Raw genomic sequence first — 218,066 nt, 5'->3', positions numbered from 1 at the left:
GACCATGACCGGACCCGTTTTGAAGAAAGAAAAGAACAATTATTAGCGGTTCAAGAAAGCTTGAATGCCCGCTTTGATGAACCGCGAGTGCACGTTCATTTATATGATCAATACTACAACATGAAAGAAATTATCGAAAAGGATATGAGTATCATTGATTTAGCAAAAGATGCGATGGAAGCAGTGGGAATCACTCCGGTAACAGAACCTGTTCGTGGTGGGACCGATGGGTCGAAAATCTCCTATCTAGGGATTCCAACACCGAATATCTTTGCTGGTGGAGAAAATATGCACGGTCGTTATGAGTTCGTCTCGCTACAATCAATGATGAAGGCGACTGATGTGATCGTGAAAATCGCCGAACTGAATGCTCAAGCATAAACGTTGCTTTTGATTTGATGGAATAAATGAAAAACTCTTGGGCTGGGAACTCTTCACGCAGGTCTTGCGTAAGACCCGGCCTTTTTAGGATGTGAATAGGATGAAAATTCTCGTTTTATACAATGATACAGCAGGGAAAAGTGAAGCAAAAGAAACAGCAGAAAAATTCCAAGCCTATGTGAAAGAACAAGGCGAAGAGCATCAAGCGTTCTTGCAGGCCTCAAATCCAGACGTGGATCCAAAAGACGTTCGAGAGGCTGCCAAAAAACACGCAGTCGATACGATTGTGATCATCGGCGGAGATGGCACGATCCATCATGGGCTGCAAACCTTCAAAGAAAAGCTGGATGAGCTGAAGATCGGGATCATTCCTGGAGGAACGGTAAATAATTTCGCTCGAATGTTGAGTATACCAGTCAAACCAGAAGAAGCGTTTGAGAATGTTTTAACAGGGGCTGAACGTCCGATCGATTATGGGATGGTCAATGATCAAGTAATGATCTCGACGATGACCATTGGTCTTCTGGCAGATACCGCCGCCGCAACTTCCCAAGAAGAAAAACAGCAGTATGGGCCGTTAGCGTTTATGAAACGGTTCATTCATCTGTTGATCAAAAAGAAACAATACAAATTAGAAGTTATTGCTGACGAACGGAAATGGCAGGGAAAAAGTCAATTACTGACGATCGTCATGTCGAATTCAGCAGGTGGGTTTAAGAACTTTGATGAAGAAGCAAAACCTGATGACGGGTTGTTTCATGTCATTCTTTTGCCAAAACTGAATATTTTACGGTTTATTTTGTATCTACCAAGAATTATTCGTGGTAGAATTGCCAAAGTACCAAGTGTTGAATATTTCACTGCCGCAAAGGTCTCAATAAAGGCCAAAGAAAAAACGGTTCATACTCGAACCGATGGCGACCCAACGGATGATCTGCCGATTGAGATGAAAGTCATCAAACATGGGTTGACGATGCTGGTACCTGAGGAAGCAAAAGAATCAAAATAATGGTCCCTACGATCAATCATATGGAGGAAATGGATGAATGCACTGATTTACAATCCATTGTGGTTTTATTTAATTGCAGTCAATCTTTATCTTTTCTGTCTGATGGGGTATGATAAATATCAGGCAGTGAAACAAGGTTGGCGGGTTCCCGAAGCAAATCTCCTTTTTATGGGGGCGATTGGCGGAGGATTAGGCGGTTTAATTGCGCAACGCGTATTTCGCCACAAAACAAGAAAGAAGAAGTTTCACCTCTTTTTTGCTTTTGGCACCGTTTTTGCTATCCTGCTGATGGTCTTTTTTGCATAAATTCGGTATAACAAGCAAGGAGTTAATATGAAAACTAAAGTGAAGTTCGCCCTTAATTTACTTTTACTAGTAGGGATTCTGGGTGTGATGTATTTTTTTGTCCGTAACTCGATGATGGATATTTTGGCGGGGCTAAGAGAGACCAGCTTTCTCATCGTCTTATTAGTTATGGGACTTGGCACATTGTACCTGGTGATCGAAGGACGGACAGTGAAAGAGATCGCTGTGACGTTTCAACCGGAATTTACTACTAAGGCAGGCTTTTTAACGGTTTGTTACAGTGGTTTTTACCGGATCGTGACGTTTGGGGCGGGCACCTTGATCTCAGAGGTGAATTTTTATCGTAAAAATGGTTTGCAATTGTCACAAGGGGTTGGTGTCACCACCTTACACATGGTGATGTATAAGTTTGCCATATTGACATATGCAATCGCTGGGTTGATTATTCAATTCTCGCTATTCTATGACAATGCGCCGAATATGATTTGGGTAATTTTGGTGGGGATCGTACTCGTCTTTTTGATCATTGCCGCTTTATTGGCACTTTCTGTCAGTATCAACATTCAAGTCTTTTTTGTGATCATCAGCAATAAGCTGTTCAAAAGTGCAACGTTAAGAGGGATCGTTGACAAATGCAACACGCAGATCTATTCTTTGCGAGAAACGGTCAATGCAATCATTACCGACCGCACCGCTTTCTTGCGCATCTACCTTTGGAATCTTTTGAAGATGCTACCTTGGTATGTGATTCCTTATGTGATTCTTGTTGTGCAGCATCCAGAGATCGATTTCTTGTTGACGTTATCCTTCATCAGCTTTGCCGTCGTCTTGTCCGGGGTGATTCCAACACCGGCAGGGATCGGATCATTTGAATTTATTTATATGCTGCTTTTTGGTCCATTAGTTGGCACGGTCGATGCTGCGTCTTCCATGCTACTGTACCGCTTAGCAACATTCATTTGGCCCTTCATTATTGGTTTTGCTTATGTAATGAAAGAAAAGCGCAAAGATATCAGCCAAGAGTTGACTGAATTAAGAAAAGAAAAAGTGGAAAGTTAAAAACACGCTTATCTTCGAGTAGAGGATAAGCGTGTTTTTTAGTCTTTCAAATCAATGATCCGATCAACAAAGGATTCATAAAATTCAGCTTCATGGGAAACGATCAGAACGGTTCCGGGAAAAGCTGCCAGCGTTTCTTCCAAATTGTTTTTCGTGTCTTGATCGATATGGTTGGTCGGTTCATCAAGAATCAAAAAGTTGCTTTTGATCAACATCATTTCAGCTAACTTCACTTTTGTCTGTTCGCCACCACTTAATAATTTCAATTCTTCCTGGGCTAATTGGCTAGGTAATCCCGCCCGAGAAAGTTGCCGCCGCAATTCTTTGTTAGTGGCCTTTGGGAAAAGATCCTCAAGGTATTGAAGAGGGGTCTGCAAGGGATATTCCCAGTCAAGGTCTTGAGAAAAGTAATTGAATTTTGTATGCTGCGGGTAAGAAACGGTTCCTTCAATTGCAGGGATCACACCGAGAATCGTTTTGATCAATGTTGATTTACCGATCCCATTAAATCCCCGAATCGCAATTTTTTCGCCATAGCGGATCGTTAGGTTGATTGGGGAGAGTAAGGGCTTTTGGTCGTACCCAATCACTAGATTGGTCGTCTCTAATGCCAAGGTCGTAACGATCGGTGCCAAATCAAATCCTAGATGCGGTTTAGGGACATCTTGGGGTGGAGTCAAGCGTTCGATTTTTGCCAATTGTTTTTCACGACTCTTTGCCATTGTTGAACGAGAACCAGCTTTGTATTTACGAATATAGCTTTCAGTTTTCTTGATATGCTCTTGCTGTGCTTCGTATTGCTTCATGTAGCTTTCGTTTTGCAACGTTTTTAGTTTTAATGCTTTGTCTAAATTCCCCGTATACTTAGAAAGCTTGCCAAATTCGATATCAATGATATGGGTCGTGATTTCATTCAAGAATTGACGATCATGAGAAACGACTAAGTAGGTACCAGTAAAGTTTTGTAAAAATTCAACTAACCATTTGATATGTTCATCATCTAGGTGGTTGGTTGGTTCATCCAAAATCAGCATGTCGGGTTTTTCTAAGAGCATTTTCGCTAAAATCAGTTTCGAGCGTTGACCACCACTTAAGGAAGCAAGGGGCGTATCCATGCCGAGAACCGAAATACCTAACCCTTCTGCTAAATCATCGATCAATGTATCCATTTGGTAGAAATTTCCTTGATCCAGTTGATTTTGCAATTCGCCCGCTTTTTCTAAAAGCTTATCGTCGAGACTTTCGCCATAAGCAGTATAAAGATCGGCGATCTGTTGTTCTTTTTCGAAGTCTTCTACAAAGGCAGAGCGCAAAAAATCACGGATCGATTGCGTTTCATCAACATTGACGTATTGATCCAAATAGCCCATTTTCAAATTTTTCGGAAATTGAACAAAGCCATCGTCAGGGAGAATTTCTCCTGTAATGATTTTGATTAAAGTACTTTTGCCAGCGCCGTTCCGTCCAATCAAACCGACTTTTTCCCCACGGTTGATTTGAACGGAAACATCTTCGTAAAGCAATTTGTCGCCAAATTGTTGGCTAATATTCGTTAATGTTAACATCGTTTCCTCCATATAAAAAAGCTGTAAACAGTAGACGTTACAGCTAAGTAGATAATCTTACTGAATAAAATACGCCAAAAAGCGCTTAAAACGATCAGGAAAATCGGTTGTTCCTGACCAATCACGACCTAGCATACCATTGCTACTTCCCATCTGTCAATTTTCATGAAATAATACTGAAAAAATTTTTGATGTTCGAGGGAAATCTTTTGACCATTACTGACCAATATTGTATAATAGAAGAGTAGAAAAAAGGATACTGCTTGCAGTGTACTTTTTTTCTGAATACCATTTTGGGAGGGAAAAGTATGAACCCAGAAAAAATGACGACTACATTACAAAGTGCTATCGCTGAAGCCCAGCAGATTGCCATGACCCGTCACCATCAAGAAATTGATATTCCGCATTTATGGAAGATTTTATTGCAAGCCAATCAATTCGGCCGCAATTTTTATACGGACACAGGGCTCGATGTCGATGCTTTTGAAAAAGAAGTCGACCGATTATTAGATGAACTGCCTTCCGTTGAAGGAGGAAATGTTCGTTATGGTCAATCCATGAGTCAAAATCTGTTTCATCTTTTGTCTGAGGCAGATCAATTAAAAAATGAATTTCAAGACGAGTATCTTTCCACAGAAATCGTCCTTTATGCGTTGATGAAATTGAAAAATCATCCCTTGACGGTGTATTTAAAGAAACAAGGAATCACCGCAAAAGAAATCAAGCAAACGATCGAAACATTAAGAGGAGGGGATCGTGTGACCTCACAAAATCAAGAAGAACAATACAAAGCATTAGAAAAATACGGCGTTGACTTGGTCCAACAAGTCCGCAGCGGAAAAATGGACCCCATTATCGGACGAGACGAAGAAATTCGCGATGTGATTCGCATCCTTTCTCGGAAAACAAAAAACAATCCCGTTTTGATTGGTGAACCGGGGGTTGGTAAAACAGCCATCGTTGAAGGATTGGCTCAACGGATCGTGCGAAAAGACGTCCCAGAAAACCTAAAAGACAAAACGATCTTTTCTCTGGATATGGGTGCCTTGATCGCAGGTGCTAAATTCCGAGGTGAATTTGAAGAGCGTTTGAAAGCCGTCTTACAAGAAGTGAAAAAAGCCGATGGCCGGATCATTCTCTTTATTGATGAGATCCACAATATTGTAGGTGCTGGTAAGACGGAAGGCAGCATGGATGCTGGAAACTTACTGAAACCAATGCTGGCACGGGGAGAATTGCATACGATTGGCGCAACGACCCTTGATGAATACCGTCAATACATGGAAAAGGACAAAGCCTTGGAACGTCGTTTCCAAAAAGTGCTGGTACAGGAACCAACCGTTCAAGATACGATTTCGATTTTACGTGGCTTGAAAGAACGGTTCGAGATCCATCATGGCGTCAACATCCATGACAATGCGCTTGTTGCTGCGGCGACCTTATCTGATCGGTATATCACGGACCGCTTTTTACCAGATAAAGCCATTGACTTAATCGATGAGGCGAGTGCCACAATTCGGGTGGAAATGAATTCGATGCCTACTGAGCTCGACCAAGTTACCCGTCGTTTGATGCAACTGGAGATCGAAGAAGCCGCATTGAAAAAGGAATCCGATGATGCATCGAAAAAACGCTTAGGCATTTTACAAGAAGAATTGGCGGAATTGCGTGAAGAAGTCAATACCATGAAAATGCAGTGGGAAACGGAAAAAGAAGAAGTCAATGCAGTTTCCAACAAACGGGCAGAGATCGATAAAGCCAAGCATGAGTTGGAAGATGCTGAAAATAACTATGATTTGGAACGGGCCGCTGTTCTTCGCCATGGGACGATTCCCCAATTGGAAAAAGAACTAGCTGAACTAGAAGAAAAAAACCAAGACGAAGGCATTCGGATGGTTCAAGAGTCAGTGACCGAAAATGAGATCGCCTTAGTCGTGGGACGTTTGACAGGGATTCCAGTCGCTAAATTAGTGGAAGGCGAACGAGAAAAACTGTTGAAATTAAATGAGACCTTACATCAACGAGTGATCGGACAAGACGAAGCAGTCGATGCTGTCAGTGATGCAGTTATTCGTTCACGAGCTGGCCTGCAAGATCCAAATCGACCATTAGGTTCCTTCTTGTTCTTAGGTCCGACCGGCGTCGGTAAGACCGAATTAGCGAAAGCGTTGGCGGTCAACCTCTTTGATTCAGAAGAGCATATGGTTCGGATCGATATGAGCGAATACATGGAGAAACATTCAGTGTCTCGTTTAGTCGGTGCCCCTCCAGGCTATGTAGGGTTTGAAGAAGGTGGGCAATTGACTGAAGCTGTCCGCCGCAATCCTTACACGATCGTTTTGTTAGATGAAATCGAAAAAGCCCATCCTGATGTCTTTAATATCTTGTTACAAGTGCTTGATGATGGCCGCTTGACAGATTCAAAAGGTCGGGTCGTTGATTTCAAAAATACAGTCTTGATCATGACCAGCAACATCGGCTCTCAAGTCTTGCTAGATGGCGTGACCGCAGAAGGGACGATCCCAGAAAACGTTGCTGAAAATGTCCGTAATCTCTTGAGAGGGCATTTCAAACCAGAATTCTTAAATCGGATCGACGATACGATTTTATTCACACCGCTTAGTCTAAACGATGTGACAGGCATCGTCGACAAGATCATCGCACAGCTTTCACAACGACTGGAAGTCCAAGATATACTGTTGACGATCACTGAAGAAGCCAAACGCTGGATCGCTGAAAATGCTTATGAGCCAGCGTATGGTGCGCGTCCTCTCCGTCGGTTTATCACGAGAGAAGTCGAAACCCCATTGGCAAAAGAAATCGTTGCTGGCAGAGTCTTACCAAAGACCCAAGTCACGATCGAATTATTGAACGATCAGCTGGTTTTTGAAAATACGCCAATTACCGAAGAATAAAAAGATAAAAAATGGATAAATGCAAAACGATGGTTGCCGTTTAAGTGGCAGCCATCGTTTTTTTGTCGCTCAATATATGACAAAAAAGTTCTCCTTGCTTGTTGTTTGGAGGAAATTCGCACTTCGATTATACTGTTCTTATGGAGTAGGAGAGGAATGAAAAGATGAATACTTTTTTTGAAACGTTGAATGAGCGGAAAGGGGAATTGCTAACAGCTGTCTTTGAGCATTTGTCATTGTCGATCATTGCGCTGCTGGTCGCGATCGTTATTGCTGTCCCGTTAGCCATTTGGCTGGTTAATCATAAACGGGCAGCGGAAGTCGGCCTACAAATAACGAGTGTGTTACAAACGATTCCATCACTGGCACTGTTAGGTTTATTGATTCCATTCGTGGGGATCGGAACGCCACCTGCGTTGATCGCACTAGTTATTTATGCGTTATTGCCGATCTTTCAAAATACCTATATTGGCCTTTCGGAGATCGATCCATCAATCGAAGAAGCTGCGGCGGCATTTGGTATGTCTCGGATGCGCCGATTGATCAAAGTCGAATTGCCGATTGCCTTGCCTGTCATAATTTCGGGGATTCGCACGGCGTTGGTCTTAATCATCGGAACAGCGACCTTAGCCGCTCTGATTGGCGCTGGTGGGCTAGGTTCCTTTATTTTGTTGGGGATCGATCGGAATGCCCCTGAATTAACGCTGATCGGTGCGATCGGGTCTGCTTTACTGGCTATTATTTTCAGTACGTTGATCCGATATCTACAACACCTGAAACCGCGCTATACCTTGATTACGCTGGCAGCCATCATCTTGCTGATTGGCGGCGTTTCTTTTTCACAGAGCGGATTTTTCGCGCCGAAAACCATTACCATCGCAGGGAAACTAGGGTCTGAACCTGATATCTTGATCAACATGTACAAAGAATTGATTGAACAAGAAGACCCTGATGCCCAAGTTGAACTAGAGCCAAATTTCGGAAAGACCTCATTCTTATTCAGTGCATTAGACAATGGCCAAGTTGATATTTATCCGGAGTTTACCGGTACCGTGTTGGAGAGCTTAGTTGAGGTACCAGAAGAGCTTGCGAGTCAAAACCTTGACTCCGACGAAACCTATACCGAAGCAGTTAATCTATTGAAGGATCAGTTTGAGATGACCTTGCTTCAGCCGATGGCGTATCAAAATACCTATGCGTTGGCTGTGAAAAAAGAATTTGCTGAGGAAAATGGACTAAACACGATCTCTGATTTGAAGAAAATCGAAAATCAAATCAAAGCCGGCTTCACCCTCGAATTCATTGATCGGACGGACGGTTATGCGGGCATCCAAGAACGCTATGGGCTAGATTTTCCAAGTGTCCAAAGTATGGAACCAGCATTGCGTTATCAAGCCATCAATAATGGCGATATCAATCTACTGGATGCCTATTCCACGGACAGTGAATTGCGTCAATATGGCTTAGTTATTCTAGAAGACGATCAAGAACTATTTCCACCTTATCAAGGAGCGCCTTTGATGAAAGAAGCCTTTGCCAAGGAACATCCAGAAGTCGTCCGTGCATTGGAAAAGTTGGCAGGGAAAATCACTGAAGAACAAATGAGTGAAATGAATTATCAGGTCAATGTCGAAGGAAAAAATCCAGCAGAAGTCGCGCGTACCTTCCTGATAGACGAAGGATTAATTGAGGAGGGACAAGAATGACACCAATTATTGAATTTAAAAACGTCAGTAAAAAGTTTGATCAAAAACTAGTGATCGATCAGTTAGATCTGAGCATCAATAAAGGGGAAATCTTTGTTTTGGTCGGTCCTTCTGGGAGTGGGAAAACGACGACTTTGAAGATGATCAACGCGTTGTCAGAACCGACAGATGGTGATATTTACTTCAAAGAAAAACGGATCAAAGAATACAATATTCAAAAAATGCGTTGGCAAATGGGGTATGTTCTCCAACAAATCGCTCTGTTTCCGACGATGGATGTCAAACAAAATATCGAAGTGATCCCAGAGATGTTAGGGTGGTCAAAAAAAGATCGCTCAGAAGCCGTGGATCGTTTGCTGACACAGGTCAAACTTGACCCAGAGCAATACCGCCATCGAATGCCTAAAGAGTTGTCAGGAGGAGAACAGCAACGGATCGGGATCTTAAGAGCGTTAGCTGCTAACCCAGAAATTATTCTGATGGACGAACCCTTTAGTGCTCTTGATCCAATTTCTCGTAATTCCTTGCAGGAGTTAGTCCTTGATCTGCACCAAGAACTTGGGACGACGATTATTTTTGTCACGCATAACATGAAAGAAGCGGTAAAATTAGGTACACGCATTGCTGTCATGAATCAAGGGAAGATCGTCCAATGTGATACACCGGAAGTGATTGTCTCGCAACCAAAAACTGCTTTTGTGAAAAGCTTTTTTGAAGAGACCGGTGAAGACGAAGCAAAACTGGTCACAGCAGGGGATTTGATGCGGATGAACTTTTTCAGCGATGAAGTCAACCCTGGGGCTCCTCAAATCGCTGCATCTACTACTTTAAATGAGTTGTATACCTTATTTGCAACTCATGACACGGTAGTGATTGAAGAAGAGCAGAAACTGGTTGGAAGTCTAAGTCGAAAAGATGTGTTTGCATTCTTGAGTCGTGATCGAACGTAAAAGGTTCTTTATGGCCACTAGATATGTCATATTTTTTTAAAAATCGATGATTTCTCTTGCTCAATGTAAAAATTCCACGTAAGATTGAGGAAGATATCTTTTGTCAGAATGCCAGAAACTAGCTTTGATAATGACAAAAGATGCAGTAAAGGAGCGAAAGAGCAGCTATGGTAAAAATCCTAAAAGAGAATTGGTTACTGCTTTTCTTTATCGTCGCCGTGGTTCTCATCCGTCTGTTTGTCCTGACGCCTGTTCAAGTCAGTGGCCATTCTATGGACCCGACTTTGGCCGATAAACAGCGGCTGATTGCATCAAAAATTTCTTCATATGACCGGCAAGATATCGTGATCTGCGTTGAACCAGATGATCCAAGCAAAATCGCTGTCAAGCGGCTGATTGGTTTACCCGGTGATACCATCGAAATGAAAGATGATGTCTTAACAATCAATGGAGAAGTATACGAAGAACCCTATTTAGATGATTTTAAAGAAAAATTTGCGGACGATCAATTACAAGATGAATATTCTTATCGCGAAATGTTTCAGCAAATCGCCGCTGGTGCCGAACACTTTACCGATGATTTCACGGTAACGGTTCCTGAAGGCAGCTATTTTGTGATGGGAGACAATCGTTTGATCTCTCGGGACAGTCGCAGTTTCGGAGTTGTAACGGAAGATCAAATGGAAGGGAAAGTGCTGCTGCGCTTTTGGCCATTGAATCAAATCAAACTTTTCTAACCAAAAAAAACATTCTTACCAATGCAGCGAAAACGCCGCAACTGGTAAGAATGTTTTTAGATCACCCAAGCGACAAAGGCAACCATTGAGAAGAACATTGTCCAAACCGCAATAATAGCTGATGCAATAAAAATAATTTTGATTGATAAAGGTTGGACAAATTTCCGGGCATCTTTAGAGAACGCATAGGTGATCGATGAAAAAATCAAGCAGCATAAAATGAAAAACACTGTTAGGACCATAAGCCTCTCCTTTACTGACGCAATGTCAAATGAATAATGTAATTATAACAGACCAAGGTTTTTTGGGGAAATAAAAATGATTAAACGAGGGAATTTTTTTAGATTGTAAACGTTTTATTAGTTTCTACACACGATAGGAACCCTTGGTATACAGTGAATCAGCAAAAACAAGAGCTACCATTTAAGTATTTTTATAAATTTTTCTTTATCAATAAAAGAACAACAGAAAAAAGCTGGTTGAAAAACGATGCTTTTCAACCGGCTTTTAAAGGTAGACTATGATAATTTCTGAATCCGATAACTTTCAAAGTAATCAGGTTTGCCTCGTCCTTGTACGTAAGCGATCACGCCCATTAGAGCAGCACCAATCGTGTTGGTCAGTAAATCGCCCATCGTATCCATCAATGCTTCACGGCCGATAAACGGTGTGCCATCTAAAGTTGCATAACGTTGGAGATTCATTCCACCAACGGAATCGCAGATGAATTCCCAAAACTCCCAGAAAACACCACATAAGCCAGCAAAAGCAAAGCCCATTAATAAAAATAACCATGGAGAAACTTTTGAAACGGGGACTTCTTTTAGTAAGAGACAGATCAATCCATAGCCAACAGCCGTCAAGACCATAGGACTCACCGCATGTAGAATTTTATCCCAGAAAGCAATGGTTTCAATCAAATGCAGAATCGTCCCCATAAATACAGAGATCAGCAAGAAAAACCAATAAAAGTAGACGGTGGCATTTGGTAGCTGGATTTTTAAGAACTTTTTACTCATTTCTGGGACGAAAATCAATAAAATCCCAAGCAATGCTTGACCTAAGAAAATCAATCCTTGTGTTTGCGGATAGACCCCACGGAAAAATTCCCACGAAGAAAAACAAAACACGAGAATACCAAAAATAGTGAATACCTTTTGCAGTCGCTGATAAGTTTGTCCCATTTAGTTGTCCTCCGAAAGATAGTCGGCTAAGCCAGCTAAAAGGTCTGCTTCAGAGGAATAAATCTCACCATTTAGTTTGATCAAACCCACCGTATAAAGATTGACATAGTGGAATTGGTTTTCCGCAACGGTTTGTAATGCTGCCAGCTTTTGCTGATTGTCGGCTCCTTGTTGGCGACTATCTGTATAAAGCCCTAAAACAGGAATGCCTTTTGCATAGGCGACACCGATCTCAGAGGCAACCCCAGCATCGATGGTCAAACCATCCAGTAATGCGATCATCAAATCACTTTCCAGTACTTTTTCGGTATCTGCCAAAGCGATCATTTTGCTATCCGCATAGGCGGATTTATCATTGATCGCGGCATTTTCTTGAGGTAAATAAATCTCCAGCTGCGGATACTGCTGGCGAATCGACGCAACAAGTTCGGCGTTGTAGCGCAGGTCACTAGCAGCAAACAGGGGAGCAGCAAAATATAGTTTCATTCAAAAACACTCCTTAATCATTCATAGTTGTACGTTTTGTTGATTCATTGTTTAGAAATAATCGCTGAAATAGGCTTCCATATCAGGGATGATCGATTCCAGTAATGCCAGTGTTTCTGAATCGGTATTTAGTCGTTCCACACGCTCTAAGTAAGCCGGACGGCGGTAATTCATCAACAGACACGACAATGTCTGAATATCCAACTGGACCGCTTTTCCGATAGCTTCTCTTGAAACTACGATCTCCCCGTGATTATATTGGACACCAAAGATTCCGTTGTTCCAATCGGCAACTGGGTCGGATACAACAAAGTGAAAGGGTGTTTGGAAGGCTTCAAATGGGAAGTTTGTCAAAAACTGTTCAACATCGACGATCCGCGCCATGTAATAAGGCTCGATGGTTTCTTTGATTTGGCTATCATCCAAGTAGAAGGACAGGGGTTCATTTGAATAAATGTCTCCTTTGACCCAATAAACCATTGAGAAATGGGCAGAGATAAAATTCCATAGACCATTGCGGGCTTCTTGATTCAAGTAGAACATTTCCTTTACGTGGAAGACTTCTTCGGCTACCCAATAAAAAAGTACACCAGTCGGATGACCACTGGCATTGTAATAGACAGCCGCGGTGCGCTCTTCTTCATTTTCATAGCGCCAATACTCCTCCCAGTGAAAAGAGGTCCGCTGCAAGGCACCATGGTTGTCGCGGGAGAATTGGTTGTAGACAGTAAAGACATCAGGATCATCCACTTCTTTGCGCTCTACGATCCCAGGGACTTCTTTGGTTTTCGGAAGTTGGGTATCACGAATTTTGAAAGTCAGCTTGTCGGACATAATCTCCCAGCCTTTGCGACGATAGTAGGGCACATTGTATGGATAAAGGTAGGAGATCCATTGCTGATCTTCCCGCATCGTTTCTAAGGCAAGCTTAATCAAGTCTTTCATCAGGCCATGTCCGGCATATTCAGGGTAGGTCCCAACACCGGTCACTCCGCCCATTTTAATCAATTTACCGTGTATATTGACTTCACAAGGATAAACGGCGATTTGCGAGATCAATTTGTCTTCATTGAACCAACCAAAGACCTTGGAAAGTTCTAAAATCGGGCGCTTAGATTTGATCATTTCCCGTTTGCTCTCATAGCCGCTTTCTTCAATATCCGATTCAGTGATCTGAAAAACGTAGCTTAACAGTTCATTGAACTGATCAACGTCTTTTTCATCCACCGCTCGAATATGTAGATTTTGATGAAAATTATTGTCCATTCTTTCAACTCCAATTTATTTGCTAGCTCTAGTATAGCAAAACCTGAATGAATATGTCTAAATAACGGTTAAGAAAAATACTTTAACTATTGGCATTTCGTTGGTATAATAGAAAAGCTGACTAAAAGAAATGAGGAACGTATCCATGAACATAGAAGAAATGAAAAAACGACAGGAGAAGATTCGTAATTTCTCCATTATCGCCCATATCGACCATGGGAAATCAACATTGGCGGACCGTATTTTGGAACAAACCCATACAGTGACGTCACGGGAAATGCAAAACCAATTATTAGACTCCATGGATCTTGAACGTGAACGAGGAATCACGATCAAATTAAATGCCGTGGAACTTAACTATACCGCCAAAGACGGAGAAACTTACATCTTCCATTTGATCGACACTCCAGGGCACGTCGATTTCACCTATGAAGTTTCCCGCAGTTTGGCCGCTTGTGAAGGCGCCGTGCTCGTCGTTGATGCGGCTCAAGGGATCGAAGCACAGACATTGGCAAACGTCTACTTGGCGTTAGACAATGATTTAGAGATCCTACCAGTCATTAATAAAATAGACTTGCCAGCTGCCGATCCTGAGCGAGTACGAACAGAGATCGAAGATGTGATCGGTATCGATGCCAGTGAAGCTGTTTTAGCGAGTGCCAAAGCAGGTATTGGGATCGAAGACATTTTGGAACAAATCGTTGAGTATGTCCCAGCTCCAGCAGGTGATATTGAAGCACCGTTAAAAGCGTTGATCTTTGACTCCGTGTACGATTCCTATCGTGGGGTGGTCTTAAACGTCCGCATCATGGACGGGATGGTCAAACCAGGTGACAAGATCAAAATGATGAGTAATGGCAAGACCTTTGATGTCACAGAAGTCGGCGTCTTTTCACCCAAAGCCATTCAACGAGATGCGTTGATGGTGGGCGATGTTGGGTATATCACTGCTGCCATCAAGACTGTTAAAGATACCCAAGTCGGGGATACGGTGACTTTAGCCAACAATCCAGCAGAAGAAGCCTTAGCCGGTTATCGTCAAATGAATCCGATGGTTTATTGCGGATTGTACCCAATCGATACCTCACGTTACAACGACCTTCGAGAAGCATTGGAAAAATTACAATTGAATGATGCAGCATTGCAATTTGAACCAGAAACCTCTCAAGCATTAGGATTTGGGTTCCGTTGCGGCTTCTTAGGCTTATTACACATGGATGTCGTGCAAGAACGGCTAGAACGTGAATTTAACCTTGAGTTGATTACGACTGCACCATCCGTAATCTATCACGTCAACAAGACAGATGGCTCAATGGTCGTCGTTGATAACCCAGCAGAATTTCCTGAACCAGTCACGATCGACAACGTACAAGAGCCTTACGTCAAAGCACAAATCATGGTGCCTAATGATTACGTCGGTGCAGTAATGGAATTGTCCCAACGAAAACGGGGAGACTTTGTCACGATGGATTACTTGGATGATTATCGCGTAAACGTCGTTTATGAGATCCCATTATCGGAAATCGTCTTTGACTTCTTTGATAAATTAAAATCCAGCACCAAAGGGTATGCATCACTCGATTACGAAATGTCTGGTTACCGCACTAGCAAGCTAGTGAAGATGGACATCTTGCTGAATACTGAAAAAGTCGATGCGTTAAGCTTTATCGTTCACCGTGACTTTGCCTATGAACGCGGCAAAGCCATCGTTGAAAAACTGAAAAAACTAATCCCACGACAACAATTTGAAGTACCGATCCAAGCAGCCATCGGACAAAAAATCGTTGCCCGTTCCGACATCAAAGCCTTGCGTAAGAACGTATTGGCGAAATGTTATGGCGGTGACGTTTCTCGGAAACGCAAACTTCTGGAGAAACAAAAAGAAGGGAAGAAGCGGATGAAACAAATTGGCTCCGTCGAAGTACCGCAAGAAGCCTTCATGGCAGTTCTGAAGATGGATGAGGATGAACCGAAGAAATAAGGCTTTAGATAGAAAACACTGTTTTAAAAGTCGTATTCACTTTACTTATTTCACTACTCGGATTGTCTGCAAACATTTACGAAAAACTTCTTATTCGGTTCTTAAACAGAAAGTTATCGAATAGAAAGATACAACTGATAGTAAAGTTATAACCAGTTAGGCAGCGTCCCTAACTGGTTTTTCTTTATTTGGAAGATCAAGAACAGATGGATGTAATCGAGTATTTAAGTGATGCATTGCTATTATGTATTATTTATTGGAAGTCGAGATAGGATTTTCCCCTAATTGAGAACCCTCCACTAGACCACCTTCAAATCGTTTTCGGCTAGAATGAACCTAGAAAATGATTGGAGGGATAAAATGATCGATAAAAACACCAATGCAATAGAAGTGAAAGATCTGGTCAAAACATATGGAGAAAAACGTGCAGTAGACAATTTGAGTTTTGCTGTAGAGAAAGGAACGATATTTGGCTTGCTCGGTCATAATGGAGCAGGCAAATCAACGACGATCGATTGCCTTTTAGGTACGCAAAAATATGATTCTGCAGATATCACCTTGTTAGGCAAAGATCCAAGAAAAGAGCGAAAAAAGCTCTTTCAATATGTAGGGGTTCAGTTTCAAGAAGCAGCTTTTCAAAATCAGTTGAAGGTCAAAGAAATCTGTGAAATTACTCATTCCTTGTACGAAAAACCGATTGATTGGATGAGGACGTTGGATGAATTTGGTCTTTCAGCAAAAAAAAATTCGTTTTTAGCTACATTATCCGGCGGAGAAAAACAGAAGCTATGTATCCTATTAGCGATTATGGGGAATCCGGAGATCATCTTTTTAGACGAACTGACAACGGGTCTGGATCCTAAAGCAAGGAGAGAAGTTTGGCGATACTTGCTGATGCTTAAAGAAAAAGGTGTGACCATTTTCCTAACTTCACACTATATGGACGAAGTAGAAACTTTATGTGATCGAATTTTAGTCCTAAAAGAGGGCAAAGAAGTGGCAAGCGGTACAGTCGAAGAAATAGTATTGAAAAGCAAAAAAGACACACTTGAAGAAGCCTTTCTAACACTTATTGGGGAGGAATATTAAGATGAAGACATTTTGGTTACTTTATAAATCAGAAGCAAAACTGTCGATAAGAGAAATGTCCTCCATTATATTTGGCATTTTTGTTCCCCTTGGGATTGTTTGTCTTATGGGGGTTATGGATTCTAGTAATGACTCGCTGAATACAGCTTTTGTGTCCGTTTCGACTGTAGGGATTTGTTCAGCAGGTGTGATGGGGCTTCCTCTTGCATTATCTTCCTACCGTGAGCGAAAAATCTTGAAAAGATATCAGGTGACACCAATTAGTCCGATTCAATTACTTTTGGCTCATTTACTTTTTTGCTTTACGATCAGCATCGTGTCGATGTTGTTACTATTAGGCGTGCTAGTTGTTTTCTTTCAATTTTCTTACGTTGGCAACTGGCTGTACTTTATACCAGCGTATCTGTTAGTGATGATTTCCATTCATGCTATAGGTTTGATCGTTGCCAGCTTATCGCCTAGTGAGAAAGCAACCGGGGCGATAAATTCAGCAATTTTCTTTCCAATGTTTTTTTTATCAGGAGCGACAGTTCCTTATGAAATCATGCCGCAGGGATTGCAGAAAGTAGCGGATATTATGCCTTTGACGCAAGGCATCAAGTTATTAAAGACGGTTACGTTTCCAGAAGAAAATGGACTGCTTTATATGGTTTTATTGTTAACAGCTATTTCCATTATTGGTATTTTTATTGCGGTGCGCTATTTTAGATGGGAATAAGGATAATCGGTTATAGCCAGTTGTTTATATGTGAAAAATAGTTTGGATAAACTTTGTGCGAAGGCATGATTTGTTCTACTAAAAATTGAATGGAGTCTGTCCGATGAGTATCATAAGTATCTGAACAATAAGTTGAAAAACGAATAAAGTACGGTCTATTTTTATGCTAATAGAAAAAGTATTTGCAGAATTATCAAATTTTTATAGCTTAGACGATTGGTGAAAACTATCGTCTAAGATTGTAGACAAGGTTGAATTTAAAAAGACAGTAAATGTGCACCTATAATTACTCAATAGTAATCATTTAGTTTTACTTCTTATTAGCAATTCCAAATCAAAAATAATTGATTTGGAATTGCTAGTCATAAAGACCCATTGCCTAAATAAGAGGTAATAGCTGGATAACACTATTTAAGTAAATTCCACGTTTAAGAGTACTGAAAGTTTCACCATTCTCTACACATCTCAACATTGGGAATGTCTTTTTCCATGAGAATGAGCTAGAGATATTCTTTCAGTTAGAATAAAAACGACGATAAAAAAGGAGTTCAAGATGGACATACCAGTTTTGTTCGTCCTAAATAGAACTAGATGATGTATTTCATATGGTTAGTATTTAAACGAGCTATCATGTGGTATTTTAGTTCAACGATGATAGTATAGAAACGAAATAAAGATCTTTGACTATAGTCTAGGCCTTCTCCTACTATTTCGAGGATTAGACAATTAAGTCAGTTATCTTTTGTAAAAAAAGAAAAGAAATACTTTTGGAGGAAATTATGACTATTACAATTAGACATGAAGAAGAAAAAGACTATAGAATAGTGGAAGAAATCACACGAGAAGCATTTTGGAATTTATATTTCCCAGGAGCAGTCGAACATTTACTTGTTCACAACATTAGAAAACATCCTGACTTTATCCCCGAGTTGTCCTTCGTTATTGCATTAGACAATGAGATCATCGGCAGCATTTTTTATACAAAAGCGAAAGTGATCGATAAGGATGGCGGAGTCCATCCAATTATAACCTTCGGACCGGTAAGCATTTCGCCAGAGTATCATCGGCAAGGGTTTGGTCGCATGCTGATTGAGCACTCACTTGCTGAAGCGAAAAGACTAGGCTTTAATGCCATTATTCTTGGCGGCTTTACGTATCATTACCATCCATATGGATTTGTAGGAACAAAGAAATATAATATATCAATGCCTGATGGTAAATTTTATACTGGCGTAATGGCATTGCCTCTATTTGAAGGTGCATTAGATGGCATAAGCGGCAGTGTTCATTTTTCAGAAGCGATGTATCCAGATGAATCCATCTTAAATGATTTTGACAAAACATTCCCACCAAAAGAAAAAAAAGTTCTACCACATCAATCAGACTTTGAAAAAGCTGTTAGTGAAATTGATACGTATGATTACTGATTGAAAATGAGAGAATCACTTTAAAAGAAAATTAGAAAAAGAACAATCAATCTATTTTAAAATTTCCAAACCCTACACTAAACCACCAATGTACCCTTTCTTGATAAGATCATTGAGAAAGGGGAATTTATCATGTTAAATACGAAAGAAAATGAGCATTTAAAAGAAGTTATAACAAAAATTGAGAAAAAAATAAAACAAATTGATGGAACTGTCAATGCTAATGAACAAGCTTATAAAGATATCAAAAAATATACAGTTGACTATAAAAATGAATTAGACAAATATGAAGTTTACAATCACCAGCAAAACTTAAGTTTTATTGATAAGCGTAACAACTTTGAAACGAATATCAGTAAAAAGTTAGCGTATTTAAAAGGAGCACCTTACTTTTCAAAAATTAAGTTTCAGTTTGAGGATGACGAAGATGTAGAAAATTTTTACATTGGTAGGTACGGGTTTGCGGATGAATTTGGACAGCAGCTGATCTATGACTGGCGGGCACCGATTTCCTCATTATACTATGATTTTAGTTTAGGTTCTGCCTACTATGAGTCATTAGGGGAGAGATTTCATGGATACTTAAAAGGAAAGCGACAGTTTGAAATTGAAAATGGAGCGCTTAGAGTTGTTGTCGACACAGATGACACAGTAAACGATGAATTCTTGATGAATGAGCTGAGTAAAAACACTTCAAGTGAAATGAAGACCATTATCCACACGATTCAAAAAGAACAAAACGAAGTAATCAGAGATGTAAAAGCCAAGAACTTGATTATCCAAGGTGTTGCTGGTTCCGGAAAAACATCTATCGCACTCCATCGAATTGCTTATTTACTCTATCAAAAAAGAGAAGAACTACAGGCTTCAGATGTTTTGATTCTATCACCTAATGATGTTTTCTCCAGTTACATTTCAACTGTTTTGCCTGAATTAGGAGAAGACGAGCTAAATCAGCTTGAAATCACCCAGCTTGTCCAACCAATGATCGAAGAAAAGTTAAAAGTAACTGATAAACAGGATGAAATAGATCAAATGATAGAAAAGCCAATGTCAAAAGAGGCAAAAACCTTTTTATATAAAAGATCTGAGAAATTCTTTTTGTCTTTGAAAAACCATATCCAACAGCTCAATAATAGATTATTTTCCGAAGATATTATCGTTGATCATCACTACACATTTTCAAAAAAAGAATTGGAAAAAGTAAATATTACTCTTTCAGAAAGTGCATTATTCGTTAGAACTAAGCAATTAGCACGGCAATTAAGTAAGATCGTGCCTGAAAATGACCAAAATCATATAAGCGAAGCAATAGAAAAAGAGTTGCTAAGCAGGTTGCAAATAACAACTAGCTTGAATGAGTACGTGAACTTCTTGACGTCAGAAAAGATTCCTTTTAATCAAAACAAAAATAAGATTGATTATGCAGATCTATTTCCATATCTCTATTTCAAAATGAACATTGAGGGAATCCTTCCCAACCGACAAATCAAACATATTGTTATTGACGAAATGCAGGATTATTCGCTGTTGCACTTTTATGTGTTGGATCGTTTGTTTCCTTGCCAAAAAACAATTTGTGGAGATGTCAATCAAGATTTACTGACATCGGAAATGAATTTTTTGGAGCGACTACAAACCGTTGTTTCAAACAACCGTGTAGTCACATTCAATACCAGTTATCGGTCCAGCTATGAAATAATTAAATTTGCTAAACAATTTACGGCAAATAATGCACTTACTCCGATTGAACGTCATAATAAAGAAGTTGAGTTGAACTATATTGATCACCAACAGGAAAAACAAGAAAAGCTGACAAAAATAATAGAAAGATTTGAATCGTCAGCTCATAAAACCTGCGGCATCATTTGCCAAACTTGGGATGAAGTTGCTAAAATCGAAAAAAGCCTATCTTCTTATGAAGTCACTCGTTTTGGAAAGCAGTCTACAGCCATGACGGAAGGAATCATTGTCACGACGCCACAATATGCTAAAGGCTTGGAGTTCGACCAAGTTATCCTGACTGATATTAGGAAGGAACAATTATCATCAAAAAGCAATCTTTTGTATACAAGCTGTTCCAGAGCACTTCATGAATTAACGCTTTTTATTTTGAACGATGGGGGAGAAACGGATGAAAACATATAAAACGTCTGAGGTAGCAAAACTAGTGGGTTTTCATCCTAACACGATTCGACGCTATGAGGAATGGGAACTGATTCCTAAGCCTCAAAGAGCGAAAAATGGCTATAGAATTTACAATGAATATCATGTTGAATTGATAAGAACAGCAAAAGTTGCTTTTCAGGTCGAGGTGCTCCAATCTGGTTTAAGAGCAATGATGAGAGAGCTGATCAAAGCCTTGGCAAAATATGAATTTGCTTCAGCCACAGCATTGCTCCATGATTATGGATTGGCTATTGATCAAGAAATCGATGAGGCGAATGAAGCGATTCATATCGTTGAAGATATGATCAAAGGAACGACTGAAGAGGAAGACATTTCTTTAAAGCGGAGTGAAGCAGCTGAATACTTAGGCGTAACAACTGATGCGTTAAGAAACTGGGAGTTGAACGGCTTGTTATCGCTAAAGCGAAGTGAAAATGGGTATCGCATTTATGCAGCAGACGATCTAAAGCGATTAAAAATCATTCGTATATTACGCGCAGCAAAATATTCATTAGAAGCCATTTTGCGCTTACTTCATTCGATCGATCATCAAGAAGAACATGAGGTAAGAGCTATTTTGAATAATCCTGAACCGTCAGAGGATATCATTTCTGTCTGTGATATGCTGATCCTCTCTTTAGAGAAGGCTAAAATGAATACAGCCGAACTAGCCAAATGTATCAATAATTTGAAAAAAGTTGCTGCAAAACGATTTGTTTAAAAATGACAAAGGAAATTTGTTTAAAAGGAGGAAATTCATTGAAAAAAGCCACTTGCTTATGCGGAAAAGTTTCTATCATTGTCAAAGATTTTCATTCGGAGATTAGTGCTTGTCATTGTTCCATGTGTCGAAAATGGGGGTCCGGACCGTTTCTTTCTGTTTCAGCAGGAAGCGGTGAAGACATCACCATCACTTCTGAGGAATCAGTTACAAGATACAAATCCTCTGATTGGGCAGAGAGAGGATTCTGCAGAAATTGTGGATCCAATCTATTTTACTATCTTATTCCTACAGATTCTTATGACATTCCCATTGATTTGTTTACTGATGAAAGTGAATCCTGCTTAAAATTAGAAATATACTACGATCAGAAGCCTCATTATTATGATTTCGCCAACGAAACCGATAAAAAAACAGAAGATGAAATTATGCTGGGGATACAAGAAAAATTTTTTGATTGAATAATCAGTATGTTGATAGATTAATGAAAAACACCGGCAAAAAAATAAAGATATTTATTTGAATTAGCAAGAAATAGAACCCATTTAGGTTTCCAATCGCTCACTCTTTCCTGAAATAAAAAAAGAAGCAAGACACTCTTTCTACGAAGTTGGGAAAATTTGACCGAAAGAAAAGTGGACTTCAAAAAAATAATTTTTCAAAAAGAGACTGAAGAGGCATTTTTGAAAGGAGGAATCAGAGGTGATAAAAGACCAGCACCGATCGATTATTATAGAATTTCCACTTAGAGGGGAATGGCAAGCACCTACTACACCAGTAAAGAAAATCCCTAGTCACGGTACTAATCGTATGGGATTAAGATTTGCGTTTGATTTTGTGCAAGTTGATTGGGAAAAGACAAGAAAGCCGTTTTACAATACTAGTTTTACTAGGTATTTTTTCTTTGGAGTACCGTTAGATAAATGCTATGGTTGGGGGAAACCGATTTTTGCGCCTTGTGATGGTGAGATCGTAACGATTAGAGATGGTATTCCAGAACGTGCTGTTGTGCATTGGATAGTGGATTCGGCAATTGCTATAAAAAATGCTAATTCTTTTAACGAGTATAATGACGACTTCAGTAAAATTGCTGGGAATTATCTGGTTTTAAAATGCCAAAATAATATCTATATGGCATTTGCACATTTACAAACGAATTCAATAAAAGGAGTAGTTGGTGATCGAATCAAAAAAGGAGAGAAACTAGGAAATGTTGGACATTCAGGTAACTCTACGTCCCCCCATTTACATTTTCAATTGATGGATAGCGCAGATATTGCTCAGTCGAATGGTTTGCCCTTTTTATTTGAAGAATATGAAGTCTATCGAAAGGGTGTTTGGGAATCAGTTTATAATCAGATACCAGCACATACAGATCGAATTCGCTTTTATAAAAAATGATTTCCTTAGAACATACTAGAAGATAGCGAGAAATAGTTATTATAGACAATCTAATATTGAGCGTAAAAATTTTGATGCGAGAGAACGTAACGATAGTAACATAATTGTTAAAATAGTCGCTTCAATCAAAGTAAATAGAGCAAGCGAGACTGTTACTTTGGGGATTATAAGAGAGGTGAATGATAAAATATGTTTTTTAAAGTTTAAAATGAAATACGAAGGATGAATCAATTCTGATTCTGTATCGACTCCCAAAAGTTAGACCAAAATCTAATTTATGAGGATGAGTTGTCAAGAAAAAACGAACACTTAGTTAAGAGAATAAGTGGATTTTTTTCAAGGGCTTTAGGAGATTGATAGCTCAATGCAGAGTGCATGAGTTTTGTGTTATAGTAAGTTTCAAACTATTTAAATATTGTTGCCATTTAAGCCTGATCAAACTCTCCAAATTGAGCGTCATTGGTCAATTCTCTTTTTATTGTTTTGTAAAAAGATTCCATTAAGGCATTATCATGAGGGAATCCTTTTCGGCCTATACTTGAGCGTGCTTCTTTTTTCTTAGAACCTATTGGATTTTCTTATTTGTTTATTGTGAGCCATGATTAGTGTGAATAATCAACCCTGGTTCAGACTGGTCTTTCCAATTGCTTGAGGAAAAGCATCCACAACTAATTGGTCTTTCATTCTAGGTGACATAGACCACCCAACAATTTTTTCTCGTACAGACAGCAATAAATACAGATAAATAGTACGTTCCTTCTTTCAGAGGGATGTAGGTAATGTATCCTAACCAAATTTTTTTCTGTTGTAATTCGAATCGCTTGCCTTTGAATAGTCTTATTTTAAAGAGCTCATAAGAGTCAACTCAGCTGTTGGTGTAGATTCAAGTAATTTAAGGTGAGGGTCTCTAGTAGCTTGAAGAGAGAGTAATTTTGCTTACTAGCAGTTCAGAAAGTATAATCTTCCTTTTTCTTTTTTTAAAATGCTATTGATTAATCACAAAAAAGATGATATGCTTCAAATGAAATCGATTTCGAAACATACACTAAGAGGATTGTTACTGATTGTGCAGGCAAGACCAAAAGTAAGCTTACTTTTTGGTGTTGTCTTTTTTGTTTTCTAAGGAGGTCAAACATGGAAATTATTCGAGTGCTTAACAATAATGCTGTATTGACCATTGATGATAATGGAGAAGACATTGTGGTATTGGGCAGTGGGGTCGCTTTCCAGAAAAAACGTGGAGATGTGATTGATTCGTCGAAGATAGAACGGATTTTTTACCAAGATGATCATGATATTATTGGCAAGCTGAAGCAAAGCTTTTTGGAGATTCCCGTTGAGTTTATTGAAATGTCAAAAGAGATTATTGCGGATGCAAAATTAGAATTGGGAAAAGAGTTTAATGATAATCTGTATATCTCACTACCAGATCATCTGCAGTTTACCGTCCGACGTTATCATGAAGGGTTGTTAATTCAGAATAAGCTGGTACTTGAAACAAAACGGATGTACAAAAAAGAGTTTGCTTTTTCAAGAAAAAAACTAAAGGTAATCAATGAAAGATTCAATGTAGAATTACCTGAGGACGAGGCAGCAACGATTGTTATGCATTTGATTAATGCAGAATTAAATAGTAATATGCATGAAACGATGCAGATGATCGAGATGGTTCAAAAAATATTATCCATCATCAAGTCGGAGATGGCTATCGAATTTGACGAGGATTCTTTAGATTACTATCGCTTGGTCACACACCTTAAATTTTTTTACCAACGCTTGTTTGGTTCAGAAGCTGAGGAAAGTCGAAGCAAAGATCGTCATCTTTTGGGACTGGTAAAGGATCGTTACAAGAAATCATTTAAGTGTGCTAAAAAGGTTAAGAAATACATTGAGAAATTCAGTGATACGTCGATTAGTGACGATGACTTACTTTATTTAACGATTCACATTGAAAGAGTGAAAACTGGATAATAGAAGCGATTAGAATTGTTACTCATCATGGAGGCAAGACCTAAGCTAAACTTTTGGTAGTTTGGTTTTGGTCTTTTTTTGTTCTTTAAAAAAGATTTCTGCCCAACTTTTCCCGATCTATCTAATACGAGAAGAAAAACAAGGTGATTTAGGGAGGAACAAGAACGGAGTAAATTTGTTGAACGATATACGGCTTGATGACAAATATATCAAAGTGAAAAAGGAGAGAGAAGGATGTCAAAGAATTACGATAAATTATCTGAAGAAATATTACAGAGTATCGGCGGTAAAGAAAATATTGACGAAATGTTTCATTGCGTCACAAGATTGCGCTTCTATCTAAAAGACTCGTCACTTGTTGACTTGGAAAAAATAAAACAACTAAACGGTGTAATCGGTGCTCAATATGCAACGGATCAACTACAGATTATTATCGGCAACGATGTAGCAGACGTCTACAAAACAATGGAAGAGCGACTTGGAAAAAGCTTTAACTCAGAAGAAGCTGGACGAAATAAAAAAGGTTTTCATATAAAAGGAATTTTTGAGACCCTTGCGGCAATCTTTTTGCCAGTTGTTCCCGTATTAGCAGGGACAGGAATGATTAAAGGATTAATTATTATTCTAACTACCTATACAAATGTAAAAGAGGATTCTGGAATCATGCAATTATTGACCATATCCTCAGATTGTGTGTTTTATTTCTTTCCGTTTCTGATCGCTTGGTCAGCCGCTAAACGGTTTAAAACGAATATTCCACTAGCTATGGCATTGGCAGGCTGCTTATTATATCCGATTATGACAGAAGGTTTAGCGAGTGGTGAACCAGGACTTGCTGTATTTGGCTTGACGGTTCCGTTCGTTAAATATGCTGGAAGTAGTATACCAATCATTTTAACTGTTTGGATATTGAGTTATATCCATCCATTGATTGATCAACTGATTCCTAAAGTTCTCAGACTCGTGTTCACACCTATGTTTGTAATGCTGATTATGACCCCCTTAGCCTTGATACTCCTCGCTCCATCAGCGAATTATATTAGCATGGGATTGGCGGCGATGGTGAAGGCATTGTTTGAATTTTCACCGATCGTTGCTGGATTAGTTGTAGGGGCAACGAGACCGTTGGTTGTCTTATCAGGGATGCATTTATCTTTAGGGCCACTTATGTTAGAGAATATTTCACGTTATGGTTATGACGTCATTTTACCGATTAATACGATGGGCACGTTGGCAATGGCTGGTGCCGCCTTAGGCACATGGTTTAAGGCGAAGGACTCGGAAATCAAAACTATTTCATTTTCCGCCTTTATTTCCGCCTTTATTGGAATTACAGAACCGGTGATTTATGGAGTCTTACTTAAATTTAGAAATGCTTTAATTGCTACGATGGTCGGCGGAGGGATCGCAGGCGCATTCGTTGCAACATTTAAGGGAACTTCTACCGCGTATGTGAATTCGAGTATTCTATCGTTGCCTGTATTTATGGGACCGGGATTTGTATTTGTTTGCATCGGAATGGCTTTGGCTGCCACAATTGCTTTTACACTTGTTCAAATTTTGGGTTTGCCAGAAGAAAAGATTCAGGTACAAGAAGCGGCTAAGAATCAAACCGATTATAGTGTTTATAGTCCATTGACAGGAAGGTTGATAGAACTAAAAGAAGTTGATGATGATGTATTTTCTAAAGGGTCAATGGGGAAAGGGATAGCCATTGAACCTACAAATAATCAAGTAGTGGCTCCTTTCGATGGAGAGGTTGTAATCATTTACCCGACAAAACATGCAATCGGTCTAAAATCGACAAATGGTGTAGAGTTGATCATCCATATAGGCTTAGATACTGCGAATCTTAAAGGTGAATTTTTCGATATTAAGGTGAAAGAGGCTCAAAAGATCAAACAAGGTGAAATCCTTGCTGAAGTGAATTTTTCAAAAATTAAGCAACAAGGATTTTCTATTGTAACACCGATTATTATTTCAAATACCAATCAGTTTCTCGATGTGATTCCAAATAAGGTACAAGGATCGATCAAGAATTCAAATAAACTATTGGAAATTATTCAGTAATGGAGGATAAAAAATGAGTAAAACAAAGTTTCCGGAAAATTTTATGTGGGGTGGCGCAACTGCTGCCAATCAATGTGAAGGCGCTTGGAATATCGACGGCAAAGGAATGACCATTGAAGATTGTCTTCCTTACAGAGAAGTTGGAGTCGCAGACTTCACTAAGCAATTTGCGTACTCAACAGAAGAACTAGAAAAAGCTCTGGTAGCTGGACCAGAAGAAAACTATCCTAAGCGTCGAGGAATCGACCATTATCATCATTATAAAGAGGATATTCGCTTATTTGCTGAAATGGGCTTTAAGATTTATCGCCTGTCAATTTGCTGGAGCAGAATTTATACCAATCCAGAGGATCCTACACCAAATGAAAAAGGCATTGAATTCTATGAGAATGTCTTCAAGGAACTAAAGAAATATGATATTGAACCATTAGTCACGTTGTCCCACTATGATCCTCCAATCGAGCTGATTACAAAGTATCGTGGCTGGTATTCAAGAGAAGTGATTGATCTGTTTGATAAATATGCTAAAACTTGTTTCGAGCGTTTTGGTAAGTATGTGAAGTATTGGCTGACTTTTAACGAAGTGGATGCGATGCTTCGTCACCCTGTGACAAGTGGTGGTTTGATTGAAGACCGATTTACTGACATGCCTTTTGAACAAGCCATTTATCAAGCGATGCATCATCAAATGATTGCCAGTGCCAAAGCAGTCAAAATCTGTAAAGAAATGTATCCTGACTCACAAATCGGTTGTATGATGACAAAATTATGCTTCTATCCCTATACCTGTAAACCAGAAGATAATTTAGCCACACAACAACGAATGCGATCAATCTATCGCTACGTGGATATCCAAGTGTTCGGTGAATATCCAAAATATTTATTGAAAGAAATCGAAAACAAGAACTTTGTTATCAATCAAGAACCTGAAGACGAAAAGATTCTAAGAGAGGGAACGGTTGATTTCGTTTCGTTTAGTTACTACATGACCTCATGTATGGCAGCTGATACTACAGGATTGGATATGGCGCCAGGAAATACAGTAAATGGCGTGAAAAATCCATATCTACCTTCAAGTGAATGGGGTTGGCAGACAGACCCTATAGGATTAAGAATTTCACTGGTTGACTTATACGACCGATATAGAAAACCTCTATTCATAGTGGAAAACGGATTAGGTGAAAAGGATGTTGTTTCTGAAGATGGCAAAATTCACGATGAATATCGAAAAGAATATCTTCGAGATCATGTTCAAGCCATGAGTGACGCAATCAACGAAGACGGGGTTGAGCTGTTAGGATATACGTGGTGGGGATGTATTGATATTGTTTCTGAATCCACACGGCAAATGTCAAAAAGATATGGATTTATTTACGTCGATGTCGATGACTATGGTAATGGAACATTCAAACGAATCAAGAAGGAAAGTTTTGCTTATTACAAACAAATAATTGAATTAAATGGGAGAAAACTTGATTTTTAAATGAATAAGAGTCAATCAATTGACAAATATTACAGACCAGTTCCATTAGTCACGAAAAATGGATCGCTCAGTAAAACATTGTTGATGGGGATCTGCATTTTGAAAAAACTAAAGAAGCAAAATTTAATTGTGAAGTAGTTCTATGAAGACTAAAAAACAGAATATATGAGAAAATGATGGAAATCTTCTTTATTTGGGAATGTAATAAAAAGTATATAACCTAGATTTAAACCACCTCCCTTAGATTTAAGCTAATTCATCCAATAAATAATATTTGCATTAATTAGATCTAATCATTAATTTATTCAATGATTAGATCTTTTTATTGAAATCTGCATGTTACCAATGAAAATACAAAGCTACTAAAAATTACTCCGTTATATATATTGTTACTATAAAATGCAAGCATCTATATCGATGACCGATCTAGTTTTATGTCTTAAAAACCTGCAAAAAAAATCAAGCGAGAAATTTGAAAAAGAGTTATCTAGATTGAAGGCATGATAAATTGAGCCATTGATACCCGCAGATTTCAATTTATGCTCAATAAGAGAATCTTTCCTTTTGCCATGTAAACATAGTACAGTTTTTCTTTTCCTAAAGTCTTAGAAAGAAACGCATAAACCTGATCATTTTCAGTAAAGCGTCCATTGCTTAAATCAGTAATTTATGCAAATGAGCCGATACTCGTTAGTGATTTCGCAAACTTTTTTTAAGTGTAGGTGCGGGTTATTGACTCCTAGATCAACACTGGTAAAAGCAGTTAAAGAGTTTCTTACAAAATTTTACAAATTTCACCAATTTCTGCCATGAGCTGTGGTACCAAAGAAGTTCCTACAACTTTCAACAATATAACCACAAGATAATCAGGCAATTGTGAAGGTGTCTGAGTCATCTGTGGGCGCAACTGCTCAATGGTCTTCAATAGAGCGCTTAAATGCTCGATTTATTGCCATCACGTTACTGCCACGAGTCGTTTCAGTCAATTTTTGAATGACATACTGGTCTTACGAGACCAGTTGTCCGAATCGAAAACGGATGAGGATGAACCGAAGAAATAATCTGTTTTGACGGATGTCAGCAAGAGGAATAGAATGAAAGTACCTTCAAGAGAAGGTGCTTTTTTTGAATAAAAAGAAAAATCTAAAATGACCGAAGGAACATTCACTGGTTGTTTAGTAGATGGTTTCAATCGATTGATGCGTGGCTTTCGATAGACTGAAGATAGGAGAGGATTTGCGCATGAAGGCGTTGTATTTTAATGAATTCGGTGATTCAACTGTTTTAACATATGGGGATTTGTCTGATCCCGTCATTCAAGAAAATGAGCTATTAATAGAAATGATGTATATTGGTTTGAATTATGCAGATATTTATCGAAGAAAGGGCAGCTATCATATTGAATCCCGAGACCCTCTTATTAATGGCTATGAAGGTGTAGGGAGGATTATTCAAAAAGGAAGATCAGTCTCTAAGTTTCAGCTAGGGGAAACGATTCTTTTTGTGGATGTTCCTTTTGCTAATGCAGAATTGGTGGCTGTTCCTGAGGAAAATGCCATCCGTATTCCATCTGGTATACCACCTGAATTAGCAGCCAGTATTGGCCTGCAAGGGTTGACAGCTGATTTTTTAGCTCATGATCTTGGCAACAATGTGAATAATAGTAAGGTCTTCGTCCATGGGATAAGTGGTGGCGTCGGACAAATTTTATCGCAACTATTAACCGCAGATGGCCTAGAAGTCTTCGGCGTCACTTCTTCGGAAGAAAAGCGACAACTGGCTTTACACCAAGGAGCAAAACAAGTCTTTTTAAGAAATACAGAATGGCAAGAAACCTATACTTCTTTCTTTGATACTGTTTATGATGGCATTGGACATACATTAGCCGAAAGTGTCGACTTGCTCAAAAATAGAGGGAAGGTTATCTTTTTTGGTATGGCCGGCGGAAATCCGCCAGCAATCGACTTTATTCCCTTGTTATCAAAATCAAAAAGTATTTTGACAGGGGATCTCTGGGATTACTTAACAAGTTTTCAAGAGCGGGAGAGAAGAAGCACCCGACTGTTTATTTACTTTAGCAAGAATCAAATTAAAATCAGTCAACCAACCATTTTTTCATTAGCTGACGGAAAAGCTGCCCATGATTATTTAGAATCTGGAAAAAGTATCGGGAAAATTTTGCTGCAACCATAAGAAAGTAAAAAAGCTAAATGACTTTATCATAAAAGATACACCGAATGTTTATCAATTCACTAAATCATTTTTTTTATATAATCGATACTTCTCTTATGATAAATCTTTAAGGATAAAAATAAATGTAAAATGAATAGAATATTGCAAGAATCTAATGTTTTCTATTTCTTCAGTGAGAATAAGATAAAACTTTGTGATAAACAGTACATTTAATTTGAAAACATTTAATTACAGCAGTAAGATAAATATATCAAATACTTAAGGAGTGATATCTATGACAAACTATGAAGAAAAGGAAGCAAAAGCATTGGTAAAGATTGCAGAGGTTCTTGATAAGTTAGATGAGAATTTAGCTGAATTAGACACACTAGATGCAGACGCAAAAAAACATAGTATGAAGAAATGGATCGTTGAGAAAAAAGCGATTCATGAAATCAAAAAGATCGCACACGAAGCCGGTAAGTATGAAAAGTACGATGAAAAAGCACTACAAAAAGAAATTGATGAAGTTGAGAAGTATATGTAATTGAACAAAAATAAGAAATTGTCACCATTATTCAGTAATTGAAATCTGAAATGATAAAAGCTTGATTTCAATTGAAGATTTAGATTTGACAATGATCTCACTAAGCCCATGCTCTTATGAGTGTGGGCTTGTTTGCTGTATATATGATTAACCACGCCAAGGTGAATAGGCATGAAAGATCATGTTCTACAACGACAAGATAAAACATTAGTTAAAGGGGGACGGGGAAAATCCAAAAACAAAGAAAGTCTGTTTTTTCGTTTTTTTCATCGACTTTCTCTATTTTTTTAGACAAGCTTTTCGCTTATTCTAAATTTATGAGCGGTATCATAGTAAACAGTTAACAAAACGTTTAGACCATCTGAAAAACATCTTTGCAGAAAATAGTGACGAGAGGTTTATGGCTGATAAGCAATTCGATTGTCTATTACAACATAGTAGAAAGTTCTTTATTGAAGATAAAATAATAAACTATATAGATGAAACGGGTGATTACATGGAAACAACATTTTTCATTTCGAAAAATACTTCTGTCACGTCAAAACAGTTGGAAAATGAAGTGATTGGACATGCTTGCGAGATCTTGCAACGTGACATATTAACCGTTGTGACAGATACGAGGAAGACAAATGCAATTGAATTGGTTTTACTTGATGAAAAAAATAAAACGGATGCGTATCAAATACTTTTAATATCGCCAGATAAAGTAAAAGTGTGTGCTGAAACACCGTTAGGATTAATGTATGGGATTCTTGAAATCTCTCATAAAGTTTTAGATGTTCAACCCTTTTGGTATTTCATGGATATTCCCCCAATAAAAAAGCCATTTATTGAATGGACAGATTTTGACTTAAAATTACCTGATTTTACAACGGACTATCGGGGCTGGTTCGTCAATGATGAGTTGCTGCTGGATCAATGGGAAGATAATGGTTCAAATGAATATGTCTGGGAACGTATTTATGAAACTTTGTTACGTTTAGGTGGAAATGTTATCATCCCGGGAACAGATAAGAACAGTCATAGATATCGACAAAGTGCACAAGCGATGGGGTTGATCTATACACATCATCATGCCGAGCCACTAGGCGCTGAGATGTTTGCTAGAAGGTATCCTGGTTTGAAGGCTTCATACGAGGAACATTTTGAGTTGTTTCAGGAATTATGGAAAAAAGCCTTACACGAGCAAAAAGGTACCAAGGTTATCTACACACTTGGTTTTCGCGGACAAGGGGATTGTCCTTTTTGGGCAGAAGATCTTGATCGACAGTGGTCAGCAGCGGAAAAAGCAGCAGTGATCAACGAAATCGTCCATCTGCAATATCATATGGTTAAAGAAGTCGATCCTCATGCAGTATGTTCAATGAACATTTATGGTGAGATAACGGAATTATTTAATCTTGGCTTACTTGAGCTTCCAGATGATGTGATTGAGATTTGGGCGGATAATGGTTATGGTAAAATGGTTTCTCGTAGACAAGGGAATCACGATCCACGAGATGAGGTGTTAACAAACACACCAAAACCAAATCATTCAAGAGGAATCTATTATCACGTTGCCTTTCATGATTTACAAGCATCTAATTTCTTGACGATCTTGCCTAATAGCCCAGAATTTGTTTCTAGAGAGTTAATGGCGGTTAGAGAAGTCAAGATGGATAAGTTTGTCTTAGTTAATACAGGCAACATAAAACCGCATATTTTGTTCTTACAAGAAATAGCGAATTTCTGGCGAGCAGATTATCAGTTACGAACCAATCAAGAGATAATTTCAGAGCATGTAACACAATACTATCAAAATCAGCAAGAAGAGATCCAAGCTGTCTATGAAGATTACTTTGAAGCGGTTATCCGCTATGGAACACATGAGGATCAAACCGCTGGTGATGAGTTTGCCTGGTATTTGATTCGAAAAATTATTCAATCCTGGCTCAAGCAAGAAACAAAAATTCCGAGGTTAGAATGGTTGACGGGTGATCGGAAAATCAAGGAGCAAGTCACAGAAATTTTCTCTATGGTAGGAGAAAAGATAATAGCCTGGGAGAATCTATTGCTGAGATGCCAGCAGATTACATTATCCCTTCAGGATAAACATGCACAAAATGCTCGCTTTTTTAATGATATTTACCTCTCAGTAGCCGTTCAATGCAAAACGTTAAAAACACTGCTCCATTTGTTAGACGCTTATCAGATGATTGATCAGGAAGAAATGGTCATTGTATTTGTAAAAGTTTTCGATGCGTTAGAAGAAATCCACCAACTAATTCAAATATTGAAGGAAAATCCTAGTGATACATGGTATGATTTTTATGAAAATGATGGCTATACCAACCTAACATTGACAAAAGAGATGATCAAAAGTCTGTTGTCTTACATTCGCATCATTGGCGATGGTCCAGATCAAGATCAGTGGGAGAGAAAATACATTATGGACTCCACTGAATCAAGAGTTATGTTGCTTTCAAATACAAAAAAAGCGTTGACGGATGAAAAGTTAGCAAGAAAAATCAGAGTAAGTTTAAGTGAAGAACTTAAAAAATATTAATTTGAGATGAAACACCTTTCAAAAGCAAGAGATTTATCCTAGCTTTTGAAGGGTGTTTTATCTAGTATACAAATTTTATTAGAATTCATTAGGCGTATCGTCCAACTCTAGCACCATGTTATACCAAGCAACACCTGCATGTTGTGATTCTGACAGTCCTTCTAGTTGATAGCCGTGCTTTTCGTAATATGGAATCAATGATTCTAAACAAGTTAATGTGATTCCTTTTCTATTTTGAAGACGACATTGTTGTTCAAGGGCTGACAGTAGCTTACTACCAATCTGGCAGTTTTTATAATCAGGAGCGACAGCCAAGCTAAGAATACTTTGGTAGCCACCAAAAAGTTGATTAGGACAAATACTTTCAAAGAGATCGTCAGAGAGATAACGTTTAGAAATAATGGGCCCTACAACGTAGCCGATCGGACAATCCTTTTCATTTACTGCCACAATAAAACTGTCACTAATTGTATGTATTCGATCCATCATCACTGGTCTAGATGCTGCTTCATCCGCTGTAAATCCTGCATTTTCTATCTGCATGATTTGATCAATATCATCTTCTTTTGGTGGTCTAAAGAAAACGTTCATTCAATCACTCCTATCCTATTTAGGATTAGTTTATCATATAATGATCCTATTAAAATCCGTCTTACGCGCTTCTATTTTATTTTTGCTTTTCTAACGTTTTTTACCATAAATGCGTTGACTTTTTCGCCAAATATTTGAGAAAAACCGAAAGATACATGGAAAAGTCGTTAATAAATTATTGTTCACAACTTTCTTTCAAACTCTTTCAATAAGCCTTAGGAATTTTATATGGAAAGATAATTAAAAAAAGATTGGAGAGCCTTAGTGGTAAATCAACTTTATGATTTATTCAAAAATGAAGCTTTCTTCTTGTACCAGGAGTAATGCCATATGTTTCTTTAAATTTTTGGTAAAAGAAATTAATATTCTCAAATCCGACTTGTTGCGAAATATCAACGATATCCATGTCGGTTGAAAGTAAAAAACGATCAGCTGCCAAGATACGTTGATTGATTACAAGTTTTTTGTAAGAATAGCCGGTGTGTTTTTTTAAAAGATTGGACAGATAATTGGGATTAAGGTTGAATTGTTCCGATAATTCTGTCAAAGTCACATTTGCATAATTTTTCTCAATGTATTTCAAAATTGGAACAATCGGGCTCTTTCGATATCGATCAGAATGATCCGTATAAGAGTCTTGATAGATATTCACAAGATCCGAAATGATCAAACTCAACAAACCTTCACAAATGTCGGTATATGCTGTTGAACGATCGAACCATTCGCATAACAACTCTTTAAAAAAGAACTGTAGACGTGTCCTTGTTTCTGAAGCAAAATGAATAAATCGATCATGTTTCATTCCATGAGTGATGGCTTCAATAAAGAATGAAGTCAAAACGCTGTCCGAGGAAAAACGGTTGAAGAAATTTGCAGTTAAATAGTACTTGGGAATAATCAAATTAATGAGGATATCATTTTCGCCAAGCGGTTCAATCTTGTGAACAGTGTTTGCATCCATCAGCAAAATTTGCCCTTCATACAGAAAATGTGGCTCATTGTTAATGATCTGCTGACATTTTCCAGCATACATATAATTAAACTCGATCCAATCATGGCAGTGAATCGGATAATTTTGAAAACGAGAATGCCGTTTTATAAAAAAAGGCTGTTCTTGCGTAATCATCTGTGAATCTGTCAGTTCCATGCAAAGAACTTCTTGACCATTGACAACTACTTTTTTATAGTCGGAATAATCAGGTTTCAAATTTCCGTTTCGATACGCCTTTTCATGATTAGAAACCTTACGGATCAGCCTGTCTAGGGATAAATGGTCCATCGTTGCGCTCCTTTTTTATCGATTTTAACAATCAAGAATCAAGTAGTCAAATATGTGTTTTTGTCAAAAACAAGTCAGGAATTGATATTCGCTTTCGCTAAAGAGTCTGTTATATTGATAACAAGTTGAAATTGAAGGCGCTATCAAATCAACAATAAATGATTGGAAGGAAATATTATGAAAGAAAAAATCACAGGTTATTTCGATAAATTAAGTCCTTTTTTTGACAAATTAGGCAACAATGCTTATTTAAAATCGATCTCCGGTGCGATGATGGGGACACTAGGTCCTATTTTGATTGGCTCGATCGCTGTTTTACTTCTAGTATTACCTAATAGTCTTCCAGCACTTTCATTTTTAGCTGGTTTCGCAAATGTTTTTAGCAAACTAAATCAAATAACTATTGGCTCAATGGCTGTTTATGTCGTGGTATTAATGGCTTATCATTTAGCGAAAAATCTACGTCCGACAGAAGATGGTATTTCTGCTGCTATTATCGCATTGCTTAGTTTCTTTATCATTACCCCTCTAGGTACAACGACGGATGAAGTCAGCGCAATTCCAGCTACTTGGCTAAGTGCACAAGGAGTATTTTCTGCAATGATCGTTGGTTTGGTAAGTGGAAGGGTATATATTTGGCTGAAAGACAAAGGTTGGACAATCAAAATGCCAGCAGGTGTACCTCCTATGGTAACAAAAGTGTTTGAATCAATTTTACCTACGGTTCTTATCAGTGTGCTCTTCATTGTACTAAATTCAATCTTTGAAGCAACCAGCTTTGGCAACATGCATCAGTTTGTTTACAGCATCATACAAGAACCGCTTCAAGGGATCGGAGGATCAATCAGTGCAGTCATTCTGATCTCACTGATTCAGCAGATTTTGTGGTTTTTTGGTATTCACGGAACAAATGTCGTTATGCCGATCGTTCAAGCCCTGTGGATGGCAATGGACGTTGAGAACTTAAACGCTGTTGCGGCAGGCCAAACACCGCCAAATATCACTGGCTATGCATTCTTTATGATCATAACTTGGAGCGGCATGGGCTTAGGATTAGCATTATTAATGCTGCGAGCGAAAAGCAAGCAGTATCGAGAAACGGGGAAAGTCGCCATTGTTCCAGCCCTTTTTGGAATCACTGAACCATTGATTTTTGGAACACCATTGGTATTAAACTTTAAATTAGCTGTACCATTCATTACCAATAACAGCATCGCTTTAATTTTGGCTTATGCATTGACACGCTTTGGACTTGTTGCTCGTTTTACAGGGGTAACTGCCATTTTCGGTTTACCAATTGGTTTCCATGCTGCTGTTCAAGGGAAACTGTCGATTATCATCTTACAGTTGTTCATTCAACTGATTTTGTCCCCGATACTATGGTATCCGTGGTTTCGAAAGCTGGATAAAGAAACCTATCAATTGGAACAAGCCGCATTGAAGGAGCAAGTGTAAACCCGAAAAAGAAAGCGGCTAGTGTCGCTTTCTTTTTTCTATGTGGCAATACAAAGAGAAAAGAGGAGCACAATGAAGTATACCAATCCGGTTATCAAAGGATTTCATCCTGATCCGAGTATTTGTTTCGATGGAAAATCCTACTATTTAGTCTGTTCAAGTTTCGAATATTTTCCTTGTCTGCCGATTTTTAAAAGCCAGGATCTACTCAATTGGCAATTTAAACAGTATGCGATTGATTGTCCAGATCATATCAATCTGAAAGAAATCAGCAACTCGATGGGACTTTTTGCCCCAACGATCCACTTCTTTGAGGAAACATATTTTCTGGTATGTACAAATGTCACTCAAGGGAATTTCATCTGCCATACGAAAAACATTGACCATGGCTGGTCTGATCCAATCTGGATCAATTGTCCTTTTGGGATCGATCCCTCGCTTTCATTTATTGAAGGCAGATTTTTCTTCCAACTCGCTGCATCAATGAATGGGAAAAACAGCATTCTACAATTTGAAATCGATCCTTACAGCGGGAAAATGTTGACAGATCCAATAGAAATCAGCCAAGGGTGCGGTGGACGCGACGCGGAAGCACCACATCTTTTCAAGAAAGACGAATGGTACTATCTTATATTGGCGGAAGGTGGCACAAGAGAAGGACATATGGTAACGATTCAAAGAAGTAAATCAATCAATGGGCCATATGAAGGAGCAAGTACGAATCCTATCCTCTCGAATAGAGATATCAAGTCGCCGCTTCAAGCCGTGGGGCATGCAGATTTCTTTCAAGATAAAGAAGGTTTTTGGTGGCTGACAGCTCTTGCGACTAGGCCCAAACGTCATTTTACCCTGCTTGGTCGTGAAACGATTCTATTACCTGTAGAGTGGATTGACGGTTGGCCAGTTGTCAACCAGACAGGGAACGCATCGGTTGAAGTTGAAACAGATCGTTTTTCAAAGAGCGTTAAGCAGCGGAATGAACTGCTACCTTTTCTCTGCAAGAAGTTGCAGAGTGTACGTTTGCCAATTGATTATACGTATGATACTGATTTGGTCATTGATAACTTACCGACCCGTTTAGGAACTTCTAAGGACGAGCCCATTGCCTTTTTGTCCTTAAGTCAAGCTGATACTGCCTGCTGCTTTAAAACGACATTGATGGTCGACGAATGTCAGGAGGGAACTTTTGGCATAGCAATCTATAAGGATGACCTGCATTTTTGCCAATTCGGATTGCGAAAAACAAAACACCAAACAGAGCTTTTTTCCAGCAAAATCATCTTCGATTTACATCTGCATCGATCCAATAATTTAAAAGATAGAAAGAGACTGACCCTGAAATTATCTGGAGACAGCAATAGCTACAATCTGCTGATTATAGATGAAACGAGTACTGTAGTGTTTAAAGATCAAATCGCTGTACGTCATTTTACAAACGAATGTTCTGACTCAAAATTTACCGGTGTCCAGTTAGGAGTCTTTGCAGAAGCAGCTACAGGAAAGACTCGCTTCATCACACCAGAACTAAGATATCAATAGAAAAAACTATGCGAGGAGTAATAATATGAAAAATCAAACACTGGCACAACTAGTCAACCAACTGACCTTAGACGAAAAAATCGGCCAATTGGTGCAGTTATCTGGAGAATTCTTTCACGGAAGCGATTTGTCTTTGGGTCCTCAGCAAAAACTTGGCATCGAACAACAAACCATCGATGTTGTCGGTTCGGTATTGAACGTCACAGGTGCCCAAGTAACTAGAAAGATTCAAACAGACTACTTAAGAAAAAGCCGACACAAAATCCCACTATTGTTCATGGCAGATATCATTTATGGATACCGAACAGTCTTCCCGATTCCTCTAGGATTGGGAGCAACATGGAATCCAGCATTGATTCAAAGCGCCTATCAAGCCGCAGCACAAGAAGCAAGAGCGGCTGGCGCACACGTAACATATGCACCAATGGTCGACTTAGTACGCGATGCTCGATGGGGGCGATGCTTGGAGTCGACAGGAGAGGATCCGCTGCTAAATGCTGATTTTGCGAAAGCAATGGTTGAAGGCATTCAGCAAGAAAAAGGGGGAACACTGCTCGGAATCGCTGCCTGTGTTAAACATTTTGCTGCTTATGGAGCAGCAGAAGGCGGACGCGATTATAATACAGTTGATATGAGTGAACGCAAACTGCGTCAAGACTACTTAAGCGGCTATAAAGCGGCTGTCGAGGCTGGATGCAAACTAGTCATGACTTCTTTTAACACGTATGATGGTATTCCCGCTGCTGCTAATCAATTTCTGATCAAACAAATTCTAAGAGAAGAATGGCAGTTTGACGGAGTCGTTATTTCGGATTATGCAGCTGTTCAAGAATTGATTCCTCATGGGATTGCTGCGGATAATCGAGAAGCGACCAAATTAGCGATCGAAGCAACAAATGACATCGATATGAAAACCCGCTGTTATGCGAAAGAGCTTCGTCCGCTGCTGGAAAGCGGTGCGATTGATCAGCGGTTGATCGATGACGCTGTGTATCGTGTCTTGAAACTTAAAGAGGATTTAGGGCTGTTTGAAGATCCTTTCCGTGGCAGTTCAGAAGAAGTAGAAGCTCAAATACTCTTATCCGAAGAGAACCGGAAACTTGCACGAAAAGTTGCCTCCGAAGCGATTGTTTTATTGCAGAATAAGCAAGAGGTACTTCCTCTTACTCCAAAAAAAGAGAAAATATTACTCGTTGGTCCCTATGGTGACAACCAAGCAATGATTGGTTTATGGGCAGTACACGGAAAAACAGAGGATGTCACAACATTAAAAACGGCGCTCCAAAATGCAGTTACGGAAAAGTATGTTCATTGCGAACCAGGTTGCCCGCTTTTAGAAGACGATTCTATACTCGGAGACTTTGGCTTTACTGCCAGCGGCTCCTCCATATCAGCTGCAGAGCAAGAGCTTTGGTTGGAACAAGCACTGAAAGCGGGAGCCGAGGCCGATGTGATTCTTTTTGCTATGGGGGAACACAGTTTGCAAAGTGGGGAAGCTGGCAGTCGAACGGACATTCATTTACCAGCTGTTCAAAGAGCTTTTATTAAAAAAATGACCGCTCTTGGTAAAAAAAATATCTTGATCAATTTCAGTGGTCGCCCACTGGTGTTAAAAGAAGAAACAAAACAAATGGATGCAATATTACAGGCATGGTTTCCTGGTACAGAAGGAGCACAAGCAATTGTTGACATACTTTTTGGGAAGGTCAATCCTTCTGGTCGTTTAAGTATGAGCTTCCCAGAAGATGTAGGGCAGCTGCCACTTTACTACAATCACTTCAATACTGGAAGACCATTGAACAGCAAGACACATACAGGACGTTTCGTTTCGAAGTATCTGGATTGCTCAAACGAGCCGCTCTTTCCATTTGGTTATGGGTTGAGTTTTGGGGAAGCATCATACCATTCGTTAAAATTGAGTGATTCAACCATGAATGAAACGTTGGAAGCTGAAATTACAATCCGCAACAATTCTGCTTACTGCAGATTGGAGACAGTCCAGCTTTATATCAGAGATCACGTTGGATCGGTAGTTAGGCCAGTGAAAGAATTAAAAAAATATAAAAAAATTCCGTTGTCTCCATACGAAGAAATAACCGTTTTGTTCACGATAACTAAAGAAGATCTTTTTTACTATCAAAAAGATCTGACTTTTGGCGTCGAACCTGGATTGTTTACTTTGTTTATTGGGAAAAATTCTGCAGAAGGTGAAGCAGTGACTTTCGAACTTCTATGAATATATGGTCATTTTCTGACACGAAACGCTTTCTGATCCTTTAACTACTTCTAACATTTCAAACAAAGTACTGTTTTCATTAGGTATTACCTTGTAAAAATATAGATCACGAGGAAAAATGAAAGATAAGACAGGGGAGAGCCGTAAAGCTACGCTTAATGTTTTAAGGCTTCTTATAATGTGCTGATTCTGTGAGAGAAAGGGAAAGGAAACCCTAAAAATCTTTTTTTGCCTTGCCTTAAAGTCCGCTTCAAGATTTATACTGGAACTACCATTTTTGATGGGAAAAGAAAGGAGCAATTCAATGAACAAATGGACAAAAGGACTTTTTCTGACAATGATTTTTCTAGCAGGATGCAGCAGTGATTCAATGAATGACGAGCCAGACATTGGTACAACGGAAACAAGTACTAGTGACACCGTTACGCAACAAATGAGAGAAGCAGGGATTGATGGGGAGGCCGATATTTTGATCGCCTACTTCACAAGACCAGAAAATTTAGAGTATGAACCAGCAGTCGAAGCAGTTTCTGGAAGTAGTTTTAATGTGATCGATAACACTTTAATAGGAGATGTCCAAGTCATAGCAGAGATGATCGCTGAACAGACAGGAGGTGAGTTATTTTCGATTCAAACAGAAGTAGGTTACCCTAACGTTTACGATGAACATACAGCTTTTGCCACTAGAGAGGTGGAAGAAGATGCCCGACCAACATTGATGACTGACGTTGCCCAAATGACTGAAGTGGATGTTCTCTTTATCGGCTTTTCCGTTTGGTGGAACCGTGCCCCAAGAGCCGTGTTAACATTTCTTGAAGCCTATGATCTTACGGATAAACAAATTATTCCTTTTGCAACCCATGGGGGAAGTGGACTGACCAATAGTCAAAATGAACTTCAAACGTTGTATCCAGCGTATGACTTTCTTGAAGGCTTTGCAGCAAGAGCGGGAAGTGTTGAAGACGCTGAACCCAATCTGTTGAATTGGCTCGATGAACTTGGGTACTAGGAACATTACGGTTTAATAGATATTTCTTGATCGGCTAATAGTCCATTATGTTTTAAAACCAAAAGAAACATAATGGTATTATGGTAAACCGGTGCGTTTGACTCATGAATCCTATGAGAACGAGAAAATAGTATTCCTTCAAGTCATTGTAAGAAGAATCATACCAAGATACTCATATAAACTATACCAAATGTCGCAAAAGTATATAGCTGATAAACCTGTTCGTTTGTGCGAACAATTTTTCATGTCAATCCATAAAACGATCCTCTTAAAATTCTGCAGTTTTATTCTTTTTTATTAGTATGATTCGCTGGAATAGCGATTCTTTGTTATTATTAGAAATGAATAGACCAAAAAGAAGGATGATTCTTTTCATTGCTAAGAGTTAAAATGTTGCAAAAAAGAGGAGGCGATTTAGTGGAATTTCGTTTATTAAAATATTTCTTCACGATTGCAGAGGAGGGAACGATCTCACAAGCCGCAGAAGTGCTCCACATCACCCAACCGACATTGAGCCGCCAATTAAAAGAATTAGAAGATGAATTAGGAACGGCTCTTTTCATTCGTGATAATCGTACAATGCTCTTAACGGAAGCCGGTCGTTTTTTAAAAAGTCGTGCCGAGGAGATATTGAGTCTAACGGATCAAACCATGCAAGAGTTTGAAGATCGTAAGAAACAGTTGTTTAGTGGTCATTTCACAATTGGCTGTGTCGAAGCAGATAATTCCGACACGCTTTCTTTGATGTTGGAAGAATTTATCAGTGACTATCCAGATGTCCGCTTTCATATTCACAGCGGTACAGGAGATGATATCAACGAGCGTTTGGAAAAAGGTTTATTGGATTTGGCGATTTTGATCGAACCCATCGAGATCGAGAAATACGAAAAAATCGTTCTACCAAGAAAAGAGACTTGGGGCATACTGACATCGGCTGATTCTTTTCTCGCCCATAAAGAGGAAATCACACCAGAAGATATCAAAGGGGTGCCATTGCTAGTGTCAAGGCGTCCGGAAGTGCAGCAAATGTTCAGCCAATGGTCAAAAATACCAATAGAAGAATTACCGATCGTTGGAACATATAACTTGATTTTCAATGTCTTTTCCTTAGTAGAAAACCATGTTGGATCGGCGTTGACCATCAGCGGAGCAGTCGGAGAACGGAGGGATGAAACGATCAAATTTTTGCCTTTAGTCCCTCAAATCGAAACCAGCTGTGTCCTGGTGTGGAAAAGAAATCGTGTGATGTCGCCTGTTGTGACGGCGTTCATTGCCCGCTTTCGTGATGAAGCTTTTGAATAATTGCATCCTAAAAGCCAAAAGAAGTGGAGTAATCCGTTTCTTTTTTCTTCCACCTCTCCCTATGCTTCATAAGCATAGGGACTTTTTATAGAAAGCATTATTCAAAGGCTCCGCTTTGCCTTACTATTAAATATACCAAGAAGAGAAACCAAGGAGGTGACAAAATGCCGGCAATACTTGTGTATTCACGAGCAGGAGAGAATCTTATTGAAGGGCAGCGAAAAAAGCTGATAGTGGGAAATACCCGGGTTCTAGCAGAGAAAATAGCAGATAAATTACAATGTCCGCTTTATTCTCTTGAACCGGCTTATCCTTACCCTCAAAGCTACCAAGCAATGGTCGAGCTAGCAAAAAAAGAAAAAGCGGCTAATGATTTCCCCCTCTATCAAGAGGTATCGGCAGCGTTTTTTAAAGAACGGGTTTTGTTTATCGGTTTTCCAAATTGGTGGGGCACATACCCGATGATCCTAGCGAGTTTTTTAAAAGATCATCGATTGGAAGGGAAGAGTATTTTTCCGTTTTGTACTCATGAAGGCTCAGGATTTGGCAACAGTCTAGAAGACTTTAAAAAGACTTGTCCTGAAGCAACTGTTTATCCTGGATTAGCTGTTCGTGGTTCAAGAGTAGCTAAAGCAGATATAGCTATTCGAAATTGGTTAAATCAGCATTTTATTAAAATAGATGAAGGAGTCGATCGATATGGTAAAGAAACAAACAGCAGGAAGAGATAACTTAAGCAAATTTGCGCCGAAATTTGCGCAACTGAATGATGATGTATTATTTGGTGAAGTTTGGTCACGTGAGGCAGAATTGGCTCCTCATACGAGAAGTTTATTGACGATATCTGCCTTGATTTCCGGTGGCAATTTTGAACAGTTGCCCGCCCATTTAACGATTGGCAAGGAGAACGGGATCACTGTAGAGGAAATTGCAGAAGTAATCACTCATCTGGCTTTCTATGTTGGCTGGCCTAAAGCTTGGTCTGCTTTTAACATCGCCAAAACGGTTTATCAAGAAAAGCTAGCTGAATTGGAGGAAAAATAAATGTCAGAACTCGATGCAGTAAAAGAAGCAGGAATCTTTTCACTGGGCAACACAAATGACGCCTATGCACAATATTTTAGCGGTCAGAGTTACTTGAATCCTTTAGTAGCTGATCCAGCGATTCCAGTCAACGTTGGCAATGTGACCTTTGAACCAGGTTGCCGCAACAATTGGCATCGGCATATCGATGGTGGGTATCAATTGTTGTTGGTGACTTCAGGAGAAGGCTGGTACCAAGAAGCAGGGAAGAAACCGCAAAAACTTACTGTTGGTGATGTCGTAGTCATCAAGGAAGGGGTCAAACATTGGCATGGTGCAGCGAAAAATAGTTGGTTTGCCCATGTAGCGATTACTGCTGGTGCTTCAGAATGGTTAGAAGCAGTCAGTGATGAAGAATATGATCAGTTGCCTGACGCATAAAGGAGGAAAAAGGGATGAATCGAATCAAAGGAAAAGTCGTGATCATTACGGGTGCATCAAGCGGAATTGGTGAAGCAACAGCGTTACTTTTAGCAGAAAAAGGTGCCAAATTGGTTTTAGCTGCTCGGCGGAAAGAGAAACTAGCGGAGATTGTTACAACAATACGTGAGAAAAATGGAGAGGCTGTCTATAAGGAAACCGATGTGACCAAACCAGCGGATAATCAAGCGCTGATCGACTATGCAAAAGAGATCTATGGGAAAATCGATGTGATTTTCTTAAATGCGGGCATTATGCCTAGTTCTCCTTTGTCTGCTTTAAAAACAGAGGAGTGGGATCAAATGATCGATATCAATATCAAAGGGGTATTGCATGGTCTAGCTGCTGTTCTGCCAGATTTTATTTCCCAAAAATCTGGACAGGTGATCGCAACCTCTTCCGTAGCCGGATTAAAAGCATATCCGAACGCAGCAGTTTATGGGGCTACAAAATGGGCTGTGCGTAATCTAATGGAAGTTCTGCGGATGGAGTCGGCACAAGAAGGAACAAACATTCGAACTGCCACCATCTATCCAGCAGCGATCAATACTGAATTATTAGACACGATCACAGATGAAACAGCAGCCAAAGGTATGAACGCATTATACAAAGAACATGGAATATCACCCGATCGAGTAGCCAATATCGTGGCTTTTGCAATCAACCAGCCAGATGATGTCAATGTGAATGAATTTACCGTCGGGCCAACCTCCCAACCTTGGTAAATACGTAGGAGAAAATAAGCTTCCACTTGCATAACCAATACGCGAGTGGAAGCTTATTTTTATTTAGCCAAGATAAAATTCAATCAACGTTTTTGCAATTAATTTCGTCATGGAATGACCTTTAATAAAGCTTGAAGCTAAATAAATCATCCGCGATAAGGGAAAGTCCGTTAGTGAATGCAGAACAAAAGATGCCTCATCTTCATAACCCCAATTAATTTTAGGAAAGAACGTGATTGCTAGTTCTTTCGCTTTAGCGGATTATTTTTCTCGGGATTGTACCAATGAGACTGAAAAAAGGCTCCACATGCTGTTGGCGATCATCGCTACGCTGGACGATACGTGCATTTTATACCGCAGTAATCAGGAAGTACTGGCTCTGGTTCAGCAACTCGCACAAAACGCCAATCAACAAGCGTTGCCGAACCCAGCATTTCAGGCACTAGCAGCCTTCTGTCAGTCAGAAAATGTATCTCCCGGAGGCAGTGCGGATCTGTTGGCTGCCAGCTTCTTTTTATTCTCCATCAATTCGATTTTACCCATAAAAGAAGGGAGACCGTTTATCAATAACTCTTTTCCTTAGAAGAAAGGCAACGATTCTTCTAAGGATTTTTTGTCTCATTTTTTTGCTCGTTTAAGAAAAATAAAATCTCTTGCTATTTGCATAGTTTAATGATTAGATAATTCTTAGGCACTACTGAAATGCTTCGTTGCTTCATTGCAACGAAAAAAAGGAGTTACAGATGAAATATTATAATGCTTTTCTTCAAAATCTTGTGTTGCGGCGCTGGACGGTCTTGTTTATGCTTGCGGGCATTCTTTTTTTGTTTCGCAGTATGATGACCATTCTTTTGCTGACCTTTATCTTTACGTATTTGATTTATCGGCTGGTTCTTTTGCTCCATCGAAAAAGCCGACTGCCCATCAAGCTTACGAGCATCCTGACTTACAGCTTGATTGTGTTCATTCTTTATTTAGTAGCAACAAATTATGTTCCCATCATCATCAAACAATCCGTCCAATTAGTCAATTCCGTTGCTGATTTCTACCAACGGACAGACTCCAATAATGAATTGATCGAATATGTCTTAAATTTATTGCAAACCAGTGAATATATTCAGAAATTACAAAGCGGCGTTTTAGTCGTGATCAATTATCTGTATAATTTCGGTGAACTGGCATTGACGGTGCTGATCTCATTTCTGCTTAGTTTCTTCTTTATGATCGATAACAAAAAAACCGTTGCGTTTTCTCAGCTGTTTTTGCAAGGGCGAGGGGCGTGGTTCTTTGAAGATGTTTACTATTTAGGAGCTAAGTTTACGCGGGCTTTCGGAAATGTGATTGAGACGCAGTTGGTGATCGCCTTAGTTAATACAGCAATCACTGTCTTCGCCTTAGCGGTGATGGGCTTTCCGCAACTATTGAGTTTGGCGTTGATGATTTTCTTTCTCAGCTTGATTCCTGTTGCTGGTGTGATCATCTCGTGTATTCCATTAACGTTTATTGCCTATTCTATCGGCGGATTTAATGATGTGATCTACATTTTACTGATCATTGTGTTTGTTCATGCGTTGGAATCCTATATCTTAAATCCCCGCTTGATGGCCAATAAAACAGAGATCCCGATGTTTTACACGTTTATTCTCCTGTATCTTAGCGAACATCTCTTTGGCTTGTGGGGCTTGATCATCGGGATCCCATTGTTCACTTTCTTTTTAGATTTAATGAATGTGAAAGAGATTCCGCGATTGCGTAAAAAATCCGATGACACCTTGCAGGACCAATTAAAATGATTGCTGTAAAGGATGGCAATTGATAGAAAAAACCATCTCTGCCGATGAAAGGCGAGATGGTTTTTTTATTTCGCCGCAATTTTTTTCGTAAAGGAGACAAAGCAGATTGCTGAAGAGGGGCTTTGAAACCTCCCTGTTGCTGAATACCCTAACGAGTGATAAAAGTGAACCAGCTTGGGTTCTTGCAGGATCGTATGTAAACGAATCGTATCTGTTTGTACGTTCCTTTCAATCAAGGTCATTGCTTGTCTACCGATCCCGCGGTTCTCGTAGGAGGGAAGAAGGGCGATGGAGGATAGCTTCGTCGTATGTTCCTGCTCAACCGTCAGTTTTAGGAAGCCCACGATTTTCTGAGAGGTCATGATTAAATAATAAGTTGTATTCGACGCAGAAAACTTTGCGTTTAGCTTCTCGAAACTTTGTAAATAGGGAGAAGTTTCTTTGTCTTGATAACGGAGAAAGAGTGGTTTGAAGGCCGCTTTTTGTATCAAGTAGATAGAAAGTAAATCGGAAAGCTTCGCTTCTTTAAGCTGAATGAGCATGCACACCTCCATAAAAAATCAGACATCATTTGTTGAAAGACATTGATTCGACATAGCAGATCCTGATGGAAAAGCCATCGAATAGCAGTCGTTCATTGGCTCGTTTCCGTTTTGATCCTTCCCTCAACCAGAGGTTCAAAAGCGAAGAGATCCGCAGGGCTTCGTGCCAACGGTGTTTTATTGAAAAAGATCATTTATCGATGTAACCAAGTCGTCATAGGTTTGACCGGTAGCGATTGCATAAACGGAAAGCAAAAAGACGAGGGCTGCTGCCAGCACGTAAAAAATTCGGAGGCGATAACCGTCACCTGTCCGGCGATTTTTTACAAAAGTAAAAATCGTCACAGCTAGATAAGCGAAGGTTAATAAACAAATAAGATACGTAATAATTTCTGGTGTCATGGGCGTTTTCCTTTCTTTTTCTATTTGTATAAAAATATACTCAATAAATATAATACAACCATTTCGAAACCGTCAAAGAAAGCGCTCAATTTTTGACACATAAAAACTGACTGAATGGTAGCCATTGGTCAGTTCTATTCAAAAACGATGGGGTATGATCTTAATTGTCTTTTTTTTTCTGCCTCTAGTAAGCTTCTTAGTTCATCAGCTAAAGCGATACAGGCAATACTATCTGTTAAGGACATCAAGGGATTTTCGAGTTGTCCTTGTGCAAGTGCGGTGTGAACTGCTTGAATCTCTGAATGGAAATCATCGATCTCGTACCCAATATCATAGATCGTGTCTTCTTGGTCAATCGTTACGGTAAAAGAAGCGGGGCGATGGAAGTTTGGGACCGTGATTTTCCCTTTTGTTCCTTGTAATTCCGCCACCGTCTCTTTTGTTTGGTCAAATCCGGTCTCAATCACTGCAACAAAGTCTTCACTGACAAAGCGTGCTTCAACGTAGGTATCGACCCCAGTTTCATACAGGCTGTAATCGATCAATTCGGCAGTTAAGTTTTCTGGTGAAAAATCTTGGATAAAGGCTAAGTTATAGATCCCCATATCCAATAAAGCACCTCCTTGCTTTGGCAGATAATGATAAGTACTGCCTTCGACTGGTAAATGGCGGCGGAAAGTAGTCGTGACACTTGTTAGCTCACCGATATAACCACCATCCACAAGTTCTTTTAGTTTGCGATATGCCGGAGTGAAGCGCGGTTTCATAGCTTCCATAAAGAAGACTTCGTGTGCTTGGGCTTGTTTTTGTACATCGCACATTTCTTGTGCAGTCAAGGTTGCTGGTTTTTCACATAAAACAGCTTTTTTCGCTTGAAAGGCTTTGATGATCCATTCATAGTGATACAAATGCGGCAAAGCAATATAAACGACATCGATAGCTGGATCATCTAATAGGTTTTGGTAGTCATCAAAGACAGCATCACACGGAAATTTTGCTTGAAACGCTTGCGCTTTTTCCATCGTACGACAAGCAACCCCATAAAGTTGGGCATCTTGAAAATTTTCTAAGCTTGCAGCAAAGCGATTGGCGATATTTCCGGCACCAATAATTCCCCAATTGATCATTTCATTTCCCTCTTTTCTTCAGTTGACGGGTATTCTGAGAGAATCCCTGATTCCAAAACAGTTTGTTTTTTTCTTAGTTCAGCAATATTTTTTTGGTATTCTTTGGCATACAGCAATGCGAACAGTGAATCTAAAATATACTCAAAGGCGACCTGCGAAGAAAAGGTACCGACTTTGAGGAAATCACGTTCATCATGAGAAGCGATGATCGCATGGGTCGCTAATGGGATGATTTTTGCATGGGCGTTGCCAGAGATCACGATCACTGGTACCCCGACATCACGAAAGTGCTGCATGATTTTTTCGTATTGCGTATTTTTCCCACGATAGGTAATAAACACGGCACAATCTTTTTTCGTGACGTTCGACGCATTCCACGCATCATCTCCATACTCATCAGCAACGATCAGATACTTATTGATCTTGACCAACTTATTTTGAAAACTTCTTGCCCGGATCTGAGAATCACCACGAGCAAATAAGAAAATCCGCTGCGCAGCTTCCAACGATTGTACCACTGCTTCCATCGTTTCCGGGGCGACCTGAGCATGGGTTTTGTGGATCGAGTTGATCGTTAGATCGGCCATTTTTTTCAAAATATCAGGTGTTTGATCCTTGGGCGAAAAGGGGAAATTCGCGTCAACAAAGGTTGGGTTGAACATCTGATTATGGGCAATTTCAGCCAGACCTAAGCGAAAACTTTTAAATCCTTCATACCCCATCTTTTTGGCTAGACGAATGACGGAAGAGTGGGATGTGTATGTATGCTTGGCGATGACTTCAATCGTCAACGAAGGCACATCATTGATATTTTGCAAAATATAATCGGCAATCCGTTTCTCCGTATTGGTCAATCCTTCTTGAAGCCGTAATTTATCTCCTAATAACATCAAACCACCTCTTTCTAATCATAGCCTAGGACAAAGAAAACCAAAAGCAAAAACTGTACCTTTTTGGCAATTTGGTAAAAATGTTCAGAACCACTCAGTAGTTTGTGAAAAAGTCTGGTCAAAAGCACCTGTTTTTGGCAAAAGACTTCCCATTTTGAAGAATTTCATCAATAATCAAGCTATCAATTTATAGGAGGCGTCACAATGTTAACTATCGCATATCTCGGAAATGGGAAAAGCACCAATCGCTACCATCTGCCTTTTTCAACCAAGCTACAGGATAAAATCAAAGTGAAGACGATCTATTCACCAAGCGGCAAGCTGACCTGGCCAACACTGGAAGGCGTTCATTACACCTCTGACTTAGAGGATATTTACCGTGATCCTGAAATTCAATTAGTTGTGGTCACGACCCCCAGTCATTTGCATTATAAATTAGGCAAGGATGTCTTGCTTCATGGGAAAAATGTCTTGATCGAAAAACCTTTTACGGAAACCTCGGCACAAGCAAAGGAATTGTTCGCACTGGCGCAGGAGAAAGGCTTGTTTGTGCAATGCTATCAAAATCGCCGCTTTGATTCTGATTTTTTGACCACGCAAAAAGTGATCGAAAGTGGCGTGCTCGGAGATCTCTTAGAAGTAGAGATGCATTATGATTATTTTCGTCCAGAGGTTCCACGGTCAGTGACCGAATTTTCACTGAATACTAGCTACTTATACGGACACGCTTGTCATACACTGGATCAAGTGATCTCCTATTTTGGGCAACCTGACGATGTCCATTATGAGGTTCGGCAATTGCTTGGGAAAAATCGCATGAACGATTACTTCGATTTGGATCTGTTTTATGGTCGAATGAAAGTCTCAGTCAAATCTAGTTACTTCCGATTAAAAGAGCGGCCTAGTTTTGTCGTTTATGGCGAAAACGGCGTTTTTGTAAAACAAACGAAGGATCGACAAGAAGAGCATCTAAAACAGTTTTATCTCCCAGATCATGCAGATTTTGGGATCGATTTGCCAGAGCACTATGGCACACTAACTTATATGGATGCTAACGGTGACTACCATGAAGAAAAAGTCATCTCTGAAATTGGTGATTATAGCCGTGTGTATGAGGGCGTCTATGAAACGATCATCAATGGCAAAGAGAAAATCGTAAAAGACGAAGAAACAATTTTGCAAATCGAAATGCTAGAAACAGGCATCAATCAAGTGATCACTGAGTCATAAGGCAGAGTGATTACGGGGCTTTTGACAAACAAAGCGCCTGAAGGCATCAACTGACTCAACGTAAAGGAGGAGATACGAATCGAACCTTCAGAAATCCTGCAAGAAGAACAGCAGCTGCAGTTTGCTCATTTTGACAATGACCTCGCATTGCGGTTGGTAATTGCCATTGATCAGTACGTTAAAAGGAACTATCCGAAGCCGGTAGGGATCAAAGTTATTCATCATGGCTTGACGATCATTCGATTTTTAATGGCAGGGCGAAAAGAAAGCCCTTGGCTTGAAAGAAAAGAACGAACGGTACTAGAAAGCGGGCATAGTTCACTATATGTCTATACCCAAAAAGATAGAGATACACAATTCGCTAAATGGGCAGAAGACGAACACTATGCAATTTGTGGCGGTGGTTTTCCAATTATCGAAGACAGAAAAGTCACTGGTGCTATCTGTGTGTCAGGTTTGGCCCATTTCGAGGATCATAAAGTGATCACCGAGGTATTGAAACAAATGATCTAAGAAGATAGAAAAGGGGAAGCAAGATGAACTTAGCGATTTTAGGCGCAGGCATGATTGTCCATGATTTTTTGACGGTGGCGGGGGATGTCCCGCAGCTTGAACTGTCCGCTATTTTTGGGACAGAAAGTGATTTAGAGAAAATGAATCACTTAAAACAGCAATACGGGATTCAAACCGTCTACACAGAGTTAGGGGCATGTTTGGCGGATCCATCCGTTGACACCGTGTATGTCGCATTACCCAATCATTTGCATTATTCTTTTGCCAAAGAAGCGATCCTCGCTGGCAAACACGTCATTTGTGAAAAGCCATTTACGTTGCAGACACGAGAATTAGTAGAATTAACAGAATTGGCAGCTGCCCATGAGGTGCTTTTGATGGAAGCAATCACGAATCAGTACTTAGCCAACTATCAAGGAATCAAAGCGCAGCTTGAAACATTGGGAGAGCTGAAAGTGATTGAATGCAACTATTCGCAATATTCTTCTCGTTATGATTTATTCAAAGAGGGAACCGTTTTACCTGCATTTGACCCGAAAATGGGTGGTGGGGCATTGATGGATATCAATATCTATAATATTCATTTTGTCGTCGGGCTTTTAGGAAAACCCAAAAGTGTCCGCTATTTTGCTAATGTCGAACAGGGGATCGATACTTCTGGCATGCTGTTTTTAGACTATGAACAAACAAAAGTCGTTTGTATTGGCGCCAAAGATTCGACAGCGACGATTCGCTCAACGATCCAAGGGACGAAAGGATCGATCATCGTCAATGGGCCAACGAATATGCTTGCCAGCTATGACGTTGAACCGATCAACGGGGCAAAAAGCCATCAGGATCAAAGCGTTCACGGACATCGTATGTTTGAAGAATTTGCCTGTTTTGCACAAGCCATTCACGAAAATGATCAGGCCTTTGTCAAGGAACGCCTTGCCCATAGCAAGCTGGTGATGGAAGTAGTGGAAAAAGCATTGGCAGATGCCCAGATTATATTAGGATGATCGCATCAATGAGGAAAGACACCAGCTTCTTAGAAAAGTTGCTGGTGTCTTTGTTTGTTTTCTTATTTTTTCTTCTTTAAACTCAATAAGGTTAGTGGGATACCCAGGGTGAGATAGCCGACAATCGTCATCAAACAGACGACCAGCCAAAAGTTATCTACTGCTAGAAACGCAATCAGACCATAGGCCACCAGAATCGAGAGAAAATAAAAAAGAAAGAGCTGAAAAAAGCGTTTAAAACTCACAGTCATTCATTCTCCTTTGTTGTTAAACTGACTAGAAAAGTATACCATATCAAACGCAACTTCAAGGGATGATTGTGAACATTCGTAGGAGCCGCAAAAGGCGAATTGTTTTGTGGGCTGACCGTGATTCGCTATACTTGAAGGGAAGAGAAAGCGTAGGAATTTCTTTAGGAGAAGGAGGAGACAGATGAAAAAGGTGGATGTACTGATTATCGGAGCGGGTCCAGCTGGAACGGCTGCTGCCTACGGGTTAAAAGCCAAAGGAAGGACCGTGGCGATCGTTGAAGCCGATTTATGGGGTGGCACTTGTCCCAATCGCGGGTGTGATCCGAAAAAACTACTGATGCGAGGCGTAGAAGTCAAAACAGAGGCGAAACGTATGCATGGCAATGGTATTCAAGGGCAGGTATCCATTGATTGGCCGGCACTGATGGCGTTTAAGCGCTCGTATACTGATCGTGTGCCGGAGTCAACCAAACAAGGGTTACTAGCAGAGGGAATCACTACTTACTACGGACAAGCCGCTTTTCGTGATGCCCATACGGTCGTCGTGGACGCAGAAGAGATTCAAGCAGAAAAAATAATTATTGCGACAGGACAGCGTCCAGCCGTACTGCCAATCGTCGGCAAGGAGCATTTACAAAGCAGTACTGATTTTCTTTCCTTTGAAAAGATGCCAGCAACGATTGCTTTCATAGGTGCTGGGTATATTACCTTCGAATTGGCGATGATCGCTCAAGCAGCAGGTGCTGAAGTTCATGTAATTCATCATAATGACCAGCCACTAAAAGGATTTGATGCTGAATTGACCGCAGAAATGGTTCGCTCAATGCAGGATCAAGGTGTTTCGTTTCACTTTAACCAGAATACACAGCGAATCATGAAAGAACAAAACCACTATACAATTCAGACACAAGCAGTGTCTCTCACCGTAGAAGCAGTGATTGGTGCCACGGGACGCAGACCCAATAGCGATCATCTGCAACTGGAAAAGGCAGGGGTAGAAACGTCAAAACAAGGGATCGTAGTAAATGAGTTTTTGCAGACTAGTCAAAGACACATCTATGCCATCGGGGATGTGCTCGCGAAAAAGCAGCCCAAACTGACCCCTGTTGCCAGCTTTGAAGCCGCCTATCTTGTCGAGCATATAGATGACCAGAAAATGCCTATCCGTTATCCGCTGATCCCTACACTAGTTTTTGGTGCGGAAAAACTGGCAAGAATCGGGATCAGTGAGCAAGAAATTGCCGATAATGCCTCAGAATATCATAGCGAGGTGATGGATCTATCTTCTTGGTACACTTATCGACGAATCAATGATCAAGAGGCAAAAATCAAATTGGTTTATGACACATCTGATACCATCGTTGCTGTCACGATTTTTTCTGCATTGGCCGATGAGTTGATCAACCACTTTGTTTTTGTATTAGAAAATCAGCTATCGAAAGAAGCGATTGCCAAGATGATTTTCGCGTATCCAACACCTGCTAGTGATTTGTCCTATTTTCTATAAATAAATAAACAAGCCTGCGCTAGTTTCCGCTAGCACAGGCTCTAAATTATTATGTCCGTATTGACTATAGTCTGCCAACCTTAAATGAACCTTAAAGTTGGTCTGAGGATTATTTAAGAAACGGGTTTGTTTCCTAGTAAAAGTAAATTTTCAGGCTCTCTTTGAAAGGCGGCGTACCGCAATGATTAGTACGATCGATGACAAGAAGAGTCCGATCAAATAGATGATGAAAATAAAATCCGGCTCATAATGCCGATAATTGAATATTTTTATCATAAAAAAGAGAAACGGGATCGCTGCAATAAGGGTTGAAACGAAACGTTTCCGCCATTGTATGAAAAACGATCCAATCACTAGAAAAAGACAAAATGGGACCCAGAAGATCAGATGTCCGATAAGTTCGATTTTTCACACCTCCTAGCAAGTAAAATCATCATAACGTTTCTTCATAAAAAGCAAGCGTGAATGAAAAAATAATCCCATTAGGCATGTATGAAATTATGAGTGGAGTCTTCTGAAAAGTTCACAAGAAATCTGAGAATTTCAAAAGGAAATGAAAATCGAGCGATTAGGAATGTCCCAATAGGCCGAGAAAAAAGCACCTCTTGCAGGATTCAAGTGAAAATGAATGCTGCAAGAGGTGCTTTTTCGTAGAAAATCTGGTGCTTTATTCAATTGATAGCAAAGAAATGATTAGGAAGGAACGGCAGTCTTTTTTTATGGCAAGATGTTCTTACTATAAAAAAGGGAAATGACCATACCTATGTCCAATAGATCCTTATAATAAAATCCTTTCAGTGGCCCAAAGTGTAAGAAAAATCCGAGAATCATTAATACAAACAGCAGCAGGAAGAGCAGGTTGAAAATGGTCATTAAGCGAAAACTGAAATGCCAATTACTCAAGAAATACTGATATTTCGCTGCTCGGTAAATTTTGTTTTGAATTGGAATTTTCTTGAGTGCAGGAATGGATTCATGATAGGACGTAAATAACTCGTAGTCTTTTTTTGTCAGCACTTCTGAGAATATGTTCGTCCCCGCTTGAAAGTCGAAATAGCCCCAATGGAATTGCTCTTTATCATCTGGCGATTCATGCTTCATCAGCTTTCTTGGCTTGATGGTGAAGGCTTTGATGGTCTCATAGGGGTAACTGAAATAGGTGTTGCTTTCTAGATAGTCGATGATGACCAAAAAAAGCATTCGGGTCTCTGTGAAAACCAACAAACGATTGCCACGGGTGTCATGAAAGATGTCACGGTATGCTTTTGCTTTTTCGGTTGTTGCATAGGCATAGGCGCCAAGCCCTTGATTGGCGAAGGCGAGGTTTCCATCTGGCGTCAAGGGCAGATAGCCAAGAATCGTTTCGTCTTTTGCTAAAAGCGTCCGAAGCTCCTCTAATAGATCTTGCAAGAAAACATATTGTTTGGACAGCTCGAAGGTTGTTGCTTTTTCTTGTTCAGATACTTTTGTTAGTGGTTTATTTTCATTTAAAACTAACTGTTTAAAATCCATCGATAGTCATCCTTTCTTTTAAGCGTTTGCGGCCACGGGAAAGACGATTGTAAATTGCTGAGATATTTAAGTCCGTCTGTTCTGCGATGGTTTCGGGTGATTCCTGATAAAAATAGTAGAGCAGAAAGATCCTTTGATCGAGGGCTTCAAGGTCTTCAATAAAGCCCAAAAAGTTTTCCTTTGTCAAAGGTGAATCTTCGATCGCTAGTTCCTGCTCATCAACCGGCTTTTCTTCCAGCGAGCGATTGTTCAGCTTCCGCTTGTGGTCAATCGCACGACTGCGACTAATCAAAAGCAGCCACGTAATCAAACGACTTCTTTCTGGTTGGTACGCAGCAATCTTTTGCCAAACCTCGTAAAAAACTTCGTTCGCTACATCTTGTCGCTCGCTCACTTCATGCGGTTGCGATAGGACACTATGAATCGTCCTCAGCATGCTATCACCATAAACCGCTAACAGTTCTTCTAAGCCGGCATAGTCTTTCTTTTTGATTCGTTCAATGATTTCTTCATCCTGCACTTTTTTCACCCCTTCACACTATATACGAAGAATTTTTGCCTTTTCTATCAGAAAAAGAAAAAAACCTCTGTTAACGAGGTTTATGTTCTTTGGCTATAAGATCTGTTGCCAAGCGCTGTGCTAAATACTCCCAAAGAATGCCGCCAAAAAAAGCACCAATCAGATAAAGAGTGACTGCTTGCAGCTCCACTGGATTATTTGCTAACCAGAAAGAAAACAGCGAGCCGATGATGAATAGGTAGCTGCCAAAAAGCACTTGCCGCCACGAGCGTTTTTTAACAAACTTGCTAATGAGAAAGGTTGAAAGGATCATCAAGAGAATTTGGATGAATGCCAGCGAAGGCAGAAGTTCAAAGTTAGAAACAACCATTTCCCAAAATTGTTGAATCAAGAAAAAAAAGGCAAAGAGAATCAGCCCGCGTGAGAATATACTAAGCCGTAAGGAAGATATTTTTTTTCGCATTGGTTTGCTCCTTGAAAGGTTTTCTTTATTATAGCAAATTTTTAGTTAAATAATGTAAAAAGATGAACGAGAAAGTCTGCAAAAAAACTTCTCCTACATGTGCCTACTTTTAGTATACTTGAAAGAAACGAGTGGATGGACTCGATACATGAGGAGGATTTCATGCTAACGATTCTTTTTGCACTTGCCAAATGGTCCTCAGAAAGCGATGCAGGAGTTTGAACACTTTTTAGAAAAAAACAGTTTTCCTACTAAAAAAAGAGCGATTATCATTGAGATAATCACTCTTTTTTTAATAGAGATCTAATAGCATCAGCAAACCCGGGACCCACGTAGTGAAGATACCGCAAGCGATCGCAAAATAATGAATCTTACGACCAAAGTTTACCTTCACGATTGTGTCTAAAAAGCCGCAAAACCATAATGCTCCCCATGTTAACCAAATCAGTGCAAAAAGGGGATCTTGCTCCCATCGCCAAGAAACCCAGGCAAAAGGCAAGGTATTGATGGCTACGAATAGCGCAAAAATCCCATAAATACGTAGATCTAAATCAAAGAGGTAAATGATCCCTACCAACAAATACGTGAATGCAAAGAGAAAGCCAGTGCCTGCTTCATAATAAGCGCCTTGAAGCATATAGACTAGATTGATAATAAAAGATAACGAACCTGTAAAAAGATTGATTAAAGCAAGTGAGCGATAGTCAATGTGAAGCAAGCTGCCCCAACCATTGATTATCAAGGTGATTCCTACGAAAAATAAGCCAATTCCTAACATAAAATCCTCCTTTAATTAAATTTAGAATAACAAATTCTAAGAAAAAATAATAGCTCTATTTGCTTTTGTGTCAATAAAAATAAAAATAATCGGTAAATCTGCTATTATTTGCTGTTAAATTTGATAAAATCAATAGCAAAGAGTGTTGCTTGCCGATGCTTTTCTCGATAAGGGGAAAATTTCAGCGTATAATAAGAACTTTTACTCGTTGAAAGAATGGGAAAAGAGACAGCATCAATAGATTTTCAGTGTATTGATCGGACAAAAAGCAGACGAAGCAGTAGTTTATCAGTTTTTACAAATTTGCAGCAGCGAGGACTGCTTCGTGGAAAGGAGGAATTATGCCGAGAAAAGACCGAATTTTACTTTTTATTGACGACTATATGCAAGAACAGGGTTGTGCACCTACCATACGGGAAATCTGTGCCAATGAAGAGATAAAAACAACTTCTTTGGTTTATCGTCATTTATTGCGTCTTGAAAAAAGAGGCCTGATTTACCGAGCTTACCGTTATAAGTCACGCTCGGTACGTTTTACAGATGAAGGGAAGGCCTATGTCAAAGCGTTGCGGCAAGCGCAAGGCAATGAAGAATAAATAAACACCAAAATAAAAAAGCCTAAGGCTTTTTTATTTTGGTGCACGGTAGCCGGCAGCTTCCGCTTCAGCGATCGTTTTGAACCATTCTTTCGGGTTGGTAGTATCCTCGTAGTATTTAGATCCTGGCAAATGATAGATGCCACTTTTTGACCCTTTAATTAAACCGTTGCCTTGTTCATCGACATATTGTTTCTGTTTCTTATCCGCTTCATTGCTTTTATTGCCGGCAGAAGTCGAAGCTGTGGTTTTTTCACTACTTGAAGCATCCTTCTCCGATTGTGGCATTTCTTCGCTTGAAATCTCGCTGGTACCATCCGCATAGTTGATCGTGACGCCATCTTGGATGTTAAAGATATAGCAGTTAAATTGGATCGTGTCATCACCAATGGATTTTGCTTGCATCTGGACACCACGAGCAACCAGTTCGTCTTCGCGATAGATCGGAGTGACGGAATATCGGACATAATGCTTTTTATCTTGCTTGAGATAATAGTTGATATCCATTTCTAAGCGCAACATCTCGGGATTGTTCAACTGACTAGTCCCCGTGATCAGATTCTTCCAGTTTGCATTTTCGCCAGCTAAAGCAAACCCAATCAAATGGGTCCGATTATATAAATATTTTCCATTGGGGAGTTGCTTATTACGCCAGCCCGTTGGTTTCACACTAGAGATATCGCCACGCTTTTCCGTTGGCATCAAGGATTGATTCAACATTGCTTCAGCAGAGGTCGCACGATTGAGGTGGTCAAGGTCGCCGTATACTTCCCAGGCACCATTTTGAAGTGAAAGATCATCTTCTGAAAACTCAGGAATGTTCTGATTGACTTCAATCGTTTGGGTGCCTTGGTACGTTAAATGTGCCAGTTCATCTGCACGAATATCCTTAGCAGAAGTGGCAGTCACCTCTGATGATGGTGTGTTATGGTTTGGGAATGAGCTCATTATTTTGTAGGAATCCAAAGCCAACTGCTGCGAGTGTGAGAAGCGCAGTGACCGATCCGATAAATGTTTTTTTCTTTGCCATCTTTTTGCCTCTCTTTTCATTGATGTATAGTTAGCATAAACGGGGAGTAAAAAAACTGCAACCCATTCATCATACCATTTGCATGGAGCGTTTGACAGAGCTTTCCTGCTGCTTTTGTTTTTACTCTTGATTGTTTCCAATCAACGCTCCTTACAAAGGGAATATATTAGAATAAAATTTTTCGTCTGCAAGCCATATTTTTCATGTTTTAAAAAAACTATGTGATATAATGAGTAAAGTTGCTGCTCTATCCCTTTGGTGCTTGTTTTAATAACAGGTATCTCCAGCTGCGGAACGAAATTTCAGCTGTCTAGCAGACAACCTTCAAACGAAAGAAATCCGGACAATTTTCTGAACGATTTCCTTTCTTTCTTTGGGCAAAATTATAGGAGAAGGAGTGTATCCCATGAACCAGCAAGAAACTATCTTACATTATTTAAATAAGAAAGACTCTGAAAAATTAAAAAAACTCGTATCAGGAATGGAAGAGCTGCCGCTGTTACAATTATTCAGTAATTTATCCGCGGATGAAAAAGTGATCGTTTTCCGACTATTACCGAAAGATAAAGCCCTTATCCTATTTGAAGATTTGACACCAGCCACACAACAACACTTGTTACGCTCTTTCACCGATGAGCGAGCAACCGAATTTGTAAACGAAATGGCCCCCGATGTCCGTGTAAGGCTCTTGGATGAGCTGCCAGCCACCGTCACGCAAAAACTTTTACAATCGTTGGCCCCCGATGAACGAGCCGCGACAAACCTCTTATTAGGATATGAAGCTGAGACTGCTGGCCGTTTAATGACACCGGAATTCATCACACTAAAGAAAGACATGACAGTCAATCAAGCGTTAGAAAAAGTGCGGATGCAAGCCAAAGAAAAAGAAACGATTTATACGCTCTATGTGACCGACCAAACGAAAACCTTAGAAGGGGTCTTGTCATTGAAAGATCTCTTGATGGCACAAGGGGAGCAACTCATCAGTGAAATCATGTCACGAAAAGTAATCTATGTGACTACTGACACGGACCAAGAAGAAGCGGCACGTTTGCTAAATGAACTAGATATCATTGCGCTACCAGTCGTAGACAAGGAATCACGAATCGTTGGGATCATCACTGTCGATGACGCCATCGATGTCATCGAGCAAGAAACGACGGAAGACATGTTTAATGCCGCAGGTTTAGTCGATGTTGCTTCTAATGAAGCAGACCGTAGTAATGTTCTGATCAACGGCAGCCTTTGGCAAATTTGGAAAGTCCGATTGCCGTTTTTAGTGATCACTTTGGTTGCTGGTCTTTTAGCTGGGGTAGTCATTGATGAATTTGAACAAACATTGGAATCGGTGGCAGCTGTTGCAATCTTTATTCCTTTGATCATGGATATGGGGGGGAACGTTGGAACACAGTCCTCAACTGTTTTTGTTCGCGGGATGTCATTAGGGCATATTGATCTTTCGACCTTCACCCGCCATTTCTTTAAAGAGGTTTGGATTGGCTTGAGTTTAGGTTTGATCGTAGGGATCATCTCCGGCACCGCCGCTTCACTATGGCAAGGGATCCCAATGTTAGGTGTGGCTGTTGGTGTTTCGTTAGTTTTTGCCATGACCTTAGCCGCAGCACTTGGTTTCTTAGTTCCGTTTGTACTTATTAAACTGAACATCGACCAAGCAGCCGGTTCGGCACCCATTATTACCTCAATCAAAGATATTGCCGGCTTGTTTATCTACTTTATTTCTGTAAATGCTCTCTTGGGACATTTACTTTAGCCATCCGTCCGTTCCGATGGTATAATAAAGCGACATCACATGATGAGCACAAAATAGAAAGGGGAAATGTCTTATGACAAATCAAATGAAGCAACATCAACTCGGAGGTTTCTCTTTTTAAGTGCGGCCTCCTAACTAACTGGAGGGAAATCATGGAAAAACAAGGAATTGTGGTCTTTCAGGCCAAAGATATCGCAAAAGTCCGCTTGACTACAGGAGAAGAATGTTTAGCAACAGTTACAGGAAAATTTCGCCAGCAGGCACTAGCACCCAAGGATTATCCTATTGTTGGTGATTTTGTACAAGGGCAGGTGTATGATCAAGATCATTTCTTGATTGATGCTTTGCTCCCACGAAAGAGTTTTTTACAAAGAAAAGTAGCCGGAAATCGGACGGATGAACAAGGGATCGCGGCGAATATCGACACGGTTTTTATTGCAACTAGCGCCAATGAAGAATTCAATTTCGCTCGGTTAGAGCGCTTTGTCACGATCGCTTGGGACAGCGGGGCTAATCCGGTGATTCTCTTGACCAAAGCCGATCAAGTCACATCTGGTGAAAAAGCAGAGCTACTGCAAGCATTAAACGATGCATTTGGTGTGAAAACATTTGCTACGTCCATTTTTGAACCAAACGAATTGCTGATGGAAACGTATTTTTCTGACGGACAGATCAGCGCATTTATCGGTTCATCTGGGGTCGGGAAGTCCAGCTTATTAAATCAGCTTATGGCGCAAGACGTTCAAAAAACCAATGACATACGAGAGGATAGTCGAGGACGACACACGACGACGAGTCGTCAGTTATTCACTTTGCCCTCTGGCGCAATGATCATCGATACTCCTGGTATGCGGGAAGTTGGCATCAGTACCGTCCGCTCAGCTTCGATCGACCAATCCTTTGAAGCGATCAGCCAGTATGCTGAAGGTTGTTTCTTCCGAGACTGTCGTCATGAAACAGAACCGAAGTGCGCGGTCAAAGCAGCCATTGCTGCCGGTGAGCTTTCAGAAGACGCCTTCGCCCGCTATCGTAAAATGGAAAAAGAGCTGGCGTATTTGAAGCGAAAAGAACAGATCAAAGAATTGAAAAAGTAACAATGAGCACTCCTTTCATTTAGGAGTGCTTTTTTGTGCGTTTCAAGAGAGTCTGGTTAAGTGGAGAAGAGGAGAGCCATAGACAATGTCCTTATGTTTTCACGAAAAAGTCGGCCAATTCCAAAGGGCACTACATGCTAAGTAGTTGAACTAAGCTAAGGTTGCCTAGCTGGTTACAAGCTGTCGTCAAGAAGCGCAGCATAAAAAACACAGCGGGGTGATTTCCCACTGTGTTCTGAGCAATGATTTGCCCCTGCCAAGGTACTTTCCAGTATAAAGGGTCGATCTGCAAATGACAACTTGAAAAAAGAGGGGGTCATTCGACAGAGCGCAAAATTTTCGTCATGGCTTTTCCTTTCGCCAGTTCATCAATTAGTTTATCTAGATAACGAATTTCTTGAACTATTGGCTCTTCGATCTCTTCTACCCGAATCCCACAAATGACACCAGTGATCTGTTTTCGCGCTGGATTGAGCTGTGGGGCTTGACTAAAAAAGGTTTCAAAAGAAAGCTCCTCATTCATCTGTTGCAGCGTTTCTTGGTCATAACCAGTTAGCCACGTAATAATCTGATCCACTTCTTCTTTTGTTCGATTTTTCCGCTCTGCTTTGGCAATATATAGGGGATAGACTTTCGCGAAACTCATTTGGGTGATCTTTTGATTTTTCATGATATGCTCCTTTAGTCTTTACACAAAGTATACGTTATTTTCTTCGTTTTGCCGAGATTTTCGACACTTGTTGTGTGCCCAAAATAGGCGAGGGGACTAAAGAATGATCTTTTCTTCTTGTTCACGAAACCCTAGTACTTTTTGACGTGACTCGCCATCCCAATAGAGCAAGTCCAAATTCTTATGCAGCATTAGCTGTGTATATAATTCTTTCAGCGTCAGAGCAGGCTTTTTTGGTTCGAAAAATAAAATCAATTGGTTATGGCTATCTTGAGCGATCGTCGTAAAAGGAATCAGGTTTTCTTTGTACGTTAAATAAATTCCTTGGTAATCCGCTGCACTCGATGACGTTGTCAGTGCTGTTAAGAGGTCTCTTGCTCTCATAATGAACCCGCCTTTACTGTTTTTTGTCGATAGGCATCGATATCCAACATGATTTTTGTTTTGCCGTACACCGTATACTTTTGCACCACGAATTGGTGGCGCTTATTCCAATAGCCACCTACAGTTAGAAACATGCCGTCATCAACATCCCCTAAAAAGTTCAAACTGTGTTTCGCAATCAAACAGTTGGTGGTACCTAGTGTAAAGCGGACCAAAGGGGAGGGGGCAAAGGAAACGATCCTTATTTTTGAGACAGTGCCTTTTTGTGTTTGCATCAGGTGTTCCTCCTTTAGTAAGTAGTAAAAAGCGGCATCATTCGTTGAGATCAAACCATTTTTTCTCTTCATAAAAAGCGACATGACGAATCTCATCATAATGGATTTTTTCTGTTGTTTCTCCCGTCAAGTAAATACCTAATGGATCATAACCACTGATTTTCCCGATAATATCTGGAGGATAGCCGCCTTCTTCATTGACTTCTTCTCGTTGGATCGCCACAGTTAGGTTCTTTTTCATGGCTTCAAATAAACACTGATTGATTTCTTCCGTTGTGAGTGACGGCTTAGGTGGACAATCAAATTTACGTGTCGGCTCTTCTTCAATTTCAGTTGTATGCTCAGATAAAAAGAATCCTTGCCACTTTAGCTTTTTTCGATCTTCATATGGTTGCAGCATACCCATAGCAATCACCTCTTATCTATATAATACAAACATACGTTCTCATTTGTAAAGCGAACAGATTTTTAAATTTCTGATTCTTCTATGGAACCCTTGCAAAGCCCAGCAGATAAGGAAGTAAAGGTAGGTCGTTTTTTTATACTATATCTGCTATAATTCACTCGAATGCAACAATCAACTTTTAAGAAAAGCAGCTGGGGAGAAGGGAATATGATGTCTGGATTAGTGGTGGTCATACTTACAATATACCTTGCAAGTAGACAGGATAAAGAACAGTGGCTCTTTGATCGCAAGCGATTGACTATTCTGGCGCTTATGTTTGTGATCGTCGGCATAAGTTGGGGCTTAAATGACAAAATAATGAAGGATCCTCGGAACCAAAATATCAGCAGCGATTTACTGCTTAATTATTCGTTCCCCTTATTGATATGTATGCTAGGTTTATTTATCAAAGAAATCCCACGGTGGGGACGGATCGTGACTTTGTCATTTGGCTTTATGATTTTCGGGTATTTAGCTCTGCACTATTTGATAGGGTTTCACAACCCGTATTGGGAAAATCTACAGCTACGTCCATTGTATTGGCTACCAATTGGTCAATCAAACACAAAGCAAATTCAATACATAATAGGATACATTCTGTTCCGTACTTGTTGCAGCTAATGGGCAGCAACAATTGGTTTTCTGTTTTTAATTTTGAATTTGTATCAGCTGATAAAGAGGTTTAGAAAGGAGAAGGGGCGTTGAATCGTTAGAATAATTGCTTTTGGATCAATCCGAACCTTATGTATTTTATCCTAACTAGCGGCACTTTAAAGCAAAATCCATTCACTAGCCGTCGAAAAGCTAGTGGACAGCAGCAGGTTTGATCTTATTGGCAAATGATTCTATTTTTCCAAAGAATGATCAACGGTGTTTTATTCAGGCTCTTTAGCAAAATATGGGCTTTTATGATGACCTATGAACATTACAATTATATGAAATAACGAAATGCCTTAAGTTATCTGCGCGATTTTAAGTTTGTTTATAGAATCATGTAACGGATATTTGTTAGCAGTTGCAACGTCTAAGCACCTGTATAAGAACTTTGAAACGGATTGGCTATATATGAATAAAGTTCTAGAAAAAAACTTAAAGATTTTCAAAATGATTATAGCATAAAATCAAACCGATTGGTTCGTGAATCAAGGCTGATAGCTTGAATCTGTATTTGCTGAGATAAAAAAGACGAATCCGCAAGTAACTTGCTACAAGTCAGTTAACAAACTGTTAATCAGCAAACCAAAAAAGAATCTGAAGAAACTTATAAAAAAAGAAAGCTTAGTTTTAGTTGAATTTTAAGTGAATTAGTGACAATTTACTGATAAAAGTCATTCGGAGGGAGGTAAAATGATGCAGAATTGATATGAACTGTCTAGAATGGCACGAACTCTTTTCCAAATACATCTTTGTATAATATATATTATGTAAACTAAAATAGAAATTTTTTTGAACACCGTATTTAGCTAGTAATTTTACGACTCTCCTCCCTCTTATTCATGATTATTTCCTTCAAATTCAGCGAATTGGCAGCATAATAAAAATAAATACTCATTTGAGCGATAGTTTTTTGGATTTTTGTTTCTTCTACGAGTGAAACGAAATGCAACGTTTATATTTAATCTTGTTGATCCTTGAATCTTCGAATTCAAACTTTGTTTGCAGCTGCTGGCCAATCTCAATGAATCACTCAATGAATCGTTGTTCACGATCTTATCCGTAATGACTCGTAATGATTCGTACATAACCTAGCAAATTTGTTCTAACTAAATAGCCTAATGGGAATCTTGATCACAGGCAAACCAGCAACGATAAACAAGAAACGTTTCGTTGCGTTCAGTTTTCACCTAACGAATCAGATTCCCATAGCGAGTCCTAATCAAGGGATCACAGTCATTTAAGTACAATTTCTTCCTATTGCTGCCGATAATGTAATGACAGCTACGAAAAGTTTCAAACTATGTAATACAGGATCGCCAAAAGAACAATGATCGAAACGACCAAAACAAATGCTAGTTGATTTAAACGTTGAATAAGCAGGTTTTTCTTGTTTTTTTCAGATTTTTTTACTTCGTTTCGATAATATTCTCTATCTTTTGTTCCCATAAGTGCCAACTCCTTTTCCCTGATTTTATCGTTATCCTGAAATCATATGGTGCAATCAAGGCAATTTGTACGATTAACTAAAGTGGCAGGATCTTATTGACTGAGGACCTACAATCGTCTGCGTATAGCGACTAAATAAGACGACTGACGAGCTCCAAGTGATTCATAACGGCAGCTTTTCGGATAACCCCCATGCCTGGAAATGAGCCTTGCTGATAAGCAGCAACTAATAGCTGTAGCCCAGCGGTTTGGGTAGGATATTGCTCTTCGTGCTGCAATAATGCCTCCATGACTTGGAAAAACTTTTCTTTCTGGTTTGGTAATTCTTCCTCAGAAAATAAGTGAACGATACGCAATGCTTGCTCAGTTGTTGGATAAATCCAATGCAAAACCAACCGCTTTGAAGGATAACTGTGCTCATAATAAATTTTGCTATCGACAGAAAAATCACTAAAACCTGCATAGCCCAATTTTTGATAACTGTGATGGGCATTTGAAAATCCTTCGTCCAAACATTCTGTATAGAAACTATTTTTGGGTAAACGGGTAAACGGATCTTCCATCAGTAGCTTGGGACCGTTGATTTTATTTAACAATCGAAATTCTTTACCTACCAACACCGGCTGCGTATTTTCCCGCCAATCACTAGCGAGTGCTTGATCCGATTGATGAACAATCCAAAGGTCAGGCTTTTCTTCCACTGTTTCAATGGGACGATCCACGATCATTGCTTTAGGCACAGCAATATTTCGCAACTCTGATAACCCTTCTGCCGTCAGAAAAGCCCCTGCCTGGGGATTGCGAATCAAATAAAAAGGATGTTGTTTCTTTTGAAATAAATCGATGGTTGTCCAGAACGTTTTTGATTGCTTAACTGGTTCAATGATCGGTTGGATCGCTTCTGATAAGCGATCTTGTTCCAATAAAGCTTTTAATGCCAACAAATCAAATTGTTTGCCACGAATATATGGGAAGTACATCTGCTTCTCTCCTTCTTACTCGCCTGATAAAAAACGTTTTTCCAGCGCTTCATAGGCTGCTCTCGTAGCGGCCAATTCTTCTTTCAAGGCTTCGATCGCTTGCAGCTGAGTATCTTCAATAAATCGATCATAGTAATTGACCCCACCACCGAACAAGTCATACTCAGGCTGACGTTTCCTCAATTCTTGGTACAAACGTTCTGTTGAAAATACCCGCAATCCTCGAGCAGTCTGTTTTGCTTTGCCGACTTCTCGCGCTTGTGCCGAAATCAACCGAAACAATAAGGCATTTTCTGGAACCTGCAGCTCTTGCCGTTGGGGTTTCTTTTCGACACTGAAATACCCTTTGCTGCCCGTTTCTTTTTCAAGAAACGCATGATAGACCAAGACACCAATTGTAGGAGCAATCTGATCTTTGACTTTTTCATACAATGCCTTAGGTAAGACAAAATAATTATAATTCCCAATAAAGGATAGTTTTGCTTTTGAGCGAAAATCTGCCAAACTGACTTTTAGTTCGTAGCAACGCCATTCAAAGGTGTTTTCGGCCGTCAAGCGACAACTCAAGGTATCCACGATGCCGTGATCGTCCGGCATCACTACCTCTTCTACCACAATATCACTGTTTTCACGACAATAATAATAAAGTGCCTCTTCCATTTCTAAAGTTAAGGATGTCTTCACAATTTCACGACCTTTGTCTTGTTTCACTTATTATAAAACATATGTTCGCATTTTGAAAGAGGGAAATAAAGGTAGCCTATTCCCTCACCCATTCGGGCATCCGTTAACGAGAATCTCTTCAACCGTCCTCTTTGTACCGCGGAATCGTAACACGAAAAGCAACAAGAGCACACTAAGTTGAACTAGGAATAGACGCTTAAAAGGAAGCTCAAATGTAAATCCTGCGGGAAGATGAAAGAACCCGAAAAAATCATGCAGTGCTTTTTTACAAAGCCACAACCCACTGACAAATCCTATTAAATGAATGACGGTGCTTTGTATGGTGATAAAGACAAGTTCTTCCAACGTGACCAGTAAAGGTGTTTGTCCTAATAATAAACGTATATGCAGGGATTGCTCTTCCTCACCGATCAAGTGATAATGATACATGTGGTTACACTGCCACAAAAAAGCACTGATCAAGCCCAATGTTAACATTCCTAACGCAACGCGCAACAATTGCAAGAAGAAAATCCAACTGGCATAGGTGAGATCCGTCTGGATTTCGCTGTTATTTGATTCATACTGCAACCAGTCATGAAAAAACAACAGCCAATTTTCTGCAAAGATGGTAAGAATCAGCAAGAAAACAGCCAATAAACCACTCATTAGTAAACTGCGCCTGCGAAGAGCTGCGTGCCAGCCAAACTGGTAAGGATAGAAATAACGCCATTTGTCCATAGTACTCCTCCTTTTGGCATCTATTTTACAGAATTTTCCGAATTTAGACAAACACCATCTTGTTTACATAATATAATTATAGACAAAAAAAGAATGAGGCACTCGGCCTACACTCTTTTTTGTCTATTACAAATACCTAGTCAGTAGCTGCAACAAACGCTGCGGAAATTCTGTTAGATTGGAAAGATCAATGAAGCGTTCTTCCCCATAAATCGCTTTGATCACTTCTTTGTCTTGGCCAATGGCAGCTGCCAAAAACAGCACCCCTTGTCGTTCGTAGTCAGCGATCACCTGCTGAATATCTTCTTTGGCTTTTACCCCTGTATAATCAGGAAGAGCCTTTGGCTGGCCATCACTGATATTCAAGAGTAATTTAGTAGTTGCCGGCTGATGAGCGAGCTTTTCAGCTAGTACGCGCAAGACTGCCCCATCACGGTTATTTTGCCGAGGCTTCATTGTCATGAGTTTCTCTGGCACAAATTCAAAACCTTCGTTAAATTCTTTGTAAGCAAAAAGCGAGGTCTTTTCACGAGCGGTCACATCTGCTGTATCGCCATAAATCATCAATGGCAAAGATAAACGCTCCGCGAACGCATTCACCGCTAAGACCGCCTGTTGCGCATACTGTATCCGATCATCTCTAATCATCGAACCTGATTCATCAATGCGCAAAGCGAGAGCTAAGGAAGGCTGTTCGTGAGGTGGATTCTTCTTGTCAAAGGTCCGAAAATCTTGATACGCGACCTTACTGGCATCAAAGCGTGTGCCACTGTACTTACCTTTACTGTATGCCGAAGCTTGTTCGTTTTCCAAAACTTCTTGGGTTTGCTTGATCAATGACTCTACGATCGGCAACAACGGCTGCAAACGCTGCTGGGCTTCAGCCGCTTTTTCTAAATCGACGGGTGGTCGATGAACGATCAGCCCTTCTTTGGCATGGATCGATTCTTTTAATGCTTGTCGAGCCGCCTTTGATGCCGTGGTTTTCTTTTCTTTTTCCTGGGTTTCATACGCTTCGATCGACAAAGAATGAGCAGTAGGAGCGGTCTCTTGTGTCTCACTCCCAGCTTTTGCTTGGCCATCGTGACTATTGCGTTCTAGTTCTTCTGAAAACGTCGCCTCAGTTGCTGCGTCTTTCGCTTCTTGTTTGTCAGAATCACTGGTTTCCATCGTTTCCGCCTCAGTTTCTTGATTGGGGGTCTCAAGGACTTGTTCATTTTTTAGGACGGTCGTGCCTTCTTCCACTACATTGCGCTGGTCCGCCTCTTCGCTGCTGATTCGGCGTCCTTTGATTTGTTCTTTAAAGGCATTTAACGGTTGTCCAGAAAACAAAAGCCGCAATTGCGCCAATAACCCTGAAGCTTCTAGCGCCTGTTGTAAAAGAGCAAGCTCATTTGGATCGGTGGTGATTTTGTAGAGCACTTTGCTATCAATTGCTGTAAAGGGATCTTGTCCTTGCTTGACTGCATTTAGCCAATAAAAATAGGAGCGCATGCCCGCCACCCCTTTGATGGCATTGGCTTTGGCGGTCACGTCTAGCAAGCGTATGATCTCAGCCATTTTCTCCGCAGTCGTTTTGTCCGGATAATTGGTTTTGGCAATGCCTCGCTGCACCATGACTGCCAGCTCAGGTAAATCCATTTTTTCAGCATGCTGCATCCGGTCTCGCAAGGATTCGTTCAAAGGACGGTTGCCTTGGTAATTTCGATTCGTGGTGATGACTACGACACAGTCAGGGTGCCGGCGAACAAAGCCAGTGGGAATATTCAGCATTCCATTTTGTTCAAGAGCAGAGTTTAAAGCCACTAGTACCGAAGCATCACGAATGACCGTTGGCTCTTGAATCTCAAGCAAATAACCTTTTTCCAGCGCCCGTACGATTTCTGAGGGATAAAACTTGTATTGAATCGTTGGTTGCTGATCGCTGGTTTCGATCCGCTCGATCAGTTCCGCAAATTTCGCCCGTGCCCGTTCACGAGTCAGGGAAAAATGCCGCTGGATCAACGCCAAGACATCTTCAAAACAATCACTTTGATAAATCGCATCCAGCAAGTCCTTATCTTCTTCTTGGTCGGTGTTGATCACTGGTAATAAAGCACCAAACACATCTGACTTATCCATATCGGCAAAGCAGGTGATTTTGGTGTAGGGCAGTTGCAGGTCGGCAGAAAGTGCCTTTGCCAACTGTGTTTTACCAGACCCAGCATCGCCTTCCAGCAACACATTGAAAATTTTCATTTCTGGATCCGTCCAATTCAACGCAATCTCTGATGCAATTCGTAGTTCTTCATCACTGGTCTGATGACTTTGTGGTTTTTTCCAAATCATTGTTTGTTCTAATTTACTAAAAGCGCGTCCTTCCGTTACGACAAAAGATGGTTGATGTTGTGTCATAGCAATCTGCTCCTTTTCTTAATAACCTAGCTCATCTAAAAGCCGTTTCAGGATTTTGAAGCGTTCGCCGTATAGCTCACCATCTTTTTGCAAGGAATCATAGAAAAGCAGAATGTCTTCATCGATTTTAGGATTTTCGGTGTCTACTTCGACGGTCATGCGATTTCCTTGTAGGCCAATGATTTCAATCAAAGGATTTTCAGGATCGTAAAACTTTTCATGGCGATAGGCCTCTTGAAAATACAAACTGGATTGAGCCACTAAGATCGCTAAATCCAAAATTCTCGTAAGCGGCAATTCTTCGGATTGTCGAGACCATTTTTCACCAGTATGGCGCCAGACTTTGCCGGAGATATCGACTTTCCCGCGATCATTCCATTGCGCCAATCCGAGGGAAAGGCCTTTTGCATCTGTATGTAACGCATTTTTTCCGTCAACAGTATCATAGTCTTCTACTTTAATGACAGGTTTATGCTTCAAGTTTTCTGGTATTTTCATTATTTTCACTCCTTGTTTAGTAAATTAGTAATTTACTAGATAGAGTAAGTATAATAAGGAAGCGGTTCTGGAACAAGCAAAAGGTCTTTTCTACTATACATAGACAACATAGACAGAAGTCTATAGAAAAAGCACCTTGATAAGGAGCTTCTAAAAAGAAGTCTCTTAAAAAAGTGCTTTGCTATGTCGCCTTGATTTATTCACTCAATTGATTGAAAAAAAGGCGCAATTCTTGCTTCCTCTGACTTGCGAGCTGGGCTTTGGGAATGCCTTGGATCGCCCCCTCAATGCCATAGAGCATGTGCAGGCAAGCACCTGCATCGCATTGTTGGCGGATCGTTAGAAAAACCGCTTCGGCTTTTTTGGCGCGTAATTGCTCCGGGGTATTGATACCGATCCTAACGAAATGATCCGCTAAAACCTGTCCAACATTTGGTAACTTTTGCAGTTCATTCATAGGGTATCTCCTTTTTGATTATTGTCATCCTGTGCATCTTCCTCTTGACGAATCAACGAATAGAGCTTCATATCTAACAGCTGGTGATTTTTTTGCGCATTTTTTCGTAAAATTCCTTCCAACTCAAAGCCTGCTTTTTCCAACACGCGACAAGAGGAATGATTCTTAGCAAAAGGCTCAGCAAAAATACGAACAATATTTGACGTAGTAAATATATAGTCACATAGTTGATGAACAGCTTTGGTCATCAAGCCTTTTCCCCAATATTCTTCTGCGATGTAATACCCTATCTCAGCTGTTCTAAAATGGATGTTTTCTTTGCGAAGGGCGCTAATACTCCCCACAGATCGATCATCCACAGTGATCGCAAAGGCGAATTCTGCCTTTGCGACAGATTGAATATAGGCTTGTGCATCTGCAACAGTGTAAGGAAAGGGGAGTCCATCTCGTAAATTGCCATGAATTGTCTGGTTATTTAGAGCTCGAGCCAGATTATTTGCATCACTCATCTGCCACCTTCTTAAGGAACACTTCATTTCAACGCCTCCTTTGCCAGTGCTTCATTTTGATCCTATTGTACGAGTTTGTGTGTTTTTTTACAAGCAAAATTCAAAAAAAGATTGTTGAAAAAAACCAGCTAGACAAACGTCTAACTGGTTCTTTCCTTTACTGTCTCCATAAAGATAATTGCTTTTGTAAACACAGATAAATAAAAATTATTGCGCTGATATGGCGATCCCGATGGCTTTTTCTCCTAAATGCGAGCCGATAACTGGTCCGAAGTGGCCAATCTCAATTTCTGCATTTGGGTATTTCGCTTGTAGTTTTGCTTTTTCTTCTTTGGCTACTTCTAAATTATTGGCATGAATTACATAAAATTTAACAGGCAATGCGATTTCTTGCTCCCGTTGACCAATGATATCTTCCGCACGATTGAATGCTTTTTTACTGGAACGAATGCGCTCGTAAAGCACAATTTTTCCTTGATCAAAAGTCAAAATCGGTTTGATTTTTAATAATCCGCCAATTAAGGCTGCTCCATTGGTTAAGCGACCGCCACGAACCAAGTTATTCAAGTCGTCCACGATCAGATAGGCATAGGTATTATCTCTGATAGTGTCCAGATGCGAAATGATCTCTTCTACGGTTTTGCCTTGACTTGACAGATCAAGAGCGGTTTCTACCATGTGGCCCATCGGCATACTTGTGATTTTCGAATCGTAAGGAATGATTTGAACGCCTTCGATTTCATCGGTGATTCCATAAAGCGTTCCGATAAATCCAGAAATACCGCTTGATAAGTGGATACTAATGATCGTGTCGTAACCGCGATCTTTCAATGACTCATATAAGGCTAACACTTCACCTAGTACCGGTTGAGAAGTGGTTGGGAATTCTTTGCTGTTTTTCAGCAAAGCGTAATACTCATCAGCTTCAATGTCGATGCCCTCATTATAGACTTTTCCATCTAAAATAACAGGGATCGGTATGATAAACAAATCTTCATGGTTTTTGATCCGTTCCGGCAGATAAGCTGTACTGTCAGTAACAACGGCTAATTTCATTCTTTTTCCTCGTTTCAACAAATTTCAAACGTCATTAATAATATAGCATAAATTTACTTACTTTCAAATGGTTTTCAGAACTTTTCATTCTGCTTACTCATTAAGAAAATTCCTGATTGCTTGTTGATTGGTTTCAAGGTTAACGACTAACACACTTCCGGCACTCGCACTTGAACCGTATTGCCAAGAGTCAGCGACTGGGACCGTCAGGCTGTCGATCCCCCCTGCCCCACGAGCAATCGATAAGGTATTTTTTAATAGGAAAGACATTGGCAGGTTGGTGGAAGCATAGCCTAAAACTTTTCCTGCTGCATAAGGCAATTTTAAAACAGCTAAAGGATTTTTCATTTCGCTAAAGATCGCATCCATTACTTGCTGCTGTCGTCTTACGCGACCGAAGTCACCTTCTTCGTCCATCCGAAAACGTGCGTATTGCAACAGCTCAAGCCCATTCATTTGTTGTTGCCCTTGTTTGATGGCAACTTCAAGATTTTTACTCATATCTTTTTCCGCGTTGATAGCAACGCCTGAGGGAAACAGTGTGTCGATCACTTTTTCAAAGGAACGAAAGTCAACTTTTGCATAATAATTGGTTTCTAGACCGAAGTTCTCTGCTAACGTTTGTCTGACTAAATCAGCACCACCAAAGGCGTACGCCGCATTGATCTTGTTTTCGCCATAACCAGGAATGGTCACCAAGGTATCACGCATAAAGGAAATGAGCTTCGGTTTTTTGCTAGGACCATCTAATTGCAAAACCATAATAGTGTCTGCTCGTCCAGCTTCTCCTTCACGACTATCACTACCAATGAGCAATATATTACGAGCACCATTTGCAGCTGCCGTACCATTAAAAGTCTCCTCATCAGTTGTAGCAAAAGCAGCGTCACTTCTTGCGACTTGCTGGCCGACAAGAAATGCAATCAATGAATAGGCAAAAAGCACCAATAGTACCCGGATCACAATACGCAGAACTGGGTGCTTCCGCTTTTTCTTTTGTTTGGGTGGCTTGCTCTTCTTAAGCTTTTGCGCTTTTTGTTTGCTTTGTTCCTGACTTTGATGTATCGCAGGCCCCTGAGCAGATAGCGGGGAGATTGCGCTTTTTCGTCCCTCAGATTTTTTTGATCCTACTTGTGACTGTTCTCGGAAACTTTGGGCCACACGAGGGTCGCTTGCCCTAGACTGCTGGGTGTTTTGATAAGGAATATCTCCTACTTCCTCATCAGCAGACGGAGTAGAATCGCTCGGTCTGACGCGCTGGTTTCTTCTTTTGGCTTCTCTGCGGGCAAAGATACTTTCTTTGGCTGCCTGACTGGATTCCTTTTCTAGCCGCTCATGCAGTTTTTTATTTTTTTCCATCCTGCTCATTGCTTCTGATCCTCCAACTAAAAAATAGCTCTCTGTCTATAAGGATACCCTAGACCTTATAGAAAGAAAGCTATTTTCTGAAATTTTAACCTTTTTCTAGGAAATTTCTTCAATTTTTTACCTTAGATGCTTTGATGCGCCTTGTCGTGTGCTCACAAATCCTGCTTGCTCATAAAATGATTTCACTGGATTTGCCGACCAAAAATTTAGTGAAAGATCAGCGAAGCCTTTTTCCAACGCAACTTTTTCAGCAAATGCCAACAATTGTTTTCCAATATGCATCCCTTGGTACCGAGTGTCAACGGCAATCGCCGCAATTTCCAGCCACTTTCGTTCATGCATCATCGCATTTTGTGGCAAACAGACCTCTTGAAGATGCACAAAGCCACAAGGCTGTTCCGCTAACCAAGCGATAAAAAAGTGGTGGCTTGGCTCTTGTAGCTGTTGTGTGATTGCTTGTTCAGATCTTGACTGATCAAAGGACTTAAAAATCGTTGGGTACCATTGATGGTGCTGTGCTTGGATCTCTTTATGAAACGTTGCTAAAAGCTTTTCATCTTGGCTAATTTTTATTTTGACTTGAGTCATTTTTTGTCACTTCCTCAACAACATTTACCGCATACACGCCGAGAAGATGGACGTGTCCACCCAACAACTGAATCTCTTCAAAGGCATTTAAAATCAGTTGCCACGGTTTGTCCATCACCAGATCAATGACAAAAAAGTATTCACCTAAGGTAGTTTTCGACGGACGCGATTCAATTTTGCTTAAATCAATTTCCCGCCAGCCAAAAGTTGCTAAGATTTTGTGCAAGATCCCCGGACGATTTGCTGGCAATGTCACAAAAATGGTTGCTTTTTCGGCTGTTTGTTCTGGTACTTCGGTGTTGGCTGTTTTCTTTGTCAAAACCCAAAAGCGGGTTTGATTAAAGGCAACATCTTGGATATTGGTTTCTTTGATCGTTACTTGATAAGCGAAAGCTGCTTCTTTGGAAGCAATCGCCGCAACTGCTTCTTCTGGATGTTTTGCTACGTAGGCTGCTGCAGTCGTTGTGGAAGCAACCGCCTCAACAGTAGCGCCAGCAAATCGGGCTTCGATAAAGTCGGCACATTGCGCCAATGCTTGCGGATGAGAAATTATCTTAGTGATGGGACGGTTGTCTTTTGCTGTTTGCTGAGAAACTAACAATTGATGATTGATCGGTAAAATAATTTCCTGTTCAATGCTCAACTGATTTTGACGAAACAGCGTATCAATCGTGGCATGAACAGACCCTTCTAATGCATTCTCATTGGGAACGACAGCTCGATCGATTACGCCGTTAGCTAGTGCTTGAATACAAAGTGGAATCGATCCATAGGGCATAAATGTATTTTCTGGATACGCTTCTTGCGCAGCTAAATACGTAAAAGAGCTTTCAGGTCCTAAATAACCAATCTTCATTTTAGGCACCCGCTTTAGTTAAAATTTCCTGAACGATTTCTTGAGGTGCTTTGTTTGTCGTTTCAACGATCAATGAAGCAGTTTCTTCATAAAGAGGGATCCGAGGTCGGTAAACAGCCAATATTTCTTCGGGTGTTTTCGAGACAACCAAGGGACGAATACTACCAGTATCCGCCTTTAAACGGTGGATCAGTTCCTCGGGATCTGTTTTTAAATACACGACTAAGGGCATCTCTTTTAAAAGTTGACGATTTTCTTCTTTTAATACAATGCCCCCACCTGTGGAAATAATTTGTTCCTTTGCCAAAGTTTTAGCTAAAATATCCGTTTCGATTTTGCGAAAGGCTTCCTCACCGTGTTGGTCAAAAAATTCTTGAATGGTCATGCCGATCTCAGCAACGATCAAGTCATCAAAATCCACATGGGACTGTTTCGTTTCTTCAGCCAAAAGACGACCAATCGTGGTCTTTCCGGCACCCATAAAGCCAATTAATATCATTTTTTTCACTCGCTGTCTCCTCCTTTGGCCAAACGCGCGACATCCTCAAAAAAATCAGGATAAGAAACTGCTACGGCTTCGGCTTTTTCTAATTCTACCTCTTCATCTGTCAATAAGGCGGCAATCTGCAACATCATACCGATACGATGATCTCCCCGACTTGAGACCTTTCCGCCATGCAAAGGAGTAGGTCCGTTGATGATCAAGCCGTCCTCGGTAGGAGTGATATCAGCCCCTAGTTTTCTCAGCTCTTCGGCAGTTGCATCAATTCTATTGGTTTCTTTTACTTTTAACTCCTCTGCATCTTTGATGACCGTTTTACCATGAGCTTGTGTAGCCAATAAGGCAATGATCGGTAATTCATCAATCAGACGCGGAATAATGTCGCCGGCGATGGTTACTGCCTGCAAGGTAGAACTTTGAACAGTGAGGTCAGCCGATTGATTTTGATCATCTTGATTAGAAAAAGCAATCGATGCCCCCATTTCTTCTAACACATCAAGGATCCCTGTACGTGTCGGGTTGATTCCGACATTTTCTAAAATGATCTCACTATCGGGCATAACCGTACCTGCGGTTAGGAAGAAGGCAGCGGAAGAAATATCTCCCGGAACGACTACTTCTTGGCCGTGCAGTGTTTGTGGGCCGGTTACGGTAATCGTTTTGCCTTGGGTGGTGATCACACCACCGAATTGACGGATCATTTCTTCAGTATGGTTACGGCTCGCCTCTTTTTCAATGATCGTCGAGGTACCTTGTGCTTGCAATGCCGCAAAATCAGCGCCGATTTTACTTGGGCACTTGCTACGGGCATCTGATAATTGATGGGCTGTAAAGAAGCAGTACCATTAACGGTGATCGGTGGGAATTCCGTCTGTTCATGCCCTGTAACATTTGCCCCCATTTCTCTTAATGGCAGCATCACTCGGTTCATCGGACGTTTATTCAAAGAGTTATCGCCGAATAAGGTGGTTGTGAACGGCTGCCCAGCCAAAATTCCCATCATTAAGCGAATTGTTGTACCAGAATTGCCGATATCAATTGGGTCTTGGGCAGGCTTAAGGCCATTAAAGCCCTGTCCTTCAATCGTGATCGTCTGACCGTCATCATGGATTGGAACTCCTAATGATTGAAATGCATGAAGAGTGCTATAGCAGTCTTCTCCCCGCAAGAAATTACGGACAGTCGTTGTTCCTTCGGCTAATGCCCCGAACATGATACTGCGATGTGAGATCGATTTATCGGCGGGAACAGCTATCGTCCCTCTTAAATGTGTTGCTTTTTTTAGTTTCATCGCGGCCTCCTATTTTTTTCGACATGAATAGGTCGTCTTTTTTTGAATCAGCTGCTCTGCTTGCAGCAAATCATTTTGCGTTTTGAATGAAATCTGTAAAACACCAATGATATCTTCTCGAGTTTCAAGAATTTTTAAGTTGATCAAAGAGAGCTGATGATCGCTCAATAGCCCCGTCACTTCAGCGACAACACCGGGATGATCCGGTACATCGATGAATAGATCGTAGAATGCCGGGATCGCTCCGTTTTGATGAACCGGCAATTGGTCCCGTGTTTCCTTCGCGGATTCAAAGAACCGAAAGATCGCCGTTTCGTCTTTTTCCTGCAACCAGTGAGCCATGGTCATCATTTGTTTTTGCCACTCATCGATCAGCTGCAGCAGTTCCTGTCGATTACTCAATAAGATATCGGTCCACATACGAGGGTCTGAAGAAGCAATGCGAGTGATATCGCGAAAACCGCCTGCTGCGAGTTGCTGTGCTCTAGGGTGTTCATGGTTGAAGGCAGCTGCCTGATTGACTAATCCCGAAGCAATAATATGGGGCAAATGGCTCAACATCCCCGTGATTTGATCATGTTCTTGCGGAGCAAGTGCCACATACTTGGCCCTCGTCCCTAGAAAAAGCACCTGTAATTCTTCCACCCGCTGACTTTTCGTAGGCGTAAAGATATAGTAAGCATTCTCAAAGAGGTTCTCATCGGCTGCTGTGATCCCGGATTTATGAGAACCAGCCATCGGATGGCCCCCAATAAAATCAAAGGAAAAGGACTCGGCAAATTGCGTAATTTCTGCTTTGGTACTGCCTGTATCTGTCACCAGGACTGAAGGCTTTAGTGAAAGGGTCCCAAGTTGAGCAAGATACGTTTTGGTGATCTCTACCGGCAATGCCAACAAGATCACGTCGGCACGAACAGCACCCTCAGAAAATGAAGGAGGTATTTCGTCTACTAAACTTGTTGCTAATGCGATCTCATTGGTTTTACGACAGTGATCCCACCCCATTAGATGGGTTTGGGGATGTGACTTTTTAATACATTTTGCTAAGGAAGCGCCGATCAATCCTAAACCGGCGACGAAGATATTTTGGTTCATGAAAAGAATCCTCATTTCTACTGGAATTTTTGCTGTTTCTTTAATCAGTAGGTTAACAAGTATTCCCGATACGCCTGAACAGATGCAGTCAATTCTTCGAAAGAATCACTTGGAAACTTTTCTAATAGTTCATTGGCCACCACTGTTGCCACCACACTCTCACAAACAACACTGGCTGCCGGAACCGCAGTGCTATCCGAGCGTTCCACACTAGCTTTATACGGTTCTTTGCTGTCGATATCCACACTTTGCAACGGCTTGTACAAGGTCGGGATCGGCTTCATAACCCCGCGAACCACAATTGGTTCCCCGTTCGTCATGCCGCCTTCAAACCCACCTAGGTTGTTGCTGCGACGGGTGTAGCCCCGTTGTTCGTCCCATAAAATCTCATCCATGACTTTTGAACCTGGTAAAACACCGGCCTCAAAACCAACACCGAACTCAGCCCCTTTAAAGGCATTGATACTGACCACGGCTTGGGCGATCTTCGCATCAAGTTTTTTGTCCCATTGCACGTAACTACCAAGACCAGCAGGAACCCCGCCAACAAGCACTTCCACTACGCCGCCGATCGTATCACCATTTTTCTTTGTTTGATCGATCAACTGTTTGATTTCTTCCTCGACAGATGGATCTAAGACCCTTACTTCCGAAGCTTCCGAGCGCTGTGCGATTTCTTTGACGGTCAACCCTTCAGGAATTTCTGCTTTGATGCCGCCTAACATCGTTACATGACCTGCCACATCGATGCCGAGTTCCTTCAAAATTTTCTTCGCGATTGCGCCGATGGCTACCCTCATGGTCGTTTCCCGGGCCGATGAACGTTCCAAGACGTTTCGTAGATCTTGATGATGGTATTTCATCCCGCCGACTAAGTCAGCATGACCAGGTCTTGGTCGTGCCACTCGTCGTAACTTGCGGTCTTTTTCTGGTACTTCTTCGATCGCCATGACCTTAGTCCAATTTTTCCAATCTTTGTTCTCGACCACTAAAGTCACAGGAGAGCCTAATGTTTTTCCATGACGGATACCGGAAGTGATACGGACTTGGTCTTTTTCAATCAGCATCCGTCCCCCACGGCCATAGCCGGTTTGTCGTCTCGCTAATTCAAAATTAATGTCTTCTGCCGTTAATGGCAATCCTGCCGGTAACCCTTCGATAATGGCGGTCAACTCTGGTCCATGTGATTCGCCTGCTGTAATATAACGCATGATCCGTTACCTTCCTTTCTTATAATAGGTAGTCTTTGATTTCTTCCGTGGGAATCGTCACGATTTTTGCCTGACCGATCCCTTCTAAAAGAATGATCTTTAATTGTTGTCCACGGGCTTTTTTATCATGAGTGATTGCTTGGTATAATTGCTCTTTCTCAATTTCTCTTGGTGTGGTCGGCAAATGAAATTTCTCAATCATTTTCGTTAACTGCGCGGTGGTCCCTTTGGGTGTTAGTCCAATGGCTTCAGCATGACGGGTGATCATAATCATCCCCATCGCAACGCCTTCTCCGTGACTAGTCTCAAAAGCAGCCGTTCTTTCTAATCCATGACCAATCGTATGACCGAAGTTCAAGGTTAAGCGACTGCCATGATCAAAGGGATCTTCTTCCACTACTTTTTGCTTTACTTTTAAAGAAGCTGTGATCACTTTTTCAGCATGGGCCAAAAGATCGACTTCATCTTTCAAACCTGCTAACGTTTGCCAAAGTTCAGGATCCGCAATAGCGGCTGACTTAATGATTTCAGCGATGCCTTCTTGCGCACGTTTAAGGGGCAAACTTTTAAGCAAATCCGGATCGATCATCACGCCGACTGGTTGGGCGAATGTGCCTACGAGATTCTTGGCACTACTAGTATTTACAGCTGTTTTTCCGCCGATACTTGAATCGACCTGTGCCAATAACGTCGTCGGAATCTGCAAGAAATCAATGCCTCGCATATACGTAGAAGCAACAAATCCTGCAAGATCTCCAATTACACCGCCACCAAGAGCGATGATTCCATCGCTTCTAGTCATCCCTGATTGAGCAAGACGGTCATATAAAAAAGCAGCTTGTTCAAGGGATTTACTGTTTTCGCCAGCCGGCACGGCTAACAGTGTTGCTTCAAAGCCTGCGGCAGATAATGCTTCGATGATGTGTTCGCCATACAGGGGGGCGACATTGCTGTCAGTAATGACGGCAATGCGCTGTTTGTTCCATAATTGCTGGACCCAGGTTCCGACTTCTTGAAACGCCCCACGTTTGATGAGGATGTCATAGGAATGTTCTTCTAAATGGATGTGTAGCATTGATTTTTGCACCTCTTTTATTGGTTGTCTTAGCGCTTAGTCTTGCAACGCTTTGATTTCTTTCATCGCTTTTTCCATGATATGGACTTCTTTCATCATATTCATGTATGTTTTTTCGTTTAACGATTGCGGACCATCAGACCATGCATTGGCTGGATCTGGGTGGATCTCAACGATCATGCCATCGGCGCCGGCAGCAACGCCTGCTCTTGCCATTGGTGGTACGAGATCCCAAATGCCTGTTCCATGACTAGGGTCAACGATGATCGGGAAGTGGCTCAGTTTTTTGATGATTGGTACCGCACTTAGATCAAAAGTATTACGGGTCGCTGTTTCGTAAGTTCTGATTCCGCGCTCAATGAAAATCACTTCACTTTTATCTTGGACGGCGATGTATTCCGCTGCATTCAACCATTCGTCGATCGTCCCAGAGATTCCTCGTTTAAGGCCAATTGGTTTACCAGTTTTTCCAACTGCAGCTAGCAATTTGAAGTTTTGCATGTTCCGAGCACCAATCTGCAAAATATCACTGTATTCCGCAACCATATCGATATGTCCTTCGTCCATGACTTCTGTGATGACTTTCATACCTGTTTCATCGGCTGCTTGACGAATGTATTTTAACCCTTCTTCTTCAAGTCCTTGGAATGCGTATGGTGAAGTCCGTGGTTTGAAAGCACCCCCACGTAAGATTTGTGCACCACCAGCTTTGGCAATTCGGGCACATTCACGAATTTGGTCTAAGCCTTCAATCGAACACGGACCAGCCATTGTGACAAAGTTGCCATCACCGATTTTTACGCCATCTACATCAACAACCGTATCTTGTGGATGGAATTCACGAGAGGTCAACTTGTAGGTATTTGAGATCCGAATGGCATCTTCGACACCTTCGTAGCTGCGAAAAGCGACATCTTGGATGCGGCGTGTATCTCCTTTTAAGCCGATAACAACCTGTTCTTTTCCTTGGTTGACTTGAACATCCAACCCTTCTTTTTTGATTCTTTTTACAACGACTTCAACTTGTTCTGGGGTTGCACCTGGTTTCATAATTACGATCATTTTTTCTTCCTACTTTCGTTTTTTTTATTTTTTTACATGGATTCAATGAGTGCTTTTACTTTTTCAACGGGCATCTCTTGGCCGGTCCAAAGTTTAAATGCAGCTGCACCTTGATACAGCAACATGCTTAAGCCGTTTGCAGTTTTGGCCCCGACTGCTTTCGCATCTTTCAAAAGCTGCGTTTCTCTTGGATTATAGATGACATCATAGACAGCTAATGATTCCCGCAAGAGGGTGTTGTTTTTCAGAGGACTCACTGTATCATTCGGCTTCATCCCCACGCCAGTAGCATTAACTAAAAGGCTGCTTTGATCGATGGCTGATTTTAAAGCCGTCTGATCTTCTAAATCCGCTAATGTGATTTCACAGGCGGTCTTTTCTGCGATCTGTGTCAATTTATCCTGGATGATTGGATAAAACTCATCCTTGCGGTTGAAGACATGGATCGTTTTGACACCGTCTAGTGCGGCTTGACTAATGATCGCTGTCGCTGCACCACCTGCACCGATCACGGTCATGGTGTCGCCAATGATCGACACTTGAATGTCTTCAAGTGCGCGCATAAAGCCGATGCCATCTGTATTGTGCCCAATCAATCGTCCCTCTTGATTGACGATTGTATTGATTGCGCCGATCAGCTCTGCTGCGGGTGAGCATTCATCCATCAACGGTACTGCCGCCATTTTATGGGGCATTGATAGATTGACACCTAAGAGATCCAGCTGACGGATGCTTTGAATACTGGCTGCCAAATCATCCGGCTCAACATCAAAGGCCAGATACACGGCATCGATCCCTTGTTCTTCAAAAGAAAGATTGTGCATTGCTGGAGAGATGCTGTGTTTGGCTGGTTTGGCAAACAGTGCCGCCAACCGTGTGTGACCGGTTATCATTTGTTTCATCTGGTTCATTCCTTTCAACAAAAAAAGATGTCCACCGTAAATTTAAGAATCTACAGTGAACACCTTCAAACATTACATATCGGCAAAGCCAGATATGTGAATATAAAAAATAGCCACTATAGATTTTACGATCTACGTGGCTGCGAATTCATTACGAAATGCTCTAGCCATCATAGATACAAACTTAGCGTTTGTACCCATGCTTTCATGAATACAAACCTATCTAAAATAGCTAAAGTAATATTTATTCAGTTGTGTGGGGTTCGTTAGCAATAATTTTTGCATAGTCCTTCGCTCCAAACTGATGTAAGATTGACCTAAGTATAGGTTTAACTTTGAAAGATGTCAATGATTTTTTCTTATTTTTTTCATTTATTTGATTATTTTTTTTGAAAACACCGTTCTATCAAGGGTTTTATAAGTCGTCTTCAAAGAACAGTAATAGTTCTGGTAAACTTAAGCGTGCTTTTTCATCTGCTGAAAGATCCTTGACGATTTCCCCTTTTCTAAGCAGGATCAGGCGATCTCCGTATTTTAATGCATCTTCCATCCGATGGGTGATCATGAGACAAGTTAGATTTTGTTCTTCTACCCTTTTTGCAGTGATCTGCATCAGCTGCTTGGAAGTTTTCGGATCTAAGGCAGCCGTATGTTCATCCAACAACAATAGTTTAGGGGTTTGGATCGTTGCCATCAATAAGCTTAGTGCTTGTCGCTGACCACCGGATAAACTACCCGTTGGCGTATCTAAATGATTTTCCAACCCATTGCCGATTTCTTTACAAAGGGCATAGAACGATTCTCTTTGTCCTTGCAGTTGACGAAGACCTAGTGACCGTTTTTGCCCTCTTTTTTGTGCTAACAGCAGATTTTCTGCCACTGTCATACGGGGAGCTGTCCCCATTTTCGGATCTTGGAAAACCCGTGCCAAAAAGCGCGCGCGTTTTTCTTCCGAAAGCGTGGTCACATTTTGATCATCGATCGTCACTTGGCCACTCGTTAAAGGCATGGTACCAGAGATGCAGTTGAATAACGTGCTTTTGCCGGCCCCATTTCCTCCCACAACCGTAACGAATTCACCGGGTTTTAAAGAAAGATCGATTTTGTTCAAGAGTACTTTTTTCTCATTCGGTCCGTTGCCGACAACTTTAAAGGCTTTTTTTAAGGCTAACATTATTCATCCTCCGTTTCAAAACCAGTGCGTAGATGCAGGGCTTGTTTAAATTGAGGGATCAACAAGCAGATCGTCAAGACGATGGCCGAGAAGATTTTCAAGTAAGTCGTATCAAAACCAGCTTTGATCACAAATAGGATCAATAATTGATAGATGATGCTGCCGATCACGATAGCGATCAAACGTTCTAGCAAGGTCAATTCGCCATATAACACTTCTCCAATGATGATGGATGCCAATCCAATCACGATCACACCGATTCCCTTACTGATATCGGCATAGCCGTCGTTTTGAGCGATCAATGCGCCTGAAAGTGCGATCACGCCATTAGAGACGATCAGACCGATGATTTTCATTCGATCCGTATTAATCCCCATCGACTTCGCCATATGTTCATTATCCCCTGTAGCAATATAAGCTTGACCCAAGTTGGTATGGAAAAAGTAAACCAGTACGCCACCGATCAATAAGACCATGATCAGCCCGATAATGACGGTATCATAATAATTCGGTAAGTTCATTTTAGTAAAGAAATCCTGGATCTTGGGCTGGTTTAAAAGCGACAGATTAGGAGACCGCATGACAAACAGCATCACCGAGTTCAATGAAGACATCACCAGGATACCAGCTAAAATCACGGGAATTTTGCCTTTTGTATAAAGAAGTCCGGTCACACATCCGGCACACATCCCAGCCAATACTCCTAAACAAGTCGCTAAGACGGGGGAAACCCCATGGGTGATTGCTGTCACACAGACAGCACCGCCTAGAGGAAAGGAGCCTTCCGTCGTCATATCCGGGAAATTCAAAATTCGATAGGTCATAAATATCCCTAAACCAAGGATCCCCCAAAGTAGTCCTTGCCCAATTGCTGAAACAATCATCATTTTTCCTCCATTTTCTTACATGTTTTCTCTTTCAAACCCTCGTCGTGATCCTAGATGGTCTTAAGATTCTTAATCACTCATCACTTGCTTCAGTTTCTGGCGTCGTTGTAATCAATTTTGCCTCGTCTTTGAGATTTTCTGGGATAGTGATGCCCAATAACTGCGCTTGTGTTTCATTAATGATCGTCTCGCCATCGCTAAATGTATAGATCGGCGTTGTCGCAGGCTCGGCTGTCCCGTCAAGAATTGCTGCCACCATCTTTCCAGTTTCGACCCCAATCGTAAATTGATCTTGCCCAACCGTCGCTAAGCCGCCTTGTTCCACCATCGTATCAACAGACGTGATGATTGGCGTTTTTGATTTATTGGCTTCTTGGACTACCGTCTGCATAGCATTTGCGATCGTATTGTCTAAGGGAATATAGATAAAGTCGACTTCTCGTGCCATCACTTGCACCATTGCGCAATTTCATTACTTGAAGGAACGGCATATGCTTTGCTGGTCAAGCCATTCTCTTCAGCAGCAGCTTCTGCTTCTGCCACTTGGTATTTCGAATTGTCCTCAGTCGAAGAATACAAAATACCGACTGTTTTTGCCTCTGGCAACAAATCTTTTGCTAGTTTGATTTGCGCAGCTACTGGTGCTTTATCTGAAACGCCAGTGATATTGCCGCCGGGTTGGTCCATATCTGCCACCAGATTCGCCCCAACTGGATCAGTGACCGCCCCTAAAACAATTGGTACATCCTGAGTGACATTCGCCAATGCTTGTGCTGCGGGTGTTGCGACCCCAACTAAAACGTCGGCATCTTTATTTAGCAGCTGCTGGCTCATCGTTGCCAATTTGCTTTGATCCGCTTGGCCGTTTTGGAATTCGATTGTCAAGTTGTCCCCTTCGGTATAGCCTGATTCTTTAAGGCCTTCTTTGATCCCCTCGGTGATCGCATCCAATGCTTCATGGCTGACAAATTGTAGGATCCCAACTGTTTTTTCAGCTTTCTCTACTGGTTCTGAAGCCTCACTGGCTTGATTGGTCCCACTTCTCATTCCTAACTGATAGACGAAGGTCGCTCCTAAAAATAATAAAATAACGGCAACTGATGCAATTAATCCCTTGTTTTTCATTTTTTATTCTCCTTTTTTTGCTTACATTTTTTGAGTTTTTCTTTTTATGGTTTTTGAGAACAAAAAAAGCAACTGCCTATGTGACGGCAATTGCAAGTAAGCAAAAGCCGCATAGAAGCTTGTCCTATGCGGCGATAAATTCAACTACCAGCATAGATACAGCACTTTAGAAGGTTCTCTAAAAAGTTGTATCTATGGAATGAGGTTCCATCAATACAACTATCTACGCCAGTTTTGCCATGATTTCACTTGCAATGGAATAAATAGTTTCATGATTGTTCCTCCTTCTCAACTTGTTTTCTTTCTTGATTGAATTCAGTTTAGCTTATTGATAAAAAAACGTCAACAATTTTCTGTCAAATTGTCAGATTTTTTTATCAATCATTGGCAGAAGTACGAATCGTCCACATCGGTAAACGATTCAATTCTGGGATAAATTCCGTCGTTGGCTGGTCAAATGAATCAAAGGTAAAGCGATTTTTTTCGACTCCTTCTTCATAAAAGACAAAGGTTACTTTATCAGGATCAATATCATATTCATTGGAGAAAAAAGCCGCATCATAGACGATTGGATAATAAAAAAATGTCCGATTCATTTCATCTTCTTGTGCTTGGATCAGATCAAACACTTGATCCAACTGAGCACCACTCGGTTTACTATACATCACAGAAATCGCTCTTGTTTCGCGAATCGTCTTGTCAGCTGTCAGATAAGGCAATGGTTGTACTTTTTCTGAAGGTAGCTTATCAAAAGCGATCCGATCCACTAGAGAAGCGTTGATACGATTTTGAGAAAAGACGATCAAACCGGCGAAAATCAAAGCGAAAAGAATCCCCCCGATCAGCGTGAAAATCGTTTTTTTCTGATCTCGGTAGAGATCATCTAAAAAAGCTTGCCAGCTTTCTACTGCTTTTTCTTTCGTGTAATGAACAAAGCTTTTCACTTGTTCCATAATTTGCCCACCTTTTTAAAAATACTACTATTATTTCATACTATCAATTCCCTTCTAGAACGTCAAGAAACTTCACATTTCCTCGATAATTCGGTAAGATAAAAGAAAACGGTAAAGGAGTCATTATGCATAATTTAGCTGATTCATTGATGACTGGAGCCAATCCAATCTTCGATTTCATCGTTGTCTGTTTGAACTTTCTCTCCATTTTCGTCATCGTTTGGGGTGTATTGATTGCAGGCATTGATTTTGTGCGTTACGAATTAACAGAAAAGGATCGTTTGGTAGCAGCTAGAGAAAACAATTTTATTCGCAATTATTTAGGAAGTTACGTCTTGTTAGGTCTGGAGATTTTGATTGCCGCAGATATAATTGAGACAATCATCCACCCCACCTTCGAAGACATCGTACGTCTAGCTGCAGTCGTTATTATTCGAACAGTCATCTCTTATTTCTTGAACAAAGAGATCGAACGGGCTTTGCAAACCACCGATCATCAGCCTGCCAAGAAAAAGGAAAACTAGCTGTCATGGCTTTTCTACGGATTCTTCGGTATAATAGATAGGAATATTTGACATTAGAAGGATCAATCCCTCAGTCAAACTATCCTTAAAAGAAAAGAGGGAACAATATGTCTTTTGATGGTGTTTTTACCCATTTAATGGTCAAAGAATTACAGAGTCAATTAACTAGTGGACGCGTGAACAAAATTCATCAACCTTATGAAAACGAGGTCGTATTTGTGATCCGTGCCCAAGGGAAAAATCACAAACTTTTGCTATCCGCTCACCCCACCTATGCCCGTGTGCAATGCACAACGATCGCCTATAGCAACCCAGAGACCCCACCGAATTTCTTGATGATGCTGCGGAAATATTTAGAAGGGGCGATCCTAGAATCAATCGAACAAATCGACAATGACCGTGTGATCCATTTTCATTTTACCCGACGAGATGAATTAGGTGATTTGCAAGCCCTCGTCTTGATCGTCGAATTAATGGGCCGTCACAGTACGATTTTATTAATGAATAAGACAAGCGGAAAAATTGTCGATACAATTAAACACATTGGTCATTCACAAAATACGTATCGTACCTTATTGCCAGGTGCTGTCTATGTTGCACCACCAAAGCAATCGACGCTTAATCCTTTCACAGCCTCTCGCACCAAGATTTTTGAAGAATTATCTACTCTCGATCCCTTGACGGCAAAAGAACTGCAACAACGATTCCAAGGCTTAGGCCGTGATACCGCAGAAGAATTGATTGCCCGAATCAGTGCCAATCCTAATGAAAAACTGCGTCAGTGGGAAACCTTCTTTACAGAGCTTACCCAGGAGCTAGCGCCAAGTTATCTCCAGTCAGAGAAAAAGGAATATTTTACACCGATTCCCTATACATCATTGATTGATGCGACCACCACTGTCACCCATTATCAGACTCTGAGCGAGCTTTTAGATGCGTTTTACCATGATAAGGCGGAAAGAGATCGGGTCAAACAACAAGGTGGCGAACTACTGAAAAAGGTTGAAAATGAACTGAAGCGTAACCAGCTGAAGTTAAAGAAACGTCAGCAAACCTTGAGGGATTCAGAAAACGCCGAGGAGTTTCGCCAAAAGGGTGAACTCTTGACGACCTTTATGAGCCAAGTGCCTCGTGGTGCTACATCTGTTGATTTGGAAAATTATTATGAGGAGAATCGGCTTTTGACGATCAAATTAGATCCCGCTCTTTCTCCTAATCAAAATGCTCAGAAGTATTTTCAGCGATACCAGAAATTGAAAAACGCAGTTAAATTGATCCATCAGCAGATTGCCGAAACGAAAGAAGAGATCGCGTATCTCGAATCCGTGTTAGCCCAATTAGAAATTGCCTCTCCAATGGATCTAGCGGTTATTCGGGAAGAACTGATCGCACAAGGCTATGTCAAAAATCGGACGAAGCAGCGTAAAAAAGTCGCCCCTTCGCAACCGGAACGATTTGTTTCTTCAGACGGAACAGAAATTCTCGTCGGAAAAAACAATTTACAAAATGACCAACTGACCTTAAAAACAGCTCGTAAGAGTGATATCTGGCTGCACACTAAAAACATTCCTGGTTCGCATGTCATCATTCGTTCGGACGATCCTAGCGAGACAACCTTAATGGAAGCTGCAGAGCTTGCCGCATATTTCTCAAAATATCGTCAATCTGCCCAAGTACCGGTGGACTATGTGCAAGTCAAACATATTCGGAAACCGAATGGTGCTAAACCTGGATTCGTCATTTATGAGAATCAAAAAACCTTATATGTGACACCGGACGAAGATATTTTGCGATTAAAGCAGTCCTAGCTATTCCTAAGTCTATTCGAATCAAAAAATCTTAGAGTAAGCAATACAAGAACCGACCACAAAAGTGCAGCTAAGAAGTGTATTGCCCCCAAAAGTTAGTTTTTTGGTCTAACTTTTTGGGGGTGCTTCACTAAGATACACGCGCTTGTGGTCGGTTTTTATGTTTTTATTCTATCTACTACTCTTTTAGCAGTAATTTTACTCAGCTTGAAACACCAAAGGCAAACCTTCACAGAACTTAACCATTGCTTCCTCTTCAAGATTCGCTAGAAAGGCAATTGAAAATCACCGTCAGAAAATAGCTTCTGCTAGCTAATAAATACCGCCATCCTCCATAGTGACTTTCTTCTCGAAATCAAAATGATACAGCTTTTCCCAGTGATTGATATTCAAGGTTCCTTTAGTCAAACGGATCGCCAGAAAGCAACAGCCCTTATCATTCTCGTTGTTGACTTCGTCGTACCAAACAAAGGCTTTGCGAATTTTGCTTCTTAATTCTGCATTTTTAGGGTCTAGCACCCAACCTAAATTCTCCCCTTGACCGATCGCGGTAAACCATTCACCACTGACAGCAATAGAAACTGCTGGGTTCTTTTTGATTTGCTTGATTTTATTGGATTGTTCGTGCGTCGACACGTAAAAAATGCCCTCTTCATAAAAAGCATCAACTTCTCGAACGACTGGTTGTATGTGTCCCTCTGCAGTTTTGTCACAAGCTGTCGTCGCAAGGGCAATCACATTGTCTTTGAAATGCCCAAATTTTTCTTCAAGCAGCTTTATTCCTTCTTCATACTGGTGGGTCATTATTCTGTTCCTCCTTGCATCTCTCTTCTTTTTTTAAAAGGAATCCATAATTCGACATGTGTAACCCGATTGTTTCCTTTTCGATATAGCTCTGGAAAAAAATCCTCAGCAATCCAACCATTTTTCTTGAGCCAAAAACGGGTATAACGCATCGCCTTTCCCATATTGATGATCAGTTGCTCTGAGATCGTATCAAAGCTGCAAACAATGTAATCACGTGCTGGTAGCGTCCATTCAATGAGGGTCGATAATTGCGTACCGTCACTTAATTGGCCAACAAAGTAACTTGAGTAGCCTTCTGGCGCATCTCCCGGAAATGAAACACCAATCAGGCAATGATCAGTGCGAGGCTGATTTTCAATCTTTTGATAAAAATCATGCCAAATTTCATCAATAGGGTCGATTCCTGTTCGTTGACCCAGCATTTTTCCATATTTAAATGGATAATAACCAATAACGCCATAAAAAACCATTGGTTGCTTGTTTCTTTTTTTCTGAATCTCCAAAACGACCCCTTCACTGATCAATGGATTACCTTCTTCTGTGACAATATACCCTAAAGATAGATCTGGCTTATCAAAATTTTGTAAGCCGATCGGCGCTTTTTGGTAAAGCGAAGGCGAAAGTCCATAAACGGTTTTAAAGGTTCTTGAAAATACTGCATGGCTGCTAAAACCAACCTCAAAAGCGACTTCAATGACTCGACTTTTTCTGTCTTTTAATAAATGAGCGGCTCTGGGCAGCCGACGCAGTTTTATATATTCCCTAACAGAAATTTTAACTAAACGGGTGAATAAGCGTTGATAATAAAATACAGAAAGGGATGCGACTTGTGCTAACGTTTCGATCTCTAATGGCTCGGCAAGATTGTCTTCAATATAATCGATTGATTTTTGGATTGCTTCCCATGCATGCATATGGATTTCCTTTCTTTCACTATAAAATATTCAGCCAAAAAAGCTTTACCGTGTCTGCTCTTTTTCCGCAAAAAACTATATTTGTATTTATTTTCACAATAGATTATCTGCCGCGAATCAGCTTATTTAATATTTTAGCATAGCCTTCATGGTCCTAGGATATAAAAATAAAAAAAGACGAAGAGTTTTCGTCTTTTTCCAGTCAATGACATTCTAAAATTCTAACATCTTTTTTATGGATTACCCTTACGAAGTGGTTTCTATAATGACCATCAAATGCAGTCAGTGAGAAAAACTACGTAAAAGGAACTATTTTTATAAATCAATAGAAATAAATAGGCCGATCTTTGCGGTCTTGTAATGGACGATTATTATTTTCTAATACTTCTTCGCGGAATTCTAAAATGAAGCGACGACTCATCTCACCAATCCAGTCAAAGACAAACCAGTTGATTGGACCTTTCGTTGGCGGGGTCGTCAGGGAACCCACATAATGAAAATGATGAGTGCGCTCTGGCAAGAACATGCTCGGATCAAACCATTGGGTATGGTTCTCAAAATCCCAGATGCTGTCGTCTTGCTGATTGCAGATCCAGTTGAGTTTATCTGTCAATTTGAATAAGATACCCACGACCAAGTTTTCTCCGTCATCATTCATATGAACGAGATGAAACTCTAATTCTTGCTGCTCGTCATCGATAATGTGTTCAGACGGCATGTGAAAATGAATATCCGTCAAATAGTAATTGATACCTTTAAACGTGACATAGCTTTCTTTATTATAAGGAACGAAGTGAATCGTATTTTTGAATTCTTTTTCCGTAAACCGCTCTCGTTTATAGTGAAAAGCCAAGTCCTGATCGATGGGTTCTTCGGTCTCATCGTGGACTAAAGCGATTGGGGATTGGTACGGAAATTCGGCACCTTGTGCATACCAGTCGCACAAAGTGTGCCAATGTTCAGGTCCATTGTCTCCGGAATAACTCCAGGGAACGTCCATATTTCTTTTCAAAAAAACAGCCTCCTAATTCAAGTTGACAGCAAGGAACAGCCCTTCCTATCAAAAAACTTTCTCCCAATGCTATCAGAAAATAGGTAAAAATAAAACGAATATGCTTGGTCATTCCCTCACATATCCGTTTCTTTTTCAATTCCTTATTCACTCAACCAAGCAGCAGGATCTTTTCGCCACTCTTGTAACAGGGCAACATCAGACTCTTGAATAGCACCCGTTTCTAAAGCCGACTCGATCAGAGCCGTATAGTTTGTCAAAGTCACGTATGGTAGATCTGCTTGCTCAAAATTCTCTTGAACTTGTGGCAGTTCGTAAGTAAAGATCGCAGCAACGCCTAATACGTCGGCTCCTTCTCTTTTGGCAGCTTCACAAGCTTCTAAGACACTGCCACCTGTTGACAATAAATCTTCAATGACGACCATTTTTTGATTTGGCTGAATACGTCCTTCAATTTGATTGCCTTTGCCGTGTTCCTTTGCTTTGCTGCGAATATAAACCATTGGTAAATCTAACAATTCAGCGACCCATGCAGCATGGGGAATCCCAGCTGTTGCGGTCCCTGCAATCACTTCTACTTCTGGATAAGTGGTTTTGATGACTGCAGCTAAGCCTTTCGCAATGGCACGTCGCACAGTTGGATAACTCATGGTGATTCGATTGTCGCAATAAATAGGGCTTTTGATACCGCTGGCCCACGTAAATGGTTCATTGGGTCGTAAGAAAATCGCCTCGATGTCTAAAAGATCTTTGGCGATTTGATTGGATTGTTCCTTCATTGGCTAGCTTCCTTCCATTCTTGTTTAATTTGCAAATAACTTTCATAGGGTGTCTTAGACTGGGTGATCGGACGTCCTACAACGATCATGGTAGCCCCTGCTTTACGAGCTTGTGCAGGTGTCATGATCCGTTTTTGATCGCCAACTTCACTGCCAGCTGGTCGGATACCAGGCGTCAAGCGTATGAAGGCATCGGTTGTCCTTTGCTTGATCTGGTTTGCCTCGTGAGCGGAACAAACAACACCGTCTAATCCAGCTTTTTGGGCACAAGTGGCGTAATGGATGACACTTTCTTGCAGTGACGTCATGATCTGCTGATCATGATGCATTTGTGCCTCGCTAGTGGAGGTCAATTGAGTGACTGCAATCAAGTTAGGGACTTTTTGTCCTGTCGGGGTTCCTTTTTGTAGGCCGTTTTTAGCAGCAGTCATCATTTCGATCCCGCCGGCTGCATGAACATTCGTCAAAGCAACACCTAAAGAAGCTAAGCGCTCCATTGCTCGTCCTACTGTATTGGGAATATCATGTAGTTTTAAATCTAAAAAGATATCATGGCCACTGTTTTTTAACCAAGTAACGATTGCTGGCCCTTCTTGGTAGAAAATCTCCATTCCCACTTTTACAAATAATTTTTCTTCCGCAGGAAATTGCGCTAAAAATGTTTCAATAGCCTGTTTGTTGGGGAAATCTAGGGCAATAATTGGCCGTTCACTCATCACATATGCTCCTCTCTCACTTCTTTTATCAGCTGTTCCAAAGAAGGGATCCCTAATTCTGCCATTCGGATAGGCAATTCTTCAATCAATTTCGGGCAAATGTAAGGATCGGTAAAGTTTGCGGTTCCGACTGCAACAGCACTAGCACCTGCCAGATACATTTCAAGTACATCATCCACTGACATCACGCCCCCCATGCCAATAATTGGTAATTGAGAAACTTGCGCCACTTGTTTGATTAGACGGATCGCCACCGGTTTGATAGCTGGTCCAGATAAGCCTCCGGTTTGGTTGGCTAAAATTGGTTTCCGTGTTTTTAGATCGATCCGCATGCCTAAAAGTGTGTTGATCATCGTAAACCCGTCGGCGCCGCCTGCTTCGATCGCTTGCGCAATTGGGACGATATCCGTCACATTCGGCGATAGTTTGACATAAATCGGCACTTGCGAGACTTTTTTGACCGCTTCAGTCAATGCACCAGCAACCGCAGGATCGGTGCCGAACGTTATACCGCCATGCTTGACATTAGGGCAAGAAATATTCAGTTCGATCGCTTTGACATTTTCTGCTCGACTGATTTCCTGACACACAAGAACATAATCTTCGACAGTCGAACCGGCAACATTCGCGATGATTGGCAAATCGGGGTGTTTTTGAGCTAAGTCTGGCAATATTTGATTCATGACCGTTTCTAACCCAGGATTTTGTAACCCGATGGCATTTAACATACCGCTAGGCGTTTCTGCTACCCTTGGGGTTGGATTGCCGAAACGTGGTTCAGGTGTGGTCGCTTTGATCATCACCGCACCTAATTGACTGATGTCATAATATTTATCATATTCTGCACCAAACCCAAAACAGCCGCTGGCAGGCATGATCGGATTTTTCAGACTCAATCCGGGTAGTTCGACGTTGATCGACATTAAATGACCACCTTTCTCGCCTGAAATACAGGCCCTTCGTCACAAACTTTGACACTTTTTGTGCCTTGTTCATCATCTTTCGTATGGCAAACACAGGCATAACAGGCACCCATCCCACAAGCCATTCGTGCTTCCATGGATAATTGAACATCTGGGAGGTCTTCAAAAAGCTGGGCGGTGGTTTTTAAAAGACCGTTATTTCCGCAGGCAAAGACCGCCGCAGGTGTTTGCTCTGCAGCTAATAACAGGTTGCCAACATTACCTTGTAAACCAGCGCTGCCATCATCGGTAGCAATCCTCGTGTCTCCCAGTGCGCGAAATTCCTCTTCATAGTACATGACGTCTTTGCTGGCAAAACCCAAAAAGTGAATGACGTGGACGCCTTGTTGGGTCAGACGTTTCGATAATTCATAGAGCGGCGGTACACCGATACCGCCACCTACGATAAATGCAGTGTCCCCTTGATTTAAATGATGATAGCGAAACCCATTTCCTAACGGCCCCATCACATCGATTGGATCACCAATGGTCATTTCTGAAAAAATTCGTGTCCCCTCTCCTTCGACCCGATAAATGATACGGCATTCTTTTTTCTCAGCATCGATATGATTGATACTGATCGGTCGGCGAAGAAGAAAGGCATTTTGAGGAACCCGTAGGTGCAGAAACTGCCCAGGGGTCCTCATCTCATTGACTAACTCACCCGTCAATGTCATTTCAAAAATCCGCGGTGCCAGTTGACGCTGTTTGCTGATGGTCATGATTTCTTGCTTCATCAAAAAACTCCTTTATCTGCGTTAAATTGCTTTTGTTGAAAAACTGCGGGATTCCATCACTTTTAGAATTGCATCCGCTGTATCAAGAGAAGTAAAGGTCGGTACACCATGTTCCACTGCTTCTCGACGAATGATAAATCCGTCTTCCGTTGCATTTTGGCGATCTTTATCCATGGTATTGACTACTACTTGGGTCGTTCCTTTACGGATCAAATCAACAACCGTTTCTTCTGCTTGTTGATCAGAGATTTTAGCAACTCGTGTCACTTGCAGGCCTTTTTCTTCAAAGTAATCAGCGGTTCCATTGGTAGCCAATAAGGTGAAGCCGACCTCTACGAAACGCGCCGCCAGCGCTGCTGCCTCTTCTTTGCTTTCGTCTGCAACGGTGAAAAGTGCTTTTCCAAATTCAGGAATATGCAGGCCTGATGCCTCAAAAGCTTTATAAAGTGCTTTTGCCAAGTCTTTGTCTGATCCCATTACTTCACCTGTTGATTTCATTTCAGGGCCTAAGTAAGTATCGACTTTTAAAAGTTTTGTAAAGGAGAAGACCGGTGCTTTGATGTGTACTTCATTTGGTGTTGGAGCAAGTCCGTCTTGATAACCTAACGCTGTGATCTCTTCCCCGAGAATCGCCTTCGTGGCAATTTGGGCCATTGGGATCTCTGTTACCTTGCTTAAAAATGGTACGGTTCGGCTAGCACGAGGATTTACTTCAATGACATACACTTTGTTTTCATGGATGACAAATTGGATATTCATCATACCGATACAATTTAAACCTAATGCCAAGCGTTTGGTATATTCTTCGATCGTAGCAATCAGTTCATCCGAAAGATTTTGCGGTGGATAGACCGCCATTGAATCTCCTGAATGGACCCCTGCACGCTCGATATGTTCCATGATTCCAGGAATCAAAACAGTTTTGCCGTCACAGATAGCATCGACTTCACATTCTTTACCGACCAAGTAACGATCGACCAAGACAGGATGTTCTGGTGATGCTTTCACTGCATGACGCATGTAATCTTCTAAATCGGCTTGGTTTTCCACGATTTCCATCGCGCGCCCTCCTAAGACATAACTTGGGCGGACTAAAACAGGATAGCCGATTTTTTGAGCGATGGCGATCGCTTCTTGCTCGTTTGTCGCTGTATCTCCTGGTGGTTGTGGAATATCTAATGTTTGTAATGCTTGCTCAAAAAGATCACGGTTTTCGGCACGATCAAGATCTTCAATGCTGGTGCCTAGGATTTTGACTCCGGCTTTCACCAAAGGTTCGGCTAAATTGATCGCCGTTTGCCCGCCAAATTGGACGATGACCCCAATGGGTTGTTCCAAATCGATCACGTGTAAGACATCTTCTAAGGTCAATGGTTCAAAGTACAGCTTGTCGGAAATAGAGAAGTCAGTCGAAACCGTTTCGGGATTGCTGTTCATGATGATTGCTTCATAGCCAGCAGCTTGGATCGCTTTCACCGAGTGCACTGTTGCATAGTCAAACTCCACCCCTTGTCCGATTCGGATCGGTCCAGAACCTAAGACAAGAACAGATTCTTTTGCGCTACGTTTGCTTTCATTCTCAAACTCATAGGTGCTGTAAAAATAAGGCGTTGCTGATTCAAATTCTGCGGCACATGTATCCACCATTTTGTAGACGGGCAAAATCTTTTGCTCATGGCGCAGCGTGCGGATCTCAGCTTCTGTGGTTTCCCACAGCTCAGCGATCTTTTTATCCGTAAAGCCATTTTGCTTGGCTTTTTTCAACACATCAAGGGATTGTGGGTCGTTTGCTAATGCTTGTTCGATCTCAAAGATGTGAAGCATTTTATCTAAGAAGAATAAATCGATTTTCGTCATTTCATTCAAATCTTCGATGGTATACCCTCTTCGGATGGCTTCCATGACGTAGAATAGGCGATCATCTTGCGCCTTGATGACTTTTTCCATCAGATCATTGTCAGAAAGAGCTTCTAGTTCTTTCATTTCGATATGATGTGTGCCGATTTCTAATGAACGAACAGCTTTCAGTAATGACTCTTCAATATTACGACCAATCGCCATCACTTCTCCAGTTGCTTTCATTTGTGTTCCTAATCGACGTTCCCCAGTTTCAAACTTGTCAAACGGCCAGCGAGGAATTTTTGCGACCACATAGTCTAGTGCCGGTTCAAATTCTGCATAGGTAGTTTCTGTGACTGGGTTTTTCATTTCATCCAATGTTAAACCGACGGCAATTTTCGCTGCCAATTTGGCAATTGGATACCCTGTAGCTTTACTTGCTAACGCAGAGGAACGTGAGACCCGTGGATTTACTTCAATGACATAGTAGTTGAAGCTATGAGGATCAAGCGCCAATTGAACGTTACAGCCACCTTCGATTTTTAATGCGCGAATAATTTTTAATGACGCATCTCGCAACATTTGGTATTCATGGTCTGACAAAGTTTGGCTCGGCGCAAAGACGATGGAATCGCCGGTGTGGATGCCGACTGGATCGAAGTTTTCCATATTACAAACGACGATCGCGTTGTCAGCAGAATCTCGCATCACTTCATATTCGATCTCTTTAAACCCTGCAATACTACGTTCAATCAAGCATTGGGTCACTGGCGAGAGCTTCAAGCCGTTTTCAGCGATTTGGCGCAGCTCTTCTTCATTGTTACACATGCCACCGCCCGTTCCTCCTAGCGTAAATGCTGGACGAACAATGATTGGAAAGCCGATTTTTTTTGCAAATTCAACTGCTGCTTCCACCGTTGACACGATTTCAGATTCTGGGATCGGTTGATCCAATTCTTCCATTAATTGTTTGAATAGATCTCTGTCTTCTGCTTGGTCGATTGCTGCTAATTTGGTTCCTAGCAACTCAATTCCTAATTCATCCAAAATACCTGAGTTGGCTAATTCCATCGCCATATTCAAGCCCGTTTGTCCGCCTAATGTCGGTAAAATTGCATCAGGCTGTTCTTTACGTAAAATCCGTGAGACAAATTCAAATGTGATTGGTTCAATGTAGACTTTGTCAGCAATTTCTTTGTCCGTCATGATCGTTGCGGGATTCGAATTGACTAACACCACTTCGTAGCCTTCTTCTCGTAAAGCTAAACAAGCTTGTGTGCCGGCATAATCAAACTCTGCCGCTTGTCCTATAATAATCGGTCCAGAACCGATAACCATGATTTTCTTGATATCTGTACGTTTTGGCATATTAGTTCTGCTCCTTCCATGCATCGATCATCTCTAAAAATTCGTCAAATAAGTGGACCGCATCATGCGGGCCCGGTGCCGCATCTGGGTGGTATTGGACACTGAATGCTGGGTAGCGGCGATGACGAACCCCTTCGATCGTGCCATCGTTCACTTCGACGTGGGTCACCATTAGTTTTTCAGGATCGATGGATGCTTCATCCACAGCAAAGCCATGGTTTTGTGAGGTAAAATCGATCCGACCAGTGGCGATCTCTCTTACTGGATGGTTTAATCCACGGTGACCGAACTTCATTTTATAGGTATCTGCCCCATTCGCTAATGAGAAGAGCTGATGGCCTAAACAAATCCCGAAGATTGGTACCTTGCCTTGAATCCCTTGTATCATTTTAATTGCTTCTGGCAAGCTTTTAGGATCGCCCGGTCCATTCGTCAGCATCACGCCATCTGGTGCGAGGTCTAAAATTTCTTGCGCTGTCGTATTGTATGGCAAAATCGTTAGATTGCAGTTGCGACGTGACAGCTCTCGTAAAATACTGTGCTTCAAGCCGAAGTCGATGACCACGATATTGCGACCCGTTCCAGGGCTTGGATAAGGTTTTGAGGTGGAGACTTGTGCCACTTGATTGGTTGGTAAAACCGCTGCTTTTAATTGATCAAAGGCATGGTCAAATACATCTCCCGCATCAACGATGCTCGCTTTCATGGTTCCGTGTTGACGGATCTTTCTTGTCAGCGCGCGTGTATCGATTCCTGCGATCCCTGGAATATTTTTGCGTTTTAAAAATTCATCTAACGTCAGCTGCTTCCGCCAATTACTCGCTAGACGCGCGTGTTCTTTCACAACGACCCCTTTACAAGTCGGTGAAATTGATTCGTAGTCGTCTCGGTTGACGCCGTAATTTCCTACCATCGGATACGTAAACGTAATGATTTGTCCGTTAAAGCTTTGATCCGTAATGGCTTCTTGATAGCCCGTCATGCTGGTGGTAAAAACAATCTCACCAAAAACATTGATACTGGCACCAAAGCCTTCGCCTTCAAAGTATGTTCCATCTTCTAAAATAAGCCAACGTTTCATATTATTGCCCACCTTTTTGCCATACTAATTTTCCATTTACAAATGTATAACTTGTATCCCCATATAACGTCCATCCACCGAAAGGCGTATTGACTCCTTTTGATAGGAATTGCTTAGGATCCACGTTATAAGCTGATTCTAAGTCAAAAATTGCGAGATCGGCTTTGTCTCCGACCATCATCGTTCCGGTGCTTAGACCAAAGATTGATGCTGGTTTCACGGTCATCCAATCCACTAATTGCTGTAAGTTAAAGCGTCCTGTTTTTACAAAATGAGTGTACAACAATTGGAAGGCATATTCTGATCCGACGATGCCAAAGGGAGCTTTTAAAAAGCTTTGCATTTTTTCTTCATAACCATGCGGTGCATGATCCGTCGCGATACAGTCGATCGTGCCATCCAGCAGACCTTCGATCAACGCTTCACGGTCTTCTTGCCCACGTAATGGTGGGTTCATTTTCCAAAAGCCTTCATCGGCAGGAATATCTTCATCGATCAGAAGTAAATGGTGGGGAGAAACTTCGGCTGTCACATGAATGCCAGCTTTTTTGGCATCTCGGATCACTCGAACACTTTCTTTCGTAGAGACATGGCAGACATGGTAATGGGCTCCTGTTGCTTCCGCCAAAAGCACATCCCGAGCGATTTGAGAAGCTTCCGTTACACTCAAGATCCCTGGCAATCCAAGCTCTTCCGCTTTTTTACCAGCATGCATCACGCCGCCAAAGAGTAAGGAATCATCTTCAGTATGGGCAACCAAAGCCAAGTCATTTTCGGCTGCTTGCTTCATTGCCAGATACATTGTGCCAGCAGTCTGAACACCCACGCCATCGTTCGTCAAGGCGAAAGCACCAGCAGCTTTCATTCCAGCTGCATCCGTCAATGTTTCACTGCGCAAATTTTCTGTAATCGGCGCGTATTGTAAGACATTGATTGACGCATCTGCGTTGATTTTTTCGTATACAGCTGCTAATTTTTCTGGTGTATCAGGAACTGGATCAAGGTTAGGCATTGCGCAAACTGTTGTGAACCCACCACGAGCTGCTGCCCTACTACCCGTTTCGATTGTTTCTTTGTATTCAAAGCCTGGTTCTCTGAAGTGTACATGAACATCCACTAACCCTGGCGTGATCAATTGCTCTTTGGCATCGATGACTTCTTCAAAATCTATTTCGGGAAATGCTGTACCGATCCCGCGAATGATTCCTTCTTCGATCCAAATTGCTGCAGGAACACAGTGATTGTCTTTTTTGATGATTTTACCGTTTTTAATGAGTGTTTTCATGTAAACTTCCTCCTCTTATTCCTTTTGACTGTTAGGCTTTACCATTTAATACTGCTTCAAGAATCGCCATTCGAACGAAGACGCCATTCGACATCTGTGTAATGATTCGCGAGCGTAAGCTTTCAACTAAGGCATCAGCCAACTCCACATCGCGATTGACCGGCGCTGGGTGCATTATGATCGCATGTTCCTTCATTCTGGCTGCCCGTTCGACGGTCAACCCGTGATTTTTTAAGTATTCTTCTTTGGAAAAGCTTTCCGTTCCATCATGGCGCTCGTGCTGGACACGAAGCATCATCATGACATCAACTTCTTCCACTAATTCATCTAATGGCAGCCAATGACCGTACACTTCAAACTCTTCGTCGTACCATTCTTTCGGTCCTGAAAAGAAAACTTTTGCGCCAAGTCGCTTGAGCATTTGCATGTTTGATTTTGCCACCCGTGAGTGGGTGATATCGCCCACGATGGCGACTTTCAAGTCGTCAAAGTGCCCGAACTCTTCATAGATCGTCATTAGATCCAACAAACATTGTGTAGGGTGTTGGCCGCTGCCGTCCCCGCCATTGATGATACTGCACTGGATCGTTTTGCTTTGGATCAAAGCGTCGTAGTAGTTTTCATCGCCGTGGCGAATGACTGCCACGTCTACACCTAAAGCTGACATCGTCAAGACCGTGTCATACAAGGTCTCGCCTTTTTGAACAGAACTAGTGGAGGCTTCAAATTCAATGACTTCGATCCCTAGTTTTTTCTCAGCAACATCAAAGCTTTTGTGGGTTCTAGTACTGTTTTCAAAAAAGAGATTTGTTGCGAAATACTGTTCCTTTTGGGGCATCCATTTCGCCCCTCTTTTGAATTCTTGTCCTCTGCGGATGAGTCCCATCACTTCACGGTCCGTCAATGCTTCGACCGTCAAAAGATGCTTTAAGCTGATTCTTTCGGATTGAATAATCATGAATGAATTCCTCCTTTGTTTCTGTTTAAACGATGAGTTGGCACAAGTTATTTTTCTTCGCTGCGAGAGCTGTCAGGTAAAATAAGATTCAAGAAGATTCCTAGGACAGTTGCTAACGCCATTGCGGATAAGGTGAAGGTACCGACCGTGAACACAAGACCGCCGATTCCTACCACAAGGATCACTGACGCAATGATCAAATTCTTCTTACGATCAAAATCGATTTTGTTGTCGATCAAAATTTTCAACCCGCTGGCAGCGATGACGCCAAAGAGCAGGAAGCTGATCCCTGAGATGACTGGGCCAGGAATACTTAAGATCAATGCGCTTAGTTTTCCAACGAAGCCTAGTACGATGGCTAAAACTGCCGCACCACCGATGACGAACACGCTATGGACCCGTGTAATTGCTAAAACCCCGATGTTTTCTCCGTAACTTGTCACTGGCGGTCCCCCAACGAGACCGGCTGCGATTTGAGCAAAACCGTCGCCTAAGAGTGTTCGGTTCAAGCCCGGCTCTTCAAAGAAGTTCCGCTTCGTTAGTTTGTTTAAGACCATCAGATGTCCGATATGTTCTGTCATGGTGACGAAAGCGATCGGTGCCATCGTAGTGATCGCATTTAGATACAGTTTGGGTTCATAATTAATGAAAGGAATTTCGAAACTTGGCAGCCCAAACCAGTTGGCGTCAATGATTGGTTGTACGTCGACGATCCCTGCCGCTAAGGCGATCAAGTATCCGCCAACGATCCCTAGCAGGATCGGGATCAGCCCTAAGAACCCTCGCAAAAACATGTTGAAGAAAATCGTTAATCCCAAGGTAGCCAAAGCTACTAGAATGTACTTGAAATCGTAAACTGAGTCATTGTACATCGCATTTTGGGCGGCGTTGGCGGCTAATCCTAGACCAATCACCATAATCACAGGACCGACAATGATCGGTGGTAAGATCTTATCCAACCAAGCAGCGCCAGCACGTTTGATGATCAGCGAAACGATCACGTAGACCAACCCAGTCGTGATGGCGCCTTGGGCGATGGCTGGGTAGCCGTCTGATTCCATCAGCATTTGCATCGCCGCGATAAACGCAAAGCTGCTGCCTAGATACGCTGGGATTTTCCCTTTCGTTGTGACCAAGTAAACCAATGTCCCAATACCGGAACTTACCAAAGCGATACTGGGGTTGATCCCTACCAAGATCGGTACTAAAACTGTCGCACCGAACATCGTGAAAAGATGTTGTAAACTAAGGCCTAACCAAGGCAATGCTTTGGGCCGATCTTTGATGTCTAAAACTGCGTCTGGATTACGAAATTCTTGCTTCTGCATGTTGCTGTCACTCTTCTTCCTAGTCGTTTTCTTTATTGATCATGATCCGGTCAGAACCGTCTGATTCTTCCATCTCAACGATAATTTCTTCACTTAAAGCAGTTGGAATATTCTTCCCAACAAAATCTGCCCGAATCGGCAGTTCCCGATGGCCGCGATCAACTAGAACGGCTAGTGAGATTCTCTTTGGTCGACCAATATCCATGATGGCATCCAAAGCTGCTCGAATCGTCCGTCCGGTAAACAAGACATCATCGATCAAGATCACTTCTTTGCCGTCAATAGCCGTCGGAATGTCTGATGAATGGATCTCTGGATCATCTTCGCTCTTTTTATCATCTCGGTACAAGGTGATGTCCAATTCACCAACAGGTACTTCTACGCCTTCCAATTGTTTTAAACGTTCCGCAATCCGTTGGGCGATATAGATGCCTCTTGTCTTGATTCCTACTAACACCAAATTATCAATGCCGCGATTTCTTTCAATAATTTCGTAGGTGATCCGTGTTAACGCTCGTTTCATTGTTACTGCATCTACTACTTCTTTCGCTGCCATATGTTGTTCCCTCCTAATTTTGAACATAAAAAAACTCCTACCTGCTTGAGGTAGGAGTCATGTTTTCCGATCGTTGCCTAAAATCCCATTCTGTGGATTTTGGGTACACGTTATCATCCAGTAAGGGTTCGAATCTCCAACGCGGGAGTCGTCTGCTTACTCATTCCTTCTTAGCCTCACGGGACTACATTTAAAGGAGCTATTTAGTTGTTACATTTACTATACAGTTCCACCACAAAAAAATCAATCATTTTTTCGTAATTTTTTTAGGGTGTCCTCAAATAGTTCTGGTAATGGGGCTTCAAAGACCATTGACTCACCCGTTGTGGGATGTGTGAAGCCTAAAAGCTTGGCATGTAAAAACTGGCCGTTGCCTTTTAAGGTACGCTTTGGTCCGTAGATTGGGTCACCGGCTAACGGAAACCCGATATATTGCATATGCACTCTAATTTGGTGGGTTCTTCCAGTTTCCAATTGCAATTCCACCAAGGTAAATTGATCAAAGCGTTCCAACACGGTGAAATGAGTCACTGCGGGTTTGCCGTTCTCAATCACCGCCTGCATTTTACGATTGACTTTCGAGCGGCCGATCGGTGCATTGATGGTGCCTTTTTCGTGGCTGATATTGCCATGGACCAAAGCCACATACTTGCGTAACGAGGTTTTGTCTTTCAATTGTTTCGCTAACGACTCATGCGCCTGATCATTTTTGGCAATCATTAACAGACCCGACGTATCTTTGTCGATTCGATGAACGATACCCGGCCGAACAACATCGTTGATCGTCGATAGATCCTCCATATGGTACAACAATGCGTTGACTAAGGTGCCACTCGGATGACCAGCGGATGGATGAACCACCATCCCTTGCGGCTTGTTGATGACTGCCACATCAGCATCTTGATAGACGATCGTTAAAGGAATATTTTCTGGCTCTAAATCTACTACTTCCGGCTCTGGCACTTGGATGACCAAGTGATCGCCTGCTTTTACTTTATAATTAGCCCGGACCGTCTCACCTGCCAAAGTAACGGCATCTTCTTTCAGCCATTGTTGGACTTGTGAACGGCTATGGTCAGGCAAGCGTTCGGCCAACACTTTGTCGACCCGCCCTTTTTCTTCTTTAATGATTACTTCAATTTGCTTTTCCATTTGATTCTCCTTGTTTCCCTTTTGCTACATCATCTACTAGTGCATAAATAAAAATCAAGATTACCCCAAACACTAATGACATATCAGCGATATTGAAAATTGGGAAATTGATAAAATCAAGCTGGAACATGTCCACTACAAAGCCATGCTGCAAGCGATCGATGAAGTTCCCGATAGCGCCACCTAGAACAAACGCCAATCCGAAACGAAACCATAGGCTGCTGTTTTGGTAGCGAAACAATAGATAAACAACGACGACAACCGCGATAACGGTGATGATCGCAAAAAAGGTGATTTTTCCTTCAAGAATACTCCAAGCTGCACCCGTATTCTGAAGATAGGTCAGTGACAACACATTGTCGATCAGAGAATGTGTTTCACCTAGTTGATAATTGGCAACGATCCAAATTTTTAGCCATTGATCCAAGCCAATGACAACAGCACTTAACAAAAAAAACAACGCGATCATAAATTTTCCACTCTTTCTTCTTTAAAAATATCTCGTGGACGGATGATGCCCAAGAGATTTCCATTCGGATTTTTATCTTTGGTGATCAATACCGCCTCAAGCAGGGCATTTTTTTGAAACAGTTCCTCGACCTCAACAATGGTCGTTTCAGCCGACACGAAACAAAAATTCGACCGTTTCCCATCTCCTGCTAATAATTCATCGGCCGTTCTGCCTGCTAACTTGATTTCACCATGGAGGCTTTCTTTCGCTAACCAGTACCCCAGCATTCGCAAAGTGATCAAGCCCAAAAATCGACCATTATCATAGATTGGAAATTGTGAGTAGCGCTTTTGGGCAACGATTTTCAATAACTCTGGTAATGGCAGGTGCTTTTCAAAACCAGTCACTCGTTTCGCAAAACGCGGCATGACTTTTTCAGGTGCCAGTAAGGAGCGTTCAATTTCTTGAATGCGATTGACGACCCATTCATTTGGCTCTGCAATGACAAAGTTCTCACCAATTTTTTCATGAACGATGGCATTGCGCAGCTGAGCCATCTGTAATAGATCATCTTCTGCTCTTCTAACATTGATATTTTTACTTTTTGATAAGCGACGAACCATTTCAGAAAACCCCATATTCCGCGGATTATCCAATTCGTCACGAAGACGCTTTTCGATTCGATTAAAACTGCTCAAAAATTGATCTGCCCCACTAGCCATGGCGAACCTCCTTGATAAGATATGCTTTTTTTAAATAAATCAAAACAAAGACAAAATAAGCCACCAAATACACACCAACAAAAAGCAACGAGTAGAGGGAGATGGATAATAAGCCCAAACCCCCTATCATGAGAAAAAGGCTTAAATAAAAGCCGATATATATTCTTTTAAGCGCAGGATTCATCACGACCTCCAGCTTGAGCGCTGATTGGCCTTGTGGTAGCTGAAAAGGCTGACTTTCTAAAAAAAACATGCGCACACGAATCGGCGTCTGCTCAGCCAGCGCCAAAAAAATCGTTTGCTGATGATTGATGGCAGCGATTCTTTTTTTCCCTTGCATGATCTCTAAGGGACTGCCCATTCCATAAAAACCAGTCCTCCTAGTTAGTTGTAGCTCCATTGACAAAGATCACCTCAATTGGTTAAGTATACTTGATTATTAAAAGAAAGAAAATAGACTTTTGCTTGCTTCCTTGATTATTATAACAAGAATCCCTACTTTTATCTTCCATCACGTCAAATGAACAAGAAAAAGACGAATGCAGCGTGCATCCGTCCTATCAAATCATCTCTTTACGTTCTTTCGTTTCAAATGCCGCGAATGCCTTCTTTGTTTGTGACCGCTCTTTTAGAAAAGACCAATCGCTTGGCCATCAGAAGTCACGTCCATATTGATGGCGGCAGGTTTCTTCGGTAATCCCGGCATCGTCATCACGGCACCAGTCAAGGCTACGATAAAACCAGCACCTAGCTTGGGTACGAACTCACGAATGGTCACAGAAAAGCCTTCTGGTGCACCCAGTTGCTTTGGATCATCACTAAAGGAATACTGGGTTTTTGCCATACAGATCGGCAAATGATCCCAGCCCTGCTCTTTAAAGCTTTGCAACTGCGCCTTGGCTTTTGGTGCAAACTCAACCTCAGCCCCGCCATAGATTTCCCGCACGATCAAAGAAGCCTTATCCGCTAAAGGCAAATCGTCCGTATACAAGCGTTGGTAGTTAGCCGGTTTTTCCTCGATCACTTGGACTACCGCTTTTGCAAGATCCGTTCCACCCGCTCCACCATCTGCCCAAACAGCTGTCCGAGCGACGGTGACATCGATTCGCTGGCACAAGGCTTCAACTAATTCACGCTCCGCTTCGGTGTCTTGTGAAAATTCATTGAGGGCGACTACCACTGGAATCTGATATTTGCGCATATTTTCAACATGCCGTTTTAAATTACTGAAGCCCCGCTCTAATGCTTCTGTATTCTCAGTCCCTAGATCAGCGACAGCGACACCGCCATGCATCTTCAATGCTCTGATCGTTGCCACAACCACGATCGCATCCGGTGCTTTTGATAGATTTGGTGTTTTGATATCTAAAAATTTCTCTGCACCTAAATCGGCACCAAAACCAGCTTCGGTCACCGTGTATTCGCCTAAGTGCAAAGCTGTCTCGGTTGCGATCACACTATTACACCCATGGGCGATATTCGCAAAAGGCCCGCCATGGATCAGCGCAGGAGTTCCTTCGATTGTTTGGACCAGATTCGGTTTCAGAGCGTCCTTCAGTAGTAAAGCTAAGGCTCCTTGAACCGCCAAATCTTTTGCGTAAATCGGTTGTTTTTCATAAGAATAGCCAATTAAGATCTTTCCTAATCGTTCTTTTAAGTTATCAATGCTCGTTGCCAAACACAAAATCGCCATGATTTCACTTGCGACAGTAATATCAAAACCATCTTCACGAGGAACACCTTGTAATGGACCGCCTAAGCCAACGATCACTTGGCGTAACGCACGATCATTCAAATCGACAACGCGTTTCCATGTAACCCGACGTCCGTCGATCCCTAATTCGTTGCCTTGTTGGATATGATTGTCGATCAACGCAGACAAGGCGTTATTAGCAGCCGTGATCGCATGCATATCACCTGTGAAATGTAAGTTGATGTCTTCCATCGGTAGTACTTGTGCTTTGCCACCGCCAGTGGCGCCGCCTTTGATGCCCATTACTGGTCCTAAAGATGGCTCACGTAAGGCGATGACGGTTTGCTTGCCGATTTGATTTAACGCATCTGCAAGTCCAATGGTCACGGTTGACTTGCCTTCTCCTGCTGGTGTCGGACTGATCGCTGTGACTAAAATCAGCTTACCCAGTGGATTGTTTGCTTTTTCGTTGATTGCCGACCATTCGATTTTTGCTTTATATTTGCCATAAAGTTCCAGGTCATCCCCTGTTAAACCAAGTGGTTCAGCAATTTCAATAATCGGTTTAGGCTTTGATTCTTGTGCAATTTCGATATCTGATTTCATTTTTACCCTCAATTCACGAACTATTTAGCACTTTAAAAAAGGTTTTGTTTGCTATGGTCTTATTATACTTGATTTTATTCAGAAAGAAAGAGAGATTTTTCACACTTTTACAAGAAGTTTCACGGATCCTTTATGTAAACAAAAACAGCGTCTCTCCTAAGGCTGTACCGCCAAAAGGAGTGATCGCTGTTTTCTAGATTCCTATGAATTAGTCGTGGGTTTCGACCTGCACCCTTTTTTCAGGGATTTTTTCTTGAAAAAAAGTTTCTAACCATACCACATCTTTTTTACGTAACGTGAAGGTATACGTTCTTTGATGATCGGTAATGCTTATTAAACGGTTTTCAATTTGCCATTTTTCTATCTCAGACAGAGAGACGATCCTTTTCTTCCATATACGTGCGTAGCGAATCAGTAACACATCATTTCTAATGAGCAGACTCCGGTGGAGCCCCAGCCATACAAAAAAGAAGAAGACGGCTAAAACGAGGTTGCTTTTCCAATAAGGTCTGGTATTTTCTAACGAAAGAATCAAACTGATAAATAATATCATCATAGTGAACGACCAATAAATGATCGCTGTAGCAGCTTCCGGTTGCCAATACAATTTACGCTTCATAAAAGTTCCTCACAACATAAAATTTCTAGTATACTATCTTTATCATATCAAAAAAGGGTGAGACAATGTTAAAAGTTTATCTTGATGCTTCCACGAAAGGCAACCCCGGCCCTAGTGGCGGTGGAATCGTCATTGTCGGTACTGATCTGCATGAACAAATTGCGTTTCCGCTACCTGATTCCACCAACCACCAAGCAGAGTTCGCTGTGATGGTCAACGCGCTGCAGCTGTTGATTAACAAAGGGTTACAGGAACAGACAATTATGCTTTATACCGACAGCAAAGTCGTTGCGCAGACCATCGACAAGAATTATACCAAAAACCCTGCTTTTTCTGATTATTTAACAGAAATTCAATACTTGTTGAAACAGTTCGCTTTAGCGATCATCCAATGGGTCCCTGAGAGTCAAAACAAAGGTGCCGACCATTTGGCCCGCCAAGGATTAGCAAAAGCGATGAAATTAAAGGATCGGAGACAATAACCGAGAGAAGTTTTGTTTGAAGCGCAACCAGTAAGATTGCTTAGCCAAAATTTCATCCGTCAGTAATGTTGATTGTGCCATATCCTCTTCAAAGAAGCCTTTCAACGTTTGCGTGACATCGTGATCGTAGGCGAAGGCATTGACTTCAAAATTCAAGGCATAACTCCGAATGTCTTGATTCGTCGTCCCAAAGGAACTAATGGTATCATCCATCATGACCGTCTTCGCATGGAGGAAACCGTTGTTATAGATGTAGATTTTTGCACCACGGCGATGCAAGTAATTGGCATAATGCTGTGTTGCCCGATAAATGAATGGATGATCCGGCATACATGGAATCATGATTCGGACGTCTACACCTGAGTGGATGGCAATTTCCAATGCATTCATCATACTGTCATCAGGAATCAAATAAGGCGTTTGGATCCAAATCGATTCTTTCGCAGCCAAAATCATTTTCACAAAACCGCCTTTAAGGATTTGGGTCTCTGTTTCTGGACCGTCGGCGACAATTTGCAGATCAACATTTCCAGCAAGCTCTTTCGGTGGCAAAATAAAATAACGATCTTCGTATTCTAGCTGATCCTCTTCCTTTTGCACCGATGCATTCCAATCACGAATAAAAATCTCTTGTAGCGTAAAGCTAGCGGTTCCGACGATTCTTGCGTGGGTATCTCGCCAATAGCCGAACTTGGCCTTTTTGCCAAGATATTGATCACCAACATTAAACCCGCCAGTCCAGCCAATTTGTCCATCGATCACAACGATTTTCCGATGAAGGTGGTAATTTAGCCGTGTGTTACGAATCAGATTTTTCGAGGTGATAAATGGCACGACTTTTCCTCCAGCATCGATCAGCGGTTGGAAGAACTTGCGATTGGCTTTCGGTGAACCCCATGGATCATAGACCAAACGGACCTCCACGCCTTCACGGGCTTTATCGATCAAGATAGACAAGAATTGGCCACCGATCTCATCATTAAAAAATGAATAATACTCCACATGCAGGTTGTCTTCAGCTTGCTTCATATCTTCGAATAATGCTGCAAACTTTTCTTTGCCATCTGTGTAAAATTTCACCTTGTTTCCTTTAGTCAAGGGCGATTCATCTAGGTTCTTAAAATAGCGCTCCAATAAATGATTATCATCTGAGTAAGGATGTTCTGGAAAAGAATAATTGTGCACTTTGATGATTCGATTCAACTCATTGATCCTACTCTGATGATGCTCACTGAATTTATAAATAATTTCTCCATCGATTCCCCGTCCGCAAAACAAGTACAACAAGAACCCAATGCCGGGGATGAATACCAACGTCATCATCCAAGCAAAGACACTTGCAATCGAGCGTGGTTTCCGAAAAACAGTAATAAAAGCAGCAATCGTATTAATAAACAAAAGTGCCAATAAGACCGTGGAAATCATGCTCATATCCATTTTTATCATAGTTTCCTCCTATATCCTGTAACCCTATAATAGGTAACTATGGTCGAAAGCAAGCTTTAAATCATAGTCCCCTAGTGTTTCTTTGATTTTTTGTTTCAACATTTCTTCGATTTCTCGATCGCTATAAGCAGATTTTGCAGGAATCACTAAATCAAAAGCCAACAGATCTCCTTTGACCTGAAAATCATGCATCCGTAACTGTGGGTCAACGAAGCGAACGATCTTTGACACTTCTTTTTTTAGATGCCGATACTGCTGATTTTGAATTGGTACTGGATCAAGATGACAGACCAGGTCGACTTTCAAGGATTGGCGAAAATCTTGTTCAATCGCATCAATCACCTCATGCGCTTCTCGTAGTGACCAGGTTTCATCCACTTCGATATGCACACTGGCAAAACGATTTTTCGGCCCATAATTGTGAACCAGTAAATCATGGTAACCGAGAATCGTCGGATAGTGATCCAAGCGCTGCTCCATGGCGGAGACTTCTTCTTGCGTAGGTCGTGCCCCTAGCAATTCATTGATGAAAGATCGAATCATTTTAATGCCGCTGATCAAAATGTAGAGCGCAATCAGACAACCAACATAGCCATCGATTCGTAAACCGGTCAACCACTCGATCGTCGCTGAAAACAAAACCGCCCCTGTTGTATACACATCGTTGAGACTGTCTTGACCACTGGCACTTAGTGTTTGAGAGCCGATCAACTTAGCCAATCTGCGGTACATTGCTCCCTGCCAGACTTTGATCAAAATCGATAAAACCAAAACGATAAACAATAGTGGGGAAAGACGGATACTCGTCGGTTCCATGACGCGTTGCACAGAACTGATGAGAAATTGGCCACCAACAAATGTGATGATCAAAGATACCACGAACCCACTGATGGCTTCAAAACGCTCATGTCCATACGGATGTTCACTGTCGGCTGGTTTCGCAGAGATCCGAAAACCGATCAATGTTAAAATAGACGAGGCGGTATCTGAAAGACTGTTGATGGCATCGGCCATAATCGAAACAGACTGCGCAGATAAGCCAATGATAAATTTCCCTGCGAATAATAGGAGGTTGGAAAGCAACCCCAGACTACCTGCTAACTTCCCGATGGCTGTACGTTCGTAGACACCATTTTTTTGCTACGTTTTAAAAAAAAGTTTAGCAAATCATCACCCTCTCAAAAAACCATCTTTCTTATTTTACCCCGAAGGAATTCAATTAAACAACTATTCGTATCGTTTTTTCGAAAAAAAGCGAATTCCCTTCAATTATCAAACGCATTTTCAGATAACATTTAGGAAAAAGGAAAAAGATAACGGAAGGGTCTCCCCCTCCGTCATCTTCGTTCAAAAAAGGAATGTGTTAAAGACCTGCGCTCCTCTTTCATCTATCTTCTCAAACGAAAGAAACTTGCTGCACAGATTCAACCAGTGAGTGTGATTACTTGGCAGCTAACCACGTTGCTGCTGACTCAAGTGCTGCTGCGATTCCTTCAGGATTCTTCCCGCCGGCTTGCGCCATATCAGGACGACCGCCACCGCCGCCACCAACTTTAGGTGCGATCTCTTTGATCAAATCGCCCGCTTTCAATCCTTTTTCATTGGCTGCTTTGTTCATGGCAGCTAAAAGATTCACTTTGCCATCATTCGCGGTAGCTAACACTAAAATATCAGAATGGTCTTTTTGTTTCCATTGGTCAGCTAGTTGACGTAATTGGTTCATGTCCTTTACAGTCACTTTTGCTGTGATCAGACGCAGACCATTTACTTCTTTGACATCTTTGAAAACATCCCCTGCTTGCTGGTTTGCTAACTTGCTGGCAAGAGCTTCGTTTTCTTTTTGCAGTTCACGCAGCTGCGCTTGCAGTTGTTCTGTTTTGGCAACGACTTCTTTTAATTGAGCGGATTTAACGATCCCTGCAATTGCTTTTAATTGCGTCTCTTCTTCATGCAATAGCGTATAGGCCTCTTGACTAGTCACTGCTTCGATCCGACGAACACCAGCACCGATCCCTGATTCAGAAACGATTTTGAAAATACCGATATCTTCCGTATTTGCTACATGGGTTCCCCCACATAATTCGATCGACCAATCGGCAACATTGACGACGCGAACGTCATGCCCATATTTTTCACCAAAGAGTGCCATCGCTCCCATGCCTTTTGCGGTATCGATATCCGTTTCGATCGTCACAACAGGGAGGGCTTCCCAAATTTTTTGGTTGACGATTTGTTCCATTTGGCTCAGCTCTTCGCTGGTCACTTGCCCGAAATGACTAAAGTCAAAGCGCAAATGTCCTGGAGCAACTAATGAACCTGCTTGGTTCGCATGGCTACCTAATACTTCTTTTAACGCTTTATGCAATAAGTGAGTCGCCGTATGATTTTTGATGATCTTATTGCGACGATGCTGATCCACTTGTAAGAAATAGTTCACGCCTTCTTGTAGTGGCGCTTTGACTGTAGCAGTATGCAAGAACTGACCGTTCGGTGCTTTCTTGACATCCGTCACCTCTGCTACGATCGTGCCATCCTCTGCTACGATCGTCCCTGTATCTGCAACTTGTCCACCCATCTCTGCATAAAATGGTGTTTCAGCAAAAATCAGTTTTGCTTCACCTGTCGAAACAGAATCATGTAACGCTTCGTCTTGGATGATCACTAATAATTCGCTGTTTGCTTCAAGTGAATCATAGCCAACGAAACGGCTGTCCACTTTGATATCCGTCAATAAAGCGGATTGTACGCCCATTGAAAGCTCCGTTTGCCGAGCCGCACGAGCACGGGCACGTTGTGCATCCATTTCTTGTTCAAACCCTTGATGGTCCACTTTCAACCCTTCGTCTTCCGCCACTTCTTCTGTCAATTCAACTGGGAAGCCGTAAGTATCATACAATTTGAAAATATCTTGACCAGCTAACGTATCTTGCCCGTCTGCTTTTACTTGGGCGATCACTTGATTTAAAATATCTAACCCTTCATTGATGGTTTCATGGAAACGTTCTTCCTCGTTGCGGATCACTTTTTCAATAAATTCTTGCTGCTCTAATACTTCAGGATAGTAGCTTTCCATGATCTCGCCAACGATCGGTACTAATTTGTATAAGAAGGCGGCATCGATCCCTAATTTTTTCCCATGCATGACTGCACGACGTAATAAACGACGTAAAACATAGCCACGGCCTTCATTTGAAGGCAGTGCCCCATCGCCGATCGCAAAAGAAAGCGCGCGGATATGGTCTGCAATCACTTTAAAGGAGATATCTGTCGTTTTGCTGTCGCCGTAGTTCACACGACCGCTTAAATCTGCCACTGCATTGATGATCGGCAGAAACAAGTCTGTTTCAAAATTGGTTGGTGCATTTTGAACGATGGAAACCATTCGTTCCAGCCCCATCCCCGTATCAATGTTTTTATGTGGTAGTGGTTCATAGGAGCCATCTGGTTGATGATTGAATTCTGAAAAGACCAGATTCCAGATTTCCAAATAGCGTTCATTTTCGCCACCAGGATAGTTTTCGGGATCATCTTCCGCTACGTCATTAAACTCAGGACCACGGTCATAGAAAATCTCTGAATCCGGTCCACAGGGGCCTGCACCGATGTCCCAAAAGTTGTCTTCAATCTCAACGATATGCTCTGGTGTTAAGCCGACTTCTTCTGCCCAGATCCGTTTTGCTTCCGTGTCTTTTGGATAAACCGTGACATATAATTTCCCTGGATCAAAAGCCATCCATTCTGGGGAGGTCAAAAACTCCCAGGCCCAATGAATCGCTTCATTCTTAAAGTAATCGCCGATCGAAAAGTTGCCTAACATTTCAAACATCGTATGATGTCTTGCTGTTTTCCCAACGTTTTCGATGTCGTTGGTCCGAATCGATTTTTGCGCATTGGTAATTCTTGGGTTTTCAGGAACAACACTGCCATCAAAATATTTTTTTAGCGTTGCCACCCCTGAATTGATCCATAATAGGGTTGGATCGTTGACTGGGACAAGGGACGCACTTGGTTCAATTGAATGACCTTTTGATTGAAAGAAGTCCAAAAACATTTGGCGTACTTCTGCACTGGATAATTGTTTCACGTTATTCTCCTACTTTCTTCTGTGTTCGCTTAAGATACAGGGGCTGACAAAATTGCTGGTAAGGCGCTCTTATGCCTGTCGAGACATTTTGACGATAAAAAAACACCATTGCAGAGCAAGGACGTCGATACGCGGTACCACCTTGCTTGCAATGATGTGACTCATTACCTCTTAGACTCGTTAACGCGGAGTGGACGGCAACATTTCTGCTGCAGTTGAGCACCAAAGGGAGCAATCCGTCCGAATTCATGTTTTTCTCTCAGCAATGAAAAACTTTCTGTAATGAATCATCAAACCGACCATATCCTTCGTCATTCAAAGTATAAGGAAATGTTTTGAAAAAGTCAATCCTCAAATCCGGTCTTTATTGATTAGGATCCCTTTGCGGTAACGATAGTTCTGGGGAGAAAGCTTTTGATCGGGCTGCAACATTTTCCGTGAACGGTAATAACTGGCATACGGCAATGCATCGAATAAGGGATGACCACAAATTTGCCAATTCTCCATTTTTAAAGACAAGCCATCTGTCAGCTCCCACGCATCCGCAAGCCCATAGGTGCAGCCAAATAAATTCGGTTCAAGCAATTCAGCGGTTGACAAAGAGACGCCATCATCGCAGGGCTTTTCATTGCCCCAGCGAAAAAGTCGCCGAGTCGCAGCACCGCAAACGTATTCCCATTGATCCTCTGATAGCAACTGAAAGCCTTGTTTATCTAACTGCTGTTTCAATTCTGTTTGACTGACGGATTCGTGGGTAAATAACTGATAGGTTTCCGATAACGGCTCGAGTGCAGCAAAATAGCGATTCTCTTCGTGATAAAAAGCGGGTAATTCCCAACGCAAGCTTTCCTCAAAGGACGCTGGTGCTGTGAATTGTGCCTTTAGCTCTTTTTCGAAAACACTGAATTGATCGACTAACCCGTGAAACTCCCCAGTGATCGTATTCAGCTGCCCGATATACCTTGCGCCAGCAGGCAGCGCACTTTTTTGGACTAGCATGGGATCAATCACAGCTTTGCGCAAAGGGCTCGTAGACTCATTGACAAAAATCCCCCAATCTTGGCTGGTTTCTAATTCATAGATTGTTTCCAGCTGGTGAATGATCTCGTTGGGTGCGGACTGCCAATTTTTACTCCAGCAAGTAGCCGGTAACCCTTGCACACCGAGATCCCAACCTAAGATCGCCTCAGAGTTCCCTGGTATAAAGACAAAGTCTTCGCCATCGATCGTTAATTCAAAGGTAGCACATTTCAACCCTGCATACGTCAATTGACTAAAATGGACATCGGTGATCTCCTTTAAAGGACTGACAAAATACATTAAAATTTGCTGGATCAGCTGTTCTTTGATTTCAAAGGACAGTGTCTTCCAATTTGACCATTGTAACGCCTCAAAAAAATCCACGTCATTTCTCCTCTCATCTGCTACAATTACTATATGACGAGTATACCACGAAAAAGGAGGAAAACGACTGATGCTTTATTTTGGACGCAGTCCGTGGATGCTACAAGCGGTTTTCGCCCTGCGGCAAGCCGTTTTTGTGGAAGAACAGCACATCCCTATAGAATGGGAATTTGATGAAAAAGACCAAACTTGTCCATACTTTCTTTGGCATGATGGAAACACACCGATCGCTACCATCAGATATCAATTCTCTACGCCAAATACCCTGCAACCTGACCGCTTTTGCGTAGCTAAGGCTTTTCGTCATCAAGGTTATGGAAGGAAGCTACTGCATTATCTCGAAATGCGCGGTATCCAAGAGGGTGCCCTCCAATCAGTTTTATCAGCAGAGATCGATGCTTGTGCGTTTTATGAAGCCTGCGGGTATCAAAAAACGTCCGAGCCCTATACTGAAGATGGTGTATTGTGTGTAGAAATGACCAAACAATTAAAAACAGCAGTCAAGTAAGAGAACACCCCTTACATGACTGCTGTTTTGGTAAGCATTAGCTATTCGAATTTTTCTTGTTTTTGCGGGCAGTTCGAGTCGTTTGACGGCGTTCGATCTTCCGTTTTTCTTTGTTCTTCTTATCAACAGCCCATTGAATTTTTTTCTTGTAGCCAGGCTTGATTTTTTTCTTCTTCTTCTTGACTAAGCCAATCAAAGTTGGGTCTAATTCGTCACGAGATTTTTCCCGCTTTTGCCGACGATTCCGATCGTAAGTCGCAACGATCTCGCCATTTTTGATTTCCTTCGGTTGGAAAACAACCCCTAGATCTTCGATGGCTTGGATTGCCCCTTCATCGCTTGGATCATATAACGTAATCGCGGTCCCATCCATTTGGTTTCGACCGGTCCGACCAACACGGTGGATAAAGAAATCCAAATCAGCTGGAATCTCAGCATTGATGACATGAGAAACCCCTTCAATATCAATTCCTCGCGCAGCTAAATCTGTTGCGACAACATATTGGTAGTCCAAATTTTGCACTTGGCGCATGATCCGTTTTCTTTCACGAGGACTGATGTCCCCGTGGATCTTCGCTACTTTTAAGCCTTGTTCCTTTAAGTAATCCGTAATTTCATCCACACGGCTCTTCGTGTTGGCAAAAACGATGGCAAGATAGGGATGGCCTGTAGTCAATAATTGGTAGATCAATTTATTGGTATTTTTCCCTTTGGTAGAAATCAACCAATTCTCGATCGTATCAGAGATGACTGCTTTCGATTTGATTTCTTCGATCAATGGATTGGCCATGTATTTTTTCAAGAATGGGCGCAATCTCTCTGGAATCGTTGCGGAGAAAACCAGCATTTGCAGTTTCTCAGGTAAACGCCCCGCAATTTGATCGACTTCTTCTAAAAAGCCCATATCCAAGGTCATGTCTGCTTCATCCACGACAAATACATTGGCAGTGTGAACCCCTAACGCTTGTTCGTTGATCATATCCAAGATACGACCAGGTGTCCCAATCACGACATGGGGCTGTTGGTTTTGCAGACGGCTCAATTGACGTTGCTTATCCGTTCCTCCGACGAAATTTGACACTCGAATTTCAGGATCATGAAATCCGCCGATTTGTTTTGCGGCGTGATAGATTTGCGTGGCTAATTCACGACTCGGTGCAGTGATCACTACTTGCACTTCATCTTTTTCGGCATCGATTTTATCCATCAACGGCAGTAAAAATGTATGGGTCTTACCACTTCCGGTCTGTGATTGCCCTACAACACTGCGTCCTTTTTGGATAACAGGTATCAGTTTTTCTTGCACTTCTGTTGGTTTAGAGAACTTTTTATCAGCAAGTGCTTCATAAATAAATGGTTGAAATTTAAATGACTCAAAAGACATTCAAACACCTTCTTTCTTTTAGCATCCTTTGGATTATAGCATATGTTGCCTTGTTTTCCTAACTTTCTTTTGCAATCGATTGAGGATCGATCGTACTGATGGTATACGTTGCACTGCGGCGTTCATAGAAAAAGCGGCTTTCTTTTTTTTATTGCTGCCCACAAGAGATTCAAGTAAAAGCCAAACTGGATCAACCCAAAAATAACCACCATCAACAAACTAACGACTAAAAGCAGCATATTATCCGACTCAAGAAACGGTGCGAAAAAGATATTGACCCGACTGATGCTGGCATAAATCAGATAAAACAAGCCATAGCGTTTCAATAAAGCCCCCAAGCTAACACGCTCACGACCTTCTTGCATGATTTTGATCCGTACGAGTTTTTTTCCAATCGTTTGTCCTTTAGCAAGATAAGCCAACAACACAAAGTACAGCAACACTTCAAGAGCAAAGTACCAATAGTCCCCACTAAAGTCTCGTACCGTCTGTTGAGTGAGCAAACGAACAGCGATCACCACAAGGAAACTGATCACATTCAGTATTCCCCAGTCGATCAACCAAGCAACCACCCTTCGTGTCACGGTTACCCGAGTACCCTTGGCGTAAGAGTCGGCGTCCATTTCTTCTCTTGATGGCAATAAGAACGTAAAAAGTGGGGCGATCGTCCAGCCCACAAGCCCTCCGACTGTATTGACAAAGAGATCATTGACATCGAATAAACGATACGGACGAGGATAGATAAAATACAGTCCCGTCAACTGCGTTAATTCAAAAAACAACGTCAGACAAAAGGTCATCGCCAGTGTTTTAAAAAAAGAACACTTGAAGTAATAACGTAAGTAAACCCCGAATGGCAAGGTCAACAATAAATTAAAGAGAGGTTCTAAAAAGACCCCTTGTTTCATAGCGGGAAGATAGGTTTGTGGATCGTGAATGTTTAAGACGGTCTGTTGGACAAAATGTTGCCACGATGCCCCTAACTGCAATTCCATCTTAGGGCCAGTCATCTGCGCTACCTCTTCGATCGAGGGCAATGGCAGGATAACTAAGAAATAGGCGCACAATAAATAGAAGACAAACGAATACAGAACCAGTGCGCGTGACAAGATAAAACGACCGTATTTTCGGTATTGGATAACAAAAAAAATCATTGATATCGCCAATGCTAGGAAAGGAAAAACCAGCAGGGCAACTTTTATTGGGGTAATATAAGCGGACATAAAGAACTCCTTCACGTTTTCTTTTTATCTTACACGCTATTTCCCAAAACGTAAATTTTGGAGTATCATAAAAGAAAAGGAGGTTAAAAAACCATGTTAAATCCCTATTTTGCCTTTGGCGTACCGGCATTCCTTTTGGTTTTATATGTAGCTTTTGCTCTTTTTCGCCGGTCTTCCGATATACCCTACTTAGGATTTGTTCTATTCATCATTGCTGGTTTTCTGACTGGATTTAGTTTACAAGTCATTCAACAAGCCATCAATGAAGTGGCTAAAACATCTTTTCAGCACGTACAAGATACCCATCTTTACTCACCTTACTTATTAGCGATTCCATTGATTGTGGGGATTCTTTTACTTATAGTTAACTTGGTTCGCGGCTATCTAAAAGTCAAAAAAGTGCGCCTGCAGTCAAAATAAAAGCAGCCTACCTTGTGATACGAAGCAATCTGCTCCCCTTGCTTGAGGAATGAAATTGCTTCGTATTTTTTGGTTAGCTGCTTAGTTAGAGAAGATTCTTTGAAATAACTTCAAGATGTAGAAAGGGTAAAACAGTTTATCAATCCTTCAATGCCTTGTTATTCATTGGTTAAATCTCCAGTAACGTCCGTATCTGAACGATCGGCGAAAGCTTCTTTTACATCATCATCGACTTGTTCCAACAAATACTGCCAGTCACTAATTGATACAACCACAACATCGATATTTTTTTCTTCATCGATCAGCTCCAGATTCGAAACATCCTCTCCTAACTGCTGGAATAGGTCAATCAATGTTTGGTCTTGTAGCGTTACGTATTCAGTCCGTTTCATTCTTCTTCCCCCCATGAATCAAAAAATTCATAAAACAAGATATCGAAACTAGTAAGATCGGTCATCTTTTGCAAAGTAGATAAATCTAAACGAATAAACGCTTTTTCCACTAATAAATAATGGTTTTCTTCCAACGCTTCTTCGATAAATGGTAAAATCTCTTCCTCGTCCCCTAATGTCTCACTAGAGATTTGGTCGATTTGATCAAATAAGCGATCATCTTGTAACAAAAAGAATTGATCGTCGTAAAGATAGACTGCGATTTGATATTGCCGGATGGGTAGCTCAGCCTGAATGACAAAAAAACATTCCCCTGAATTGGAAATTGCTGGCAATAGTTCATTCGGTTGTAATGCCTGTTGGTAGTACATTTCCATCCCTCCTTTGTACTTACTATTATAAAGAACAACGGAAGAAAAAGGAAATAATCGAATTTTCGTTTAAAAAACTCTAAACAAAGCTATACATCCCATTCTGTATAAAATTCTTGCAAGAAATCTTTCATAAAAGCCACACGTCGCCGGGCTTCTTTTTTGCCATACGCCGTGGTCATCTTTTCGGGAAGCAAAAATAGTTTTTCATAAAAATGATTGATCACCGTGGTTCCTTTACGGTAATCCTGATGATCTTGAAACGTCTTTGGTGCTAAGTTACTGTCATGGATCGGGTGTTGATGACTGCCACCAAAATAGCTCGTTCGTAAAATACCGATCGCACCTAAAGCATCGAGACGATCTGCATCACGGACCACACGTCCTTCTACTGAGGCTACCTGTGCCCCTTGTAAAAGTTCTTTTGAAAAAGATAGATTCTCAATAATAGAAAAAATTTCTTTCGTTTGTGCTTCACTGGCTCTCGCTGCGGTCAAACAAGCTCGCACCTCGGTATACGCCGCTGTGACATCCGCCACAACTTTATCATCCACTGTATCGTGTAAGTAGGCTGCTGCCTGAACGACAAAGGTATCAACCGTTAATTTGTCGGCATCGATGATGGCTTGACTTAATCCCGCCACTCGTTTGACATGATCATACCCATGTCCTGTGTGATCGTTCCCCAGTATACTCTTGGCATAAGCAATTACTTTGCTAAGATCTGCCGCATTGTTTTCCTTGTTCATCTTTCTCCTTCTTTCGATACGAAAGCAGCTAACCTGCCTTTTTTCAATTGATGATAGCGCGAAAACGAAAAGAAGTTCAACAAAACGAGCTCCCACTAAACAGTTGAGGAGGCAACGCCTTGCGAAGCTTCTTTCCACTTGTTACTTTTAAGCGAAATCTTGCGTCTCGCTGATTTTATAGACACTAAAATAGATCTTACGTAAATAGTCTAATAGGTATTGAGGATTCAATAATTCATTCGTTGCATCTAAAATCAATTCATTTGGTTTCTTTGATGCGCCATATTGATGAATATTTTCAGTCAACCATTTACGAATCGGTGAATAATCATCTGAAGCCAAGACTTCATCGACATTGATTTCTTTTTCCATCGCATGAAGTAATTGCGCGGCATACATATACCCTAGAGCATAGGATGGGAAATACCCGAAGCTTGAACCTGACCAATGAACGTCTTGTAGGATCCCTTCAAGGTCATTTTCTGGACGAATCCCTAAATATTCCTCGTATTTGTCATTCCAGATTTTCGGTAGTTCATCGATCGATACGGTTTCGTTAAAGATCATTTTTTCGATCTCGTAACGAATAATGATATGGATCACGTAGGTCAAACTGTCAGCTTCAATACGGATCAAGCTAGCTTTTGAGTGTTTTAAAGAGTCATAGAAAGTGTCAAAAGACACATCATCAAACGTGCCTTCCGCACATTCTTGGAAAAACGGGTATTGCTTTGCCCAAAAATTGCGGTTGCTGCCGATAATGATCTCATTAAACAGCGATTGGGATTCGTGGATCCCCATTGACGCCCCTTCATGGACCGGTGTTCCTTCGTATTTTTCGTCAATGTTTTGCTCATACATTCCATGACCGGCTTCATGAATCACACCGAACAGTCCCATTGAAAAGTCGTTTTCACTCCAACGGGTGGTCAAGCGCACATCGTTGTGGTTGATCCCAGTGGCAAATGGGTGGACCGTATTATCCAAACGACCACGAGAAAAGTCATAGCCTAAGTCGGCAATCACTTTTGAGATAAATTTGCGTTGTTGCGCTTCGGTCATCTTACGTGAGAGGATCGAAGTATCTGGCGCTGTTCCTTTTTCAGCCAATTGACGACGAATATCCATGATGCCGTCTCTCACTTGCGAGAAAACATTATCCAAGATCTCAACCGTCATATTCGGCTCGTATTGGTTTAACAGCACATCGTAATTCGTTCGCTCATTTTTTTTCCAATAAGGAATCAATTCTTTCGTCAAGCGAATGTTTTCAGAAAGTGCGTCTTTAAATAAAGAAAAATCTTTTTCTTTGCGGGCTTTCAACCAAGCAGTATGTGCTTTTGACGTAGCTGCTGAAGCGGCCATCGCTAACTCATTGGGCACATCTTTTTGCAATTCATACTCTTCTTTGACTAATTGATACGCCGCTTTCCCTACTTCAGATAATTCTTCTGGGTGCTTTCCAAAATAGCTGATCGCTTCTTGGATTGGTTCCCCAACTTTTTTGTCAAAATAGAGACCATATAAATAGCTGTCAACTTCCGCCCGGTAATCACTGGCTTTTTCTGGCATCCCCGTTTGGTTATCCCAGCCTAGGATCCCCATTGCTTGTTGTAATAGATCGATTTCTTTTAATTCTTTCAGAAATTCTTGTTCTTTCATTCAGCAGACTCCTTTTTGCGTGGCGGACGTTGTCCCCAGTATTGGAAGAGATCGGTACGAATCGCACCGTTGTATAATTTGCGTTTTTTTGTTGCTTTCTCACCATAATGCGTCTCGAAGGTCAAATCACTAGTTAAAAAGTACTTGCTCCATGTTTTAAGGGGCCGAAACACTTGGCCCATTTCTTGATACAATCGTTGAACAGATTCTTCTTCCCCTAAGCGTTCACCATAAGGAGGGTTAGCCACAACGACACCATATTCTTTTTCTGTTTTAAAGTCCTTAACGGCTTGTTGTTTGAAGGTGATCGAGTCTCCTAGACCGATTTCTTCTGCATTTCGGCGGGCGATCTCAATCATTCGACCATTGATATCTGAGCCAGTAATATCCAATTCGACATCATAGTCTGCCGCTTCATCTGCTTCTTTTCGTACTTTTTCAAAGACTTCTGCTGGGAACCAATCCCACGTTTCACATACGAATTCCCGATTAAATCCAGGGGCGATATTATGGCCGATCAAAGCTGCTTCAATACATAAGGTCCCTGATCCGCAAACAGGATCGACAAAAGGCTTGTCTTTGTACCAATTTGTCAGCATCACTAAAGCCGCAGCCATGTTTTCTTTCAGAGGTGCGCCCCCTTTTTCTAAACGATAGCCGCGTTTAAACAAACTAGGGCCAGTCGTATCCAATGTGATCATCGCATGGTCTTTCAATAAAGCGACTTCTAATTGGAAAAAAGCGCCCGTTTCAGTCAGAGGCACACTTGCCGGACGATGGTATACTTCTCTTAAGCGATTGACGATTGCTTTTTTGGTAATCGCTTGACAATCAGGCACACTAAACAGTTTTGATTTGATTGACTTTCCGGCTACTGGGAATTCAGCATCTAAAGGTAAAAAGTCTTCCCACGGTAACGCTTTAACTTCTTCAAACAACTGATCGAAAGTCAATACGTCAAATTCTCCGACGACGATTTTGATCCGATCTGCTGTACGGAGCCACAAATTCGCGGTAGCAATGGTCTCCATTGTCCCTTTAAAGCGCGCTCGGCCGTTTTCAACCTCACACTCGATCCCTAAATCCCGTAATTCTTTGCCCACAAGTGCTTCTAAACCGCTCGCAGCGGTGGCAATACAATTAAATGTTTTTTCAGTCATAACGCTCTCCTTCTTGATATAAAAAAACCTTCCGTTGCTGGAAGGATTCCCTGATAGGTTGTGATTTTCTATAAGCCATGTTTTGTCCGTATTTTCCTCAGGGAGAAGAAAACACTGGGTAATTATCTATCTGCAATTACTTGCCTTCTTGCTCCGTTCATTTCCGTGCAAAAAGTGCCCCTACCATTGTTTGGGTTGCTCGCTCGAGGGGTTTACCGCGTTCCACCAAGACGGTTTCCCGGCTTGCTTCGTCACTGTGGCACTTTCAAGGATACTTTGGCATAGCTTGCACCTTAGCCATTTTTCCTGCCGTTACTTTCTCAAGTACCCTAGCTTATGGTTTCGCTAGGCACGAACACTACAAGCGTCTCAGCTTGTGCGAGCATGGACTTTCCTCAGCATAATCGAGTTATGCCGCAATTACCCGAAAACCACAACTATCTTTGCTAAATTAGAATTGACGGGTTTTTTCGTTATCATCTTCAAAATCAGCATTTGTATAATTGCTGTTGTATGAAGAAGAACGAGTGACAGGTTCTGATTCACGATCAAGCTTTTTGCCAAAAACTTCTTTTTCAAGGTTCGACAAACGTTTTAAAATATCAAAGTTTGTGACTGTTTGGCTTTTCGGTGCTTCTTGTTGAACACGAGAAGCGATTGCTTGATTTTTCGACAATTGATCGATTTTCGCTGTCAGACGATCATTTTCTTCTTGCAGGGCTAAGATCTCTTTATTGTAGCTTTCGTAGTCTTTAATGATATTATCTAAAAACTCGTCCACTTCCACTGGATCGTATCCACGCATTTTTGTTTTGAATTCTTGTTGCAGAATATCTTTTGGACTATAAATTAAATTTGCCATTATTTACACCTCATTGTTTATTCCAAATGGTTTTCACTTTCTAGACCATTCTAACAAAAAATACACGAAAATCAAAGTAAATTACTATCAAATGTTGCGTTTTGTAAATCATCCATTGTTATTTGATGAATAAAGTAGGGATTTTGCTCACTATAGGCTTTGGCATCTCTTAAGAAATAATTAGGTTTTCCTGGAAATTCATCATCATATAACACGAGCGCACCTTCGGTATGTTCAAGCAAAAACGCGGTGTGATTTCTTAATTGACTAGGATCTTGGTAAGGCTTATGGCTGGTGGCATTGACATAATCGGCAAATGACTTCGCTGTTTGCAGTGCCTGCTGATTTGTTTCGTTCCAATTTTCACCAAATCCTTCAAAGGGAAAAATGATTCCTAGTTTCAGTTCGGGGTATGTTTGTTTCAATTGTTCTGTGACTTCTGCGCACCATAGCTCTGCCCCAAGATTTCCGCTGATCAAGACCCACTCCAAGCCTTCTTCCAAATAATTCGTCAAGGCCGACATTATTACTTTCTTAATAACTGCAATCTTGGGATCTTTTGCTTGAAAGACACCTAATTCATAATTACGATAGCCAGTAAAGTATAAGGTTTTCATTGTTTCTCTGGTCATCTCTTTTCTTTCCAAACGACTTTTTGGTATAATGTTGCCTAGGAGTGTGAACAACATGGTTATTCGTTACCCGAATGGACAATCTACTACCTATGATGACGGCAAAAAACAAAAAATGCAAGAAAAACTAATAAAGCCAAAAACGTATGCCAATCGTGGGATGCGTTTTGAAGAAGCGATCAATGAAAGCAACCTTTATTATTTAAATCGTAAACTTGCGGTCATTCATAAGAAACCGACACCAGTTCAAATCGTCAAGGTAGATTATCCGAGAAGAAGCGCCGCAGTAATTAAGGAAGCCTACTTTCGAGAGGCCTCTACCACCGATTACAACGGTGTTTATCAAGGGCAATATATCGACTTTGAAGCGAAAGAGACTCAAAACAAAACGTCATTTCCCTTTAAAAATTTTCATCCACACCAAATCAAGCATATGGAAGACTGTTTGGAACAAGCAGGATTATGTTTTGTTCTTTTATGGTTTTCTAGTCTACAACGCTGCTTTTTCTTAGATAGCAAGTGCTTAGTTTCTCAGTGGCACCTGCAAAAGGAAACCGGAAAAAAATCAATGACGTTGACCTATATCGAAACCAATGGGATCGAAATCATCCCCACCATTGCGCCGCGTATTCCTTATTTAAAAGCAGTTGATCAATTTTTAACGATGAAGGAGAATGATGAGTATGGCAAATGAATCACAATCGAGGACCTCTCGGCATGATTCTAAGAAAGGTACTGCTAAAAAAGCATCAAAGCCCCCTAAAGCCAAAGGCAAACGAAGTATTGGGAGTATTATTTTAAAAGTGTTTATGGGCCTATTTTTCTTAGGCTGTATCGGGATTTTATCAGGAATGGGGCTGTTTTGGTGGTATGCCAAAGATGCGCCAGCACTTGATGAAACACGTTTGGATTCGACTGTTTCTTCACGTTTTTATGCCTCCAACGGTGAATTGATCACTGAATTCGGAAGTGAAACGAGAGAAAAAATCACGGCAAGTGAGATCCCCCAACTGCTAGAAGACGCGATCGTCTCTGTTGAAGATCGTCGGTTCTATCAGCATATCGGGGTCGATCCGATCCGGATCGTTGGTTCTGCATTATCCAATGCCACAACCGGCGGTATGCAAGGCGGAAGTACCTTGACCCAGCAATTGATCAAGCTGTCCTTCTTTTCTACCAGCGCCGAAGATCAAACATTACGAAGGAAAGCACAAGAAGCTTGGATGGCGGTTCGGCTTGAACAAACCAAATCAAAGCAGGAAATTTTGACTTACTATATTAATAAGGTGTATATGTCCAACGGGGTTTATGGAATGCAAACAGCCGCCATGAAGTTTTACGGCAAACCTTTGGCTGAACTAGATCTTGCCCAAACTGCCTTAATAGCTGGTTTACCAAATGCCCCTTCTGCTTTTGACCCTTTCGCTCATCCTGATAATGCGAAAAGTCGTCGAGATGTGGTTTTGGGCGCAATGCTTGAAAACGAGAAAATCACGCAAGCAGAATATGATGCCGCCGTTGCCGAGGATATTCAAGAAGGCTTGCAGAAAAACCCACGAGAAAATCAAGAGTGGAAATACTTTGATAATTACTTCAACGAAGTGATCGCAGAAGTTAAAGAAAAAACCGGCAAAGATGTTTATACAGATGGTTTAGATATTTACACCAATGTCGATATCGATGCACAAAAACGGTTATATGATATCGTCAACAGCGATGACTATGTTAATTATCCAGACGACAAGATGCAAGTTGCCGCTACCTTAGTTGATGTCAATACGGGCAAAGTCACGGCTCAAATCGGTGCCCGCAACGTTGATGATGTTCTCGCAAACAATCTGGCTGTCAACGTCGCTCGGGACTTTGGATCGACCGTTAAACCGATCACAGACTACGGCCCTGCCTTCCAATTTTTACAAGACTCTACCGGTAGAATGATTTTAGATGAACCTTATACTTACAAAGGAACCGATATCCCTGTGTACAACTGGGATCGCCAATATATGGGCAACATCACGCTGCGAACTGCTTTAGCAGAATCTAGAAATGTACCAGCAGTGAAATTGTTTGATGAAGTTGGTGCGGATAATATCGCAGACTTTCTTAGCGGTCTAGGTATCGAATACCACACGATCACTCAATCTAATGCGATTTCCAGCAATACGGATAAATTAGATGGCACAAAATATGGAATCTCCAGCCTGAAAATGGCCGCTGCTTATGCTGCGTTTTCAAATGGCGGCACATATTATGAACCTCAGTATGTCAATAAAATCGTCATGCAAGATGGCACAGAAGATGAAGAATCCTTTAAAGTTGATGGTCAAGAAGCAATGGATGATACCACTGCTTATATGGTGACAGATATCTTGAAAGATGTTATCTCCGTCGGAACTGGAACCAACGCGCAAATCGATGGTTTGTACCAAGCAGGGAAAACGGGAACTTCCAATTACACCGATGACCAGCTAGCACAACTTGATACATCGAATGGTGCCTACCCTGATATTACTTTTGCCGGCTATACTCCCTCCTACTCATTGGCGGTTTGGACCGGATACAACGACAAAATGACACCTATCACTGATAGTAGTACCCATGTGGCTTCTGATGTTTATCGAGAATTGATGCAATATGTTTCTGCTTCTGTAGAAAACAAAGACTGGACAATGCCAGATGGTCTGACACGGATCGGAAATGAACTTTATCTTGAAGGAACTTATACCCAGCCGACCTATTCGGCACCAAGTTCTTCTAGCAGTAGTTCCTATGTTGAACCTTCGACATCTTCTACAGAAAGCAGTGAGTCAACCGAATCTAGTTCAACCGAGTCCTCAAGTGAAGTGACACCACCAGTATCGACACCGGATGAGGATGATTCATCATCGGTCGTTACACCTCCTGCTTCTAGTCAGGACCCTGGCTCAACAACACCTTCCAGCAGTGAAGAAAATCCTTCCTCACCGCCGGATCCGCCAGAGCCAAACGATGGCAATTCCGAATAACTGTGAATAGCGAAAAACAGTAGATCAACGTTTGATCTACTGTTTTTTTTTGAATCACTACCATGAAAAAAGAAGCTTACTTTTCAAGCTCTTAAAAAATAATTTCTTATCAGATAACTGATAGAGCTGCTTGTGCATTTCATCAAACAAACCAATCACATTTTCTTTCGCCTTGTTGACTTAATAAACTCTCTTTGGAATGATCATGAATCCCCTCGATTCGCATTTTGGTCTTAAGAATCATCTGTTCTGGTCTGATCTTTGCCTCTTGAATCACTCGGTTTGCTTTTCTTCTATCAAAGAGTAAGACTCCGCTGCACTCTGTTCATTTGTTCTTTTTTAGCAAGTAAAAACGCTAAGCAAAATTGCCTAACGTTTTTAATCATAACTAGTTTATTTTGCGTACTTTTTAGATAGTTTTTTTCCCCTTCATCCGGAGCTTCCCTTCTTGACACATCGCCAGCAACGGGCAAATCTCACACTTTGGTGCCCTTGCAGTGCAATGATAGCGGCCGAAAAAAATCATTGTATGATGGGTTTTGACCCACAATGGTTCGGGAATCTTTTTCATCAGCGTTTGTTCAACTTCTAATACATTGGCGTCTAATTTACAGATACGTAATCTTTTTGATACCCGTTCGACGTGAGTATCAACAGCAATTGCCGGTATGCCATAGGCATCACCTAAAACTACGTTTGCAGTTTTTCTACCGACACCTGGTAACGAAACCAAATCCTCTCTCGTTTTTGGCACTTCACCACCAAAACGCAATAGCAATTCTGAAGCACAAGCCTTGATATTTTTTGCCTTGTTTCGATATAAACCGATGGACTTGATTTTTGCAATCACGTCTTCTAAAGGTGCTTCGCTCAATGCTTGCGGTGTGGGATAGGCCTCAAAAAGCGCAGGGGTGACTTTATTTACCGAGACATCTGTTGCTTGCGCACTTAAGATGACTGCTATCAATAATTCAAACGCATTTTTAGATACCAATTCGCCATGCGCTTCGGGAAACATCTCATACATTGTTTCGATAGCGGACATTGTTTTTTCTTTACTGATCATAGGACTATTTGAACTCCTTGTCTGTTACTCTCCTTCTAACCAATTATGCATAGGGATTTTGGGCATTGGTCCTTCTTCCTGTGAAGCATTCTCATTTTGAAGAAATTGTTTTTTTCTTCTTTTTTGTTCTTCCTCAACTTGCGCTTTCGACGTAATATTCTTACGTTCCCACGAAAGTAAGATACGATCGATGTAATTCAAGCTATAAGCCTGATTCAAAACCGCTTCTCGCAAAGCAAACTGAATCAGTTCCGGATCGTAGTGGTCCTCATCCAACCACTGCCCGATCCGCTGGTATTCGATCGCTGACAACGGCCGACCGAACTCTCCTTCAAACAAACGATATAACCCACGAATTTTTTCCTCATTTGATTCTGCTTTTTCATTTTTTGATTGCTGTTTTAAGAGAAATTCTAGACGCTCATAAATCCCTGTAAAATCATAATAATCAACCATTTTCCCAGCAGTATCTTTTTTTGACTCCATCCGCACTACATCTTTTTTTAGCAATTGATTTAACCAATGATAAATTTCTTTTTGATCACTGCCCATCACAGAGGCAATCTCACGTAAATCGGGAAAATCATTTCCTTGCTCATGACTCCGATACAACTGCAGCCATAACAAAAATTCATCATTCGTCAATCCCAGATGATGGTAATTCTCTAAAAGCAAATTCGAAATTGTTGTTTGCCCTTTTGCTAAATATTCCTTTAACGAAACCATACTGCATCCTCTTCTCCTTGATTCACCTGAAACCCTATGATCCTTTCGTTCAGGATCGATCCAATAAAAAGGGGACGACGCAAATGCGGACGTCCCACGATTCCTTGTTGGTTACGCTTTTTCTTTCACTGCCGCGATGATTTCAACTTCAACCAAAACATCTTTTGGCAAGCGAGCAACTTCTACAGCAGAACGTGCCGGTAACTCTTCATTGAATAACGTACTATACGTATTGTTAAAAGGAACGAAGTCATTCATATTTTTTAAGAAACAGGTAGTCTTTACAATATCATTTGGTGTCAGTTCTGCCGCTTCAAGAATCGCTTCAATATTTTTTAGTACTTGCTGTGTTTGAACCTCAATCGTCGTGCCGACAACTTCCCCTGAAACAGGATCTAACGGCACTTGACCAGAAGCAAACAAGAAGCCGTTTGCGATTTTTGCTTGAACGTAAGGACCGATTGCTTGTGGCGCTTGATCAGTAGCGATTATTTTCATTTTGTTTCCTCCTCTTTCGCTTGGCACTCTGGACATAGACCATAAACTTCTAATCGATGGTTATTTATTTGATACCCAGTTAGTTTTGAAGCAGCCATTTCGACATCTTCAAGCCCTGGATAGTAAAAATCAGCGATCTTTCCACACTGTTGGCAGATAGCATGATAATGAGGCTCAGTTGTAAAATCAAATCGACTGGAGGCATCTCCATAATTCATTTCTTTTACAAAGCCAATTTCTGTGAATAAACGTAAATTATTGTAGACCGTTGCGACACTAATACCAGGAAAATGAACTTCAATCGCCCGATAAATCTCTTCAGCAGTTGGATGAGCATCGTGACTGGCCAAAAATTCTAATATCGCTACTCGCTGCGGTGTAATACGAATATTCTCATGTTTTAATCGTTTGATCGCTTCATCGTAGATCGTACTCACAGGAGTTCCTCCATTTCTCTTATCTTTCCTATCATACTATGTAAAACCCAAAAATTCAAACAGCTTTCCTTGTTTTTTTCTAAGGTATAGCGCTTTTTTCAGACCGTCTTTATGCCCCTTTTGAGAAAGAAAAGCAGACAATCCAATGTCTGCTTTCTCCTTCTTGTTAGTCTTCAAACTGATAGAGCGCTGTGGACAGATAGCGTTCGCCATTGTCGGGCACGATTGCTAAGACTTTTTTCCCGGAACCTAGTTCTTTTGCCACTTGTAAAGCAGCTTGGATCGCAGCTCCTGAAGAGATACCTACTAAGATTCCTTCTTTCATTCCAACTTGGCGTGCAGTTTTCATCGCATCTTCACTAGCAATTGCAATGACTTGGTCATAGATTTCGGTGTCTAATACTTTAGGGACAAATCCAGTACCGATTCCTTGAATCTTATGCGGTCCTGGCTTGCCACCTTCTAAAATCGCAGATTCGGCTGGCTCAACACCAACTATTTTCAAATTGGGATAGACGCGCTTCAGTTCTTTACCCGCTCCAGTGATCGTTCCACCAGTGCCGATCCCAGCGACAAAAGCATCTAAACCTTTTGATTCAAACGCATCCTCAATTTCTTTACCTGTCGTTTTTTCATGAATTTCTGGGTTAGCCGGATTTTCAAATTGTAATGGCATATAGTAGCCGTCTTGCTCCGCTAATTCTTTTGCTTTATTGATGGATCCTGTGATCCCTTCAGATCCAGGGGTCAAAATCAACTCTGCGCCATAAGCTTGTACGATTTTGCGTCTTTCGATACTCATCGTTTCTGGCATAACCAACACAACGCGATAGCCTTTTGCCGTACCGATCATGGCTAAACCAATCCCTGTATTTCCTGAGGTTGGCTCGATAATCGTATCGCCAGCTTTCAATAAGCCACTTTTTTCAGCTTTTTCAATCATGGCTAAAGCAATTCTGTCCTTTACGCTACCCCCAGGATTGAAAAACTCTAATTTCACATACACATCAGCAGAACCTTCTTCTACGATATGATTTAATTTGACGATTGGCGTATGACCAACTAATTCATTGACCGATTGATAGATTTTTGTCATTGAAAATCCCTCCCGTTCTTATTCTTCCATTCTACCTAAAATACCTCGGAGTTGCGAATAAAAAGTAAGCAATTTCAAATTTTTTTTTCTTATAGTTTTCTACTTTGGTCTTTTTCCACTGACTAGAGTTTGATTGTCACGACAAAAAAACCTTAAGATTAGCTGCAGTTGTAGCAACCCATCCTAAGGTTTTTAATATACTTATACGATCAACTCTTGTCCGATAACGATTATCTCACTGGATAATCCATTCGATGCCATCAACGCATCAACGGTTGTGCCAAATCGATTGGCGATATCCCAAAGCGTATCCCCAGAAGCAACTTGATAGCTCTGAGCTGAAGAGGTACTACCTGAATACGTGGTCGTCGTTGTTTCGCTGGTCGTTGTGCTAGTTGTGTTTGACCATGCTGTACTTTGTGTCGTTCCCGTATCGAACCGTGTAAGCTGATAGGTTTCGATCAACCAGTTCAGTTTTTGTGCGTAACCTGGATCGGTAGCATAACGCCCCGTCAAATAATTTGTCGCATCATAAAATGAGGTGGTTTGGCTTTTCCAGACACCACTGTAATGGGCAGTCCCTGTCGCAAAACTTGTACTTCGCAAGACGTTCGCATGATCCTGAAACGATTCCCAATAAGAGTTATATTGACGAAACGGTTCATTCATTTCTACCCACTGACCATTCAAATACTCTTGGGTAGGCATATACACACTTTGACCGTTGTAGCTGCCTTTGACCCCAAATAAATTGTAATAAGGTGCATTGGATAATGCAGAAGAACCATAGCCGCTTTCTAAAATTGCTTGAGCGATCATCACAGAAGCATACAAATCATTGTTGGCAGCAACATCTTGTGCTGACCAGCCAATTTGCTCGATGAAACCTGAGATGTCTTGCGTCGCATATTGGTTCTCAGCAGCTTGTACCTGTTGAGGAACGAAAGAGATCGCCGTTGGAGCTAACATCATTCCGGCGCTCATTAGTGAAACGACCGCCTTCTTGCTAGGTTTTTTAAAAACTATTTGCTTTTATCCTGTTGCTTTCCTCTTCGTATTCAAAAACTTTGTATCTTGCTGTGAAAACTTTTTTTCAAAATCTTAGCCACTGCTGATCTACATCCATCACTCTGTCACTTTCAGAGTGATAATAACTCGAAAAAAAACACGTTCGAAAATCGAAAAGATTCTCGAACGTGCAGCTTTTTCTTTGTATCGACCAATTAGTTGATTGATTTGAAGGTACTCACCACATTTTCAACACTGAAGCCGAATTCTGCTAATACCTTGTCACCAGGTGCGGATGCACCGAAATGATCGATCGCGATCACTTTTCCATGGCAGCCAGTGTAACGTTCCCAACCAAATGGGGAAGCCGCTTCGATCGCTACCCGTTTCTTCACTGCTTTTGGCAAGACACTTTCTTTGTATTCTGAGCTTTGGGCTTCAAACAGATCAAAGCTTGGTAAGGAGACCACCGATACATCGATGCCTTCTTCTGCCAATTTAGCTTGTGCTTGGACCGCAAGATTCACTTCAGAACCTGTGGCGATCAAAATACCCGCTGGTGTTTCACCGGCTTGTTTTGAAATCACATAGCCACCTTTTGCGACATTTTCATCCGCACCGGTTTGCGTGCCTTCGATCACTGGTAGGTTTTGTCGACTTAAGACTAAGACCGTTGGCTTATCGGTTGTCGTCATGGCCAGTCTCCAAGCAGCACGGGTTTCATTGCCGTCTGCTGGACGAATCACTTGGACATTTGGCATACAACGGACGCTAGCTAATTGCTCGATTGGCTCATGCGTCGGTCCATCTTCTCCAACCGCCACGGAGTCATGCGTCAAGACATAGATCACAGGTGCATGCTGGATCGCAGACAAGCGCACCGCTGGACGCAAGTAATCAACGAAGACGAAGAAGGTTCCACCATAGATTCGCGTACCGCCATGCAATTGGATCCCGTTCATCGCTGCCGCCATCGCAAATTCTCGGACACCAAACCAAATGTTGCGGCCTTCGTATTGGCCAGGCTCAAAGTCTTTTTCTGCTGCCACCATCGTGTTGTTGGAACCAGAAAGGTCAGCCGATCCGCCCCATAAGCTAGGTACGGCTTTGGACAACGCTTGGATCATCTCTTTGCTGGATACCCGGCTAGCTTGTGAGCTGCCAACTTCGTAGCTTGGTAATGCTGCATCCCAATCTGTTGGCAATTCACCTGCAAAGGCTTGTTTGAATTGCGCCGCAAGATCTGGATAGGCTGCTTCATAGGCATGGAAAGTTTCGTTCCAAGCTGCTTCAGCTTTTTGCCCTTCATCGATCATGGTTTCTTTGAAGCGCGCAGCAACTTCGTCAGGTACAGTAAATTCTGGGTATTCCCAGCCATAAATCGCTTTGGCTGCTGAAATGCCTTCGGCACCGATCGGCGCACCATGGACGGCAGAGGTGCCTTGATTTGGCGCACCGTATCCGATCACAGTCTTGATTTCGATCAAGGTTGGTTTGTCGCTTTCAGCTTTTGCTTCGTCGATTGCTTTTGAGATCGCTTCTAAATCATTGCCGTCTTCAACGAGAATGTGTTGCCAGCCATACGCCTCAAAACGCGCACCGACATTTTCTGTAAAGGCTTTTGAGGTCGGACCATCTAGGGAGATGTCATTTGAATCGTACAAGACGATCAGTTTGTCTAATTTCATGTGACCCGCCATGGATGCAGCTTCTTGCGAAACACCTTCCATCAAGTCCCCATCGCCACATAAGGCGTAGGTATAGTGATCAACGACTTGATACTTGTCGCGATTGTAGGTTGCAGCCAAGTGGGCTTCGGCCATCGCCATACCGACTGCCATAGCGATCCCTTGTCCTAAAGGTCCAGTGGTTGCTTCCACGCCGTCTGTGTGATCGACTTCTGGATGTCCTGGCGTGCGGCTATCCCATTGACGGAAGTTTTTTAGATCCTCAACGGTCACATCGTAACCAGACACGTGCAACAAGCTGTACAATAGCGCCGAACCATGTCCAGCAGACAAAACAAAGCGGTCACGATCCACCCAGTTGCGAGAAGTCGTTGGATTGACTTTCAAGTGTTTCGTCCACAAGGCATAGGCCATGGGTGCTGCCCCCATCGGTAATCCTGGATGTCCTGAATTGGCTTTTTGTACGGCTTCGATACTTAATGTACGAAGGGTGTTCACTCCTAATTGATCGATTTTATCAAACAATGGTAGTTCCTCCTAATTTAGGTTTTTTTTACCTTTATTACATCTCTTATTATACGTGATTCAGATGCTTATTTCAATAGCAATGAAAAGGAATTCACAATTATCTGCCGTGGAGACCTTTTTTCTTCTGAATCTCTTTCAATTTTTCTGGTGTCACATCAGAACCTTCAGGATCAACGATTTTCATTCCTTCGATATGGTGACGCATTCCTCCACGAAAGGCGGTTAAATACTCTTCACGTAGAACTTTTTGTTCGTTCGTTTCTGCCTCGGTCAATCCTTCTGTTTTTTTCTTGTTGGCAAGTTCATTGATTCGAGCTAATTTTTCTTGAGATAGCATATTCGTTCCTCCTTTTCCCTCTTGATTTTACTACAAACTAGCGAATAAAAACAATAGCGCAAAAAGCGAACATTTGTTTGAATATTCGATATACCTATGGTACACTAATGTTATCAAATGAAAGAAGGTGTCAGTTTTGGCAAAACGAACAGAAAATCGACAAATCGAAATTCTTAAGTTCATTCATACCCGTGTCACTGAAAAAGGCTATCCGCCGACTGTTCGCGAAATTGGCGAAGCCGTTCAGTTATCTTCTACCTCAACTGTTCATGGCCATTTGTCCCGACTTGAAAAAAAAGGGTTGATCTTACGAGATCCTACAAAACCCAGAGCCATTGAATTAACTGCTTCCGGTCTTGAAAAAATCGATGTTCAACCAGCATCCATTCCGATGCTTGGTGTCGTAACTGCGGGAGAACCGATTTTAGCAGTGGAAGATGCATCCGATTTCTTTCCGATTCCGCCAGATTTAGCAAATAGTACCGGCAGTTTGTTTATGTTGACGATCCGAGGAGAAAGTATGATTAATGCTGGCATCCTTGACGGCGATCAAGTGATCGTTCGCAAACAACAAAGTGCGCAAAATGGTGATATCGTGATCGCTATGACAGATGAAGATGAAGCTACTTGCAAACGATTCTATAAAGAAAAGAATTACATTCGATTACAGCCAGAAAATGATTATTTAGAGCCCATCATTTTGCCTGACGTAACGATTTTAGGATTAGTTGTTGGTTTGTATCGCCATCTGCTTTGATTCTAATCGGCCTACCTAGGAAATCTTCGTACTTGCGAAGATTTTTTTCTTTCCTCTTTACAAACCGAACAAACATTCGTATAATAGGTATGCAAACATAAGTTCGTATTATTTAAGGAGTGAATGAGATGAAAGCAGTTCGTCGATTTGGTTTTATGTTGTGGGTATTATTGATGGGTATCGTTATTGGCTATTTTGGCGTTCTAAGTGCTGTTCTGATTTTTTGTCCTCTAATGATGCTTTGGTTCATGCTATGGGATGAAAAGAAATTCCGGCAAGCAGAGCGCAAACGTAACCGTCATTATTATCATGATCATGATTTTTATCGGTATGAACCATGATCCTTTCTCTACATAAGCCTCAAAGCAGAAAAAAAGGACTCGTAAGAGTCCTTTTTTTCTGCTTTAATATTCCATCAAGGTTTTGATTTCGACACCTTGGATTTTATCTCTTCCATGTAAATCCATTAGTTCGATCAAAAAGGCGCAGCCAACAACGATACCGCCTAATTTTTCTACGAGTTCAATTGTTGCTTTGATCGTTCCGCCAGTTGCTAGTAGATCGTCACAGATCAAGACACGTTGTCCTGGTTTGATAGCATCGGCATACAACGTCAAAACATCCACACCATACTCTTTTTCATACTCTGCTTCAATAGTTTCCCGTGGCAATTTGCCTTTTTTACGTACTGGAGCAAAGCCGACACCTAACTGGTACGCAACTGGACAACCAACGATAAATCCGCGGGCTTCTGGTCCTACCACCATATCGATGCCTTTTTCTTGTGCATACTCAACGATCTGCTGTGTCGCATAACGATACGCTTCTCCATCAGCCATTAACGGCGAGATGTCCCGAAAAATAATTCCCTCTTGGGGATAATCCGGAATACTAGCAATATACTCTTTTAAATCCATTTTTTTTCCTCCTAGACTGTCAACCACTGACGTAGGGTTGATAAATCACTCATTAATAAAAATTCTTCTGTTTTGATCATTTTTTGTCGTTGCTGATACAAATGACTCTCTGTCAGCGGACGAGAAACAGGATCAGCCGTTTTATTCAAAACACCATCTTGTATTGTAACAAATTCCAGCTCAGAAAACACCTGAATCATGAAAATAAGTAATTTTTCTGGAATTTTTAGATAGTCAGCAACCATCCTTAATTTGTAGCGAATATCCAAACGAGGTTGTTGCTTGATCAACTGAAAAAGCCGACCATATTGCTCTCTGGTGCCTACCCCATCTAAATAAGCATCTTCGGTCGAGTAAAACACAAACGCAATTCTTGAAGCATGAAGCGTTTGGATGATTTCTTTGATCACTGCAGGATCAGTAGGACAATCTAAAAAGGCGATTTCTTGAAATTGAGCTTCATGAAACGTGTCTCTCAAGTTAGCCACTGAGTCGAATAAGATCGTTTGTCCACAAAACCCTTGTAGCTCTCGAGGAATTTTCTTATTGAAAACGACCCCTACTGTTTGATTTCCCAGAGAGACACCTTGCCGACTCCTTTTCGAACGGTAATCAAACAACTGCAGACCTTCCACAGCAAAATCATCCAACATCAACTGCGGTTTTTTGTTGCCATTCCATTCATTGATTGAAAGCTGACCGATGATCGACAGTCGATCATTTTCAAACTCTACTAAGTCTTTTCCAAAACCAAACCCAATCACATCTAGCTGTGTATTGGACTCATCTGTCATCACTAACTTCAAGTGTTGGTTTTCAGTACCAATCTGGCGAGCATTTTGAGTCGATAGATTGGAAAACAGAAATTTCGGTAACGGATTATCCGTGCCAAAAGGCGCTAAAACGTTTAAAGATTCAATAAAATTGATCGATACTTCTGTCAATGGCAGTTCTTCATCAATTGTCAAGGGGATCCCTTGGCTAAGATCAATTCCATTTTCTTCCACATAGCGATTCATTTGGGCTTGTAGCATATCTAAATGATCGATGGGGATACTTAAGCCAACTGCTGCATGATGGCCGCCAAAACTAGTAAACATGTCTTTCATCGTGGTCAACATTTCAAACAGATTCAACGCAGCAATACTTCTTCCTGATCCTTTTGCTAAGCCATTTTCTTTTTTGGTCAAAACGATCACAGGTTGTCCGGTACTTTGCATGATTCGTCCGGCTACGATCCCTAAAACCCCTTCGTGCCAGTCATCACCTACGACTAGATGAACATGATTGGCAGGGTCGATTTTTTCTTGCGCTTCTTTCATGATTTCTTCAACGAAAGTTTTTCGCTGCTGATTGATCGTATCTAATGTCTTGGCTAAGGTTACTGCTTCTTCTTCGTCAAATGTGGTTAACAAACGAACAGCAGGATTTGGGTCTTCCAAGCGGCCGATCGCATTAAGGCGCGGGCCAATAGCAAAACCAATGTCGGTTTCATTGACTGTTCGTTTTTTCAATCCACTGACCGTCAGCAACTCATTTAAACCAAGCCGATCAGTTTGTTGGATCATTTTCAGGCCATTGCTGACTAGTAGTCGATTCTCATCTGTCAAAGAAACCATATCAGCAATCGTCCCAATTGCAACAAGATCAAGCAGTTCGACGGGCACTTCTTCTAATAAGGCGCACGCCACTTTAAATGCGACACCGACTCCTGCCAAATCACCAAACGGATAATTTCCTTCAGGATGACGAGGATGAACGATAGCAAAGGCTTCTGGGAGTTCTACAGGAAGTTCGTGGTGATCCGTCACGATCACATCGACGCCTTGTCCTTGAGCATAAGCAATCGCCTCATGTCCAGACACTCCGTTGTCAACAGTGATGATCAATTGTGTCCCTGCGGCAATTTTTTCTTGATAGACAGTTATATTGGGACCATAGCCATCTGTAAAACGGTTGGGCAGATAATACTCAGCCTCAGCCCCCAGCAGCTCCAGCGTTTCTTTTAATACGGTGGTGCTCGTAATCCCATCTGCATCATAGTCGCCATAAATCAAGATCTGCTCACCATTTAAAATGGCTTCATGGATTCGTTCCACGGCTTTATCCATATCATGAAAGAGAAACGGATCATGAAGGTATTGCAAATCAGTGGATAAAAAAGCGTCTAGCGCTTCTGCTGTTCGAATATTTCTTTGCCATAGCAATGCGCCGATCCGCTCAGGAATCTTTCTTGCTTGGATCAATTCTTTAAATTCAGGGGTAGCTTCGCTATCTTGCGGACGCACCCAATGAAAATTTGCACGTTTCACCAAATCACTCCTAACTAGGATATTATAGCAAAGTTTATGCAAAAAGGAAAAACAACGAAAGAAACAATTTATTTTCATATCACAAAAAAGAGCTTGCAGCGAATGATGCACCTGCAAACTCTTTTCTTCATTACGCTCATGTATTCTAGGCTTGTGATTCAAAAGACTTCATTTCTTCATCGATCGTTGGCGGCGTTGAGACACCTGCTGCACGGGATGAAAGTTGCGCTTCTTGATCGTCGAGTTGCTGCTGCCTAGCTGCTAACTCCGCCTGCTTGTTGGTATATTCTCGTTCCAAGGCTTCTCGTTGTTCTTGCAGAACTTTCTCGTTATTCGAGCGATAATCCGAGAGCTCTTTTCTCAATTGTTTTAGTTCTTTTTTTTGACGGAACATTGCGCTTGTGGAAACCAGCAACAAAATCAATGCGCCTAACAAAGCAGAACCAATAATGACTAAGATCAGTGGCGATTGAATCGTTGTGAAGCCAAAATTGATCGGAACAGTCATATTGTTTGCAACCGCAAATAAAACGATCACTAAAATCAGTAAAATACCAACAATAACACGCCATTGATTTTTCATGGGTTTCAACTCCTATTTTTTGTTGAACATCGTTCCTGCCATATAATCCCCAATTGCAGGGAACAGTGTATAAAGTTTTGCAGCCGCCCCTAAAATATGTGGGCGATTGATTTCTCGTTTTGGATGAATCATGGCTTTGACGATCGTTTGTGCCAATTTGTTTGGTTCAAGGACAAGGCTACCCACCGATGATAAGTAACTACCGCTAGGATCTGCTTGGTCAAAGAATGCCGTTTCGATCGGCCCTGGATTGACTGTTGTTACGTTGATTCCCAGTGGTTTTAGTTCTAAACGTAATGCGTTAGAAAAACCAAGTACAGCAAACTTCGTGGCAGAGTAGACTGCCGTCTTCGGCGTAGCGATCTTGCCCGCGATTGAAGCAACATTTATGATATGACCATGCTTTTGTTCAGCCATTTGAATCGCAACTTGCTGAGTCAAAACCATCATCCCAAGCACATTGACTTCAAACATATTACGGATGACCGCAGGATCCATCTCGGTAAATTCTTGAAAGATCCCGTAGCCGGCATTATTGACAAAGACATCGATCTTTCCGACTTTCTCACTGATTTTTTCTAATAAGCGCGCCACGCTTTCAGGGTTTGCTACGTCCAATTGAAACGCATACGCTTCTTTGCCGCTTAATTCCATGCATTGTTCTTTGACTTTCCCAATCAAATTTGTTCTGCGAGCACAAGTCACAACGATCGCACCGCGTTTTGCGGCTTCATAACAGATTTGTTCGCCAAGTCCGGCAGAACCACCTGTTACAACGACAACTTTATTCTCCAAGTTCATCTGATTCTTCCTCTCCGGCAAAAGGGATCTCGACAACATCAAAATCTTTGACGATCAACGTATTCGGAAATACTTCTTTTGCTTCATTTACTAAATTTGTAATATCTTTGCCAACATAGCGCGCGCTGATATGGGTCAATAGCAAACGCTTGGCGTGAGCTTCTTGGGCCACTTCAGCAGCTTGGCGTGTCGTCGAATGAAAATAAGCGCGAGCCAGCTTGGCTTCTTCTTTGTTGAAGGTACTTTCATGCACTAATACATCCGCATCTTTCGCTAAAAGCACGGCGTTTTGACATTTACGCGTATCACCTAATATTGCCAAAATCCGACCCTTTTTCGCTTGACCTAAGAAATCAGCCCCATTGATTTGACGTCCATCGTCGAGGGTAACTACTTCACCTTTTTTCAAACGTCCGAAGACGGGACCAGGTTTCAGACCAAGTTCAAGCAATGCTTGCACTTGCAATTCCCCTTGATGGCTTGCTTCAACAATACGATAGCCAAAACTATCAATGCCGTGATCAAGGGGCAGACAAGATACCTCAAATTGCTGATCTTTAAAAAGAATCCCTTCTTCTTCAATCTCGAAAAAATGCAATGGATAGCTGACTTTCGTCTGGGAAATCCGCAAAACGGTTTGAATGTATGCTTTGATTCCCTTTGGCCCATAAATCTCTAGAGGCGTGTCGCCCCCTTGAAAGGAGCGGCTGCTGATCAATCCCGGCAACCCATAGATATGGTCACCATGAAGATGAGTGATAAAGATTTTTTCAATCTTTCGTGGTCGAATTGTAGAATGCAAAATCTGCATTTGGGTCCCTTCGCCACAATCAAAAAGCCAAACGGCATTCCGTTCATCTAAAAGTCGTAACGCAATGCTGGTCACGTTTCGATGTTTTGCAGGCACTCCCGCACCTGTTCCTAAAAATTCTAATTCCATAAGCTTCTTTCCTTTCATCTCTTCCCAATTTTAGCGGAAAAGAAATCAAGTTGCAATTGAAGCTTGCGGTTTTTATTTCTCAGATTGGCGATCTTCTGCGTCATTATGAGAGTTTTTCCAGTCCTCTTGAACCCGTGCTTTGGTGGATTCTTCTACTTTCTTAGCTGTTTCAATCTCTGCTTCCACTTCATCGTAGTCAAAGCGCGTGATATCGCCGCCCAATTCATTCATGATCAATTGATTCAAAGGACGATTGTCTTCTTCATCGGCGATCAATAATAACCCGGTATCACCTACACCAATTTGATTTCCGACGTGTTCAAAAAGCATTTGCGCATTTTGGATCTCTTTTGCATCCCGAGTAGCACCGATCATACTGCCGCCAAACCAGCCCAGCATGATTCCTAAAGGTCCGCCTAACACACCAACGAGCATCCCGATCAAACCACCCGTTGATGTCTTATTGTTCCCAGTAAAATCGAGAAAGTCCTCGACTTTAAATTGATGCACGCCTTCATTGGTGTGGGTAAGAACTGCCATTTGTTCCCCTTTGATCTTCCGTTCCATATGCATCCGTTTCACTTCCGAAAAGGCTTGATACGCTTTGGCACTAGCATCAAAGTTCATTACAATGACTCGTTTTGACATAAAAATCGCTCCCTTTGGTTTATTTGTTCTTTTCTTTATTTTAACAGTAAATCATTTAAATGAAAAAAGAAACCAAAAAGACTGCTGATCATTGATTTCTTAGAGAAAATCAATGATCAACAGCCATAACCACTTCAACTATGAAGGATTTTTTTTTACAAATGATGTTCTTTTAAACGCTTATTCGACAAACTCGAATTCAAAATTACCGATACGCACGATGTCGCCGTCTTTGGCACCTCGCGCACGCAATGCTTCATCAACACCCAATCCACGCAATTGACGTGCAAAGCGCATCACGGTCTCATCGTGATCAAAGTTCGTCATTTGGAATAGTTTTTCGATTTTCTCACCGCTCAAGATCCAAGTTGCATCAGGATCGCGATCGATTGAAAACTCTGGCTCATCCGATTGGAAGCCGTAATGAACCACATCTTCTTCGATTTCTTCATCGTACAAGAGGAACTCAGGAGTGACTTCCAATAAATCCGCTGTCGCATTCAGCAAGGCATCGATTCCCTTACGAGTGACACCAGAGATTGGGAAAATCATTGGTTCATCCGCGAACTCATCCGTTTTTTCTTTTGCCAGCTGCTCTTTGAAAAGGGCTAAGTTTTCTTCAGCATCCGGCATATCCATCTTATTGGCAACGATGATCTGTGGGCGCTCTAGTAAGCGCAAGTTGTGGGTCGACAATTCATTGTTAATGGACAAATAGTCCTCGTATGGATCGCGCCCTTCCATGCCACTCATATCGATCACATGTAAGATGACCCGCGTCCGTTCGATATGACGTAAAAACTGAGTCCCTAAACCAACACCTTGCGAAGCACCTTCGATCAATCCCGGCAGATCGGCTACTGCAAAACTACGACCATCAGTGGTCGTTACCATGCCTAAATTTGGCACCAGTGTTGTAAAATGATACGCGCCGATTTTTGGCCGAGCAGAGGAAATCACAGAGAGTAATGTGGACTTCCCAACCGAAGGGAAACCAACTAAACCAACATCTGCTAAGACTTTTAATTCGAGCTCGATTTTTCTTTCTTGACCGGGTTCCCCGTTCTCAGCTAATTCTGGTGCTGGGTTTTTCGGAGAGGCAAACCGAATGTTCCCGCGGCCGCCCCGCCCGCCTTTTGCGATCACTAATGTTTGACCTTGCTCAATCAAATCCCCTAATAAGGCTCCTGTTTCAGCATCACGAACGGTGGTACCTTGGGGCACTTTGATGTAAGTATCATCTGAGCCACGGCCGTGCATTCCTTTACTCATGCCGTTTTCCCCGGGTTGTGCTTTAAAATGACGATTAAAGCGGAAATCCATTAGTGTACGCAAACCTTCGTCTACGACTAAAATGACATCACCACCACGTCCGCCGTCACCACCTGCGGGTCCGCCGTCTGGGACATATTTCTCTCGGCGAAAAGCAACCATTCCGTCGCCGCCTTTTCCTGCTTTGACATCGATTGTCACTTGATCTAAAAACATGGACATTATTTGTCCTCCATTCTTTTTTTACTACCTTCTATACTTTTTGATTATCAGTTATCTCACCTTAAGTGGTTACTATTTCTCTAATAAGAAAGTCTATTTTATTGTAACGACCGAAACGCCTTTTGTCTATCTTTTCTCATGGGTTTCCATAAGAAATCGTGAATTCTTAAGGGTTATTCTTTGACAGTCACACCAAATCGTAGCAAACTTTTAAGTGTACCAGACACAATTAAAGGAGGAAACAAGAAATGACAGTAAAAGTTGGAATCAATGGTTTTGGACGAATTGGACGTTTGGCTTTTCGTAGGATCAAAGAAGTTTCTGCCGATATTGAAGTTGTGGCAATCAATGATTTAACAAGCCCCGTCATGTTAGCACACTTGTTGCAATTTGACTCGACCCATGGCACTTACCCTGGCACTGTAACTGCAACGGATAATGCTATCGTTGTCGATGGCAAAGAAACCAGAGTGTATGCCGAACCAGACGCAAGTAAAATTCCTTGGGCAAAAGAAAATGGCGTCGATATCGTTTTAGAATGTACGGGTTTTTACACTTCCGCAGAAAAAGCACAGGCCCATCTTGATGCAGGTGTCAAACGAGTGGTCATTTCCGCTCCCGCTGGCAATATGAAAACGATCGTATACAATGTTAACTCCGACACGTTAACACCAGAGGATACTATCATATCCGCAGGCTCTTGTACGACCAACTGTCTAGCTCCGATGGCCTACTTTTTGAATGAAGAATTTGGGATCGAAGTTGGTACGATGACGACAGTTCATGCGTATACTTCTACTCAAATGCTATTGGATGGTCCTGTAAAAGGCGGAAACTTAAGAGCCGCTCGGTCCGCTGCAGACAACACGATCCCTCACTCAACGGGTGCCGCCAAAGCAATCGGTTTGGTTATCCCAGAATTAAATGGCAAATTACAAGGCCACGCCCAACGGGTTCCGGTCGTCGATGGTTCTTTAACAGAATTAGTCTCAATTTTGAAAACCAAAGTAACCGCCGATGAAGTCAATGAAGCCATCAGAAAACACACCGTCGATAATCCGTCATTCGGTTACGATGACCGTGAGATCGTCTCGGGTGATGTCATTGGTACCACTCAAGGTTCTATCTTTGACCCGACGCAAACAGAAGTGACCACTGCTGGCGATTTCCAATTGGTGAAAACCGTCGCTTGGTATGATAATGAATATGGCTTTACTTGCCAGATGATTCGTTTACTCGAAGAATTTGCTCGTTTGTAAGTCAATGAGTAGGCAAAAAGTGCCGGTTCTTTTTTCAGAACCGGCACTTTTTTTTATTCACTTGCTGGATGATCGTATTTTTCCAAGAAAGCCGCGATTTTTTCTTTGTAAAGCGCTGGATCAGTTTTGTAGCTTTTCGCATGCTCGGCTCCTGAAACGACCCATTTTTCTTTAGGCGCATCGGTCGCGTTATACAAAATATCCAGCATCGCATAAGGAACAAATGTATCCGCATCGCCATGAATAAAAAAGATTGGACGCGTATTCTTTTGCAGTTGTTTGACTGCATCTGCTTCACCAAAGAAATACCCCGCTCGGATTTTTGTGACAAGGCTAGTGACATTCATCAATGGAAATGGGGGCAACCCAAACAATTGATCGAGTTGATAGCCTAGTTCTTCATTGACGTTGGTATACCCACAATCTTCAATGATAGAAGTGACATTTTTTGGTAAGTCTTCTCCGCTGGTCATCATCACTGTGGCCGCACCCATACTGATGCCATACAAAGTGATCGTCTCTTCAGAACCATTTTTTGCAAGTATTTCATCGATCCATTGCACGTAGTCTTTACGTTCGTGCCAACCAAAACCAATATAATCCCCTTCGCTTTGACCATGCCCTCGAGCGTCTGGAACCAACACATTATAACCTAAATCATGATACATCTTGGCGTAGTCCGCCATCGTTTCTGCATTCCCCATGTAGCCATGCGCGATGATCGCCGTTTTTCCTTGATTCTTCTCCTCCGCCGGTAGATAAATGGCGGATAATTTTAAATCATCTTCAGAAGTCAGCTGCCACATCTCACGATTTGCTGCATCTGTAAACCAATTTTGCGCTTCGCTTCCCGTCTGATTTTCATCAGTACCCGGGGTATCTCCTTCCAAGAAATCTTTTTCTGAAGGAACTACCGCATAGTCGTAAAAATAGTTTCCAGCATATCCTAATCCCGCAATCGCTAATACAGCTACTCCGATGGCAATTTTCCAGCGCAATTTCACACTTGTCACGTCCTCTTAAGTATATAGTTTACATAATATTATTATGGTTTCAATATTCCTCATGGAAAGAACCCACTACATAAATTACCGTTTTTTACTCGTGTTTGTCAATCGCAAGCGCCCAAAAAGAAAAACCATTGCCAACAATAGGTGTTGACAATGGTTGATTCCTCGTAATGGCTAGTTATTTTCGACCAATTTAAAACTTGACCAAGGTTTCAAAAATTCTAATAAGAAAAGCTCTTCTTCAGCGATTTTCCCAACGACATTGACCCGGCCGTCATTTTTCATTTCTTTCAAGGCGATTTGCGTCTCCCCTTTGTATTGTCCATAGCCAGCATTATCGATCAAGACATCTCCTCTTACCATATCATGGGTATCATGGGGTGGAAATTCTTTGTCTTTATAATAGATCCGGGTCATCGTTGAACGCAAGATGTATTCTGAACGATCTCCTCGGTAACTATGCAGATTATCAAACAAACAGATGCGTTCATCTTCAGTGATTCCATCAACCACATCAACTCTTAATGTTGGATAATCCGCGTGAAATGCTTCAGCCATTGCCGCCAATTCTGCTTCTGAAGCATAGGCATTACCAATAGAGATATCATCGATCAAACCAGTCAACACTAAATGTTTGACTTGTGTAGCTAACGGCAGATCACGATGGTCTTCCAAAGAACATAAGCCATCTTGTGTTGGCCAAGGACCGAAATCAGCCTCGTGTGAATTCACAAAAGCCATCGTATTTAAATTGTACTTGCGGAATTTTTCCGAACAAAAAACGAAATGGTCATAGCCTAACCCTGAATAGCGATGAGGGTAGAAATTATGCGAACCTAGTAAATTTTCGGTGTTTGGTGAATAACTCATGATGTTATCCACGTAGCTCGTGCCACTGCTCATATTGATCTCAATTTTGATCCCGTAAGGATTGCGGGTCATTTTGGCTTCTTCTGAACCCGTAAAACCGATATCTAATCGAACACCGTAAGCCCCCATCTCATCAAAGAAGGATAAATCATCATAAGAAATACCTAGCTGTTCGAATAAACCAGGATTGATATCTACCATGACTTCCATTCCTAACTGATTGGCATAATCCACGACTTGTTTAAAGTCTGCCAAGACTTTTTCTTTGTCATCGTTGATTTGCAGCAAACTGGTAAATACCCGTTTAAAGCCGTATTTGTGTGCCAAGTCTAGATACGCTTTGTCCTTTTCAAACGTTGAGCGCTCTGGATAAATCGATATCCCTAATTTTCCCATCAAAAAAACCTCCTGTATATTCTATCCGTTTATTATAATGAATCCTCTTTCATTATAGCAAACATCTAAAAAGTGGTCTACACCTTTCCATCTGATTCTTTCTCATTCCACAAAATCTGCGCTTTCTTCTACATCTTTTTTTTGTTATGATTAGCATTAAGAAAACTGGAAGGAATGAAAGAATGAAAAAAATCCTATTCACACTGACAGCAGCTGCTAGCCTTTTATTATTAGCTGCTTGTACAGGTTCAAGTACCACCGATCCCTCATCAAGCAATTCGGCAGAAAGCACGTCGACCTCAGAATCCGTTGACTTGAATGCCCTAGAATTGCCGCAATTATCAACGGATGTGCAAGAGAATGAAGCTTTAGTTGAAATGGTGACGGAAGAAGGCTCTATCAAAATCAAACTTTTCCCAGAGATTGCGCCCAAAGCCGTCGAAAACTTTTTGACCCATGCCAAAGATCGTTATTATGACGGCTTGACTTTCCATCGTGTCGTAGAAGAGTTTATGATCCAAGGGGGCGACCCTAATGGTGATGGCACTGGCGGAGAAAGCATCTGGGGCGAAGGATTCGGCGAAGAATACTCGAACCAGCTTTATCACTTGCGAGGCGCATTGGCAATGGCAAAATCAAGTGCGCCAAACAGCCAAGGCAGTCAATTCTACATCGTTCAAAATGATCAAGACGTATCCGACGGTCTAGCGATCCAACACTATCCCGAAAAAATCATCGAAGCCTATAAAAATGGTGGAACACCACGATTGGACGGTAAATATACCGTTTTTGGTCAAGTGATCGAAGGCATGGATGTCGTAGATAAAATTGCGCAAGCAGAAACCCAAGACTCTGGCAATGGTGAGAATTCTCAACCGGTTGAGCCAGTGAAGATCGAAACGATCAAGGTCTTACAAGAAGCCAAAGAATAAATAAAAAAACCGCTGAAAGCCCCGATTATCGGATGCTCCAGCGGTTTTCTTTTATTTTTGGTCGCCTACGATAAAGGTAAATTCGCACTCCGCAGCTTTTTTGCCATCCACTGTCGCTACTGCATCAGCAGTTCCTACAGAGCCTTTGATTTTGGTGATTTCAAAAACAAGTTTCATGGTATCTCCCGGAACAACTTTTTGACGGAATTTTGCTTTATTGATGCCGCCGATATACGCCGTTCTTCCTTGGAATTCCTCAGATTTCAATATTAAGATCGATCCTGCTTGTGCCAATGTTTCTAAAATCAAGGCACCTGGCATCACTGGATTTCCCGGAAAATGCCCTTGAAAAAAATCTTCGTTGATGGTGACATTCTTCGTTGCGATAATTTTTTTACCAGATTCGATTTCATCAACATAATCAATATAAATAATTGGGTAGCGATTTGGAATCAAATCCATGACTTCCGTTTCAGTCAATAGTTTTTTCATGGTGTCCCTTCCTTGCTTAAGAATTTATTATAGTTTGATTATCAAAGTATCATAGTTCAAGGAAATTCGCAACTAAATATTTATTAAGAAAAAAATAGTTTGACAATCAAACAATTATGCTTAATAATTAGAAATCAAGATAGTTTGATTTACTATTTGTCATTATACGTATTTTATTGTTGAATTTATTAAGGAGTGGAATTATGAGTTTTTTAACCGGTAAAAAAGTTGTCGTCATGGGCGTTGCTAACAAACGCAGTATTGCTTGGGGCTGTGCACAAGCACTAAAATCCCAAGGAGCCGAAGTGATTTACACATATCAAAACGACCGCATGAAAAAGCCTTTAGAACGCTTATTGGAATCTGATGAATTTGTAGTGGAATGTGACGTCGCCAATGACGAAAGCATTGCTTCCGCCTTTGAAACGATCAAAGAATATGCAGGTGAGATCCATGGTGTTGTCCATGCCGTTGCTTATGCCAATAAAGAAGATCTATCTGGCGATATTTTGAATATTTCTCGTGACGGTTATGCTTTGGCGCAAGACATCAGCAGTTATTCATTGATTGCCGTCACTAAATATGCCAAACCAATCTTAGCTGAAAATGCTGGAATCGTTACCCTTTCCTACTTAGGTGCCGAACGGGCAGTACCGAACTACAATATGATGGGGATTGCAAAAGCCGCTTTAGAATCAAGCGTCCGCTATTTAGCTGCCGAACTTTCACCGCAAAAAATCCGTGTCAATGCGATTTCAGCTGGTGCCATCAAAACGCTAGCAGTAACAGGTGTAAAAGACTATCAAAAGCTGATCCAATTGTCAGAGGATCGGACACCTGACCATATTGGTGTAACGATCGAAGAAGTCGGCAATGCTTGTGCCTTCTTGATCAGTCCGTTATCGAGCGGCATTATCGGTGAAGTGATTTTTGTCGATAAAGGGGTTCACTTGTCTTAATCATTGAGCGTCAAAGTAAAGTCTGCTGTGGACCAATTAAAGGTCTTAGCAGGCTTTTTCTGAAAAAAATTATCATTTCAGAAAACCTCCTTTGCATTTCTATTTTATCTTCGTTAAAATAGATGCAGTAAGACTTGGAGGGATTCTATGAAACAACTGCTACTTGCAGCTAGCACGACCGATTCAAGTGGTTCCAGCATTACCGAACCAGCAGCTGCTCAACTCAATGCATTACAAAAATGGTGGGCGTCTATCGACTGGGAATCGATCATTGGCTTACTGATCCAAAAAGCATTGATGTTGCTTTTTTTATGTATCCTATTTGGTATTTTATTGAAAATAAGCAATATGATCATCGATCGAATCTATCGTTCCTATGAAAAAAAAGCCAGTTTCAATGTGAGTCGAATCAACACGATCCATACCCTGATCCGCAATACGGTTCATTACACATTAGGATTCTTTTTTGTCTATGCACTCCTTTCCACCATCGGCGTACCTGTAGGCTCGTTACTAGCCGGTGCCGGAGTCGTCGGGGTCGCACTTGGTTTAGGTGCCCAAGGCTTTATGAATGACTTGATTACTGGCTTCTTCATTATTACCGAGCAACAAATCAATGTTGGTGATTACGTCCGCTTGACCAATCTGACGCTTGAAGGTACGGTGACAGCAGTCGGGATTCGAACGGTCCAATTAAAATCCGTTGATGGAACCGTTCATTATATCCCAAATCGTAACATCACGACCATCAGTAATACATCAAGAGCCAATATGCAAGTCGTTGTCGACGTACGTATCTTACCATCTGAAGGCCTAGATGAAATTCGTGCCATCATTGAAGAAGTCAATGAACAGATCGCTCAGCAACATGAAGAAGAGATTCAAACGGCCCCTACGGTCTTCGGTCTGGTGGATCTAGGGAACAACAACTTTGCGATTCGAACCACCATGTATGTGACCAACGGTACGCAATGGAAAATCAAAGAGGAATTTTTAGCAGCATCGATCGATGCTTTGACAGCCAAAGGCTATACGATCCCTAATGCGCCCATCGTCGGTATTTAAAAAAAGGTTATCCCGAAACTGGGATAACCTTTTTTCTATACCACATGCAGTTCATCTGTCATCTTTGGGGCATCTTCTTTCGAAATCAGCAAATAGCGTCTTTCGATTTCATGCGCCAAATGATTGACGGATTTTAAAATCTCTTTGCGGGTGATGATCCCTACAAAGACATTGTCATCATCAACGATCGGCAAGAATGCTTGATCTACTAAAAGATGCAGCATACTTTCCAACTCATCGTTTTCCTTGATGCAATTCACGTTGACTTCCATGACGTCTGCCACAGTCAGCCCTTCAATATTTTCCATACTGAAGCCAGTGAGATCCATCATTCGTTCCACGATGTTTGAGAGGCTGATTAAGCCGACTAAATGGTCCTCACTATCTAGTACAGGGATCTTTGAATAGCCCACTTTTGATAAAACAAGCAATGCGTGACTCAAAGGGTGGTTATAAAATACCGATGCCACATTCTCTGCAGGCACCAAGAAATTTTCTTGATTCTCGAGTAATATTTTTTCTACGGTCTGTCCTATCAATCTAATTGCCTCCATTTCACAGCTACTCTTCTATTTTACTTGAAAATGAGAATAGAAAGTAGAAACCTGCAAAATTATAATGAAATTTTTACTTTTTGATTCCGCTTACTTAACGTGTGAAAACGAAAGCTAGCTCTGGGACTTTATGAAAGGAACGATCATAGTATTGGATTGCCCATTGTTCTGGCGTACTTTCAATAATCGCAAAGCTTTTGATTTGAATTTGCCCTCGCGGTTGGGAAATACTGCCAGGATTCAAGAAAAGTCGATTCCCGACTTTCTCACAAGCAATTTGATGCGTGTGACCAAACAAAGCGATCGAGGCATCTGCTTGTTGCGCTTTTAATCCTAATTTGGTTACGCCAAAACGAACATCCGCCAAATGGCCATGGGTCATATAGATGGTATCCAGCGACGTTTTAACGATACGCTCATTGGGAAAACCACCACCGTAATCGCAATTGCCGCAAACGACTTGGAATGTTTCCCATAAAGGATCTGTATCAGGCAGTTCAGAGTCTCCACAATGCAGGAATAAATCGACTTGATTTTCGAATTCATTTTTAAGATCAACAAGAATCTCACGATCTGAATGATTGTCACTGACAACTAAATATTTCATACATTTTCTCCTTCTAGCCACTCCTGCCACTGTACTTGGAGTTTTTTGATTGCTTGACCACGGTGGCTCACTCGGTTCTTTTCTTCTTGACTCATTTGGGCTGCGCTTTGCTCTGAACCATCAGGAATAAACAATGGATCGTAACCGAACCCATTTTCTCCACGAGGGATACGGCCGATTCTCCCCGGCCATTGGGCTTCAACCACCAAGCTATCTTTTCCTGGTGCTGCGAAAACTAACGTACAGTGAAATTGTGCACTGCGTTTGTCATCTTCGACATCCGTCAATTCATAAAGCAATTTTGCATTATTGGCAGCATCACTTTTTTGCTCACCGGCAAATCGAGCAGAGTACACGCCTGGGCGTCCCCCTAATGCATCGACTTTCAGTCCTGAGTCATCAGCCAACACCGGTCTTCCCAAAATTCTGGCGATAGTTTCCGCTTTAAGGCGGGCATTTTCTTCGAATGTGGTGCCGGTTTCTTCAACATCCGGCAAGGAAGGATAATCTTTCAAGGTGCGGACATCGTACCCTGCTGCCCCAAATACGGCTTTAAATTCCTTGGCTTTTCCTGGATTGCCTGTGGCAATGACGATCGTTTTTTCGGGAATCTCATAAGGGGGTTCATCTGGCAAAAACAGTGCCTCTTTTTGATAGGCAATCAATTCTTCGATAGCTGTTTTTCCGTAGATCAGCATCTCATTCAACTGCTGACCATCAAAGGTCGCTTCTTCCCCAGTTCCTTGCAATTCGACAAATCGACCGGATTCTGTCATCACCAAATTCATGTCGACAGCAGCTGAAGAATCTTCTTGATAATCGAGATCAGTCACACAGGTGCCATCTGGTAAGATTCCAACGCTGATGGCTGCCAAATGCTCCTTGATCGGGTCTTCCGTCAATGCTTTGTCACGCAACAATGTATCGATAGCTAAACGCAACGCAACAAATGCGCCGGTAATACTAGCTGTTCGGGTACCACCATCTGCTTGAACGACGTCACAATCGACCACAATACTGCGTTCCCCTAGCTTTTCTAAATCGACCACAGCTCGCAAGGAACGAGCAATCAGCCGTTGGATCTCCATCGTACGACCAGAAAGCTTGCCTTTGGCACTTTCTCGACGATTACGAGTGTTGGTCGCTCGTGGGAGCATACTGTATTCGGCTGTGACCCAGCCTTTTCCCGTATCTCGTAAAAACGGAGGGACCCGATCTTCAATCGTTGCCGAACAGATCACGGTTGTGTCACCAAAAGAGATCACAACCGATCCTTCGGGGTGTTTGTAGACGTTGGTTTGAATTTTAACTGGTCTTAACATTGTTTCTTTTCTGCCATCATGTCGCATTTAAAAGCCTCCTAAATCAGTGTGAACCGATGAGATCGTGTCTAAATCAAGCCAATCATTGGCGATCTCATCAAATATTTTTGGTGAACCAGTAGTAAAAAATGCATGCTGCGGGTGCGGATCGTCCTGGCTCGTTGCTGCAATGGCGAAATAGTCCAACAAGGTACTGACTTCCCCCACCGTTTCTGCGCCTGAATCAATGAGCTGGATATGGGCCCCCAATTCATTTTGGATCAAAGGACGCAATAAAGGATAATGGGTACAGCCCAGAATCACCGTATCTAACCGCTTGTTTTTCAAGGGGCGTAACGTTTCTGCCACAATTTTCTTGGCAACCGAGCTGTGGTACTGTTTGCTTTCTACGATCGGTACAAACTTTGGGCAAGCCAAACTGACGACTGACGCATGGGGGGCTTTCCCATGAAGGGCGCGCTTGTACGAGTCGCTTTTAATCGTTCCGTTTGTCCCGATAACACCGATTCGTTGATTTTTGCTTGCTTTGACCGCTGCTCGACTGCCAGGCAGTATCACGCCGATCACTGGAATATCCAGTTGTTCTTTGATTTCTTCAAGAGCGACCGCTGTTGCTGTGTTACAGGCGATCACCAACATTTTAATGTTTTTTTCCAATAAAAAACGGGTCATTTGCCACGTATACTCGATGACTTGCTCAGCAGGTCTTGGGCCATAAGGGCATCTGGCAGTATCGCCTAGATAAAGAATCGATTCGTTGGGCAGTTGTTTGATTGCCTCTTTGACGACCGTCAACCCACCAACACCAGAATCGATAAAGCCAATTGGTCTGTTGTTTGTCATAGTTTCCATCCTTTACATGAAAGAAAGAGTTTGATGCATTTTTCTCTCTTATTCATTTTGGACTTTTTTTGTCTATTTTTCAAGTATTCCTTTCGTTTGCTAAAGAAAGCTTTCCCAAAAAATACCAATCGGTACAAAAAAAGCCCCAACCATTGGCTCACAACCAGCAAGTTGCACTTGCATGGTTGAAAGACCGATCGCGGGGATTTTTGTCGATTGTTCATTTTTAGTAATCGTACTGACGTTTTTCCAAAAAACCTGAAAGCAATGACAGTGCATAACAAACCAAAAAGTATAAAACAGTCATTGCCAAAAACATTGGCAAAACATAGTTTGTATTTTGACCATAAATGATCCGGGCATGATGGGTCAACTCTGGTAAAGAAATGATCACGGCTAGTGATGTATCCTTGATCAAAGAGATCAACTGACTGACGATCGCTGGCAACATCGCTTTAAATGCTTGTGGCACGACGATACTGCGCAATACTTCAACATAATTTAATCCCGTTGATAAACCAGCTTCCATCTGACCTTTTGGCACAGAATTCAAACCCGCTCGAAAGATCTCAGAAAGCATCGCTGATTCAAAAATCGTCAACGCCACAACCGCTGACCAAAAAATGTTAAAGCGGATGCCAATCTGTGGCAAGGCAAAATAAGTGAAGAAAATGATCAAGAGCAAAGGCAAGTTACGAATAACATCAATCACGACACCTAATACTTTAGAAAAGACCGGAATCGAGCTGAAGCGTAAAATACCGGCGATTCCTCCAATAATAAAGCTAAATAAGATCGAGAGGATCGACACTTCAACCGTAACACGTAAGCCATCGATCAAAAAGCGAATGTTAATCGCTGAAAAAGCTTCAAAAAAATCCATAGTTCTTTAGCTCCTTTCTATGAGCGGACAGCCCAACGCCGTTCCAAGTAAACCATCAAATAAGACAATGGCAGGGTGATAATCAAATAGAAAAGACCAACAATGATATAGGTATCAAATGTATTGAAGGTCTCGCTTGCGATCAAATCCCCTTGATACATGATATCTAATCCTGCGACCATCGCTAAAATTGAGGAGTTTTTGACGAGGTTAATAAATTGATTGCCTAGTGGCGGCACAACGATTTTAAATGCTTGAGGCAAAATAATGTAGCGCATCGCTTGACTATAAGTAAAGCCAGAAGACAAGGAAGCTTCCATCTGTCCTTTAGGAACCGTTTGGATCCCTGAACGGATCGTCTCGGCGATAAATGCCGATGTATAGATCGTTAAACCAATCGTTCCCGCTTGAAATCCGTCAAAAGAGACCCAATACATTGGCACAACAACATAAAAGAACATCACGATGATCAATAAGGGGATATTTCTAAAAAACTCGACATATGCTTTGGCGATCCCTTTGATGAAGCGATTGTCTGACAACTGAAAAATTGCCATTAAAGTTCCGATCAAAAGGCTAAAAAACAGTGCGATCAAACTCGCCATGACTGTATATTTAAAGCCTTCAATAAACTGACCGGTATAGGTTTGAAATAATTCAACCATTCAGTTTCCTCCTAATCTACTTTTCCTGATTCGTCTTCAGGGAACCACTTGTTGTAAATCTCATCATAGGTTCCATCTTCACGCATTTCCCGCAAGGCTTGATTGACAGCATCTAGAAATGGTTTTTGACCTTTGTTGATGGCTATCCCATAAGGCTCTTCGGTAAATGTTTCGCCAACTAAATGATAATTTGGATTTTCACTCGCCATCCCTAATAAGATTGCGTTATCCGTAGTCATAGCATCCCCTTGTCCTGATTGCAAAGCAGTAAAGGCTTCTGCATAATTTTCAAGTTCTAGGATTTGCGCTTCTGGTGCAGCCTCACGAATGTTTACAGCTGACGTAGAGCCTTTCACGACCAATACAGTGGTGTCTGCGGTCAAATCTTCAATCCCTTGGATTGGACTATCTTTTGCGACCAATAAAGATTGTCCTGCATCAAAATAAACATCCGAAAAGTCAACTTGCTTTTTACGCTCTTCCGTGATGGTCATCGTTGCGATGATCGCATCGATATTGCCGTTTTTCAAAAGCGGAATCCGAGTTTTTGAGGTAACTTCAACAAAAATCGCATTGCCATCACGCCCTAAGATTTTTTCAGTGATCGCACGAGCGATATCAATATCAAAGCCACGCACTTCTCTAGTCGCGATATCCATCAAACCAAATAGACGGGTATCGTTTTTTACGCCCCAAACGATCTGATTCGTCTCTTTGCTGTTTTCTAAAATATCAATATCTGCGGCACTTTGTCCTTTACAACCTGAGAAAGTCACAAGGGCAAAGGCTAAAACTAGAAAAGAAAAAATTTTCTTTTTCATATAGGTTCCTCCTGTCGCTTAATGATTTGTGACTTTGCTCAAGAATTGTTTTGCACGCTCGTCCCTTGGTGCGTCAAAGAATCCATCGACATCCCGTCGATCTTCTAGCACTTGGCCTTCTGCCATAAAGACGATTCGATCTGCTACTTCACGAGCAAAGCTCATTTCATGGGTAACGACGATCATGGACATTCCTTCACTGGCGATTTTTTTCATGACATCTAGTACATCGCCAATCATTTCTGGGTCCAATGCTGAAGTTGGCTCATCAAAAAGCAGCATCTCTGGTTTCATCGCAAGGCCTCGGGCAATTGCGACCCGCTGCTGTTGTCCACCGGATAACATAGACGGATAAGAATCTTTTTTATCCAACATCCCAACTCGATCAAGTAGTTTTTCCGCCAAATTGATGGCTTCTTGCTCATTTTGTTTTAATACTTTAATCGGCGCTAACGTAATGTTTTCTAACACGGTTTTGTTTGGATACAAGTTAAAATGTTGAAACACCATACCAATGTTTTTTCTAACTTCTGTCATTTTGACATCTTTATCAAATAAGTTCTTGCCGTTGACTAATAATTGACCACCTGAAATGGTTTCTAGTCCATTAATTGTACGGAGCATTGTACTTTTACCAGAACCTGAAGGTCCGATAACAACAACGACCTCACCTTTTTCAAATTCAAGGTTGATGTTTTTTAATGCATGGAACTTTCCGTAATATTTCTCTACGTTCTTAAATTCGATCATTGCCATTGATTCACACTCCTAGCTATTTTTAAAATTAAATGAGTAAATGGAAAGATTTGATTCATATTATAGCCCAATCTTTTTTCATTTGTAAAGGTGCTTTTCCAATGTTCCCCCCTTATTTCTGAAAAGACAAGTGCTATTTTACTTTGATGTGAGGTTTTTGTCCATGAAAATTTTTCTAACCTCGACAGATCACAAGGAGAACCTGTTGTTTCTTTTGCTAAAAAAAGGTAAGATAAACCATATAACAAAGGTAAAGGTGGAAAAAAAGTGAATACGATTTTAACTGGCGACCGCCCAACTGGCAAACTGCATCTTGGCCATTATGTGGGGTCTTTAAAAAAACGGGTCGAAATGCAAGCTGACCCTGAAAATCAGCTTTATATCATGGTCGCTGATATGCAGGCACTAACAGATAATGCGAAAACACCTGAGAAGGTCTCAGCGAATATTTTAGAAGTCGCTTTGGATTATTTAGCCGTTGGATTGGATCCATCAAAAACAACGATGTTTATTCAATCGCAAATCCCTCAACTCTCTGAATTGACGATGTACTACCTAAATTTAGTCAGTGTAGCACGCGTGCGACGCAACCCGACGGTCAAAGCAGAAATTGAACAAAAGAAATTTGGCGAAGGCGTTCCTTCTGGTTTCTTCATCTATCCAGTCTCTCAAGCAGCGGATATCACTGCTTTTAAAGCAAACTTAGTCCCAGTTGGTGAAGATCAAAAACCAATGCTGGAACAAACACAAGAAATCGTGCATAGTTTTAATTCTACGTATAGTGAAGTATTGGTCGAACCAAAAGCTGTTTTACCGCCAAAAGGTATGGGACGTTTGGCTGGGATCGACGGCAATGGAAAAATGAGTAAGTCACTAAATAACGGTATCTATTTAGCAGATCCAGCTGATGTGTTACAAAAGAAAGTGATGAGCATGTACACTGATCCAAATCACATCCATGTCGAAGACCCCGGACAAGTCGAAGGCAATATGGTCTTTACGTATCTTGATGTATTTGGTACCGAAAAAGAAAAAATTACTGAATTAAAAGAACATTACACCCGTGGCGGATTAGGAGATGTCAAAATCAAACGCTATTTGATCGATGTTCTGGAAGCCGAATTTGCACCGATTCGGGAACGACGTGAAGCTTTTGCGAAAGATCCCGGTGAAGTGATGAACTTATTAAAACTTGGTAGCGAAAAAGCAGAACAAGTTGCCGCCCAAACGTTAGCTGAAGTCAAAAATGCAATGGGCATCAATTACTTTGCTTAAAAAAATAAGCCTTAGCGGCTTATTTTTTTGTTCACAAATCGAGAATACAATTTAATGCTAAACCTACGAGCACACTCTGTGTTAGGTTTCACGAGCAAACTTCATCCACAGACCGATCCATTAGGCAACTTTATTTGATGCGATTTCTTGCGAAAAAACCTAGAAAATTGCCCTAAAAATAACTTCGAAAATGCTGATTAGAGGATCATTTTCTCAACCTTGACAGCGCTAAAAAAAGAACAGATCAAAAAAGCTGGATTGCCTTTGATAGTGAGATACTTTACGGCTCCAATCCAACTCCTAACATTTTTGCGTCATCTGAACATCTATTATAATAGTAGAAAACGTTCCCCACCTTCATTTTTTTCAAGGTGGAGAACGTTTTTCTTCATACTTCTATTAACGGATTTCTGCTTGAACTTTCTCTTTTAAATTACGAGTAATTTTTGCGATTGCTTGATTGATCTCTTCATCCGTCAAAGTAGCTTCAGGATTGCTAAACGTCAGGCTATATCCTAATGATTTTTTGCCTGCGTCAATGTTCTTCCCTTGATAAACGTCGAATAAGCGAATATCACTTAAGAAGCGACCTGCACTTTCACGGATAATCTCCATCACTGATTGGTTGTCGATTGCTTCATCAAGCAAGAGTGCCATATCCCGCGTTACTGATGGGAATTTTGAGACCGGTTGATAGACCAATTGCTCAGTTTTAGCTGCTAGCAGTTGATCCAAGTCCAATTCAGCGACATACGTTTCACTCACTTCATAGGCTTTGGCGATCGATGGGTGGACTTGTCCCAAGAAGCCGATTTCTTGGTCATCTAGCAAGATCATTGCCGTACGACCAGGATGCATCTCTTTGATAGCTGCCGTTTTTTGATAACGAATACGTTCGGTTAATACCAACGAATCAAATAGATTTTCTAAAATGCCTTTTAAATGGAAGAAATCAACTTTTTGAGCTTGGGTTTGCCAGTCTTTCTCATGGATATTCCCTGTCAATGCTAGTCCTAAATGATTGACTTCTGTTGGCAGCTCGTGTTTACTGTCGCCTGTCTGATAAAAGACGCGACCAATTTCATACAAAGCAACACGATTGTTTTTACGTGCCAAGTTGTACGCAACGTCGTCTAACAAACCTGAAATCAGATTCAAGCGCAAGACGGCACGTTCTTCGGTCATTGGCCAATCCAATCGAGTCACTTGGCTCGATTTATTCGTAAATTGTTGTGCCATCTCTTCCGTTGTCAAAGCATAGCTGATGGCTTCACTGACCCCATTGCCTTCCAATAGCGTCCGAACTTCTCTGGTCAGACGTTGCGCTTTGGTTAGATGACCGGCAACCGTTTCTCCTTGCGGTAAAGTCGATGGCAAACGATCATAACCGTAAATACGCGCCACTTCTTCAATGATATCTGCTTCGATCGTAATATCCCAACGACGAGGTGGGACAGAAACAATATAGCTGTCTGCTTCTTGACGATGACCAAAGCCTAATGCATCAAAGATTTCTTGCACTTCTTCATCAGTGATTTCTGTGCCTAAATAGCTATTGATTCGAGCTAAAGTGATTGTAACCTCAACAGGTTCTACTGCTACTTGGGAACCTATTACTGCCCCTTTTAAGACCGTTCCACCAGCAAGTTCCGCAATCAGTGCTGCTGCTGCATCACAAGCTTTTGCAACCGTGGCTTGGTTGATCCCTTTTTCAAAACGAGCGGAGGATTCACTTCTTAAATTGAATTTCTTTGAGGTCAAACGAATCGCTAACGGATCGAACAAGGCCGCTTCTAAAGCGACTGTAGTCGTTTTTTCCGTGATTTCTGAATCAAGCCCTCCCATGACGCCTGCGAGCGCAACGGGCGTGGTTCCGTTGGTGATAACGATGTCTTCTGGGGAAAGCTGACGTGTTTCTCCATCTAAAGTCACCAAACTTTCATTTTCTTTACCACGACGGACAAGTATTTCTTTGCTGTCGAGCTTTTGATAATCAAAGGCATGCAATGGTTGGCCAAATAATAGTAAGATATAATTCGTCACGTCCACGACATTGTTGATTGGACGAATACCTTCATTCATCAATCGATTTTGCAACCATTGTGGACTTGGGGCGATCGTTACACCATCAATGATTCGAATTTGGTAGGCGGGTGCATCTGTTGCTTCAGTGACCTTCACCTGAATTTTATCGGCAGCAGCTACTTCACTTTCAGTAAGCGAAATTTCAGGAAACTTCGGTGTTTGGCGATAGATCGCACCGACTTCATAAGCAACCCCCCGCATGCTCAACGCATCCGCACGATTCGGAGTGATCGACAATTCGATAATGTGATCATCCATATCCAGATAAGGAAAAACCGGTGATCCTGGTTCTGCTTCTGCTGGTAAATAATAGATTCCTTCCGCGTATTCTTTGGGAATCACGCTATCGGCATATCCCAACTCTTGCAACGAACAAATCATGCCGTTGGAAACTTCTCCCCGCATCTTGCCCTTTTTTATTTTTACGTTGCCCGCGATTCGAGAGCCGGGTAATGCCACGATGACTTTGATGCCGCTTTTGACATTCGGCGCACCGCAAACGATCTGTGAGTCTTCATCCTCACCAATATTTACTTGGCAAATCGATAGATGGTCAGAGTCCGGATGCGGTCGGCAGTCGGTCACTTCTCCGACAACGATTTTTTTTAAACCTTCTTCAGGCACGTCAATACCTTCGACTTCGATCCCCGTCACTGACATTTTATCTGCTAGCTCTTTGGGTGTGATCTCAGACAGATCAAGGTATTCATTTAACCATTTATATGATACTAACATTTATTGTTCCCCCTTGAACTGGCGAATAAAACGCACATCATTTTGATAGAATTGGCGAATGTCGTTCACGCCGTAGCGCAACATTGCCACTCGGTCAGGACCTAAACCAAAAGCAAATCCCGAATATTGGGTTGGATCAATCCCTGACATTTCTAAGACGTTAGGATGGACCATTCCGGCACCAAGGATCTCGATCCAGCCAGTTTGTTTACAAACATTACATCCGGCACCACCACACTTGAAGCAACTGACATCGACTTCGACCGATGGTTCTGTGAAAGGGAAATAGCTTGGTCGCAAGCGAATTTGGCGATCTTCCCCAAACATTTTTTGCATCATGACTTCTAAGGTTCCTTTTAAGTCACCCATCGTAATATTTTTATCGATTACCAATCCTTCAATTTGATGGAATTGGTGGCTATGGGTCGCATCATCTGTATCACGACGGAAAACTTTCCCGGGAGAGATCATCCGTAACGGCCCTTTTGAAAAATCATGGGTCTCCATTGTTCTCGCTTGAACGGGTGATGTATGGGTTCGAATCAACACTTCCTCTGAAATATAAAAGGTGTCCTGCATGTCTCTAGCAGGATGATCTTTTGGCAGATTCATCCGCTCGAAGTTGTAATGATCTTTTTCCACTTCATAGCCTTCAACGACTTGGTAGCCCATACCAACAAAGATGTCTTCGATTTCTTCCATGATTTGTGTCAGCACATGGCGAGTTCCTCGGTCCATCTTTTTACCAGGCAACGTCACGTCGATCGATTCTTCAGCGAGGGCTTTTTCCAAGTTTGCTGCTTCGATAGACGTCTTGGCTTCTTCGATCGCTTCTGTCAAAATATCACGAATCTCGTTGGCATAGCTCCCCACCTTCGGCCGTTCTTCCGCAGAAAGATCTTTCATCCCCCGTAGAACTTCAGTGATGGGTCCTTTTTTTCCAAGCACTTCCACTCGAATTTGATTCAAGTCGTTCATGGTTGGACTTGCTTTGATTTTAAGCAATGTCGTTTCCTTCAATGCTTCTAATTTTTCTTGTAAAGACATGTGTTTCCTCCTTCTATACTGTGAATAGTGTAAGAATAACAAGACTGGATTGACTGATTAAAGGGAATATCATTCATTTAAAGACAAAAAAAGACATCATCCCTTAAAAAAGGAACGACGTCTCGTGTTACCATCCTCATTCGCGAAAAAAACGCGCACTCACTTCGGCTAACGACAGCAAAACTGCCGACTGACTGTAATCAGCAAGCTCCAGAAGTGAAATTCATTTTTCGAATGCAGGACTTGCTTTCAGTCTGTGACAAGTCTCCCTTTTTCTGATTCAGCCAAATTACTAGTTTCTATCAACGCTTTTTAACTATTCATTTAAGGTTAGTTTACCTAATTTCTGGTGAGAAATCAACTGCATTCTTCCTCACGTACCCATGTTTCTGCCCAACGCTTCACACTCATCATACTCTTTTCAAGAGCAATACCTCTTGGCGTCAAGCAGTAAAGATTGTTTTCTTTGCAGACAATTTCTTCCCGCTCTAATTCTTTCAAGCGTTCGACTAACACCCGATCACTCACTTGAGGAATCTTGTTTGCTAACTCAACAAATCTTTGTTTGCCGTCTTCAAGAAGGACATCAATGATCAAGCCGTTCCACTTTTTGCCTAAAATAGAAAAAGCTTTTTCAAATTTAGGACAAAGGGCATAATCCGATTCTACTTTTATCATTCTCCATCACCTCTTTTACCTATTATAGCATATGACTTACGAATTGTAAGAAACTAGGATCGATCAGTTAGAATGACACGATCATCTTAGGTTTTAACAGCACTAAATAGGTCTGTTTCACTGGTTTGTTCAACGCTTTCTCCAATGCTTGGCAATAGAGTTTCAATTGACCATAGTATCGTTCGCGCATTTTCTTTTCAATCTGAGTCTGACTACCGAAAACATCATCTGTTTTAAAGTCATACAAAATGATTTCATCCGCCAATTCAATATAGCCATCGATAATTCCGTGGATCAAAAGCGGCGCATCTGGTTCGTCAAACTCTTCAAAGATCGTATCAGCCTCTTTTAGCATCGAAAACGGTTGTTCCCGCTTCACCAAATTAGAGGCTCGGTTCAGCAATTCACCTAGTTCAGTTTGATAAAACCACAAAATGCTCGATCGGTCAATTTTTTTGGCGATTTCTTCAGAAAAAAATTGCTTTTTCACGAGTTCAGCAATCAGGAGCTCCAAAGTATCTTGTGTTGGCTTCATTCCCAATGGGATCATTTGCAAAACCGTATGGGTTGCGGTCCCGATACTGCTGGCGAGAGGCTTCGTCTCTTGCAGAAATTTTGGTTTCGCCAATTCATCCTGTACGTAGCGATATTGCTGAGGATTCGTCTTCTCGGAAACCGACCGCCATTCCAACAAAGTGGTCTGTTGATCATCAGGATCGTTATAGAGTCTTTTCAATTCTGATACAGATTGATAACTAGTCGTTTGGGTCGCTTTTTGATAAGGATAGCGATAGGCTAGGCGTTTCAAAAGATCATCGATATTGCTATCTGGCGCAAGCAATCGTTTAGGCTCCTCGACTGGCGCAAGGGTCTCTTGGACTTGTTGCGTGATCGTTTCTTGATTCCACCATGACAGACGAAAATGAGCAGGATGATCGATCGTCCGCTTGCGCTCTGACGCTTCAGAGAATACTGCTTCCATATCTGGATGGCGCATCAGGGTCCGTCCGACCCAATCCATCAAACTCCCCCGGGCAACAAGGCGCAATGCAGGGTCAAGAACCATTTCGGCTTGCGTCAAGCCAGATTGCCAAGTCTTAAAGGCATCCGCTTGATTTTTATAGGAGCCCACTAAGAAAAGCTTCTGCTCTGCTCGTGTCAATGCTACGTACAATTTTCGCATTTCTTCTGATAAGGCTTTTTTCAAACGAACTTGCTTGATGGCTTGAAACGGCAGTGTCTCAAATTTAAGATTTTCTGCGGGTTCCACATATTGGATTCCAGCCCCCAGTTGTTCTTCAAAGATATAGCGTTTTTGAAAATCTTGGTAGTTAAAGAATTTTGTTGTATCCAATAAGAACACAACAGGGAATTCCAAGCCTTTACTTGCATGAACGGTCATCACTCGAACGGCATCTTCTACAGGAGTAGCCACAGGCTCCGCCAAATCCTTGTTTTTTTCTTGCATTTTTTCGATGAAGCGAATGAATTGGTACAAACCACGGAAACTGCTCTTTTCGTATTTTTCGGCTCTGTGGATCAATGCCACTAAATTTGCATAACGCTGCTGTCCTGCAGGAAGTCCCACAACATAATCCAAGTAAGCAGTATCTTCATAGATTTGCCAAAGCAAGGTCGGGATCGGCAGTCTGCGTGCTTCTTCTCGCCATTGATTTAGTTTAGCTAAAAACCCATCCACCGTTTGCCACAAGTTTGACGCTTCATGTTGACCATGATAATCCAATACTGCATCGTAGTAGTCGCCGGAACGATTGGCTAAACGGATTTCAGCTAATTGATCTTCTGTTAAGCCGACGATTGGCGAGCGCAAGACCGCCACAAGTGGGATGTCTTGGTACGGATTGTCAATGATTTGCAGCAAAGAAACGACGGTTTGGATCTCCGTTGCCTGAAAATAGTTTTGAGCATCATTGACCGCCATCGGAATCCCAAACTGCTTAAAGACATCTAAAATGACAAGATTGTTTTTACGTGTAGGGGTCAATAAGACGATGTCATTGTAAGTGATTGGTCGATTTGTTTTGGCTTTTTTGTCATAGATCATGAATTTTGATTCAATCAACTCTCGAATCTTCAATGCAGTAATCTGCATCTCACCTTCTGTTTTGTCATCGATCAATTGTTCTTCAGATTCATGCTCTTTTTCATATAACAAGAGCTCTGTGTCAAAGGCATCGCTTTCTGGAAAATGAGGAAAACCGGTAATCAAGGCTGCCGCCTCATCGTAAGGGATTTGGCCAACCCGTTCATCCATCAGCTGTTGAAATACTAGATTCGTAAAATCCAATACGTCGGAGCGAGAACGGAAATTTTCTGCTAAGACGATTCTCCGCCCACCATTCTCCGTTTCAAATGCCAAGTATTTTTCGATAAACAGCGTCGGATCTGCTAGTCGAAACGAATAGATCGACTGCTTCACATCCCCCACCATAAACATGTTGCCAGGGTTATGATCAACTTGTCTCACCCAATATAAAATTGCCTCTTGCAGCCGATTGACGTCTTGGTATTCATCGACTAAAACTTCTTCAAAGCGATCCCGATAATAGACCGACGCCTCACTTCCACTGCCGTCACCTTGTAAAATCTGCAAGGTGAAATGTTCCAAATCATTAAAGTCTAAACGGCCTTTTGAAAGCTTTCTTTCTTGAAATGCTTTCATAAACGCTTCGGTCATGGCCGCCATTTTCTCAACGACAGGTGCTGATCGATGAAGCAGTTCCATCATTTCAGCCGGCGGGTATGGAAAGGCCACTTTCAATTGCTCGACCAATTTTTTCGCATCATCTCGCAAAGGCTTGATTTCTTGGGAGAGTTCCTTTTGTTCTGGTTTGCGAAAAGCTGGATAGCGACCAAAACGCAACACTTGGATCTGCTCATAGAAGCCATCAACATCGTCTGCATCAAGTAGAGCCTTTAAGGTTTCCACCATTCCCAATTCGGTATCGATCAATAGTGCTGCTTTTTCCATCGCTTCATCAGAACGGGCATAGTCTTGCGCCGCCTGCAGCAAATGCGCCGCTGTCTTCAAATTTTCTTGCAAAGTCGGTTTGATTTGCGATTGGTACAGGATATTTTCAGCAAAGGTTTCTTTACCGATATAGTGATCACTTAGATGAGCTAGCCAGTTGACTGGATCCGGATTTGCTCGGGCAAAGTCATAAAGAGACAGGATCAGATCCCCGACGCCTTCATCAGAACGATCACTAGAAAAATTTTCTGTCAAACGAAAGAAGGCTTCATCATTGGCTTCATATTGTTGATCTCTCAGCTGTGTCCAGATTTCTTCTTTCATCAATAAAATTTCGGTTTCATCGGTCATCATGCGGAAATTTGGATCTAAATCGATCAAATAATAAAAACGCCGAATCACAGTTAAACAAAACGCATGCAAAGTAGAAATGTTAGCTGTCGGCAATAGCTGCAGCTGACGGACGAAGTGCTGGCGTTTTTGCTCATCACTTTCTTGGTTGATGGCTTGTTGCAATGCCGCTTGAATCCGTTCTTTCATTTCTCGAGCAGCTGCTTCGGTAAAGGTCACGATCAGTAAAGAATCGATCGTCGTTCCTGCTTTTAACTTTTCGATCACTCGCCGAACCAAAACGGTGGTTTTTCCTGAACCCGCTGAAGCGGAAACGAGGATATTATCCCCTTTATCAAAAATGGCTTGCCATTGGGTATCCGTAAAGGTTTCATTTTGCGGTTTTAAAGGGATCTTACTCATCTTCTTCCTCCCTTAAGCGATGGATAATCTCATCTTTAGATAAGTTTTCTAAACGGTGGTACTCATTTTCTTTCAACAATACATCAAAATCACAGATGCTGCGAAACGGACAAAACTCACACGCCCGTTTCTTGTCTTTTAATTTATAAGACGGATTTAAGGCGATCTCACCGCTTAATAGCTTCTCACCGCTTTGTTGCATGTTTTTACGATTGTGTTTTCTTAACAGCTCAAGCTCTTCTTCTGTATAAAACTTGTTTTTCGCCTGCGTCGTTTTTTGATAATCGCCGTTTTTGTCTTTTCGAACAGGAAATATCGGTGAATTTTTGCTGGCTTCAACATCCTCATCTAGCAACGGGAAAACAGCCGGTTCGTCAATAAACAACCCATCATACTTGAAACGTTTTAAACGTTCTTCTTCACTGGCTTCTTGTCCGTCCAAAAGCGGATTATGCACATGCAGATAATATGCCCCCGCTGGTCGCACATTTGGCGAACCAACCAGTTGGACAGCATCCGTCAATGCGACATCGAGATAGGTGATCAACTGCATCGCAAGTCCGTAGTAGGCTTCAGAAAGGTCAAAATCTCGGCTGCTAGATTTATAGTCAACAACAGAAAGCCATTGTTCTTCTTCCGTTTTCGCCGTGTCGACTCGATCGATTTTCCCCCGTACATGTAGTTTCCCACCAGAGCTTAGAGGCAATTCGATCCCGTTGATCCCATTTGAGCCAGCGATCTGGCCGAACAGTACCTCCGTCTTTTCAGGACTAAAATGCATTTTTTGACCTTGTTTCGCTAAAGCCCACGCTACTCGCTGAATCGTCTTACCTAATTGATACCGAATAAAATTCATCCGTGCAGAACTTGTCAGCAAACGGTAACGGCTTTCGCCAAAAATTTCCTGCAAAACGACTTCCACAAATTGCACGCGTTGGTCAGCAGTTAACTGGGTCAAGGAAATATTTTCAGCAATCAGGACTTTGACAAAGCGGTCCAACGCATCATGGAAAAACTCACCCGTCATTGCTGGATTTAAGCCATAAACTTCCCGTTCTTTTAACCGTAATCCGTAGCTGACGAAATACTTGTATTCACACTGATAGAACGTCTCCATTTGAGAAATGGAACTGTAGATCGACGGGCCATATAGTACCGCAGCTTGTGCTTGAGACAAAGGAATCGGAATATTTTGATGAGTTTGGCTTTCAAATACTTGGGCAGCTAAATCTGTCCATTCCGAACGCAGCAGTGCTTGTTTCAGCTGCTCCCAAACTCGAGGCAAATTCTCTTTGTTTTTTTGCGCTTGCTGACTGAGGTTATTGATTTGATAGATCAGGCCACGATAACTGCCGACATAGTTTCTCGGGTCACTGGTCAGCGTTAAAATGCCGCGATCTTGCAGAGGAACATCCAAATGTTTGATCACGCGGTCTAAATAAGGCGACATTTTGATGTTTTGCTGGGTATCAAAATTAACGGCATAGGACAGTGATAAGTGTTCCGTTGCTGAAAGCAAGACCGAATAAAAGGCAAATGGCTCTTTGACACTGCCTTCCACCACTGTATCCCTAAGGTATTTTTCACCGTTGAACAACTGATTGAAATTCTGACGTTCTTCATTCGTCAGCAGTGTTTTGTTCTCTATTTTTCTTGGCAACGCCGTTTCATTCAATCCCGGTGCAAATGTGATCTTCGCTTGTTTTGGACGAGCCAAATCAAGGCGGTTGACGTTGACCTGGTCGATTGCTGTTGGGATCTTCCCGAATGTGACATTTTCTAAGCCAGTCAATAAGACATCTTCAAAGAGCGCAAAATCAAAGGGCTCTTCTCCATAGATCGTGGCATATTCATCTAGCAAATCCATTAAAGCTTGCCATGCTTGTTCATGGTTGCGAGCTTGATCCAATTTTCCTTGTTGGATTGCCTGGTCTCGCCAATGCCGTAGTTGTTGCTCGACACCGGCATTCAGTAAAAAGCGATACAGCAGTTCTACGGCATCTCGATTTGTTCTAGCAGCCGTCAGCCAGTCAAGAGTATCAGCAACATCTTGCTTAAAGGCCCTACGCAACTGGTTGGTATACGCCGTAAAATCCACTTTATCCGTCTGCTCTTCTTCCGATTGTAAATACTCGATCAGTTCCCAATCTTCGTTTCTTGTCCAGCTAGCTCCTTGAAAGTCATGGGCTAATGCTTTATTTTCAGTAATATCCACTAACTTACGAAACTGGTCACGCCCAACGAGCCAATCTGCTTCGGAGCGATAGGCTGCCGGTAAATAAAGTTCCGTTCTTAATAATCGCAAAATATCATTTAAGCGGAAACCATAGGATTGACAAGCAAAAAAAGCATTCAAAAACTCAACCAATGGATGTTGTGCCATCATCTGCTCTTCATCGATATAAAAAGGAATCTCAAACTCAGTAAAAATTTTGGGAATATACTGATGATAGACTTCTGGTTCGGCGATCAATAATTGGATATCACGATACCGTAATGTTGGGTACCGTTTCTTATCACTCATCATCCCGCGGATCGACGCTGCGATTTGACGGATCTCTTCTTCGGGATTCCCAACTTTCCAGACTGCCAGAAAGTCTTTGACGGAGGTCTGCTGATGATAATTGGCTTGTGATTGGGTCTGCCGCCAAAATGTTTCAATTTCATTATACGCCTGTTGCATCGATCCCTTCGCTTCCTTGTCCACCTCTTGGTTGACGGAAAGTTTCTGATCTAAGAAAATGTTCACTTGATTGTCACGAGCAAAACTGATCAACTGATAATAGGTCCGTCCTGCTTCGTAAAATAAATTCAATGGCGTGGGCATTTCTTGCGGATACCCGCGATCCAAAATAAGATCAATAATGACATGACTTCTCTTCATCAGTACTTGTATCAACTGTTGCTCTTGGGTTGAAAATGCGGAGAAACCGCTGATAATAAATAAGGCGTGGGAAAGATCTGGCGCTTTGTTCAAAGACACAGCAGTTGGTATTGTTTGATCCACCCGGGAGTCACCCAGCAAGGAACCTTCCAGAAAGCGTGTCAGTAGGGTGAGCGGTTGTTCGACTTGTAATGCACGCTCCAGAAGTTCTTGTTCAAATCGTTGAAAAATTATCGCCAATTCACGGTATTTCTTCTCTTCATCTTGGGTTGCACTGGGGGCAGCACCACCAGCTAATAAATCCTCGATCCCCAAACGGCTTGTATGCATTTCTTGATAGAAAGCCAACAATTGCTGGATAAACCCCGCTTTATTAATTTCGCCGCGATACAAGACAAGTTCTTCTTCTAAATCCAAAAGCAGCTTGCGCATGATCATGGAGGCACCATTTTCAGTGATGGCATTTTGCGAAAGCAATCCTGTTTGCTGCAAATAAAACCAAGCCAAACGGTGAAAACTATACACTTGGGCCCGAATGGAAGCGAAATCCCCTGATTGATCATTTTTAAGTAATTGAAGGATCTCACGCTCTCGTTCAAATTTATTGTAGTTAGGAACGAGGAAAAACACTTCTTGATGGTCTTTTTCTAACCAGCTTTTTGCCTGCTCTATCACAGCTTGATCATGACGACAACGGCCATCACCAAGGATAAATCGTAAACTCATGAAAGGACTCCTTCTCTACATAGTTTTAAAAAATCCCCAAAAAACAATGAGCAGCTTTTCTTCGAAAGCGACGTTTTTGTCTAGTGGTCATTTTCAGAAACACGTTACAAAATCGGTAATACTCGTTCAATCTTTTCCTAACATGCCAAAATCGGCAATGGGCCAAAAAACAAATTTTACATCCCCCAAAATCGTTGATTCATCGATCAAGCCTAATTGACGGCTATCTTTAGAGATTCGGCGATTATCACCTAAAACCAATACTTGGCCTTCAGGAATGACTTCCACACCAAATAGACTCATGTCAAAGTCACTGGTCAAAGGAAAGCCATCGGTGACAGCCGCTTTGAATTCATCCAAATAGGGTTCATCATACGCTTGTCCATTAATGTACAGGGTATCGTTTTGATAAGCAACCCGATCCCCCGGCAAACCGATCACTCGTTTGATATAATTTTTCCCCTCTTCATCCGGCGCTTCGAATGTAATGATATCAAAATGCTCGATTTCCGTGTTCTTTAAAGCAATCACTCGCTCACCATCATGTAAGGTTGGATCCATCGAATCTCCTTTTACGATCACAGGAGTAAAGACATATTGTCTTAATAATAAGAGGAATAAGGCGAAGATCACGACAAATCCCACTGTTTTTAAAAGCTCTTTTATCTGTTGCACGTGTCCTTCACTCCTTGAATTTTTTTACTATTTTTTTTAAAGAATCGAACAAACATTCTTATTTTATATTCTACCATAAAATGATAGAAGCAGAACATCTCCTCTCTGGTTCTTTATGAAAATTTGGGGAATCATTGGACTTGCATATCAATTGTCATACTTTCTGATCCGTGCTACGGTTGAAATAGAACCCATTATTGAAAGGAAGTGCCAAAATGAACCAACAGTTACCACAAGTGCCCACGAAGTTATTGATTGACGGAAAATGGCTTGAAGGAACAAAAGAGTCGGTTTCGGTTACCAATCCTGCCACTAATGAAGAACTCGTAAAAGTCAGCCAAGGAGGGATCGATGAAACCAAGCAAGCGATCGATGCCGCCGCGAAAGCCTTCACAGATTGGTCAAAACGCTCCCCTCGAGAACGAGCCGATTTGATGAACAAGATTGCAGATTTAATGGAGCAAGAAAGCGACCGACTGGCAAAGATTATGAGTATGGAACAAGGAAAACCATTAAAAGAAGCGGAGGCTGAAATCCAATCCAACGTTGACAATTTCCGTTGGAATGCAGCTGAAGCACAACGAGTCTATGGCGAAGTGATTCCAGCCCCTGAACACAATCATTGGCTGGTACGCAAAGAAGCGATCGGGGTTGTTGGCGCGATCACGCCTTGGAACTTTCCTTCTAACATGATTGCAAGAAAAATTGCACCTGCTATGGCCGTTGGCTGTACCCTTGTTATGAAACCATCTAAAGAAACACCATTATCAGCATTGGCTTTAGGCGAGCTTTTTCAACAAGCAGGACTTCCTGACGGGGTCGTCAATATCGTCTTAGGGGATTCTTCTGAAATTGGGAAAGAATTGACCGAAAATGAACAAGTCAAAAAAATCACCTTTACTGGCTCCACGAAAGTTGGGATGAAATTATACGAACAAGCTGCACCAACTCTGAAAAAAGTTTCATTGGAGTTAGGCGGCCATGCCCCGTTTCTCGTTTTTGCCGATGCTGATTTAGATTTAGCTGCTGAAAAATTAGTTGCAGCTAAATTCCGCAACAACGGTCAAGTTTGTACGTCACCAAATCGTATTTTTGTCGAAGAATCCGTCAAAGACGCTTTTACTAAAAAACTATTAGCGAAAATGGAAACCGTAACGGTCGGTAATGGTCTTGATAACCCCACCGTTGGTCCTTTGATCAATCAAGCTGGCGTTGAAAAAGTTATCGAACAGCTGGAAGATGCGGTAAACAAAGGGGCTGAAGTCTTATGTGGCGGTACAAAACTTACTGAAGGCGAATATGAGAAAGGCAATTTCTTTGCACCGACAGTCATTGATGGCATCACTCCTGACATGACTATTTACTATGAAGAAACCTTTGGACCCGTGATTCCATTGATCTCATTTACCGATCGACAAGCAGTCATCGCTGCGGCAAATGATACAGAATTTGGACTAGCCTCCTACTTCTTTTCAACGAATCTGCAAACAATCTCGGATGTAGCCCAAAACCTCCAATATGGGATGGTTGGAGTCAATGACATCGCGATCTCAAACCCGGCGGCTCCCTTCGGCGGCGTCAAGCATTCTGGCTTTGGTCGTGAAAATGGCAAATATGGTCCCGAAGAATATGTGACTGTCAAATTTATCGCCATTGATGCCCAGTAAGAAAAAAAGTCAGGCGCGTTTGCCTGACTTTTTTTCTTACAAAGCATTTTGTTTTACTAACATTTAAGTAAGAATGTATACTTCACTCTATGACAATAGAAAAGGTGGGAATACGATGACAAAATTTCTTGATACAATCAAACAGCGCCGCTCAATCTATGGGCTAGGTAAAAATGTGGCTCTTTCCGACACTGAAATCGAAGACATTGTGAAAGAAGCAGTGAAAAATAGTCCAACTGCGTTTAACGCACAATCACCAAGAGCCGTGATTTTATTTGGCGAAGCCCACGAAAAATTGTGGACATTAACAGAGGCTGCGTTAGAACCATTGACACCACCCGAAGCGTTTGAAGCGACTAAACAAAAACTTGCTGGTTTTAAAGCGGGTTACGGAACCGTTTTATTCTTTATTCACACGGATACCGTTAAGAACTTGCAGGACCAATTTGCCCTTTATGCAGAAAACTTCCCGGTTTGGGCGGAACAATCGAATGGGATCGCTCAAGCGAACGCTTGGACCGCTTTAGAAGAAGCTGGATTAGGTGCCAACTTACAGCATTACAACCCTGTCATCGATGACGCTGTTGCAGCTGAATGGTCAATTCCTGAAAATTGGCAACTGCGGGCGCAACTAGTCTTTGGTTCAAAAGAAAGCGAACCGAACGAAAAAGAATTTCTAAGTAATGATGAGCGCTTCCGCGTGTTCCATTAATCCAATGCGCGACCTAAAAAAGACCCTTGATTACGGCCACATACGGCAGCAATCAAGGGTCTTTTAGTCGTTGGTTCCTTGATCATGGTCGACCAGAATATCGATCGGCGTTCCTTCATTCAAGTGCTCCGACAAAAAAACCACTAATTCAGCTAACGGCTGTTTGAATTTCATTAATGGTCCCCGCATCCCTTTTCGAAAATAGTTCATCTTAATAGGCTGCCCTTCCTTTTCTTGAAATAAAACGACCCGATCGATCTCTTGGTACAGTACCCCTTTAATACTCATTGGATGGACAATAATTCGATCAAGGGCTAACCCGCGGCTGTCTAGCACAAAGCTTAAAAAGACAAAACCTGAAACGATTCCTCGCACCTGATTATCCAATTGGTCATCCATCATCAACATGGACCCGATGATCATTACTGAAAAGATCGTAATAGCGATTTTGCTTAGTTTGCGCTCAACAGCAAGAAAGTGAATCTCTTTGCGTACCACCAATAAATAGAGGTACAAAACAATCGTAAAGGCACACATCATTAGCGTTAACCCACTCATAATACTCTCCGTTCTGTTTTCTTTTCCCTATTTTACCAAAAAATGATCTGTTACAAAAGGCTTAGCCTATTTCCTAGGTTTTTTGATATCTATTTTCACCAGAATTCGGTACAATAAGAAAAAAAGGAGGAATTATCATGAATGCATTTTTTGATAAATTACAACGCTATGACTTGCTTCGTGCCGTCGTATATATCGTCTTCGGCTTCATTATCTTGATCGCACCACGATCTGTCTTTAACACGATCGTTTATCTTGTTGCCGGATACATCGCATGTCTAGGGATCATCAGCTTGTATACGAGCTACAAAGAAAAACAAAAGGGCTATTACAATGTGCAATCGGTCTCTGGTATCTTACTATTGATCGCTGCAGCTGCGATTTTAGTTTTTGCTAAAGGGTTACTTGCTATCGTACCATTTTTCTTGGGAATCATGATCACCATCAGCGGGTGCACCCGCTTAATGGCAAGCTTTAACCAAAAACGCATTGGCTTACCTTACATCACGAACTTAATCATCAGTCTCTTGATTATTGCTGCTGGACTCGTTCTTGTATTAAATCCATTTGCGACTTGGCTCCTGTTCTTCCAAATTTTTGGTGGTATCTTGATTTTCATGGGGGCATCCGACGCTGTTAACCATTTTCAACGAAAAAGAGCTTAATAAATGAGAATGTTTTAAAATTTCCTTTGAATCTAACATCTACATGTAGACTTTTCCCGCTATTCCTTTTAAAATAGGAGATATCAAACAGTCAGTCCATTGAGAGGCGGGAGGTGCGACATGAAGAAAATCAAGCAAGAAGCAAAACATCCAAATGATGTGCCGGTAATTTTTTTGACCGATGCAACTGGCAAAGTCGTACGAAAAATCTCGATCAATGAGTGGCGTGCGTTAAAAGCGAATCCAGACCAAATCGAAGAACTTGATATCAAATTGTATCGTGAAGCGATCAGTTTCTATCTTCAAGAAGACTATGCGAAAGCAAAAGATCTCTTGCATTTCTTGATCAATAAAACGGACTATAGTCATTACGAATATGTTGAGCGGTTAGCAAATATCTATCGCATCGAAAATCGTCCTGCTAAAGAAAAAGTCCTATTGCTGACTGCTTATCATGCAATCAAACCGTTAGAATCCTCTGAAGGAATTCTAAGAAGGATCGAAAATCGATTACAAAAAATCGATGCCTTTGATTTTCCAACTTCGACACAATTCAGTCATTAAAAAAGCAGCTATCTTTCGATAGCCGCTTTTTTTATGCTTCTGGCAGTTTACGCAAAAGGCGCAACCCGTTGAACAATACAATCAATGTACTGCCTTCATGGGCAAATACCCCCAAACCAATGTTCATCATGCCGAATAGATTCAATCCGACTAATAACGCGACGATAAACATGGAGAAGAAAATATTTTGCCAAATGATTCGATCCATCTTCTTCGCTAAGCGATAGGCATATGCAAAACGTGAAAGGTCATTCTTCATGATCACTGCGTCTCCTACTTCAATCGCAACATCTGACCCTTCCCCCATCGCAAAGCCGATGTCTGCTTGAACGAGTGCAGGAGCATCATTGATACCATCACCCACCATGGCGGTTTGTCCGTATGCTTCTTGGAGTGCTCGTACCGCTTCCGCTTTGTTCTCAGGCAAAACATTGGCCGCCACTTGGTCAACCTTTAAGCGCTGACCGATTGCTTCGCCAGCAGAAGCACTGTCTCCGGTGATCATAACAGTATGGATACCTTCATTTTTCAAATAATGAATCACAGAAGCTGCCTGTTCGTTCGGCTCATCCATCAATGCGATGATCGCCGTAACCTCTTCGTTGATGGAAAACACGACCATTGTTTTTCCTTGCGCTTCTAATTGACGGTACTGTTGCTCCATCAAACCTGTGAACTGGGTGTTTTCGGTTCTTTTTCCTAATCGATAGGTTTTTGTTCCTGCGACGGCACCTAACCCGGAACCAATCTCGTTTGTGACAGTCAACTGTTCGATTTCTCGTATTTTCTCTGTCTTCTCGAAATAAGTAACGATCGCATCTGCTAATGGGTGGTTGGCTTGCTTTTCCATCGAAACGATGACCGCTGCTGCCTCTGCTTGATCGATCGTATCAGCGAAAACGGCTTCGGTGACTGTAGGTTTTCCGACGGTCAATGTTCCCGTTTTGTCAAAAGCCACCGCTTTGATCTGAGCAAAATTAGTCAAGTAATTGCTCCCTTTAAAAAGAATCCCTTTTTTTGCTAAATTTGAGATCGCCGACAAACTAGCAGGGACAGCGCTTGCCGCTAAAGCACAAGGAGAAGCGGCAATCATCATTACGATCCCACGATAAAAACTTGTATACCAATCCCAACCAAATAGAAACGGTGCAGTCAAAATGAACAAAGGGACTGCAATGAAAACAACTGTTACATAGATTGGTTCGATTTTTTTGATTCGTGTTTCGGTCGGTGATTGATTTGATTGCGCCGCTTCCACCACTAAAAGAATTTTTGCGAAGACTGTTTCAGAGCTGTCTTTCGTGACTTCCATCAAAAATGTGCCGTTTCCATTAATCGTACTCCCATAGACTTCGTCTCCTGTAGTCTTTTCTCGAGGAATACTTTCCCCATTGATCGAGGCTTCATTGATGGCACTCGTCCCAGAAAGGATTACGCCATCTGTTGCTAACTGATCACCAGGCAGCACTTGCAAAATATCCCCTTTTTTTATCTCTGAAGCGGCAATTTTTTTGGTTTTTCCATCTGGACCCATCAAACGGGCTTCCGTGGGATTCAGTTTGAGAAGATTGGTGATTTCTCTTCGACTTTGGCCCTCGGCGTATTCTTCTAAGAAGTGAGCACCTGCAAAAATCAAAATCAACAAAGCGGCTTCATTAAAATTTCCTATGACCATGGAACCAATCGCTGCCAACAACATCAAAAGATGTACATTCGGTGTGAAGCGCCGATTGGCTCTGGTACTTTTTATGGTATCTTCGATCCCTTCCCAAGAAATGTGATAGCCCGCTAATAAAACCGCTGCAAAATAAAAACCATCTTTCACCCATTGGTTCGGAACAAAAAGTGCCAGTATAAAGAGCAGTAAGCCTGCAAAATAAACGTTACGCGGAAGAGTCCCATGATCGTGAGTATGAGAATGTCCCTCCGTTTTTGTGTGATTATGTTGACAAGTATGTTCAGCCATCATCAAAACCTCCTCTAGTCCATCTAACATATGAACAATCAATCATATTTATACACTTATTATATATGAACAAACAATCATATGTCAACCGAAATAAGTTTTTCTTGTGAAATGTAAGCGTTTTGGGTTTTGTGATTCTTTACGGCATGCTAGAATAAACTTAGGAGAGAAAGGAGTGTTGGTTATGAGAACATTTACTGGCGGTATTTCACTAAGTCCCCCATTAAAAATGTTAAAAGAAAAATTAATGATCGAACAAGATGAAATTCTTACCTTTTCACCCACGATGGTTTTTATCCCTTTAGCACAACATATCGGTGCCCCGGTGGAACCGATCGTTTCCGTTGGCGATTACGTCAAACAAGGGGAAGTGATCGCTGAGACTGATGCGTTTGTATCTGCCAAAATTCATGCATCTGTTTCGGGTAAAATCGTCGACATGGTCGATTGGCCGAATCAAAACAACGAAGAAGGAAAAACCATCATCATTGAAAACGATTATGCTTACCAAAATGATTTTTTGTCTGTCCCCTTCGACTGGCAATCCGCTGCTAACGAAACCATCCTCAACAAAATCCGTCAAGGCGGCATCGCCGGCAAAGGCGGTGCAACGTTTCCCACCCATGTCAAATTCAGTATTGATGAAACAAAAAAAAATCCATACTTTGATCTTAAATGGATCTGAATGTGAACCGTTCCTACGCAGCGATGCTTTCTTAATGCAAAAAGAAGCCAAAAAAATCATTCACGGCGCAAAGATCGCCCAAAAATTATTAGCTGGTCCAAAAATTATAATAGGCATCGAAGATGACAAACCAAGAGCCATTTCAGCCATGCAAGCCGCAAGTGCAGAGGATGACACGATAGAAGTCGTTACTGTCCCAACTGTTTATCCAACCGGTGGTGAAAAGCAGTTAGTAGAGTTATTGACCGATCAAGAGGTGCCATTAGGTGGTTTGACTGCCGATATTGGCATCGTCTTGATCAATGTTGCCACCAGCTTTGCCATCGCCGAAGCGGTCTGTTATGACAAACCGTTGATTGAACGCTATACAACCGTTACCGGCGATGTTCAAAATCCCTGCATCGTCAAAAATCCGTTAGGAACACTCGCAGGAGAATTGATCGACTTTGCCGGCGGCTTTCAAGGAGCCCCCAGCAAATTGATTCTTGGTGGACCAATGATGGGAAAATCCGTTAAAACCTTGAAAGTTCCGGTCACCAAAGGCAGCAACGGCATCGTTGTTTTTAATGAAGAAACCGATTGGCTCTATGCCGAAAACCCCTGCATTCGTTGCAATAAATGTGTCGAAGCTTGTCCGATGCGCCTGATGCCGATGGAGATCGATCAGTTTTATCGAGCGGGGGATTATCAAAAATGTGAAGAACTGTTGGCAGAAGCATGTATCAATTGTGGTGCCTGTACCTTCGTCTGCCCAGCCAAACGTTCCTTAGCTGCCAATATCACTGCCGCAAAAGGCAAAGTTGCCCAGCTGCAAAAGGAGGCGAAGGAAAGTGCCTGATTACTACAAGGATTCTGATAGTGAGCGCCTCTTTCAACAGCGGAAAAATCAAGAAACGCCCCCCAACCCCCATATTCGTAGCAATGATGAGACCATTAAGATCATGGGGTGTGTGGTACTAGCCCTATTACCAGCAGTTTTATTCTCTGGCTATCTTTTTGGGCTCAAGGTATACGGTTTGTTTTTCATTGCGCTAGCTACGGCGTTTGCTGCCGACGGTCTTTGGTCCTATCTTGTCAAACGGCCGTTTCGCTTCGATTTAAGCATCGTCGTGACGGCCTTGCTTCTAACCATGAACCTCCCGCCGACAGCTCCTTGGTATTTCCCAGTGATTGGGGTGGCGTTTGCCGTAATCATCGTCAAAGAATTTTTTGGCGGAATCGGTTATAATTTCCTAAATCCAGCCCTCGGCGGTCGAGCCCTGTTGATTGGCTTGTTTTATAACCAAATGTTTCTAATCAGTTGGCCTGATCCACCATTCGGTAGCATCGCACCAGATGTCGTTTCGCAGGCTACAGCGAACGATGTTGTTTCCGGTGCTACACCGTTAGCTGTCATGAAAGCGGGAGAAACGTTGGGTGGCTCTGAACTAGTAGATGCCTTTTTAGGATTTACCGGGGGGCGAATCGGTGAAACCAGTGCCTTACTTTTACTGTTGGGTGGAATTTTTCTCGTTTACAAGAAAATCATCTCCCCTCGTATCCCATTGATTATCTTTGCGACGATCGGGCTCTTTGCTTTTATCCTTGGTCCAGAAGGACTTTTTACTGGCAGTTGGCAAACGGTCATCGGTCATATCATCAGTGGTGGTGCCATGTTGGGTGCGATTTATATGGCGACTGATTATTCTTCGACCCCAGGAACAAAAGCAGGAGAAAATCTTTTTGCCTTAGGCGTTGGCCTCCTCGTTGTGCTCTTCCGTTTCTTTGGTTTTACGAATGAAGGCATGAGCTATGCCATCTTGATCATGAATTGTTTCACCCCACTTATTGATCGCTTCTTACGCCTTCGCATATTAGGGGAAGGAAAAAAGACCCCGTTCAACCTTAAAATTATGAGCTAAATCGCAAAAAAGGAGGGTTCCTTATGATTATCGCCAATCGGCTAGTGGTCTTTCTAGTCATTCTACTCACAAATTACGCCTGTCAAAATTTGGCGCCGACCGTCAAAGAGAAAAAACCGAACGTGACGACACGAGTGGTTTTCCTCTCAGGGATCATTGCGGTCGCTTACTTGTTCAGTGGGTTAAGCTTTTATCTTTTACTTCAAAATCGTTTCGTCTATGGCAATCAAGTGGTCACCAACTTGGTAAGTGCTGCCATCATCGCCTTGATCGCGGCGGGCTTGTGTTTACTGATCGTTCCAGCAAAAAAACCGTTTCTTGACGACTGATCTAAAAAAAAACGATCCTAGTCAGTGTGCTCTTGCTGACGGTCGCCACTGTGACCCAATTTACCTATACCGATTATTTAACCAATTTATTTGTTGCTGTAGGCATGTATTTCCTCTTTTCTTGTGCTTTGTCAGGGGTTCATACACGGAATCAAATTGCCGCAATTCCGCCAATTCTAAAAGGTTTCCCACTGGATATCGTAACACTTTTTCTATTTTATCTGAGCTTTTCCTTTCTCAACGGTGTCTTCTTCAACTATTTATTCTAAACAAAAAGCAAGTCCCGCCTTGGCAGCGGAACTTGCTTATTTTTTGCGGAATAACTCTCTGAAGGAACCAATCAAAAAACCAGTCGAAAAAGCATTTTGTGCTTTTTGTTCTTTTTCAGCAGCGATTTTTTGTCGGGTTCGCAGCCCTTTATTGGCATTTTTGGACTTCTTCCCTTCACGGAGTTCTTTCGAAGCCTTTTGAAACTCATTTGAGAAACGATTATACCCAACCATTCCTTTTGCCCCCTTTCTTTTTACATGGTACTTAATAACGAGGATTTACTATAGGAATTGCCTTTCTGATGCAAATCAGGTAACATAACAGACAGAAAGATGATTTACCCTAGGTTTATCAGAAAGGAAGATTCCATGAACGAAACCCACACTGGATTGTTAGTCAATAGCCGCGTTTTTCAAGAAACGCCAATGATGCTGACAGGTATCCAACTTTTAGAAGACCACAAAATCGTAAATTGCATTATTAAGGATCGCTACTTAGCCAGCTATGTCTTACGCCTTCCATTAAATAAATACCAATTAGAAGTCGAAGGGAAATGGAACAAGCGGGAACAGTTAGTGATCAAGCATATGAAAATCAAGAATATCGATGAGTTTATTAAAATCGTCGGTACGCCAGAATAACAGGACTCACGAAAAGCAAGTGCAGGCAACTGCCCTTGCTTTTTTTCTGAAAAAAATCCAGCTGATTTTCCTCTCTATTCCTCCGAAGTCTATCGCGACATTCTGGTAAACCGATCGATCAAGGCTTTTTGCTGCTCTTTGATACCGATCGCCAACGGTTTGATCATTAATTTGACAGTGGTCGAAGGTGTCTGAATCTGGACTTTTTTATTTACCACACCGCCTAGTTGTAATTTTGTAATCTCATGGATCATAATTGTCTGCATCCCTTTTTCATGAAATTGCAGATCTAACTGAATCAAGTGGATTTTTTCTTCGTCAACCACCACGATAAAATACTTTGGGGTTGGCAGGGCAATCATTTTGGCTTCCTCGGCATAACCAGCCAGTTTTCCATGGAACTTCGCGCGGTAGCTTTCTAAATCATCTTTTTTCACGATCCATTTCATCAAAAGCCACATCCTTCCTTAGATACCTTAAGGATACCTGCAGAAACCGCTTTTGCACAACAATATGCCTGCTTGTTTCCTCACATAGCCCCTTTTATCTTGTTTGATCGTCAAAGACTTTTCCTCTAGACATAGATGTTTTTGTCACCACGACTGCTGAGTCAAGCAAAAAGACAGCGAGGCGCTTAGTACCCTTCGCTGTCTTTATTTGGATAGTAGTGTTGGAAAAGTCGCAGAAAAATCGGTGCCAGCATCAAATAAAAGATGCCGTTCCCCGCTGCATGCAACGCATCAAAGCTGAATCCTTGAAAGTAATAAGCCCAAAAGCTGGGAAACCCATAAAGCTTGACACTGATCCAAGAAATCACAAAGCCATACGCAAAACCTGCAAACACACTGTAGCTGACTTGTAAAAGCAACCGTTTCATAAACAGCTTGCTTTTTGACAACAGATACATCCCCAAAATAATGATTGCATAACTAACTAATTGAGCGATCGTCCATATTCCCATTCCCATGTAAAAATTGGTAATCAGCATCGAGAGCAGACAAACGATCAATCCACGACGAAGACCTAAATGGATGGTTACTAATAAAAAGATCACCGTCATTGGTTGAACATTGGGTAAGGGTTGAAAAAGAGTCCTGCCGACGACGGCCGCTGCCACAAGCAGCCCTAAATAAGCAATTTCTTTTCCAGCAAATGAAAGTGGTTTATTCGAATTTTTCATAGGTGAAAACCACTTTATCGTTGTTTCCTAAAAAGGTATCATCCGCCCCAGTTGTAATCATTTCATCATTGATTGTATACGTCCAATAATAGCCAGCTTTTTCATCTTGCGCTAAACCGTCGATGCTGGTGATCATCCCTTGATTTTCTTCCAAGTCAAAGTTGTCTTTCATGATGGTCATCAAAGAAACCCCTTCTTTAAAAGTGACCGTTTTGGTTTCAATCTCCTGGTCTTGCTCTTCACTTTTATTATTAAAGCTGATTTGGGCAGTGCGCTCTTCGGCATTTTGTTGGACTGACGAAGAGTCACTGGAGGAGTTTCCCGCATCCATCGATGGTTTGGCACAACCGGCAAAAACCAGACTAAGTAAAAAAATATAACTAAAGATAACTGTTTTCTTCATAATAATGGCTCCTTTGATTATTTTTACAACACCTTATTGTACTAAAAATAAATAAAAAAGGCGAAATATTTTTGTTCCTCTCTATAGAAAGCATTGTAAAACCATGAGACTATGGGTATACTAGCTTCAATCATTCGTAAGAAGAAATGAAGGAGTGTTGGAAAGATGGATAGAAAAAAAGCGTCCTGTACCACTTTACTAGTAGGAAAAAAAGCATCGATCGACGGCTCGACCATGATTGCCCGTAATGAAGATTCTGGAAGCGGTTCGGAACCGCAAAAATTCGTCGTTATCACTCCAGAACAGCAAGGAAATGAATTTTACGCCGTTTTAAGCGGCTGCCGAATCCGTTTACCTAAGGATCCCTTACGTTATACTTCGACACCTGAAGCAGATGAATCCCAAGGGGTCTGGGCAGCTTCAGGAATCAATGAAGAAAATATCGCCATGACTGCGACAGAAACGATCACAACCAATTCACGCGTTTTGGCTATTGATCCATATGTGGAAGATGGTATCGGGGAAGCTGATTTCGTCAGCATCGTACTGCCTTACATCCATTCCGCTAAAGAAGGTGTTTTGCGCTTAGGGGAACTCTTAGAAACCTATGGTACCTATGAAGCCAACGGGATCGCGTTTTCTGATGCCGAGGAAATTTGGTATATGGAAACCATCGGTGGACATCACTGGGCAGCTGTTCGTATACCAGATGATGCCTATGTCGTGGCACCCAATCGCTTAAACATTGATCACTTCGACTTCGCCTCAGAAATGACCTTGTGTTCGCAGGATCTCGAACAGTTGATTGAAGACTATCAATTAAATCCTGATTTTGAAGGTATCAATCTACGCCATATTTTTGGCAGCTCATCAGAAAAAGATACCCGTTACAATAACCCGCGGGCATGGTACATTCAAAAACACTTTAGCGGAACAGCTGCTGAACCGATCGATCAAGAGCTCCCGTTTGTATGCTACCCAAAACAAAAGCTATCCGTGGAAGATGTAAAATGGGCATTGAGCTCCCACTTCCAAAATACTCCTTTTGACCCTTACGGTACAGGGACCGAGACACAAAAAACACATTTCCGATCGATTGCTCTCAATCGCAACCAGCAAGTCCATATTTTGCAGATCCGCAACCACGTGCCTGCAGCAATCGCTGGCATTCATTGGCTCGCCTTTGGTCCCAATACCTTCAACGGCGTTGTGCCATTTTATGCAGCTATCACTAAGACCCCACTTGGCTATTGCGATACGACAAAGACCTACGATCCAACAAATAGCTATTGGTTAGGACGCACCTTGGCGTTGATTGGGGACAGCGACTACGATCGCTATAGTGATCTTGCCAACCGTTTTGAAATGGAAACGATGGCGGCTTGTCGCCGCATCCAACAAGAAACTGATTGTAAAGCTTCCGCTGAAAAGGAGCCTACTCGTCTGCTTGAAGAAGCCAACGCTGAGATGGCTGAACTGTATTTAAAAAATGCAACAACGTTACTAGGAAAAATGGTGGAGTCTGGCAGTAATAAAATGGCCTTGCGTTTTTCTTTAGCCGATTAGTCAATCGCTGAAAATAAAAGGATTAACAAAAACTTTACATGGAATTGCAGCAATCTAAACATTGCTCTCCTATACTAAAGATACCAATTTGTTTTCTTTTTCCTTGCTGGTACAAATCAAGCAATTGATTTGTACTGGTCCCCCTATGGAAGACCAATTGGTAAAAACCGTTGGGAGGAATGAACATGACTACAAGCATTTATCGGACTGTCACCAACGAAATTGTTAAAGGTGAGATCATCAAGAGCAAGAGTCAGCAAGATATGCTGATCATTCAAGACAAAGAAGGTTATTTCCATGTCGTTGAACCACTCCCCGTTACTACTGCAATGACTCCCCGCACGACGAAAGACTAAAAAAACCACTGGCGATCAGAAAGAATACAGGATCTTTCTGATTGCTCAGTGGGTTCTTTTTGTTAGGTCAAACTCAATGTGAATCGTTTCAAGCCATCAATGAGTTTTTCTCGCGAACAGCCAATGTTTAGGCGCAAAAAATTTCTCCCCTCTTTCCCATAGATTTCCCCTGACATAATCGCAACTTTTCCCTTACGAATCATTCGTTGCTGCAATTCTGCCATCGTTAAACCCATTGCTGTACAATCAATCCACATAAGATACGTGGCTTCACTTTTAGTGACAACGAGTTCTGGATGGTGTTCCTGTAAATAAGCGATCACATAAGCAATGTTACCATCCAGATAGTCATTGAGCTGATCCACCCACTTACTTTCATTATCGTAGGCAGCAATCGTTGCGGTCATGCCAAAAATACTGGTGGAGCTCAACCCATCGGCTTCTTTTAACTGAGTTAAGAAGCGATCACGCAACTTGGAATCAGGAATGATTCCATAAGAATAAATCAACCCTGGAAAATTAAACGTTTTACTTCCCGAAGTAACAAGGGCTACATTTTTTTGCAACAAATCAATGATTGGTTGATGCCTTTGTCCTTTTCTTACAATGTCCATATGGATCTCATCAGAAATGATAAATACATCATGGGTTTTCGCCAATTCGATGATTCGTTGCAACTCATCCTTTTGCCAGACTCTCCCAGTTGGGTTATGAGGACTACATAAGAGAAGAACTTTGTTTTCAGGCTGTGCCATCAATCTTGTTAGCTCTTCAAAATCAATGTGATACGAGTTGGCATCATAGATGAGTGCATTAGGTACGATTTTTCTTTTGTTCTCTTTGATCATTTTATAAAACGCATCATACGCTGGCGTCTGAATAATGATCCCATCTCCTGGTTCACTGAGTAGGGTGACGAGCTGTTTAACGCTATACATAACGGAAGGACTATAGACCAGCCAATCGCTTTTGATCATGCTGTTAAAACGTTCAGAATACCATTTGCAGACCGCTTGCTTGAATTCATTATGATTCCAACGTGTATACCCAAAAACCGGGTGCTGCATCCGCTTGATAAGTGCTGCTTCAACTGCAGCTGGCACCTTGAAATCCGTATCGGAAATCGTAAATGGCAACAAATTTTTTTCACCAAAACGGTCTTCAACATAATCCCACTGAGTACACTGGGTTCCTTTACGATTGATTGGTTCATCAAAAAACATTTTCTTCACTCCTACTACTTGGCAATTTTGCTAAAGAATCGCATCAAGTTGGTTTCTGACTGTTGTTACTTTCGTTCCAATGATTACTTGAACGTTAGTATCATCTAAGTGAACGACCCCAAGCGCACCTAGTTTTTTTAACCGTTCATCATCAACCAGTGAACCATCAGTTAACACCAGGCGTAGCCGTGTAATGCAATTGTCCAAAGAGTCAATATTACTTGCTCCCCCTAAAGCTGCCAAAATGCCATGGGCATCATAGCCACTTTTTCCAGAATACGTCTTTTCATCTTCCATCTCATTCTGTTGCTCGTTGTTGTCTTCTCGGCCAGGTGTTTTCAAATTCTTATGAAGGATCACTGTTTTAAAAACAAAGTAATACAGGGCAAACCAGCAAGCTCCTACAATCAGAACGAGCCACCATTTTGTATATGCGCCTTGCATCACGCCAAAGATAAGAAAATCAAGCATGCCCCCATCGGTATTTCCAATCGTGACACCTAATAGACTCATTACCATAAATCCAGCACCTGTCATGATGACATGAAAAATCCATAATAAAGGGCTAATGAATAAGAATAAAAATTCGATTGGTTCAGTAATTCCTGTCACAAAAGTTGCAATGACGCCTGAAATCAATAAACCTTTTATTTTTGAACGATTCTCAGGTTTTGCCGTCTGGTACATAGCTAATGCTGCTGCCGGTAAACCAAACATAAAGGTTGGCATCTTCCCTTGAGACAAGAACGCCGTTGCACTTGGTGAGATACTTAAGCCGTTTTGTAATTCCGCATAAAAAATATTCAACGCCCCAAAGACTTGCTGACCATCGATCAGCTGACTTCCCCCTGCTTCGGTAAAACGAATCATGGAAACCAAAATATGGTGTAACCCAAATGGCAGTAATAAGCGTTCACCTGAACCAAATAAGAACGGACCGAATGGACCAGCTTGTTGAATTAAATGTCCGATTCCTGTGATGATCATAGCAAACAACGGCCAAATCATCGGAATGATCACCCCAACCACAGCTAAAGTAAGCGAGGTGATGATTGGAACAAAACGTGCTCCTGAAAAGAATGCAAAACTATCTGGCAATTGAAAATGGTAAAAGCGCATATGCAATTTATAAACGATCAATCCTGCGATAATACCACCTAGAACTCCCATTGATAATGTTTGAATGCCAAAAACGATCTCTTGTCCTGCTTCTCGTAGTTGATCTGCAGTAGCTAATTGATTCGTTTCTTGTAAATAAAAATTGATGGATAAATGCATCACGACATAGCCCACAAAGCCTGAAAATGCCGCAACTCCCTTCTCTTTTCTTGCTAGACCTAAAGGAATCGCCATCGCAAACATGACGGGTAAGTAACTAAAGGCAAACCCACCGATCGTTGACATGAAACGAAAAACCACTTGGAGCCAAGAGGCACCTAAAAACGGGAAAACATCGATCGTTGAAGAAGATGAAAATGAACTACCAATCCCTAAAAATAAACCCATGAATGCGAGTAAAGCGACTGGCAACATAAATGTTTTCCCAAGTCCTTGAAAAATTTCCATCCAGCTTGCTTTCTTCCCTTTTTGCATATCATTTCCTCCTAACACTTTTGTCTCTTAAAATGTAAACGATATCAAAAAAGGCTTACAATACAGTTACCAAAACAAGAATGACCATTCACAAAATGGAATGGTCATTCAGGATCAAGTACTTCTTCGATTTGATTGGCGTATTGAATAATTAAAATATCCAGTAACGCTGCTAAAGAGATCCGTGGGCTCAAATCGACTTCATGATGATAAATCGCTGTCATTTCAACAGGAAATGAGAAGGTGGCAAGCTTCTCCAACGTGCTTTTTGGTTGACCAATACAGGCTAAAATCGGTACACCTCTTTGTTTCAACCGGTTAGCATAATTTAGCATCCCGATCGTTTCCCCACTATGACTAATAAAAATAGCGATATCTTTTTTTGATAGTTGATTAGCGATGGTTGTCAATTCATCCCAATCCGTTGAAGCGCCAACCGTTTTTCCTAAAAACCGCAACTTTCGACTCGCAGATAATGCAACCGGCGCACTTTGCCCTAAAGCAAAAAATTCGATTCGTTGTGCTTGCTGAAGCATTTCCACGGCACGCTGAAAGTCGGCTTCTTCGATCATTGATAAGGATGTCGTCAGCTGGTCAATCATTTGCTTGATCAGTGGGGATAAACCAAGAGAAGCTTGAGTAGATGATTTTCTTTCAAGAGTTTGATAATTCTTCAGTGAAAATTTGAATTCTTGAAAACCGGTAAAGCCAAGCTTTTTTGCCATTCTGCTGATTGTCGCTTGACTGGTGTACGTTTGGGAAGCTAACTCATCGGCCGTCATTTCTGAAGCTTTCTCGGGCGCCCTTAAACAATAGTTAAGGACCGTTCTTTCTACTCGGTTCAGCTCTGGAATTTTGTATTGGATTCGTTTATATAAATGATTCATCACCTGCTTCTCCTCTCTACTATTGCTTCATTCTTCCGTCTCCACTATGCTTCATTTACTCATTATACCTTCCCTCAACAAAAGTACAAACTGATGATGAATGGCTTGAAATAAAAAAAAGGACTCACCCTTTGAGGAGTGAGCCATCTTTGTTATTTTCTCTGCATTGGTCATCTGTAGACAGTCACTTCAGTAAACTCTTGCCCGTTTCCGTAATCATTTTCTTGCGTATGACGCTTTCCATCAATTCGTTGTTTGCAACTGGCAAGTCCATTTTCGACATAGTTCACTGTATTTGCAACGATCCTTATTATAGTTGCTAGACCTTTCATCAAGGGATCATTTGATTCCATCCTCTATTCCCCCATTTCTATCACGCTTAAGCCGCTACTGGCTTTTTCTTATAACAAGTATAAAAGAAGTACCTTAAACAAAACTAAAAGAGAAGAACTTAGACAAAAAGAAAAGCAGACTAGTTTCTCTTTTTGGTAAAATATGGTACATGTAATAGGAAAGGATGATCAGTCTCATGATAAAAACTTTAGTGGTAGCCAGCCATCCGGATTTCCACAATTCGCTTTCCCAACGATTCTTTAGTGAAAGTGCCAAGCTTCCTAACGTCACCATGCATTTTCTTGATGGTCTTTCCGATTTTTCTCTTGCCGATGAACGGATGCTGCTGCAAATATGCGATCGTTTGGTTTTACAATTCCCCTTATATTGGTACAGCGTTCCAGCAAAAATGAAAGATTGGATTGATACGGTTTGGGAAAAATGCGCTCCTGCATTGGCGGGCAAGGAAATCAGTTTCGCCGTTTCTACTGGCGTTGCCGCCAAAGAATTTCAGCTAGGTGGCCGAGAAAATACGACCTTCAATGAAATTTTACACCCACTGGTACTTATGGCAAAAAAACACCAAATGACGGTACTCCCCATCATTGTCCTCGATCAACTGATGTATAAAACAGAGCAAGAGAAACGAGCCTTTGTCATTGCCTATCAACAATTGTTATCAATGCCGGCTCCCTTTACATTTGATCAAAAGCAACAATGGTTTAGCGAGAAACTGGCGCATTTGGTTTCTGAAAAACCGCAGCTTGCTCCTTTGCTATCACTGCTGCAGGAAAACCATGAAACGTTGACCGAATTAGAAGATGCTTTAACTGAATTGGAGGTGCTGTGATGGATCACGAATGGCTAAAGCCACTGATAGAGCAGTCAATAAAAGAAACAGCTGACTATCACGAAAAAGCATTTTTGCAAGAACTAGAGAAGTTGCTTCATCAGCAAGAAATTCGAATCGAATTGAAACAAGGAGAACTTGACGGAAAATTGTGGAATCCTAGTGAATGGTAAAATCTGCACTTGTATCCAAGAAAAAAACTTTGGTTCACCTAGCCATAAAACATGCTGGGTGGGCCAAAGTTTTTGCATCGTTTCTTTTGCTTGTTAACTAGGATTCGCACGTACTCTTTGTAGCAGCGATATAGGCTGCTTGCAAACGTTTCGTGATCGAACCCAAAGTGCCATTGCCAACTGATTTCCCATCTACATTGACGATAGGGACAATTTCCCAGACAGAATTGGTCAAAAAACACTCTTGCACGTTGCTTAGTGCATCAACAGGGACAGGTTCTTCTCGATAAGCAATTTCTAATTGCTGACACAACTGTAGCACCTTCATTTTCGTGATACCTGGTAGTACTAAGCGTCCATCGGGATGCGTATAGACGATACCATCAATGACAAACCAGAGATTTGATGCTGAAGCTTCCGTGAAAAAGCCATCTCGTTGAAGGAGTGCATCATCGAACCCCGCTTCGATCGCTTGATCTAACGCTAACAGATTCCCTAACAAGCTCAATGATTTGATATCACAATGCAACCACCGCTCATCTGGAAGAACAGTCGCAGATAGCCCTGCATGCTGCATTTCCTGAGGTCGTTCAAAGGGGATCACATTTGCGGTTACGACTCCTTTGACTGCTCCAGCAGACGGAAACTCGTGATTGCGGGGAGAGGTGATTCCTCTGGTGATTTGAAGATAGATCTCTCCTTCTGTGATTCCTTCGGTTTTAACCAGTAACTTAAGGTTTTCAGTTAATTGGGAAATCGTATAAGGCAACGTCAGCTTAATTTTTTGCGCACTACTTTCTAAGCGAGTCATATGTTCCCCTAACATAAAGCAGCGACCATTATAGATTCGAATCACTTCATAGATTCCGTCACCATACTGATACCCGCGATCTTCAATGTCAATTTTCACCGCTTCTCGATCAACGATTTGATCATTCCATAAAACCTTCATTTCCTCACTCCTATCGTCCTTCTCGTTTCAATAAGTATAGCATTTGTCTTGAAGCCATGCTACGTAGTGCTTAAAAACAAAAAAACCTGCTGATGGAGATCGCTCCAACAGCAAGGTAGAACATTTTCGTTATTATGAATCCTTATCAATTACAGATCGTTCTAATTTCCGCTCCTGAAAAAAGCGCAACAATGTACCAGACATTGCCATCACGATCGAATACACTGGCAGTGCCACGATCATGCCCACAAATCCAAGCAAGTTGCCAGCGATCAATAATAAAAACACCGCAATGATTGGATGGATATGCAATACTTTTTTCATTACTAATGGTGAAACAAGATACGATTCACCTAACTGAATGATCGTGATTCCGACAATCAGAAAAATAGCTGTTCGAATATCTTGACTTAACGCAAATAAAAAGGCTGGTGCCGCTCCGATAAAGGGACCAAAATAAGGAATAATGTCCAGAACACCACAAATCAAGCCTAAAAGCAACGCATTCTGCAAACCTAGCAAAGAAAAAATCAAATAGCTAGAAACTGCAACGTAAGAACAAACCAACAATTTCCCACCAATGTACGCTGACGCTGCTTGATGGAAATCACTACAAAGTTGTCGCATTAAGCCTTGATAGTTTTTCGGTGTCTTACTTGCCAAAAAATCAGGAACTTTCTCACCGTCTTTAAACATATACACTAATAACAGTGGGATCGTAAACAAGACGATCGCTGAATGAGAAACGATGGAGATCAAACTCGTCAGACTATTGGTTGCCCCGGTAATAAACTGTAAGGCAAAGTTGCTAGCTTGGGAAATATCAATCGAATCAATAAAAGGACCAAATAATTCTTCTAAATAAGAATGATCAATAGTATCGATCACCAAATTGATGATGATGGGAATTTGATTGATAAAACGCCCCATCTCATAGGCTAATGCTGGTCCAATCACCTGAATGATCAAATAAGCTGCAAAAACGATCAACAACAGTGTCGCATACAGCGCAATGCTTTTCTTTTTCGTCCTTCTTTTTACCCAATTAAAGAAAGGTAAAAAGATGTAAAAAATAAAAATCGAGATCAATACTGGTAAAAAGACACTAGAAAAGATGGCTTCCAGTGGTCGAAAGACAAACAGTATATTTGAATAGATCCAGACCGCGATCCCTAAGAGACAGACAATCACTAGACCTGCAAAAATTTTGATTTTTTAAGAAACTCCAATAATAAATCCTCCTGATTCTAGAAAATAATTCAACTTCTTTCAGTTTAGCATAATTTTAAAAACGAAGGATGATTTCAAGAAGATTTTTTTCAAAAATCCACGTTTTCCATAGCAAACTTTCAATTAATTTAATTTTTTTCATCTTTATTTCACAAGTCTAATCAATTTTGATGAGCTGAAAACGGCAACGGGAGATGCATGCTTCTGACAAAGTAGACTGCTGAAGCAAACTGGAATAAACCTAATAAAAAGAAAATCAGATGCAAGACATTCCATCCTCGTAATAAGATGACTTGCACGATGATCCAGACTACTAAACTCATGCCTAAAAGCATTGCCCCGTAGTATCCTTTGTTAAGCCACAACAGGATAGCGACAATCAGATTCCCCAAGCCTAAGATAACCAACAAAAACAAGCCGGGAATTAAGAAGGTCGTGAAGGGGGTTCCTTGCAGCATGGCCGCCTCCAAACCAGCATATGTCTGTCCTTGACTTAACGGCTCAATGCTTTTAAACGCCAACAGACTTCCCCCACAGGCGCCAACACCGATAAAGAGGCACAAAAAAAGCAACGCAAAGCGCATCTTCATTTTTCTCCACTCCTTCTTCAAACCCAAAACCAACTAAAAATAAAGCCATTCTCAGTGACACATTGATTTTCTTGTTCCTTATTCGCTTGTTGGTAAATAGATAAATGCGGCAATTTGTTGCTCTTCCACAGAAGAAAAACCACACGCTTCATAAAAACGACGCGTTTTTTCTGTGTTGTCCGTAATCAGAACCTTTTGCCGTATCGATGGATGATTCGCCAACATTTTTTTGAGTAATCGCTGACCGATTTTTTGACGTTGGAACTCGGGTGCAACTAATAGATCTTGAATATAAAGAATGGTTTGTCCATCGGTTATACAACGGATCAGCCCCACTAGCTGCTCTTCAACATAGGCCGTTATCACCTGTGATTGAGCTAGCCCTTTTAGAAGACGCTCAGGTTCTTTGGTGTAGGCGCTCCAACCAACCCCTTCGTACAAGGCGAGTACTTGATTTGAATCAGATGGTAAGTGGTCTTGAAAAACGATTTTCATACTTCTCCTCCTTGTGACAGCATAGCGAAAAGGTGGCACAATAGAAATAGAGCTGACAGCTCTTTTCCAAACAAACTCTTGCTATCCGCCAAGCCGTAATGCTTTGCTTGACTAAAGAGTATCCTGAGGAAAAGCGGCTGTCAACTCTAATTACTAACTTACTGGATGAACAAAAATACACTAGCTCTGTTTCTAAACCAAAAGCTTAATCACTCAACAACTCATTTTTTAAACGTTGGCTCGTCGTCTGTTGTTCTTCAGGCGTTACTTCTTGATAAGAAATCCCATATTCTCCTCTAAAGCCATCACCCGTGAACCCACTGCCAGCCATTTGGTAAGACTCGACGGTCCCTAATGCGGATTGATATTGAGTGAATAGGCGACTCATTTGTGAAAAAGTTAAATCCGTTTCGCCATTATCTCCAATAATCGTTAGCAGATCCTGAATCCGCATCACGCTTGAAAGTGAAACTAACTCATTGGCCAAAATTTCAGTCACTTCTCTTTGACGGCGCTGACGTCCATAGTCGCCTTCTGGATCATCTTTTCGCATACGGGTATACTGGAGTGCCTCCCAGCCATCTAACTCAAGAGTACCCTCTGGGTAATCGATCTTCTCGGCAGTAAAAGCAAATTCATTTTCAACCGTGATGCCACCAATTGCATCGACAAGATCTGCCATCCCATCCATGTTTAAGGAGAAATAATGATGGATCGGTATATCAAGGTATTGTTCAACGGTTTCAATCATCATTTTTGCTCCACCGAAAGAATGAGCATGATTGATTTTATCATGGTATCCTTGTCCCACGATCTCCACATAGGCATCTCTAGGAATACTCGTGAGGGTGGTTTTTCGCGTGGCAGGATTCAACGTTGCCACCATGATGGTGTTTGCACGAAAATCGGTTTTGCGCCGGGAATCATTGGCGATCCCCAACAAAAGAAGGCTCAAAGGTTCAGCATTTTCGATGACCTCCGCCTCTTCTCGTCCTTCGATCGGACGATGGATCGAGTGAGCAACATCCTCTACTTGAAAATACACCCTAATGGCATAGACGGTTCCTGCTGAAATAATTCCCGTCAGCAATACTAGGAAAATGATTATTAGTTTTTTTGCTGTACTCATTTTATTTCCCCCTAAGTACACGTTTTTTGATTGAAAAGACGAAAGCATAGGTGATGTAACTGATCCCACTTGCCAATAAAATACTTGCTAGCAAGTCACTGGGATAATGAACCCCGAATAGCAACCGACTCATCATGATCAGCAACAAATAGATCATTCCAAGAAATAGTGCCAGGTTTTGGATAAAGTGACGCTTGCCTCTTTTAGCGGGAACTGTTTGCCCTAAGAAAAAGAGGAGAGAAATAATCAAAGTGGTCGCTAATAATGTATGTCCACTTGGAAAACTTGCTGATGCCCGCTCCATGCTGTCAGCAAAATCCGGTCTCGGGCGATCAACTACTTTCTTGATCACTTGACCGACCCCACTGATCACAATCATGTTCCCCATCAACCATAAACTTTCTAAATGCTGCTTGCGCATAAATAAAATACTTGCTAAGAGAAAATGAATGGCCGCTACGGGAATGATCGTGGCCGTACTGGCAAGCGGGAGAAAAATCGATTCCACAGCAGGTGTCCGCCATTGAGGCAATTGGGAAAACAGGTTGTCGATGCTTTGGAACCAGTGTGGTTCTAATGCAACAAGGAAAAACAGCCATGCAAAACAGCTGAAGAGTACTCCACCTATCACTCCTTTTTTTGCTGTTATACTCATGTTAAGCTCCTACTTTCTTTTAATGTATACGACCTATTTTTGGCTTTTGTCGGAAATTTATCTAACCCAAAGATAATTCCCATAGCAATGCTGATCGCAATCAGTGAGGTGCCTCCTTGACTTAAGAATGGTAAAGGAATACCGGTTAAAGGCAGCAAACCGATCGCCGCTCCGATATTTTCAAAAATTTGAAAAACTAAACCAAACACATAAGTGATCGCAATATAGACCGATGCTTTGTTATTTGTTTTTAAAGCAGCAAAAATGATTTGATAGATCAGATAAAAATAAAGGAAGATGACTAAAGTACTTCCTAAAAAACCATACGTTTCTCCAATGACTGTAAAGATCATATCTGACTCACGAACCGGCACATACACCGTTGTATGGGTAGCTGGCGCCCCCAATAAGCCTCCGGAACCGATCGCCCACATACTGCGGACTTGTTGAAAAGCGATGGAATCTTGATAAGCGAAAGGATCTGCCCAAGCTCTTACACGATCCAATTGGTATTGTGAGAAGTGCAGTCGAAACAACACACGATTGCCCCATTCCGTGAATACGAGCAGCAACAAAATAGCACCAAGAGTGGCAATCAACCCGATCACGACAGTCAGTATTTTCCAATGAACACCAGAAATGATGAATAAGGCACCTAACATCACGATAAACACCAAGCTCGTTCCAAAGTCCCGCTGCATAAACATCAATAAAAACGTGGGTAAGCTGTATAGCAGGATCTTAGTGACATAGATCAAATCGGATTTGATCGTTCGTTCGGCTTTTCGTTTTTCATAAACTAAGGTGAGATAGACCATAAAGAGCATAAAGGCCACTTTCATAAACTCGGAAGGCTGAATCGTGAACGCACCAAATCTGATCCACCGTTTGGTGTTCGTTTGTTCGAACATCGTTTGATCATAAAACCAATGAAGAGAAGCCATCAAACCAAGGGATAGTAAGTACAAAAGACCAGAAAAGCGGAGGAGTAAATTCGTAGGAATCAAACTCGTCACAAAAAGAGCAATCGCCGAAAGAATACAAAAGAGGATCTGCCGCAAAACAATCCTTGAAGGATCATTGCCATCCATCACAGATGCTTGATGTTGTACCCAGATACTTAACAAAAACAGCAGGAAAACCGGCAGCAGCAAAGCATAGTTTGCTTCATGACGTTTGAGGAACTTCATTAAGGATGCCCTCCTCTCGTTCTAGTTTCAGGCATAAACTAAAGGCAAATGAAAGAATAAAGTAACTAGAACCACCATAACTAATGAATGGTAGCGGCACCCCCGTCATCGGCATCAAACCTAAAATACTGGCAATATTAATACTTGTTTGCAACAAAAGCAACGTACTCGTCCCTAATAAAATCAAGCCTATTTGAGGGTTTTCAATTGCAGCAGATCGCATAAATAAACGCAAGATGATCACGAATAATAAGCCGATAACAAAAATACCAAAAATCAAGCCTAGTTCTTCTACTAAAACTGAGAAAATAAAATCTGTTTCTGCTACTGGTAAAAAGCCTTTTTTAGTGATGCTGTTTCCTAAGCCAAGACCAGTAAGACCACCATTAAACAAAGCGTAGTAGGAATGGATCATTTGAAACCCCTGATTATACGGATCGGAAAATGGATCCCCCACTAACCGTATGCGGTTATAAACGTGCATAAACATGTGGGGCAGTAAATCATTGTTTCCTAAAAAAATAATCAGCATGGCAATCAAGAACAGACTGATCAATAAGCCACCAAATAAAAGAGCTGTTAGTTTCACGGGCACTTGTACCGTAGTAATCATGACAAATGCTAAAAAAAGTAAAATCATTACCCCAGCTACTTTTGGTTGAATCAAGATCAACACACAGCACAAAAACAAAACCAAAAGGGGACGCTTCATTTCCTGCAGGGTGGTTTTTGCTGTTTGAAAGTAATGAGCCAGATACAAAACCATACCGACATTCACGATTTCTGAAGGTTGAAATTGAATCCCTACGATTGAGACCCAGCGTTGGGCACCATTAACAGAGACGCCGAAAAAAGGCACACGTGCTAAGAGCAATGTAAAGATCCCAAATGCCAGCAAACCGATCGCTAAGTACTTACTAAGCAGTATTTCTCGACGTGTTCTTTGAATAATGAAAAGGAGCACCCAGCTAAGTAGTAGAAAAACAAGCTGACGCAAGAATAAACTCGCTGGTGGCTGATCCCTCGTTAATAAACGGTAAGAACTTGCACTATAAATCATTAAAAGACCGATAAGGCTCAATAGCAAATAAGCTATGATCAGCAGCCAATCGATCTTCTTTTTTTCTATCATTGCTTCCACTCCTCTTGCCTTGGAGTAGGTGTTCAGACGGTACCAGTTATTTTGCCTTTTGAGCTCATTCATCCATCAAAAGAAAAGCAAAAAAGTCTCACTTCTCTTAGGACGTCAGACTTTCGCAGCAATCTCATCGTCCGAGTTTTAGCACTATACAACGTAAAGAAAGTTCTTTCCTTTCTTAGCTATTTTATGAAAAGCCTTAATCCGACAATTCCTGTTCTACACATTGGCGTCTTTCGACGTTTCTGCGCAATAGCTTATGTTTGTATAGGAGCCTCACCTAACAAGGTTATATGTTATTTTTCAATCCAATATGAATGGTACCCTTCCTCGAATAAAGATACAACCTATTCTTTGTTATTTTTATTTTTCTTTAACTTTTCTTAAAGAAATTAGATATTTCGAATATTTTCCGACCTTTAAAGAAAAACCAATGAGAATCATTCGATCAACACCGGATCCCCTTCGATAATATACGTTATTAAAAAACGGTCATTCCAAAAAAAAAGACAGTTCTTTTTCTAAAGATTGAAAAAGAACTGCTTTCTTGATTTGCACTGTCTGAATAAATATATCCGTGCCGATCAATCAAATGATCGTTTGGCTTGACGCTCTTGTGCTGCTTTTCTTAACTGCTTTTGCGCTTTTTTAGACCCACGTTCAATATCTCGGGTAAATTTACGTTGGGCAAAATCGAAAAATAATTGATCTAGATCATAGCCGGCTGGATAGAGTGCTTCTCGTTTTGTGAGAAGTTGCAATCGTCGAGCAGCAACAACGAAAAATTGTTTCTCAATCGAAATTTTCGCTTGCCCCTGTTCTAAATATTCATAAAAGAGTCCCCGTTTTTCATGTTCTGCTGAAAAAACTTGGTCTCCCTTTTGGAAAATGTGCTCAGGCTTTACTTCCTGCGGATCGGTTCGTTTTCTGGTCGACACAAAAGCCTGCTTTTCAAAAGAATAGGATTTATCCTTTAAATACTCTTTAGCTGTTTGCACGACCTCAGCTGGAATCGCCATTTTTTCGGCGATCCAAAACGCATTGCTATCGCCAACCGCATTGGTCAACAAGCGGTATTTGGGCGTCAGTGTTTTGGCATCAAACGCCATCGCCGCCGTTTCAAAGTCTTGATGGTCAAGGGCAAATTGCTTGATTTCACCATAATGAGTCGTGGCGATCATTAATGCCCCTGAACGATAGATCGATTCCATAATGGCGATTGCTAAAGCCGCCCCTTCATTTGGTTCAGTCCCGCTGCCAATTTCATCCAACAAAACGATACTGTTCCGGCCGGCATTCGTCATGATCTGTGCAATATTCGACATGTGTCCAGAAAAGGTACTTAAAGAATTTTCTAGACTTTGCTGATCCCCAATATCCATCCAAAGACTTTTTAAAAACGGCACGCTGCTGTTGCCATTATGCGCTGGAAATAATCCGTAATGTGCCATCGCACAAACGAGTCCGACGGTTTTTAAGACAACCGTTTTACCACCAGCATTCGGCCCTGTGATGACCATACAGCGGTTCTCTTCTCCTAGTTTTAAAGATAGAGGAACAGCATCAGTGCCCAGTAAAGGATGCCGGACATGATCAAGAAGCAAAACTTCTTCTTCAGTGATCGCTATCGGTTGCCCATTGATTTCCCGACAATACTTTCCGCGAGCAAAAATAATATCTAGTACCACTAAAATATCAAGACAGGCAAATACTGCATTCATTTGTTCGGCGATCGCCCCGGTCAATTCTGATAAAACTTGGTATTGAGCGGCCGTTTCTTCCGCCTGTGCCAAGATCAATCGATCATTCAGACGGGCAGCTGCTTCCGGTTCAATAAAGACAGTCGCACGCTTATTGGAACGTTCGATGATCGTTCCCTTAAATTGCTGTTGGAATTCAGCACGCACGGGTAACGTGTATCGGTCATTCTTTTTGATGACACGATTTTCTTGTAAATAACGACTTTCTTTAAAAAACTTTGCAAAAACTTTTTTCAGATCAGCTTCATATTTTTCGATCGTACCGCGAATTTTCCGCAATTCTCGGCTGGCATTACTATCAACCTGACCATTGCGAATCTTTTGGAAAATCATTTCGGCGATTTCAGAAAAGTCTTCTAAACCTTGCGCATATTGATGCAATTTTGGGGCGATCGATTGATTCTTTTCGAACAATTGACGGATGATTCGAAAAGACCGTAAAAAGTCTCCATATTCGATAAGCTCCTGTGGTTCTAAAACAAACCCTTTTTCAATTTTCTCCGTATGGTGTAAGACATGCTGCAGCCCCATAAAAGGCACTTGACGACCGGCGGCTAATAGCGCCATCGCTTCAGTGGTCTCTGTCACTCGTTTTTGTGCAGAGTGGATCGTAGCTGCTGGTTTTTCATTCACAAAGCGCGCTTTGCCGTAATCGCTGATTATTTTTTTACTTACTTGTTCTTTGATTTGTTCAAATTCAGTTGCTTTTGGTATATTCATGTGTGATCCTTTCTTGTGCCTGAGGATCCCGGTAATATCCCCGTCCAAAAAAGTGTACAAAAAAAGCGACAGTCTCCCATCACCTGATTCATCAATAACGATTCTTATCGGTATCTACAGGCACAACAAATAAACAGTCTGTTTTTGCTTATTTGTTTTAATTGGCTGGTTAGATACCTACGACACTCATCAATATACCTCTTTCTTTTTTGAACGAGTTTTTTTCATTGTAATATAGAAACTGTCCTGCTGTCAACAGCCTTAAAATTCCCTCATCTCCCAAAAAAACGCTCAGGAGCTCCTAGAAGCTCCTGAGACGTTTCTGTTTTAATCATATATGAGTAGCTGTTGACTGCTTACGAGCGAATCAGATGATCAAACGCACCTAACGCAGCAGTAGCACCTGACCCCATTGAAGTGATGATCTGTTTGTATACACTATCGGTACAATCTCCCGCTGCAAAGACGCCTTCAATGTTGGTTGCGCCATGTTTGTCTACCACGATCTCATTACGCTCGTTTAAAACGATGCGGTCTTTTAACCATTCAGTATTCGGCATTAAGCCAATCAAAATGAAGACACCCTCCACAGCTAATGTGAATTCGCCATTCGTTTCGCGATCAACGTAGGTCAATTGTTCGACATGATCGGATCCAGCAATTTCCTTCGTTGCGGCATTCGTAATAACAGTCACATTTTCTAACGTGTTCAAACGGTTTTGTAGCACAAGGTCCGCTTTTAGTTCTGGTAAAAATTCAAGAACGTAGACATGTTTTGCCATGCCAGCTAAATCGATCGCTGCTTCGATCCCAGAGTTTCCGCCGCCAATGACAGCAACCTCTTTCCCAGCAAATAACGGGCCGTCACAATGTGGACAATAGGCAACACCTTTATTTTTGAATTCTTTTTCTCCCGGAACATTGATGTTGCGCCAGCGAGCACCGGTTGCTAAAATAGCCGTTTTGGTTTTTAATACTGCGCCATTTTCTAATTCAACTTCGATGACATCATTGCGACGAATATCCTTGGCACGCTGCCCTTTCATGACATCGACTTTGTATTCGTTGATGTGCTCTTCTACCTGACGCATTAATTTTGGTCCTTCGGTATAAGGAGTACCGATCATGTTTTCGATACCAAGGGTTTCCATCACTTGGCCACCCATCGTTTCTACGACCATCCCGGTATTGATACCTTTACGCGCCGCATAAATCGCTGCACTTCCACCTGCAGGTCCGCCACCGACGACCAAAACATCGAAAAGCTCTTTTTCAGCAAAGTCATCTTTACTCGTTGGACCAGCTGCTTTTTCCAATAATTGTTCGATCGTTTGACGGCCGCTTGCAAATTCTTCGCCATCTAGAAAGACTGTTGGCACAGCCATAATTTTTTTCTTGTCAATTTCTTCTTTGAACATCCCACCTTCGATCATGGTGTGACTGATGGAAGGATTTAGCACTGCCATAATGTTTAACGCTTGAACAACATCCGGACAGTTATGGCAGGTCAAACTGACATAGGTTTCAAAATGTAATGGCTTATCGATCGCTTTGATACGCTTTTGTAGTGCTTCATCAATTTTCGGCGGACGACCGCTTACTTGAAGCAACGCTAAAATAAATGAAGTGAACTCATGTCCTAACGGTAAACCAGCAAAAGCAATGCCGCTTTCTTCACCGGGACGATTGATCGAAAAGCTTGGTGTTCGTTCGCTTGCTACAGCTTGAATCGTGATTTTTGGCGACATTTCTGCGATTTCTTCTAAGAATTCACGTACTTTTGTTGAAGAATCATCCTCACCTAAACTTGCTGCAAAAACAACCTCTGATTCCAGCATCGCTAAATACTGGGTCAGTTGGTCTTTGATTGCCTTATCTAATGCCATGAGAGCCTCCTAAATCTTGCCTACAAGGTCTAAGCTTGGCGTTAATGTTTCTTCGCCTTCTTTCCATTTTGCAGGACATACTTCACCTGGATGAGTACGAACATATTGTGCTGCACGGATTTTATCAATCAAGCCACTAGCATCACGACCGATACCATCCGCATTGATTTCAACCGTTTGTACCACACCATCTGGATCGATGATAAATGTACCACGTTGAGACAAACCTGATGCTTCGTCTAAGACATCAAAGATTTCTGAGATCACATGAGAAGGATCTGCAATCATGATATATTCGATTTTATTGATGGCATCAGAATGATCATGCCACGCTTTATGTGTGTAGTGGGTATCCGTTGATACAGAATAAACTTCTGCGCCTAATTCTTTTAATGATGCATATTGGTCTTGCAAATCTTCAAGTTCTGTCGGACAAACAAATGAGAAATCTGCAGGATAAAAACAAACAACGTTCCATTTTCCTTTAAAATCTTCTGATGAAACATCGATAAATTTTCCATTGTGATAAGCTTTCGCTTCGAATGAACCAATCTCTTTTCCAATTAATGACATATCATTTCCTCCAATTAGAATAATTATTTGAGAATAATCTCTATTAATTATTAGTATATCTAACTACAAAATGCAATAGTTTATTCAGAAATAGTCAAAAAAAATGTTATCCTCCTCAGAAATGAGCATATTTATTTTCTATTCAAAGCAAATGGAGTATAGTAATAAGTTTGGTTAATCATATCTAAGCAAAGTTCCTACCTGTTAGATTCTCAATTACATCTCCTATTCTCAATTAAACAAAAAAAGATTGCCTCTTCCTATGATTCCTCACAAAGTAAAGTGAGTCATAGAAAAAGACAATTTTTTTATTTAGTATTGAAATAATTGAACAATCCACCGATCGTTCGCTCCCTCAACGTGATCCGCTTGCCGTCTAGAAAAACTTCTTCGACTGGGTAATGGTCTTGAAAAGGTGGGACTTCCAAGTATTGGCTCGCAAGAAAGCGCTCCGGGGATTCAACTGTTGTTACTTCTTTGCTGCCATTTTTCAGATAATGAATTTCTAACATATCCATTGCCTCTTTTCTTGTATTCTGAACTTTTAAAAAAGCAATGAGAACATCTCACTTCTCGCCGTTCTTTTTTACTTAATTCAGTTACAAGGCGTATTATAGTCTTCCTTTTTTTAAAAGTAAAGAAAGCACTCTCGGTTGAAACGTCTCTTATTTTTTGGCTTTTGTCTGACCAATAAAGTAGTCCTCTAAGACACCACCGATAACAAAAATGACCCAAGAGTAAGCCCAGGCATGAAACATGAAGGACCAAAGCATGTAAACGACCAAAATCACTGGCCAATAGACTGTTCGAAAAAAGGTAACTCTACCAGCGGATTCGCCATATTTATGACGTGTTGCTCGATCACCGGGATGATCTTCATCGCGAATAAAATACGTTTCCGAAGCCAATTTCGCAAACCCTGCCCGAATAATACTTACATAAATAATAAAGAACACACCTACTGCAACCGTCAAGAAAAATAGCGCAATACCGAATTCGACAGAGTAATAAATCAGCTCGCTTAACAGTACAGGCGCAATCGAAAAAATGCAGGCGCCAATTCCTAAAACGAGACCAATTCGAAAACTTTTTTCATAATTTGCGAGTTGCTGAGCGGCTTCTCGTTTAGCATCCCTTTTGATTGGACGATCATCCAACTGTTTACGAGCACCGGAAAAGTGCAAACTGCTAGAGATGATAAAACCAACCCCGATGGCGATAAAAAGGATCATCACCATTACACCAAATAATTCCGCATAGAAACTAACAAAAAGCATCAAGGCTGCAAAAGCTGCGATACAAAAGCCGATTCCCAAAGACAACGAGAAAGCAAAGTGGCGCACAGTTCCCCAATAATCAAATGCATCATCTTCTGTGATAGCATCGGACCAATCATCAATTGGTTCTTCTTTAGAAACATTTAATTCTTGCAGCAATTCATCCACCGAACCAAACTCACTGATCACCGCACCGATGGCTTCGTGTTCACTTTTCCCTTGATGGATTAATTCCAAGTAGTGGTCTTCCATAATGGCTAAGAGGTCTTCTTTTGCCCTCTTCGTTTCCGGTGTGATGGGTACTGATAAAAATAAGCTGTCTAGATAGTCATGAATGGTTTTCATTTTTCTCCTCCTTGTAAGAACTGGTCAACGACGATCTTTGTCTGTTGCCACTCCAATCGTTTCTGTGTAAGGCTCGCTTTTCCGTCTGCAGTTATCTGGTAATACGTCCGCTTTTTGCCATGCGTCACTTCTCCAGGATAGGAACGAATCAATCCTTGTTTTTCTAGCCGAGTAAAAGCGGAATACAACGTCGTTTCTTTGATCACATATACGGCATCCGTTCCTTCGCGAATACGCTTGGATATTTCATATCCATAAGAATCTTCTTTTGAAAGAATGGATAAAATGATTGCGTCGTTATAGCCGCGAATTCCGTCACTCGAGATCACGCAATCGCCTCCTAAATTACTTCATCTGTCGTACTAATTATAAAACAATTACTACGACAGGTAAAGTAAAGCTGGTAAAGTTCTCAAAAATCAGTCGTAGGTCCTAGAAAATGAAAAAAGACACGCATTCTCAGTAAACTGATACGCGTGCCCCTTGTTACTTGATTTTTGTTCTCACATACTTATTCAACGGCTGGTTTGACATCATCCATCATTAATTGGATCGACTCCAATCCGGAACCAGCTAAATACCAAACTGCAGCATCCAATTCAATCACTTGATCGTTTTGCCCAGCATTTGTTTCTTGTACGATTTCGTTTGCAACAAATTCACTTTCGCTTTCATTACCACCGATCGCTTTTGTCCGATCAATCACGAAGATGACGTCAGGATTTTTTTCAAGCAAGTACTCATAAGAAATACTTTGTCCATGAGTTGACGCCTCTAGCTCTTCATCAACTGCTGGAAAACCAAACGTATCGTATAGGATACTGTAACGAGATCCTGGACCGAAAGCGGAAAGATTGCCTTCATTCACCATAACTACCAAAGCTTTTTCGCCAGCGCTTTGTGCTTGCTCTTTCAAGGTGTTGATCTGTGTTTGCAACGAATTCAGCTGTTCTTTCGCTTCTTCTTCCACACCGAAGATTTGTCCGATAGCCGTAATATTAGCTTCGATCGATCCCCACGTATTACTATTGTCGACGCTTAAGAAAACGGTTGGCGCAATGGCAGATAATTCTTCTTGAAAATCACGTTGCCGACCTGAAATAATGATTAGATCCGGCTGTAATTGATTGATTTTCTCTAGATCCGGTTCTTTGATTCCCCCTGCTGATTCAACATCTGCATACGCTGATAAATAATCTGGCAGATTGCTGGTTGCTGCAGCAACGACTCGGTCTCCAAGACCAAGGGCATCCATTGTGTCTAATGCACTGTTGTCAAAGACAACAACTTTTTCCGGCGCATAAGGAACAGTGACAGTCCCATTGCTGTCCGTAATCTCGACCTCTGTCGGCGTTTGTGCACTTTCTTCTACTTGGGTTTGAGCTGTCCCCGTTGAATCTGTTGTCCCTGTATTATTTGATCCGCAAGCGGTCAACCCCGCTAGTACGAAAATACTCATAAAACTTACTACTATTTTTTTCATTTTTTCCTCCTTAGAAACAAAATTTTATTGGAAGGTGTAGCAAAATTGCCGCCCATCCACTTGTACCAGTTTGATTGGAATTTCATATAGTGCTTCTAATACCTCTTCTCGAATCACTGCCTCTGTGCCAGCTGCTTTAAAAATCTGACCATCTTTCATAGCGACGATGTGATCGGCATATCGTGCTGCAAAATTAATGTCGTGCAAAACGATCACAACGGTTTTCTGATACTCTTCCACCAATGTAGTCAATAATTTCATCAGCTGGTTGGCATGTTTCAAATCTAGATTGTTTAACGGTTCGTCCAATAATAAATAATCGGTATCTTGGGCTAAGATCATCGCCAAGTAAACTCTTTGCAGTTGCCCACCTGAAAGTTCATGGATCGATTGACCAGCATATTCGGTGAGAGATAACTTAGACAAAGAATCATCAATAATCACATCATCTGCTGCCGATTGTCGTCCCCGGTTATATGGATAACGACCAAATGCCACTAGTTCTCTTACGGTCAGATTGACAGCATAGCGATTGCTTTGCTGCAAAAAAGCCATTTTTTTTGCTAGCTCTTTGGATTTCCATTGACGAATCTCCGTTCCATCCAGATAAATATCACCGGTGCGCTGATCCAACATCCGACTGACTAAAGAAAGCAAGGTACTTTTTCCGGCACCATTGGGCCCAATGAAAGCAATCATTTTCTGCTCCGGCAACGCTAAGGAACATTTCGTCAAAACTTGTGTTTTTGCATAATTCTTGGATACATTTTTTGTTTCGATCATGATTTTTTCCTTTCCAGCAGCAATTTGCTTATAAAGAAGATACCACCTAATAATTGGATCACGGTGCCGATGGTCGTTTGCCATTGAAAGACCTGTTCCACTAGGAATTGACCTCCTACCAACAGGAGAAAGCCAATCAAACTACCACCGGCAAACAGCCAACCGTGACGATAAGTTGGGAAAAGCTGATAGGTGATCGTTGCCACCACAAATCCTAGAAAAACTGCTGGACCAACTAAAGCAGTGGCAGTGCCTGTCAGTAAAGCAATCAAAAATAAAACACCTCTATGAAGCCATTGAACAGAAACACCTAAACTTTTGGCCTGTCCGCTTCCTAAATGGAGCAAATTTAATTCTGGAATCAGCAGAACCAGACAGATACTCCCTACCAAAATGATCGCGGCAGCAATCAAAAGATGTTGGGTGTTGATATTGCCAAAACTGGCGAATAAGCGGCCTTGCAGCAAATCATATTCATTTGGATCCATCAATACTTGTAAAAAGGTGCTGAGACTACCGAACATCGTGCCACAGACCATACCTGCCATCAATAACAAAAATAGTCCGGCGACTGCTTTTTGATAGAAAAAGCCAATCAAGAAACTTCCTAGAACGGCAGTTAAACCGACAGAGAACAAAAACATCGCTGCTGTTTCTTGGCTTAACATCTGAATCCCACCGATAAAAAAGAAACAAAGGGTTTGAACAAGTACATACAATTGATCTAAGCCTAAAATCCCAGGGGTTAGATAGCGATTGCTCGTCAGTGTCTGTAGCGTGATTGTACTAAAGGAGATTGCAATGGCAACTAAAGCAAAAGCCATGATACGACGCCCTCGTAATGCAAAGGCAAAGGACCAGTTACCATAGGTGTTATAGGTTAGATAGGCCATACATGCACAAAGGATTAGAAACAACAAGAGAAAGAGTTTTTTCTTCATCGAAATTTCCTCCCCAGAAGCAAAATCAAGAAACAGCACCCACCCAGTACGCCGGCGACAACACTGACCGGCATTTCATACGGCGCGATGACGACTCTCGCCAATACATCACACAATAACAAGAACGCGCTTCCGGCAAAGCTGATCAAGACCAGATTATTTTTCAAATGATCCCCGAAGACCATGCCGATCATATTTGGGATAACGATCCCTAAAAAAGGGATTTGTCCAACGGTCAGTAAAACGACACTGCTAGCAAACGCCACCAGAGCAAATACAGCAAAACGCAAGAACAAGTAATTGATCCCCAGACTCTTAGCCGCACTTTCACCTAAACCGGCGATCGTGATCTCATAAGCTAAGAAATACAGCAAACCGAAAACAGGAATCGTCAAATACAAAAGTTCATACTGTCCAACCATAATGGTGGCAAAATTTCCTTGTAGCCAAGAAGAAACGTTTTGAACCAATTGGAAGCGATAGGCTAAGAAGCTACTAATAGCACCGATGATATTACCGAACATCACCCCTGTTAAAGGCAGCATCATTGGATCTTTCTTTGGTAGAAATTGGCTTAAAAATAAAAAGAACAACACCCCTGCATAAGCAAACACAAATGCTGCAGTCGTACGAATCAAATTTGAGGCATTTGGCAGAAAGAGCATAACCAGCAAAATTCCTAAGCGAGCGCTATCCGTCAGCCCAATCGACTCAGAGGCCACAAATTTATTTTGCATCATGTGCTGCATGATTTTCCCACAGATACTAATGATCCCACCTGCAATGATCAAACTGATCGTCCGTGGGAGCCTAACTTTTACCAAAACAAGCCAATGATTCGGATCACCCTGCTGTAAACCTGTTAAAGACAATTCATGGGTACCTGCCAACAAAGAGCAACCCACTAGAAGAATAAAGATCAGCAGTAATCCGATTTTTTTCAACACGCCCCGCCCCCCTCGTTATTGAGAATGATTCTCACTCTCTTTAATAGGGTAACGTATTTCACTTAAAATCACAAGAAGTTTTTTAAAAAAATCCCTTTCCCATCGCAATTTTTGGAAAATGAGTATGCGAGGAAAGGAAATTATGTGATGTTTTTCTCTTATAAACCTGCCGATAAGCGTATTCTTATCTCAAGGATGTCTATTTTATCCTTCGGATTATAAAAATACTTACGAATGATACGTTCACTTTCTGAATATCATTCAATAACAGATCACTTAGATTTACACTTGTTTTCATCTATTGAAAACCATGTAAAATCACCATTTACTGACCCAAGCTGATGTATTTTATCAGTAAAAAGCAAATGACGTGTGTCTCCTCCGCCTAAACAATCATGGTCTATCAATAAAAATCTATGAGCAAAAGCAGTTCAGTCATGGAACAAGCTTTATCGTTTTCGTTTCGAGATTCTTCATCAAAAAAAATCATGATAGTAGTTGACATCGACCTCCAACAGCAGCCCACCGGATTTATAATTCCCGAAACCAGTCACTGAAGGAAAGCGATAGTCTTCCTTGATTATCGTTACGTGCAAAAAAAAATAAACCTACGATGATCGTAGGTTTACCAAGGTTACATAATTTACTTTAACAAGCCATCCAGGGCCAATTGATTCAAAAAATGCAACGGAAAAGAAATGGTAGGATTAAAAAAGTAATCCATTGTTGCTAATTGGTGCAAGGACGTTTTGCTATTGATTAACGTTGAAATCGTGTTGATGATCTCTAAACTTCCACGATCACTCGTGATGATTTGCCCTCCCATGATTACTTTCGTTTGCTGATCAAAAATCAGTTTTAAGGTTACTTCAAAATCCTCATCTGTCGCGAAAAATGTCCGAGAATGAAATGTCTGCGTCACTGAATCTACTTCAAAGCCGTAATACGGTGCCTCAGTCTCATTGATACCTGAACTGCTGACAAAATAGCCAAACAATTTACTAACAACCGTGCGCTGCATTTTGGGAAAAGGAATTTTCGTCGTTCCCTGTTCATTAGCCAATAAATTGGTAGCAGCTACGATCCCCGTCCGATAAGCATTAGTCACTAAAGGGATATACAAAGAGCTATCCGAATGATTGAAAGGAATCGAAACGAGGTCGCCGATCGCATAGATGGATGGATCAGACGTTTGCAAGTATTCATTTGTAAATACCGTGCCATCGAGATTTAGTTTTAAAAAGTCTTCTACTAAGGCGACATTCGGTCGCGGATTTACAGCATAAACGACTACATCAGCTTGAATCTGGGTTCCATTTGAAAGCTCAATACCTTGATATTCGCCCTTCTCGTCTTTGATCGTATGGGCAACGTTGCTGTTAAGATAGATTTGTAAGTTCTCTGGAAAACGTTCCATCAAAATTTCTGCAACTTCATGATCAAAATAACGGAACAACAGCGTATCCATTCGATCGATTAAGTGAATCGCTTTTTGCTGTCCACTTAACGATTCCGCCAATTCAAACCCAATCAGACCAGCGCCGACGATCGCCACGGTTTGCGCCTTTTCGATTTTTTCTAGTGCTTGCTTTGATTGACCAATCGTTTTGTAGGTCGTTATATGTGCTTCAACATCTGAGGCGAACTCCGAGCGGAAAGTACTCGATCCCATCGCTAAAATTAAGCCATCATAACTCACTTCATCTTCTTGTCGATATGATTCCGTTGACGTCACAAATTGAACCAGTTTTTCTTGCGGAAAAATGTTTATGACTTCACTGTTCAGCATCACATTGATTCCTTCTGAAAGAAGTTCGCTAGCAGTTGTGGTCCGTGAGTCTTCCAGACGCGAGATATATCCTTCTAAAACTAAATTCAAGCTGCTGGCAACGTAACCAAGGACACCTGATTTTTCTATAATAATCACATCGACTTTGGGGTCAACTTTTTTTAAATGACGGGCAGCAGCAATTCCTGCATGAGAGCCTCCAATAATCACTATTCTCATATCTTTTCCAACTCACTTTCAAGGTTCTCATTGCGTATTTCATCCACGATTTGATGAAGTCGCTCTTCTTCAAATGGGGTTGCACCACCTGTTAAAATCAATCGCTTCTTATAACGATAGCCTTCCGAGATCTCAGAATGATCAACAATCAATAAATCATAGTCCTTCTCCTTCGTCCCATCGAAGTGAATATTCGGATAGCCAGCCAATTCTTTGATCAAAAAACGTCGCAAAAAGCCACTGCGTAATCGTGATTGAGTCAACAAAATGCCTACGGTAAATGCTTTTTCCTGTTTTACTTGAATCCATTGACGGATCAAAAGCAATTCATTGGTTAAATGCTGCTTTTTCTCAAGAGAAAAAGACTGGTTTACGTTTTTCTCCAACTGTTCGATTGCTTGTTGTGCCACTACAATCAAGCTTTCATTCGCAACACTTTGCGGCTGAAATTCAGCAAAAGCAATAATGCCGCCATGAATGTATAGCGCTTGGATCGTTACGCTGGTTAAGAAGACACCCAACTCCACTGAAGTTTCTGCGGACTTTCTTTCACTATCACCGATCGCCTGCAACAACTCTTCATTTAATGCTTCGATTTCTCGGAAGAAAAGTGACTTCTGGCTTAATCCCTCCTCAGAAGGACCAATCAAGCCTTCTGCTAGTAAAAACAAATAGAAATAAACCGTTTCATAATCGCTCCAGGAAACCGCAAAACGACTGAGGTAGCGTCCTAAGATATTCCGCAGAATCTGGAACATGGCTTCATTTTCTAGAGACTTTAATAGGTGATACGATGCTTCATGCTGCTGTGAGCCACGATAATCAAAACGAGCTTCCATAATGCCTAGCCATAACCCAACTTTCCAACGCTCAGCTTGACTAAACGTTGTCTGTAACTGTTTTTCAATAACTCGAATCAAATTATTGATGGCTGGAGCATTCAAGCGGGTAATCAATTCTTCATTGGGATAACTTTGTGAAAAAAATTGATAATAGAAAAAACGAATTTGCTTTTCATCCCCAATTAATTTTTTATTTTTTAATTGGATATCGAACTCTTTTAATAATTGATTGATGGCTTTGAATCGACGAAACAAAGATGCTTCACTCAACATGAGTTCTAAAATCATTTTCGTCGTTGACTCATCTCGATGAAAAAACAAATAAGACAAAATCTGAAAATCGATCGCCTCTGACAGATACGAATAAAAGAATTTTTTTAGTGAGAAATCAAGCGGAAGTGTTAACTGTACTTGATCATTTTCTAAATAAGTCAATGTCGCATCCTCATGGAAAGCGACTAAATTCTGATGAAGATTTTGAAGCTCTTTTTGCAAAGTGGGGGCGGAAATGGATAATGTTTTTGCAAGTTTCTTATAAGAGATCTCTGAGCCATTCTGAAAAAAAACAGCTAAAATTTGAAAATGAACCTGCTGATTTTTTTCAAGCAGCTGCATAACATTCATTTTTGAACCTCCTTCACCTTTCACATACTAATTTCCCAATTAATGACTCATTTGTCAACTATAAAAATTGCCTGAATGACTTTGAATTAGTCGGATAAAGCGTTATTTATTGTTCCTAAAGCGTAGGAATGGTAAAATTCTTGAGAAGAAAGGTGGTGAACTATGGGAAAACGAATGTTAGCATTTTTTCGAACCGATCGATTATTTTCGATTTCCCTGCTACTAGCACTCATTGCATGTTTTTTTGGCACCTTCCGTTGGTCGTTTATTGACTTCAAAGTGATCTTGTCGCTGTTTGGATTAATGCTAGTGATCAATGGGTTAGAAGAAGCTGGCTTATTACGGGCATTTGGTCAAAAATTGGTGGAAAAGAGCCGTAGTTTGCGGGATTTGATTCGTGTAGTCGTTCTTCTAAGCTTTTTTAGTTCGATGTTCTTAACGAACGATGTAGCTATTTTAACCTTATTGCCCATCTATCTGCTTTTAACGAGACAAGAACAACAGCGAACTAGTGTCATATTAGGCGCCGTCTATTTAATCGTAGCAGCCAATTTAGGAAGTAGCCTTTTTCCCTTTGGAAACCCGCAAAACTTATTTTTATTTTCTTATTATCACATCTCACTAGGACAGTTCATGTGGACAACCGGTACTTTCGTGGGGCTTTCCTTACTATTACTGCTTGTTTCGGTCCAGCTTATTTCAAAATCGCCTCTAGAAATCACTATTCAAGAAGACGCCTATGAAAAAAAAACAGCGATGCGCCATGCAGGCTTGTTTGTTATCATGATTTTGGGTATTTTTAGTGTTCTACCCCTCTCGATAGCCGTTCTTATCGTCGTAGCCGTGGTTTGGTTCAGCAATAAACGGTTATTTACCAAAGTTGATTATCGTTTATTGCTTACCTTCATTTGCTTCTTCTTGATCGTTGGCAATATTCAAGACCAAACGTGGATCACCAATCGCATTCAACCGTATTTTCAAGAGACACATCGCGCTTTTTTAGGCAGTATTTTACTCTCTCAAGGAATCTCTAACGTTCCAGCAGCGATTTTGATCGCTCCCTTCACCGACTTGGAAAAAGCCGTTCTTTTAGGGGTCAATGTCGGCGGATTGGGTACATTGATTGCTTCACTAGCCAATTTGATTGGCTATAAGTTACTGAAACAAGCTCGAGCCAAAGAAGCCAAAGCATTTCAAAAATGGTTCTTAATCGTCAATCTTCTTTTCTTACTGATCTTAGGAACGACTGTCTATCTTTTCTTATAACAAAAGCGATACAAAACGAGATTCCAGCATAAGGACATTTGCAGCCAGTAGTCAAAAGAGGCATAACTACTGTTTCTGTTTTTCGCTCTTATGTCAGAATCTCATTTTTTTTGATCTCTTTGAGGGATTACTATCGAGATAAAAGAAGTTCAAAGGTTATTTTCGTATGGCTTTCAACAGTCAGCGATTCACCAAAGATACGTTGAACCATTTGTTTCCTCTGTTCCAATGAATACTCATCCTCAAAATAAAGATGAAAGAGATCCCGATCGATCTCTTCTTTCACCATATACTCAAACTGGCAGCTCCGCCATTCAATTGCCTCTTCTGATAACCACTTCTTGTAGTAGGTATTAAGCTGTAACTCTTTTTCAGCTACGGGGTCTTCTTCAAAGGGCTGAAACACATTTTCTACTTCAGCGATTGTTCTAAGAATAATCAATTGATCGGTTTTCTTTCGCAACTGCAGCAATGTCTTTTTGTCTCTTAGTGCTGGATTCATGGCCATGAAAATACAGGGCCAGTGCTGGTCCGTCGTTAAAAAGTCGCTTTGGCTCTGTTGGATCAGATGTAGTTTATTCTGTGGATCATCAATCGTTTCTTCAATTATTCTAAGCATTTCCTTTGAAAAATCAATCGCATAATACTCATTTACATAAGGATAAAATGCGGGGATATAGCGACCCGCACCAGCAGCAAAGTCAACAAAAATAGATATGGGGAACACTTGCTGATCCAATAAGTAAGCAACTACCTCTTTCGCAATCTGCAATGAAGACTCCTGCTGGATTTGTGCATAATCTTGAGCAAACTCATCCCAAAACAGGATTGCTTCCTCTTCTTCCATCTATAAGACGCCCCCTGTAATCACAGTCTTGCCTTTATTTCCCCGCTCAACCGCTTCGGTACCGAGTTTTAAGTTTTCAATCGTGATTCCTCCATCAATCGTTTGGACCGCAGTGGTGTGAATTTTGCCCTCAACTAACAGCGAAGCGATTCGTTTTAAGATCGCTCCTTGGGTTTCAAACATCAGTTGAGCATCTGTTTTGGCAAACATGTACTCCCAATATAAATCGATGCTAAGGTTTTTAAATGGGTTTAAATCGAGCGCTTCTTTCGTATTGACGATCATTCCGACTTTACCAAATGGGACGATTGCTTTTGTTAATTGTGGCAAATAGGTGGAGGCATCATAAAAAATGGCAATGGCTGAAAAAGGTTTGTTTATTTGTTCGGCTAAAGGTAAACGGTGATTAAGAACATGATCCACTTGATTGTTTTTTAGCCACTCGTTGTTTCTAGGACTAGCAGTGCCATAAACGGTTAAACCTGCCCATTTTGCTAATTGTGCAGCGATCGAACCCACACCGCCGCTGGCATTGATCAACAAAATCGATCCTTGATTGGCGTTTTCTTCAGGAATATATCCAAATTTTTCAAATAGCAATTCCCATGCGGTTAAACTCGTTAATGGTAAAGCTGCAAGATCACCGTCAGAAAAGCCGGCTGGTGCCTTTGCTGCGATTCGAGAATCAACAGCTTGAAACCTTTGATTCGCACCAGGTCGTTGTGTGGTTCCGGCATAGAATACCCGATCACCAACGGCAAAGCCACTAACTGCTGAGCCGATTTCTTTAACGATCCCAACGGCATCATACCCTTGGATCTGGAAATCTTCACTTAAAACAGTCATTTGCCGACGTTTCGTATCGATTGGATTGACCGAAACTGCTTGTACTTCCACCAGTAAATCATGTGTTTGGCAAATCGGTATAGGAATTTCCTTTTCAGTAAATACTTCTAGATCATCTAAAGATCGTCCTTCATAAAAACCTAGTGCTTTATTTTTCATCATACTGCTCCTTCCAAAAAAAGTGCTGAATAGTTATAAAAACCATTCTAGCACTCTTAACCAATTTAGAACATTTATTCTTCACCTTTTACCACAAGTGGAACTAAAAACGGATAGCTTGTGAAGAAATCTAGTAAGGATCGCTTCCATTGATCCGAGTCAATCGTTAGTAAAGTGGACTCTGTATACAAATGGATCGTCAATCGTTGATTTTTATCAAGTAAAATAAGAATTTCACCTTTGTTTTCTGTGATAAAATCATATAGCTGATTCTCCATCGTGATAATAAAAATTTGATCGAGAACTTCTGCTGCAACAGGAAAATCTGTTTCCATATCGACAGCTAAGGTTTGGGTATTGTCGATCAAGCTTGGTGAAACCGTAAAGCCTAATTCTTTTAAATGCGCCAATACCAAGTTGACATCATAATTAAAAAGCGAAAGCTGATTGACCGAGAAAATATTCTCCGCATGCCATTGACTGATTAAATGCAAAATCTGTTCATCATTGACAACCACCGACTGGGAGTTTGAATTGATAGTCAACAATGGCAAATAACTGGATTGATACGTAGAATTGACTGGATTTAGTTTAAAACTAAACTCGAGCTCCTTTGTTTCTGTTAAACGAAAACGGACATTGAAATGCTTTGTCTTCCATGTATCATAGTTATCGGTAGCAGTTAAATGAATCGTTTTTAATGGTTTCAAGAATTCATAGGCATAGTATTCAAGCAATGTCTTTTTGGCGATCACCGAAATATCTTGATCTGTTAAAATCAACTGACGGTAATGAGCAAGCAATCCAGAAAAATCAGCTTCCATGATTGATTTTCGCAATTTTAAATCAGCTAGTTCGTTTTCGGCTTGCTCAATAAGCGATTCGATTCGTTGGTGATCTTGCGCTTTTACAGCGTAATAATCATCTTCGTAGTCAGATTCTTCTTCCGCTGAATCAAAAGAATCATCCGCTACATTTCTACTATCTTCTACTAAAGGACCGTCATTCACTAAGTCCGTCGCATTTGTTGGTACGTTTTCCTCAACTTCATTAGCGCCTTCTGTTTGAATCTCTAGCGTCGGTTCCTGCTCCAGCAGCTGTGATTCATCAGGATTTGTCTGCGTTTCTTTCGTCAATATCAGTCAGCTCCTTTCCCGTATAGTGAGCTAAGAAAGCCATTATTTTTGTCGTAAATTCATCAAAAGAACCAAAAAAAGTATCAATTTGACGAAATTCTTTTTCTACGATCGCTTTCTTTAAGCGCAATGTTTGATATTGCTGCTGTAGGCGTTCTTTTTCAGCAAAAACCTCTTCATTATTATTTGAATATCTTTCCCATTCTCTACGTTTGGCTTCTAATGCTTTTCGCTCAGAAGTTAAATGTTCTAGTTCTTCATCGATTTTTGTCCGATTGAAAAAACCCTTTGATTCAGTTAATTCATTTTCGGCTTCCGTAAGTTGATCGATCTGATTTTGGATTTCCTTTACCTCAGATAACGCTGTGATCCGTTTGGCTTCTAGTTTGTCCATCTGCTGTTCGATTGCTGTCAGCATCTCACGATTACCTCGTTGGAACTTTTCCCACTCTTCATCTATCTCAGGGATAACAAAAATTTCGGGAATACTCGCATCGATACCAATCGTCGCTCGCTCATGATAATAGGTTCCTAACTTATAGTAATGCACCGTAGGAGATATTTTGGCACAATGCATCATAAATGGGAAAGCTTGGGTGAAGTTATCGTGGAACTTCCTTGATAACAATTCATCAATCTCATGATTTTGATTTGATGTTTCTTTTAACTGTTTGTGCAATCGACCATTATATATACGATAAATTTCAGGAATATCCTCTTTTTCGATCGCTACTTCAAAATCTTGCAGGTCTTGCAGCATTTGACCGATATTTTTTGAGGCTACTTGTTTGATATCGCCAAAGGATATTTCTTCATTCGCTGAAACTGAAACAACGTCTTGATCTTGAACAACATTTTGTTCTTTTTTGGCATCGTCAGTCATATGATCCCTCCTAAAAATACTTCACTACTAGTGTATCATTTTTTTCCATAAAAAGTTATTTTAAGTGATTGTTTTTAGAAAAATGATACATCGTTGTAATAACAAAAAAACACATGTCAATTAAGACATGTGTTTGGCTGCGTGGCGACGTCCTACTCTCACAAAGGGAAACCCTTCACTACAATCGGCGCTAAGAAGCTTAACTTCTGTGTTCGGCATGGTTACAGGTGTATCCTT

At 41.5% G+C, this 218,066-nt stretch carries 205 protein-coding genes, 1 rRNA gene, 1 other RNA gene, 6 pseudogenes and 1 riboswitch; of the genes and pseudogenes, 68 read left to right on the top strand and 145 right to left on the bottom strand.

Features of this window, described 5'->3' with window-relative positions:
- From FJU10_RS08505 to FJU10_RS08490, 4 genes are all read left to right on the top strand, one after another.
- Positions 1–381: M20/M25/M40 family metallo-hydrolase (locus FJU10_RS08505; RefSeq protein WP_140965661.1), on the top strand; the 381-nt coding region annotated here is incomplete at its 5' end.
- A 100-nt stretch (positions 382–481) separates the two neighbouring features.
- Positions 482–1,390, top strand: a complete 909-nt coding sequence (locus FJU10_RS08500) for a diacylglycerol/lipid kinase family protein (RefSeq protein WP_140965660.1) — start codon at positions 482–484, stop codon at positions 1,388–1,390.
- Between the two features lie 33 nt (positions 1,391–1,423).
- Positions 1,424–1,696 carry a DUF1294 domain-containing protein gene (locus FJU10_RS08495; protein WP_005235800.1) on the top strand — a complete coding sequence of 91 codons (273 nt, stop codon included), beginning with the start codon at positions 1,424–1,426 and terminating at the stop codon, positions 1,694–1,696.
- Positions 1,697–1,723: 27 nt separating this feature from the next.
- Positions 1,724–2,755, top strand: coding sequence for a lysylphosphatidylglycerol synthase transmembrane domain-containing protein (locus FJU10_RS08490; protein ID WP_140965659.1), 1,032 nt, complete (start codon positions 1,724–1,726; stop codon positions 2,753–2,755).
- 38 nt (positions 2,756–2,793) lie between these two features.
- On the opposite strand, the gene FJU10_RS08485 is transcribed toward FJU10_RS08490, so the two are convergent.
- Positions 2,794–4,320, bottom strand: a complete 1,527-nt coding sequence (locus tag FJU10_RS08485; protein WP_086292335.1) for an ABC-F family ATP-binding cassette domain-containing protein — start codon at positions 4,318–4,320, stop codon at positions 2,794–2,796.
- Positions 4,321–4,628: 308 nt separating this feature from the next.
- On the opposite strand from FJU10_RS08485, the gene clpB reads away from it, so the two are divergent.
- The 4 genes from clpB to lepB (FJU10_RS08465) all read left to right on the top strand — a co-directional run bounded on the left by clpB (position 4,629) and on the right by lepB (FJU10_RS08465) (position 10,628).
- Positions 4,629–7,235: an ATP-dependent chaperone ClpB gene (clpB, locus tag FJU10_RS08480; protein WP_096742745.1), complete on the top strand. Its 2,607-nt coding sequence runs from the start codon at positions 4,629–4,631 to the stop codon at positions 7,233–7,235.
- Positions 7,236–7,399: 164 nt separating this feature from the next.
- Positions 7,400–8,941 (top strand): ABC transporter permease/substrate-binding protein, encoded by a 1,542-nt coding sequence (locus FJU10_RS08475; protein ID WP_140965658.1) that lies wholly within the window; start codon positions 7,400–7,402, stop codon positions 8,939–8,941.
- A complete protein-coding gene (locus tag FJU10_RS08470; RefSeq protein ID WP_081118564.1) occupies positions 8,938–9,891 on the top strand; it encodes an ABC transporter ATP-binding protein in 954 nt (317 codons plus the stop codon). Before FJU10_RS08475 ends, FJU10_RS08470 begins: the two co-directional genes overlap by 4 nt.
- Before the next feature lie 167 nt (positions 9,892–10,058).
- Positions 10,059–10,628, top strand: coding sequence for a signal peptidase I (gene lepB, locus FJU10_RS08465; RefSeq protein ID WP_008380056.1), 570 nt, complete (start codon positions 10,059–10,061; stop codon positions 10,626–10,628).
- Between the two features lie 56 nt (positions 10,629–10,684).
- Here lepB (FJU10_RS08465) and FJU10_RS08460 read toward each other — a convergent pair whose 3' ends face one another.
- The 4 genes from FJU10_RS08460 to eis all read right to left on the bottom strand — a co-directional run bounded on the left by FJU10_RS08460 (position 10,685) and on the right by eis (position 13,564).
- Entirely contained in the window at positions 10,685–10,870 is a 186-nt protein-coding gene (locus FJU10_RS08460; protein WP_005226019.1) for a hypothetical protein, read from the bottom strand.
- Between the two features lie 276 nt (positions 10,871–11,146).
- Positions 11,147–11,812 (bottom strand): hypothetical protein, encoded by a 666-nt coding sequence (locus FJU10_RS08455; RefSeq protein WP_140965657.1) that lies wholly within the window; start codon positions 11,810–11,812, stop codon positions 11,147–11,149.
- Positions 11,813–12,298 carry a nucleoside 2-deoxyribosyltransferase gene (locus tag FJU10_RS08450; protein ID WP_140965656.1) on the bottom strand — a complete coding sequence of 162 codons (486 nt, stop codon included), beginning with the start codon at positions 12,296–12,298 and terminating at the stop codon, positions 11,813–11,815.
- A gap of 51 nt (positions 12,299–12,349) precedes the next feature.
- On the bottom strand, positions 12,350–13,564 hold the full coding sequence (eis, locus tag FJU10_RS08445; RefSeq protein WP_140965655.1) for an enhanced intracellular survival protein Eis: 1,215 nt from the start codon (positions 13,562–13,564) through the stop codon (positions 12,350–12,352).
- Between the two features lie 145 nt (positions 13,565–13,709).
- Between eis and lepA the strand changes: the two genes are divergently transcribed.
- From lepA to FJU10_RS08405, 8 genes are all read left to right on the top strand, one after another.
- On the top strand, positions 13,710–15,545 hold the full coding sequence (gene lepA, locus FJU10_RS08440) for a translation elongation factor 4 (RefSeq protein ID WP_074535928.1): 1,836 nt from the start codon (positions 13,710–13,712) through the stop codon (positions 15,543–15,545).
- Positions 15,546–15,905: 360 nt separating this feature from the next.
- A complete protein-coding gene (locus FJU10_RS08435) occupies positions 15,906–16,634 on the top strand; it encodes an ABC transporter ATP-binding protein (RefSeq protein WP_140965654.1) in 729 nt (242 codons plus the stop codon).
- Between the two features lies 1 nt (position 16,635).
- Positions 16,636–17,352, top strand: coding sequence for an ABC transporter permease (locus FJU10_RS08430; RefSeq protein ID WP_140965653.1), 717 nt, complete (start codon positions 16,636–16,638; stop codon positions 17,350–17,352).
- Positions 17,353–18,131: 779 nt separating this feature from the next.
- A complete protein-coding gene (locus tag FJU10_RS08425) occupies positions 18,132–18,779 on the top strand; it encodes a GNAT family N-acetyltransferase (RefSeq protein WP_140965652.1) in 648 nt (215 codons plus the stop codon).
- A 132-nt stretch (positions 18,780–18,911) separates the two neighbouring features.
- Positions 18,912–20,927 (top strand): HelD family protein, encoded by a 2,016-nt coding sequence (locus tag FJU10_RS08420; protein ID WP_140965651.1) that lies wholly within the window; start codon positions 18,912–18,914, stop codon positions 20,925–20,927.
- Positions 20,914–21,669, top strand: coding sequence for a MerR family transcriptional regulator (locus tag FJU10_RS08415; RefSeq protein ID WP_140965650.1), 756 nt, complete (start codon positions 20,914–20,916; stop codon positions 21,667–21,669). The genes FJU10_RS08420 and FJU10_RS08415 overlap by 14 nt, the downstream gene beginning before the upstream one ends.
- Before the next feature lie 38 nt (positions 21,670–21,707).
- Positions 21,708–22,130 (top strand): GFA family protein, encoded by a 423-nt coding sequence (locus FJU10_RS08410; protein ID WP_170924096.1) that lies wholly within the window; start codon positions 21,708–21,710, stop codon positions 22,128–22,130.
- Between the two features lie 241 nt (positions 22,131–22,371).
- Positions 22,372–23,070 carry a M23 family metallopeptidase gene (locus FJU10_RS08405; protein WP_396203788.1) on the top strand — a complete coding sequence of 233 codons (699 nt, stop codon included), beginning with the start codon at positions 22,372–22,374 and terminating at the stop codon, positions 23,068–23,070.
- Positions 23,071–23,345: 275 nt separating this feature from the next.
- Here FJU10_RS08405 and FJU10_RS19325 read toward each other — a convergent pair.
- A pseudogene (locus FJU10_RS19325) lies at positions 23,346–23,869 on the bottom strand (transposase); the annotation flags it as partial.
- 335 nt (positions 23,870–24,204) lie between these two features.
- On the opposite strand from FJU10_RS19325, the gene licT reads away from it, so the two are divergent.
- The 6 genes from licT to FJU10_RS08370 all read left to right on the top strand — a co-directional run bounded on the left by licT (position 24,205) and on the right by FJU10_RS08370 (position 33,858).
- A complete protein-coding gene (gene licT, locus FJU10_RS08395; protein WP_140965649.1) occupies positions 24,205–25,041 on the top strand; it encodes a BglG family transcription antiterminator LicT in 837 nt (278 codons plus the stop codon).
- 234 nt (positions 25,042–25,275) lie between these two features.
- Positions 25,276–27,111 carry a beta-glucoside-specific PTS transporter subunit IIABC gene (locus tag FJU10_RS08390; RefSeq protein ID WP_140965648.1) on the top strand — a complete coding sequence of 612 codons (1,836 nt, stop codon included), beginning with the start codon at positions 25,276–25,278 and terminating at the stop codon, positions 27,109–27,111.
- A 13-nt stretch (positions 27,112–27,124) separates the two neighbouring features.
- Entirely contained in the window at positions 27,125–28,594 is a 1,470-nt protein-coding gene (locus FJU10_RS08385; protein WP_140965647.1) for a glycoside hydrolase family 1 protein, read from the top strand.
- A 1,242-nt stretch (positions 28,595–29,836) separates the two neighbouring features.
- Positions 29,837–30,787, top strand: coding sequence for a zinc-binding dehydrogenase (locus FJU10_RS08380; protein ID WP_140965646.1), 951 nt, complete (start codon positions 29,837–29,839; stop codon positions 30,785–30,787).
- 274 nt (positions 30,788–31,061) lie between these two features.
- Positions 31,062–31,313, top strand: coding sequence for a hypothetical protein (locus tag FJU10_RS08375; RefSeq protein ID WP_015509648.1), 252 nt, complete (start codon positions 31,062–31,064; stop codon positions 31,311–31,313).
- Between the two features lie 400 nt (positions 31,314–31,713).
- Positions 31,714–33,858: a glycosyl hydrolase 115 family protein gene (locus tag FJU10_RS08370; protein WP_223273006.1), complete on the top strand. Its 2,145-nt coding sequence runs from the start codon at positions 31,714–31,716 to the stop codon at positions 33,856–33,858.
- Between the two features lie 78 nt (positions 33,859–33,936).
- Here the strand turns inward: FJU10_RS08370 and FJU10_RS08365 are convergent, their stop codons facing one another.
- Positions 33,937–34,449, bottom strand: a complete 513-nt coding sequence (locus tag FJU10_RS08365; RefSeq protein ID WP_140965645.1) for a GNAT family N-acetyltransferase — start codon at positions 34,447–34,449, stop codon at positions 33,937–33,939.
- A 289-nt stretch (positions 34,450–34,738) separates the two neighbouring features.
- Positions 34,739–35,728 carry an AraC family transcriptional regulator gene (locus tag FJU10_RS08360; RefSeq protein WP_140965644.1) on the bottom strand — a complete coding sequence of 330 codons (990 nt, stop codon included), beginning with the start codon at positions 35,726–35,728 and terminating at the stop codon, positions 34,739–34,741.
- Between the two features lie 177 nt (positions 35,729–35,905).
- Here FJU10_RS08360 and FJU10_RS08355 point away from each other — a divergent pair, with 177 nt between their 5' ends.
- The 11 genes from FJU10_RS08355 (at position 35,906) to FJU10_RS08300 (ending at position 47,290) form a co-directional block, all read left to right on the top strand.
- Complete coding sequence (locus FJU10_RS08355) at positions 35,906–37,183, top strand: PTS sugar transporter subunit IIC (RefSeq protein WP_140965643.1); 1,278 nt, start codon at positions 35,906–35,908, stop codon at positions 37,181–37,183.
- Between the two features lie 72 nt (positions 37,184–37,255).
- A complete protein-coding gene (locus tag FJU10_RS08350) occupies positions 37,256–38,722 on the top strand; it encodes a glycoside hydrolase family 43 protein (protein WP_140965642.1) in 1,467 nt (488 codons plus the stop codon).
- Positions 38,715–40,958, top strand: coding sequence for a beta-glucosidase BglX (gene bglX / locus FJU10_RS08345; protein WP_262984556.1), 2,244 nt, complete (start codon positions 38,715–38,717; stop codon positions 40,956–40,958). The genes FJU10_RS08350 and bglX overlap by 8 nt, the downstream gene beginning before the upstream one ends.
- A 304-nt stretch (positions 40,959–41,262) precedes the next feature.
- Complete coding sequence (locus tag FJU10_RS08340) at positions 41,263–41,967, top strand: flavodoxin (protein ID WP_189372276.1); 705 nt, start codon at positions 41,263–41,265, stop codon at positions 41,965–41,967.
- A gap of 417 nt (positions 41,968–42,384) precedes the next feature.
- Positions 42,385–43,269 (top strand): LysR family transcriptional regulator, encoded by an 885-nt coding sequence (locus FJU10_RS08335; RefSeq protein WP_189372273.1) that lies wholly within the window; start codon positions 42,385–42,387, stop codon positions 43,267–43,269.
- 164 nt (positions 43,270–43,433) lie between these two features.
- Positions 43,434–44,000 carry a flavodoxin gene (locus FJU10_RS08330; protein ID WP_077453315.1) on the top strand — a complete coding sequence of 189 codons (567 nt, stop codon included), beginning with the start codon at positions 43,434–43,436 and terminating at the stop codon, positions 43,998–44,000.
- A complete protein-coding gene (locus tag FJU10_RS08325; RefSeq protein ID WP_140965638.1) occupies positions 43,969–44,313 on the top strand; it encodes a carboxymuconolactone decarboxylase family protein in 345 nt (114 codons plus the stop codon). The genes FJU10_RS08330 and FJU10_RS08325 overlap by 32 nt, the downstream gene beginning before the upstream one ends.
- On the top strand, positions 44,314–44,733 hold the full coding sequence (locus FJU10_RS08320) for a cupin domain-containing protein (protein WP_096742727.1): 420 nt from the start codon (positions 44,314–44,316) through the stop codon (positions 44,731–44,733).
- Positions 44,734–44,747: 14 nt separating this feature from the next.
- Complete coding sequence (locus tag FJU10_RS08315; RefSeq protein ID WP_140965637.1) at positions 44,748–45,497, top strand: SDR family oxidoreductase; 750 nt, start codon at positions 44,748–44,750, stop codon at positions 45,495–45,497.
- Positions 45,498–45,729: 232 nt separating this feature from the next.
- The gene (locus FJU10_RS08305) at positions 45,730–46,080 is read left to right on the top strand and encodes a triphosphoribosyl-dephospho-CoA synthase (RefSeq protein WP_223273005.1); all 351 of its coding nucleotides are present in this window, start codon (positions 45,730–45,732) and stop codon (positions 46,078–46,080) included.
- A 160-nt stretch (positions 46,081–46,240) separates the two neighbouring features.
- Complete coding sequence (locus tag FJU10_RS08300; RefSeq protein WP_140965636.1) at positions 46,241–47,290, top strand: AI-2E family transporter; 1,050 nt, start codon at positions 46,241–46,243, stop codon at positions 47,288–47,290.
- Positions 47,291–47,355: 65 nt separating this feature from the next.
- Here the strand turns inward: FJU10_RS08300 and FJU10_RS08295 are convergent, their stop codons facing one another.
- The 4 genes from FJU10_RS08295 to FJU10_RS08280 form a co-directional block, all read right to left on the bottom strand.
- Positions 47,356–47,832, bottom strand: a complete 477-nt coding sequence (locus tag FJU10_RS08295) for a GNAT family N-acetyltransferase (RefSeq protein ID WP_140965635.1) — start codon at positions 47,830–47,832, stop codon at positions 47,356–47,358.
- Between the two features lie 177 nt (positions 47,833–48,009).
- Entirely contained in the window at positions 48,010–48,234 is a 225-nt protein-coding gene (locus FJU10_RS08290; protein WP_005235901.1) for a hypothetical protein, read from the bottom strand.
- Between the two features lie 134 nt (positions 48,235–48,368).
- Positions 48,369–49,361 (bottom strand): Gfo/Idh/MocA family protein, encoded by a 993-nt coding sequence (locus FJU10_RS08285; RefSeq protein WP_140965634.1) that lies wholly within the window; start codon positions 49,359–49,361, stop codon positions 48,369–48,371.
- On the bottom strand, positions 49,358–50,251 hold the full coding sequence (locus FJU10_RS08280; protein WP_081119468.1) for a MurR/RpiR family transcriptional regulator: 894 nt from the start codon (positions 50,249–50,251) through the stop codon (positions 49,358–49,360). The genes FJU10_RS08285 and FJU10_RS08280 overlap by 4 nt, the downstream gene beginning before the upstream one ends.
- Positions 50,252–50,455: 204 nt before the next feature.
- Here FJU10_RS08280 and FJU10_RS08275 point away from each other — a divergent pair, with 204 nt between their 5' ends.
- The 3 genes from FJU10_RS08275 (at position 50,456) to FJU10_RS08265 (ending at position 52,995) form a co-directional block, all read left to right on the top strand.
- On the top strand, positions 50,456–51,481 hold the full coding sequence (locus FJU10_RS08275; RefSeq protein ID WP_077453333.1) for a Gfo/Idh/MocA family oxidoreductase: 1,026 nt from the start codon (positions 50,456–50,458) through the stop codon (positions 51,479–51,481).
- A gap of 72 nt (positions 51,482–51,553) precedes the next feature.
- Positions 51,554–51,994, top strand: coding sequence for a heme-binding protein (locus FJU10_RS08270; RefSeq protein WP_317615666.1), 441 nt, complete (start codon positions 51,554–51,556; stop codon positions 51,992–51,994).
- A gap of 23 nt (positions 51,995–52,017) precedes the next feature.
- Positions 52,018–52,995, top strand: a complete 978-nt coding sequence (locus FJU10_RS08265; RefSeq protein ID WP_140965633.1) for a Gfo/Idh/MocA family protein — start codon at positions 52,018–52,020, stop codon at positions 52,993–52,995.
- 62 nt (positions 52,996–53,057) lie between these two features.
- Here the strand turns inward: FJU10_RS08265 and FJU10_RS08260 are convergent, their stop codons facing one another.
- A complete protein-coding gene (locus FJU10_RS08260; protein ID WP_005226063.1) occupies positions 53,058–53,246 on the bottom strand; it encodes a hypothetical protein in 189 nt (62 codons plus the stop codon).
- Between the two features lie 181 nt (positions 53,247–53,427).
- Here FJU10_RS08260 and FJU10_RS08255 point away from each other — a divergent pair, with 181 nt between their 5' ends.
- Positions 53,428–54,753 carry a dihydrolipoyl dehydrogenase family protein gene (locus FJU10_RS08255; RefSeq protein WP_140965632.1) on the top strand — a complete coding sequence of 442 codons (1,326 nt, stop codon included), beginning with the start codon at positions 53,428–53,430 and terminating at the stop codon, positions 54,751–54,753.
- Between the two features lie 717 nt (positions 54,754–55,470).
- On the opposite strand, the gene FJU10_RS08245 is transcribed toward FJU10_RS08255, so the two are convergent.
- From FJU10_RS08245 to FJU10_RS08225, 4 genes are all read right to left on the bottom strand, one after another.
- The gene (locus FJU10_RS08245) at positions 55,471–56,265 is read right to left on the bottom strand and encodes a hypothetical protein (RefSeq protein ID WP_140965631.1); all 795 of its coding nucleotides are present in this window, start codon (positions 56,263–56,265) and stop codon (positions 55,471–55,473) included.
- A complete protein-coding gene (locus tag FJU10_RS08240; protein ID WP_140965630.1) occupies positions 56,255–56,794 on the bottom strand; it encodes a sigma-70 family RNA polymerase sigma factor in 540 nt (179 codons plus the stop codon). Before FJU10_RS08240 ends, FJU10_RS08245 begins: the two co-directional genes overlap by 11 nt.
- Positions 56,795–56,855: 61 nt before the next feature.
- Positions 56,856–57,248: a hypothetical protein gene (locus FJU10_RS08235; RefSeq protein ID WP_140965629.1), complete on the bottom strand. Its 393-nt coding sequence runs from the start codon at positions 57,246–57,248 to the stop codon at positions 56,856–56,858.
- A gap of 292 nt (positions 57,249–57,540) precedes the next feature.
- The gene (locus FJU10_RS08225) at positions 57,541–58,026 is read right to left on the bottom strand and encodes an AmiS/UreI family transporter (RefSeq protein WP_081119459.1); all 486 of its coding nucleotides are present in this window, start codon (positions 58,024–58,026) and stop codon (positions 57,541–57,543) included.
- Between the two features lie 341 nt (positions 58,027–58,367).
- Between FJU10_RS08225 and FJU10_RS08220 the strand changes: the two genes are divergently transcribed.
- On the top strand, positions 58,368–58,622 hold the full coding sequence (locus FJU10_RS08220) for a LexA family protein (RefSeq protein WP_077453350.1): 255 nt from the start codon (positions 58,368–58,370) through the stop codon (positions 58,620–58,622).
- A gap of 33 nt (positions 58,623–58,655) precedes the next feature.
- Here the strand turns inward: FJU10_RS08220 and FJU10_RS08215 are convergent, their stop codons facing one another.
- A complete protein-coding gene (locus tag FJU10_RS08215) occupies positions 58,656–59,570 on the bottom strand; it encodes a DNA/RNA non-specific endonuclease (RefSeq protein WP_223273003.1) in 915 nt (304 codons plus the stop codon).
- Between the two features lie 488 nt (positions 59,571–60,058).
- On the opposite strand from FJU10_RS08215, the gene mgtE reads away from it, so the two are divergent.
- Both mgtE and rsgA read left to right on the top strand, forming a co-directional pair.
- Entirely contained in the window at positions 60,059–61,423 is a 1,365-nt protein-coding gene (gene mgtE / locus FJU10_RS08210; protein WP_077453352.1) for a magnesium transporter, read from the top strand.
- A gap of 152 nt (positions 61,424–61,575) precedes the next feature.
- The gene (gene rsgA / locus FJU10_RS08205; protein WP_140965628.1) at positions 61,576–62,517 is read left to right on the top strand and encodes a ribosome small subunit-dependent GTPase A; all 942 of its coding nucleotides are present in this window, start codon (positions 61,576–61,578) and stop codon (positions 62,515–62,517) included.
- Positions 62,518–62,833: 316 nt separating this feature from the next.
- Here rsgA and FJU10_RS08200 read toward each other — a convergent pair whose 3' ends face one another.
- The 4 genes from FJU10_RS08200 to FJU10_RS08185 all read right to left on the bottom strand — a co-directional run bounded on the left by FJU10_RS08200 (position 62,834) and on the right by FJU10_RS08185 (position 64,252).
- Positions 62,834–63,187, bottom strand: a complete 354-nt coding sequence (locus FJU10_RS08200) for a DUF2200 domain-containing protein (protein ID WP_140965627.1) — start codon at positions 63,185–63,187, stop codon at positions 62,834–62,836.
- Between the two features lie 96 nt (positions 63,188–63,283).
- Entirely contained in the window at positions 63,284–63,571 is a 288-nt protein-coding gene (locus tag FJU10_RS08195) for a hypothetical protein (protein ID WP_005226077.1), read from the bottom strand.
- Entirely contained in the window at positions 63,568–63,846 is a 279-nt protein-coding gene (locus tag FJU10_RS08190) for a hypothetical protein (RefSeq protein ID WP_077453357.1), read from the bottom strand. The genes FJU10_RS08195 and FJU10_RS08190 overlap by 4 nt, the downstream gene beginning before the upstream one ends.
- 37 nt (positions 63,847–63,883) lie before the next feature.
- On the bottom strand, positions 63,884–64,252 hold the full coding sequence (locus FJU10_RS08185; RefSeq protein WP_016611785.1) for a hypothetical protein: 369 nt from the start codon (positions 64,250–64,252) through the stop codon (positions 63,884–63,886).
- 210 nt (positions 64,253–64,462) lie between these two features.
- Here FJU10_RS08185 and FJU10_RS08180 point away from each other — a divergent pair, with 210 nt between their 5' ends.
- Positions 64,463–64,912 carry a hypothetical protein gene (locus tag FJU10_RS08180; RefSeq protein WP_223273002.1) on the top strand — a complete coding sequence of 150 codons (450 nt, stop codon included), beginning with the start codon at positions 64,463–64,465 and terminating at the stop codon, positions 64,910–64,912.
- A gap of 1,329 nt (positions 64,913–66,241) precedes the next feature.
- On the opposite strand, the gene FJU10_RS19030 is transcribed toward FJU10_RS08180, so the two are convergent.
- From FJU10_RS19030 to FJU10_RS08060, 23 genes and pseudogenes are all read right to left on the bottom strand, one after another.
- The gene (locus FJU10_RS19030) at positions 66,242–66,394 is read right to left on the bottom strand and encodes a hypothetical protein (RefSeq protein WP_189372271.1); all 153 of its coding nucleotides are present in this window, start codon (positions 66,392–66,394) and stop codon (positions 66,242–66,244) included.
- A gap of 131 nt (positions 66,395–66,525) precedes the next feature.
- Positions 66,526–67,374 carry a sce7725 family protein gene (locus FJU10_RS08170; protein WP_140965626.1) on the bottom strand — a complete coding sequence of 283 codons (849 nt, stop codon included), beginning with the start codon at positions 67,372–67,374 and terminating at the stop codon, positions 66,526–66,528.
- 15 nt (positions 67,375–67,389) lie between these two features.
- Entirely contained in the window at positions 67,390–68,058 is a 669-nt protein-coding gene (locus FJU10_RS08165; RefSeq protein ID WP_140965625.1) for a hypothetical protein, read from the bottom strand.
- An 84-nt stretch (positions 68,059–68,142) separates the two neighbouring features.
- Entirely contained in the window at positions 68,143–68,778 is a 636-nt protein-coding gene (locus tag FJU10_RS08160) for a hypothetical protein (RefSeq protein ID WP_140965624.1), read from the bottom strand.
- 126 nt (positions 68,779–68,904) lie between these two features.
- Positions 68,905–71,172 carry an AAA family ATPase gene (locus FJU10_RS08155; RefSeq protein WP_140965623.1) on the bottom strand — a complete coding sequence of 756 codons (2,268 nt, stop codon included), beginning with the start codon at positions 71,170–71,172 and terminating at the stop codon, positions 68,905–68,907.
- An 18-nt stretch (positions 71,173–71,190) separates the two neighbouring features.
- Entirely contained in the window at positions 71,191–71,670 is a 480-nt protein-coding gene (locus tag FJU10_RS08150) for a DUF6530 family protein (RefSeq protein WP_005235941.1), read from the bottom strand.
- Positions 71,671–71,866: 196 nt separating this feature from the next.
- On the bottom strand, positions 71,867–72,127 hold the full coding sequence (locus FJU10_RS08145) for a TfoX/Sxy family DNA transformation protein (RefSeq protein WP_081118650.1): 261 nt from the start codon (positions 72,125–72,127) through the stop codon (positions 71,867–71,869).
- Complete coding sequence (locus FJU10_RS08140; RefSeq protein WP_189372268.1) at positions 72,124–72,663, bottom strand: GNAT family N-acetyltransferase; 540 nt, start codon at positions 72,661–72,663, stop codon at positions 72,124–72,126. Before FJU10_RS08140 ends, FJU10_RS08145 begins: the two co-directional genes overlap by 4 nt.
- 180 nt (positions 72,664–72,843) lie before the next feature.
- The gene (locus tag FJU10_RS08135) at positions 72,844–73,692 is read right to left on the bottom strand and encodes a DegV family protein (protein ID WP_077453370.1); all 849 of its coding nucleotides are present in this window, start codon (positions 73,690–73,692) and stop codon (positions 72,844–72,846) included.
- Between the two features lie 93 nt (positions 73,693–73,785).
- Entirely contained in the window at positions 73,786–75,060 is a 1,275-nt protein-coding gene (locus FJU10_RS08130; protein WP_140965622.1) for an LCP family protein, read from the bottom strand.
- Positions 75,061–75,177: 117 nt separating this feature from the next.
- The gene (locus tag FJU10_RS08125; RefSeq protein ID WP_140965621.1) at positions 75,178–75,648 is read right to left on the bottom strand and encodes a GNAT family N-acetyltransferase; all 471 of its coding nucleotides are present in this window, start codon (positions 75,646–75,648) and stop codon (positions 75,178–75,180) included.
- Positions 75,623–76,504: a prephenate dehydratase gene (gene pheA / locus FJU10_RS08120; RefSeq protein ID WP_140965620.1), complete on the bottom strand. Its 882-nt coding sequence runs from the start codon at positions 76,502–76,504 to the stop codon at positions 75,623–75,625. Before pheA ends, FJU10_RS08125 begins: the two co-directional genes overlap by 26 nt.
- A 1-nt stretch (position 76,505) precedes the next feature.
- Positions 76,506–77,012, bottom strand: coding sequence for a shikimate kinase (locus FJU10_RS08115; RefSeq protein ID WP_086292391.1), 507 nt, complete (start codon positions 77,010–77,012; stop codon positions 76,506–76,508).
- A pseudogene (aroA, locus tag FJU10_RS08110) lies at positions 77,009–78,297 on the bottom strand (3-phosphoshikimate 1-carboxyvinyltransferase). The gene FJU10_RS08115 and the pseudogene aroA overlap by 4 nt, the downstream one beginning before the upstream one ends.
- Before the next feature lie 9 nt (positions 78,298–78,306).
- Positions 78,307–79,392, bottom strand: a complete 1,086-nt coding sequence (locus FJU10_RS08105; protein ID WP_189372266.1) for a prephenate dehydrogenase — start codon at positions 79,390–79,392, stop codon at positions 78,307–78,309.
- Between the two features lie 44 nt (positions 79,393–79,436).
- Complete coding sequence (gene aroC, locus FJU10_RS08100) at positions 79,437–80,603, bottom strand: chorismate synthase (protein WP_016620144.1); 1,167 nt, start codon at positions 80,601–80,603, stop codon at positions 79,437–79,439.
- Between the two features lie 19 nt (positions 80,604–80,622).
- On the bottom strand, positions 80,623–81,678 hold the full coding sequence (gene aroB / locus FJU10_RS08095; RefSeq protein ID WP_140965618.1) for a 3-dehydroquinate synthase: 1,056 nt from the start codon (positions 81,676–81,678) through the stop codon (positions 80,623–80,625).
- A gap of 36 nt (positions 81,679–81,714) precedes the next feature.
- Positions 81,715–82,740, bottom strand: coding sequence for a 3-deoxy-7-phosphoheptulonate synthase (aroF, locus tag FJU10_RS08090; RefSeq protein ID WP_077453378.1), 1,026 nt, complete (start codon positions 82,738–82,740; stop codon positions 81,715–81,717).
- A 32-nt stretch (positions 82,741–82,772) separates the two neighbouring features.
- Positions 82,773–83,642: a shikimate dehydrogenase gene (locus FJU10_RS08085; RefSeq protein ID WP_140965617.1), complete on the bottom strand. Its 870-nt coding sequence runs from the start codon at positions 83,640–83,642 to the stop codon at positions 82,773–82,775.
- A gap of 415 nt (positions 83,643–84,057) precedes the next feature.
- A complete protein-coding gene (locus FJU10_RS08080; protein ID WP_081118659.1) occupies positions 84,058–84,816 on the bottom strand; it encodes an ABC transporter ATP-binding protein in 759 nt (252 codons plus the stop codon).
- On the bottom strand, positions 84,816–85,700 hold the full coding sequence (locus tag FJU10_RS08075) for an ABC transporter permease (RefSeq protein ID WP_081118660.1): 885 nt from the start codon (positions 85,698–85,700) through the stop codon (positions 84,816–84,818). The genes FJU10_RS08080 and FJU10_RS08075 overlap by 1 nt, the downstream gene beginning before the upstream one ends.
- 76 nt (positions 85,701–85,776) lie before the next feature.
- Positions 85,777–86,828: pseudogene (trpX, locus tag FJU10_RS08070) on the bottom strand (tryptophan ABC transporter substrate-binding protein).
- Between the two features lie 377 nt (positions 86,829–87,205).
- Complete coding sequence (locus tag FJU10_RS08060; protein ID WP_077453382.1) at positions 87,206–87,781, bottom strand: hypothetical protein; 576 nt, start codon at positions 87,779–87,781, stop codon at positions 87,206–87,208.
- 125 nt (positions 87,782–87,906) lie between these two features.
- Here FJU10_RS08060 and FJU10_RS08055 point away from each other — a divergent pair, with 125 nt between their 5' ends.
- Entirely contained in the window at positions 87,907–88,305 is a 399-nt protein-coding gene (locus tag FJU10_RS08055; protein WP_140965616.1) for a DUF1622 domain-containing protein, read from the top strand.
- Positions 88,306–88,412: 107 nt separating this feature from the next.
- The gene (efbA, locus tag FJU10_RS08050; protein WP_140965615.1) at positions 88,413–90,113 is read left to right on the top strand and encodes a fibronectin-binding protein EfbA; all 1,701 of its coding nucleotides are present in this window, start codon (positions 88,413–88,415) and stop codon (positions 90,111–90,113) included.
- A gap of 312 nt (positions 90,114–90,425) precedes the next feature.
- Here the strand turns inward: efbA and FJU10_RS08045 are convergent, their stop codons facing one another.
- The 19 genes from FJU10_RS08045 to FJU10_RS07955 all read right to left on the bottom strand — a co-directional run bounded on the left by FJU10_RS08045 (position 90,426) and on the right by FJU10_RS07955 (position 109,698).
- Positions 90,426–90,917, bottom strand: a complete 492-nt coding sequence (locus FJU10_RS08045; RefSeq protein ID WP_081118664.1) for a pyridoxamine 5'-phosphate oxidase family protein — start codon at positions 90,915–90,917, stop codon at positions 90,426–90,428.
- On the bottom strand, positions 90,917–91,834 hold the full coding sequence (locus FJU10_RS08040) for an AraC family transcriptional regulator (RefSeq protein ID WP_140965614.1): 918 nt from the start codon (positions 91,832–91,834) through the stop codon (positions 90,917–90,919). The genes FJU10_RS08045 and FJU10_RS08040 overlap by 1 nt, the downstream gene beginning before the upstream one ends.
- Positions 91,835–92,156: 322 nt before the next feature.
- Entirely contained in the window at positions 92,157–92,834 is a 678-nt protein-coding gene (locus tag FJU10_RS08035; RefSeq protein ID WP_017144366.1) for a carbonic anhydrase family protein, read from the bottom strand.
- A 155-nt stretch (positions 92,835–92,989) separates the two neighbouring features.
- Positions 92,990–93,625: an orotate phosphoribosyltransferase gene (pyrE, locus tag FJU10_RS08030; protein ID WP_086292399.1), complete on the bottom strand. Its 636-nt coding sequence runs from the start codon at positions 93,623–93,625 to the stop codon at positions 92,990–92,992.
- Complete coding sequence (gene pyrF, locus FJU10_RS08025) at positions 93,622–94,341, bottom strand: orotidine-5'-phosphate decarboxylase (protein WP_140965613.1); 720 nt, start codon at positions 94,339–94,341, stop codon at positions 93,622–93,624. The genes pyrE and pyrF overlap by 4 nt, the downstream gene beginning before the upstream one ends.
- Positions 94,341–95,264 carry a dihydroorotate dehydrogenase gene (locus FJU10_RS08020; protein ID WP_077453389.1) on the bottom strand — a complete coding sequence of 308 codons (924 nt, stop codon included), beginning with the start codon at positions 95,262–95,264 and terminating at the stop codon, positions 94,341–94,343. Before FJU10_RS08020 ends, pyrF begins: the two co-directional genes overlap by 1 nt.
- A complete protein-coding gene (locus tag FJU10_RS08015) occupies positions 95,264–96,040 on the bottom strand; it encodes a dihydroorotate dehydrogenase electron transfer subunit (RefSeq protein WP_140965612.1) in 777 nt (258 codons plus the stop codon). The genes FJU10_RS08020 and FJU10_RS08015 overlap by 1 nt, the downstream gene beginning before the upstream one ends.
- A 21-nt stretch (positions 96,041–96,061) precedes the next feature.
- The gene (gene carB / locus FJU10_RS08010; RefSeq protein WP_140965611.1) at positions 96,062–99,247 is read right to left on the bottom strand and encodes a carbamoyl-phosphate synthase large subunit; all 3,186 of its coding nucleotides are present in this window, start codon (positions 99,245–99,247) and stop codon (positions 96,062–96,064) included.
- A gap of 1 nt (position 99,248) precedes the next feature.
- The gene (locus FJU10_RS08005) at positions 99,249–100,328 is read right to left on the bottom strand and encodes a carbamoyl phosphate synthase small subunit (protein WP_005235984.1); all 1,080 of its coding nucleotides are present in this window, start codon (positions 100,326–100,328) and stop codon (positions 99,249–99,251) included.
- 1 nt (position 100,329) lies between these two features.
- On the bottom strand, positions 100,330–101,613 hold the full coding sequence (locus FJU10_RS08000) for a dihydroorotase (RefSeq protein ID WP_140965610.1): 1,284 nt from the start codon (positions 101,611–101,613) through the stop codon (positions 100,330–100,332).
- Positions 101,614–101,644: 31 nt separating this feature from the next.
- Positions 101,645–102,571 (bottom strand): aspartate carbamoyltransferase catalytic subunit, encoded by a 927-nt coding sequence (locus FJU10_RS07995; RefSeq protein WP_096742686.1) that lies wholly within the window; start codon positions 102,569–102,571, stop codon positions 101,645–101,647.
- Positions 102,572–102,618: 47 nt separating this feature from the next.
- Entirely contained in the window at positions 102,619–103,899 is a 1,281-nt protein-coding gene (locus FJU10_RS07990; RefSeq protein ID WP_081118672.1) for a solute carrier family 23 protein, read from the bottom strand.
- Positions 103,900–103,918: 19 nt separating this feature from the next.
- Positions 103,919–104,455 (bottom strand): bifunctional pyr operon transcriptional regulator/uracil phosphoribosyltransferase PyrR, encoded by a 537-nt coding sequence (gene pyrR, locus FJU10_RS07985; RefSeq protein ID WP_077453394.1) that lies wholly within the window; start codon positions 104,453–104,455, stop codon positions 103,919–103,921.
- Positions 104,456–104,698: 243 nt separating this feature from the next.
- A complete protein-coding gene (locus FJU10_RS07980; protein WP_077453395.1) occupies positions 104,699–105,607 on the bottom strand; it encodes an RluA family pseudouridine synthase in 909 nt (302 codons plus the stop codon).
- Positions 105,591–106,076 carry a signal peptidase II gene (gene lspA / locus FJU10_RS07975; RefSeq protein ID WP_077453396.1) on the bottom strand — a complete coding sequence of 162 codons (486 nt, stop codon included), beginning with the start codon at positions 106,074–106,076 and terminating at the stop codon, positions 105,591–105,593. Before lspA ends, FJU10_RS07980 begins: the two co-directional genes overlap by 17 nt.
- The gene (locus FJU10_RS07970; RefSeq protein WP_077453397.1) at positions 106,073–106,780 is read right to left on the bottom strand and encodes a CBS domain-containing protein; all 708 of its coding nucleotides are present in this window, start codon (positions 106,778–106,780) and stop codon (positions 106,073–106,075) included. Before FJU10_RS07970 ends, lspA begins: the two co-directional genes overlap by 4 nt.
- Positions 106,773–107,180 carry a hypothetical protein gene (locus FJU10_RS07965; RefSeq protein ID WP_081118673.1) on the bottom strand — a complete coding sequence of 136 codons (408 nt, stop codon included), beginning with the start codon at positions 107,178–107,180 and terminating at the stop codon, positions 106,773–106,775. The genes FJU10_RS07970 and FJU10_RS07965 overlap by 8 nt, the downstream gene beginning before the upstream one ends.
- A 228-nt stretch (positions 107,181–107,408) precedes the next feature.
- Positions 107,409–109,079 (bottom strand): formate--tetrahydrofolate ligase, encoded by a 1,671-nt coding sequence (locus FJU10_RS07960; RefSeq protein WP_086292404.1) that lies wholly within the window; start codon positions 109,077–109,079, stop codon positions 107,409–107,411.
- Between the two features lie 208 nt (positions 109,080–109,287).
- Positions 109,288–109,698 carry an EbsA family protein gene (locus FJU10_RS07955; RefSeq protein ID WP_077453400.1) on the bottom strand — a complete coding sequence of 137 codons (411 nt, stop codon included), beginning with the start codon at positions 109,696–109,698 and terminating at the stop codon, positions 109,288–109,290.
- A gap of 65 nt (positions 109,699–109,763) precedes the next feature.
- Here FJU10_RS07955 and FJU10_RS07950 point away from each other — a divergent pair, with 65 nt between their 5' ends.
- Complete coding sequence (locus FJU10_RS07950) at positions 109,764–110,180, top strand: ribonuclease HI family protein (RefSeq protein WP_081118675.1); 417 nt, start codon at positions 109,764–109,766, stop codon at positions 110,178–110,180.
- Here FJU10_RS07950 and cls read toward each other — a convergent pair.
- From cls to FJU10_RS07930, 4 genes and pseudogenes are all read right to left on the bottom strand, one after another.
- Entirely contained in the window at positions 110,160–111,626 is a 1,467-nt protein-coding gene (gene cls / locus FJU10_RS07945) for a cardiolipin synthase (RefSeq protein WP_081118676.1), read from the bottom strand. The genes FJU10_RS07950 and cls overlap by 21 nt on opposite strands.
- Positions 111,627–111,650: 24 nt before the next feature.
- Positions 111,651–112,792, bottom strand: a pseudogene (locus FJU10_RS07940) (cation diffusion facilitator family transporter).
- A 275-nt stretch (positions 112,793–113,067) separates the two neighbouring features.
- Positions 113,068–115,710: an alanine--tRNA ligase gene (gene alaS, locus FJU10_RS07935; protein ID WP_081118678.1), complete on the bottom strand. Its 2,643-nt coding sequence runs from the start codon at positions 115,708–115,710 to the stop codon at positions 113,068–113,070.
- Positions 115,711–116,061: 351 nt separating this feature from the next.
- The gene (locus FJU10_RS07930) at positions 116,062–117,114 is read right to left on the bottom strand and encodes a hypothetical protein (protein ID WP_081118679.1); all 1,053 of its coding nucleotides are present in this window, start codon (positions 117,112–117,114) and stop codon (positions 116,062–116,064) included.
- A gap of 70 nt (positions 117,115–117,184) precedes the next feature.
- Here FJU10_RS07930 and FJU10_RS07925 point away from each other — a divergent pair, with 70 nt between their 5' ends.
- Positions 117,185–117,622 (top strand): GNAT family N-acetyltransferase, encoded by a 438-nt coding sequence (locus FJU10_RS07925; RefSeq protein ID WP_077453405.1) that lies wholly within the window; start codon positions 117,185–117,187, stop codon positions 117,620–117,622.
- 37 nt (positions 117,623–117,659) lie between these two features.
- On the opposite strand, the gene FJU10_RS07920 is transcribed toward FJU10_RS07925, so the two are convergent.
- Complete coding sequence (locus tag FJU10_RS07920; RefSeq protein ID WP_140965608.1) at positions 117,660–119,006, bottom strand: DEAD/DEAH box helicase; 1,347 nt, start codon at positions 119,004–119,006, stop codon at positions 117,660–117,662.
- Between the two features lie 122 nt (positions 119,007–119,128).
- Positions 119,129–120,229, bottom strand: coding sequence for a VanZ family protein (locus FJU10_RS07915; protein ID WP_223273000.1), 1,101 nt, complete (start codon positions 120,227–120,229; stop codon positions 119,129–119,131).
- A gap of 93 nt (positions 120,230–120,322) precedes the next feature.
- Here FJU10_RS07915 and FJU10_RS07910 point away from each other — a divergent pair, with 93 nt between their 5' ends.
- A complete protein-coding gene (locus FJU10_RS07910) occupies positions 120,323–120,649 on the top strand; it encodes a hypothetical protein (protein ID WP_081118682.1) in 327 nt (108 codons plus the stop codon).
- 158 nt (positions 120,650–120,807) lie between these two features.
- On the opposite strand, the gene FJU10_RS07905 is transcribed toward FJU10_RS07910, so the two are convergent.
- The 8 genes from FJU10_RS07905 to FJU10_RS07870 all read right to left on the bottom strand — a co-directional run bounded on the left by FJU10_RS07905 (position 120,808) and on the right by FJU10_RS07870 (position 126,462).
- A complete protein-coding gene (locus tag FJU10_RS07905; RefSeq protein WP_140965607.1) occupies positions 120,808–121,041 on the bottom strand; it encodes a hypothetical protein in 234 nt (77 codons plus the stop codon).
- The gene (locus FJU10_RS07900; protein ID WP_081118684.1) at positions 121,038–121,418 is read right to left on the bottom strand and encodes a hypothetical protein; all 381 of its coding nucleotides are present in this window, start codon (positions 121,416–121,418) and stop codon (positions 121,038–121,040) included. The genes FJU10_RS07905 and FJU10_RS07900 overlap by 4 nt, the downstream gene beginning before the upstream one ends.
- A gap of 83 nt (positions 121,419–121,501) precedes the next feature.
- Positions 121,502–122,161, bottom strand: a complete 660-nt coding sequence (locus FJU10_RS07895) for an HD domain-containing protein (protein ID WP_096742680.1) — start codon at positions 122,159–122,161, stop codon at positions 121,502–121,504.
- A gap of 147 nt (positions 122,162–122,308) precedes the next feature.
- Positions 122,309–123,823: a carboxypeptidase M32 gene (locus FJU10_RS07890; protein ID WP_140965606.1), complete on the bottom strand. Its 1,515-nt coding sequence runs from the start codon at positions 123,821–123,823 to the stop codon at positions 122,309–122,311.
- Positions 123,820–124,983, bottom strand: a complete 1,164-nt coding sequence (locus FJU10_RS07885) for a THUMP domain-containing class I SAM-dependent RNA methyltransferase (RefSeq protein ID WP_077453413.1) — start codon at positions 124,981–124,983, stop codon at positions 123,820–123,822. The genes FJU10_RS07890 and FJU10_RS07885 overlap by 4 nt, the downstream gene beginning before the upstream one ends.
- 66 nt (positions 124,984–125,049) lie before the next feature.
- An RNA gene (gene rnpB / locus FJU10_RS07880) (RNase P RNA component class B) lies at positions 125,050–125,415 on the bottom strand.
- 19 nt (positions 125,416–125,434) lie between these two features.
- Positions 125,435–125,845, bottom strand: a complete 411-nt coding sequence (gpsB, locus tag FJU10_RS07875) for a cell division regulator GpsB (protein WP_005226142.1) — start codon at positions 125,843–125,845, stop codon at positions 125,435–125,437.
- A gap of 71 nt (positions 125,846–125,916) precedes the next feature.
- Positions 125,917–126,462 (bottom strand): DUF1273 domain-containing protein, encoded by a 546-nt coding sequence (locus FJU10_RS07870; RefSeq protein ID WP_077453483.1) that lies wholly within the window; start codon positions 126,460–126,462, stop codon positions 125,917–125,919.
- Positions 126,463–126,532: 70 nt separating this feature from the next.
- On the opposite strand from FJU10_RS07870, the gene recU reads away from it, so the two are divergent.
- Together recU and FJU10_RS07860 are read left to right on the top strand one after the other, a co-directional pair.
- Positions 126,533–127,171, top strand: a complete 639-nt coding sequence (recU, locus tag FJU10_RS07865) for a Holliday junction resolvase RecU (protein WP_077453414.1) — start codon at positions 126,533–126,535, stop codon at positions 127,169–127,171.
- Positions 127,161–129,482, top strand: a complete 2,322-nt coding sequence (locus tag FJU10_RS07860; protein WP_325811086.1) for a PBP1A family penicillin-binding protein — start codon at positions 127,161–127,163, stop codon at positions 129,480–129,482. The genes recU and FJU10_RS07860 overlap by 11 nt, the downstream gene beginning before the upstream one ends.
- A gap of 409 nt (positions 129,483–129,891) precedes the next feature.
- Here FJU10_RS07860 and nth read toward each other — a convergent pair whose 3' ends face one another.
- The 8 genes from nth to FJU10_RS07820 form a co-directional block, all read right to left on the bottom strand.
- Positions 129,892–130,548, bottom strand: coding sequence for an endonuclease III (nth, locus tag FJU10_RS07855; RefSeq protein WP_077453416.1), 657 nt, complete (start codon positions 130,546–130,548; stop codon positions 129,892–129,894).
- A 24-nt stretch (positions 130,549–130,572) separates the two neighbouring features.
- Entirely contained in the window at positions 130,573–131,274 is a 702-nt protein-coding gene (locus FJU10_RS07850; protein WP_077453417.1) for a DnaD domain protein, read from the bottom strand.
- 111 nt (positions 131,275–131,385) lie between these two features.
- Complete coding sequence (locus FJU10_RS07845; protein WP_077453418.1) at positions 131,386–131,772, bottom strand: RidA family protein; 387 nt, start codon at positions 131,770–131,772, stop codon at positions 131,386–131,388.
- Positions 131,769–132,209, bottom strand: coding sequence for a Fur family transcriptional regulator (locus FJU10_RS07840; protein ID WP_077453419.1), 441 nt, complete (start codon positions 132,207–132,209; stop codon positions 131,769–131,771). Before FJU10_RS07840 ends, FJU10_RS07845 begins: the two co-directional genes overlap by 4 nt.
- Before the next feature lie 166 nt (positions 132,210–132,375).
- Positions 132,376–133,305, bottom strand: a complete 930-nt coding sequence (gene cysK, locus FJU10_RS07835; protein ID WP_077453420.1) for a cysteine synthase A — start codon at positions 133,303–133,305, stop codon at positions 132,376–132,378.
- A gap of 201 nt (positions 133,306–133,506) precedes the next feature.
- The gene (locus FJU10_RS07830) at positions 133,507–134,331 is read right to left on the bottom strand and encodes a glucosaminidase domain-containing protein (protein WP_140965604.1); all 825 of its coding nucleotides are present in this window, start codon (positions 134,329–134,331) and stop codon (positions 133,507–133,509) included.
- 197 nt (positions 134,332–134,528) lie between these two features.
- Complete coding sequence (tkt, locus tag FJU10_RS07825; protein ID WP_140965603.1) at positions 134,529–136,526, bottom strand: transketolase; 1,998 nt, start codon at positions 136,524–136,526, stop codon at positions 134,529–134,531.
- A gap of 100 nt (positions 136,527–136,626) precedes the next feature.
- The gene (locus tag FJU10_RS07820; protein ID WP_081118692.1) at positions 136,627–136,866 is read right to left on the bottom strand and encodes a DUF896 family protein; all 240 of its coding nucleotides are present in this window, start codon (positions 136,864–136,866) and stop codon (positions 136,627–136,629) included.
- Between the two features lie 136 nt (positions 136,867–137,002).
- Between FJU10_RS07820 and lexA the strand changes: the two genes are divergently transcribed.
- Positions 137,003–137,623 (top strand): transcriptional repressor LexA, encoded by a 621-nt coding sequence (gene lexA / locus FJU10_RS07815; protein ID WP_005226165.1) that lies wholly within the window; start codon positions 137,003–137,005, stop codon positions 137,621–137,623.
- Between the two features lie 128 nt (positions 137,624–137,751).
- Positions 137,752–137,964 carry a hypothetical protein gene (locus FJU10_RS07810; RefSeq protein WP_005236082.1) on the top strand — a complete coding sequence of 71 codons (213 nt, stop codon included), beginning with the start codon at positions 137,752–137,754 and terminating at the stop codon, positions 137,962–137,964.
- A 63-nt stretch (positions 137,965–138,027) separates the two neighbouring features.
- On the opposite strand, the gene FJU10_RS07805 is transcribed toward FJU10_RS07810, so the two are convergent.
- From FJU10_RS07805 to obgE, 7 genes are all read right to left on the bottom strand, one after another.
- On the bottom strand, positions 138,028–138,540 hold the full coding sequence (locus FJU10_RS07805) for an adenine phosphoribosyltransferase (RefSeq protein WP_140965602.1): 513 nt from the start codon (positions 138,538–138,540) through the stop codon (positions 138,028–138,030).
- Positions 138,541–138,551: 11 nt separating this feature from the next.
- On the bottom strand, positions 138,552–140,852 hold the full coding sequence (gene recJ, locus FJU10_RS07800; RefSeq protein WP_140965601.1) for a single-stranded-DNA-specific exonuclease RecJ: 2,301 nt from the start codon (positions 140,850–140,852) through the stop codon (positions 138,552–138,554).
- A gap of 145 nt (positions 140,853–140,997) precedes the next feature.
- Positions 140,998–141,435 carry a lipopolysaccharide assembly protein LapA domain-containing protein gene (locus FJU10_RS07795; protein ID WP_140965600.1) on the bottom strand — a complete coding sequence of 146 codons (438 nt, stop codon included), beginning with the start codon at positions 141,433–141,435 and terminating at the stop codon, positions 140,998–141,000.
- Positions 141,436–141,447: 12 nt separating this feature from the next.
- On the bottom strand, positions 141,448–142,236 hold the full coding sequence (locus FJU10_RS07790) for an SDR family NAD(P)-dependent oxidoreductase (protein ID WP_086292417.1): 789 nt from the start codon (positions 142,234–142,236) through the stop codon (positions 141,448–141,450).
- Positions 142,220–143,176, bottom strand: coding sequence for a ribonuclease Z (rnz, locus tag FJU10_RS07785; protein WP_081118695.1), 957 nt, complete (start codon positions 143,174–143,176; stop codon positions 142,220–142,222). Before rnz ends, FJU10_RS07790 begins: the two co-directional genes overlap by 17 nt.
- A gap of 72 nt (positions 143,177–143,248) precedes the next feature.
- Complete coding sequence (locus FJU10_RS07780) at positions 143,249–143,824, bottom strand: DUF456 domain-containing protein (protein ID WP_010748409.1); 576 nt, start codon at positions 143,822–143,824, stop codon at positions 143,249–143,251.
- Between the two features lie 180 nt (positions 143,825–144,004).
- Positions 144,005–145,318 (bottom strand): GTPase ObgE, encoded by a 1,314-nt coding sequence (obgE, locus tag FJU10_RS07775; RefSeq protein ID WP_077453427.1) that lies wholly within the window; start codon positions 145,316–145,318, stop codon positions 144,005–144,007.
- A gap of 248 nt (positions 145,319–145,566) precedes the next feature.
- On the opposite strand from obgE, the gene gap reads away from it, so the two are divergent.
- Positions 145,567–146,577, top strand: a complete 1,011-nt coding sequence (gene gap, locus FJU10_RS07770) for a type I glyceraldehyde-3-phosphate dehydrogenase (protein ID WP_005226174.1) — start codon at positions 145,567–145,569, stop codon at positions 146,575–146,577.
- Positions 146,578–146,630: 53 nt separating this feature from the next.
- On the opposite strand, the gene FJU10_RS07765 is transcribed toward gap, so the two are convergent.
- Together FJU10_RS07765 and FJU10_RS07760 are read right to left on the bottom strand one after the other, a co-directional pair.
- The gene (locus FJU10_RS07765) at positions 146,631–147,581 is read right to left on the bottom strand and encodes an alpha/beta hydrolase (RefSeq protein WP_140965599.1); all 951 of its coding nucleotides are present in this window, start codon (positions 147,579–147,581) and stop codon (positions 146,631–146,633) included.
- A 180-nt stretch (positions 147,582–147,761) separates the two neighbouring features.
- Positions 147,762–148,853, bottom strand: a complete 1,092-nt coding sequence (locus FJU10_RS07760) for a DUF871 domain-containing protein (protein WP_086292419.1) — start codon at positions 148,851–148,853, stop codon at positions 147,762–147,764.
- Positions 148,854–149,035: 182 nt separating this feature from the next.
- Here FJU10_RS07760 and FJU10_RS07755 point away from each other — a divergent pair, with 182 nt between their 5' ends.
- Positions 149,036–149,785, top strand: coding sequence for a peptidylprolyl isomerase (locus FJU10_RS07755; protein WP_189372265.1), 750 nt, complete (start codon positions 149,036–149,038; stop codon positions 149,783–149,785).
- A 51-nt stretch (positions 149,786–149,836) separates the two neighbouring features.
- Here the strand turns inward: FJU10_RS07755 and fabZ are convergent, their stop codons facing one another.
- On the bottom strand, positions 149,837–150,277 hold the full coding sequence (fabZ, locus tag FJU10_RS07750; protein ID WP_005226178.1) for a 3-hydroxyacyl-ACP dehydratase FabZ: 441 nt from the start codon (positions 150,275–150,277) through the stop codon (positions 149,837–149,839).
- 203 nt (positions 150,278–150,480) lie between these two features.
- On the opposite strand from fabZ, the gene fabI reads away from it, so the two are divergent.
- Both fabI and FJU10_RS07740 read left to right on the top strand, forming a co-directional pair.
- On the top strand, positions 150,481–151,236 hold the full coding sequence (gene fabI / locus FJU10_RS07745) for an enoyl-ACP reductase FabI (protein WP_140965597.1): 756 nt from the start codon (positions 150,481–150,483) through the stop codon (positions 151,234–151,236).
- A 147-nt stretch (positions 151,237–151,383) separates the two neighbouring features.
- Positions 151,384–152,301, top strand: coding sequence for a mechanosensitive ion channel family protein (locus tag FJU10_RS07740; RefSeq protein ID WP_005236101.1), 918 nt, complete (start codon positions 151,384–151,386; stop codon positions 152,299–152,301).
- 35 nt (positions 152,302–152,336) lie between these two features.
- Here the strand turns inward: FJU10_RS07740 and cbpB are convergent, their stop codons facing one another.
- From cbpB to FJU10_RS07700, 8 genes are all read right to left on the bottom strand, one after another.
- Positions 152,337–152,840 (bottom strand): cyclic-di-AMP-binding protein CbpB, encoded by a 504-nt coding sequence (gene cbpB, locus FJU10_RS07735; RefSeq protein ID WP_005226181.1) that lies wholly within the window; start codon positions 152,838–152,840, stop codon positions 152,337–152,339.
- 109 nt (positions 152,841–152,949) lie between these two features.
- Positions 152,950–153,462 (bottom strand): metallophosphoesterase, encoded by a 513-nt coding sequence (locus FJU10_RS07730; RefSeq protein ID WP_140965596.1) that lies wholly within the window; start codon positions 153,460–153,462, stop codon positions 152,950–152,952.
- Positions 153,459–154,811 carry a ribonuclease PH gene (gene rph / locus FJU10_RS07725; protein WP_140965595.1) on the bottom strand — a complete coding sequence of 451 codons (1,353 nt, stop codon included), beginning with the start codon at positions 154,809–154,811 and terminating at the stop codon, positions 153,459–153,461. Before rph ends, FJU10_RS07730 begins: the two co-directional genes overlap by 4 nt.
- Positions 154,812–155,627 carry a glutamate racemase gene (gene racE / locus FJU10_RS07720; protein WP_081118702.1) on the bottom strand — a complete coding sequence of 272 codons (816 nt, stop codon included), beginning with the start codon at positions 155,625–155,627 and terminating at the stop codon, positions 154,812–154,814.
- 226 nt (positions 155,628–155,853) lie between these two features.
- Complete coding sequence (locus FJU10_RS07715) at positions 155,854–156,510, bottom strand: amino acid ABC transporter permease (protein WP_086292424.1); 657 nt, start codon at positions 156,508–156,510, stop codon at positions 155,854–155,856.
- A gap of 17 nt (positions 156,511–156,527) precedes the next feature.
- Positions 156,528–157,175, bottom strand: a complete 648-nt coding sequence (locus FJU10_RS07710) for an amino acid ABC transporter permease (RefSeq protein WP_077453437.1) — start codon at positions 157,173–157,175, stop codon at positions 156,528–156,530.
- A gap of 11 nt (positions 157,176–157,186) precedes the next feature.
- Positions 157,187–157,996 (bottom strand): transporter substrate-binding domain-containing protein, encoded by an 810-nt coding sequence (locus FJU10_RS07705; RefSeq protein ID WP_077453438.1) that lies wholly within the window; start codon positions 157,994–157,996, stop codon positions 157,187–157,189.
- 18 nt (positions 157,997–158,014) lie between these two features.
- Positions 158,015–158,752 carry an amino acid ABC transporter ATP-binding protein gene (locus FJU10_RS07700; RefSeq protein WP_077453439.1) on the bottom strand — a complete coding sequence of 246 codons (738 nt, stop codon included), beginning with the start codon at positions 158,750–158,752 and terminating at the stop codon, positions 158,015–158,017.
- Positions 158,753–159,019: 267 nt separating this feature from the next.
- On the opposite strand from FJU10_RS07700, the gene trpS reads away from it, so the two are divergent.
- Positions 159,020–160,027, top strand: a complete 1,008-nt coding sequence (gene trpS / locus FJU10_RS07695; protein ID WP_081118703.1) for a tryptophan--tRNA ligase — start codon at positions 159,020–159,022, stop codon at positions 160,025–160,027.
- A gap of 399 nt (positions 160,028–160,426) precedes the next feature.
- On the opposite strand, the gene pheT is transcribed toward trpS, so the two are convergent.
- From pheT to lepB (FJU10_RS07665), 6 genes are all read right to left on the bottom strand, one after another.
- Entirely contained in the window at positions 160,427–162,847 is a 2,421-nt protein-coding gene (gene pheT, locus FJU10_RS07690) for a phenylalanine--tRNA ligase subunit beta (RefSeq protein WP_140965594.1), read from the bottom strand.
- Positions 162,848–163,894: a phenylalanine--tRNA ligase subunit alpha gene (gene pheS / locus FJU10_RS07685; protein ID WP_140965593.1), complete on the bottom strand. Its 1,047-nt coding sequence runs from the start codon at positions 163,892–163,894 to the stop codon at positions 162,848–162,850. It lies immediately after the preceding gene.
- A 357-nt stretch (positions 163,895–164,251) separates the two neighbouring features.
- On the bottom strand, positions 164,252–164,572 hold the full coding sequence (locus tag FJU10_RS07680; RefSeq protein ID WP_005226192.1) for a winged helix-turn-helix transcriptional regulator: 321 nt from the start codon (positions 164,570–164,572) through the stop codon (positions 164,252–164,254).
- A 67-nt stretch (positions 164,573–164,639) separates the two neighbouring features.
- Positions 164,640–168,317, bottom strand: coding sequence for a helicase-exonuclease AddAB subunit AddA (gene addA / locus FJU10_RS07675; RefSeq protein ID WP_140965592.1), 3,678 nt, complete (start codon positions 168,315–168,317; stop codon positions 164,640–164,642).
- Positions 168,310–171,927 carry a PD-(D/E)XK nuclease family protein gene (locus tag FJU10_RS07670; protein ID WP_140965591.1) on the bottom strand — a complete coding sequence of 1,206 codons (3,618 nt, stop codon included), beginning with the start codon at positions 171,925–171,927 and terminating at the stop codon, positions 168,310–168,312. The genes addA and FJU10_RS07670 overlap by 8 nt, the downstream gene beginning before the upstream one ends.
- A gap of 126 nt (positions 171,928–172,053) precedes the next feature.
- Complete coding sequence (lepB, locus tag FJU10_RS07665) at positions 172,054–172,602, bottom strand: signal peptidase I (protein ID WP_086292427.1); 549 nt, start codon at positions 172,600–172,602, stop codon at positions 172,054–172,056.
- A 215-nt stretch (positions 172,603–172,817) separates the two neighbouring features.
- Here lepB (FJU10_RS07665) and FJU10_RS07660 point away from each other — a divergent pair, with 215 nt between their 5' ends.
- Positions 172,818–174,269: an NAD-dependent succinate-semialdehyde dehydrogenase gene (locus FJU10_RS07660; RefSeq protein ID WP_140965590.1), complete on the top strand. Its 1,452-nt coding sequence runs from the start codon at positions 172,818–172,820 to the stop codon at positions 174,267–174,269.
- A gap of 115 nt (positions 174,270–174,384) precedes the next feature.
- The gene (locus FJU10_RS07655; RefSeq protein WP_140965589.1) at positions 174,385–174,981 is read left to right on the top strand and encodes a nitroreductase family protein; all 597 of its coding nucleotides are present in this window, start codon (positions 174,385–174,387) and stop codon (positions 174,979–174,981) included.
- Between the two features lie 63 nt (positions 174,982–175,044).
- On the opposite strand, the gene FJU10_RS07650 is transcribed toward FJU10_RS07655, so the two are convergent.
- A complete protein-coding gene (locus FJU10_RS07650; protein ID WP_077453446.1) occupies positions 175,045–175,539 on the bottom strand; it encodes a hypothetical protein in 495 nt (164 codons plus the stop codon).
- A gap of 137 nt (positions 175,540–175,676) precedes the next feature.
- Here FJU10_RS07650 and FJU10_RS07645 point away from each other — a divergent pair, with 137 nt between their 5' ends.
- A complete protein-coding gene (locus FJU10_RS07645) occupies positions 175,677–176,204 on the top strand; it encodes an HdeD family acid-resistance protein (RefSeq protein WP_140965588.1) in 528 nt (175 codons plus the stop codon).
- A gap of 120 nt (positions 176,205–176,324) precedes the next feature.
- On the top strand, positions 176,325–176,768 hold the full coding sequence (locus FJU10_RS07640; RefSeq protein ID WP_077453448.1) for a hypothetical protein: 444 nt from the start codon (positions 176,325–176,327) through the stop codon (positions 176,766–176,768).
- A gap of 31 nt (positions 176,769–176,799) precedes the next feature.
- On the opposite strand, the gene FJU10_RS07635 is transcribed toward FJU10_RS07640, so the two are convergent.
- A complete protein-coding gene (locus FJU10_RS07635) occupies positions 176,800–178,734 on the bottom strand; it encodes a heavy metal translocating P-type ATPase (protein ID WP_140965587.1) in 1,935 nt (644 codons plus the stop codon).
- Between the two features lie 184 nt (positions 178,735–178,918).
- Here FJU10_RS07635 and rsxC point away from each other — a divergent pair.
- The 3 genes and pseudogenes from rsxC to FJU10_RS19315 all read left to right on the top strand — a co-directional run bounded on the left by rsxC (position 178,919) and on the right by FJU10_RS19315 (position 181,649).
- Positions 178,919–180,257, top strand: a pseudogene (gene rsxC, locus FJU10_RS07630) (electron transport complex subunit RsxC).
- The gene (locus FJU10_RS07625) at positions 180,250–181,320 is read left to right on the top strand and encodes an RnfABCDGE type electron transport complex subunit D (RefSeq protein ID WP_140965586.1); all 1,071 of its coding nucleotides are present in this window, start codon (positions 180,250–180,252) and stop codon (positions 181,318–181,320) included. Before rsxC ends, FJU10_RS07625 begins: the two are co-directional and overlap by 8 nt.
- A gap of 23 nt (positions 181,321–181,343) precedes the next feature.
- The gene (locus FJU10_RS19315; RefSeq protein ID WP_223272996.1) at positions 181,344–181,649 is read left to right on the top strand and encodes a hypothetical protein; all 306 of its coding nucleotides are present in this window, start codon (positions 181,344–181,346) and stop codon (positions 181,647–181,649) included.
- A gap of 305 nt (positions 181,650–181,954) precedes the next feature.
- Here FJU10_RS19315 and FJU10_RS07615 read toward each other — a convergent pair whose 3' ends face one another.
- Positions 181,955–182,152, bottom strand: a complete 198-nt coding sequence (locus tag FJU10_RS07615; protein WP_005236143.1) for a hypothetical protein — start codon at positions 182,150–182,152, stop codon at positions 181,955–181,957.
- 135 nt (positions 182,153–182,287) lie between these two features.
- Here FJU10_RS07615 and FJU10_RS07610 point away from each other — a divergent pair, with 135 nt between their 5' ends.
- On the top strand, positions 182,288–182,560 hold the full coding sequence (locus tag FJU10_RS07610; RefSeq protein WP_005226206.1) for a hypothetical protein: 273 nt from the start codon (positions 182,288–182,290) through the stop codon (positions 182,558–182,560).
- An 89-nt stretch (positions 182,561–182,649) separates the two neighbouring features.
- Here FJU10_RS07610 and FJU10_RS07605 read toward each other — a convergent pair whose 3' ends face one another.
- The 3 genes from FJU10_RS07605 to FJU10_RS07595 form a co-directional block, all read right to left on the bottom strand.
- The gene (locus tag FJU10_RS07605; protein WP_140965585.1) at positions 182,650–183,021 is read right to left on the bottom strand and encodes a hypothetical protein; all 372 of its coding nucleotides are present in this window, start codon (positions 183,019–183,021) and stop codon (positions 182,650–182,652) included.
- 173 nt (positions 183,022–183,194) lie between these two features.
- Positions 183,195–183,740 (bottom strand): ECF transporter S component, encoded by a 546-nt coding sequence (locus tag FJU10_RS07600; RefSeq protein ID WP_140965584.1) that lies wholly within the window; start codon positions 183,738–183,740, stop codon positions 183,195–183,197.
- A complete protein-coding gene (locus tag FJU10_RS07595) occupies positions 183,724–184,143 on the bottom strand; it encodes a DUF4430 domain-containing protein (protein ID WP_077453454.1) in 420 nt (139 codons plus the stop codon). Before FJU10_RS07595 ends, FJU10_RS07600 begins: the two co-directional genes overlap by 17 nt.
- 165 nt (positions 184,144–184,308) lie before the next feature.
- Between FJU10_RS07595 and FJU10_RS07585 the strand changes: the two genes are divergently transcribed.
- Together FJU10_RS07585 and FJU10_RS07580 are read left to right on the top strand one after the other, a co-directional pair.
- Complete coding sequence (locus tag FJU10_RS07585; protein ID WP_140965583.1) at positions 184,309–185,709, top strand: C69 family dipeptidase; 1,401 nt, start codon at positions 184,309–184,311, stop codon at positions 185,707–185,709.
- A 185-nt stretch (positions 185,710–185,894) separates the two neighbouring features.
- Complete coding sequence (locus FJU10_RS07580) at positions 185,895–186,065, top strand: aldo/keto reductase (RefSeq protein WP_081118717.1); 171 nt, start codon at positions 185,895–185,897, stop codon at positions 186,063–186,065.
- A 62-nt stretch (positions 186,066–186,127) separates the two neighbouring features.
- Here the strand turns inward: FJU10_RS07580 and FJU10_RS07575 are convergent, their stop codons facing one another.
- From FJU10_RS07575 to FJU10_RS07560, 4 genes are all read right to left on the bottom strand, one after another.
- Positions 186,128–187,288 (bottom strand): MalY/PatB family protein, encoded by a 1,161-nt coding sequence (locus FJU10_RS07575; protein ID WP_140965582.1) that lies wholly within the window; start codon positions 187,286–187,288, stop codon positions 186,128–186,130.
- Positions 187,289–187,318: 30 nt separating this feature from the next.
- Positions 187,319–188,881 carry a maltose/glucose-specific PTS transporter subunit IIBC gene (gene malX / locus FJU10_RS07570; RefSeq protein WP_140965581.1) on the bottom strand — a complete coding sequence of 521 codons (1,563 nt, stop codon included), beginning with the start codon at positions 188,879–188,881 and terminating at the stop codon, positions 187,319–187,321.
- Positions 188,882–188,985: 104 nt separating this feature from the next.
- Positions 188,986–189,768: a MurR/RpiR family transcriptional regulator gene (locus tag FJU10_RS07565; RefSeq protein WP_140965580.1), complete on the bottom strand. Its 783-nt coding sequence runs from the start codon at positions 189,766–189,768 to the stop codon at positions 188,986–188,988.
- 170 nt (positions 189,769–189,938) lie between these two features.
- Entirely contained in the window at positions 189,939–190,121 is a 183-nt protein-coding gene (locus tag FJU10_RS07560; RefSeq protein ID WP_077453460.1) for a hypothetical protein, read from the bottom strand.
- Positions 190,122–190,285: 164 nt separating this feature from the next.
- On the opposite strand from FJU10_RS07560, the gene FJU10_RS07555 reads away from it, so the two are divergent.
- Together FJU10_RS07555 and FJU10_RS19025 are read left to right on the top strand one after the other, a co-directional pair.
- Positions 190,286–190,951, top strand: coding sequence for an NAD(P)H-dependent oxidoreductase (locus FJU10_RS07555; protein WP_140965579.1), 666 nt, complete (start codon positions 190,286–190,288; stop codon positions 190,949–190,951).
- Complete coding sequence (locus FJU10_RS19025) at positions 190,951–191,124, top strand: hypothetical protein (RefSeq protein WP_005236169.1); 174 nt, start codon at positions 190,951–190,953, stop codon at positions 191,122–191,124. The genes FJU10_RS07555 and FJU10_RS19025 overlap by 1 nt, the downstream gene beginning before the upstream one ends.
- Positions 191,125–191,221: 97 nt before the next feature.
- Here FJU10_RS19025 and dat read toward each other — a convergent pair whose 3' ends face one another.
- The 20 genes and pseudogenes from dat to FJU10_RS07455 form a co-directional block, all read right to left on the bottom strand.
- Positions 191,222–192,076: a D-amino-acid transaminase gene (gene dat, locus FJU10_RS07550; protein WP_140965578.1), complete on the bottom strand. Its 855-nt coding sequence runs from the start codon at positions 192,074–192,076 to the stop codon at positions 191,222–191,224.
- A 132-nt stretch (positions 192,077–192,208) separates the two neighbouring features.
- A pseudogene (locus FJU10_RS07545) lies at positions 192,209–193,305 on the bottom strand (AI-2E family transporter).
- Positions 193,306–193,467: 162 nt separating this feature from the next.
- Positions 193,468–193,896, bottom strand: coding sequence for a hypothetical protein (locus FJU10_RS07540; RefSeq protein WP_189372261.1), 429 nt, complete (start codon positions 193,894–193,896; stop codon positions 193,468–193,470).
- Between the two features lie 78 nt (positions 193,897–193,974).
- Entirely contained in the window at positions 193,975–194,391 is a 417-nt protein-coding gene (locus FJU10_RS07535; RefSeq protein ID WP_140965576.1) for a GNAT family N-acetyltransferase, read from the bottom strand.
- 205 nt (positions 194,392–194,596) lie between these two features.
- Positions 194,597–195,520: an LCP family protein gene (locus FJU10_RS07530; RefSeq protein ID WP_140965575.1), complete on the bottom strand. Its 924-nt coding sequence runs from the start codon at positions 195,518–195,520 to the stop codon at positions 194,597–194,599.
- A gap of 1 nt (position 195,521) precedes the next feature.
- A complete protein-coding gene (locus tag FJU10_RS07525; RefSeq protein WP_140965573.1) occupies positions 195,522–196,175 on the bottom strand; it encodes a phosphatase PAP2 family protein in 654 nt (217 codons plus the stop codon).
- Complete coding sequence (locus FJU10_RS07520) at positions 196,172–197,365, bottom strand: FtsW/RodA/SpoVE family cell cycle protein (RefSeq protein WP_140965571.1); 1,194 nt, start codon at positions 197,363–197,365, stop codon at positions 196,172–196,174. The genes FJU10_RS07525 and FJU10_RS07520 overlap by 4 nt, the downstream gene beginning before the upstream one ends.
- Positions 197,343–198,497, bottom strand: a complete 1,155-nt coding sequence (locus tag FJU10_RS07515; protein WP_170920146.1) for an FtsW/RodA/SpoVE family cell cycle protein — start codon at positions 198,495–198,497, stop codon at positions 197,343–197,345. Before FJU10_RS07515 ends, FJU10_RS07520 begins: the two co-directional genes overlap by 23 nt.
- A gap of 125 nt (positions 198,498–198,622) precedes the next feature.
- Positions 198,623–198,798: riboswitch (M-box (ykoK) riboswitch) on the bottom strand.
- 289 nt (positions 198,799–199,087) lie between these two features.
- Positions 199,088–200,983: an endonuclease MutS2 gene (locus tag FJU10_RS07510; protein WP_140965569.1), complete on the bottom strand. Its 1,896-nt coding sequence runs from the start codon at positions 200,981–200,983 to the stop codon at positions 199,088–199,090.
- A gap of 356 nt (positions 200,984–201,339) precedes the next feature.
- Positions 201,340–202,869, bottom strand: a complete 1,530-nt coding sequence (gene ahpF / locus FJU10_RS07505) for an alkyl hydroperoxide reductase subunit F (protein ID WP_086292445.1) — start codon at positions 202,867–202,869, stop codon at positions 201,340–201,342.
- Between the two features lie 9 nt (positions 202,870–202,878).
- Positions 202,879–203,442 carry an alkyl hydroperoxide reductase subunit C gene (gene ahpC, locus FJU10_RS07500; RefSeq protein ID WP_005226227.1) on the bottom strand — a complete coding sequence of 188 codons (564 nt, stop codon included), beginning with the start codon at positions 203,440–203,442 and terminating at the stop codon, positions 202,879–202,881.
- A 308-nt stretch (positions 203,443–203,750) separates the two neighbouring features.
- Positions 203,751–203,954, bottom strand: coding sequence for a hypothetical protein (locus FJU10_RS07495; RefSeq protein WP_034871989.1), 204 nt, complete (start codon positions 203,952–203,954; stop codon positions 203,751–203,753).
- A 153-nt stretch (positions 203,955–204,107) separates the two neighbouring features.
- A complete protein-coding gene (locus FJU10_RS07490; RefSeq protein ID WP_077453469.1) occupies positions 204,108–205,064 on the bottom strand; it encodes a permease prefix domain 1-containing protein in 957 nt (318 codons plus the stop codon).
- On the bottom strand, positions 205,061–205,393 hold the full coding sequence (locus FJU10_RS07485) for a PadR family transcriptional regulator (protein WP_077453470.1): 333 nt from the start codon (positions 205,391–205,393) through the stop codon (positions 205,061–205,063). Before FJU10_RS07485 ends, FJU10_RS07490 begins: the two co-directional genes overlap by 4 nt.
- Positions 205,394–205,575: 182 nt before the next feature.
- Positions 205,576–206,547, bottom strand: a complete 972-nt coding sequence (locus FJU10_RS07480; RefSeq protein WP_081118729.1) for a siderophore ABC transporter substrate-binding protein — start codon at positions 206,545–206,547, stop codon at positions 205,576–205,578.
- A 24-nt stretch (positions 206,548–206,571) separates the two neighbouring features.
- Positions 206,572–207,330, bottom strand: coding sequence for an ABC transporter ATP-binding protein (locus FJU10_RS07475; protein WP_081118730.1), 759 nt, complete (start codon positions 207,328–207,330; stop codon positions 206,572–206,574).
- Positions 207,327–208,271 carry an iron chelate uptake ABC transporter family permease subunit gene (locus tag FJU10_RS07470; RefSeq protein WP_140965567.1) on the bottom strand — a complete coding sequence of 315 codons (945 nt, stop codon included), beginning with the start codon at positions 208,269–208,271 and terminating at the stop codon, positions 207,327–207,329. Before FJU10_RS07470 ends, FJU10_RS07475 begins: the two co-directional genes overlap by 4 nt.
- Positions 208,268–209,218: an ABC transporter permease gene (locus tag FJU10_RS07465; protein WP_077453473.1), complete on the bottom strand. Its 951-nt coding sequence runs from the start codon at positions 209,216–209,218 to the stop codon at positions 208,268–208,270. Before FJU10_RS07465 ends, FJU10_RS07470 begins: the two co-directional genes overlap by 4 nt.
- A gap of 643 nt (positions 209,219–209,861) precedes the next feature.
- Complete coding sequence (locus FJU10_RS07460) at positions 209,862–211,226, bottom strand: FAD-dependent oxidoreductase (protein ID WP_140965565.1); 1,365 nt, start codon at positions 211,224–211,226, stop codon at positions 209,862–209,864.
- On the bottom strand, positions 211,223–212,692 hold the full coding sequence (locus FJU10_RS07455; protein ID WP_189372259.1) for a helix-turn-helix domain-containing protein: 1,470 nt from the start codon (positions 212,690–212,692) through the stop codon (positions 211,223–211,225). The genes FJU10_RS07460 and FJU10_RS07455 overlap by 4 nt, the downstream gene beginning before the upstream one ends.
- 162 nt (positions 212,693–212,854) lie before the next feature.
- Between FJU10_RS07455 and FJU10_RS07450 the strand changes: the two genes are divergently transcribed.
- Complete coding sequence (locus tag FJU10_RS07450) at positions 212,855–213,958, top strand: SLC13 family permease (protein WP_140965561.1); 1,104 nt, start codon at positions 212,855–212,857, stop codon at positions 213,956–213,958.
- A 130-nt stretch (positions 213,959–214,088) separates the two neighbouring features.
- Here FJU10_RS07450 and FJU10_RS07445 read toward each other — a convergent pair whose 3' ends face one another.
- The 5 genes from FJU10_RS07445 to rrf form a co-directional block, all read right to left on the bottom strand.
- Positions 214,089–214,805, bottom strand: a complete 717-nt coding sequence (locus FJU10_RS07445; protein WP_140965559.1) for a class I SAM-dependent methyltransferase — start codon at positions 214,803–214,805, stop codon at positions 214,089–214,091.
- On the bottom strand, positions 214,806–215,813 hold the full coding sequence (locus tag FJU10_RS07440; RefSeq protein ID WP_140965557.1) for a zinc-binding alcohol dehydrogenase family protein: 1,008 nt from the start codon (positions 215,811–215,813) through the stop codon (positions 214,806–214,808).
- 71 nt (positions 215,814–215,884) lie between these two features.
- On the bottom strand, positions 215,885–216,946 hold the full coding sequence (locus tag FJU10_RS07435) for a hypothetical protein (protein ID WP_086292449.1): 1,062 nt from the start codon (positions 216,944–216,946) through the stop codon (positions 215,885–215,887).
- The gene (locus FJU10_RS07430; RefSeq protein WP_081118738.1) at positions 216,918–217,829 is read right to left on the bottom strand and encodes a hypothetical protein; all 912 of its coding nucleotides are present in this window, start codon (positions 217,827–217,829) and stop codon (positions 216,918–216,920) included. Before FJU10_RS07430 ends, FJU10_RS07435 begins: the two co-directional genes overlap by 29 nt.
- 139 nt (positions 217,830–217,968) lie before the next feature.
- Positions 217,969–218,066, bottom strand: a 5S ribosomal RNA gene (gene rrf / locus FJU10_RS07425); the annotation flags it as partial.

This window comes from Enterococcus sp. OL5 (genome assembly GCF_006491895.1).
GTDB classification, from domain to species: domain Bacteria; phylum Bacillota; class Bacilli; order Lactobacillales; family Enterococcaceae; genus Enterococcus_D; species Enterococcus_D innesii.
This window is presented reverse-complemented; position numbering and strand designations above follow the sequence as displayed.

What these genes read in the sequence shown, in the direction of transcription:
- FJU10_RS07795 (WP_140965600.1), bottom strand. Translation starts at nt 141,435, where the DNA reads ATGAAAAATCAATGGCGTGTTATTGTTGGTATTTTACTGATTTTAGTG.
- FJU10_RS08245 (WP_140965631.1), bottom strand. Translation starts at nt 56,265, where the DNA reads ATGGATTTTAAACAGTTAGTTTTAAATGAAAATAAACCACTAACAAAA.
- FJU10_RS07950 (WP_081118675.1), top strand. Translation starts at nt 109,764, where the DNA reads ATGTTAAAAGTTTATCTTGATGCTTCCACGAAAGGCAACCCCGGCCCT.
- FJU10_RS08385 (WP_140965647.1), top strand. Translation starts at nt 27,125, where the DNA reads ATGAGTAAAACAAAGTTTCCGGAAAATTTTATGTGGGGTGGCGCAACT.
- mgtE (WP_077453352.1), top strand. Translation starts at nt 60,059, where the DNA reads ATGAACCAGCAAGAAACTATCTTACATTATTTAAATAAGAAAGACTCT.
- FJU10_RS07910 (WP_081118682.1), top strand. Translation starts at nt 120,323, where the DNA reads ATGTTAAATCCCTATTTTGCCTTTGGCGTACCGGCATTCCTTTTGGTT.
- FJU10_RS07810 (WP_005236082.1), top strand. Translation starts at nt 137,752, where the DNA reads ATGAAAGCAGTTCGTCGATTTGGTTTTATGTTGTGGGTATTATTGATG.
- FJU10_RS07600 (WP_140965584.1), bottom strand. Translation starts at nt 183,740, where the DNA reads ATGAAAAATTCGAATAAACCACTTTCATTTGCTGGAAAAGAAATTGCT.
- FJU10_RS08225 (WP_081119459.1), bottom strand. Translation starts at nt 58,026, where the DNA reads ATGTTAGGAATTGGCTTATTTTTCGTAGGAATCACCTTGATAATCAAT.
- FJU10_RS08005 (WP_005235984.1), bottom strand. Translation starts at nt 100,328, where the DNA reads ATGAAACGTTGGCTTATTTTAGAAGATGGAACATACTTTGAAGGCGAA.
- FJU10_RS07805 (WP_140965602.1), bottom strand. Translation starts at nt 138,540, where the DNA reads ATGGATTTAAAAGAGTATATTGCTAGTATTCCGGATTATCCCCAAGAG.
- ahpC (WP_005226227.1), bottom strand. Translation starts at nt 203,442, where the DNA reads ATGTCATTAATTGGAAAAGAGATTGGTTCATTCGAAGCGAAAGCTTAT.
- rnz (WP_081118695.1), bottom strand. Translation starts at nt 143,176, where the DNA reads ATGGAATTAGAATTTTTAGGAACAGGTGCGGGAGTGCCTGCAAAACAT.
- FJU10_RS08000 (WP_140965610.1), bottom strand. Translation starts at nt 101,613, where the DNA reads ATGAAAACACTCATTAAAAACGGTAAAATCATCAAAAAAGACAATCAC.
- FJU10_RS07555 (WP_140965579.1), top strand. Translation starts at nt 190,286, where the DNA reads ATGATCAGTCTCATGATAAAAACTTTAGTGGTAGCCAGCCATCCGGAT.
- FJU10_RS07645 (WP_140965588.1), top strand. Translation starts at nt 175,677, where the DNA reads ATGAATGCATTTTTTGATAAATTACAACGCTATGACTTGCTTCGTGCC.
- FJU10_RS08485 (WP_086292335.1), bottom strand. Translation starts at nt 4,320, where the DNA reads ATGTTAACATTAACGAATATTAGCCAACAATTTGGCGACAAATTGCTT.
- FJU10_RS07925 (WP_077453405.1), top strand. Translation starts at nt 117,185, where the DNA reads ATGCTTTATTTTGGACGCAGTCCGTGGATGCTACAAGCGGTTTTCGCC.
- FJU10_RS08275 (WP_077453333.1), top strand. Translation starts at nt 50,456, where the DNA reads ATGTTAACTATCGCATATCTCGGAAATGGGAAAAGCACCAATCGCTAC.
- FJU10_RS08340 (WP_189372276.1), top strand. Translation starts at nt 41,263, where the DNA reads ATGAACAAATGGACAAAAGGACTTTTTCTGACAATGATTTTTCTAGCA.
- FJU10_RS07700 (WP_077453439.1), bottom strand. Translation starts at nt 158,752, where the DNA reads ATGGCAATGATCGAATTTAAGAACGTAGAGAAATATTACGGAAAGTTC.
- racE (WP_081118702.1), bottom strand. Translation starts at nt 155,627, where the DNA reads ATGACAAACAACAGACCAATTGGCTTTATCGATTCTGGTGTTGGTGGG.
- FJU10_RS07705 (WP_077453438.1), bottom strand. Translation starts at nt 157,996, where the DNA reads ATGAAAAAGAAAATTTTTTCTTTTCTAGTTTTAGCCTTTGCCCTTGTG.
- FJU10_RS08125 (WP_140965621.1), bottom strand. Translation starts at nt 75,648, where the DNA reads ATGACTCAAGTCAAAATAAAAATTAGCCAAGATGAAAAGCTTTTAGCA.
- eis (WP_140965655.1), bottom strand. Translation starts at nt 13,564, where the DNA reads ATGGACAATAATTTTCATCAAAATCTACATATTCGAGCGGTGGATGAA.
- FJU10_RS07470 (WP_140965567.1), bottom strand. Translation starts at nt 208,271, where the DNA reads ATGAAGAAAAAACTCTTTCTCTTGTTGTTTCTAATCCTTTGTGCATGT.
- FJU10_RS07440 (WP_140965557.1), bottom strand. Translation starts at nt 215,813, where the DNA reads ATGATGAAAAATAAAGCACTAGGTTTTTATGAAGGACGATCTTTAGAT.
- FJU10_RS08200 (WP_140965627.1), bottom strand. Translation starts at nt 63,187, where the DNA reads ATGAAAAATCAAAAGATCACCCAAATGAGTTTCGCGAAAGTCTATCCC.
- FJU10_RS07760 (WP_086292419.1), bottom strand. Translation starts at nt 148,853, where the DNA reads ATGGGAAAATTAGGGATATCGATTTATCCAGAGCGCTCAACGTTTGAA.
- FJU10_RS08380 (WP_140965646.1), top strand. Translation starts at nt 29,837, where the DNA reads ATGAAGGCGTTGTATTTTAATGAATTCGGTGATTCAACTGTTTTAACA.
- FJU10_RS08490 (WP_140965659.1), top strand. Translation starts at nt 1,724, where the DNA reads ATGAAAACTAAAGTGAAGTTCGCCCTTAATTTACTTTTACTAGTAGGG.
- FJU10_RS07530 (WP_140965575.1), bottom strand. Translation starts at nt 195,520, where the DNA reads ATGAGTACAGCAAAAAAACTAATAATCATTTTCCTAGTATTGCTGACG.
- FJU10_RS07445 (WP_140965559.1), bottom strand. Translation starts at nt 214,805, where the DNA reads ATGGAAGAAGAGGAAGCAATCCTGTTTTGGGATGAGTTTGCTCAAGAT.
- malX (WP_140965581.1), bottom strand. Translation starts at nt 188,881, where the DNA reads ATGCAAAAAGGGAAGAAAGCAAGCTGGATGGAAATTTTTCAAGGACTT.
- FJU10_RS08060 (WP_077453382.1), bottom strand. Translation starts at nt 87,781, where the DNA reads ATGGAACAAGTGAAAAGCTTTGTTCATTACACGAAAGAAAAAGCAGTA.
- FJU10_RS07890 (WP_140965606.1), bottom strand. Translation starts at nt 123,823, where the DNA reads ATGAAAGAACAAGAATTTCTGAAAGAATTAAAAGAAATCGATCTATTA.
- FJU10_RS08055 (WP_140965616.1), top strand. Translation starts at nt 87,907, where the DNA reads ATGCATAATTTAGCTGATTCATTGATGACTGGAGCCAATCCAATCTTC.
- FJU10_RS08040 (WP_140965614.1), bottom strand. Translation starts at nt 91,834, where the DNA reads ATGCATGCATGGGAAGCAATCCAAAAATCAATCGATTATATTGAAGAC.
- aroB (WP_140965618.1), bottom strand. Translation starts at nt 81,678, where the DNA reads ATGCTACACATCCATTTAGAAGAACATTCCTATGACATCCTCATCAAA.
- carB (WP_140965611.1), bottom strand. Translation starts at nt 99,247, where the DNA reads ATGCCAAAACGTACAGATATCAAGAAAATCATGGTTATCGGTTCTGGA.
- pyrR (WP_077453394.1), bottom strand. Translation starts at nt 104,455, where the DNA reads ATGGCAGCGAAAGAAGTAGTAGATGCAGTAACAATGAAACGAGCGTTA.
- FJU10_RS19315 (WP_223272996.1), top strand. Translation starts at nt 181,344, where the DNA reads ATGATTATCGCCAATCGGCTAGTGGTCTTTCTAGTCATTCTACTCACA.
- dat (WP_140965578.1), bottom strand. Translation starts at nt 192,076, where the DNA reads ATGAAGGTTTTATGGAATGATCAAATCGTTGATCGAGAAGCGGTGAAA.
- lepA (WP_074535928.1), top strand. Translation starts at nt 13,710, where the DNA reads ATGAACATAGAAGAAATGAAAAAACGACAGGAGAAGATTCGTAATTTC.
- FJU10_RS08355 (WP_140965643.1), top strand. Translation starts at nt 35,906, where the DNA reads ATGAAAGAAAAAATCACAGGTTATTTCGATAAATTAAGTCCTTTTTTT.
- FJU10_RS08500 (WP_140965660.1), top strand. Translation starts at nt 482, where the DNA reads ATGAAAATTCTCGTTTTATACAATGATACAGCAGGGAAAAGTGAAGCA.
- FJU10_RS08455 (WP_140965657.1), bottom strand. Translation starts at nt 11,812, where the DNA reads ATGGGACAAACTTATCAGCGACTGCAAAAGGTATTCACTATTTTTGGT.
- cysK (WP_077453420.1), bottom strand. Translation starts at nt 133,305, where the DNA reads ATGACAAAAATCTATCAATCGGTCAATGAATTAGTTGGTCATACGCCA.
- pheA (WP_140965620.1), bottom strand. Translation starts at nt 76,504, where the DNA reads ATGAAGATTGGTTATTTAGGACCTGAAAGCTCTTTTACGTATTTAGCT.
- FJU10_RS07980 (WP_077453395.1), bottom strand. Translation starts at nt 105,607, where the DNA reads ATGGAAAAGCAAATTGAAGTAATCATTAAAGAAGAAAAAGGGCGGGTC.
- FJU10_RS07475 (WP_081118730.1), bottom strand. Translation starts at nt 207,330, where the DNA reads ATGATCGAAACAAAAAATGTATCCAAGAATTATGCAAAAACACAAGTT.
- FJU10_RS07565 (WP_140965580.1), bottom strand. Translation starts at nt 189,768, where the DNA reads ATGAATCATTTATATAAACGAATCCAATACAAAATTCCAGAGCTGAAC.
- FJU10_RS08190 (WP_077453357.1), bottom strand. Translation starts at nt 63,846, where the DNA reads ATGCAAACACAAAAAGGCACTGTCTCAAAAATAAGGATCGTTTCCTTT.
- ahpF (WP_086292445.1), bottom strand. Translation starts at nt 202,869, where the DNA reads ATGGCATTAGATAAGGCAATCAAAGACCAACTGACCCAGTATTTAGCG.
- FJU10_RS08170 (WP_140965626.1), bottom strand. Translation starts at nt 67,374, where the DNA reads ATGTACTTCCCATATATTCGTGGCAAACAATTTGATTTGTTGGCATTA.
- FJU10_RS08155 (WP_140965623.1), bottom strand. Translation starts at nt 71,172, where the DNA reads ATGACACAACATCAACCATCTTTTGTCGTAACGGAAGGACGCGCTTTT.
- FJU10_RS19030 (WP_189372271.1), bottom strand. Translation starts at nt 66,394, where the DNA reads ATGGGAACAAAAGATAGAGAATATTATCGAAACGAAGTAAAAAAATCT.
- lspA (WP_077453396.1), bottom strand. Translation starts at nt 106,076, where the DNA reads ATGATCGCGTTGTTTTTTTTGTTAAGTGCTGTTGTCATTGGCTTGGAT.
- FJU10_RS08290 (WP_005235901.1), bottom strand. Translation starts at nt 48,234, where the DNA reads ATGACACCAGAAATTATTACGTATCTTATTTGTTTATTAACCTTCGCT.
- FJU10_RS08260 (WP_005226063.1), bottom strand. Translation starts at nt 53,246, where the DNA reads ATGACTGTGAGTTTTAAACGCTTTTTTCAGCTCTTTCTTTTTTATTTT.
- FJU10_RS07450 (WP_140965561.1), top strand. Translation starts at nt 212,855, where the DNA reads ATGGGAAAACGAATGTTAGCATTTTTTCGAACCGATCGATTATTTTCG.
- gpsB (WP_005226142.1), bottom strand. Translation starts at nt 125,845, where the DNA reads ATGGCAAATTTAATTTATAGTCCAAAAGATATTCTGCAACAAGAATTC.
- FJU10_RS08365 (WP_140965645.1), bottom strand. Translation starts at nt 34,449, where the DNA reads ATGAACGTTTTCTTTAGACCACCAAAAGAAGATGATATTGATCAAATC.
- FJU10_RS07610 (WP_005226206.1), top strand. Translation starts at nt 182,288, where the DNA reads ATGAACGAAACCCACACTGGATTGTTAGTCAATAGCCGCGTTTTTCAA.
- FJU10_RS08085 (WP_140965617.1), bottom strand. Translation starts at nt 83,642, where the DNA reads ATGAAACAAATGATAACCGGTCACACACGGTTGGCGGCACTGTTTGCC.
- FJU10_RS07655 (WP_140965589.1), top strand. Translation starts at nt 174,385, where the DNA reads ATGACAAAATTTCTTGATACAATCAAACAGCGCCGCTCAATCTATGGG.
- FJU10_RS08320 (WP_096742727.1), top strand. Translation starts at nt 44,314, where the DNA reads ATGTCAGAACTCGATGCAGTAAAAGAAGCAGGAATCTTTTCACTGGGC.
- FJU10_RS07915 (WP_223273000.1), bottom strand. Translation starts at nt 120,229, where the DNA reads ATGTCCGCTTATATTACCCCAATAAAAGTTGCCCTGCTGGTTTTTCCT.
- FJU10_RS07740 (WP_005236101.1), top strand. Translation starts at nt 151,384, where the DNA reads ATGAAACAACTGCTACTTGCAGCTAGCACGACCGATTCAAGTGGTTCC.
- FJU10_RS07920 (WP_140965608.1), bottom strand. Translation starts at nt 119,006, where the DNA reads ATGTCTTTTGAGTCATTTAAATTTCAACCATTTATTTATGAAGCACTT.
- FJU10_RS08145 (WP_081118650.1), bottom strand. Translation starts at nt 72,127, where the DNA reads ATGAATGAACTGCAAAAGTTACCAAATGTTGGACAGGTTTTAGCGGAT.
- FJU10_RS07650 (WP_077453446.1), bottom strand. Translation starts at nt 175,539, where the DNA reads ATGAGTGGGTTAACGCTAATGATGTGTGCCTTTACGATTGTTTTGTAC.
- obgE (WP_077453427.1), bottom strand. Translation starts at nt 145,318, where the DNA reads ATGTCCATGTTTTTAGATCAAGTGACAATCGATGTCAAAGCAGGAAAA.
- FJU10_RS07960 (WP_086292404.1), bottom strand. Translation starts at nt 109,079, where the DNA reads ATGAAATCAGATATCGAAATTGCACAAGAATCAAAGCCTAAACCGATT.
- FJU10_RS07615 (WP_005236143.1), bottom strand. Translation starts at nt 182,152, where the DNA reads ATGGTTGGGTATAATCGTTTCTCAAATGAGTTTCAAAAGGCTTCGAAA.
- FJU10_RS07730 (WP_140965596.1), bottom strand. Translation starts at nt 153,462, where the DNA reads ATGAAATATTTAGTTGTCAGTGACAATCATTCAGATCGTGAGATTCTT.
- FJU10_RS07430 (WP_081118738.1), bottom strand. Translation starts at nt 217,829, where the DNA reads ATGACTGACGATGCCAAAAAAGAACAAAATGTTGTTCAAGATCAAGAC.
- FJU10_RS07595 (WP_077453454.1), bottom strand. Translation starts at nt 184,143, where the DNA reads ATGAAGAAAACAGTTATCTTTAGTTATATTTTTTTACTTAGTCTGGTT.
- clpB (WP_096742745.1), top strand. Translation starts at nt 4,629, where the DNA reads ATGAACCCAGAAAAAATGACGACTACATTACAAAGTGCTATCGCTGAA.
- FJU10_RS08495 (WP_005235800.1), top strand. Translation starts at nt 1,424, where the DNA reads ATGAATGCACTGATTTACAATCCATTGTGGTTTTATTTAATTGCAGTC.
- FJU10_RS07455 (WP_189372259.1), bottom strand. Translation starts at nt 212,692, where the DNA reads ATGAATGTTATGCAGCTGCTTGAAAAAAATCAGCAGGTTCATTTTCAA.
- FJU10_RS07635 (WP_140965587.1), bottom strand. Translation starts at nt 178,734, where the DNA reads ATGGCTGAACATACTTGTCAACATAATCACACAAAAACGGAGGGACAT.
- FJU10_RS08375 (WP_015509648.1), top strand. Translation starts at nt 31,062, where the DNA reads ATGACAAACTATGAAGAAAAGGAAGCAAAAGCATTGGTAAAGATTGCA.
- FJU10_RS07490 (WP_077453469.1), bottom strand. Translation starts at nt 205,064, where the DNA reads ATGAAAACCATTCATGACTATCTAGACAGCTTATTTTTATCAGTACCC.
- FJU10_RS07540 (WP_189372261.1), bottom strand. Translation starts at nt 193,896, where the DNA reads ATGAAGATGCGCTTTGCGTTGCTTTTTTTGTGCCTCTTTATCGGTGTT.
- cls (WP_081118676.1), bottom strand. Translation starts at nt 111,626, where the DNA reads ATGATAAAAATGGATATGAGCATGATTTCCACGGTCTTATTGGCACTT.
- FJU10_RS08035 (WP_017144366.1), bottom strand. Translation starts at nt 92,834, where the DNA reads ATGGACGTTCCCTGGAGTTATTCCGGAGACAATGGACCTGAACATTGG.
- FJU10_RS07515 (WP_170920146.1), bottom strand. Translation starts at nt 198,497, where the DNA reads ATGATAGAAAAAAAGAAGATCGATTGGCTGCTGATCATAGCTTATTTG.
- FJU10_RS07460 (WP_140965565.1), bottom strand. Translation starts at nt 211,226, where the DNA reads ATGAGAATAGTGATTATTGGAGGCTCTCATGCAGGAATTGCTGCTGCC.
- FJU10_RS07660 (WP_140965590.1), top strand. Translation starts at nt 172,818, where the DNA reads ATGAACCAACAGTTACCACAAGTGCCCACGAAGTTATTGATTGACGGA.
- aroF (WP_077453378.1), bottom strand. Translation starts at nt 82,740, where the DNA reads ATGATCGTAATTATGAAACCAGGTGCAACCCCAGAACAAGTTGAAGTC.
- pyrF (WP_140965613.1), bottom strand. Translation starts at nt 94,341, where the DNA reads ATGAGTGAACGGCCAATTATTGCCCTAGATTTCCCCAACAAACAGGCT.
- FJU10_RS07710 (WP_077453437.1), bottom strand. Translation starts at nt 157,175, where the DNA reads ATGGTTGAATTATTTCAAACCTATACCGGTCAGTTTATTGAAGGCTTT.
- efbA (WP_140965615.1), top strand. Translation starts at nt 88,413, where the DNA reads ATGTCTTTTGATGGTGTTTTTACCCATTTAATGGTCAAAGAATTACAG.
- FJU10_RS07820 (WP_081118692.1), bottom strand. Translation starts at nt 136,866, where the DNA reads ATGCTATCTCAAGAAAAATTAGCTCGAATCAATGAACTTGCCAACAAG.
- FJU10_RS07670 (WP_140965591.1), bottom strand. Translation starts at nt 171,927, where the DNA reads ATGAGTTTACGATTTATCCTTGGTGATGGCCGTTGTCGTCATGATCAA.
- FJU10_RS07510 (WP_140965569.1), bottom strand. Translation starts at nt 200,983, where the DNA reads ATGAATATACCAAAAGCAACTGAATTTGAACAAATCAAAGAACAAGTA.
- FJU10_RS08430 (WP_140965653.1), top strand. Translation starts at nt 16,636, where the DNA reads ATGAAGACATTTTGGTTACTTTATAAATCAGAAGCAAAACTGTCGATA.
- FJU10_RS08255 (WP_140965632.1), top strand. Translation starts at nt 53,428, where the DNA reads ATGAAAAAGGTGGATGTACTGATTATCGGAGCGGGTCCAGCTGGAACG.
- FJU10_RS08450 (WP_140965656.1), bottom strand. Translation starts at nt 12,298, where the DNA reads ATGAAACTATATTTTGCTGCTCCCCTGTTTGCTGCTAGTGACCTGCGC.
- FJU10_RS07895 (WP_096742680.1), bottom strand. Translation starts at nt 122,161, where the DNA reads ATGAACAAGGAAAACAATGCGGCAGATCTTAGCAAAGTAATTGCTTAT.
- FJU10_RS08415 (WP_140965650.1), top strand. Translation starts at nt 20,914, where the DNA reads ATGAAAACATATAAAACGTCTGAGGTAGCAAAACTAGTGGGTTTTCAT.
- pheS (WP_140965593.1), bottom strand. Translation starts at nt 163,894, where the DNA reads ATGTCTTTACAAGAAAAATTAGAAGCATTGAAGGAAACGACATTGCTT.
- FJU10_RS07905 (WP_140965607.1), bottom strand. Translation starts at nt 121,041, where the DNA reads ATGAAACGGACTGAATACGTAACGCTACAAGACCAAACATTGATTGAC.
- FJU10_RS08075 (WP_081118660.1), bottom strand. Translation starts at nt 85,700, where the DNA reads ATGATTGTTTCAGCAATTGGGCAAGGACTACTTTGGGGGATCCTTGGT.
- FJU10_RS08215 (WP_223273003.1), bottom strand. Translation starts at nt 59,570, where the DNA reads ATGAGCTCATTCCCAAACCATAACACACCATCATCAGAGGTGACTGCC.
- FJU10_RS08435 (WP_140965654.1), top strand. Translation starts at nt 15,906, where the DNA reads ATGATCGATAAAAACACCAATGCAATAGAAGTGAAAGATCTGGTCAAA.
- FJU10_RS07990 (WP_081118672.1), bottom strand. Translation starts at nt 103,899, where the DNA reads ATGCAGAAGCAAGAATTTCGTAATCCAGACGCAGTTTTAGACATCAAA.
- FJU10_RS08470 (WP_081118564.1), top strand. Translation starts at nt 8,938, where the DNA reads ATGACACCAATTATTGAATTTAAAAACGTCAGTAAAAAGTTTGATCAA.
- FJU10_RS08350 (WP_140965642.1), top strand. Translation starts at nt 37,256, where the DNA reads ATGAAGTATACCAATCCGGTTATCAAAGGATTTCATCCTGATCCGAGT.
- FJU10_RS08300 (WP_140965636.1), top strand. Translation starts at nt 46,241, where the DNA reads ATGAAATATTATAATGCTTTTCTTCAAAATCTTGTGTTGCGGCGCTGG.
- rph (WP_140965595.1), bottom strand. Translation starts at nt 154,811, where the DNA reads ATGCGACATGATGGCAGAAAAGAAACAATGTTAAGACCAGTTAAAATT.
- pheT (WP_140965594.1), bottom strand. Translation starts at nt 162,847, where the DNA reads ATGTTAGTATCATATAAATGGTTAAATGAATACCTTGATCTGTCTGAG.
- FJU10_RS08080 (WP_081118659.1), bottom strand. Translation starts at nt 84,816, where the DNA reads ATGTTAGCCTTAAAAAAAGCCTTTAAAGTTGTCGGCAACGGACCGAAT.
- addA (WP_140965592.1), bottom strand. Translation starts at nt 168,317, where the DNA reads ATGAGTAAGATCCCTTTAAAACCGCAAAATGAAACCTTTACGGATACC.
- FJU10_RS08360 (WP_140965644.1), bottom strand. Translation starts at nt 35,728, where the DNA reads ATGGACCATTTATCCCTAGACAGGCTGATCCGTAAGGTTTCTAATCAT.
- FJU10_RS07480 (WP_081118729.1), bottom strand. Translation starts at nt 206,547, where the DNA reads ATGAAAAAAATAGTAGTAAGTTTTATGAGTATTTTCGTACTAGCGGGG.
- FJU10_RS07605 (WP_140965585.1), bottom strand. Translation starts at nt 183,021, where the DNA reads ATGTGGCTTTTGATGAAATGGATCGTGAAAAAAGATGATTTAGAAAGC.
- fabZ (WP_005226178.1), bottom strand. Translation starts at nt 150,277, where the DNA reads ATGAAAAAACTATTGACTGAAACGGAAGTCATGGATTTGATTCCAAAT.
- FJU10_RS08330 (WP_077453315.1), top strand. Translation starts at nt 43,434, where the DNA reads ATGCCGGCAATACTTGTGTATTCACGAGCAGGAGAGAATCTTATTGAA.
- FJU10_RS08295 (WP_140965635.1), bottom strand. Translation starts at nt 47,832, where the DNA reads ATGCTCATTCAGCTTAAAGAAGCGAAGCTTTCCGATTTACTTTCTATC.
- FJU10_RS07520 (WP_140965571.1), bottom strand. Translation starts at nt 197,365, where the DNA reads ATGAAGTTCCTCAAACGTCATGAAGCAAACTATGCTTTGCTGCTGCCG.
- FJU10_RS07495 (WP_034871989.1), bottom strand. Translation starts at nt 203,954, where the DNA reads ATGTTAGAAATTCATTATCTGAAAAATGGCAGCAAAGAAGTAACAACA.
- FJU10_RS08325 (WP_140965638.1), top strand. Translation starts at nt 43,969, where the DNA reads ATGGTAAAGAAACAAACAGCAGGAAGAGATAACTTAAGCAAATTTGCG.
- gap (WP_005226174.1), top strand. Translation starts at nt 145,567, where the DNA reads ATGACAGTAAAAGTTGGAATCAATGGTTTTGGACGAATTGGACGTTTG.
- FJU10_RS07560 (WP_077453460.1), bottom strand. Translation starts at nt 190,121, where the DNA reads ATGGAATCAAATGATCCCTTGATGAAAGGTCTAGCAACTATAATAAGG.
- recU (WP_077453414.1), top strand. Translation starts at nt 126,533, where the DNA reads ATGGTTATTCGTTACCCGAATGGACAATCTACTACCTATGATGACGGC.
- FJU10_RS07850 (WP_077453417.1), bottom strand. Translation starts at nt 131,274, where the DNA reads ATGGTTTCGTTAAAGGAATATTTAGCAAAAGGGCAAACAACAATTTCG.
- FJU10_RS08370 (WP_223273006.1), top strand. Translation starts at nt 31,714, where the DNA reads ATGGCTGATAAGCAATTCGATTGTCTATTACAACATAGTAGAAAGTTC.
- FJU10_RS07965 (WP_081118673.1), bottom strand. Translation starts at nt 107,180, where the DNA reads ATGGAGCTACAACTAACTAGGAGGACTGGTTTTTATGGAATGGGCAGT.
- FJU10_RS08195 (WP_005226077.1), bottom strand. Translation starts at nt 63,571, where the DNA reads ATGAGAGCAAGAGACCTCTTAACAGCACTGACAACGTCATCGAGTGCA.
- FJU10_RS08285 (WP_140965634.1), bottom strand. Translation starts at nt 49,361, where the DNA reads ATGATCAATTGGGGAATTATTGGTGCCGGAAATATCGCCAATCGCTTT.
- FJU10_RS07780 (WP_010748409.1), bottom strand. Translation starts at nt 143,824, where the DNA reads ATGTCAAAACGAGTCATTGTAATGAACTTTGATGCTAGTGCCAAAGCG.
- FJU10_RS07640 (WP_077453448.1), top strand. Translation starts at nt 176,325, where the DNA reads ATGAAGAAAATCAAGCAAGAAGCAAAACATCCAAATGATGTGCCGGTA.
- FJU10_RS07860 (WP_325811086.1), top strand. Translation starts at nt 127,161, where the DNA reads ATGGCAAATGAATCACAATCGAGGACCTCTCGGCATGATTCTAAGAAA.
- FJU10_RS08015 (WP_140965612.1), bottom strand. Translation starts at nt 96,040, where the DNA reads ATGAAGCAAGAAATCATGACCATCAGCAAACAGCGTCAACTGGCACCG.
- FJU10_RS07790 (WP_086292417.1), bottom strand. Translation starts at nt 142,236, where the DNA reads ATGAACTTGGAGAATAAAGTTGTCGTTGTAACAGGTGGTTCTGCCGGA.
- pyrE (WP_086292399.1), bottom strand. Translation starts at nt 93,625, where the DNA reads ATGAAGGAACAATCCAATCAAATCGCCAAAGATCTTTTAGACATCGAG.
- FJU10_RS08105 (WP_189372266.1), bottom strand. Translation starts at nt 79,392, where the DNA reads ATGAACCAAAATATCTTCGTCGCCGGTTTAGGATTGATCGGCGCTTCC.
- FJU10_RS07995 (WP_096742686.1), bottom strand. Translation starts at nt 102,571, where the DNA reads ATGATTATTCAATCCGAAAGAATCAGCTTAAAGCATCTTTTGACGGTC.
- nth (WP_077453416.1), bottom strand. Translation starts at nt 130,548, where the DNA reads ATGATCAGTAAAGAAAAAACAATGTCCGCTATCGAAACAATGTATGAG.
- FJU10_RS07580 (WP_081118717.1), top strand. Translation starts at nt 185,895, where the DNA reads ATGACTACAAGCATTTATCGGACTGTCACCAACGAAATTGTTAAAGGT.
- rsgA (WP_140965628.1), top strand. Translation starts at nt 61,576, where the DNA reads ATGGAAAAACAAGGAATTGTGGTCTTTCAGGCCAAAGATATCGCAAAA.
- FJU10_RS08130 (WP_140965622.1), bottom strand. Translation starts at nt 75,060, where the DNA reads ATGAGCAGGATGGAAAAAAATAAAAAACTGCATGAGCGGCTAGAAAAG.
- FJU10_RS19025 (WP_005236169.1), top strand. Translation starts at nt 190,951, where the DNA reads ATGGATCACGAATGGCTAAAGCCACTGATAGAGCAGTCAATAAAAGAA.
- FJU10_RS07575 (WP_140965582.1), bottom strand. Translation starts at nt 187,288, where the DNA reads ATGTTTTTTGATGAACCAATCAATCGTAAAGGAACCCAGTGTACTCAG.
- aroC (WP_016620144.1), bottom strand. Translation starts at nt 80,603, where the DNA reads ATGCGTTATATTACAGCAGGCGAATCACATGGACCAGAGTTGACCGCC.
- FJU10_RS08180 (WP_223273002.1), top strand. Translation starts at nt 64,463, where the DNA reads ATGTCTGGATTAGTGGTGGTCATACTTACAATATACCTTGCAAGTAGA.
- FJU10_RS08185 (WP_016611785.1), bottom strand. Translation starts at nt 64,252, where the DNA reads ATGGGTATGCTGCAACCATATGAAGATCGAAAAAAGCTAAAGTGGCAA.
- FJU10_RS08160 (WP_140965624.1), bottom strand. Translation starts at nt 68,778, where the DNA reads ATGGACAAATGGCGTTATTTCTATCCTTACCAGTTTGGCTGGCACGCA.
- FJU10_RS08045 (WP_081118664.1), bottom strand. Translation starts at nt 90,917, where the DNA reads ATGACCCACCAGTATGAAGAAGGAATAAAGCTGCTTGAAGAAAAATTT.
- FJU10_RS08280 (WP_081119468.1), bottom strand. Translation starts at nt 50,251, where the DNA reads ATGTTATTAGGAGATAAATTACGGCTTCAAGAAGGATTGACCAATACG.
- FJU10_RS08265 (WP_140965633.1), top strand. Translation starts at nt 52,018, where the DNA reads ATGAACTTAGCGATTTTAGGCGCAGGCATGATTGTCCATGATTTTTTG.
- lepB (WP_008380056.1), top strand. Translation starts at nt 10,059, where the DNA reads ATGGTAAAAATCCTAAAAGAGAATTGGTTACTGCTTTTCTTTATCGTC.
- FJU10_RS08315 (WP_140965637.1), top strand. Translation starts at nt 44,748, where the DNA reads ATGAATCGAATCAAAGGAAAAGTCGTGATCATTACGGGTGCATCAAGC.
- FJU10_RS08460 (WP_005226019.1), bottom strand. Translation starts at nt 10,870, where the DNA reads ATGGTCCTAACAGTGTTTTTCATTTTATGCTGCTTGATTTTTTCATCG.
- FJU10_RS07525 (WP_140965573.1), bottom strand. Translation starts at nt 196,175, where the DNA reads ATGAGTATAACAGCAAAAAAAGGAGTGATAGGTGGAGTACTCTTCAGC.
- FJU10_RS08150 (WP_005235941.1), bottom strand. Translation starts at nt 71,670, where the DNA reads ATGAAAATACCAGAAAACTTGAAGCATAAACCTGTCATTAAAGTAGAA.
- FJU10_RS07885 (WP_077453413.1), bottom strand. Translation starts at nt 124,983, where the DNA reads ATGACTGAAAAAACATTTAATTGTATTGCCACCGCTGCGAGCGGTTTA.
- FJU10_RS08020 (WP_077453389.1), bottom strand. Translation starts at nt 95,264, where the DNA reads ATGTCGATCAACGTCGAACTACCCGGATTGAGTCTGAAAAATCCGATC.
- FJU10_RS07680 (WP_005226192.1), bottom strand. Translation starts at nt 164,572, where the DNA reads ATGATAAAAGTAGAATCGGATTATGCCCTTTGTCCTAAATTTGAAAAA.
- FJU10_RS07845 (WP_077453418.1), bottom strand. Translation starts at nt 131,772, where the DNA reads ATGAAAATAATCGCTACTGATCAAGCGCCACAAGCAATCGGTCCTTAC.
- FJU10_RS08220 (WP_077453350.1), top strand. Translation starts at nt 58,368, where the DNA reads ATGCCGAGAAAAGACCGAATTTTACTTTTTATTGACGACTATATGCAA.
- FJU10_RS07755 (WP_189372265.1), top strand. Translation starts at nt 149,036, where the DNA reads ATGAAAAAAATCCTATTCACACTGACAGCAGCTGCTAGCCTTTTATTA.
- FJU10_RS07970 (WP_077453397.1), bottom strand. Translation starts at nt 106,780, where the DNA reads ATGGCTAGTGGGGCAGATCAATTTTTGAGCAGTTTTAATCGAATCGAA.
- FJU10_RS08235 (WP_140965629.1), bottom strand. Translation starts at nt 57,248, where the DNA reads ATGCGAAAAAAAATATCTTCCTTACGGCTTAGTATATTCTCACGCGGG.
- licT (WP_140965649.1), top strand. Translation starts at nt 24,205, where the DNA reads ATGGAAATTATTCGAGTGCTTAACAATAATGCTGTATTGACCATTGAT.
- FJU10_RS08475 (WP_140965658.1), top strand. Translation starts at nt 7,400, where the DNA reads ATGAATACTTTTTTTGAAACGTTGAATGAGCGGAAAGGGGAATTGCTA.
- fabI (WP_140965597.1), top strand. Translation starts at nt 150,481, where the DNA reads ATGAGTTTTTTAACCGGTAAAAAAGTTGTCGTCATGGGCGTTGCTAAC.
- FJU10_RS07535 (WP_140965576.1), bottom strand. Translation starts at nt 194,391, where the DNA reads ATGAAAATCGTTTTTCAAGACCACTTACCATCTGATTCAAATCAAGTA.
- FJU10_RS08425 (WP_140965652.1), top strand. Translation starts at nt 18,132, where the DNA reads ATGACTATTACAATTAGACATGAAGAAGAAAAAGACTATAGAATAGTG.
- FJU10_RS07585 (WP_140965583.1), top strand. Translation starts at nt 184,309, where the DNA reads ATGGATAGAAAAAAAGCGTCCTGTACCACTTTACTAGTAGGAAAAAAA.
- FJU10_RS08140 (WP_189372268.1), bottom strand. Translation starts at nt 72,663, where the DNA reads ATGAAGTGTTCCTTAAGAAGGTGGCAGATGAGTGATGCAAATAATCTG.
- FJU10_RS07955 (WP_077453400.1), bottom strand. Translation starts at nt 109,698, where the DNA reads ATGAAGCGTAAATTGTATTGGCAACCGGAAGCTGCTACAGCGATCATT.
- FJU10_RS08390 (WP_140965648.1), top strand. Translation starts at nt 25,276, where the DNA reads ATGTCAAAGAATTACGATAAATTATCTGAAGAAATATTACAGAGTATC.
- FJU10_RS07870 (WP_077453483.1), bottom strand. Translation starts at nt 126,462, where the DNA reads ATGAAAACCTTATACTTTACTGGCTATCGTAATTATGAATTAGGTGTC.
- FJU10_RS08135 (WP_077453370.1), bottom strand. Translation starts at nt 73,692, where the DNA reads ATGAAATTAGCCGTTGTTACTGACAGTACAGCTTATCTGCCGGAACGG.
- FJU10_RS08420 (WP_140965651.1), top strand. Translation starts at nt 18,912, where the DNA reads ATGTTAAATACGAAAGAAAATGAGCATTTAAAAGAAGTTATAACAAAA.
- FJU10_RS07900 (WP_081118684.1), bottom strand. Translation starts at nt 121,418, where the DNA reads ATGGAAATGTACTACCAACAGGCATTACAACCGAATGAACTATTGCCA.
- FJU10_RS07715 (WP_086292424.1), bottom strand. Translation starts at nt 156,510, where the DNA reads ATGGATTTTTTTGAAGCTTTTTCAGCGATTAACATTCGCTTTTTGATC.